The organism is Aurantibacter sp. UH7 (assembly GCF_056839165.1).
The window spans coordinates 3,849,289-4,079,974 of the sequence record NZ_CM166388.1 but is presented as its reverse complement, the minus strand read 5'-3'; the positions used below and the strand labels follow the sequence as shown (position 1 = coordinate 4,079,974).

Annotated in this window: 194 protein-coding genes, 2 tRNA genes and 1 pseudogene (1 of these 197 cut by a window edge); 114 read left to right on the top strand and 83 right to left on the bottom strand. The window is 34.4% G+C overall.

All coding sequences use genetic code 11. The annotated features are described in order from the left end of the window. Both UH7x_RS17275 and UH7x_RS17270 read right to left on the bottom strand, forming a co-directional pair. Positions 1-159 carry the 5' portion of an anti-sigma factor gene (locus tag UH7x_RS17275; protein ID WP_482361170.1) on the bottom strand. Its footprint begins 732 nt before the window's first position, so the window shows 159 of its 891 coding nt (coding positions 1-159); the start codon lies at positions 157-159; its stop codon lies beyond the left edge, outside the window. Positions 160-364: 205 nt separating this feature from the next. Then, a complete protein-coding gene (locus tag UH7x_RS17270; protein ID WP_482361169.1) occupies positions 365-1,822 on the bottom strand; it encodes a spondin domain-containing protein in 1,458 nt (485 codons plus the stop codon). Between the two features lie 246 nt (positions 1,823-2,068). Between UH7x_RS17270 and UH7x_RS17265 the strand changes: the two genes are divergently transcribed. Both UH7x_RS17265 and UH7x_RS17260 read left to right on the top strand, forming a co-directional pair. Next, positions 2,069-2,767, top strand: a complete 699-nt coding sequence (locus tag UH7x_RS17265) for a response regulator transcription factor (protein WP_482361168.1) — start codon at positions 2,069-2,071, stop codon at positions 2,765-2,767. After that, a complete protein-coding gene (locus UH7x_RS17260) occupies positions 2,764-4,260 on the top strand; it encodes a sensor histidine kinase (protein WP_482361167.1) in 1,497 nt (498 codons plus the stop codon). Before UH7x_RS17265 ends, UH7x_RS17260 begins: the two co-directional genes overlap by 4 nt. Positions 4,261-4,336: 76 nt before the next feature. Here UH7x_RS17260 and UH7x_RS17255 read toward each other — a convergent pair whose 3' ends face one another. From UH7x_RS17255 to UH7x_RS17245, 3 genes are read right to left on the bottom strand one after another with little or no spacing between them, the layout of a single operon-like run. Then, positions 4,337-5,809, bottom strand: a complete 1,473-nt coding sequence (locus UH7x_RS17255; RefSeq protein WP_482361166.1) for a MoxR family ATPase — start codon at positions 5,807-5,809, stop codon at positions 4,337-4,339. Positions 5,810-5,824: 15 nt separating this feature from the next. Beyond that, the gene (locus UH7x_RS17250) at positions 5,825-6,271 is read right to left on the bottom strand and encodes a hypothetical protein (protein ID WP_482361165.1); all 447 of its coding nucleotides are present in this window, start codon (positions 6,269-6,271) and stop codon (positions 5,825-5,827) included. A gap of 41 nt (positions 6,272-6,312) precedes the next feature. Continuing rightward, the gene (locus UH7x_RS17245; protein WP_482361164.1) at positions 6,313-7,476 is read right to left on the bottom strand and encodes a vWA domain-containing protein; all 1,164 of its coding nucleotides are present in this window, start codon (positions 7,474-7,476) and stop codon (positions 6,313-6,315) included. 128 nt (positions 7,477-7,604) lie between these two features. Here UH7x_RS17245 and UH7x_RS17240 point away from each other — a divergent pair, with 128 nt between their 5' ends. Further along, positions 7,605-8,423, top strand: a complete 819-nt coding sequence (locus UH7x_RS17240) for a DUF1853 family protein (RefSeq protein ID WP_482361163.1) — start codon at positions 7,605-7,607, stop codon at positions 8,421-8,423. A 69-nt stretch (positions 8,424-8,492) separates the two neighbouring features. Here UH7x_RS17240 and UH7x_RS17235 read toward each other — a convergent pair whose 3' ends face one another. Further along, entirely contained in the window at positions 8,493-9,338 is an 846-nt protein-coding gene (locus UH7x_RS17235) for a DUF4249 family protein (RefSeq protein ID WP_482361162.1), read from the bottom strand. A 4-nt stretch (positions 9,339-9,342) separates the two neighbouring features. Beyond that, on the bottom strand, positions 9,343-11,730 hold the full coding sequence (locus tag UH7x_RS17230) for a TonB-dependent receptor (protein WP_482361161.1): 2,388 nt from the start codon (positions 11,728-11,730) through the stop codon (positions 9,343-9,345). Positions 11,731-12,161: 431 nt separating this feature from the next. Here UH7x_RS17230 and UH7x_RS17225 point away from each other — a divergent pair, with 431 nt between their 5' ends. The 8 genes from UH7x_RS17225 (at position 12,162) to UH7x_RS17190 (ending at position 20,768) form a co-directional block, all read left to right on the top strand. Beyond that, positions 12,162-13,592, top strand: coding sequence for a DUF1593 domain-containing protein (locus UH7x_RS17225; RefSeq protein WP_482361160.1), 1,431 nt, complete (start codon positions 12,162-12,164; stop codon positions 13,590-13,592). 81 nt (positions 13,593-13,673) lie between these two features. Then, complete coding sequence (locus UH7x_RS17220; protein ID WP_482361159.1) at positions 13,674-14,837, top strand: Gfo/Idh/MocA family protein; 1,164 nt, start codon at positions 13,674-13,676, stop codon at positions 14,835-14,837. A gap of 72 nt (positions 14,838-14,909) precedes the next feature. Then, positions 14,910-16,088 (top strand): DmpA family aminopeptidase, encoded by a 1,179-nt coding sequence (locus UH7x_RS17215; RefSeq protein ID WP_482361158.1) that lies wholly within the window; start codon positions 14,910-14,912, stop codon positions 16,086-16,088. 114 nt (positions 16,089-16,202) lie between these two features. Beyond that, on the top strand, positions 16,203-17,168 hold the full coding sequence (locus tag UH7x_RS17210; RefSeq protein ID WP_482361157.1) for a bile acid:sodium symporter family protein: 966 nt from the start codon (positions 16,203-16,205) through the stop codon (positions 17,166-17,168). 2 nt (positions 17,169-17,170) lie between these two features. Continuing rightward, positions 17,171-17,914: a YoaK family protein gene (locus UH7x_RS17205; protein WP_482361156.1), complete on the top strand. Its 744-nt coding sequence runs from the start codon at positions 17,171-17,173 to the stop codon at positions 17,912-17,914. A 180-nt stretch (positions 17,915-18,094) separates the two neighbouring features. After that, entirely contained in the window at positions 18,095-19,927 is a 1,833-nt protein-coding gene (locus tag UH7x_RS17200; RefSeq protein WP_482361155.1) for a glycoside hydrolase family 2 protein, read from the top strand. A gap of 93 nt (positions 19,928-20,020) precedes the next feature. Beyond that, the gene (locus tag UH7x_RS17195) at positions 20,021-20,536 is read left to right on the top strand and encodes a GNAT family N-acetyltransferase (protein WP_482361154.1); all 516 of its coding nucleotides are present in this window, start codon (positions 20,021-20,023) and stop codon (positions 20,534-20,536) included. Further along, entirely contained in the window at positions 20,463-20,768 is a 306-nt protein-coding gene (locus UH7x_RS17190) for a DinB family protein (RefSeq protein WP_482361153.1), read from the top strand. The genes UH7x_RS17195 and UH7x_RS17190 overlap by 74 nt, the downstream gene beginning before the upstream one ends. Before the next feature lie 51 nt (positions 20,769-20,819). On the opposite strand, the gene UH7x_RS17185 is transcribed toward UH7x_RS17190, so the two are convergent. Continuing rightward, on the bottom strand, positions 20,820-22,004 hold the full coding sequence (locus UH7x_RS17185) for a hypothetical protein (RefSeq protein WP_482361152.1): 1,185 nt from the start codon (positions 22,002-22,004) through the stop codon (positions 20,820-20,822). Between the two features lie 258 nt (positions 22,005-22,262). Between UH7x_RS17185 and UH7x_RS17180 the strand changes: the two genes are divergently transcribed. The 10 genes from UH7x_RS17180 (at position 22,263) to UH7x_RS17135 (ending at position 32,937) form a co-directional block, all read left to right on the top strand. Then, complete coding sequence (locus UH7x_RS17180; protein ID WP_482361151.1) at positions 22,263-23,489, top strand: Gfo/Idh/MocA family protein; 1,227 nt, start codon at positions 22,263-22,265, stop codon at positions 23,487-23,489. 52 nt (positions 23,490-23,541) lie between these two features. Then, positions 23,542-25,695 carry a hypothetical protein gene (locus UH7x_RS17175; protein WP_482361150.1) on the top strand — a complete coding sequence of 718 codons (2,154 nt, stop codon included), beginning with the start codon at positions 23,542-23,544 and terminating at the stop codon, positions 25,693-25,695. Between the two features lie 176 nt (positions 25,696-25,871). Next, positions 25,872-27,230: a DEAD/DEAH box helicase gene (locus UH7x_RS17170; RefSeq protein ID WP_482361149.1), complete on the top strand. Its 1,359-nt coding sequence runs from the start codon at positions 25,872-25,874 to the stop codon at positions 27,228-27,230. 125 nt (positions 27,231-27,355) lie between these two features. Further along, positions 27,356-28,840 (top strand): pyridoxal phosphate-dependent decarboxylase family protein, encoded by a 1,485-nt coding sequence (locus UH7x_RS17165; protein ID WP_482361148.1) that lies wholly within the window; start codon positions 27,356-27,358, stop codon positions 28,838-28,840. A gap of 176 nt (positions 28,841-29,016) precedes the next feature. Next, positions 29,017-29,556: an RNA polymerase sigma factor gene (locus tag UH7x_RS17160; protein WP_482361147.1), complete on the top strand. Its 540-nt coding sequence runs from the start codon at positions 29,017-29,019 to the stop codon at positions 29,554-29,556. Beyond that, positions 29,556-30,098: a hypothetical protein gene (locus tag UH7x_RS17155; protein WP_482361146.1), complete on the top strand. Its 543-nt coding sequence runs from the start codon at positions 29,556-29,558 to the stop codon at positions 30,096-30,098. Before UH7x_RS17160 ends, UH7x_RS17155 begins: the two co-directional genes overlap by 1 nt. Continuing rightward, on the top strand, positions 30,082-31,173 hold the full coding sequence (locus UH7x_RS17150) for a hypothetical protein (RefSeq protein ID WP_482361145.1): 1,092 nt from the start codon (positions 30,082-30,084) through the stop codon (positions 31,171-31,173). Before UH7x_RS17155 ends, UH7x_RS17150 begins: the two co-directional genes overlap by 17 nt. Before the next feature lie 84 nt (positions 31,174-31,257). After that, positions 31,258-31,929, top strand: coding sequence for a hypothetical protein (locus tag UH7x_RS17145; RefSeq protein WP_482361144.1), 672 nt, complete (start codon positions 31,258-31,260; stop codon positions 31,927-31,929). Between the two features lie 11 nt (positions 31,930-31,940). Next, complete coding sequence (locus tag UH7x_RS17140) at positions 31,941-32,126, top strand: hypothetical protein (RefSeq protein WP_482361143.1); 186 nt, start codon at positions 31,941-31,943, stop codon at positions 32,124-32,126. Positions 32,127-32,214: 88 nt separating this feature from the next. After that, positions 32,215-32,937, top strand: a complete 723-nt coding sequence (locus UH7x_RS17135; protein WP_482361142.1) for a head GIN domain-containing protein — start codon at positions 32,215-32,217, stop codon at positions 32,935-32,937. 18 nt (positions 32,938-32,955) lie between these two features. On the opposite strand, the gene UH7x_RS17130 is transcribed toward UH7x_RS17135, so the two are convergent. From UH7x_RS17130 to UH7x_RS17025, 22 genes are all read right to left on the bottom strand, one after another. Continuing rightward, positions 32,956-34,893 carry a heparinase II/III domain-containing protein gene (locus UH7x_RS17130; protein ID WP_482361141.1) on the bottom strand — a complete coding sequence of 646 codons (1,938 nt, stop codon included), beginning with the start codon at positions 34,891-34,893 and terminating at the stop codon, positions 32,956-32,958. Between the two features lie 106 nt (positions 34,894-34,999). Next, the gene (hisIE, locus tag UH7x_RS17125) at positions 35,000-35,599 is read right to left on the bottom strand and encodes a bifunctional phosphoribosyl-AMP cyclohydrolase/phosphoribosyl-ATP diphosphatase HisIE (protein ID WP_482361140.1); all 600 of its coding nucleotides are present in this window, start codon (positions 35,597-35,599) and stop codon (positions 35,000-35,002) included. Between the two features lie 73 nt (positions 35,600-35,672). After that, complete coding sequence (locus tag UH7x_RS17120; protein ID WP_482361139.1) at positions 35,673-36,254, bottom strand: GNAT family N-acetyltransferase; 582 nt, start codon at positions 36,252-36,254, stop codon at positions 35,673-35,675. A 16-nt stretch (positions 36,255-36,270) separates the two neighbouring features. Continuing rightward, positions 36,271-37,026 carry an imidazole glycerol phosphate synthase subunit HisF gene (gene hisF / locus UH7x_RS17115; protein ID WP_482361138.1) on the bottom strand — a complete coding sequence of 252 codons (756 nt, stop codon included), beginning with the start codon at positions 37,024-37,026 and terminating at the stop codon, positions 36,271-36,273. A 3-nt stretch (positions 37,027-37,029) separates the two neighbouring features. Continuing rightward, positions 37,030-37,545 carry a DinB family protein gene (locus tag UH7x_RS17110; RefSeq protein WP_482361137.1) on the bottom strand — a complete coding sequence of 172 codons (516 nt, stop codon included), beginning with the start codon at positions 37,543-37,545 and terminating at the stop codon, positions 37,030-37,032. Beyond that, complete coding sequence (hisA, locus tag UH7x_RS17105) at positions 37,545-38,273, bottom strand: 1-(5-phosphoribosyl)-5-[(5-phosphoribosylamino)methylideneamino]imidazole-4-carboxamide isomerase (protein ID WP_482361136.1); 729 nt, start codon at positions 38,271-38,273, stop codon at positions 37,545-37,547. The genes UH7x_RS17110 and hisA overlap by 1 nt, the downstream gene beginning before the upstream one ends. Positions 38,274-38,286: 13 nt before the next feature. Beyond that, the gene (gene hisH, locus UH7x_RS17100; protein WP_482361135.1) at positions 38,287-38,868 is read right to left on the bottom strand and encodes an imidazole glycerol phosphate synthase subunit HisH; all 582 of its coding nucleotides are present in this window, start codon (positions 38,866-38,868) and stop codon (positions 38,287-38,289) included. A gap of 1 nt (position 38,869) precedes the next feature. Next, on the bottom strand, positions 38,870-40,036 hold the full coding sequence (hisB, locus tag UH7x_RS17095) for a bifunctional histidinol-phosphatase/imidazoleglycerol-phosphate dehydratase HisB (protein ID WP_482361134.1): 1,167 nt from the start codon (positions 40,034-40,036) through the stop codon (positions 38,870-38,872). After that, a complete protein-coding gene (hisC, locus tag UH7x_RS17090) occupies positions 40,029-41,078 on the bottom strand; it encodes a histidinol-phosphate transaminase (protein WP_482361133.1) in 1,050 nt (349 codons plus the stop codon). The genes hisB and hisC overlap by 8 nt, the downstream gene beginning before the upstream one ends. Next, positions 41,075-42,361: a histidinol dehydrogenase gene (gene hisD / locus UH7x_RS17085; protein WP_482361132.1), complete on the bottom strand. Its 1,287-nt coding sequence runs from the start codon at positions 42,359-42,361 to the stop codon at positions 41,075-41,077. Before hisD ends, hisC begins: the two co-directional genes overlap by 4 nt. After that, positions 42,358-42,807, bottom strand: a complete 450-nt coding sequence (locus tag UH7x_RS17080) for a GNAT family N-acetyltransferase (protein WP_482361131.1) — start codon at positions 42,805-42,807, stop codon at positions 42,358-42,360. The genes hisD and UH7x_RS17080 overlap by 4 nt, the downstream gene beginning before the upstream one ends. Before the next feature lie 8 nt (positions 42,808-42,815). Continuing rightward, positions 42,816-43,673 carry an ATP phosphoribosyltransferase gene (hisG, locus tag UH7x_RS17075; RefSeq protein ID WP_482361130.1) on the bottom strand — a complete coding sequence of 286 codons (858 nt, stop codon included), beginning with the start codon at positions 43,671-43,673 and terminating at the stop codon, positions 42,816-42,818. Between the two features lie 249 nt (positions 43,674-43,922). Continuing rightward, positions 43,923-44,738, bottom strand: a complete 816-nt coding sequence (locus tag UH7x_RS17070) for a prohibitin family protein (RefSeq protein ID WP_482361129.1) — start codon at positions 44,736-44,738, stop codon at positions 43,923-43,925. A gap of 11 nt (positions 44,739-44,749) precedes the next feature. Further along, the gene (locus UH7x_RS17065) at positions 44,750-46,768 is read right to left on the bottom strand and encodes a VWA domain-containing protein (protein WP_482361128.1); all 2,019 of its coding nucleotides are present in this window, start codon (positions 46,766-46,768) and stop codon (positions 44,750-44,752) included. Between the two features lie 63 nt (positions 46,769-46,831). Next, positions 46,832-47,578, bottom strand: a complete 747-nt coding sequence (gene fabG / locus UH7x_RS17060; protein ID WP_482361127.1) for a 3-oxoacyl-[acyl-carrier-protein] reductase — start codon at positions 47,576-47,578, stop codon at positions 46,832-46,834. A gap of 125 nt (positions 47,579-47,703) precedes the next feature. Then, positions 47,704-48,576: a succinate--CoA ligase subunit alpha gene (sucD, locus tag UH7x_RS17055; RefSeq protein ID WP_482361126.1), complete on the bottom strand. Its 873-nt coding sequence runs from the start codon at positions 48,574-48,576 to the stop codon at positions 47,704-47,706. A 69-nt stretch (positions 48,577-48,645) separates the two neighbouring features. Then, a complete protein-coding gene (locus UH7x_RS17050; protein WP_482361125.1) occupies positions 48,646-49,581 on the bottom strand; it encodes a UDP-3-O-(3-hydroxymyristoyl)glucosamine N-acyltransferase in 936 nt (311 codons plus the stop codon). A gap of 37 nt (positions 49,582-49,618) precedes the next feature. Then, the gene (gene efp, locus UH7x_RS17045; protein ID WP_482361124.1) at positions 49,619-50,185 is read right to left on the bottom strand and encodes an elongation factor P; all 567 of its coding nucleotides are present in this window, start codon (positions 50,183-50,185) and stop codon (positions 49,619-49,621) included. A gap of 6 nt (positions 50,186-50,191) precedes the next feature. Next, positions 50,192-50,977 carry an acyl-ACP--UDP-N-acetylglucosamine O-acyltransferase gene (gene lpxA / locus UH7x_RS17040; protein WP_482361123.1) on the bottom strand — a complete coding sequence of 262 codons (786 nt, stop codon included), beginning with the start codon at positions 50,975-50,977 and terminating at the stop codon, positions 50,192-50,194. 7 nt (positions 50,978-50,984) lie between these two features. Continuing rightward, positions 50,985-52,385, bottom strand: coding sequence for a bifunctional UDP-3-O-[3-hydroxymyristoyl] N-acetylglucosamine deacetylase/3-hydroxyacyl-ACP dehydratase (locus UH7x_RS17035; RefSeq protein ID WP_482361122.1), 1,401 nt, complete (start codon positions 52,383-52,385; stop codon positions 50,985-50,987). Further along, entirely contained in the window at positions 52,378-53,403 is a 1,026-nt protein-coding gene (lpxD, locus tag UH7x_RS17030) for a UDP-3-O-(3-hydroxymyristoyl)glucosamine N-acyltransferase (RefSeq protein ID WP_482361121.1), read from the bottom strand. The genes UH7x_RS17035 and lpxD overlap by 8 nt, the downstream gene beginning before the upstream one ends. Before the next feature lie 148 nt (positions 53,404-53,551). Continuing rightward, positions 53,552-54,793 (bottom strand): HD domain-containing protein, encoded by a 1,242-nt coding sequence (locus tag UH7x_RS17025; protein ID WP_482363624.1) that lies wholly within the window; start codon positions 54,791-54,793, stop codon positions 53,552-53,554. A gap of 94 nt (positions 54,794-54,887) precedes the next feature. On the opposite strand from UH7x_RS17025, the gene porX reads away from it, so the two are divergent. The 5 genes from porX to UH7x_RS17000 all read left to right on the top strand — a co-directional run bounded on the left by porX (position 54,888) and on the right by UH7x_RS17000 (position 58,941). After that, on the top strand, positions 54,888-56,432 hold the full coding sequence (gene porX, locus UH7x_RS17020) for a T9SS response regulator signal transducer PorX (protein ID WP_482361120.1): 1,545 nt from the start codon (positions 54,888-54,890) through the stop codon (positions 56,430-56,432). Positions 56,433-56,442: 10 nt separating this feature from the next. Next, positions 56,443-56,853, top strand: a complete 411-nt coding sequence (gene tsaE / locus UH7x_RS17015; RefSeq protein ID WP_482361119.1) for a tRNA (adenosine(37)-N6)-threonylcarbamoyltransferase complex ATPase subunit type 1 TsaE — start codon at positions 56,443-56,445, stop codon at positions 56,851-56,853. 242 nt (positions 56,854-57,095) lie between these two features. After that, the gene (locus tag UH7x_RS17010; RefSeq protein WP_482361118.1) at positions 57,096-57,221 is read left to right on the top strand and encodes a hypothetical protein; all 126 of its coding nucleotides are present in this window, start codon (positions 57,096-57,098) and stop codon (positions 57,219-57,221) included. A 141-nt stretch (positions 57,222-57,362) separates the two neighbouring features. Further along, the gene (locus UH7x_RS17005) at positions 57,363-58,562 is read left to right on the top strand and encodes an alanine dehydrogenase (protein ID WP_482361117.1); all 1,200 of its coding nucleotides are present in this window, start codon (positions 57,363-57,365) and stop codon (positions 58,560-58,562) included. A 1-nt stretch (position 58,563) separates the two neighbouring features. Beyond that, positions 58,564-58,941, top strand: a complete 378-nt coding sequence (locus UH7x_RS17000; RefSeq protein WP_482361116.1) for a DUF4258 domain-containing protein — start codon at positions 58,564-58,566, stop codon at positions 58,939-58,941. Between the two features lie 23 nt (positions 58,942-58,964). On the opposite strand, the gene UH7x_RS16995 is transcribed toward UH7x_RS17000, so the two are convergent. Next, the gene (locus UH7x_RS16995) at positions 58,965-60,131 is read right to left on the bottom strand and encodes a proline dehydrogenase family protein (RefSeq protein ID WP_482361115.1); all 1,167 of its coding nucleotides are present in this window, start codon (positions 60,129-60,131) and stop codon (positions 58,965-58,967) included. A 125-nt stretch (positions 60,132-60,256) separates the two neighbouring features. Between UH7x_RS16995 and aroB the strand changes: the two genes are divergently transcribed. Both aroB and UH7x_RS16985 read left to right on the top strand, forming a co-directional pair. After that, on the top strand, positions 60,257-61,315 hold the full coding sequence (gene aroB / locus UH7x_RS16990; protein ID WP_482361114.1) for a 3-dehydroquinate synthase: 1,059 nt from the start codon (positions 60,257-60,259) through the stop codon (positions 61,313-61,315). A gap of 169 nt (positions 61,316-61,484) precedes the next feature. Then, positions 61,485-61,820, top strand: coding sequence for a hypothetical protein (locus UH7x_RS16985; protein WP_482361113.1), 336 nt, complete (start codon positions 61,485-61,487; stop codon positions 61,818-61,820). An 8-nt stretch (positions 61,821-61,828) separates the two neighbouring features. Here the strand turns inward: UH7x_RS16985 and UH7x_RS16980 are convergent, their stop codons facing one another. The 3 genes from UH7x_RS16980 to UH7x_RS16970 all read right to left on the bottom strand — a co-directional run bounded on the left by UH7x_RS16980 (position 61,829) and on the right by UH7x_RS16970 (position 64,055). Further along, entirely contained in the window at positions 61,829-62,344 is a 516-nt protein-coding gene (locus UH7x_RS16980) for a DinB family protein (RefSeq protein ID WP_482361112.1), read from the bottom strand. 12 nt (positions 62,345-62,356) lie between these two features. Further along, on the bottom strand, positions 62,357-62,836 hold the full coding sequence (locus UH7x_RS16975; RefSeq protein ID WP_153754447.1) for a winged helix-turn-helix transcriptional regulator: 480 nt from the start codon (positions 62,834-62,836) through the stop codon (positions 62,357-62,359). 103 nt (positions 62,837-62,939) lie between these two features. Beyond that, the gene (locus UH7x_RS16970) at positions 62,940-64,055 is read right to left on the bottom strand and encodes a M14 family metallopeptidase (RefSeq protein WP_482361111.1); all 1,116 of its coding nucleotides are present in this window, start codon (positions 64,053-64,055) and stop codon (positions 62,940-62,942) included. A gap of 128 nt (positions 64,056-64,183) precedes the next feature. On the opposite strand from UH7x_RS16970, the gene UH7x_RS16965 reads away from it, so the two are divergent. After that, entirely contained in the window at positions 64,184-64,561 is a 378-nt protein-coding gene (locus tag UH7x_RS16965) for a DNA topoisomerase IV (RefSeq protein WP_482361110.1), read from the top strand. A 3-nt stretch (positions 64,562-64,564) separates the two neighbouring features. Next, positions 64,565-65,383 carry a TerC family protein gene (locus tag UH7x_RS16960; protein WP_482361109.1) on the top strand — a complete coding sequence of 273 codons (819 nt, stop codon included), beginning with the start codon at positions 64,565-64,567 and terminating at the stop codon, positions 65,381-65,383. Positions 65,384-65,464: 81 nt separating this feature from the next. Here the strand turns inward: UH7x_RS16960 and UH7x_RS16955 are convergent, their stop codons facing one another. From UH7x_RS16955 to ychF, 8 genes are all read right to left on the bottom strand, one after another. Next, positions 65,465-65,878: a response regulator gene (locus UH7x_RS16955; protein WP_482361108.1), complete on the bottom strand. Its 414-nt coding sequence runs from the start codon at positions 65,876-65,878 to the stop codon at positions 65,465-65,467. Further along, a complete protein-coding gene (locus UH7x_RS16950; RefSeq protein ID WP_482361107.1) occupies positions 65,871-68,489 on the bottom strand; it encodes a PAS domain-containing sensor histidine kinase in 2,619 nt (872 codons plus the stop codon). Before UH7x_RS16950 ends, UH7x_RS16955 begins: the two co-directional genes overlap by 8 nt. 283 nt (positions 68,490-68,772) lie before the next feature. Then, positions 68,773-69,729: a sterol desaturase family protein gene (locus UH7x_RS16945; protein WP_482361106.1), complete on the bottom strand. Its 957-nt coding sequence runs from the start codon at positions 69,727-69,729 to the stop codon at positions 68,773-68,775. A gap of 47 nt (positions 69,730-69,776) precedes the next feature. Beyond that, positions 69,777-70,211 carry a large conductance mechanosensitive channel protein MscL gene (gene mscL / locus UH7x_RS16940; protein WP_482361105.1) on the bottom strand — a complete coding sequence of 145 codons (435 nt, stop codon included), beginning with the start codon at positions 70,209-70,211 and terminating at the stop codon, positions 69,777-69,779. An 8-nt stretch (positions 70,212-70,219) separates the two neighbouring features. Continuing rightward, a complete protein-coding gene (locus UH7x_RS16935) occupies positions 70,220-72,805 on the bottom strand; it encodes a DNA gyrase/topoisomerase IV subunit A (protein WP_482363623.1) in 2,586 nt (861 codons plus the stop codon). Between the two features lie 223 nt (positions 72,806-73,028). Beyond that, positions 73,029-74,885 (bottom strand): DNA topoisomerase IV subunit B, encoded by a 1,857-nt coding sequence (locus UH7x_RS16930; RefSeq protein ID WP_482361104.1) that lies wholly within the window; start codon positions 74,883-74,885, stop codon positions 73,029-73,031. Between the two features lie 129 nt (positions 74,886-75,014). Beyond that, entirely contained in the window at positions 75,015-75,917 is a 903-nt protein-coding gene (locus UH7x_RS16925) for a DMT family transporter (RefSeq protein WP_482361103.1), read from the bottom strand. Positions 75,918-75,987: 70 nt separating this feature from the next. Next, on the bottom strand, positions 75,988-77,082 hold the full coding sequence (gene ychF / locus UH7x_RS16920; RefSeq protein WP_482361102.1) for a redox-regulated ATPase YchF: 1,095 nt from the start codon (positions 77,080-77,082) through the stop codon (positions 75,988-75,990). Between the two features lie 195 nt (positions 77,083-77,277). Between ychF and UH7x_RS16915 the strand changes: the two genes are divergently transcribed. Genes UH7x_RS16915 through UH7x_RS16905 form a run of 3 tightly spaced genes read left to right on the top strand, consistent with a single transcriptional unit; the run spans position 77,278 to position 82,145 of the window. Continuing rightward, positions 77,278-77,856: an RNA polymerase sigma factor gene (locus tag UH7x_RS16915; protein WP_482361101.1), complete on the top strand. Its 579-nt coding sequence runs from the start codon at positions 77,278-77,280 to the stop codon at positions 77,854-77,856. A 51-nt stretch (positions 77,857-77,907) separates the two neighbouring features. Continuing rightward, on the top strand, positions 77,908-78,939 hold the full coding sequence (locus UH7x_RS16910) for a FecR family protein (protein WP_482361100.1): 1,032 nt from the start codon (positions 77,908-77,910) through the stop codon (positions 78,937-78,939). 11 nt (positions 78,940-78,950) lie between these two features. After that, a complete protein-coding gene (locus UH7x_RS16905) occupies positions 78,951-82,145 on the top strand; it encodes a TonB-dependent receptor (RefSeq protein WP_482361099.1) in 3,195 nt (1,064 codons plus the stop codon). Positions 82,146-82,361: 216 nt separating this feature from the next. Here UH7x_RS16905 and UH7x_RS16900 read toward each other — a convergent pair whose 3' ends face one another. Beyond that, positions 82,362-82,715, bottom strand: a complete 354-nt coding sequence (locus UH7x_RS16900; RefSeq protein ID WP_482361098.1) for a 4Fe-4S dicluster domain-containing protein — start codon at positions 82,713-82,715, stop codon at positions 82,362-82,364. 132 nt (positions 82,716-82,847) lie between these two features. Here UH7x_RS16900 and UH7x_RS16895 point away from each other — a divergent pair, with 132 nt between their 5' ends. The 9 genes from UH7x_RS16895 to UH7x_RS16855 all read left to right on the top strand — a co-directional run bounded on the left by UH7x_RS16895 (position 82,848) and on the right by UH7x_RS16855 (position 91,096). After that, entirely contained in the window at positions 82,848-83,900 is a 1,053-nt protein-coding gene (locus tag UH7x_RS16895; RefSeq protein WP_482361097.1) for an acyl-CoA reductase, read from the top strand. A gap of 98 nt (positions 83,901-83,998) precedes the next feature. After that, entirely contained in the window at positions 83,999-85,063 is a 1,065-nt protein-coding gene (gene serC / locus UH7x_RS16890; RefSeq protein WP_482361096.1) for a 3-phosphoserine/phosphohydroxythreonine transaminase, read from the top strand. Positions 85,064-85,151: 88 nt separating this feature from the next. Further along, a complete protein-coding gene (locus tag UH7x_RS16885) occupies positions 85,152-86,102 on the top strand; it encodes a D-2-hydroxyacid dehydrogenase (RefSeq protein WP_482361095.1) in 951 nt (316 codons plus the stop codon). 75 nt (positions 86,103-86,177) lie between these two features. After that, the gene (locus UH7x_RS16880; RefSeq protein WP_482361094.1) at positions 86,178-86,813 is read left to right on the top strand and encodes a DUF937 domain-containing protein; all 636 of its coding nucleotides are present in this window, start codon (positions 86,178-86,180) and stop codon (positions 86,811-86,813) included. A gap of 67 nt (positions 86,814-86,880) precedes the next feature. Next, a complete protein-coding gene (locus tag UH7x_RS16875; RefSeq protein WP_482361093.1) occupies positions 86,881-87,342 on the top strand; it encodes a DUF6146 family protein in 462 nt (153 codons plus the stop codon). A gap of 25 nt (positions 87,343-87,367) precedes the next feature. Next, a complete protein-coding gene (locus tag UH7x_RS16870) occupies positions 87,368-87,691 on the top strand; it encodes a DUF6787 family protein (RefSeq protein ID WP_482361092.1) in 324 nt (107 codons plus the stop codon). A gap of 46 nt (positions 87,692-87,737) precedes the next feature. Beyond that, positions 87,738-88,037 carry a hypothetical protein gene (locus tag UH7x_RS16865; protein WP_482361091.1) on the top strand — a complete coding sequence of 100 codons (300 nt, stop codon included), beginning with the start codon at positions 87,738-87,740 and terminating at the stop codon, positions 88,035-88,037. Between the two features lie 66 nt (positions 88,038-88,103). Then, on the top strand, positions 88,104-90,503 hold the full coding sequence (locus UH7x_RS16860) for a TonB-dependent receptor (RefSeq protein WP_482361090.1): 2,400 nt from the start codon (positions 88,104-88,106) through the stop codon (positions 90,501-90,503). A gap of 23 nt (positions 90,504-90,526) precedes the next feature. Continuing rightward, positions 90,527-91,096 carry a type 1 periplasmic binding fold superfamily protein gene (locus UH7x_RS16855; RefSeq protein ID WP_482361089.1) on the top strand — a complete coding sequence of 190 codons (570 nt, stop codon included), beginning with the start codon at positions 90,527-90,529 and terminating at the stop codon, positions 91,094-91,096. A 19-nt stretch (positions 91,097-91,115) separates the two neighbouring features. Here UH7x_RS16855 and UH7x_RS16850 read toward each other — a convergent pair whose 3' ends face one another. The 5 genes from UH7x_RS16850 to folE form a co-directional block, all read right to left on the bottom strand. Next, positions 91,116-91,991, bottom strand: coding sequence for a sterol desaturase family protein (locus UH7x_RS16850; protein ID WP_482361088.1), 876 nt, complete (start codon positions 91,989-91,991; stop codon positions 91,116-91,118). 72 nt (positions 91,992-92,063) lie between these two features. Continuing rightward, complete coding sequence (locus tag UH7x_RS16845; RefSeq protein WP_482361087.1) at positions 92,064-92,504, bottom strand: monoheme cytochrome C; 441 nt, start codon at positions 92,502-92,504, stop codon at positions 92,064-92,066. Then, positions 92,505-93,731, bottom strand: a complete 1,227-nt coding sequence (locus UH7x_RS16840) for a sulfite oxidase (protein ID WP_482361086.1) — start codon at positions 93,729-93,731, stop codon at positions 92,505-92,507. Positions 93,732-93,789: 58 nt separating this feature from the next. Next, positions 93,790-94,101, bottom strand: coding sequence for a hypothetical protein (locus tag UH7x_RS16835; protein ID WP_482361085.1), 312 nt, complete (start codon positions 94,099-94,101; stop codon positions 93,790-93,792). A 115-nt stretch (positions 94,102-94,216) separates the two neighbouring features. Continuing rightward, positions 94,217-94,816, bottom strand: coding sequence for a GTP cyclohydrolase I FolE (gene folE, locus UH7x_RS16830; RefSeq protein WP_482361084.1), 600 nt, complete (start codon positions 94,814-94,816; stop codon positions 94,217-94,219). A 152-nt stretch (positions 94,817-94,968) separates the two neighbouring features. On the opposite strand from folE, the gene UH7x_RS16825 reads away from it, so the two are divergent. The 6 genes from UH7x_RS16825 (at position 94,969) to UH7x_RS16800 (ending at position 100,409) form a co-directional block, all read left to right on the top strand. Beyond that, entirely contained in the window at positions 94,969-95,670 is a 702-nt protein-coding gene (locus UH7x_RS16825; protein WP_482361083.1) for an ABC transporter ATP-binding protein, read from the top strand. Positions 95,671-95,678: 8 nt separating this feature from the next. Beyond that, the gene (locus UH7x_RS16820; RefSeq protein WP_482361082.1) at positions 95,679-96,242 is read left to right on the top strand and encodes a CPBP family intramembrane glutamic endopeptidase; all 564 of its coding nucleotides are present in this window, start codon (positions 95,679-95,681) and stop codon (positions 96,240-96,242) included. Beyond that, positions 96,239-97,003 carry a TIGR02757 family protein gene (locus UH7x_RS16815; protein WP_482361081.1) on the top strand — a complete coding sequence of 255 codons (765 nt, stop codon included), beginning with the start codon at positions 96,239-96,241 and terminating at the stop codon, positions 97,001-97,003. Before UH7x_RS16820 ends, UH7x_RS16815 begins: the two co-directional genes overlap by 4 nt. 9 nt (positions 97,004-97,012) lie before the next feature. Next, positions 97,013-97,882: a sugar phosphate isomerase/epimerase family protein gene (locus UH7x_RS16810; RefSeq protein WP_482361080.1), complete on the top strand. Its 870-nt coding sequence runs from the start codon at positions 97,013-97,015 to the stop codon at positions 97,880-97,882. An 86-nt stretch (positions 97,883-97,968) separates the two neighbouring features. Continuing rightward, positions 97,969-98,661: an SGNH/GDSL hydrolase family protein gene (locus tag UH7x_RS16805; RefSeq protein ID WP_482361079.1), complete on the top strand. Its 693-nt coding sequence runs from the start codon at positions 97,969-97,971 to the stop codon at positions 98,659-98,661. 47 nt (positions 98,662-98,708) lie between these two features. Beyond that, entirely contained in the window at positions 98,709-100,409 is a 1,701-nt protein-coding gene (locus tag UH7x_RS16800) for a phytoene desaturase family protein (RefSeq protein WP_482361078.1), read from the top strand. A gap of 50 nt (positions 100,410-100,459) precedes the next feature. Here UH7x_RS16800 and UH7x_RS16795 read toward each other — a convergent pair whose 3' ends face one another. Next, positions 100,460-101,284: a fumarylacetoacetate hydrolase family protein gene (locus UH7x_RS16795; protein WP_482361077.1), complete on the bottom strand. Its 825-nt coding sequence runs from the start codon at positions 101,282-101,284 to the stop codon at positions 100,460-100,462. 125 nt (positions 101,285-101,409) lie between these two features. Between UH7x_RS16795 and UH7x_RS16790 the strand changes: the two genes are divergently transcribed. Further along, positions 101,410-102,216, top strand: coding sequence for an SDR family oxidoreductase (locus tag UH7x_RS16790; protein WP_482361076.1), 807 nt, complete (start codon positions 101,410-101,412; stop codon positions 102,214-102,216). Positions 102,217-102,231: 15 nt separating this feature from the next. Then, positions 102,232-103,440 carry a mannonate dehydratase gene (uxuA, locus tag UH7x_RS16785; protein ID WP_482361075.1) on the top strand — a complete coding sequence of 403 codons (1,209 nt, stop codon included), beginning with the start codon at positions 102,232-102,234 and terminating at the stop codon, positions 103,438-103,440. Between the two features lie 2 nt (positions 103,441-103,442). On the opposite strand, the gene UH7x_RS16780 is transcribed toward uxuA, so the two are convergent. Further along, positions 103,443-105,005 carry a sulfatase family protein gene (locus UH7x_RS16780; protein WP_482361074.1) on the bottom strand — a complete coding sequence of 521 codons (1,563 nt, stop codon included), beginning with the start codon at positions 105,003-105,005 and terminating at the stop codon, positions 103,443-103,445. Positions 105,006-105,179: 174 nt separating this feature from the next. Here UH7x_RS16780 and UH7x_RS16775 point away from each other — a divergent pair, with 174 nt between their 5' ends. Further along, positions 105,180-105,887: a Bax inhibitor-1/YccA family protein gene (locus UH7x_RS16775; protein ID WP_482361073.1), complete on the top strand. Its 708-nt coding sequence runs from the start codon at positions 105,180-105,182 to the stop codon at positions 105,885-105,887. Positions 105,888-105,940: 53 nt separating this feature from the next. Here UH7x_RS16775 and UH7x_RS16770 read toward each other — a convergent pair whose 3' ends face one another. Genes UH7x_RS16770 through UH7x_RS16755 form a run of 4 tightly spaced genes read right to left on the bottom strand, consistent with a single transcriptional unit; the run spans position 105,941 to position 110,758 of the window. Next, positions 105,941-107,191, bottom strand: coding sequence for an NAD(P)/FAD-dependent oxidoreductase (locus tag UH7x_RS16770; protein ID WP_482361072.1), 1,251 nt, complete (start codon positions 107,189-107,191; stop codon positions 105,941-105,943). Position 107,192: 1 nt separating this feature from the next. Next, a complete protein-coding gene (locus tag UH7x_RS16765) occupies positions 107,193-108,200 on the bottom strand; it encodes a 4-hydroxyproline epimerase (RefSeq protein WP_482361071.1) in 1,008 nt (335 codons plus the stop codon). 23 nt (positions 108,201-108,223) lie between these two features. Further along, positions 108,224-109,807 carry an aldehyde dehydrogenase (NADP(+)) gene (locus UH7x_RS16760; protein ID WP_482361070.1) on the bottom strand — a complete coding sequence of 528 codons (1,584 nt, stop codon included), beginning with the start codon at positions 109,805-109,807 and terminating at the stop codon, positions 108,224-108,226. A gap of 18 nt (positions 109,808-109,825) precedes the next feature. Continuing rightward, on the bottom strand, positions 109,826-110,758 hold the full coding sequence (locus UH7x_RS16755) for a dihydrodipicolinate synthase family protein (RefSeq protein WP_482361069.1): 933 nt from the start codon (positions 110,756-110,758) through the stop codon (positions 109,826-109,828). A 141-nt stretch (positions 110,759-110,899) separates the two neighbouring features. Between UH7x_RS16755 and UH7x_RS16750 the strand changes: the two genes are divergently transcribed. Together UH7x_RS16750 and UH7x_RS16745 are read left to right on the top strand one after the other, a co-directional pair. Beyond that, positions 110,900-111,739 (top strand): AraC family transcriptional regulator, encoded by an 840-nt coding sequence (locus UH7x_RS16750; RefSeq protein ID WP_482361068.1) that lies wholly within the window; start codon positions 110,900-110,902, stop codon positions 111,737-111,739. A gap of 99 nt (positions 111,740-111,838) precedes the next feature. Beyond that, positions 111,839-113,398 carry a M28 family peptidase gene (locus tag UH7x_RS16745; protein ID WP_482361067.1) on the top strand — a complete coding sequence of 520 codons (1,560 nt, stop codon included), beginning with the start codon at positions 111,839-111,841 and terminating at the stop codon, positions 113,396-113,398. Positions 113,399-113,512: 114 nt separating this feature from the next. Here UH7x_RS16745 and UH7x_RS16740 read toward each other — a convergent pair. After that, positions 113,513-113,588, bottom strand: a tRNA-His gene (locus UH7x_RS16740). Positions 113,589-113,906: 318 nt separating this feature from the next. On the opposite strand from UH7x_RS16740, the gene UH7x_RS16735 reads away from it, so the two are divergent. Further along, positions 113,907-115,928: a tetratricopeptide repeat-containing sensor histidine kinase gene (locus UH7x_RS16735; RefSeq protein WP_482361066.1), complete on the top strand. Its 2,022-nt coding sequence runs from the start codon at positions 113,907-113,909 to the stop codon at positions 115,926-115,928. Positions 115,929-115,953: 25 nt separating this feature from the next. Here UH7x_RS16735 and bshB1 read toward each other — a convergent pair whose 3' ends face one another. Together bshB1 and UH7x_RS16725 are read right to left on the bottom strand one after the other, a co-directional pair. Next, positions 115,954-116,670 (bottom strand): bacillithiol biosynthesis deacetylase BshB1, encoded by a 717-nt coding sequence (bshB1, locus tag UH7x_RS16730; RefSeq protein WP_482361065.1) that lies wholly within the window; start codon positions 116,668-116,670, stop codon positions 115,954-115,956. A 69-nt stretch (positions 116,671-116,739) separates the two neighbouring features. Next, positions 116,740-117,894 carry a trans-sulfuration enzyme family protein gene (locus UH7x_RS16725; protein ID WP_482361064.1) on the bottom strand — a complete coding sequence of 385 codons (1,155 nt, stop codon included), beginning with the start codon at positions 117,892-117,894 and terminating at the stop codon, positions 116,740-116,742. 126 nt (positions 117,895-118,020) lie between these two features. On the opposite strand from UH7x_RS16725, the gene UH7x_RS16720 reads away from it, so the two are divergent. Beyond that, positions 118,021-118,812, top strand: coding sequence for a membrane metalloprotease (locus tag UH7x_RS16720; protein WP_482361063.1), 792 nt, complete (start codon positions 118,021-118,023; stop codon positions 118,810-118,812). 2 nt (positions 118,813-118,814) lie between these two features. Here UH7x_RS16720 and UH7x_RS16715 read toward each other — a convergent pair whose 3' ends face one another. The 3 genes from UH7x_RS16715 to UH7x_RS16705 form a co-directional block, all read right to left on the bottom strand. After that, positions 118,815-122,003, bottom strand: a complete 3,189-nt coding sequence (locus tag UH7x_RS16715) for a cytochrome c biogenesis protein (protein ID WP_482361062.1) — start codon at positions 122,001-122,003, stop codon at positions 118,815-118,817. 81 nt (positions 122,004-122,084) lie between these two features. Further along, positions 122,085-122,477 carry a group III truncated hemoglobin gene (locus UH7x_RS16710; RefSeq protein WP_482361061.1) on the bottom strand — a complete coding sequence of 131 codons (393 nt, stop codon included), beginning with the start codon at positions 122,475-122,477 and terminating at the stop codon, positions 122,085-122,087. Between the two features lie 74 nt (positions 122,478-122,551). Beyond that, the gene (locus UH7x_RS16705; protein WP_482361060.1) at positions 122,552-123,859 is read right to left on the bottom strand and encodes an alpha/beta hydrolase family protein; all 1,308 of its coding nucleotides are present in this window, start codon (positions 123,857-123,859) and stop codon (positions 122,552-122,554) included. 107 nt (positions 123,860-123,966) lie between these two features. Between UH7x_RS16705 and UH7x_RS16700 the strand changes: the two genes are divergently transcribed. From UH7x_RS16700 to UH7x_RS16640, 13 genes are all read left to right on the top strand, one after another. Then, entirely contained in the window at positions 123,967-124,686 is a 720-nt protein-coding gene (locus tag UH7x_RS16700) for a Rossmann-like and DUF2520 domain-containing protein (protein ID WP_482361059.1), read from the top strand. Beyond that, positions 124,670-125,197, top strand: coding sequence for a KdsC family phosphatase (locus tag UH7x_RS16695; RefSeq protein WP_482361058.1), 528 nt, complete (start codon positions 124,670-124,672; stop codon positions 125,195-125,197). Before UH7x_RS16700 ends, UH7x_RS16695 begins: the two co-directional genes overlap by 17 nt. Before the next feature lie 3 nt (positions 125,198-125,200). After that, a complete protein-coding gene (locus UH7x_RS16690; protein ID WP_482361057.1) occupies positions 125,201-125,788 on the top strand; it encodes a Maf family nucleotide pyrophosphatase in 588 nt (195 codons plus the stop codon). Positions 125,789-125,822: 34 nt separating this feature from the next. Continuing rightward, positions 125,823-126,779 carry a septum formation inhibitor Maf gene (locus UH7x_RS16685; protein WP_482361056.1) on the top strand — a complete coding sequence of 319 codons (957 nt, stop codon included), beginning with the start codon at positions 125,823-125,825 and terminating at the stop codon, positions 126,777-126,779. Then, on the top strand, positions 126,776-127,321 hold the full coding sequence (locus UH7x_RS16680) for a mechanosensitive ion channel domain-containing protein (RefSeq protein ID WP_482361055.1): 546 nt from the start codon (positions 126,776-126,778) through the stop codon (positions 127,319-127,321). The genes UH7x_RS16685 and UH7x_RS16680 overlap by 4 nt, the downstream gene beginning before the upstream one ends. 32 nt (positions 127,322-127,353) lie before the next feature. Continuing rightward, entirely contained in the window at positions 127,354-128,403 is a 1,050-nt protein-coding gene (locus UH7x_RS16675; RefSeq protein WP_482361054.1) for a magnesium and cobalt transport protein CorA, read from the top strand. A 100-nt stretch (positions 128,404-128,503) separates the two neighbouring features. Further along, positions 128,504-131,038, top strand: coding sequence for a PIG-L family deacetylase (locus UH7x_RS16670; RefSeq protein WP_482361053.1), 2,535 nt, complete (start codon positions 128,504-128,506; stop codon positions 131,036-131,038). Between the two features lie 104 nt (positions 131,039-131,142). After that, a complete protein-coding gene (locus UH7x_RS16665) occupies positions 131,143-132,876 on the top strand; it encodes a sodium:solute symporter family protein (RefSeq protein ID WP_482361052.1) in 1,734 nt (577 codons plus the stop codon). Positions 132,877-132,993: 117 nt separating this feature from the next. Then, positions 132,994-134,034 carry a substrate-binding domain-containing protein gene (locus UH7x_RS16660; protein WP_482361051.1) on the top strand — a complete coding sequence of 347 codons (1,041 nt, stop codon included), beginning with the start codon at positions 132,994-132,996 and terminating at the stop codon, positions 134,032-134,034. 183 nt (positions 134,035-134,217) lie between these two features. Beyond that, positions 134,218-137,256: a SusC/RagA family TonB-linked outer membrane protein gene (locus tag UH7x_RS16655; protein ID WP_482361050.1), complete on the top strand. Its 3,039-nt coding sequence runs from the start codon at positions 134,218-134,220 to the stop codon at positions 137,254-137,256. A gap of 26 nt (positions 137,257-137,282) precedes the next feature. Beyond that, positions 137,283-138,845, top strand: coding sequence for a SusD/RagB family nutrient-binding outer membrane lipoprotein (locus UH7x_RS16650; RefSeq protein WP_482361049.1), 1,563 nt, complete (start codon positions 137,283-137,285; stop codon positions 138,843-138,845). 103 nt (positions 138,846-138,948) lie between these two features. After that, a complete protein-coding gene (locus UH7x_RS16645; RefSeq protein ID WP_482361048.1) occupies positions 138,949-142,260 on the top strand; it encodes a VCBS repeat-containing protein in 3,312 nt (1,103 codons plus the stop codon). Beyond that, positions 142,261-145,383, top strand: a complete 3,123-nt coding sequence (locus UH7x_RS16640; protein WP_482361047.1) for a DUF5107 domain-containing protein — start codon at positions 142,261-142,263, stop codon at positions 145,381-145,383. 71 nt (positions 145,384-145,454) lie between these two features. Here the strand turns inward: UH7x_RS16640 and UH7x_RS16635 are convergent, their stop codons facing one another. Further along, positions 145,455-146,300, bottom strand: a complete 846-nt coding sequence (locus UH7x_RS16635) for a DUF2911 domain-containing protein (RefSeq protein WP_482361046.1) — start codon at positions 146,298-146,300, stop codon at positions 145,455-145,457. 171 nt (positions 146,301-146,471) lie between these two features. Here UH7x_RS16635 and UH7x_RS16630 point away from each other — a divergent pair, with 171 nt between their 5' ends. The 4 genes from UH7x_RS16630 (at position 146,472) to UH7x_RS16615 (ending at position 150,182) form a co-directional block, all read left to right on the top strand. Next, positions 146,472-146,969, top strand: a complete 498-nt coding sequence (locus UH7x_RS16630) for an SRPBCC family protein (RefSeq protein WP_482361045.1) — start codon at positions 146,472-146,474, stop codon at positions 146,967-146,969. Continuing rightward, positions 146,970-147,662, top strand: coding sequence for an SDR family NAD(P)-dependent oxidoreductase (locus UH7x_RS16625; protein WP_482361044.1), 693 nt, complete (start codon positions 146,970-146,972; stop codon positions 147,660-147,662). A gap of 1 nt (position 147,663) precedes the next feature. Continuing rightward, positions 147,664-148,974, top strand: coding sequence for a cryptochrome/photolyase family protein (locus UH7x_RS16620; protein ID WP_482361043.1), 1,311 nt, complete (start codon positions 147,664-147,666; stop codon positions 148,972-148,974). 209 nt (positions 148,975-149,183) lie between these two features. Continuing rightward, positions 149,184-150,182: a pirin family protein gene (locus UH7x_RS16615; protein ID WP_482363622.1), complete on the top strand. Its 999-nt coding sequence runs from the start codon at positions 149,184-149,186 to the stop codon at positions 150,180-150,182. On the opposite strand, the gene murA is transcribed toward UH7x_RS16615, so the two are convergent. The 3 genes from murA to UH7x_RS16600 form a co-directional block, all read right to left on the bottom strand. Further along, entirely contained in the window at positions 150,183-151,493 is a 1,311-nt protein-coding gene (gene murA / locus UH7x_RS16610) for a UDP-N-acetylglucosamine 1-carboxyvinyltransferase (protein ID WP_482361042.1), read from the bottom strand. It lies immediately after the preceding gene. A 15-nt stretch (positions 151,494-151,508) separates the two neighbouring features. Beyond that, the gene (locus UH7x_RS16605; protein WP_482361041.1) at positions 151,509-152,174 is read right to left on the bottom strand and encodes a DUF4290 domain-containing protein; all 666 of its coding nucleotides are present in this window, start codon (positions 152,172-152,174) and stop codon (positions 151,509-151,511) included. A 177-nt stretch (positions 152,175-152,351) separates the two neighbouring features. Then, a complete protein-coding gene (locus UH7x_RS16600; RefSeq protein ID WP_482361040.1) occupies positions 152,352-152,639 on the bottom strand; it encodes a DUF493 family protein in 288 nt (95 codons plus the stop codon). Positions 152,640-152,716: 77 nt separating this feature from the next. Between UH7x_RS16600 and UH7x_RS16595 the strand changes: the two genes are divergently transcribed. The 5 genes from UH7x_RS16595 (at position 152,717) to UH7x_RS16575 (ending at position 157,237) form a co-directional block, all read left to right on the top strand. Further along, on the top strand, positions 152,717-153,277 hold the full coding sequence (locus UH7x_RS16595; protein WP_482361039.1) for an AAA family ATPase: 561 nt from the start codon (positions 152,717-152,719) through the stop codon (positions 153,275-153,277). A 4-nt stretch (positions 153,278-153,281) separates the two neighbouring features. Next, positions 153,282-155,177: a RecQ family ATP-dependent DNA helicase gene (locus tag UH7x_RS16590; protein WP_482361038.1), complete on the top strand. Its 1,896-nt coding sequence runs from the start codon at positions 153,282-153,284 to the stop codon at positions 155,175-155,177. Then, positions 155,174-156,121, top strand: a complete 948-nt coding sequence (gene fmt / locus UH7x_RS16585) for a methionyl-tRNA formyltransferase (protein WP_482361037.1) — start codon at positions 155,174-155,176, stop codon at positions 156,119-156,121. Before UH7x_RS16590 ends, fmt begins: the two co-directional genes overlap by 4 nt. Before the next feature lie 171 nt (positions 156,122-156,292). Further along, positions 156,293-156,565 carry an HU family DNA-binding protein gene (locus tag UH7x_RS16580; RefSeq protein WP_153754375.1) on the top strand — a complete coding sequence of 91 codons (273 nt, stop codon included), beginning with the start codon at positions 156,293-156,295 and terminating at the stop codon, positions 156,563-156,565. A gap of 111 nt (positions 156,566-156,676) precedes the next feature. After that, the gene (locus UH7x_RS16575; RefSeq protein WP_482361036.1) at positions 156,677-157,237 is read left to right on the top strand and encodes a YqgE/AlgH family protein; all 561 of its coding nucleotides are present in this window, start codon (positions 156,677-156,679) and stop codon (positions 157,235-157,237) included. On the opposite strand, the gene UH7x_RS16570 is transcribed toward UH7x_RS16575, so the two are convergent. Both UH7x_RS16570 and UH7x_RS16565 read right to left on the bottom strand, forming a co-directional pair. Then, on the bottom strand, positions 157,234-158,091 hold the full coding sequence (locus tag UH7x_RS16570) for an aminotransferase class IV (RefSeq protein ID WP_482361035.1): 858 nt from the start codon (positions 158,089-158,091) through the stop codon (positions 157,234-157,236). The two genes, UH7x_RS16575 and UH7x_RS16570, sit on opposite strands and share 4 nt — an antisense overlap. Before the next feature lie 53 nt (positions 158,092-158,144). Continuing rightward, on the bottom strand, positions 158,145-158,528 hold the full coding sequence (locus tag UH7x_RS16565) for an START-like domain-containing protein (protein WP_482361034.1): 384 nt from the start codon (positions 158,526-158,528) through the stop codon (positions 158,145-158,147). A gap of 137 nt (positions 158,529-158,665) precedes the next feature. Between UH7x_RS16565 and UH7x_RS16560 the strand changes: the two genes are divergently transcribed. Then, a tRNA-Met gene (locus tag UH7x_RS16560) sits at positions 158,666-158,739 on the top strand. Positions 158,740-159,000: 261 nt separating this feature from the next. Here the strand turns inward: UH7x_RS16560 and UH7x_RS16555 are convergent. The 8 genes from UH7x_RS16555 to UH7x_RS16520 form a co-directional block, all read right to left on the bottom strand. Continuing rightward, positions 159,001-159,636: an SCO family protein gene (locus UH7x_RS16555; RefSeq protein ID WP_482361033.1), complete on the bottom strand. Its 636-nt coding sequence runs from the start codon at positions 159,634-159,636 to the stop codon at positions 159,001-159,003. 10 nt (positions 159,637-159,646) lie between these two features. Continuing rightward, positions 159,647-161,329: a tetratricopeptide repeat protein gene (locus UH7x_RS16550; protein WP_482361032.1), complete on the bottom strand. Its 1,683-nt coding sequence runs from the start codon at positions 161,327-161,329 to the stop codon at positions 159,647-159,649. 186 nt (positions 161,330-161,515) lie between these two features. Continuing rightward, a complete protein-coding gene (locus UH7x_RS16545) occupies positions 161,516-162,154 on the bottom strand; it encodes a hypothetical protein (RefSeq protein ID WP_482361031.1) in 639 nt (212 codons plus the stop codon). A 164-nt stretch (positions 162,155-162,318) separates the two neighbouring features. Beyond that, positions 162,319-165,078: an ATP-binding protein gene (locus UH7x_RS16540; RefSeq protein WP_482361030.1), complete on the bottom strand. Its 2,760-nt coding sequence runs from the start codon at positions 165,076-165,078 to the stop codon at positions 162,319-162,321. A 400-nt stretch (positions 165,079-165,478) separates the two neighbouring features. Further along, entirely contained in the window at positions 165,479-166,000 is a 522-nt protein-coding gene (locus UH7x_RS16535) for a hypothetical protein (protein ID WP_482361029.1), read from the bottom strand. A 465-nt stretch (positions 166,001-166,465) separates the two neighbouring features. Beyond that, complete coding sequence (locus tag UH7x_RS16530; protein ID WP_482361028.1) at positions 166,466-167,608, bottom strand: NHL repeat-containing protein; 1,143 nt, start codon at positions 167,606-167,608, stop codon at positions 166,466-166,468. A 59-nt stretch (positions 167,609-167,667) separates the two neighbouring features. Next, a complete protein-coding gene (locus tag UH7x_RS16525) occupies positions 167,668-169,128 on the bottom strand; it encodes a DUF1501 domain-containing protein (RefSeq protein ID WP_482361027.1) in 1,461 nt (486 codons plus the stop codon). 4 nt (positions 169,129-169,132) lie between these two features. Continuing rightward, positions 169,133-171,895, bottom strand: coding sequence for a DUF1553 domain-containing protein (locus UH7x_RS16520; protein WP_482361026.1), 2,763 nt, complete (start codon positions 171,893-171,895; stop codon positions 169,133-169,135). Between the two features lie 254 nt (positions 171,896-172,149). Between UH7x_RS16520 and UH7x_RS16515 the strand changes: the two genes are divergently transcribed. Together UH7x_RS16515 and UH7x_RS16510 are read left to right on the top strand one after the other, a co-directional pair. After that, the gene (locus UH7x_RS16515) at positions 172,150-174,072 is read left to right on the top strand and encodes a DUF294 nucleotidyltransferase-like domain-containing protein (RefSeq protein WP_482361025.1); all 1,923 of its coding nucleotides are present in this window, start codon (positions 172,150-172,152) and stop codon (positions 174,070-174,072) included. Then, positions 174,072-174,731 carry a 3'-5' exonuclease gene (locus UH7x_RS16510; protein WP_482361024.1) on the top strand — a complete coding sequence of 220 codons (660 nt, stop codon included), beginning with the start codon at positions 174,072-174,074 and terminating at the stop codon, positions 174,729-174,731. Before UH7x_RS16515 ends, UH7x_RS16510 begins: the two co-directional genes overlap by 1 nt. Before the next feature lie 11 nt (positions 174,732-174,742). On the opposite strand, the gene UH7x_RS16505 is transcribed toward UH7x_RS16510, so the two are convergent. Together UH7x_RS16505 and UH7x_RS16500 are read right to left on the bottom strand one after the other, a co-directional pair. Then, complete coding sequence (locus UH7x_RS16505; RefSeq protein ID WP_482361023.1) at positions 174,743-175,693, bottom strand: phosphoribosylaminoimidazolesuccinocarboxamide synthase; 951 nt, start codon at positions 175,691-175,693, stop codon at positions 174,743-174,745. Between the two features lie 20 nt (positions 175,694-175,713). After that, positions 175,714-176,667, bottom strand: a complete 954-nt coding sequence (locus UH7x_RS16500; protein ID WP_482361022.1) for a PhoH family protein — start codon at positions 176,665-176,667, stop codon at positions 175,714-175,716. A 126-nt stretch (positions 176,668-176,793) separates the two neighbouring features. Here UH7x_RS16500 and UH7x_RS16495 point away from each other — a divergent pair, with 126 nt between their 5' ends. The 3 genes from UH7x_RS16495 (at position 176,794) to dnaN (ending at position 179,425) form a co-directional block, all read left to right on the top strand. Continuing rightward, positions 176,794-177,624: an SAM hydrolase/SAM-dependent halogenase family protein gene (locus UH7x_RS16495; protein ID WP_482361021.1), complete on the top strand. Its 831-nt coding sequence runs from the start codon at positions 176,794-176,796 to the stop codon at positions 177,622-177,624. Then, a complete protein-coding gene (locus UH7x_RS16490; RefSeq protein WP_482361020.1) occupies positions 177,624-177,908 on the top strand; it encodes a putative quinol monooxygenase in 285 nt (94 codons plus the stop codon). The genes UH7x_RS16495 and UH7x_RS16490 overlap by 1 nt, the downstream gene beginning before the upstream one ends. Before the next feature lie 398 nt (positions 177,909-178,306). Further along, positions 178,307-179,425, top strand: coding sequence for a DNA polymerase III subunit beta (gene dnaN / locus UH7x_RS16485; protein WP_482361019.1), 1,119 nt, complete (start codon positions 178,307-178,309; stop codon positions 179,423-179,425). 80 nt (positions 179,426-179,505) lie between these two features. Here the strand turns inward: dnaN and UH7x_RS16480 are convergent, their stop codons facing one another. The 7 genes from UH7x_RS16480 to UH7x_RS16450 form a co-directional block, all read right to left on the bottom strand. Next, a complete protein-coding gene (locus UH7x_RS16480; RefSeq protein ID WP_153754361.1) occupies positions 179,506-179,844 on the bottom strand; it encodes a DUF4870 domain-containing protein in 339 nt (112 codons plus the stop codon). 81 nt (positions 179,845-179,925) lie between these two features. Further along, complete coding sequence (locus UH7x_RS16475; RefSeq protein WP_482361018.1) at positions 179,926-180,396, bottom strand: hypothetical protein; 471 nt, start codon at positions 180,394-180,396, stop codon at positions 179,926-179,928. An 88-nt stretch (positions 180,397-180,484) separates the two neighbouring features. Next, a complete protein-coding gene (locus UH7x_RS16470; protein ID WP_482361017.1) occupies positions 180,485-181,204 on the bottom strand; it encodes a 4'-phosphopantetheinyl transferase family protein in 720 nt (239 codons plus the stop codon). A 13-nt stretch (positions 181,205-181,217) separates the two neighbouring features. Continuing rightward, positions 181,218-182,561: a thioesterase domain-containing protein gene (locus tag UH7x_RS16465; protein WP_482361016.1), complete on the bottom strand. Its 1,344-nt coding sequence runs from the start codon at positions 182,559-182,561 to the stop codon at positions 181,218-181,220. Beyond that, positions 182,558-183,343 carry a class I SAM-dependent methyltransferase gene (locus UH7x_RS16460; protein ID WP_482361015.1) on the bottom strand — a complete coding sequence of 262 codons (786 nt, stop codon included), beginning with the start codon at positions 183,341-183,343 and terminating at the stop codon, positions 182,558-182,560. The genes UH7x_RS16465 and UH7x_RS16460 overlap by 4 nt, the downstream gene beginning before the upstream one ends. A gap of 19 nt (positions 183,344-183,362) precedes the next feature. Next, complete coding sequence (locus UH7x_RS16455) at positions 183,363-186,275, bottom strand: non-ribosomal peptide synthetase (RefSeq protein WP_482361014.1); 2,913 nt, start codon at positions 186,273-186,275, stop codon at positions 183,363-183,365. A 27-nt stretch (positions 186,276-186,302) separates the two neighbouring features. Then, a complete protein-coding gene (locus UH7x_RS16450; protein ID WP_482361013.1) occupies positions 186,303-187,568 on the bottom strand; it encodes a HupE/UreJ family protein in 1,266 nt (421 codons plus the stop codon). Positions 187,569-187,810: 242 nt separating this feature from the next. On the opposite strand from UH7x_RS16450, the gene UH7x_RS16445 reads away from it, so the two are divergent. From UH7x_RS16445 to UH7x_RS16295, 31 genes and pseudogenes are all read left to right on the top strand, one after another. Continuing rightward, on the top strand, positions 187,811-188,881 hold the full coding sequence (locus UH7x_RS16445) for an ornithine cyclodeaminase family protein (protein ID WP_482361012.1): 1,071 nt from the start codon (positions 187,811-187,813) through the stop codon (positions 188,879-188,881). A gap of 79 nt (positions 188,882-188,960) precedes the next feature. Continuing rightward, positions 188,961-190,112, top strand: a complete 1,152-nt coding sequence (locus UH7x_RS16440; RefSeq protein WP_482361011.1) for an acyl-CoA dehydrogenase family protein — start codon at positions 188,961-188,963, stop codon at positions 190,110-190,112. 7 nt (positions 190,113-190,119) lie between these two features. After that, entirely contained in the window at positions 190,120-191,682 is a 1,563-nt protein-coding gene (locus UH7x_RS16435; protein WP_482361010.1) for an amino acid adenylation domain-containing protein, read from the top strand. 1 nt (position 191,683) lies between these two features. Further along, entirely contained in the window at positions 191,684-191,923 is a 240-nt protein-coding gene (locus tag UH7x_RS16430; RefSeq protein WP_482361009.1) for an acyl carrier protein, read from the top strand. Continuing rightward, entirely contained in the window at positions 191,920-196,062 is a 4,143-nt protein-coding gene (locus tag UH7x_RS16425) for an amino acid adenylation domain-containing protein (RefSeq protein WP_482361008.1), read from the top strand. Before UH7x_RS16430 ends, UH7x_RS16425 begins: the two co-directional genes overlap by 4 nt. Positions 196,063-196,131: 69 nt before the next feature. Beyond that, positions 196,132-196,533, top strand: coding sequence for a hypothetical protein (locus UH7x_RS16420; protein ID WP_482361007.1), 402 nt, complete (start codon positions 196,132-196,134; stop codon positions 196,531-196,533). A gap of 117 nt (positions 196,534-196,650) precedes the next feature. Then, positions 196,651-198,885 (top strand): TonB-dependent receptor, encoded by a 2,235-nt coding sequence (locus tag UH7x_RS16415; protein ID WP_482361006.1) that lies wholly within the window; start codon positions 196,651-196,653, stop codon positions 198,883-198,885. Positions 198,886-198,975: 90 nt separating this feature from the next. Continuing rightward, on the top strand, positions 198,976-200,304 hold the full coding sequence (gene mnmE / locus UH7x_RS16410; protein WP_482363621.1) for a tRNA uridine-5-carboxymethylaminomethyl(34) synthesis GTPase MnmE: 1,329 nt from the start codon (positions 198,976-198,978) through the stop codon (positions 200,302-200,304). Positions 200,305-200,477: 173 nt separating this feature from the next. Continuing rightward, entirely contained in the window at positions 200,478-201,611 is a 1,134-nt protein-coding gene (locus UH7x_RS16405) for a tyrosine-type recombinase/integrase (protein WP_482361005.1), read from the top strand. A 95-nt stretch (positions 201,612-201,706) separates the two neighbouring features. Then, positions 201,707-202,336 (top strand): hypothetical protein, encoded by a 630-nt coding sequence (locus UH7x_RS16400; RefSeq protein WP_482361004.1) that lies wholly within the window; start codon positions 201,707-201,709, stop codon positions 202,334-202,336. A gap of 141 nt (positions 202,337-202,477) precedes the next feature. Next, positions 202,478-202,762: a helix-turn-helix domain-containing protein gene (locus tag UH7x_RS16395; protein WP_482361003.1), complete on the top strand. Its 285-nt coding sequence runs from the start codon at positions 202,478-202,480 to the stop codon at positions 202,760-202,762. Between the two features lie 210 nt (positions 202,763-202,972). Further along, positions 202,973-203,977 (top strand): virulence-associated E family protein, encoded by a 1,005-nt coding sequence (locus tag UH7x_RS16390; RefSeq protein WP_482361002.1) that lies wholly within the window; start codon positions 202,973-202,975, stop codon positions 203,975-203,977. A 212-nt stretch (positions 203,978-204,189) separates the two neighbouring features. Continuing rightward, positions 204,190-205,041, top strand: coding sequence for a toprim domain-containing protein (locus UH7x_RS16385; RefSeq protein ID WP_482361001.1), 852 nt, complete (start codon positions 204,190-204,192; stop codon positions 205,039-205,041). After that, positions 205,032-205,736, top strand: a complete 705-nt coding sequence (mbpA, locus tag UH7x_RS16380; protein WP_482361000.1) for a mobilization protein MbpA — start codon at positions 205,032-205,034, stop codon at positions 205,734-205,736. Before UH7x_RS16385 ends, mbpA begins: the two co-directional genes overlap by 10 nt. Beyond that, complete coding sequence (locus UH7x_RS16375) at positions 205,733-206,590, top strand: relaxase/mobilization nuclease domain-containing protein (RefSeq protein WP_482360999.1); 858 nt, start codon at positions 205,733-205,735, stop codon at positions 206,588-206,590. Before mbpA ends, UH7x_RS16375 begins: the two co-directional genes overlap by 4 nt. Positions 206,591-206,601: 11 nt before the next feature. Beyond that, entirely contained in the window at positions 206,602-207,048 is a 447-nt protein-coding gene (locus UH7x_RS16370; RefSeq protein WP_482360998.1) for a DUF6730 family protein, read from the top strand. Positions 207,049-207,388: 340 nt separating this feature from the next. Further along, positions 207,389-207,817 carry an HYC_CC_PP family protein gene (locus UH7x_RS16365; RefSeq protein ID WP_482360997.1) on the top strand — a complete coding sequence of 143 codons (429 nt, stop codon included), beginning with the start codon at positions 207,389-207,391 and terminating at the stop codon, positions 207,815-207,817. A 119-nt stretch (positions 207,818-207,936) separates the two neighbouring features. Then, positions 207,937-211,731 carry an efflux RND transporter permease subunit gene (locus tag UH7x_RS16360; protein WP_482360996.1) on the top strand — a complete coding sequence of 1,265 codons (3,795 nt, stop codon included), beginning with the start codon at positions 207,937-207,939 and terminating at the stop codon, positions 211,729-211,731. Continuing rightward, positions 211,728-212,969 carry a TolC family protein gene (locus UH7x_RS16355; RefSeq protein WP_482360995.1) on the top strand — a complete coding sequence of 414 codons (1,242 nt, stop codon included), beginning with the start codon at positions 211,728-211,730 and terminating at the stop codon, positions 212,967-212,969. The genes UH7x_RS16360 and UH7x_RS16355 overlap by 4 nt, the downstream gene beginning before the upstream one ends. 2 nt (positions 212,970-212,971) lie before the next feature. Further along, positions 212,972-213,538, top strand: a complete 567-nt coding sequence (locus tag UH7x_RS16350) for a helix-turn-helix domain-containing protein (protein ID WP_482360994.1) — start codon at positions 212,972-212,974, stop codon at positions 213,536-213,538. 74 nt (positions 213,539-213,612) lie between these two features. Next, entirely contained in the window at positions 213,613-215,982 is a 2,370-nt protein-coding gene (locus UH7x_RS16345) for a multicopper oxidase domain-containing protein (RefSeq protein ID WP_482360993.1), read from the top strand. Positions 215,983-216,006: 24 nt separating this feature from the next. Further along, on the top strand, positions 216,007-216,597 hold the full coding sequence (locus UH7x_RS16340; RefSeq protein WP_482360992.1) for a DUF3347 domain-containing protein: 591 nt from the start codon (positions 216,007-216,009) through the stop codon (positions 216,595-216,597). After that, positions 216,598-217,053, top strand: coding sequence for a heme-binding domain-containing protein (locus UH7x_RS16335; RefSeq protein ID WP_482360991.1), 456 nt, complete (start codon positions 216,598-216,600; stop codon positions 217,051-217,053). A 19-nt stretch (positions 217,054-217,072) separates the two neighbouring features. After that, entirely contained in the window at positions 217,073-217,366 is a 294-nt protein-coding gene (locus UH7x_RS16330) for a phosphoribosylpyrophosphate synthetase (RefSeq protein WP_482360990.1), read from the top strand. Positions 217,367-217,445: 79 nt separating this feature from the next. Next, the gene (locus tag UH7x_RS16325) at positions 217,446-218,795 is read left to right on the top strand and encodes an APC family permease (RefSeq protein WP_482360989.1); all 1,350 of its coding nucleotides are present in this window, start codon (positions 217,446-217,448) and stop codon (positions 218,793-218,795) included. A 13-nt stretch (positions 218,796-218,808) separates the two neighbouring features. After that, positions 218,809-221,325 carry a heavy metal translocating P-type ATPase gene (locus UH7x_RS16320; RefSeq protein WP_482360988.1) on the top strand — a complete coding sequence of 839 codons (2,517 nt, stop codon included), beginning with the start codon at positions 218,809-218,811 and terminating at the stop codon, positions 221,323-221,325. Positions 221,326-221,334: 9 nt separating this feature from the next. Further along, positions 221,335-221,826, top strand: a complete 492-nt coding sequence (locus UH7x_RS16315) for a DUF305 domain-containing protein (RefSeq protein WP_482360987.1) — start codon at positions 221,335-221,337, stop codon at positions 221,824-221,826. Positions 221,827-221,834: 8 nt separating this feature from the next. After that, complete coding sequence (locus UH7x_RS16310; protein ID WP_482360986.1) at positions 221,835-223,610, top strand: efflux RND transporter periplasmic adaptor subunit; 1,776 nt, start codon at positions 221,835-221,837, stop codon at positions 223,608-223,610. 257 nt (positions 223,611-223,867) lie between these two features. Next, positions 223,868-224,620, top strand: coding sequence for a VOC family protein (locus UH7x_RS16305; RefSeq protein WP_482360985.1), 753 nt, complete (start codon positions 223,868-223,870; stop codon positions 224,618-224,620). Between the two features lie 29 nt (positions 224,621-224,649). Then, positions 224,650-225,891: pseudogene (locus UH7x_RS16300) on the top strand (PQQ-dependent sugar dehydrogenase); the annotation flags it as partial. 45 nt (positions 225,892-225,936) lie between these two features. Further along, positions 225,937-230,268, top strand: coding sequence for a PKD domain-containing protein (locus UH7x_RS16295; RefSeq protein ID WP_482363620.1), 4,332 nt, complete (start codon positions 225,937-225,939; stop codon positions 230,266-230,268). Positions 230,269-230,686 lie beyond the last annotated feature (418 nt).

Below are 230,686 nucleotides of genomic sequence, written 5' to 3'. Positions count from 1 at the left end.
TAAATATTCAGATCCAAGATCTTCCAAACCAGTCAGGTTTACTGTTAAATTAGAAGTTGTTACAGTCGGAGTGTTGTTGTTATCGTCCGTGCTACAAGAAATTGAAGTTAAGGCAAGCGCAATACTTAACATGCCTATTTTAAATTTTAGATTTATCATTTTGTTTGTTTTAATTATGATACAAACTAACTATGGCGAGATTACAATGGTGTCACAGATAAGTAAACAATCAGTGCTTTTACGGGATAAATTTGTGATAATTACCATCATAAATGATTCATAGCTATATTTCAGCTAATGTGTATAAAGCAAAAGACCTTGGCTATCTGCCAAGGTCTTTAATTAAATTATAATGAAGAATGATCTAGTTTGCTTCAATACTAATTTGTACTAGGTTATAACCTCCCCTAAGGTCTGGATGCCCTGCCACTCCTTCATAAGACTCTATTATTCCTTTTCCATATTGAATGTCTTCAATTTGCATTACTCTTCTTATAATATTATTATCATCAGCTGCACCCGTATTTGGGCCTGATTGAAATGGTGCCTGATCCATACCCAAACCTACAGGTTGATCAACTTCGGTACCTGCATCAAACAAATAAGCCTGATGTGTAGCTGCATACCCCGTTCTTGGTGTGCCATCACCATTAAATAAATGGTAACCACCATTATCAGCTGCTATAAACCAATCATTACTAAAAACAAACATGGTGTTAAAACCGAGTTTATAACCTACGGGTGCCTCCAAGGTAAAGGTTAAACTACCACCTGGTCCCACTGGTGCCATTTCATTACTTTTTGCAACTGGCATAACCAAATCGTTAGTAATGTAATCATACATTATGGTAGCATTTCCGTCTTCTGCTATTTCCTCAATACCACTGGTTATCATCGCTGCTTCACCTTGGGTAAATACTGGATCGGTAGCTGTATTATAAGCATAAACAATTCCTGGTGCTAGTACAGTAAATGAAGAGGACATACGTAGTGGTGCACCTGTATCGCAAGTAGCTGTTAACCATTCGTATAAATTAGAAGGATTCCCTCTTAATGCAATTTCTGCTAATCCATGACCCGCGTCAGGGTATCCCGGAGCAAATAATGCATTGTCTTGTGCATGAACCACAGCGATACCTGGTGTGATAACAATAGGATTGGTTTCTACTTTATTACCTCTTACATTCTCAATTTTTAATGAAAATGTCATAGTTGCTTCATCATAAGAAAGGTATACTTCAATGAAATCAGCCACATCAGTAGTTACAATTCTAACTGTATTGTCATCGTCAGGTTCACCAGCAGTAGCGCCATCTGGCTCAGATGTTCTAGTAGCAGGGTCTTCTTCCTCTACTCCTGCATCCCACAAATAGACCTGATCAGTTACATTTCCAGTAACGGGCATTCCATTTTCAAATAGGGCGATTCCTTCAGCTTTTGGAGCAAAAAACCAATCGTTAGATACTACAGACATCGTAGCAAAACTAACCCTACCTCCTGGGGCGGCAGCTTTAAGATCGATGGTAAAAAAGCAACCCGCATCTGGAACAGGTCCGGGTTCGGTAGCTGTATTATCCATATTAAAAACTGTAGCACTTAAATATTGGACTACATTTTTAATAGTAATATTAAAAGATGTTGTTTCTAGCTCCTCCATTACTTCCGCTTCTGTTACTGCTTCGGTTTCTGGTTCCGCGGTTGCTTCAGTTTCAGTCTTTTGGGCTTCTGTAATGTTTTCAATTGGTGCGTCCTCATCACAAGAATACAGTAGTGCAACTGCAGCAATTACAATTAAGCTGCGAAATGTTCTTAAGTTTTTCATTTTCAATTGTTTTTAGGATTATTTCCACAAACTAAGTCCTTTAACAATTTGCCAGAGTCACGAAAACTTAAACTTTTATCTCAATCTTGTTAGGGTTTTGTGACCTAATCGACTATTGTTAAAGCTTTCCTTTTAATCTATCACATGAAAAGCGTAGTTTTCCTTAGATAATGTGCATTTTAACTTTTAAAAGTTACTTGTGATATCTATGTGATACTTTTTAACTTCTTTCGTAATCAATAAATTATGAAGCAAATACTCATCATAGAAGACGATCCAGAAATCATTAAACTTCTGGAAATTCACCTGACAGATTTAATCTATACCACTTCAAAAGCGACGGATGGTGCACTAGGATTAAAGATGGCCTTAGATAACGATTATGACCTTATTATTCTAGATTTAACTTTACCGTCTATGGATGGTATTGAAATATGTAAGCGATTACGTAAAGAAAAAAACACTCCAATTATTATGCTTACCGCAAAATCCGAGGAAATAGATCGAGTACTTGGTCTTGAAATTGGTGCTGATGATTATATTACTAAACCATTTAGTATTAGAGAATTACTAGCTAGAATTAAAGCCGTAATGCGTAGAACGGATATTAAGCAAACTAGCACCAAAAATTCTGCTTCTATTTCAGTTGAAGGCATGTTAGTGGATATTGAAAAACGAAAGGTTCTATTAAATGATCAACGGATAGAACTTTCTCCAAAAGAGTTTGAGCTGCTCGTGCTTATGGCATCGAACCCTGGAAGAAATTATACACGTACCGAATTATTGAATATTATTTGGGGTTATAATTTTGAAGGATATGAGCATACTGTTAATTCACACATTAATAGATTAAGAGCGAAGATAGAATCAGATATGGCCAACCCTACCTATATACTTACTACTTGGGGTGTTGGTTATAAATTTAATGAAGACATTGTATTATGAGCAAGTCAGAAAAAACATTAACACCAAAATTGATTAAAAAGCTTTGGGCTGCATTTATTCTATTGGTTTTGCTCATGGGGGCTTCTTATATTTTAATCACAAATTACTTTGCTACAAAACACAATCAAGAAACTACCCAACGACTAAATGCTGATGTAGCGAACCATGTTATTGCTGAAAAATTTAAAAATGATTCCCCTTTTCTAGAAGACGGGAGTGTTAATAAAGAATTGTTTGGTGATTTAATGCATGATATGATGGCCGTAAATCAAGGTATCGAAGTGTATTTACTTAATGATACCGGTGAAATATTGTATTCGGTAGTTTTGGATCATGATGCTGGTGCGTCAACTAAAAGTGTTTCATTAACTCCAATTAAAACGTTTATTGATACAAAAGGTAAAGCGTTTGTTTTAGGTGATGACCCTATTAATCCAGATACACAAAAAATATTTTCAGCAGCACCTTATTCAGTTGATGGTAGAAAAGGATATGTATATATTGTTCTTGCTGGTAAGAAGTTTCAGGAAGTAAGTGATACACTTATGGGACAGTATTTCGCTAAATTAGGCACCGGTGCTACTATATTAGCGATGCTTTTTACTTCACTTATAGGATTATTGGCAATTTGGTTTTTGACTAAGAATTTACGTTTAATTACGAATACAGTACGAAAGTTTCAAGAAGGTGATCTCGATGCTAGAATTGAAAATCCAGATAAATCAGATATTGCAATTTTTGCAAATTCTTTTAACGAAATGGCCGACACTATCGTTGGTAATATTGACAAAATGCAATCTGTAGATTTACTGCGACGGGAATTGATTGCAAATGTTTCGCACGATTTACGAACACCTTTGGCAATTTTAAAAGGGTATATTGAAACACTGCAGATGAAACGCGATACACTAACTGAAACCGAAAAGCAAGAATATTTACAAATTACACATGACAATGTTGATCGACTTTCGAAACTGATTAATCAATTATTTGAGTATTCTAAACTCGAGGCGGAGCAAGTGGTGCCAGTGAAAGAACCTTTTTCAATTACTGAATTATCGTATGACCTTATTGCAAAATTTAAAGTCTTAGCTGAAAAAAAATCGATTCGTCTTCAATTAGAGAATCCTCAAGAAAATTGTATGGTTTTTGCTGATGTAAGTTTGGTAGAAAGGGCACTGCAGAATCTAATCGAAAACGCCTTGAAATATACTGAAACCAATGGTGTGGTTACCCTTTCTTTACAGAAAAAAGGTAAGAATATCGAAATCAATATTACAGATACAGGCACGGGAATACCAGTAAATGAACAACCATTTATTTTCGACCGCTATAAACAAGTTGATAAAAATGTGAAAAAGCAAGGCTCAGGATTGGGACTGGCAATAGTTAAGAAAATTATGGAGTTACACGATACTACAATTACGGTATTGAGTAAACCGAAAGAAGGAAGTTCTTTTATTTTCAATTTGCCTTCTTACCAACAAGTTTAGGGAAAATAAATTGCTATGAAAAAAAAAGCTCTTCAAGAAATTGAAGGGCTTTTTGATATCTATAATTTTGCGTTCGCTATAAATCATTAATATAACTACCATACAGATCGTTGAACTGATATCCTTCAGCAAAACGTTGTTTGCTCAACTTTTTAAATGCAACCAAGCCCCAAATTAGAAGTTCTTTTAAAAAATAAATATCTTCTTTCGGAAAATCTGGTTGGTATTCTTTTATGAGGATACTCAACTCCGGAATTCCATCTAAGGCTCGCTTGTATTCTTCATCTGTAAAATCATCTAATAATTCGAAACCTTGACTTTCTTGAAAAAACCAAGATAACAATCCGTCGTATGGCGTTTCTGCATCTTTACGTTCTAACTTATTTATTGCTGGGAAATATTTTGGAAAAAGCATTTTTACAGCATCATCAATGAGTATTGCTGCAACACCATCAGCTCCCTCCTGCTCTCCTTCATAAACCAATTCTATTTTACCAGTAATTGACGGTATTACTCCTAAAAAGTCACTTAATCTAACCGATGTACTATCCGCACCAGATAAAAGTGCTCTACGTTCAGCAGCACTTAATAAATTTTCAAAAGCCGTTATACTAGTTCTTGCGCTTACTCCACTTTTAGCGTCTACATATTCACTTTCTCGAGCTGCAAAACTTATTTGCTCTAATAAATCTTTCGCTAAATCTGGCACATAAACTGCATCTGTTTGGCGTTGATCCAGATTAGATTCTTGCTCGGTAATTTTACGTGCCGTTTCTATATCATCAGGATAATGCGTTAAAATCTGTGATCCTATTCTATCTTTAAGTGGAGTTACAATACTCCCTCTATTCGTATAGTCTTCTGGGTTAGCAGTAAAAACAAATTGTAAATCAAGAGGTAATCGAAGTTTAAATCCTCGAATTTGAATATCTCCTTCCTCTAAAATATTGAACAGCGAAACCTGAATCCGTGCTTGTAAATCGGGCAATTCATTAATCACAAAAATACATCGGTTTGCACGTGGTATCATTCCGAAATGAATAACACGATCATCCGCATACGATAATTTTAAATTCGCAGCCTTTATTGGGTCTACATCACCAATTAAATCAGCAACAGTAACATCGGGAGTAGCTAGCTTTTCGTAAAAACGCTCACTTCTATGCAACCAAGAAATCGGCGTGTCATCACCTTTTTCTTTAATTAATTCTATAGCAAACCTTGACATTGGTGCCAATGGGTCATCATTAATTTCAGAACCAGACACTACCGGAATGTATTCATCCAATAAATTAACCATCAATCTTGCTAAACGGGTTTTCGCTTGACCACGTAATCCTAATAAATTAATATTATGGCGGGAAAGAATTGCCCGTTCAAGTTCTGGTATTACGCTGTCTTCATAACCCCAAACACCTTCAAAACTATCTTTACCTGTTTTAATATTTTCACGAAGGTTATCACGCAATTCATCTTTTATCGATTTACTCTTGTAACCTGCTGCTTTTAATTCTTTTAAAGTGGTAATTTCTTTATGTTTTAAACTCATAAGCTTTTTTTGCAATTATTTTTTTAAAATAGGAATGGTTTGCTTCAATTCTATAGGTCCTTTAATACGGACCTGTATATTTAAATACTCCCATTTTCCATTTATTTTTTGTGCTAACACGTCCATGTTAGAACGAATCTTTATCTCTTTTTTATCCCCACGTACTCCAATGGTTATTGCCACAGAATCCCCTGTTTTAGAATACCCAACGGAACCTTCAACCATATCAAATGTATGCATGGGTTCCAATTCTCCCAATAAGGCAATTATTTTAGGGTCTTTTGTAGCAATTGCCAATGCGCCTTCTGCAATTTCTGGTTCTGAGTATGCCTTTGCCAAATACCCCAAATTACGAGGTAATTCTTTTGGCAAAGTAGAAACAAATAAACCTGTACAGAGAACAAAGAATAGCAAAAACCATATTCTCTTTTTCTGGTACCAAAACCTATTTTTTGCGCCCATTTAGTTTTAGTCTTTTATTTAGACTTATTGTGCTAGTACTACTATTTCAACTTTTTTCTTCGATTACTTTCGTAATCCTCAAAAATCATTTCTCCCAAACCTTTTAATCCTGTAAAAAATGCTTTCCCCTTATTCGCCTCTGTAAACTCACGAATAAATTTCATCAAATAAGGATCCTGTGCAATCATAAAAGTCGTAATCGGAATATGTAACTTTCGCGCTTGGCGAGCCATGTTGTAGCATTTCTCAACAATATAATCATCCAAGCCAACACTATTTTTATAATAGGTACCATCGGATAATCGCAAACAACTAGGTTTACCATCGGTTATCATAAAAATTTGCTTGTTCGTATTTCGCTTTCTTCGTAACATATCCATCGCTAATTGTAAACCAGCAACAGTATTGGTATGATATGGACCTACTTTTAAATACGGTAATTCTTTAATAGTAATAGGCCAAGCATCATTTCCAAAAACCAATATATCAAGTGTATCTTTCGGGTAGCGTGTTGTAATTAATTCTGCCAAAGCCATGGCTACTTTTTTTGCAGGTGTAATTCGATCTTCACCATATAAAATCATACTATGGCTAATATCTATCATTAAAACGGTACTCATCTGAGCCTTGTGCTGGGTATCTTCAACAACAAGATCATTTTCATCCAATTGAAAACTACCAATGCCGTGATTTATTTGTGCATTTTTCAAACTCTCGGTCATCGAAATATGCTCTAAACCATCGCCATAACGGTATTCACGCATATCACCCGTATGCTCATCTCCTTGGCCAGATTTTCCTGTTTTATGATTACCAGCACCACTCCTTTTTAATTTGCCAAAAATTTGATCCAAAGCATGTTGGCGAATAATACGTTCCATTTTAGCGGTAATTGAAATTACCCCCTTTTTAGTTTCGTCGCCATCATCATCCCCTTCTTCGCCTGAAGCATCGCCATCATCTTCAAATTCTTCTTGAATAAAGCCCTTAGCTTTTAATTCTTCAATAAAATCATCAATGGTATATTCATCAGTAGTTAACTCGTATTCTTTATCTAATTCGTGCAACCAATCAATAGCCTCATCAAAATCGCCAGATGTATGTGTAATCAGTTCCTGAAAAATCTCAAATAGCTTTTCAAAGGGTGTTTGTTCTGGGGCTTCGTATGGTGTAAACCGAAATCCTTGTCTTGTCGTCATAGCCATAGTATAAATTTAAGATATTTGAGCTTGAGAATCTTGCTTTTTAGGAAAAGTTAACTTTAAGCACTTTCATATTGTTCAGTTCCCTTGGTCGGTAAAATTGCTGTAAATTAACAAACTCAGTTTACTATATGGAAGATCATTTTCTAGAAAAACAATGTACGGGATTCTTAAACACACCGCCCTTATGGGATACCGAGCAATTTGGAGTGAAACAATTTGAGTTTCCCGATGTGGAATTATCCAATTTCACCCCCACTCCTATTCCTCAAAATATCCGTATAGGGCATCAAATGGAATATATTTGTAAACAGCTCTTAGATTACTCGAAAGGCTATGAAGTGTTATTACATAACCTACCTATATATAGAAATAAACAAACACTAGGTGAAATTGATTTTATACTGAATGACACCGCGAAAGGCAAAATAATTCATGTAGAATTAACCTATAAATTCTACATCATCAATCCGGATATCTCAGATCCTATTCACAGTTTAATTGGGCCAAATAATCGGGATGCCTTCTTTGCTAAAATTCAAAAAATAAAGAACAAACAATTTCAATTATTACACTCAGTTGAAGGGGCGCAGGCACTACAAGAAAATAATATCAACCATACGGACATAGTACATCAAGCTTGTTTTAAAGGCCAAATATTTAAACCGTTTGATACTGGTATTGAAACAATTCACCCATTAAATCAAAATTGTATTAGTGGGTATTGGCTACGCTTAGATGAATTCAAAAAAGGCGTATTTAAAACTTTTCAATACTATATTCCAACAAAATCTGAATGGGTGCTAGAACCCCATAAAGCTGTAGAATGGTCGTCACATGAAGATATAGTGATAAACATAACTTTTAAAATGCTACAAAAAAAAGCCCCCATGGTGTGGATAAAAAAATCAGATACTGATTTTGAAAAGTTCTTTGTAATATGGTGGTAAAATAAGCTCAAATAAAAAGTGGATTATTCCGCTAAAGAAATAACCCACTTTAAATAATAAAACCAAATACTATTCAAACGTATAACTGAACTTATTTACTTCAGTTAGTCTGAAATATCCATGTGCATAATTATCAGGATTGGTAAGATTCACACAATTACCTTTTACAGCAACTGGTGTAGCTTCAAAAAGTCCTACGCCTCCGACTTGACTAATCAGAATTTCTAAATAATCTTTATACGCTGTTGAAATCGCTGCCATTTCTACATCCACAATATCACCGGGTTGAAAAGATTCCAATTCATCGGTTTCTTCATCATCAAACAGTTCTATCCACCAATCTATTTCGTTTCCATTTACAAATCTATCATCACCAACTTCTAAGGTAGGTAACAAATCACCTTGATTCTGAAACTTAAAAAACACATTATTTCCTTCTTCAGGTGGGTCTTGGAAAACAACATGTACTTCTAATTCCTCATCATCAAAACCATCTTCTATACCCTGATAAATATTCAAAATTTCTGGCACCGGATTTAAAGTTTCGGTAGCAGTATAAGCTTCTCCATTATAAATAACTTCTAAAGTAAACGACTGATCCAATACCGGTACAAATTCATCTGTGGTATAATCACCATTGTTTTGGTCCACAAATACAAACTGTGTATTGTCAGCATCATTAGTTACGGTTACAGTAGCACCGGTAACAGCCGTATTATTGTTGGTTTCAAAAAATGCTGTAGACGTGCGCAAAGAAATAGTTTGATTATTGCCAGCTGTACCTTTTTCCCAATCTAAAGAAGCTTCAATCACCAATCTGGCTTCAGCGGTTTGCACGGGTACATCAATAACATCGGTACACGAAGCGAATGCAACTACTACAAATAGTACTGTCAATTTAATATAGTTTTTCATCTTCTTAAAATTTAAAATTATAGGTTAATGAAGGTACCATTCCGAAAATAGCAGTTCTAGTTGCTTCATTAGCACCCGTTTCTATGTTCTGACCAAAAGAAATGGAAGCTGCATTTTTACGATTATAGGCATTATAAATACCCAAAACCCATTCACCTTTAAATCGTTTTTCAGGTTTTCGATTAGGTTTATAGTTGACTGATAGATCTAATCGATGATATGCAGGTAAACGATCTGAATTTCTTGGTGCGTAACTCGCAATAGACAAACCTTCATATTCATATTGCCCATTAGGATACGTTACTGGGCGCCCTGTTTGAAAAACAAGATTGGTGCCAAAACTCCATTTGTCATTCAACTTATATGCTCCAGAAATTGAAATATCATGAGTTCTATCATACGGTGTATTGTACCATTTACCATCATTAATTCCTAATCCACCTGCAGTACCTCCTGGTGTTCGTTGTTCTGATTTTGATAAGGTATATGCTATCCAACCTGTGAAATTACCTTCATTTTTACGAAATAAAAGCTCCAATCCGTAGGCACGAGATTCCCCATTTAAGATTTCCGTTTCAATTGTATTTTGTCCTATTAACTCTGAACCATCTATATAATCAATTCTATTATCTGTGTTTTTATAATACACTTCTGCTTCCATAGAATAAACCTGATCCTTAAAATTTCTAAAATACCCGAAAGCATACTGATTTGATAACTGCGGTTTTACAAATTCACCGCTAGGCGTCCATACATCTAAAGGAGTTGCTGAGGCCGTATTCGATAATAAATGTATGTATTGTGCTGCTCTTGAAAAGCCTAATTTTAATGATGAATTTTCATTTAAGGTATAAGCTAAAGAAGCGCGAGGTTCAAAATTGGTAAAACTTTCAATAGCATCTCCTTTCGCATAATCCGTCTCTCCCACAGCAGTGCCGCGTTCATAAATACCTAAAGTTGGGTTGTACACTACTGGTTGGTCGTTGGCATAATCAACCATTGCTTGCCCGCCAAAACGAGTAAAACCACTTACTCGAAGTCCATACTGCGCATTCAATTTTTCGGAAAGTTTATGTTCTGCGTTAACATATATGCCACTTTCAAAAGCCTTTTTACTATCTAAGGTTAACGCGTTCACTTCTGATGTATCGGAAGTCGGTATAATCTGCCCTGGATTAAAATCATAATAAATACCACTAGCACCAAAGTCAAGTTTAAAATTGTTGCTAAAATAATACTTCAAGTCATATTTTAAATTGTAATTGCTTATGGATGATATCCAATCAAATTCAGCAGCCGTAATACCTAAATCATAATCGTATTTACTAACAACAGCTGATAGGTTTGAAAAAAGTTTCTCATTAAAAATATGATTCCAACGTAAGTTACCGGTAGAGTTACCGTAACTACTAGCAAAATTATCACCCAATTCAAAGGCATCTCTGCCGAAGTACCCAGACAAATATAATTTGTTATTATCGTTTATATTGTAATTGGTTTTTAAGTTCAGGTCATAAAAACTAACACTATTGTCTTCACCTGCTGCTTTTAATATAAGGTCAGCATAAGAGCGTCTACCAGCGACAATAAAAGATCCTTTTTCTTTAAATAATGGACCTTCTAATGCAAGACGACTCGATATTATACCAATACCGCCCGTAGCTTCAAAACGTTTATTGTTACCATCTTTTTGGCGTACATCTAATACTGAAGAAACGCGACCTCCAAAACGAGCAGGTATACCACCTTTGTAAAGTTTTACATCTTTTATGGCATCTGCATTAAAAACCGAAAAGAAACCAAACATATGTGAGGTATTGTAAATAATAGCCTCATCGAGCAAGACTAAGTTTTGATCCCCAGCACCACCTCGTACATGAAAACCACCGGTACCCTCGCCATTATTGGTAACCCCTGGAAGCATTTGTAGGGACTTTAATATATCTACCTCGCCCAAAACCACGGGCATTTGTTTTACGGTAGCAATATTCATTTTAGCGACACTCATTTCTGGTTTGCGTAACAGTGCTCGCTCTGGTTCTTCAGCCGTAACCACCACTTCTTCTAGAGTAGTAGAGAACTCAGATATTTCAAAATCTAATTTTTGATCACGCTCTAAAGTAATTTCTTCATTAACCTCGGAATATCCCATATACGATATATTCAAAGTATAATTGCCCTCTGCGGCCGTTATGGAATAAAAACCATATTCGTTGGTGACTACACCTATGGTTGTACCCTTTAGAAATACCGAAGCCCCAAACAGGGTTTCACCATTACTTGCATCTGTAATGGTACCGCTTATAGTATAACTGTTTTGAGCACTAACCACAGTGCCCAAAAGCAGAAAGGCTACTACCACCAGCTTTAAAATAATTGATTGTTTAAACATTGATTGTTCGATTTTTTAGATGATTGTTTTTTATTTCTGTTTAGAAAGACAAGGTAGAAAAGCAAAGGTTGCATGAGTCACAAATAATTGTGAATATTTTTTTAAGCCTAATTTTGTTTAAACATTAATTCGACGTAAAAACTTTACTATTTCCTTTTAAAGTAGAATTTCATTTCTTGTTTTGTTTCTAGCATTTATAAAAATGTTATCATCATATTTCAAATTTATTACAATCCATTCGAGTATAGATTCTAACTTTAAATAACACTTAAGGCTTTAACAATTAGCTGGTGTACATGTTTCTCTTAATTTGTTTTATTCTCTAATATTTTGGTTTAAATTGGTCTATTATCAGCATATTTACATAAATATGGTAACTACTTCCAATGAATTTTAATAGTCCAATTTCATAACTTAAACTAGATTAATTAATGAAGAGAATATTCTTTACAGCTATTTTATTATTTATAAGTATTCAGACATCATGTTTGGCGCAAGAAAATTCAAAACAACGCGTAATTATTTTAACTGATTTTGAAGCTGACCCAGATGATACCCAATCAATGGTTCGCTTATTATTATACTCCAATGAAATTGATATTAAAGGAATTGTAGCGACTACATCGTGCTGGTATCGCACTAAAATTAGTCCAGAATTTATCCGCAAAGTAATTCGTGGTTATGGTAAAGTCTATGATAACTTAACCAAACATGCTTCTGGCTATCCGACCGAAGATAAATTAATGGGTTTGGTAAAAAATGGTCTGCCTAAATATGGAATGACTGGTGTTGGTGATGGTATGGATTCCGAAGGTTCCGAGTTAATTATTAAAACATTAGAAGAAAAAGATGAAAGACCATTATGGATATCTACTTGGGGCGGTGTTAATACTTTAGCACAAGCTTTGCATAAAATTCGAAAAACAAAAAGTAAAAGTGTAGCCAAGAAATTAATTTCTAAAATACGTGTATATACTATATCTGACCAAGATGATAGTGGATTATGGATTCGTAATAATTTTCCTGATTTATTTTATATTGTCAGTCCAGGAGACGATTATAGCGCTGCTACTTGGGCGGGTATAAATTCGGTAATAAAAGGAATTGATAACACAAAAATATCTAATGGTTGGTTGGCTGAAAATATTCAACAAGACCATGGACCACTTGGTGCTGAATACCCCGATGTAGCTTATAGTATAGAGGGTGATACGCCTGCATTTTTAGGATTAATCCCGAATGGATTAAACGTGCCAGAGCATCCTGAATACGGTGGCTGGGCTGGACGATATGAATTATATAAACCTGATTTTTCTAATGCAATAGATGGTAAATCTATAGTAGTTATTGGTCCTGAAACACGTAAAATTTGGACGAATGCCAATGATACCTATACCCCATTTATTACAAAGGATTACAATAGAGCAATTGGAGAAGATACGGTTTCGTTTACAGGTTTTAAAGAAACTTTATGGCGCTGGCGTGATGATTTTCAGAATGATTTTGCAGCACGAATGGACTGGTGTTTAAAGACCTTTGAAGAATCTAACCACCCTCCTATTCCACTATTAGATGGCGAAGATAATATATCAGTAAAATCAGGGAAAAACGTATTTCTTAGAGCTAGTAATTCTACTGACCCGGACGGTGATAACCTAAGTTTCTTATGGTTTAATTATGACGAAGCAGGCACCTTAAAGGAATATATTTTAAAAGGCGGTCCACATAATTTACACCATCTTAGCTTTAATGCACCCAAAGTAACTAAAAAGGAAACTATACATATAATATTAAAAGTAACGGATAAAGGTATGCCTGCCCTATCTCGATACAAAAGAATTATAGTTACAGTTAATCCATAGAAAATCAGGCTATTTCACCTAATTTAATAGTAACTCTTATTAAGACTTTTAACCTCAAGAATAATTAAAAATTAAAATCGAATGAAATCTGACAGAAGAAAATTCCTTAAAAATACGATAATGACTGGTGCCGGAATTACGGCATTCGCTGGTACTACATCCGTTTTTGGAAATCCTTTGCATGCAACATCACAACCTGAAGTAATAAAAGCAACATCAAACTATAAGAGATTAGTAAAAAAAGAATCCATTCGTTTTTCTGTCATTGGATTAAATCATGGTCATATTTATGGTCAAGTTGCTACATTATTAGCCGGTGGTGGCACCTTAGTTGCAGTCTATGCGAAAGAACCAGATTTACTAGCATCGTTTGCTAAAAGATATCCGGATGCTAAAATTGCTAAAAGTCAAGAAGAAATTTTAGAAGATAACAGTATACAATTGATTGCTAGTGCTGCTATACCTGTAGAAAGAGCTCCTCTCGGAATACTTGCTATGAAAAATGGTAAAGATTTTATGTCAGATAAACCAGGTATTACAACATTAGCGCAACTTGCCGCAGTAAAAAAAGTTCAAAAAGAAACAAATCGAATTTATTCCATTATGTATAGTGAGCGTCTTGGTAGTAGGGCTACTATAAAGGCAGATGAACTTGTTAAGTCTGGCGCCATAGGTAAGGTTGTACAGACTATTGGATTAGGGCCTCATCGCATGCGTGCAGAATCTCGTCCAGATTGGTTTTTTAAACTTGATAAATTTGGTGGTATTTTAACCGATATCGGATCACACCAAGCCGATCAATTTTTACACTTTACTGGTTCTACTAAGGCCGAAATTGTTGCATCGCAAGTTGGTAATATAAATAACTCTCAATATCCGGAATTCCAAGATTTTGGTGATATGATGTTTCGTGGTAATCAAGGAATCGGATATATAAGAATAGATTGGTTTACACCTGAAGGATTAAGCACATGGGGCGATGGACGCCTAACTGTTTTAGGGACGGAAGGTTATATGGAGTTGCGTAAGTATGCCGATATTGGAGGTCGTGAAGGTGGTGACCACTTATTTTTAGTGAACCAAAAAGAAACTAAATATTTTGACTGTAGCGAAGTGTATTTGCCTTATGGGGAGCAACTCGTAAGTGATGTTGTAAATAGAACCGAAACTGCAATGACCCAAGACCATTGTTTTCTAGCCACCGAACTTGCACTTAAAGGCCAAGCCAACGCAACAATGCTCTAAGACAAATAATAGGAAACAAAACTATTTAAAGTGTATTATGGGATTACTAAGAGAAACGTAAAAAATTATAATATGAAAAGCATACTATTAACATTTACTTTACTAAGCCTATGTTGTTATTCATTTAGTCAGAAACCCAGAGCAAGAAATCTAGGAGTTCCATTTGTTGGTACAACAGGAACATTTAATGCGATTACCGATGTAAAGGGTGTTGAAGTTGGTTATAGCACAATTATTTCTGGTAAAGGAGAAAACAATGTAGGAAAGGGTCCTATAAGAACTGGAGTGACAGCAATATTTCCCAGAGGAAAAGCTAAAAAGTTTAGTCCGGTGTATGCTAACTGGTATAGCCTAAATGGTAATGGGGAAATGACAGGTACTACTTGGGTTACAGAATCGGGCTTTTTAGAAACTCCAATTATGATTACTAATACAAACAGTGTGGGTGTTGTTCGCGATGCTGTATTAAAATGGTATGTAGACACCGATTGGTATAGCGGCGAAGATTGGTGGTATACTTATCCGGTAGTTGCCGAAACATACGATGGTTTTTTAAATGACATTTATGGTTTTCATGTGGAAGAAAAACATGTATTAGAAGCTATAGCAAATTCTTCTAGTGGTAAGATTGAAGAAGGAAATGTTGGTGGTGGAACCGGTATGATGTGTTTGGGCTTTAAAGGTGGTACAGGAACTTCCTCAAGAGTTATTAAAATTAAAGATTCAAATTATACTGTTGGAGCAATTGTGCAATCAAATTTTGGAGCCAAACGAAATTTATCTATTGCTGGCGTACCCGTCGGAATTGAATTAAAAGATACCTTAAACTATAGATTTAATGCGCCGCCAAAATCTAGAAGACAAGAAGGTGATGGTTCTATAATTGTAATTGTAGCAACCGATGTTCCGCTATTACCGCATCAGTTAAAAAGAATAGCACAAAGAATTCCGTTAGGTGTTGGTATAGTAGGCGGGCGCGGAAGTAATGGTTCTGGGGATATTTTTTTAGCTTTTTCAACTGCTAATGAAAAAGCATTTAATAGAGATGAAACTACAATTGTACAATCAATGTCTAATGATCGACTAATGCCAGTTTTTGAAGCGACAGTACAAGCCGTAGAAGAAGCGATTATAAATGCGATGGTTGCTGCTGAAACTATGGAGGGAATTAATGGAAACAAAGCCTATGCCCTACCGCACGATTTACTGATTAAAACACTGAAAAAGTATAATCGTTTGAATGAAAAATAAATGTTTTTCACATTCTTTGCCCAGAATTAAAGCTTAAATGTTACCCGAGTTTATTGAACTACCATTGAGCAAATTCTTAATTTAGCACTTCCAAACCAAGAAAAATATCGAAAAGTGAAGATTGATGGATTTGTGCTATCTATAATAGTGGTAATTGGATTGGCATATGTATTTCCACAATGGGGTATTCCAGAAAGTAAAATTCCGATTGACACTATTAGTGGAATAGGCATTTCATTAATATTCTTTTTTTACGGACTTAAACTGAGTCCGGAAAAACTAAAAGCTGGAGTTAAAAATTGGAGATTACATTTACTAATACAGATTTCTACATTTCTAATATTTCCGTTGCTAGTTTTAGCATTTCAACCATTTATTCAGAATCAAGAACAAGAGATTATTTGGTTGGCGTTTTTTTTCTTAGCTGCGCTGCCATCAACTGTATCTTCTTCTGTAGTAATGGTTTCTATTGCAAAAGGTAATATTCCAGCCGCAATTTTTAACGCCAGCATTTCAGGGATTATTGGTGTGGTGCTTACACCCTTGTGGATGGGATTATTTGTACAACATGCTGAAGCAAATTTCAGTTTTACAGATATTTATGTTAAGCTCTTTGTACAAATAATATTACCAGTGGTTATAGGTGTTCTGCTACAACGCTTCTTTGGTGCGTTTGCAAAAAAATACAATAAGCAATTAACATTGTTTGACAAATCTATTATCCTACTCATAATCTATAAAAGCTTTGCAAGTTCGTTTCATGACAAGATATTTAGTTCAGTATCCATTTTAGATTTACTCCTACTCTTAATGGCTGTTTTAATATTGTTTGGCATCCTATTTTTTTTAACGGGATTCTTAGCTAAGAAAATGAAGTTTACTATTGAAGATCAAATTACTGCTCAGTTTTGTGGAACAAAAAAATCATTAGTCCACGGAACGGTCTTTTCTAAAATAATTTTTGGAAATATACCTTCTATCGGAATAATACTTTTACCACTTATGTTGTTTCATGCGATTCAATTATTGATAATAAGTATTGTAGCTTCAAAGATGAGTGCAGACAACGAAATAGTATAAGTATGTTTAGACACCAAGGTAAAAGTAGAACACTGAATCATAACTTGCGTATTGCCACAATTCTATCTTTTGTTGCAGGATTAGTAAATGTTACTGGGTTTTTAGCTTTTAAACAATTAACAACAAATGTAACCGGACATTTTGCGCTGTTTATGAGTGATGTAGCAAATTTTGAGGTATGGAAAGGAACCGTTTATTTCCTTTATATCTTTTCTTTTCTCTTTGGTTCTTTTTTATCAAGCTTCTTAATTGAAGTTTTTAAAGAGAATAAAAAACTAAATGTTTTTGTATTACCTACCATAATAGAATGTCTGATACTAGTTTCAATTGCAATGATTACGTTTAGTGGAGAAATAATTTATCCCGACTTAATTGTTTGTTTACTGCTCTTTGCCATGGGGCTACAAAATTCCTTTGTTACAAAAATATCAAATGCCATTGTTCGCACAACACACTTAACGGGCTTGTTCACAGATTTAGGAATTGAACTTTCGCAATTATTTTTTCCTGAATCACATCCGGATAGAGCTAAAATTAAAGAAACCATAAAACTTCGAATTTATATCATATGCTTCTTTTTTCTTGGAGGAATCATAGGTGGGTTTTTGTATTCACGTTTAGACCTTAAATTAAATACGTTGATTTTTGGCGCAGTAATTTTATTTCTGAGTTTATACTATGATGATATGCGCTATAAAGTAATCAGAACAAAGAGAAAGTTTAATCAAAGAAGAAGTATCAGTTAATTTCGTTTCTTTAATTTAATACAAGTGAATTTTAGTTGAAACTATTTTTTCAATAATGACGATTTTCACGATTATAAGGCATATGTTTTTATTATTTTAGTTGCTTTCAACTTAAAGTGCATGCTTAATTTTAAATGTATTAATTAGTACCAACCGAACCAACCTTTTAACTACCAAACCATGACCAAAAAAATTATCTTTTCAACTCTTTTATGCTGTATCACTTATTTATCTAACGGTCAAATAAAGGAAGATCAAATTCGAACTGAGTGGGCCGGAATTGTAAGTTCAGAAAATGCTTTAAAAGAATATCCGCGCCCACAACTAGTGCGCAAAGATTGGGAAAATTTAAATGGTATATGGAACTATACAATAGTTCCCGATGGTACCTCACCTAAAACTTTTGATGACGAAATTCTAGTGCCATTTCCAATAGAGTCACTACTTTCTGGTGTTCAAAAAACAGTTTCTGAAGATGAAGTTCTATGGTATCAACGTAAATTTAAAATTCCTGCCAAATGGAAAAACAAACAAATAATTCTGCATTTTGGCGCTGTAGATTGGGAAGCTACAGTTTATGTAAATGATACGGAAATTGGAACGCATAGTGGTGGGTATGATCCCTTTTCTATGGATATTACCCCAGCACTCTACAAATCTGGAGAACAAGAGATAACCGTTGCCGTTTGGGATCCTACAAGCAATGGCACACAACCCATTGGAAAGCAAAAAACAAAACCTGAAGGTATTTTTTATACGCCTGTTACAGGAATATGGCAAACGGTTTGGTTAGAACCAGTTTCTAAACAATCAATTTCTTCATTAAAAATGACTCCTAATATCGACGAGAGTTCGTTAGAAGTTGTGGTTTCTAGTAGTATTTCTTTCGGTTCGAAAAATGACTGTTTAGCTATAAAAATTTTCGATTCAGGTAAGGAAATTGCAATTGAGAAAGCTTCTTTTGGTGAACCTATATCTATAAAAATTAAAAATCAAAAACTATGGTCCCCCGATGATCCACATTTATATGATCTAGAAGTTAGTTTTACTGGAAACAACAAAACGCTAGACCATGTGAAAAGCTATTTTGGAATGCGAAAAATAGCACTTGAAAAAGATAAGAATGGTAATGAACGATTACAATTGAATAACGAATTCCTATTTCATTTCGGCACACTAGACCAAGGCTGGTGGCCCGACGGATTATATACAGCGCCAACAGATGAGGCTTTAATATTTGACATTGAAACTACCAAGAAACTTGGGTTTAATACCATTAGAAAACATGTCAAAGTTGAACCTGCACGCTGGTATTACCATTGCGATCGAATAGGAATGTTAGTTTGGCAAGATATGCCCAACGGTGATGGTTTGGGAACATGGAGAGGACCTTCTGGATACGATTATATAGAGGCTAAAAGAAAGCCGCAATCTGCACATCAATATCGTAAAGAATGGAAAAATATTATGGATGCCAATTACAACAGTCCGTCAATAGTTGCCTGGGTACCTTTTAATGAAGCATGGGGACAATTCGATACTGAAAATGTTATAAACTGGACTATGAAATATGACCCATCTCGCCATGTAAACGGACCTAGTGGAGGAAATTATTTTCCTGTAGGGCACATGATTGATACACACGTATATCCCGGTCCAGGTATGCCAAACAAAGATTTGCATGCACCAATAATGTTTAAAGATAGAGCTATGGTTCTTGGTGAATTTGGAGGCTTAGGCTTAGTTTTAAAAGGACATTTATGGCAAAAAGATAAGAACTGGGGCTACCGAAATATTGAAAATAAAACCAAATTATTTGAGGAATATTCCAAATTAATAAATCAAATTCCAGCGCTGATAAAAGACGGATTATCTGCTGCAATATATACGCAAACTACAGATGTTGAAGGCGAAGTTAATGGACTAATGACCTATGATAGAAGAATTATAAAAATGGATGTAGACAAAACCAAAGAAGTAAATTCCCAAGTCTATAAAGTGTTGGTTGAATAATGCTTAATTTTTTTGATTAAATAGGAAATGCAGATAAATTGTAAGTGTTAAACTATGAGTATTTTATTATGATTAGTAAGTATTTTAAAACATATGATTGAAATAGTTAAAGCAAATAGTAAAGACGTTCCTTTACTTGTAAAAATTGGTGAACGAACGTTTATAGAATCTCATGGAAATAGTGCCTCGAAAGATGATGTGAATAATTTTATCGCAAAAACTTATACTAAGGAAGTAATTACTAAAGAACTTGAAAATGAAAAAGTTCGATATCATATCATCTATTTCAACAAAAAAGTTGCTGGGTTTTCTAAGATCGAATTAAATTTTTCTAATGTAAATATTAAGGAAATAAATGTAAGCAAGCTCGATAAAATATACCTCTTAAAAGAATTTTATGGTTATAAGCTTGGACCGAAATTATTTGATTTTATTGTAGCTGAGTCAAAAGTGAATGACCAAAAAGGAATCTGGCTTGCCGTTTGGATTGAAAACCAAAGAGCTATAAATTTTTATAATAAAGCGGGATTTAATATTGTTGGTAGGTACGATTTTAAATTATCAGAAACACATTCTAATCCGAATCATATTATGTATCTCCCTTTTTAATAATTATGAAAACCTCTTTATTACAAAGCACCATGAAACATCAGCGATTGGGTTACTTAAAGATTTTGATTCAATACAGCTAGAAGACCGACTTGACTATTTTGGTTTAGACAGAACAAAGCGTCAAATTTTTATGCTATTGGCAGACCATATTACACACCATAGAGGTCAAATGCCCATCTATATGAGACTTAACAAACTTGTTCCTCCTAGATACGTACTATTTAAATAAACGTTATAGATTGCGCTGAAACTACATTAGTATAAATGAAACTAGAAGAAGTTATATACTTTCAAGGTCAAATGAATATATATTACCCAAATCATCGGAGAAAAATATAAGCTTCGCCTCATGCTTTAAAAAACTTGTTTTACTAGAAGTTGCATCTCCGTTTTTGCCTTTTATTTTAGTTTTTAGCTGTACCAGTTCATTAAATTTCCAAAGGCCTTTCTCCTGAATTATTTCATTCACGGAAATATGATATCGGCTATCCTCCTTATTTTTTACAGAATGTATTTCAAACAATCTTCCCGATTCAACATGATTAATTATTGGTCTACTAGGATTCTCATGTGGGCCTAAGTTTTGATAAGGAATGTTGGTCCATTTGCCTTTCTTATCTCGTAAACGCAGTACAAACTGAGGATGGTTTACTTTATCAACACTATTCTTAGTCACCATCGCCATTGTTCCATTTTTAAAAACTGTTGCATTCAAATGATCGTCAGCATTCTTATCCCCTTCTTCCACAATTATAGGTGCAGACCAGTTGTTGGGAGTGTCACCATCAATATGTATTCGCTCAACTATTGATTCTTTATTTTGATTTGACCAAATTGCAGATATTTGATTCTTAAGTCCTACTATTACAGCAATGTCATCTTTATTAATATCATCCGCCAATTCAATCGGATTTGCCCAATCTTTTCCATTGGATGAATGCCAAACCATAACTCTTTCATTCATATCTGCACAAACCCAAAATTCATTTTTAGAATCCTGAGTTATCGTTGCAGTTTCGATAGCATTACAGTCATCGGGAATAGGTAGATGTGCTTTCCATTGATGTTCGTACTGATGGTGCTGATTTGAATACTTTATTTGTACTACATTCAAAACACAGTCACCCACAAACAAAATGTGTGCTTTATTGCCTTTAGTAAATACATCTGCCCTACTTGGTAAATTTTTCCATGCTAAATTTATAGTTGATTGACTCGACCATCCTTTCACATTTTTTCGCAAAAGCTTAGGACCATCACTATCACCCACAACAATCCAATTTCCATTATTAGTTGACCATGATTTTGATTGTGGTTTATCAGCAGTAGCATCACCGTAATTAACTTTGTAAATAGGCTTTACATATATTTCTGGTGTAGAGGTTATTTGAGAAAATAATTCGTTGCCAAAAATCAATAAACAAAAAAGTATTGGGTACAATAGACATATTCTTTTCGATTTCATGCAACACTTATTTATTAGACGAATTTAATATTTATAGCATGAGGTGAAAGCAAATAAATAACTACAATTAATCAAAATATAATTAACGAGTTCATTATAATATCTCAAAATTTCAATAAAAGTTTAAATAGTATTGGATTGAAATAAGAATATATGCACACGAAAAAAGGAAGATTATTATTTTTAGACTATAAATTATTAAAGTGATGATTTCCTTTAGCCAGAAGGACTACTAAATTTAGAACTAAGCTATTATAAATGAATTCTCAATCGAAAAAAAAAATCTCTAGACGTAATTTTATTGGTGTTACAACCACTGCGAGTACAGCTTTTGCAATCGCTCCTCGATTTGCTTTTGCGGGCATTCCTACTTCCACTAGAAAAATACGCGTCGGTGTAGTAGGTGGGAGATTTGGTCTTGGTTTTTTCTTTAATGAACACCCAAATGTTATTGTTGAGGCGGTTAGTGATTTACGAGCGGATCGTCGTGCTAAACTTATGGAAAGGTACGAATGTAATAAAGCCTATAACTCTTTAGCTTTATTACTAAAGGATCCAAAAATTGAAGCGGTAGGCATATTTACGCCAGCTCCTGATCACGCAAATCACGTAATTCAAACTCTAAAATCTGGAAAACATGCATTGTGTGCAGTTCCTGCAGCTTTAACCATAGAAGATTGTTATCGCATTCTGGAAGTCGTTAAATCTACTGGAAAAAAATACATGATGGCGGAAACTTCTACTTTCAGGCAAGAAACAATTACGGCGAAAAAAATGTATTCCGCTGGAAAATTCGGAAACATCTTTAGTAGCGCTGCTCAATATTATCACCCAGGTCTAGAAGAATTATATTTCAATTCAGATGGTTCGGCTACTTGGCGCCATGGATTGCCACCCATGCTATACCCAACACATGTCACTGCTTTTTTAATTGCTGTTACTGGGGAACGATTAACAAACGTATCATGTATTGGTTGGGGTGATGATGATCCTATTCTCAAAGGAAACCCCTATAACAATCCTTTTTGGAATGAAACAGCCTTCTTTAAAACCAATCAAGGAAATTCATTTACCGGTGAAGTTTGCTGGCGCGGTGCACTGTCTCATTGCGAAAAAGGAGAATGGCGTGGTGATAAAATGAGCTATTATATGGGATATAAAAATGAACCTGTACATACTGTACATGCGGGCGATAAAATGATAAAAGATGATGGTGGGTTTACGGTAGCTCACCCAGAGCTTAAACCATATAATCAAGAAAAGTGGTATGAGACGGACGTACTACCAAAAGCTATGCGACATAATAGTGGTCATGGTGGTTCTCATACATTTATTACGCACGAATTTATTTCATCTATTTTAGAAGATAGAGAACCTGAAGTAAATATTTATGAAGCGCTGGCTTATACTGCACCTGGTATAATTGCTCATGAATCAGCATTAAAAGGTGGAGCATATAAAAGCATTCCAAATTTCGATATCTAACTTGAAATATCTTAAAGATTACAACTATTCAACATTTAAAAAAGTAAATTCAATGAAACTAAAATTCATATTACTATTTGCCTTTACTTTTTTATTTGGGTTTGTAAACTTTGGACAAGAAAACGAATCTATAAATAACAATCGAATACATATATATAGTGCCGAGTCGAATGATTTATACAAACTAATGAAGTCGAATGGCCTTAATTGTATTCGCTATGATGATATAAATCAAGCCCTTAATAGCTCTAAAAAAAACGAGACACTTCTAATTTTAGCAAAGGACTACCCTACAGAAACCACAAAAATTCCTGCTGAATTTTTCAAACAGGTGAATATAAAACAATTAAAAACCTACGTTGAATTTCCTGGTTTTATTAAAAGTGATGATACTCTAGAAATTAAATCAACTAAAAAAGAGCGCTTCGTTGTAACGTCAGATTTCTTTGGAAAAGATCTATCGCCAATGCAAATTTTAGATGCTGGCCTATTTTACTACACCGAGGTTCCGGACCGAGAAAGTCATTTAAAAGCGGCTAATGTCGCTGGATTTCATAAAGCTGTTTACGGACTAGAAAATACCGAAAGTGTACCCATTCTATTTGAGGATAAAAATGTTTTGATTTCAACAACCAAATTAAGCGATTTTAATAAAAGTCGCTATTCACCAATAAAAGCATGGGAAAGCGCTATTCATGGTATTTTAACTTATTTGTCTTTAGAACTTGATAAGGATGCTGTAACATGGAATCCGATTGTAAAACCTAGTTTTAGCAAAACAGCACCTCTTTCAAACTATGATTATGAATTAGCTATTGAACGTGGCGCTGCTTGGTATAAAAAAGCTCGTTTTTTAATTCATCCAGAATGGAAAAACCAATGGCAAGCCATAGATACTTTAAAACTGCCAGTTGGTCCGCCTATGAATCTTGACTTACCTTCAGGTGATGGCTCTCTTGGCGTTATGGAAGGCCATTATTCTTATATTAATTACGACGGAAGTCAACCCTATCGTTACTGGTTGCGTGGAGATTGTGTGGCAGAAACGGCAATGACTTTTGCTATGGCAAATGCAATTAACACCAACGAGCATAATAAAGTAATCGCGACGAACTTAATGGACTTTTTGTACAATTCTAACACCTTTAAAACTGAAAATAGCCAAGATGCAAAAATGTCTTCTTATGGTTTACTAGGTTGGGCAGCAACAAGACCATCACGATATTATGGTGATGATAATGCTAGAATTTTACTTGGCTCAATTCTATCTTCTCAAATGATGGATAACAATAAATGGGATGTTCAAATTCTAGAATTAATTTTAGCAAATTTTCGTACATCTGGAAAAAATGGTTTTCGAGGAGGTGCTCTAAATGGAAAAGATATTGATGCCAAAACATGGCAAACTTTGATGGAAGGAGAGTTCGAAAATATAGCTCCACATTACGAATCTTGGCTTTGGGCGACATACCTATGGTTATATGATAAAACAGGATATAAACCATTATTAGATAAAGCTAAAAATGCCATTGAAATTACAATGGCTAATTACCCAAAGAATTGGGAATGGACTAATGGAATTCAACAAGAACGAGCTAGAATGATTCTACCTTTGGCTTGGCTAGTTCGCATTGAAAACACCAAAAAACATAACGATTGGTTAAATCTAATTTGTGATGAGCTACTGGAAAACCAAGTTGCGGTAGGTGCCTTAAGAGAAGAATTGGGCGAAGGTACTAAAGGTAGATATGGAGCACCAAAGACCAATGCAGATTATGGTCATGCCGAAGCTCCAATAATTCATGCAAATGGGGAACCGGTAGCAGATATGTTATATACTAGTAATTTTGCTTTTTTTGCATTAAATGAAGCGGCGCAAGCAACACATAATCCCAAATATATTAAGGCCGTAACCAAACTTGCTGATTTTATGGTGCGCATTCAAAGTACCGCTACCGGTCGAGATGATTTAGATGGTTGTTGGTTTAGAGCTTTCGACTACCAAAACTGGGAATATTATGGCTCAAATGCTGATCATGGATGGGGAGCTTGGGGTACGCTTACCGGGTGGACGCAAAGTTTTATAACCACCACCTTAGCTTTAAAACTTGAAAAAACAAGTTACTGGGATACCACGAAAGACTCGAAGATTGGGGAAAATATTGATGTTGCTTGGTCAAAAATGTTACCTGGGGTAACGAATTAGTCTTAGGACATAGAAATAATACAACCGATATAAATGTCTGGTGCATTTAGTGCAAAGTGTATTAAAAACTATAGTGATACCTATTAAAATCTAATATGGTGCGTCGAAATCACTCTTTCATGCATAATTAGTTCAAATACAATGACGATACGAGTTTTTCTTGGTTACTTTACAGCATGGAAACTTTTGAAGATTTTAAAATAAAAAAATTACTAAAGCGAGCGGTTGACGATTTAGGCTTTGACACTGCTACCCCTATTCAACAAGAATCGTATTCTACGATTCTTGGAGGAGCCGATTTTGTGGGAATTGCACAAACCGGAACTGGTAAAACAATTGCTTACTTACTTCCTATTTTACAAGATTTAAAATTTTCAGATCAACAACAACCAAGAGTTTTAATACTTGCCCCTACTAGAGAATTGGTAATACAAATCGTTGCACAAATAGAAAAGCTAACACCTTATTTAAGTGTGCGTGTGGCTGGTGTATACGGTGGAAGTAGTAATATTAAAGCTCAAAAAAGAGCTGTCGCAGATGGACTAGATATTATTGTAGGTACACCTAGAAGATTGTATGACCTCGCACTATCGAATGTACTTCGTTTAAAATCTGTTAAAAAATTGGTGATAGATGAAGTTGATATTATGCTGGATTTTGGCTTTAAAACACAGTTGAAAAATATCTTTGAATATTTACCCAAAAAGAGACAAAATATTCTTTTTTCTGCAACAATGACAACTTATGTAGATGAATTAATGGATGATTTTTTAATTAATCCGGTTAAGAAAACCATCTCAATAAGCGGAACTCCTTTAGATACAATTAGTCAGGAATCGTATACTGTTCCAAATTTTTACACTAAAACAAATTTATTAAACCACCTATTAGCAGATAAGGAAACCCATAACAAGGTTTTAATATTTGTTGCCAGTAAAGTGAGTGCCGACAGGCTTGCGGAAGTCTTAGATTTCGAATCTGAAATATCTGTAATTCACTCGAGTAAAGAACAAAATCATCGTGTTAAATCGATAGATAAATTTACAAGTGGTAAAAGTAGAATTCTAGTTGCTACAGATGTAATTGCTCGTGGAATTGATATCGAAAAAATAAGTACCGTTATTAGTTTTGAAACTCCTTTTTATCCTGAAAACTATATACATCGAATTGGCCGAACGGGTCGTGCCGGTGAAAAAGGAAAGTCTATACTTTTATATCAAGAGAAGGAGACACCCCTAAAGGAGGCTATTGAAAACTTAATGAATTACAAAATACCTTTTATTGAATTTCCGCAAGAAGTACTTGTTAGTACCGAACTAACCCCCGAGGAAGACATTAAACCCATAAACTTAGAGGAAGAGGAAGACAACAAATCTGCATTGGAAACTGGTGCTTCATTTCATGAGAAATCCGCTAAAAACAGTAAAGAAAGACCAAAGGAGAAGAGTTATGAGCGGAAATTAAAAAAGAAATATAAAAAACCACAAAGACGTGGGGATAAAATTCAGAATAAGAAAAGAAAAAATAAACGTTAGTGTTTTAATTCGGATACGGCATACATTTGCTTACATCCATTTTCATTTTGTCACCGCTTTTATGTTTTTTTAAAGCGATGTTTAGTTTTGAATGTTCCCCATAACATTAAAAATTGACAATATTCATGGCGAAGAATAGAGATAATTCCATTGAAATAGATAAAAAGGATTTCAAAAGAATAGGTTACCAATTAATAGATAGTATTGCAGATTTTATTGATACTATTGATGAAAAACAAGTGACTCCAGGCGAACTGCCATCTACTTTACAAAAGTTAATAGGCGATAATTCTTTACCTGAAAATGGAAAATCAGCAGAAGTATTACTATCTGATACTTCTAAATTACTATTTCAACATTCTTTGTTTAATGGGCACCCAAAATTTATGGGGTATATAACTTCTTCGGCTGCTCCTATTGGAGCTTTGGCAGATTTATTGGCGGCTGCTGTTAATCCAAATGTAGGTGCACATATTCTAAGTCCGATAGCTACAGAAATTGAAAAACAAACTATAGGTTGGTTAGCAGATTTTATAGGTGTTTCCTCAGACTATGGGGGAATCTTAGTAAGTGGCGGTAATATGGCAAATTTCACTGCTTTTCTTGCTGCAAGAACTGCTAAAGCACCTAAAAACATCAAGAGCAAAGGCGTTTCAAATGCTACGAACCAACTTACGGTTTATTGCTCTAAAACAACGCACACTTGGATTGAGAAAGCTGCTGTTTTATTTGGACTTGGAACTGATGCTGTGCGATGGGTTCCTACTACATCATCAAATCAAATAGATGAAAAAATCTTAGAAGAAACTATAAAATCTGATTTAAATAATGGATGTCTACCGATTATGGTAGTTGGTACTGCTGGTGATGTAAGTACCGGAGTTGTAGATAACCTTAACAACCTTGCAGCGCTTAGTAAAAAGTATAATATGTGGTTTCATATTGATGGAGCTTACGGTGTGCCTGCAGCTATAATTCCTGAATTAAAGAATATTTTTAACGGTATTTCTGAAGCTGATTCTATTGCACTTGACCCGCACAAATGGCTATATAGTCCATTAGAAGCAGGATGTACATTGGTGAAGAATCCACAGCATTTACTAGATACCTATAGTTCGCATCCAGAATATTATAATTTTAGTAGTACCGAAGGGGAAGTAGCCCAAAATTTCTATGAATTCGGTTTACAGAATTCAAGAGGGTTTAGAGCTCTAAAAGTTTGGCTAACGTTACAACAAGTCGGTAAAAGTGGTTATAGAAAACTAATTGGAGAAGATATTGAATTGTCCAAACTACTTTTTCAACAAGCTGAAAACCATAGAGAATTACAGGCTGCCACTCAAAATTTAAGCATTACTACATTTAGATATGTACCTTCAGATTCGAAATATGGTGAAGATGATATGTACTTAAATAAGCTAAATGAACAATTGTTAAACGATTTGCAAAAAGGTGGTGAGGTATTTTTATCAAATGCAGTTATAAATGATCTGTATTACTTACGTGCCTGTATTGTAAATTTTAGAACTACAGAAAAAGACGTTGCAGAAATTATAGAAATTGTTGTTCGAGAAGGTAGAAAAATACATCTAAATCTGAGTGAAGCTTAAATTAATTACGATTCTCAACATTCTTTAAATAGTGCTTCTTCAGCACTTTATATGCTTTAACAGCATAAATAGTATATTTTAGTAAAATAATTCTCCAATAGTGCAACCTTCTTCAATAGTACTTGTCTTTAGAGTAACATTAGGTAGTTGAGTAGGTTAAAACCAAACTGAATTCATTGAAAACCGATATACGTTTTACGCATCAAGATCTTGTTGAAAAATGCAAGAAAGGTCATCGTAATGCCCAATACGAACTGTATTCGCTTTACGTAGATGCCATGTATAACATAGGTTTTCGCATGTTAGACAGTAAAGAAGATGCGGAAGATATTGTTCAGGAGAGTTTTGTAAATGCCTTCAAAAACCTTGAAAGTTTTAATTATGATAGTACGTTCGGGTCATGGCTTAAACGTATCGTAATCAATAAGAGTATTAACCACCTTAAAGCAAAAAGATTAGCTGTAGTACCTATAGATGCTCATGAATTTCATTTGCATGATGAAAAACCAATAGAGACAGAAGCCGCTGATATTAGAAAAGTAAAAGCAGGTATAGAAAAACTTCCTAATGGTTATAAACAAATAATCAATTTGTATTTGATAGAAGGTTATGACCACATTGAAATCGGAGAAGTACTAGATATTTCAACATCAACATCGAAATCTCAGTACCACCGAGCAAAAAAGAAATTAGTAGAACTGATAAAGGAATTGTAATGGACAATTTTGAAAAACATATAAGAGAGAATGCTTCAACATTCGATGAACATAAAGCGGATCGTGCCGCTATGTGGTCGAAAATAGCTCAGGAGCTAGATAGTGAAGAACCCAAGGTAATACCCTTATGGAGATCACCCATGCTGAAAATCGCTGCCAGTATTTTATTAGTAATCGGTCTTGCAGGCTTTGTTGGCATATCAATTTTTGGTTCAAACGTCTCTGAAGAAGCCCAGTATGCTTCTCGAGAATTATTGGACATAGACATGCATTATAAAAATTTGGTGTCTTATCAAGTACAATTAGTACAGAACCATCCAAAATTATCTGCAACAGACAAGGTTGAATTCTTGTCTTTTATGGAAGAGTTAGATACTGAATACGAGTATTTGAAATTAGAAATGCAAAAGAATTTAGATAACGAATTGGTCTTGGAGGCTATAGTATCTAACTATAAAAAACGCATCGAACTTATAGAACATCTATTAAAACAGATTAACGATTCTAAAATTACAGAAGAAGATTATGGATACACATTGTAAAAAACTACTGTGGCTAGCCCTAGTGCTTGTTCTTGGGCAGTCGGTTACTCTGGCACAAGATAAAGTATCTAAAGAGATATCGAAATCATATGCCATGACACATGCCGGTGAATTTCAATTAGAAAATAAATATGGCGACGTTCATGTTTATGGATGGGATAAAGACAAAATCTCTGTAGATATAGCTATTACCGTAAACTATAGAAAAAGAGACAATGCAAAAGAATTGTTAGATAGAATACGACCAATTATTGAGCATAATGGAGATTTCTTGTTGATAACCTATGAGGTTGCAGAAAAGAGTAGCGGTTTCTTTGCTAAACTTTTTGAAGAAGCTAATCCATTCGACTTTAATCGAAGTAATATTCAAATAGATTATACAGTTCACATGCCATTAAAAGCAAAATTGAAAGTGAACAATACTTTTGGTGATGTTTTTATTGAAGATTGGAAAGGAAAATTAAAAGCGACAATCGAACATGGTGATTTATTTATAAATGACAATTTAACTAATGCTGATGTTTTAATGAGATATGGAAAATTTCGCGGACAGAACATTAGTTATGGTAGTATAGAAATAAAAAATGGCAACCTTAATTTAGCGGATTCTAAAAGCCTACGAGTTAATAGTAGTGGAACGGACATAGTTTTGCAAAAAATTGGATCCCTTGAAATTAATTCTAATAAAGATGATATCACATTAGAAGAAGTTAACACCATTTACGGGAGCCTAAAATTTACAACATTACAATTAGAACGCCTAGGCGAAAACACAGACTTATCACTAAGAATTTCAGACTTTAGGGTGGCACATATTATTGATCCAAATGCTGAGATAATTTTAGAACAAGAAGCATCTGAAATTAGTTTGAACGTAACCGACTTTTCACATCGCTTTGAGGCTACGGTAGAAGAAGGTTTGGTACGATTGCCTAAATCTTTTGAAAATATAAATTCTAAAATGTTAGATAAAGGAAAAAAGCTTCGTGAAATAAAAGCCACTTACGGCGAAAACAAGCAAGGAAGCATTTCAATTACAGGTAATAAAGGAGTAATCTTATTGAGAGAATTTTAATCTTTTAATAAAAAAACGAATCACATGCAACCCTTTAATAAATTAGGTTGTCTATATAAGTAATCAATCAATACACTAAAAAAAATGAACAATCAAAAAGCAATTACACTCTTATTATTCTTTTTAATAGGCATAATAAGCTACGGACAAGAAGATAATAATGAAGAAGAGGATTATGTAGAATTTAATGACCGAAAAAATGTAGTACACGGGGTTTATCTCGGACTAAATATGCGGGTTGGTGAAATAATGGATAAAGATGCATACATGGCTGGTCTTAAAGTCGCGTATGTTGCAAACCAACAATTTGAAGTTGGATTTGAAGGTAATTTTCTTTATTCGGAACAAGATATTTACAACACTACACTTTCAAGAAATGAAGATTTAATAGGAGTATATGGCGGGTTACATTTAGAGCCAATTCTTTTTAGCAAATCTAGGGTCAATTTGTCCTTCCCATTGTTGATTGGAGTCGGAGGTGTAGGTTATATTGACAATGATTTTCATAATAATGATTATGAAGAAGAATTAGATGAGGACGATTTCGATGGCTTTTTCGTAGCCGAACCTGGCGTAAACGTACTTTTTAATATCTCTAGATATCTACAATTAGAAGCAGGCATTAGATATCGTTTTACAAGTAAAATCGACTTAGTACCTAACAGTATAGACAGGGTAAATGGATTCTCAGCTGGTATTGGTGTTAAAGTAGGAGTTTTTAATATGGGTAAAAATCGTTATAAGAAGAAAATATAAAACTATGTCATATGAAAAACAAGGTAATATGGTTTACATCACCAAAAAATATTATTAAATCGAAACATGTTTACTCTGAAAATAATCAGGTTTTCCTTAAAGAAAATACAGAAGAAACATTATTAAATGAAACTTGGTATCCAATAAATTTTCAGTGGATTCCAGTAGTCGAATTAAAAGAAAGTTTAAAGGTTTAAACAGCAACATCAATCATCAATCATCAATCATCAATCATCAATCATCAATCATCAATCTATTGACAAGTAGATTATTAAATCAATCAAAATGAAAACACAAAAATTAATTATTGTACTATTCCTAAGTTTAGGATTATTTACTTCTTGCGATCATGATACCATTAGAGCTTCTGGAGAAGTTACCTCATTAAGTTATTCCGTACCTGAATATTCTGAAATTAAAGTTTCAAACGCTTTTAATACCTATGTGACTTTTTCAGATACTGAAGAAAGTATTCGCATAGAAGCGAACGAGAATGTTCACGATAGAATTATTGTTCAACGAGATGGAGATCGTTTAATAATACGATTAAAGAACATCACTAATGTGAAAGGTAATGCTACTTTAAACGCATACATTACTACTAAGAATATCTACGAATTTGATATGGAAGGTGCTTCCAGTCTTTTCTTGGAAAATGAATGGAATACTGAAAATGGAAAAATAGAACTTTCTGGTGCAGCTGATTTTATTGGCGAAATTAATGCCGACCGAATAGAACTAGATTTAAGAGGTGCTTCTGAGGCTAATATGTATGGTACCATTGGTACACTTCATGCAGACTTATCTGGCAGTAGTGATATTCGTGATTATGACCTTTATGTAGACAAGCTAAATATTGACATGTCTGGTGCAAGTGAAGCTTATTTATCTGTAAATGAGACTATCGATATTAAGGCTTCTGGTGCTAGTGAGTTAAATTTTAAAGGCAATGCAACTATCGACCGTAAAAAGTTATCTGGGGCGTCAGAAATTAAAAATAAAAACTAAAGAGAGATTAGATATATACTATTTATCTGGAAGAACAGTAACTTTAAGTTGCTGTTCTTTTTTGTTCTCTAATACTTTAAATCGTATTCTATATAGTTCTTCTCCCCAAATAGGGTATAATTTTGAATCGGCTGCTATTGTTATATTTTCAATTTCAGGTTTTAATACTTCAGGATTATATTTCATAAATAATGCATCTTTACGTTCGCCTAATCGAAGTGTACCATGCTTCGTTAATTTTGGGGCTGATGCTGCCATAAAATTAAGATGTGTTACACCCCCATTTTCTACAAGTGAATATGTATCTGATATTTCAAAACTATTCTTTCTAAACAAGGTGTAACTGCGTTTCCAATTTAAAACTTCAGCTTCTTTTGGGTATGCTTCTGAAATATCTAGTGAATAATAAACTTTGTCATTATCTGATTCATAAACAACATTTTTTGCTTTAAATTGAGCTCCATCTTTTTGGCCTATTCCATTTATGGTGGGTAGGTTATGAAAGCCAGATTGCATGGTCCAAATAGAATATCGGTCGTCACTAAATGTTTTAGCAGTATAGGTATCTACTCCTACATCAATAAGCGTTGGCTTACCATTATAGTATAAGATAAAACTACCAACATCATTGTGATTATGGCTTTCTAAATTATGACCTCCTTTAGCGGCAAAATAAAAGCCGTTACTATTGCCCTCAAAATCTCGAGCACCCATAATTTCTGTATTGGGTAGGTGAAAATCTTTTATAAGAGGTTCTGTCGGGGTAGCATTATTTAATTCATTTACACTAAAAAGATTATCTAACGCAATCTCTATTTTTCCTTTAAAAATACTATCGCCGTAATCCCGTTTCTTTGCCATAAATGCTCCAAATCCACTCATTATTGAATCGTTGATGCGTTTACCATAGCGATAAATAATGTTGGGTCTTGATTTTAGTTTAGCAGATGCATCAGCGAAATTCACAAAATATTCGTCGTGGATATAGGCCTTATATATATAAGTGCCAATGTTTTTCACAAGCTGTTCGTCATAGATATTGATTTTGCCATTACTGCCTTTGTAAAGCAATTCTAAATAATCAAATAATTTACCACCAGCATGACTCCAATAACTTGGCCCCTCTTCGCAACCACCATCATCTTTATAATAATTTAGAAATTCGTCTACAGAAAGCATACTTTTTTGCACATTAACACTTCTTGTAATTGAATCTTTTTCTAAAAGCATAATACAGTTTAAAGCATTATAATTACACCACGGATTCCAATTATTTACTCTCTCATTGGTATACCCCATCCAACCGAAATCACTTCGGGTATAGTATGGTTTTAATACTTTTTCATATATTTCAAATCGTAACCTTTTTAAAATTAATGGATTTACTTTGTCTATTTCTTCTTCTAAAAAATAGTGTGTCCATGCTAGATTAGCAGCAACCTTTCCAACACCTAAATCTATTGTTGGTTCTAATACATCTGGAATTCCGGCACCAACGCGTTGCAGTCCCAAATGGGCGGAATTTCCCCAATAGGTTTGTTCACTATAATAAAATATTCCGTTAATAATGTCTTTTAGAAAACGACCTTTACCTTCTATAAGTTCAGCCAATACCAAAATTTCAAAAGCTTCTAAATTTTTACGATATGGCTTTTCCATAATCGTTCTGCTTCCGCTTTTTGTAAATTCTAAATAATGAGAAACGGGAATATATTTCCATTCAAAATTTAAATAACCTTCACCCTCTTTTATATATCCTTCTTTTAAATTTTGCGGAATTTTTTGCCATGCTACCCTATTTTTATATTTAGGATATGAGACCCAAGATTGATCTTTTATAATATGTTTTTTAATAGTGTCATACGAATAATTACCACTAAGCAAATTGCGATATGCTTGGGCATTTGTATTTTGTATGCTAATAATAAGAATAGTAAAAAATAGTAGAACTCTCATCAAGGGTTTGGTTTTAATAAATTTTTGAAATTTATTTTTTGGCCCTAGTAAGTTCACAATTTCTATAATTACAAACAAGTATTCAACTCAGTAAATGAATGAATTATTATTTATGTCTATTAAGTAGTTCTGCTTCAATATCTTTAAGTGTAAATCCTTTCGCTTGAAGCAATATTAAATAATGGAATAACAAATCTGCACTTTCGTATAAGAATAGCTCATCGTTAGAATCCATAGCTTCTATTACAGTTTCTACAGCCTCTTCGCCAACTTTCTGCGCTATCTTATTAATACCTTTTTCAAATAACGAAGCAACATAAGATTTGCTAGAATCGGAAGAAGTTCGTCGCTGCTCAATTACATTCTCTAATTGGGAGAAAAAACCGAAGTTTGAATTGTTTTTCTCACTCCAACATGTATCCGTACCTGTGTGACATGTTGGACCTACCGGATTTACTGAAACCAATAAAGTATCATTATCACAATCGTTTTTAATACTTACCAGATTTAGAAAATTGCCACTCTCTTCACCTTTTGTCCACAAGCGTTTTTTCGAACGACTATAAAAAGTAACTTTCTTGGTTTCCTCAGTTTTTGCTAACGCTTCAGCATTCATATACCCTAACATTAATACATTTTTAGTAGTAGCATCTTGTATTATAGCTGGTACTAAACCGTCTGTGTTCTTATCGAAATCTATTTTCATTTTATATTTATTTGTTCGCTTCTATTAAAAATGATTGAAGAAATCTCAAATTAATAGTCGTTAACTTTTAAACTTAATTCATTCGCAAAAGATAAATCGGAAAACCTAATTCTTGCTCTTCATTAAAAATTTTTAATCCAAATTTTTGATATAATTTCACATGATCTTCAGAAGCTGTATCTACAATTACCGGTAAGGTGTTGTCTTTAAAATCACTAAATACCTGCATAATTAATTTTGCCGCTGTAGTGGTACCTTTATATTCATTTTTAACAGCAAAGATCATTGGACGTATGTATTTTCCTTTTGGATAATTGCGCTTAATAATATTCTGTCGTTTTAAAACTTTACCAACACGTGTTATTCCAATACCTTTAAAGGCTAATTTTAATGATGATACTAATGCAGAAAAACTAAACTTATCTTTATGCGCATAAGTTATTAATAAACAACTAGCTCGATTATCTGATAAAAATATCTCACCTGTTCGCATCGCTTTATCAAATAAATACTCCATTAGAATCGTCATTCGTTCTTTTCGTTTGTCATCTTGTTTAAGAACAAAATTGATGGAATTATCATCATCAAGTGGTTCAAATGCTTCAACCAAAATATCAACAACTAGCTTCTTATCTTTATACTCTGCTCTAATCAATGTTACTATACAATTTTTAAACACGCACAGGAATTCCATTATCCTGTAAATTCGTTTTTAACGTTTTTATTTTAATTTCTTTAAAGTGAAATACACTTGCTGCTAGTGCGGCATCGGCTTTACCATCAATAAAAGTATCTGTAAAATGCTGAATGTTTCCAGCGCCTCCGGATGCAATAATAGGAATATTTAATTCCTCAGATAATCTTGATAGCGCAATATTTGCAAAGCCATTCTTGGTTCCATCATGATCCATTGAGGTGAATAATATTTCACCAGCACCTCGTTCTTCAACTTCTTTTGCCCATTCAAACAATTTACGTTCGGTAGGCACCTTGCCCCCTACCAAATGTACAATCCATTCTCCGTCTATCTGTTTTGCATCTATTGCAACTACAATACATTGTGAACCAAACTTAGCCGCTAAATCATTAATTAATTGTGGGTTTTTAACCGCAGAAGAATTAATCGAAACTTTATCTGCTCCATTGTGCAGTAGAATATCTACATCTTCAATAGACGAAATACCACCACCAACTGTAAACGGAATATTTACTTTTTTGGCAACATGATATACCAAGTCTGCCAATGTTTTACGTTTTTGTTCTGTAGCAGATATATCAAGAAAAACTAATTCATCAGCACCTTCTCTACTATAAATTTCGGCTAATTCAACAGGGTCTCCTGCATCACGAAGATCAACAAAATTTACACCCTTTACGGTTCGACCGTCTTTAATGTCTAAACAGGGAATTATTCTTTTTGCAAGCACCTTTTATTTGTTTTTTGTATTTAAATCTCGTCCTTCATAAAAGCCAAGGTCTTTATTCTTAAGTTGTTTCACCCAAAAGGCAATTTGCCCTGTATGGTAAGAATAATGTTCGACAGCATGCATAATTATACCCACACCTGAAAATGAAAACCCCTGAACAGATCTAACCTTTAGCAGCTGTTCTATCTTAACGTCAAAAATAACTCGCTTAGCAGTATCCACTGTTTCTTCTAATTTCTTTAATAATTCTTCTTTACTATAACCAGCATCATTTGAAAATTCGAAATCACGATTTCGAATATCTTCAGTTTCTCCTAATGATGAAATTATATACTGACTAATATTACCGCATAAATGCAAAATTAAATTTGCAATGCTATTTAAAGATTCATTTGGTTTTTGCCATATTTCTTCTTCCGAAATAGACAACAAACTTTTTTGTATCATACGCGTACTTTCGTCCATGCGATACAAAGCATTGTTTACCAATTCCTGTGCTAATTTATCTTCTACGCCCATTAAGAAAGAATATAATTTTCTAATTGTTTTAAGCTAATTCTATTTTCATAAATTGCTTTACCTATAATTGTACCCTCACAACCTAGCTCAGCAAGGCGTGGTAATTCATCAAAGGTCGAAATTCCACCAGAAGCGATTAATTTTAATCCATTGGTTTTCGAGCCTTTTATAATCTTTTCATATAATTTAAAAGAAGGGCCTTCTAACATACCGTCTTTACTAATATCTGTACAAATTACATATTCGATTCCTTGTTTTTGATATGCTTGTATAAAAGGTATTAGCTCTTCTTTAGATTCTTCTTGCCAACCAGAAACAGCTACTTTTTCATCCATAGCATCAGCACCTAGGATTATTTTATCAGCACCATATTTCTGTATCCAACCAATAAAAGTCTCACTATCTTTTACAGCTATACTGCCACCAGTAATTTGGCCAGCACCACTTTCAAAGGCAATTCTCAAATCATCATCAGTTTTTAAACCACCCCCAAAATCAATTTTTAATGATGTTTTTATGGCGATTTGTTCTAACACTCTATGGTTGACAATGTGCTTCGATTTCGCACCATCTAAATCAACTAAGTGCAAATGCTGAATACCGTGTGCTTCGAATTGTTTTGCAACTTCCAGAGGGTTTTCATTATATACTTTTTTAGTATCATAATCTCCTTTAGACAATCGAACACATTGCCCTTCTATAATATCAATTGCAGGTATAATTCTCATGTTTTTATAGCACTTAAATTTCTAAAAAGTTACGTAATATTAACTCGCCTACTTCGCTACTTTTTTCTGGGTGGAACTGTGTTCCATAAAAATTATCTTTTTGTAATGCTGCACTATATTTCACATCATATTCAGACTCGGCAATAGTTTCATCACAAACGGGTGCATAAAAACTATGTACCAAATAAATATGTTCGTTTTCACTTACGCTTTTAAACAAGTTAGATTTTAAATTGCTGATTTGATTCCATCCTATTTGCGGAACTTTTACTTTATTTGAAAATCTGACAACATCAATATCAAAAATCCCTAATCCTTTTGTATCACCTTCTTCAGATGAGTTACACATTAATTGCATTCCCAAACAGATACCTAAAACAGGTTGTTTTAATTCGGTGATGCAAGTGTGCAGTCCACTTTCTAATAATTTTGACATTGCACTACTAGCCTCACCTACCCCAGGAAATATAACCTTATCCGCAGCGATAATTTCATCTATATTATTGCTCAAAACAGCTTCATACCCTAAACGCTGTATGGCGAATTTGATACTCTGAATATTACCTGCACCGTAATTAATTATTACTATTTTCATTTTATAACACTCCTTTTGTACTTGGTAATACCATTTTTTCGACATCGCGTTTTACTGACATTTTTATTGCCTTGGCAAACGCTTTAAAGATTGCCTCAATTTTATGATGTTCATTAGTACCTTCAACCTTAACGTTTAAGTTTGCTTTCGCACCATCGGTGAAAGATTTAAAAAAATGATAGAACATTTCAGTTGGCATATCACCTACTTTTTCTCGATTGAAATCTGCATCCCATACAAGCCAATTTCTACCACCAAAATCGATCGCTACCTGTGCCAAGCAATCATCCATTGGCAAACAAAAACCATAACGTTCAATGCCTAATTTATTACCTAAGGCAGTACCAAAAACTTCACCTAAAGCAATTGCTGTATCTTCAATAGTATGGTGTTCATCAACTTCTAAATCACCGTCTACCTTTATTTCTAAATCCATCTGACCATGTCTGGCCAATTGATCTAACATATGATCAAAGAAAGCCAAGCCTGTTTTAATATCGCTCTTACCTGTACCATCGAGGTTTAATTTAATTTTAATATCTGTCTCATTGGTTTTTCTGTGCGTCTCTGCTTTACGATCCTTCAATTTTAGAAATTCATAAATCTTTTCCCAGTCATTACTTTCCAACGCAATGTGCTCGTCAAGTTCATCTCTTTTAATAGTTATCTCACCAGTACCTAAATTAGTTTCATCATTAATAAATATACCTTTTGATCCCAGATTTTTGGCTAGCTCCATATCTGTTAATCGATCTCCGATTACAAAGGAATTTTTTAAATCATATGCTTCCGAAAAATATTCGGTTAAAAGCCCAGTGCCAGGTTTTCTTGTAGCTGCATTCTCATGTGGAAAAGTTCTATCTAAAAATACTTTATCGAAAATTACACCTTCATTTTCAAAAGAATTTAAAATGAAATTATGCACAGGCCAAAAAGTATCTTCAGGAAAAACATCGGTGCCCAAACCATCTTGATTGGTAATCATCACCAACTCATAATCGAGTTCTTTAGCAATTTTACCTAAATACGTGAATGCCTTCGGGTAGAAAATCATTTTTTCGAAAGCGTCTATTTGCTCATCTATTGTCTCCTTAATTATTGTACCATCGCGATCAATAAATAACACCTTTTTACCGGCATTTATATTTTCTGTATTCGTACTACTCATTACCAATAAGATTTAAGGCTTTTACCAATTTTATACTTTCTTCAATACTACCAATAGTAAATCTCAACGTATTCTCACATAAAACCTGATTGGTTCTATTTCTTATTACTACACCTTGTTCAAGCAATTGTTTATAACGTTTATTGGCATCATCAACTTTTACTAACAAAAAATTTGCATCTGAAGGGTATACCTTTTTAATAAATGAAATATTAGGTAGCATTTGAGTTAGAATATTTTTCTGATTTAATATTTCATTTACTTCAGAATTTATTCTTTGTGAATTCGAAATTCTTTTTATTGCTTGATTTTGAGTTAATTCATTAACATTATAGGGCGGTTTAATTTTGTTTAAAACAGCTATAATTTCTACAGACGCCATACAAATACCTAATCGTATACCCGCCATGCCATATGCTTTTGACAAGGTTTGAGTAACAATTAAATTAGGGTAAACCTTAAGCTTTTTTATCCAACTTTCCTTTGGTGAAAAGTCAATATATGCTTCATCTATAACTAATAAACCCTTAAATTTAGTTAGCAGTGTTTCAATAGATTTTTCATTGATGCTATTACCTGTAGGATTGTTCGGTGAACAAATAAAAATCAATTTTGTATGATTATCAACTTTAGTAAGTATAGCTTCAACGTCGATTTGAAAATCATCAGTTAAAAATACTTCACGATTTTCAATATCATTAACCCCTGCAAGTACTTTGTACATGCCATAAGTCGGTGGAAGTGTAATAACATTATCTAATTTAGGTTCACAAAATGCTCTAAAAATTAAATCCAAAACTTCGTCACTTCCGTTACCTAAAAGAATGTTCTGTGATTTCACATTACGCTGCATCGTAAGAATTGCTTTTAACTTGCGTTGTTGCGGATCTGGATATCTATTTACCCCATTATCATACGGGTTTTCATTTGCATCTAAAAATACCATTGCAGAACCGTTAGAAACAAATTCATCGCGAGCAGAAGAATACGGACTAAGCCGTTTCACGTTCTCTCTTACTATATTATCTAAATTGAAGCTCATTCTTTTAAACTTTTCAATCGTAATGTAACTGCATTTTTATGTGCTTGTAAGCCCTCTGCTTCTGCCATTAATTCAATGGCCTTACCGATATTTTTTATTCCCTCTTCATTAATTTTTTGAAAAGTCATGCTTTTAGTAAAGCTATCGAGATTTACACCACTGTATTGTTTGGCATAACCATTCGTTGGCAGCGTGTGATTTGTGCCTGAAGCATAATCACCTGCGCTCTCTGGAGTGTAATTCCCAATAAAAACAGAACCAGCGTTTGTTATGTTATCAAGATACAAATCTTCGTTCTCTACACAAATAATATAATGCTCAGGTCCGTATTCATTAATTAAATTGATTGCAGATGTATCGTCATCAATAAAAATAAGCTTACTATTTGCTATTGCTTTTTTAGCAATATCTTTTCTTGGTAAATCTTGAATTTGTTTCTGAATTTCTTCTTCAACAGCATCAATTAACTTTTCAGATTTAGAAACTAAAATCACTTGACTATCAATACCATGCTCAGCTTGACTTAATAAATCTGAGGCTACAAAAGCTGCGTTCGCTGAATCATCTGCGACTACTAATAACTCACTCGGACCAGCAGGCATATCAATTGCTACACCGTGTTTTGTAGCTATTTGTTTAGCTACTGTTACATATTGATTTCCTGGACCGAATATTTTGTAGACTTGTGAAATACTCTCCGTACCAAATGTCATTGCAGCAATCGCTTGTATTCCGCCTACTTTATAAATCTTAGAAACACCACATAAACTTGCGGCATATAATATTACTGGATTAATCGCTCCTTCTTTATTTGGAGGCGTACATAAAACTACGTCATTACAACCAGCAATAGAAGCCGGTACAGCTAACATTAAAATTGTTGAAAACAAAGGTGCAGTTCCTCCTGGAATATATAATCCAACCTTTTGAATTGGTCTTTTTTCTTGCCAGCATTGCACACCACCAACTGTCTCTACTTTTACGCTATTCGTTTTTTGCGCTTTGTGAAAATTGTAAATATTAGTTTTCGCTAATTGAATGGCATTCTTTAATTCGAATGGTACTAATTCTATAGCTGCAGCAATTTCACCTTCAGAAACTTCAAAATTGGAAATAGAAACACCATCAAACTTCGCTGTATAACTTTTTAAAGCACTGTCACCGTTTGCCTTAACTTCTGCAAACACAGTGTTCACCGTGCTCTCAATATCAGATACCGTTTGTGTAGGTCGTTTTAAAACTTCCTTCCAATCTTTTTGTGCCGGATTAACTATTCTATTCATTTTCTATTTGAATCAAGTTTCATTAAAAAGTGATGTCCAATAGGATCAAAACCTTGTCGTTCCCAAAATTGTTTTGCTTTTATGTTTGAAACATAACAGTTTACCTCTAATCCGCTACAGCCAATTTGTTTTGCATAGTTCAATAACCAATCGATCATCAGTTGTCCAACTCCCAAATTTCTATACTCAGCTTTAACAAAAACATTATCAGGTTCTATATGTTTCCCAGAATAAAATTTATTCAAAACCCAAATTCCACATATTGCGATTAATTCTTCTTTGTCATAAACACCAATACACTCATACCCACCCATCGACAACATGTTTTTTAGTCTTTTTTGTAGTATGGCATATTCTATTTTATCATTGTTTAAAGCTGAAACCAACGGAAGAATAATCTCCATATTTTTATAAGGAATAAGCTCGATAGTATAGTCGATATTCATCCTCAATATTATAATACCATTTTTTCAATAGGACAAACTAATATTCCTTCTGCTCCTGCTGTTTTCAATTCGTCGATTACCTCCCAAAAAGTATCACTATTAATAACTGTATGTACAGAACTCCATCCTTCTTCAGCTAAAGGTAATACTGTTGGGCTTCTCATACCTGGTAATAATTTTAGAATTTCATCTAATTTATTATTTGGAGCATTCATCAATACATATTTGGATTGACGCGCCTTTAAGACAGACTTAATTCTAAATTGCATCTTTGTTAAGATTGCTCTTCTTTGTTCTGATATCTTTGGTGAAACCGCTAAAACTGCTTCACTTTTTAACATTACTTCAACCTCTTTCAAGTTATTTTTAAACAAAGTGCTACCGCTAGAAACGATATCGCAAATGCCATCTGCTAAACCAATATTCGGTGCAATTTCTACAGATCCATTAATAATATGTAAATCTGCCTTTACCCCTTTTCCTACTAAATAATTTCGTACTGTATTCGGATAGCTGGTTGCAATACGCTTACCTTCAAAATCTTTTACAGAATTATATTTTACAGCTTTGGGTACCGCTAATGATACTTTACATTTTGAAAAACCTAGCTTTTCAACAAATTCTATATCATCACCTTTTTCGATTAAAACATTCTCACCAATTATGGCGATATCTACAACTCCGTCTCTAAGATACTGCGGAATATCTCCATTTCTTAAATAAAACACTTCAAGTGGAAAATTTCGAGAAGACGCTTTTAATTGATCTTTTCCATTGTCAATAGATATACCACAGTCTTTTAGTATACGTAACGAATCTTCATTGAGTCTGCCAGATTTTTGAATTGCAATTCTAATTTTAGTCATTTTATCACTTTAAAGTTTGAGATAAACAAGTAGGTTTAAATACAAAACCCGCTTGATTTCTCAAACGGGTTATAAATTATCTTGTAATACTACAATACATTTTTACCTCGCTTGAGCGCAGTAGTAAAAATGATGATGTGTATTGTTATTTCTCATTACTTGGTAAATGTAAAAGGTTTTTTAGATTTAACAAAAGAAAAGTTCAAAATTGAACACTTTTTCGTTTTCTAAACAGTAATCGCAACAATTTTAATTATTTCCTAAGATTATTGGTAATCCCGATTCACCACCACCTACGACTATAACCTTTGTATTTGGCGACTCTGATAATTTCAATGTTGCATCAATACCCTTGTCTTGTAATATCTTATCAGTTAATGATGCACTAAGTATTTTATTAGCATCTGCCTTACCCTGTGCTTCTATAGTTACTTTTTCGGCTTCTTTCTTAGCAGTAACCAATCTAAACTCATATTCTAAAGATTCTTGTTCTTGCTTTAGTTTACGCTCAATGGCATCTTTAATCGTCGGTGGTAAGGTTACATCTCTTACCAGTATTTCATTTAATTGAATATACTCTCCTTCAACAATTTTTTGTGTCTCGTCAAATATTTCTTGTTGTATGGCATCTCTTTTACTAGAGTACAATTGTTCTGGAGTATATCTACCAACAACACTTCTAGCCGCTGATCTTATCGTCGGTAAAAGTACACGCTGTATGTATTGTGCTCCTTTTTCTTGATGTAATTTCCCTAATGACTCTCTTTTAGGTTCGAACCAAGCTGAGGCTTCTAATTTAATATCTAAACCATTACTAGATAAAACATTCATTTTCTCCATTACCTCTTGTTGTCTCACTTCATAAATAAAAACTTTATTCCAAGGGGCAACAACATGAAAACCTTCTCCTAATGGTGGCTCATCAGTAACAACACCACCTCCAAATGTTTTATAAAGCACGCCTGCTTCACCAGAATTTATGGTTACTGCAGATTTAGAAATTAAAATAATAAGTAATACAGCTGCAAAAACAACTGGTAGTGCAATTTTTGGTAATTTATCCATTGATATAGTGTTTAAAGTAATCCGTTATATTTTCTCAAAATCCATTCTAATGCAAGTGTAAATACAATAATACCTAAGAGGATTCTAAAATCTATCAAAGATACGACTTTTTTAGTGCTTGATTGTACCGGTAAATAACGCTCATCGTCTGTCAGTGCTTTGATAAGCGCAGCTGTATTATCTGAATAATATAAGCTTCCACCACTTTGTTCTGCTAATTGATTCAATTTATTATCATTAGTTGAAACAAATTGTTGTTCTACATCATAATCGAGAATTCTAAAAACTCCTGACTTTGATAAACCTTCATTCGCAACAACAACGGTAAATTGATATTCACCAGGGGACTGATTACTTAAATCAGACTGATAATACCCATTTTTAAGAAGCATTGGAATTTCTGAAGATATTCCGGTATCTTTATTTTTTAATCGTAATTCTAAACCAGCATTCGAATCAAAATCAAAAGTTTGATTAAAATAACTAGCGTTTATCATCGCCTCGTTACTACCTTCATATACAGATTTGAAGTCTAAAGTTAATCTTTCTTTTGACTGATTATCAGACAAATAAATCATTATTTTACCAATCAATTCATCAAATTCTTGAAAATTTTGATTATTTCTAAAATCTTGTATTCTCCATTTCCAAATATTTTCTCCGACAAGTAGTACACTCTTTGTATCTCCATCAGAAATAACTGACAATAAAGGTGATTCCATTATTTGACCCTTTATTTGCATTTGTAAAAGCGTTTCGTATTCACCAATAATCATAATAGGTCCCACATCAGAATCTAAAGGTGGATAGTTTGCAAATGAAATATTAGAAATATCAAATTTTGTAAACCCTTCGTTTTTAATCGGCAGAATTTCTTGTAATGGATAATTTGTATCTAATATAAATTGTTTTTGAATTCTATTAACAAACCTAAAATCTGTATTTGGCCCAAAAATTGACAAAATGTTGACTTTTTTTCTTTGAATATATTCATATAATGACTTAAATGAAGCTGTTGGTTGATATAATATAAATATGTCTATTTCATCTAATTGCTTCTCAGTTGGCTTAATCATTCGAACTGAACGTTGCTCATTTCTTTCTATTGCCTTTTTTAGAACACCAATATCTGGGTGCATCACATCTGATACAATAGCAACATTTGTCTTTTCGTCTATTACTTCTACAGTTAGTGTTTTTTTATTGTTATTTATATTTCGTTCCCCATCAATGGTTGCCACTGAAACCTCCAAATATTTAGTACCTACCGAACCAGCATCTAATAAAGCATTAATTACTTTTGTGTTATTAAGACTTGACAGTTTTACATTTTCTCTAAATACCCTTTTACCATCCAAAGTAATAGAAACCGATTTGGAAATAGTATTTGGTCCTTCGTAAGAAATAAAAAGTTCAACGGGATATTTATTTTTTAGGAAAGCGTACTTGTTAGCATTTACTTGATTAATACGCACATCTTCATATTGTGTAGTATCACCAATGGCAACGGGATAAATTTGTAGTTTGCTATTATTAAGTCCGTAAACGTAGTCTGTACCTAAGGTTTGATTTCCATCAGTAAGTAAAACTACAGCAGTATTATTTCTATAAATTTCATTTAATGTCCTTAAGGCCTTACCAATATTAGTAGATTTTTCAGAAAATGAAATACTATCGACTGGTTTTAATTCTGAGCCAAATGTGTAATTACTAATTTTATATTTTGTGGATATACCATTCGCAGTATTAAGCTCATCCAGTATACTTTGCACTGATTCTCTGTAAACAGAAATTGAAGAAGAATTATCGGTAAGTACAAGTAGATTGGTTTTTTCTACGGAATATTCGTCTTTCGAAAATTTGGGATTTATTAATAATAAAAACGCTCCAAACCAAGTGATAAATCGCAGCAGCGATAGAATAAGTGGCAGTTTTCCGCCTTTCTTTGATTTATTAAAATACTGAAACAGTACCAACCCTAGAGCCACAAAAGCTGCAAGGATTATTAATAGTACTGTTTGAGTATCCATTTAAAAAATTATATTTTAAGGACAGAATTAAGAGCTAAGTATGAGAAATAAAAACACTCTAATCTAGGTAAGCATACCGCCATCAACATTTAAAACCTGACCAGTGATGTATCCAGAAAGGTCTGATGCCAAGAATAAACATGCGTTGGCAATATCTTCTGGAGAGCCCCCTCTTTTTAGTGGAATTCCTTCGCGCCAACCTTGTACTGTTTTCTCATCTAGTTTAGCAGTCATTTCCGTTTCTATAAATCCAGGTGCGATAGCATTACAACGAATATTTCTGGAACCTAATTCCAAGGCAATTGATTTTGTAAAGCCTATCATACCTGCTTTTGACGCTGCATAGTTTGCCTGCCCTGCATTACCTTTTACACCCACAACACTACTCATGTTAATTATAGAACCGGCACGTTGCTTTAAAAAGGTACGTTGTACAGCTTTTGTCATATTAAAAACTGACTTTAGATTTATTTCGATTACAGTATCAAAATCATCTTCACCCATGCGCATTAAAAGATTGTCTTTAGTAATGCCTGCGTTATTTATTAAAACATCTATTCCGCCAAAATCTTCAAGAACTTTTGCTACCAAAGCTTCTGATTCAGCAAAACTGGCAGCATTACTTTTATATGCCTTTGCCTTTACTCCTTTTGCCGTAAGTTCCTTTTCAAGTTCCAAAGCAGGTGCTTCACTTGAACTGTACGTAAATGCAACATTTGCTCCATGTTCTGCAATTACTTCGGCTATTCCTTTACCTATTCCTCGGCTTGCACCGGTAACAATTACATTTTTTCCTTCAAGAAGTTTCATTTTAACTCTTTTTAATGTCAATAATCAAGCAGTTCTTCAAATATAAGTCTTGTTCTTTGATAGACGAAAGAAAAAAAGCCATCCGAAAAAATTCTGATGGCCTTTGTTCTATATCAATGAAATAATTATCCCATTACTTCTTTTACTTTTTTGCCTATTTCGGCAGGAGAATCAACTACATGAATTCCACAATCACGCATAATTTGCTTCTTAGCTTGTGCAGTATCATCACTACCACCAACGATTGCACCAGCGTGTCCCATAGTTCTTCCTGCAGGTGCTGTTTCACCAGCTATAAAACCAACAATTGGTTTTTTACTTCCACTAGCTTTATACCAATTGGCCGCATCTGCTTCTAATTGACCACCAATTTCACCAATCATAACTACACATTCGGTTTCTGGATCGTTTATTAATAATTCCACAGCCTCTTTAGTAGTAGTGCCAATAATTGGATCACCACCAATTCCAATTGCCGTTGTAATTCCTAATCCTTGGCGAACAACTTGATCAGCTGCTTCATAGGTTAATGTACCTGATTTTGAAACTACTCCAACATTTCCTTTTTTGAAAACGAAACCTGGCATAATACCAACTTTAGCTTCACCTGGCGTAATTACCCCTGGGCAGTTAGGACCAACTAATCTGCAATCGCGATTAGCGATATAATTAGAAGCCTTTACCATATCTGCTACTGGAATACCTTCAGTAATTGTAATAATAACTTTAATACCTGCATCCGCTGCTTCCATTATTGCATCTGCTGCAAATGCTGGTGGAACAAAAATAATAGTGGTATCTGCGCCAACTTCTTTTACAGCTTGTTCAACTGTATTAAAAACTGGTCTACCCAAATGCTCTTGACCTCCTTTACCTGGAGTAACACCACCAACTACATTGGTACCGTATTCAATCATTTGTTCGGCATGAAAAGTACCTTCACTACCGGTAAAACCTTGTACAATTATTTTTGAATCTTTATTTACTAGAACACTCATAGGGTATGTGGTTTATTTTTTTCGCTGCACAAAAATATAGCTTTGATTTGAATTGCAAAGCTAAGTTGATCATTGTTGCTTTAATTTTTCTATAATTGATGGAATTTTCTTCACATCAGCCATTTGTTTTAATTTTTTTCGAGCTTCTTCAACTGGACTACCGAAATATGTTTTACCACCCGCAATCGATTTTGATATACCAGTCTGCGCTAATACTATCGCTCCTTTTCCAATTTTTATTGCGCTTGTCACACCAACTTGTCCCCAAAGTGTAACTTCATCTTCAATAATCACACAACCGGCAATTCCACATTGCGCGGCTATCAAACATTTTTTACCAATTACAGTATCATGTCCAATTTGAACTTGATTATCTAATTTGGTGCCTTCGCCAATAATCGTACTACCGGTAACTCCTTTATCAATAGTACAGCTAGCTCCTATTTCAACATTATTTTTTACAACTACATTTCCACAAGATTTCAATTTATCGAAACCTTCAGGTCTATTTTTAAAATAAAACGCATCTGAACCTAAAACTGATCCCGATTGAATTATTACGTTATCGCCAATAATACAACCATCATACAAAGCTACATTAGCATGAATTAAACAATTCTCTCCGATCTCCACATTGTTTCCAATAAAAACGTTTGGTTGAATTATGGTATTCTTACCTATTTTAGCTGAAGAAGAAATTGACGTTACAGATTTTTCAAAAGGTTTGAAAAACTGAGACAGTTTGTTGAAATCACTAAAAGGGTCATCCGAAATTAATAATGACTTTCCATCAGGGCAATCAACTTTTTTATTGATTAGTACGGTTGTAGCAGCACAAGACAGTGCTTTGTCGTAATACTTGGGGTGATCAACAAAAACGATATCTCCTGATTCAACTACATGAATTTCATTCATACCCGTAACCGGAAAGTCATCAGCACCAACATATGCTACTCCAAGAATATCGGAAATCTGTTTGAGCGTATATGTTGTTGGAAACTTCATTTCTTAAAATCTAAATCAATTGGTAAAAAAATAGTTATTATTCTTTTACTCTTTCCATATATGAATTATTCGAAGTATCAACTTTTATCTTATCTCCTTCGTTTATGAATAATGGAACATTAATTTCAGCTCCTGTTTCAACTGTAGCAGGTTTTGTTGCATTAGTAGCAGTGTTACCTTTTACACCAGGTTCTGTATAGGTTACTGTAAGTACAACACTTGCTGGCATATCTACAGATAATGGCATACTATCTTCAGTATTAAAAAGAATGGTAACTACTTCACCTTCTTTTAATAAATCTGGTGAATCTAAAGTATCTTTTTGTAACTCAATTTGGTTATAATCGTCCGTATTCATAAAATGAAAAGTCTGATCTACAGCATATAAAAACTGATAAGATCTAGTTTCAACACGTACATCTTCAATTTTATGTCCCGCTGAAAAAGTATTATCTAAAACTTTTCCAGATGATACACTTCTTAATTTAGTTCTCACAAAAGCAGGACCTTTACCTGGTTTTACGTGAAGAAATTCTATAATTTTATAAATATCGTTATTGTAACGAATACAAAGTCCTTTTCTAATATCTGATGTAGATGCCATGTTTTCTTAATTTGTGCTAAAATAGCCTTTCATTATTCCGCGCTGTGAATTTCTAATAAATTGTAATATTTCATCTCGCTCTGGAGTCGCCTCCATCTCTGCTTCTATTATTTGTGCCGCTTGCGAATTATTAAAATTCTTTTGGTAAAGAATACGGTATATGTTCTGAATCTCTCTAATTTTCTCTGAAGGAATACCTCTTCGCCTAAGTCCTATTGAATTAATACCCACATAAGATAAAGGCTCCCTAGCTGCTTTCACATACGGTGGTACATCTTTACGTACTAACGAACCGCCAGTTACAAATGCATGATTTCCAATCGACACAAATTGATGCACCGCTACAAGACCCGCCAAAATAACATTGTCTCCAATAGTTACATGACCAGCTAAAGTAGAATTATTTGAAAAAATACAATTGTTACCTATTAGACAATCGTGGGCAACATGGCAATACGCCATTATCAAGCAATTTTTACCAATTACAGTTTTATGTCTATCGGAAGTACCTTTGTGTATGGTAGCACATTCTCGAATAGTAGTTCCATTACCAATGGTTACCGTAGTATCTTCACCGTCGTATTTTAAATCTTGTGGTGGTGCCGAAATTACAGCTCCTGGAAAAATATTACAATTTTTACCAATTCTTGCACCTTCCATAATAGTAACATTGGATCCTATCCAAGTACCATCACCTATGGTCACATTATTGTGAATAGTGGTAAATGGTTCTACAACAACATTTTTGGCAATCTTGGCTCCGGGATGAATATAAGCTAGGGGTTGATTCATTCTAGTTTTATTTGACTTTAACTATTTGGGCCATTATCTCCGCTTCCGAAGCTAGTTTTCCATTTGTGTATGCCTTTGCATGCATTTGACATAATCCTCTTCTAATAGGTGACATTAAATCTAGTTTAAAAACCAATGTGTCTCCTGGCACCACTTGTTGCTTGTATCGAACTTTATCAATCTTAAGCAAATACGTCAAATAATTTTCAGGGTCTGGCACTGTGTTTAAAACCAAAATACCTCCTGTTTGCGCCATTGCTTCTAATTGTAAAACACCTGGCATTACTGGTGCACCTGGAAAATGTCCAACGAAGAACGGCTCATTCATGGTCACATTTTTAAGACCTACAACATGAGTTTCTGAAAGTTCTAATATCTGATCTACTAATAAAAATGGTGGTCGGTGTGGTAGTTTTTCCATAATCTGAACTACATCCATCAAAGGTGGTTTGTTCAAATCGTAACTAGGAACATTATTGCGTTTTTCCTGCTTTATTATTTTACTCAATTTCTGAGCAAACTGTGTATTGACAAAATGCCCTGGTTTATTCGCAATTACCTTTCCTCGAATTCGAGTTCCTATTAAGGCTAGATCGCCAATAACATCTAATAACTTATGTCTTGCAGCCTCATTGGGCTGATGTAAAGTTAAGTTATCAAGAATACCATTAGGCTTTACAGATAATTTTTTCTTATCAAAAGCTTTCTCAAGCTTCTTCATAGTAGCATCAGAAATTTCCTTATCTACATAAACAATGGCATTATTTAAATCTCCACCTTTAATTAGACCGTTTTCTAATAATGCTTCTAGTTCATGAAGAAAACTAAAAGTTCGAGCGTCTGCTATTTCTGATTTAAAATCCGAAATTGTCTCTAAGGTTGCGTTTTGAGTCCCTAATATTTTAGTGCCAAAATCTACCATTGTGGTAACTTGGTATTCACTAGATGGTATTACAGTAATTTCGCTTCCTGTAGAATCGTCTCTATATGTAATTACCTCCTTAACTATATATTCATCGCAATCCGCATCTTGCTCTTCTGTTCCTGCAGCTTCTAAAGCTTCAACAAAAAATTTAGATGACCCATCCATAATAGGAGGCTCCGAAGAATTTAATTCAATAAGAACATTATCTATTTCCAATCCAACACATGCTGCTAGCACATGCTCTGATGTTTGAATCTTAACTCCGTTTTTCTCAATATTGGTACCGCGTTGTGTATTTACAACATAGTTGGCATCGGCCTCAATTACCGGTTCACCTTCAATATCAACTCTTTTAAACTTGTAACCATGATTTATAGGAGCTGGTAAAAATTTCATGGTGACGTTTTCACCAGTATGAAGACCAACACCTTTTAAGATGATTTCTTTAGTTATCGTACGTTGTTTTCTTGTGGTATTACTCACAATTATTTTTTTTTTCGAGTTTATCAATCCGTTTTACAATTTTTGGTAGATTTTTAAAGTGCACATAAGACTTGCTAAATTCACCATAATTAAAAGCTGGTGAACCCTGAATTATTTCGTCGTCTTTTACACTTCTACCTATACCCGCTTGCGCCTGTATTCTAACATTATCTCCAATAGTTATATGGCCAACTATTCCTACTTGACCACCAATCATACAATGCTTACCAATTTTGGTTGAACCTGCAACGCCCGTTTGTGCTGCAATTACTGTGTACTCCCCTATTTCAACATTATGTGCTATTTGAATTTGATTATCCAATTTAACACCTTTACGCAATATAGTTGAGCCCATGGTAGCACGATCTATTGTTGTGCCTGCTCCAATATCTACATTATCTTCTAAGATTACATTACCCGTCTGAGGGATTTTTGTGTAGCCTCCTTTTCCATCTGGAGCAAAACCAAATCCGTCTGCACCAATTATAGCGCCACTATTTATGACACAATCATCACCTATAATAGAATCTTGATGAATTTTACCACCAGCAAAAACAATAACATTATCACCTAAAGTTACATTATCACCAATATAGACATTCGGATGAATCTTTACATTGTTACCGAACCTGACATTATCCCCTATATATGAAAAGGCGCCAATGTATAAATCGCTACCGTGTATTAAACTGTCGGTTTTATAAACGGGATTATCAATACCTACTTTCGTGACTTTTGATTCACTATAATATTGAAGTAATTTAGAAAAAGAATGGTATGCGTCTTCTACTTTAATTAAGGTTGTAGTATAATCTTGTTCAGGAACGAAGTCTCTATTTACAAGTGTTATTGATGCTTTGGTAGAATATATAAAAGAGGTGTATTTCGGATTTGCCAAAAAGGTCAAAGACCCGATTTCACCGTCTTCAATTTTTGCTAATTTGTGAACCGCGATATCTGGATTACCATCGACTTCACCTTCTAAAATGCCTGCAATTTGACCCGCCGTAAATTCCAAATTAGTTTAAGTTATTATGCTAGTTGTGTTACAAAAGTAATAAGAAACTATCTTAAATGTATACTATAAATTATTTTCGTCCCTTTTTGTGTGTTTTATCTTTGTAAGATTCATCTTGCAATAGTCTATTTAAAAATACTTTAGCAATTTAGTTTTGACTCTTTGGATAGCAAAAATAATATTTGACAATTGATTTAGATAAGGCATCCAAACTCATCTTATCTAGGGTTTGACCCACATCAGATATTGTTCCTTGCTTATTAACAATTGTAATTTTTTCCTCATCTAAATCGTATGCCTGGTTACTAACTTTACCTTCAAAAACAAAATAAGCAGCTTCGTCTTTAGTTAGATTATTGGTACTAGCAAATTCAGATAATATTTTATCTATTTGCTCTTTTGGCTTTGGATTATCAGCAATAATTACCTTAGGTAATTTTCGGTCAATTATAATATTACAGAGTTCAGACAACACAAAATCTTTATGTGTTCGCCACTCTTTTAATGCCGAAATTATATCTACATCATCTAGTAAGGCAAATTGTTCTAAAACATCAGAATTAAATTCAGCCTTGCCTATTGAATTGTTTAAAAAGAAACTTAAAGCACTACTACAATTTAATTGATGCCCTAACTTAGTTAATTCCTTTGCTCTTGTAAACACACGAATTAACAATTGTTCTGCGGCTAGTGATGTCTTATGCAAATACACCTGCCAATACATAAAACGCCGTGCCATTAGAAATTTCTCAACCGAGTAAATTCCTTTTTCTTCAACTACCAATTTATTATCGACCACGTTTAACATCGTAATTAAACGCTCAGCATTAATATTGCCTTCAGCTACTCCAGTATAAAAACTATCGCGCTTTAAATAATCTAACCTATCTATATCTAACTGACTAGAAACAAGCTGATTTAAAAATGTTTTTGGATGTTCTTTTTTGAAAATTTTGATGGCAGTAGTTAAACTTCCGTTAAACCGATTGTTCAACTTTTCCATAAAAAGTAAAGAAATATGCTCATGCGTAACACCTTCAACAATACTGTGTTCCATCGTATGTGAAAATGGTCCGTGTCCAATATCATGCAATAAAATTGCACAAAGCAAACCTGTTTCTTCGTCCTCAGTAATTTCAACTTGCTTATAGCGAAGGGCTTGGATGGTTATTTGCATTAAATACATGCAACCTAAAGCATGATGAAATCGCGTGTGATGTGCTCCGGGGAATACCAAATATGAAAGTCCCATTTGCGAAATTCTACGCAAACGTTGAAAATATGGATCATCTATTAATTGGTAAATCAGATCATTGGGTATTCGAATAAATCCGTAAATTGGATCATTGAATACTTGCCCGCCTGAAGGTGCGGAATTAAGAGTGTTTATTTGCGCCAAAATAATTGCTTTTAGAGAAGTGATTTAAACGCTTTGCTTTTAGTCGAAAAGTTAAAATCATTTCAATAACAAAGATACTTACTAAATGAACAAGATTACTATACTTTGGGTCGATGATGAAATAGACCTGTTAAAGCCACACATTCTATTTTTAGAAGGAAAAAATTACGATTGTATTACTTGTCCTAGCGGGCAAGAAGCTCTTGATATTCTTAAAGAAAATAAAGTGGACATCGTTTTTCTTGATGAGAATATGCCTGGAATATCAGGATTAGAAACATTGGGTGAGATTAAATTAATGGATGCTTCCATTCCTGTGGTAATGATTACCAAAAACGAGGAAGAATCTATTATGGAAGATGCCATTGGCTCTAAAATTGCAGATTATTTAATTAAGCCTGTTAATCCGAATCAGATACTATTGTCCTTAAAAAAGAACTTAGACCATTCTCGATTGGTTTCTGAAAAAACCACGGCTAACTACCAACAAGAATTTGGTAAAATTGCTATGGACCTTTCTATGGTAAATAGTTATGAAGAATGGGCGCAACTTTATAAGAAATTAATCTATTGGGAGTTGCAATTAGAAGAAATTGAAGATAGTGGTATGTTCGAAATACTAGAATCGCAAAAAGTAGAGGCTAATGCTCAGTTTGGTAAATATGTAGATAGAAATTATGCTGATTGGTTTGAAGGCCACGATGGCCCGGTAATGTCGCATACCCTCTTTAAAGAATGGATTGCTCCAGAATTAAAAAATACCCCTACTCTTTTAATTGTTGTTGACAATCTTAGGTACGACCAGTGGTTTGCATTTGAAGATACGGTGGCGAACTTTTACAAAAAAACAAAAGAAACATCATACTACAGCATTTTGCCCACTGCAACACAATATGCTCGCAATGCCATTTTCTCTGGATTAACTCCTTTAGATATGGAGAAAAAATATCCGAATTGGTGGAAAAATGATACCGATGAAGGTGGGAAAAATTTATTTGAAGCTGAATTTTTAGGTTCACAAATAGACCGACTTGGGTTAAACTTAAAATGGGAATACCACAAAATTACTAGTCTAAAGCAAGGCAAGCAATTGTCACAAAATTTTAAATCTCAAAAGGAAAATGATTTAACGGCCATTGTTTACAATTTTGTGGATATGCTTTCACATTCGAAAACTGAAATGGAAGTTATTAAAGAACTTGCCTCTAATGATAAAGCATACCGTTCATTAACTTTAAGTTGGTTTAAAAATTCGCCTCTATTGGAAATAATACAACAGGCACAGCAGTTAGGTATGAAATTAATTATTACGACTGATCATGGTACTATTAATGTAAAGCAACCTTCAAAAGTTATTGGCGATAAAGACACTAGTCTTAATTTACGATACAAAACGGGACGTAGCTTAACGTATGAAGACAAAGATGTGCTAGCGGCGCGGGATCCAAAATCTATTCATTTGCCAAGTATAAACATGAGTAGCTCTTATATTTTCGCCAAGAACGATTTGTTTTTTGCATACCCTAATAACTACAATCATTATGTAAGTTATTATAGAAATACCTATCAACATGGTGGGGTTTCTTTAGAAGAAATGATTATTCCTTTTGTAGTTTTGGATCCTAAATAAAGAGCTTTAAATGCAATTATTATATTCCTTAGACCAAATAGATAGTGTGGCTAAAGGTATCATTCAAAATACCGCTTTTAAAACACTTTGTTTTCATGCCGAGATGGGTGCTGGCAAAACAACTTTAATAAAAGCTTTGGTTGAAGAGTTGGGTGGCGGTACTGTTGCCAATAGTCCCACATTTGGAATTGTAAATGAATATCATACAGAAGATGGTGAACTCTTAGGATATCATTTCGATTTTTATCGGTTAGAAGATGAGACCGAGGCCTTAGATATGGGCTTTGAAGATTACTTAGCGCAAAACGTTTGGATTTTTATTGAATGGCCTGAGAAAATTCAGTCGTTCTTACCGGAAAACGTTAGCAATATTACAATTGATATTATTGACCCTGTAACTAGAAGATTAGAGTTGGATTAGTGAAGGTGAAAAATTACAGGCACTTGAGGCAAGCAATAAGTAATAATTGTTAGATGTTTACTATTCAATGCTTACTGTTTATTGCTCCTTGATAACTTTAAAACTTAGCTGTGAAATGCAATTATTTTCTACATACTACCAACGAATTCCCTTTTTATGTATTTTTGTATAGAACGTGAACCCTATATAAAACCTAACTTCTTTCCCTATTAATAAATAATGAAGAAGATTATTTTACTGAAATGAGAAAAATCATTTTTGCCCTAATTGCATCTTTTACACTTCTAGCTGTTTCGTGTGAGCCTAATACCTCTGCAAAAGGAGATGAGATTTATGAAGATGATATTAAGAATGATGATTTAAATTAGAACTATGTCCTAAGAAGAATTAGAAATTTAACTTTAAGTCTATTTATTAGACGAATGATTCTACAAGCCTTCCTTTTATCCTTTTCATTAATTATTGTAAATTTGTTAAAGTGCCGTTCTATTGCACTGTAAAATGTAATTATGAACCAACCGAGCTCGCCTTTTAGCAAGTATCAATTGCTTCCTCAAGAAGAAATGCTTGAAGTTTTAAAGCAAAAAGGAGAATTATTTATTGGCATTCCTAAAGAAAATCCGAATAAAGAACGTCGTATTTGTCTTACTCCCGATGCCGTAAATGCAATCACTAGTAATGGTCATCGCGTATTAATTGAAAAAGGAGCGGGTGAAGGTGCTAACTTTTCAAACAAAGATTATACAGAAGCGGGTGCTGAAATTTCTACAGACACAAAGAAAGTTTTTTCTTGTCCATTAATTTTAAAAGTTGAACCGCCTTCAATTGCTGAAATTGCAATGTTGAATCCACAAGCTGTTGTTATATCTGCCTTGCAAATAAAAACACAATGCAAAGAATATTTTGAAGAATTAGCTAAAAAAAGGATTACGGCAATTGCATTCGAATATATTAGAGATGAAGATGGAAAATTCCCTGCTGTACGATCACTTAGTGAAATTGCAGGAATATCATCTGTATTAATTGCAGCCGAATTAATGGCAACAACAAATAAAGGTAACGGACTTATGTTCGGTAACATAAGTGGTGTTCCGCCTGTAGAAGTAGTAATTATTGGAGCAGGGACTGTTGGAGAATTTGCTTCACGGTCTGCATTAGGTCTCGGAGCAAATGTAAAAGTATTTGATAATTCTATAACCAAGTTGCGACAGATTCAAACTAATCTCAAGCAAACTGTTTATACATCAACATTGCAACCGAAAAATTTAATAAAGGCGCTTAAACGTTGCGATGTTGCTATTGGTGCTATCCGTGGTCACGAACGCTCACCTGTTGTTGTTTCGAGTACTATGGTTGAAAATATGAAAAAAGGTGCCGTAATTATCGATGTTAGTATAGATATGGGCGGTTGCTTTGAAACTAGTGAAGTTACCTCACATAGTAAACCTACTATTGAGAAATTCGGTGTTGTGCATTATGCTGTACCGAATATTCCTTCACGTTATCCTAAAACAGCTTCTATTTCTATAAGTAATATCTTTACGCCCTATTTGCTTAAACTTGGTGAGGAAGGTGGATTGGAAAATTCACTTCGTTTTGACAAAGGTTTAAGAAATGGACTTTACATGTACCATGGGATTTTAACTAGCAAAGCCGTTGGTGAGTGGTATGATCTTAAATATAATGATATCAATTTCTTGATTTTCTAAAATGGCATTTATAAAACGTTTGGGTTTTTACCTCTTCGGATTATCAATTGGTTTGGTATTCCTTTCTATATTCTTAAGAAAAAAAGCTGACGAGACCGGAGTTTCGTTCTGTTATTTTCCGAATTGTAGAGCATTAAAAGATATGCGCTCAAAATCGGTAAATTATTCTGATGAATTAGCACAAATGATAGCTTACAACCAGTTAGATACCATACAGGTTAAACAGTTTTTTAAGGAAGGTGAGATTAATTTCAGTAAAAGTGATACCCATGCAAAACCTTGTAAAATCTACCTAATTGAAAAGGAAGTAGATGGGGTTTTAAAGACTTTGACAGTAAAAAATTGTAATACCAAAATTATTATAGAGTCTTTAGAATAGCCTACTTACCTCCTATTCTATTCTTATATTTTCCTACGTTTTCGTTCTTTTTTCAATAATGAAAGTTCTCGCGTTGTTTGTCCTGCTACAGAAGTGTTTTCTTCGGCACGTCTAATTAAATATGGCATAACATCACGTACAGGACCAAATGGAAGATATTTTGCTACATTATAACCCGCATGTGCAAGATTAAAAGATATATGATCACTCATTCCAAACAATTGACCAAAAACAATGTGATCATCTTTTTTATCGATTCCTTTTTCCGCCATCAATTGCATTAAGCGATAACAACTCTCCTCATTGTGAGTTCCTGCGAAAATTGAAATATCATCCAAATTATCAATACTATATGCAATTGCTGCATCAAAATTTTCGTCTGTAGTAATTTTGTCTTTGCAAATAGGGCTCTTATATCCCTTTCTTTCTGCACGTTCCCGTTCTTTCTCCATATAAGCACCACGAACCACTTTCATTCCAATTTTAAAATTCGCTGTTTTAGCTCTTTTATGAAGTTCTTTTAAATAATCCAATCTATCCCAACGATACATTTGTAACGTATTAAAGACAATTGCTCTATCTTTATTGTACTTCATCATCATACCTTCTATTAAATCGTCTGCTGCATCTTGGATATAGCTTTCTTCGGCATCAATTAAAAGCCGAACATCAAGGTCATAAGCCTTTTTACAAGTCTTATCTAAACGTGCAATCACACGTTTCCATTCTAATTCTTCGTCCGCAGAGAGCTTCTTTTTAGCGTTAACTTTTTTGAATAAAGAGAAGCGGCCGTAAGCGCTTGGTTTGAATACAGCAAAAGGTATAGCCTCTTTTTCTTTTACAAAATCTATAATTTTTAAAATAGTATTTAAGGCATTGTCTAATGGATCTTCGCTGTCTTTTCCTTCTACCGAATAATCTAAAACGGAATGTACTCCCTTAGACCACATTTTATCTACAACCGGTAAACAATCATCTTCACTTACACCGCCACAGAAATGATCAAAAACAGTAGCTCGAATCAATCCTTCAACAGGTAAATGTGCTTTTATAGCAAAATTGGTCATCAAGGTTCCCATTTTCACCAATGGCTCATTGGCAATCATTTTAAATAGAAAATAAGCACGTTCAAGTTCAGAATCAGACTTAAGTGCAAAGGCCGTTGCTGTATCCTCAAAAATTCGTTCCATTTTTACAATTTTATTTAAGGGATAAAGATAAAGACAGAAAATATATTTTTTTGCTAATTATTTACCTTTATTTTGCACTCTTATCGAGAATAAATATTCTTGTAAATTCTATAAAAATCTTAATGATGGAATCTATAGTAACCGAATCTTCTGCAGTACATTTTAATGAACAAGCTTTTACACAGCTTCTTAATCATGTTTCATTAAACTCGTATTCTAAAATATTTGTGCTTGTTGATGAGAATACAGAAATCCATTGTTTGCCTATTTTTAAAAGCAAGGTGAATTTTGATTTTATTCTTTTAAAAATTACATCTGGTGAAATACATAAGAACATAGAAACTTGCATGCAGGTTTGGAACGACCTAAGTAATTTAAATGCAGATCGCAAAAGTTTACTAATTAACCTTGGTGGTGGTGTTTTAACTGATTTAGGGGGTTTTGTAGCTTCTACATTTAAAAGAGGTATAAAATTCATTAACATACCGACAACGCTACTTGCTATGGTAGATGCCTCTGTTGGTGGTAAAACTGGAGTGGATTTAGGTGTTTTAAAAAATCAGATTGGCGTGATTAATCAGCCAGAAATGGTTCTAGTTGTTTCCAATTTTCTTAAAACTTTAGAAAAGCGTCAATTGCACAGTGGTTTTGCAGAGATGCTTAAACATGGCTTAATTCAAAGTGAAGCATATTGGCAAGAATTGAAACTGGTCTCAGATTTTAATAATTTAGATAAACTAATTCATGATTCTGTTCTTATTAAAAATGATGTGGTTTTAAAAGACCCAACAGAGCAAAACTTAAGAAAAACACTTAATTACGGACATACACTAGGCCACGCAATTGAATCCCATTTTCTTGAAGATGACAGTAAGAAAACCTTGCTACATGGTGAAGCTATTGCTATAGGTATGATTTTAGAAGCTTATTTATCTAAGAATTTAACAGGATTATCACAATCGGCACTAAGCGACATATCTAAAACCTTTTTGTCTCGTTATGAGAAGGTTAGATTTTCTGATGCAGATATAGCGATTATATTATCGCTATTAAAATTTGATAAAAAAAATTCCCACGGAAATATAAATTTTGTGCTACTCAATAATATAGGTGAAACGCAGATTGATGTTAAAATTGATTCTAATTTGTTTAGTGAGGCATTTTCTTACTACAAACATCTCTAACTTCATATACTAAAATTAGACATTGACAACTCTTTCCAGTATCGAATGCTAAAAATGTATAGTTTAGTTTTCGATAAGTACCATAAGACTTTTTATAAATAGTTTTGCGGCTTATTCCCCAAATTTTGCCCATTAAAAAACCTGAGTAATCAGACCTAAAAAACCTATTATGTTACGTAAACTTATTGATTACAAGAAGCTTGACCATCAATTAGCAGCATTATTGATTGAAACTTACCCAGATGGGTATGGTGATGATGATATTATCACTTTCCAAAATGCAAGTGGTGAATATGTACAAGCAGTAGAACTCCAAACCAACGACACTTTCTACTTAGTAAAGATTAGTAAGAGCCTTGCCAATTTTATTGCAACTTTTGACGATACGATTGAAAGAGAGCTTGATGCTAGTTCTTCTAGAATATTAGAAGAGGTGGAATCTTCTGACATGGAATTTGAGCAGAACTTAGAAAACGAAAATGAAGAAGAAACAGATTTAGAATAAGACCACCTCTAAAGGTATCTTTCTCTGATTATGTTTCTATGGTGTTTCTGATGCCCAGAAATTATAAAGCCAATAGCTGCAACACTCATTTCAGAATTGCTGGTTATGCCTCTATTTCGTAGTGTCTGTCTATCAAAATTTATAAAAAGCGAAATAGTAGCTTTTCTTACAATCTTGTATTCTTCTATTAAGCTTTCCTTTGACCGACGGTTCGCAAAAGAATTTGGCACATAGTCGTTTTGTTCAAAACCTGGTAAAGGTGTTTTATCACCTCTAGAAATGCGTAACGCACGGTATTGAAAAATTCTTTCAGTATCTATAATATGAAGTAACACTTCAGCAAGAGTCCATTTGCCCTTATCATAAGCATAATAGAGCTTTTCATCAGGTATACTCTCCATGAACTTAGGAAAATTCTGCAATTGCCTTTGATGTACATCTACTAAAGATACATCGTCTAAAGTATCTATGTAAGTCTGAAAAAAAGAATTGTAATCGCCAACCTCCAGTTCAGACTTTCTCATATTTATTTTAACTTACAATTCATTAAAAATTGTATGCATTAAACGTTTCTTATCGTTTATGCTCTCTTCTAACGAAATCATAGTTTCGGTACGACTAATACCATCAATATCATCAATTTTAAAGATGATATTTTTTGCGTGATTTGTGTCTTTTGCTCTAATCTTGCAAAATATATTGAATTTACCAGTGGTTATATGTGCAACGGTAACATATGGTATTTGATTTAAACGCTCCAAAACAAATTTTGTCTGATGTGTTTTCTCTAGAAAAATTCCAACATACGCAATAAAGGCATAACCTAGTTTAATATAATCTAGTGTTAATGAAGAGCCTCTAATAATACCTGCCTCTTCCATTTTCTTTACACGTACGTGAACGGTACCCGCAGAAATTAAAAGTTTTTTTGCAATATCTGTAAAGGGGGTTCTTGTGTTGTCAATCAACATATCAAGAATCTGATGATCTATTTCGTCCAATTTTACTTTGGCCATAATCGAATTATTTTTTGCAAAAGTAAGTAATAATGCAATAATATTTAATTATTTGATGAATTTTCTAAATAATACGTAACAAATCAAACAAATCTTAAATTAATTATAAATTATTGTTAATTAATAAACAGAGTTGTGTTTCTCTCTTTAAGTCAGATAGTTGGCTCTCAATTGAGCAGTCATATATTTTATGACCAAAATAATTTGAAAGGTTTCCTGTTTTTTCAATTTTAGGACTGAATACTACTTCATTTTCTTCTAAAACTTCCACAAATTGAAAGGCTAATGAATCGCCTCTCTTTATTTTGGGATTGTAGTCATGAGCATTTTTAATTATGATGTCATAAAATTGCTTCCCATTCTCGGGTATTTTAAAGTAATCTTCAAAATTATAATTGGCAATGGTATTACTTCCAATAGTAGTTATTGAGGTTATAAGGGCATTGAATATAAGTTTTCGCACTTCTTCCCTTTCATAGTCATTTGGATAATGGCCCGCTTCAAATAATATTGTTGGACAATTAAGGTTTTGAAAAGTATCTCCAACGCAATTTAAGTTAAACCCATCATCGTATCTACCAACACCTCCAGGTATAGATTTCTGTAGCATATCATTCATCGCTACAATTAATTGCATGGCCGTTCGGCGCGTTTCGGTTACATTTCTAGCTTCATCTACAGAAGGCGATAAAAATGAAACTGTGGCCGGTTTATCTGTAGTACCAACATTATAAAAAGTACGTTGCCCGTGTAAATTAAAAGCAAAGTGTGGCCTAAAAGATTTAAAAGTTTCTCTTAAAACTTTACTTTCAGGCTGGGTTAAATTCTGTGCATCACGATTTAAATCGACTTCATTAGCATTCACTCGTGTATAAGCTTCAGCCCCATCAGGACTAAGAATTGGAATTATTTTTATGGTACAATTCTCCAATAATTCCTTAGCGGCAACCTTATTTGTATTTAAAAAGTTCAGTAAATCTAAAGCTGCTTTTGTCGTTGTAGATTCATTTCCATGCATTTGAGACCACATAAAAATGCGTTTCGCACCAGTACCAATAGTTACACTTTTTATAGGTCTTTGCTGAACAGAACTTCCTATCGTTTCTATGGTAAATGATTCATTTAGATTGGACAGTGCGTCTTGAATCGAATCATTTGTTATATAACGTCCGTAAAGACTGGCTACTTTAATTTCGTCGTAATTAATTTTATCAATCATGTGGGTCATACTAATTAGAGCAAATGTACTTTTAAATCTAGTTACATAACAATTCTAATTTGTGTACATTGGCTACTTTTTACCTTTTTTGATTAAACTATGGTGTCTATTTTCGTTATTTTTACCAGATGGCACGGTACACTATAAGTATATTATTTTTATTGATTTTCACCTCTTGTTATCAACCAGAAAGAAACTGTAAAGATTTTAAAAACGGTAAATTCACTTTTGATTATATGGTCGATAGTGTATCAAAAACCGGTATTTTTACACGCAATGATGATCTTAGTATCGAATTTTACGAAGGTAAAGTAGACAGCTCTTCTGTGCGTTGGGTGAATGATTGTGAGTATATTGTAAAGAAAATCAATCCTAAAAGTATGGCAGAAGAAAAACCAGTACATATCAAAATATTGACAACCACCGATAATTCTTATACATTTGAATTTAGCATTGTTGGTAACAGCAAAACGAAATCTAAAGGAACCGCCATCAAAACCAAATAAACCATGTTTGAAATTTTTGCCAACCCAGATGCATGGATTGCGCTGATAACATTAACTTTCTTAGAGATTGTTCTTGGTATTGACAATATTATTTTTATCTCTATTGCAGCAGGAAAATTAGAACCAACAAACAGAAAGAAAGCGACTAATATTGGTCTCATTCTGGCAATGGTAATGCGTATTGTTTTGTTATTTGGTATTACTTGGCTCACGGCAATGAAAAAACCTTTTTGGGTTTTTAATGAATCTTGGATTACAGGCGGTATTAGTGGACAAGCAATTATTCTGTTCTTAGGCGGATTATTTCTGCTTTATAAAAGTACACGTGAAATACATGAAAAAGTAGAACACAAAGGGCACGATGAAGTTGAAGTGAAAAAATCAAGATCTACTTCGTTGACCAAAGCTATTGTGCAAATAACAATGATTAACATAGTCTTTTCTTTTGATTCTATTCTTACGGCAATTGGAATGACAAATGGTATATCACCTAACCCAAATGACGCGTTAGTTCTAATGATAATAGCAGTAGTTATTTCTGTGGTTATTATGATGTTGTTCGCTAACCCTGTAGGAAAATTTGTAAACAGACACCCTTCTATTCAAATATTAGGACTATCATTCTTAATCTTAATTGGATTTATGCTTATTGCAGAAGCTGCCCATATAGGACATGTAATTGTGTTCGGTAATGAAGTTGGCACTATTCCTAAAGGGTATCTCTATTTTGCTATTGCATTCTCACTATTAGTTGAATTCTTAGACTTAAGAATGAAAAAAAATACCAATTCTGAAATAAAAGAAATTTCTTCAGACGAGTAATAAAATAATAGACCTTCACAGAAGATTTAAATGATAAAGCTTCTATAAAGATCTTATTAATAAAAAGAGTTTAAGGTTTAATTAGCCTTCTCCGTTTATAAAATTTTGCGTAATAGCTTCTAATTGACTTTGCTCAACTGGCTTAATAATATAGTCCGATATTTCACTTATTTTTTTGGCCCGCTCTAAATCTGCAGGATCAACCGAAGATGAAACCATATAGATAGTTATTTTTTTACCTAAATTCGGCATGATTTTTATATACTCTTCCATAAATTGAAAGCCATCCATTATTGGCATGTTTATATCTAGCAATATAACATCAGGGAGTTCTTGATCATTATTAAGATTCTCAATCATAAAATTTAATGCCTCTTCTCCATCGTAAAATGCAATTATGTTTTTGGCCAGATTAAGAGATTTAATGGTCTTTTTAATAGTAAATTGATAAATATCATCATCATCAACAATACAGAAACTTAGCTTTTTACTCATCTTTTTCGTTAAAATTAATTTCGAAAGTGGATCCTATATTTTCCTCACTTTCAACAGTTATTTCCCCTCCCATTGATTCAACTTGTACTTTAGTCATAAATAATCCAACTCCTTTTGCGTCCGGATGTCGATGGAATACCTTATTTAAACCAAATACTTTATGGCCATGTCTCTTCAAATTAATCCCTAAGCCATTATCTTTAAATTTGAGTTTAAGTAAACCATCTTCTATCACTGATTGAATAAAAATTTCAGGTTTCCTTTCTTCAGATTTATATTTAATCGAATTGCTCAGTAAATTAAGAAAAATACTCTCTAAATAAACTCTATTGTACTTAATTTTAGGATTATTTATGAAATCTGTATTAATTTCTGCATCTGTAGCCAAAATCTGACCCGTTAGAATCTCTTTTGTCTTGTTTAAAATTTCGGAAAATTGTAATGTCTCCAATTCCACAACTCCCTCACTTTTAGTTTTAAGCGCCTGAATTAAAGTATTAAGTGTCTCAGTCAAGTGATTGGTAACTACTTCTATTTTATCAAATAAAGTTTCTCTTTCCTCTTCTGTTTCAGAAACTTTATAAAATTTTAATAGTGTATTTAAATTACTTACTGGGGCTCTTAAATTATGTGAAGTAATATGAGCAAAATCTGCAAGCTGTGTATTTTGGAAAGTAAGCTTTTTGGCTAAAATTTCTAAACCTTCTTTTGCTTCTAAAATTTTGCTTTCAGCCTTTTTTTGAATAGTTATATCTCTAATGGCGGCTGAGACTAATAACCCTTCTGCCGTTTTTAGCGGACTCAGGCTTATTTGAATTGGAATTTTTCTTCCCGATTTATTTATTCCATAGAGCTCTTTACCTTCTCCCATTTCTCTTGTCTTCGGTATATTAAAAAACGAATTTCTCTGTGAAATATGGTTGCTAGTAGAATTTTCTGGTATTAATATCTCTACAGGTTTATCAATTAATTCTTGAGGCGTATAGCCAAACAATTTTTCTGATTGATTATTAATTAATTGAATTATTCCTTGTTCATTTACTATTACCATGGCGTCAGGAGCAGACTCTAATAAGCCCTTGAACTTTATTTCTGCCATTCGTTGCTGTGTTACATCTTGGCAGGTTCCTATTAATTCTATTACATTGCCATCTTTATCTGTTACTACTTCTCCAAGCAATTGAACTGTTTTTGTCTTTCCACTTGTAGATACTATTCTATGTAATAACTCGTAAAATACTTTATCTTCTATAGACTTATCAAAAGATAGTTGAACAGCCTCTTTGTCTTCTGGATGCACAAAGCTATAGTATGAATCAAAATTTAAAGTTTCATTTGGGTCAACCTCAAAAATATTAAATAGATTACTAGACCATGTTACACTATTTATTACCGTGTCCCATTGCCAGTGCCCCATCATAGTGATTTTTTCGGCGGCGTTTAAAACTTGATTTTTACGTAATAATTCGGTTTCTATATCCTTTTGTATTGTAACATCTCTAATAGCAATAGATACCAGAAGCCCTTCCTCGGTTTTAACCGGACTTATGCTTATTTGTATTGGAATAACCTGTGTTTGCTTAGTACAAGCATAAAGCTCCTTCTGTTGACCCAATCTTTTCGTCTTAGTCAAATCTAAAAACATTTCGATAAGCGAAAAGTCCTTATGGTTACTATGCTTAGGTATTAAAGTTTCTATTGATTTATGTACTAATTCTTCTGCTGCATACCCAAATAGTTTTTCCGATTGCTTGTTTATTAACTGAATTTCACCCTGTTTATTTACTATTACCATAGCATCTGGTGCAGATTCTAGCAGACCTCTAAACTTTATTTCAGCCATTCGTTGTTGCGTAACATCCTGGCATGTTCCCATGAATTCTATAACTTGGCCTGCATTATCTGAAATTACTTCCCCAAATATTTGAACTGTCTTAATCTTACCATTTGTAGTTACTATGCGATGTAGCAAATCATGAAAAAGATTATCTTCAATAGATTTAGCTATAGAAATATCTACCATTTCTTTATCTTCAGGGTGTACGCAATCTAAATACGAATCGAAATTTAAAATTTCATTATTATCAATTTCAAAAATTCGGTACAGATTTTTAGAAAAGGTAACATCACTGTTAACGGTATTCCATATCCAACTTCCTATACTTGTTAACCTTTCGGCTTTGTTTAAAATATTATTCTTGCGTAACAGATCAGTTTCTATCTTTTTTTGATCATTTACATTTTTTAATATTCGCATAAAACCAATGCATTCGCCGGAATCATTTTTTAAGGGAGTTAAAGTAGAATGCGCAATAAATGTTGATCCATCTTTTCGAGTAGCAGTCCATTCCCGGGCATCGTAATCATCATTTTGAGCTAATAATTGATACGCATCAAAGTCGGAATCTTTAATATTATATCGATCGGCTATATCTTTCTGAAATTTCTGGTATTCATCTTCGACTAGAAAAAAATTTGTCTTTTTCTCACCTATCAAATCAGCAGCCGAATACCCTAATAAGATTTCAGCTCCCTTATTAAATTGGTAAATAATTTCTTCTTTATTTATAGCTATAATAGCGGTAATGTCAGAGTTTGAAGTAACATTCATTAACAGTGGATTATTTTAAGCTTACGGTCTACAAATTACTTTTCTAAAACAATAGTCGTAATGAATTTATATGTTTAGCGCCCAAATTAATATTATTCGTCATACAATTCTTACAAAAGTGTCTAATAATAACTCAGAAATATATCAAATATTCTTGCTGAATAATAAAATGATCACCTAGTTTACTGGTTTTAAAGCTATAATAAATATAAAAGCCTGCAAAATGCAGGCTAGTAATTCGAAAATTATAATTACTTATAGTAAAATATTTATAAATAAATCACTAATTAGGCCTTTCAAAAGCTACTTCAGGATTCTGCGTTTTTTGCTTACTAAACAAACGTTGTTGTTGTTTTACAGTCATTGTGCTACCATCGTGGCTCCAACCTGGAGGTCCAAAAATGTACATAAGTTTATGCCATAATTTGGGTGATTTCTTCATATCATTCCAGATATCCTTATATTCATGCGTTAATATTACAAGTGGGTTATATGATTCTGGCGCATGTATAACTCCAAATTTCACATCGATATCGTCATCCAATTCTTTCCATGTGCCAAAAATCTTATCAAAAATATTTAGAAAACCTCCATGGTTTTTATCTAAATACTCCACATTTTGAGAATGATGCACTTGATGCATTGTGTGTGTATTGAATATTTTTTCTATCCATCCCATTTTTGGCACATACTTCGAATGCAACTGAAATTGCCAAAAAGACTCTATTGCCAAAGCAAAAATTACTACTTCTACAGGAAAACCAACTGCAGGCATCCACATATAAAAAAAAGGTTTATATAACAGGGTAAACCAACCGTTTCTAATTGCCGTGCCTAAATTAAAATGATCTGATGAGTGATGTACAATGTGCGCTGCCCATAACACTCTAATTTCATGATTTGCCCTATGAAACCAATAATATGTAAAATCATCAGCAAGTTGACAAATTAGAAATATATACCATTCATAACCGAATGATTTGTACCCCATAATGTTCATACGGACGCCATCTACCATAGGATTAAACAATTCATAGGCGAAATTAAAAACTACAATAAGTACAGTAAGTTTAATTAATGGACCTAAAATTGCGGACCCAATACCCATAGCACCACTTGCCATAAGGTCTTTCCAAACATAGAGATCTTCATCACCATGGGTGTGACTATAAGTTATCTCCAATAAGATTAAGGCAATAAAACAGGGTACTCCGTAAATCAGGGGGTTCGTTAAATCCATTTAAACAAATTTCTGCAAAGGTAATTATTAATACTCACTAGTCTCTTTTATTTGTTCTCCTTTCTCAGAAGCTTGTTTTGCTCTATTAATAATTTTTCAATATTGGATAATAGTGCAATATTTTTAGGAGTCTCCACCTCTGTATTTTCTGGGTTTTCCGCCTTTGTTCTAAATTTATTTATTCCTTTTAATAAAAGAAAAATGGTTAACGCCACAATCGTGAAATCAATAAAAACTTCAATAAGTTCACCATATCCAATAGCAACTTCTTCTACAGATTCTGTTCCTTCTCTAAGCACAACTTTTTTGTTAGACAGCTGTACGTCTTCAGTAATTAAAGATAATGGAGGCATTAATATCTTTTTTACTAACGTATTCACTACTGCATTAAAAGAAGCCCCAATAATAATACCTATGGCCATATCTACCATATTGCCTTTTACTGCAAAACTCTTAAATTCTTCTATAAAACTTTTAAACATAATAAGATCTAAAACAATGTTGTTTGTCCTTCTTCGTCATCACTATCGTTATCCGCTTTTTTGTTTCCATCTGTCTTTCTAGGTGCTTCTTTTTTAGAAGTTCCGTCGTCAACTTTTTCCTCATCAACAACTTCAATTTCCTCAGCAGCAGTTTCAACTGGTACCTCATAAGGCAATGGCTCTAAACCGTTAATCTCTAACACCTTATCTTTTGTAAGTTGATTTCCCATCGCAGTAATTCCTTTTACTGAAATAAATTCTTCAAGGTTTAAGATAAGGTTTTCTTGACGGTCTTGTCCACGCTTTTTTCCAAAAACGATTTCGGCTTGCGGACGATAATCAGTAAAAATTTTCTCTAAATACGATTTCGGATGATCCGTTAAAATATTCTCTTCTTTGTCAGGATGATCTACCAAGAATCGTTTTACATAAAATATTTCTTTATCACCTTCCCAATAAATTGCTGACAATGGTTTTTCTGGATTCCATTTTTCCAAAATAATCATGTCATCATCAAAATGAAGTGTTAGTTCCGGAATTACGGTCTTAATAGCTCCACTTTGTTTAACAATCAATAAACGGTTATCACTTGTAAATTCACCTAGGTACTCCCCTCTTGAATCAATATTTAATCGTTGAACGGTGTCATCAAACCAAAGTTTTCTTGGTTTTAATGTTGAAAGCCCTTTTTCTTTAAGTTCAACTCTCTTTACGGTATATTTTGTAACTAAATTACCTTTGGTACCTCTGCCTTTTATTAGTACATCGGCGAAATCTAGGTCCCATTTGAGCTTTTTAATACTACCGACTTGTCTAAGATTAATAGTTACTACTTCTCCTTCCCCATTCGGATTCGCGGAAAAATGATACACAACAGAACTAGGTTTACCTGTAGTAACATCATACAATTTATCTCTAGTTATACTAGTTACATTAAATCGCTTAATATATGTCGCCCCCCCTTTACCATCTCTATAAATTAAATTATAAATGGTACGCTTGTCTTTTTTCTTAAATACTGCTACATGAAGAATATTCTTTCCGATGAATGTTTTTGAATCTACTTTAAAAACCATCATTTTACCATCTTTGGTAAAAACAATTATATCATCAATATCACTACAATCGGTTACATATTCATCTTTACGTAAAGAGGTACCCACAAAGCCTTCTTCGCGGTTAACGTATAATTTAGTGTTACGTATGACGACTTTTGATGCCTCGATATTATCAAAGGTGCGGATTTCAGAAAGTCGCTCTCGTCCTTTACCATAGGTATCTTTCAATCTCTTGAAATAGGCTATAGCAAACTCAATTAAATTTGCAAGGTGATGTTTAACCTCCGCAATTTTCTCTTCAAGATTATCTAAATGCTCTTGCGCTTTATCTATATCGAATTTAGATATCTTCTTAATTTTAATCTCTGTTAATCGAAGAATATCCTCTTCAGTAACTGACCTTTTTAAATGTTTTGTATGTGGCTTTAAACCTTTGTCAATAGCAGAGATTACACCTTCCCAGGTTTCTTCTTCTTCTATATCGCGATATATTCTATTCTCAATAAAAATACGCTCTAATGAAGCTGCATGCCATTGCCCTTCTAATTCACCTAGTTGTATTTCCAGCTCTTGTCGCAACAATTCTACCGTTGCTTCGGTAGAACGTTTTAGCATTTCTGTAACCCCTATAAATAAAGGTTTATTATCTTCAATGATACAACCCAAAGGAGAAATCGATGATTCACAAGCCGTAAAAGCATACAAGGCATCAATAGTTTTATCTGGTGATATGCCTGAAGGAAGGTGAATGAGTATCTCTACATTAGCAGCTGTATTGTCTTCAATTTTTTTGATTTTTATTTTCCCCTTATCATTCGCTTTTAAAATGGAATCTTTTAAGGATGAAGTATTGGTTCCATAAGGGATCTCAGTAATAACAAGCGTGTTTTTACTCTGCGTAGAGATTCGAGCTCTCACTCTTATTTTACCCCCTCTTAAACCATCATTATAATTCTCTACATCAATAATACCTGATGTAGGAAAATCGGGATATATTTTAAACCGTTGCCCTTTTAAATGTTTTATTGAAGCATCAATAAGTTCAATAAAATTATGCGGCAGTACTTTTGTCGACAAACCTACGGCAATACCTTCAGCCCCTTGCGCTAATAACAATGGAAACATTACCGGAAGGTTTACCGGTTCTTTTTTACGTCCGTCATACGATTGTTGCCATTCGGTTATTTTCGGGCTAAATACAACATCTAATGCAAATTTAGAAAGACGTGCTTCAATATATCTTGATGCTGCTGCCCTATCCCCGGTTAGAATGTTTCCCCAGTTACCTTGGGTGTCAATTAATAGGTCTTTTTGCCCCATTTGAACCATGGCATCGGCTATACTAGCATCACCGTGTGGGTGATACTGCATGGTGTGCCCAACAACATTGGCTACCTTATTATAGCGACCATCATCTAGCTCTTTTAGAGCGTGCATAATACGTCTTTGTACTGGCTTAAACCCATCTTCAATAGCCGGTACTGCTCTTTCAAGAATTACATAAGATGCATAATCTAGAAACCAGTCTTTGTACATACCAGTAACCCGTGTAAGCGCCTCATCTTCTTCTAACTCTTCGGTATCTTGTACTACTAAACCATCTTCCTTCTCTGCAACGTTTTCGCTATTTAGAGATTGATCTTGATGTTCTTCTGACTTACCTTCATCTTCTCCGGAATTTCCGTCTTCACCAGCAGGTAAGTTTAAATTTTCGTCATTTTCTTCCATTAAGGAATACTATATATTATGGTTCTTATAATTAGTTTTCTTCTACTAAATCTACCTCAACCTTTAGGTTCTCAATGATAAATTTTTGACGGTCTGGAGTATTTTTCCCCATGTAAAAACTCAGTAAATCTTCAATAGACATCGACTTATCAAGCATAACAGGTTCTAATCGAATATCATCGCCAATAAAATGAACAAATTCATCGGGTGATATTTCACCCAAACCTTTAAACCTAGTTATTTCTGGTTTTCCTGTTAATTTATCTATCGCATTTCTTCGCTCCTCTTCACTATAACAGTAAATAGTCTCTTTTTTATTCCGCACACGAAATAATGGAGTTTGTAAAATATACAGGTGATTCTCTTTAATTAATTCTGGAAAAAACTGCAAAAAGAAAGTAATTAAAAGCAATCGTATGTGCATTCCATCAACGTCGGCATCGGTAGCAATTACGATATTATTATATCGCAAATCTTCCATAGATTCTTCGATATTAAGTGCGGCTTGCAACAGATTAAATTCCTCGTTTTCGTAAACGATTTTTTTTGACATTCCATAAGAATTCAGCGGCTTCCCTTTTAAACTAAATACTGCTTGCGTGTTTACATCTCGCGACTTAGTTATAGAACCAGATGCTGAATCACCCTCGGTAATAAAAAGTGTGCTTTCTAAATTCCTATCTTTTTTGGTATCTCCCAAGTGAATACGACAATCTCGTAATTTCTTGTTGTGCAGACTTGCTTTTTTAGCTCGGTCTTTTGCTAATTTTCGGATTCCAGAAAGTTCTTTCCGTTCTCGTTCTGCTTGTAATATTTTACGCTGTAAAGATTCTCTTGTATCTGGATTCTTATGTAGATAGTTATCTAAATACTTTCCAACAAAATCATTAATATAAGTTCGCACCGTAGGCAAATCGCCTCCCATATCAGTAGACCCTAATTTGGTCTTTGTCTGACTTTCAAAAACAGGTTCCATTACTTTTATAGATACCGCAGATATAATTGACTTACGAATATCTGAAGGGTCATAATTCTTTCCGTAAAATTCACGAATAGTTTTAACCAAAGCTTCACGAAAAGCTGTTTGGTGCGTTCCTCCTTGGGTTGTATGCTGTCCGTTTACAAAAGAATGGTATTCTTCGCTATATTGTGTTTTGCTATGCGTAATAGCTACTTCTATATCTTCTCCCTTTAAGTGAATTACTGGATAGAGAAAATCTTCTGTATTATTATTATCTTCTAGTAAATCCTTTAAACCGTTTTCAGAGTGATATTTTTCTCCATTAAAATCTATTGTTAGACCCGGATTTAAATAAACGTAGTTTTTCAACATACGTTCCACATACTCATTGCGGTACTTATACTTTTTAAATATGGCTTCATCGGGTCGAAAGGTAACTTTGGTACCTTTTCGTTGCGAAGAATCAGTCGGGCCTTCTTCCTTAATCAAATTTCCCTGACTAAACTCGGCCACTTTTATTTGGTTATCGCGAGAAGATGTTACCTCAAAAAAACTTGAAAGTGCATTTACTGCCTTCGTACCTACACCATTCAATCCAACAGATTTCTTAAATGCACGGGAATCGTATTTACCCCCAGTATTCATTTTTGAAACAACATCTACAACTTTACCTAATGGAATTCCTCGGCCGTAGTCCCGTACTTTAACCAATCCATCTTTAATCCGAATTTCTATGGTCTTACCAGCACCCATCACAAATTCATCGATACAGTTATCAAGTACTTCTTTTAATAGAATATAGACTCCATCATCGGCAGAAGAGCCATCACCAAGTTTACCAATATACATACCTGGACGCATACGAATATGCTCCTTCCAATCAAGCGAACGGATGTTGTCTTCGGTATATTGGGTATTCTCAGCCATATAGTGGAGTTAAAAATGAAAGTTGGGCTAAGATAAGATTACTTGAAAAAAAATGAAACCCCTATGTTATAAAGTAATTAACAAAGAAAATAGGCTTTTGTTGATATCAAAGGGCTTAAAACACCCACCCTAAACTACCTTCTTTTTCTTTGAAACTAATGCAACTCCAAATATCACTATCAACATTCCAAAAATTTGCAAATATGTAATTCGCTCTTCCAAAAAGAAGAATGCCAAAATAATTGTTGATACCGGGCCTAGACTTCCGAAAATAGAAAAAGTTGAAGCCCCTAACCTTTTAATAGCTTCCGAAACCATGAATGACGGTAAAAGTGTTGAAAAGATTGCCATTGCTAATCCTAAATAATAGACCTCATTTTGATAATTAAATAGATTAAAATCTGCTACAGATGCATAATGAATAACGATGCAAATTGTTGATACAATCATCGCATAAGATGTAAAACGTAGCACTCCAAATTTTGGAATTAGCCAGCCACTGCCAACTAAATACCCTGCATAGGTTAAAGCACTCAGAAAAATTAAGAAACCGCCCCAATATACTGTCTCACCCGATATTCCAATTTCATCCCAAAATGTAATTAAAACACCAAAATAAGTTACTAGAATAGCTAGAAATTGATTTCGACTGAGCTTCTTTTTAAAGAAAAGCCAAGATAACAACACCACTAAAGTCGGATATATAAAAAGAATTATACGTTCCAACCCGGCCTTTATAAACTGTAATCCCATAAAATCGAATAGACTAGCTAAATAATAGCCTAGGAAGCCAAACAGAAATAGCCAGAAATAATCCTTCACTTCTATTATTACAGATTTCTTCGGCTTTGTATAAATAGCAATCGCTACGTAAAATGGAAAAGCAAATATCATACGAAATAAAAGTAAACTCAGGTGGTCTATGCCATACCCGTAGGCCAATTTTACCATAACAGCTTTAGCTGAAAATAGAATAACACCTAAGATTGCTAAAAGTACACCAAAACTCTTTTCCGATAGTTTAGTAAACATCTAACGAAAATAGCATCCGCTAATAAACTCGTACAGCAGTTTTTTAAAATAATACGAAGTTCAAAATTTACTATACATTAAATCTAAAGTGCATTACATCGCCATCTTTAACAATATAATCCTTGCCTTCTACGCGCATCTTCCCTGCTTCTTTAACTTTGGCTTCACTACCGAAAGTTACGTAATCGGTATACGCAATAACTTCAGCTCGAATAAAACCCTTTTCAAAATCTGTGTGAATTACGCCAGCTGCTTGCGGTGCAGTTGCACCCACAGGAATAGTCCATGCACGAACTTCTTTAACACCTGCAGTAAAATATGTTTCAAGATTTAATAATTTATATGCACCTCTAATTAGCTTAGCCGATCCAGGCTCAGAAAGTCCTAAATCCTCAAGAAACATTTGACGCTCTTCATAGGTTTCTAATTCAGTAATATCTGCTTCTGTACCAACAGCCAAGACTACTACTTCTGCATTTTCATTTGCTACTGTAGCTTTTACTTTTTCTACGTAATCATTTCCCGAAACAGCAGCATCTTCATCAACATTACAAACGTACATTACTGGCTTATCCGTAATAAACTGCAATGGCTTCACATATTCTTCTCTATCATCATCTGAAACTTCTATAGCACGTACAGAGGTGCCAGCTTCTAAGCCGTCTTTAAGTTTTTGAAGTATGGCTTCTTCCTTTTGTGCTTCTTTATTACCAGTTCTCGCAGCGCGCTTAACTTTCTCTAATTTCTTATCTACAGTCTCTAAATCTTTGAGCTGCAGCTCCATGTCTATCGTTTCTTTATCACGTATTGGATCTACAGAACCATCTACATGAACAATATTATCATTATCAAAACAGCGTAAAACATGTAAAATAGCATCCGTTTCTCTTATATTTCCTAAAAACTGATTGCCTAATCCTTCACCTTTACTTGCACCCTTTACTAAACCTGCGATATCTACGATTTCAACTGTTGCTGGTAGAACGCGCTCTGGCACAACCAATTCTTCTAACTTCTCTAATCTTGGGTCGGGCACATTTACAACACCAATGTTTGGTTCAATTGTACAAAAAGGAAAGTTTGCGCTTTGTGCTTTTGCATTAGACAAACAATTAAAAAGAGTGGATTTACCAACATTTGGTAATCCTACGATACCTGCTTTCATTATATTTTAATTTGAGCGCAAAGATAGCCGTTTGTTATAAATTGAATAACGATAATAAAGCATAATTTTTTGTTGTTTATATGAGTATTTTTTTTGCGTTATCGAGAACACTACCTGTATTTAAATATAATCTAATCAACTATTTACACTTTTTAATATTAATTACTATATTGTAATGATAGGGAAAAATCTTACATGCGTTGTTTATCTGACAAATCGATTTGGTTGTTATTCGTGGAAGGCGATTTAAATGCTTTAGCAACATTATTTAAATTGTTCTATTCCCCATTGCACAATTATGGAATGAAAATTTCAAATAATAGAATGTTAACTGAAGATTGTCTTCAAAGTTTCTTTATTTATCTACTTGAAAATCGCACTAATTTAGGAACAGTCAATCATGTTAAAACATACCTCTTTGTTTCTTATAGAAGAGCTCTATTAAAAAATATAAATAAAGAGCGAAAGTTTACGAGCTATGATGAAGCGCTTGAGAAATTAAACGCCTTTGAATTCTCTCCAGAAGAACTTCTTGTGAAACAGGAATTTACTAAGATTAAAACCCACACCTTAACACAATTATTAAATAGTCTTACTATTAGAGAACGTGAGGCAATTTATTTAAAATATTATAGTGAGTTAACTATTAAAGAGATAACTGAGGTAATGAATATATCGTATCAAAGTGTTTTAAACACTTTACAAAAGGCTTTCGTTAAACTTAGAGGGCATCTTGAAACACAAGAAATAAGACGAGCTTTTAATTTAATTTAAAATTTCTACAAAAAAATAGGGTATAACTTCTTAGTAAAGTTCTCTTTACTAATGAAGACTATAACTATGAGCGAAAACAAGCAACCTCTTATAGCGGTTTTATTAAGTGATTCGTCCTTTGTAAACTGGGCAAACCAAAGCAACCAAAACGACATGGTTTTTTGGGACGAATGGATCAACCAAAACCCTGAGAATATAGAAACTGTTTATTCGGCAAAAGCAATTATTAACGGCATAGCTTTTAATAAAGTGCAATTACCAGAAGAAAAAATAAATAGTGAATGGAAAACCTTAATTGAACAGGTTTCCTTAAAAGAAGAAACCTCTAAAGTTATACCTATACCTGCCAAAGCAACTTCAAAATTTTTAAAATACGCTGCAGTTGCGGCTATTGGTGTTTTCATAATCATAATTGGGAATAACATTTTAAATAGCTCTTCTAGGGTTATTAAGAAAACAGGTTTTGGTGAAATTGTAGAGCTAAAATTACCAGATGGCACATCAGTTGTTCTAAACGGAAATTCCGAAATTAGTTATGATAAGAATAATACAAGAAATATTGATCTAAAAGGTGAAGCGTATTTTAAAGTAAAAACAATTCCTTCAACTAATGCCAAGTTTTGGGTTAATACTGAAGATTTAAAAGTAGAAGTTTATGGAACACAATTTCATGTAAACGCCCGTGAAAAGAAAACAGATGTAGTTTTAGATGAAGGCTCTATTAATCTTGTTTTAGATAATGGAACTACTACAGAGATGATACCTGGTGAACTTGTATCATTTTCTAAAGAAAAAAATACAGTATCCCAGAAAAAAATATCTACTGAACTACCATATTCCTTGTGGCGAGAAGGAACCTATGTGTTTAATAACATCCCCCTGGAAACGGTTATGAAAAATGTAAAACAGGCCTATGGGGTTGAAGTTGAATTTATGAATGAAAAACTTAAACAACAATTAATAACTGGTGGAATACCCAATCAGAATCTGAAAATTTGCTTGTCGGCAATAGAAATATCGACGGGAACTCGAATTGTCCACAAAGACAATAAACTAATTATCTATCAAAACTCAAACAATTAAAACTGAACATTATGAATGGAAAGAAAAATTTAAAAGTGCTGTTATTGGCATTTTTGTTTATTGGCATTTCAACCTATGCAGCAGAAGAAAGAACTACTAATAAAGCAGTCAAGACGGTTGCTCTTGCTGATTTTTTAAATGATATTAGTGTCGTTCACAAGGTGTTTTTCACCTACAATCCGGCCGTTATTTCTGGTTCTAATTTAAACCCAGACGAATTTCAATTTAATTCGCTAGTTAAAATTATTACCAAGCTAGAGACTAAAACAAAATTCGATTTTGAATATTTAGGAAATAAATACTATGTAGTTCATCCGAAAAAAGTAAAAAGAACAAAAATTGCAAAGCTAAATGCATTAAAAGGACTCGGTTTTACGGTAGTTGAAGATTTATCTGTTCTTCAAAATACTGTTACAGGAACGGTAACAGATGAAAATGGAGAACCTTTGGCTGGTGTAAATATTGTTGAAAAAGGTACAGCAAATGGTACCTCTACAGATTTTGATGGTAATTATGAAATTACAGTTGGTGACGATGCTACGCTGATTTTTAGTTACATTGGTTTTAGTACGGTAGAAGAAAATGTTTCAGGTCGTTCAACAATTAACGCGTCACTTTCTGAAGGAGTTCAATTAGCAGAAGCTGTAGTGATTGGTTCTAGAAACCCAAACAGAACGGCTACTGAAAGTACTGTACCTGTTGATGTTATTGATGTAAAAGAGTTAAATAATGTAGCTCCGCAAGTAAATCTAAATCAAATATTAAATTATGTAGCTCCTTCATTTACTTCAAACACACAAACAATATCAGATGGTACAGATCACGTGGATCCTGCTTCCTTAAGAGGTTTAGGTCCAGATCAGGTTCTAGTGCTAATAAATGGTAAAAGAAGACACTCTTCTTCTTTAGTAAACGTTAATGGCACTTTTGGTCGTGGTAGTGTTGGTACAGATTTAAATGCAATACCAGCATCGGCAATCCAACGTATAGAAGTATTAAGAGATGGTGCAGCTGCCCAATACGGTTCAGATGCCATCGCTGGTGTTATCAATATTGTTCTGAATAAAAGTATAAATGAATTGACAACTACTATTACCACTGGTGCCAATTTTGCTAAATATGCGAATGGACAAACAGGTGGTGTTGACGGAGCTACAACAAATTTCGCGGCTAGCTACGGATTAGGAATTGGTGACCGCGGTGGTTTTATTAATTTCTCTGGTGATTTTGATGTTCGTCAAGATTATAGTCGTATGAAAGAATGGGAAGGTTCTATCTTCAATAATTATAACACGGTAGAGCGCGTTGCGAATGCGGATGGCTATAACATTGTTAATTTATTGGATGATGATGTTGCAGACGTCATTCAATATTCTCAGAGTGCCGGAATTAATCTTAATGGTGCAACTACAAAAGATGAGTTAAGAGCAGTTTTAGGTGAAGATGCCACGGAATCTGAATTATCTGCAAGAGGGCAACAAAGAAGCGATTATAACATGCGTGTTGGACAATCTGCAGTACGTGGTGGTCGCTTTTTTGCAAACTTTGCTTTACCCCTAGATGATAATGGTACTGAGATTTACTCTTTTGCTGGAATAAGTTCTAGAACTGGTAATTCTGCTGGTTTCTATCGTTTACCAAATCAAAGTAGAACCTTTACTCCTGCTTATATTAATGGTTTTCTTCCAGAAATTAATTCGGCAATTCAAGATAAATCTTTCTCTGCTGGTATAAAAGGTAAAATTGGAGAATGGAATGTTGATTTTAGTAATACCTATGGCAGAAATGCTTTTGATTTTACTATTGGAAATACTTTTAATGCTTCGCTGCAAAGTTCTTCACCGACTACTTTTGATGCCGGTGGGTTCTCTTTCGCACAAAATACAACCAATTTAGATATTAATCAGTTTTATGATGATATAATGGATGGGTTAAACATTGCTTTCGGTGGTGAATACCGTGTTGAGAATTATGAAATTGTTGCTGGGGAACCTGCTTCTTATCAGCAATATACAGCCGATGGTACAGCAATTACTTCTGCAGCCCAACAAGCCTCTGTAGATTTCTTTGGAAATGCGAGACCTGGTGGTTCTCAAGTTTTTCCTGGATTCGGACCCAAGAATGAATTATCAAGAGGTCGTAGTAGTGTTGCTGGTTACTTTGATGTTGAAGCTGATTTCTCTGAAAAATTCTTAACTAGTTTTGCTACTCGTTTTGAAAACTATAGTGATTTTGGTTCAACCATAAATTTTAAATTGGCTACTAGATATAAGGTAAGCGATAATGTAAATGTTCGTGCAGCTTTTAATACTGGATTTAGAGCTCCTTCATTGCATCAGATTAACTTTAATGCAACCGCTACAATTTTTGATCAAGATGGTAACCCTCAAGAAGTAGGTACTTTTTCAAATGATAGTAGAGCTGCTAAATTATTAGGCATACCTCAATTAAAACAAGAAACTTCAAGTAGTGTAAGTGCTGGGATAACTGCTAAAATGCCAGATGCTAATTTAACCTTGACGGTTGATGGATATTTTGTAAGAATAAATGATAGAGTCGTTTATACAGGTCAGTTTAGTGGTCCTGGTACAGGTACAGAATTAGATAATTTGTTAAGTCAAGCTAATGCTACTGCAGCTGCTTTCTTTGCAAATGCAATAGATACAGAATCAGCTGGTATAGACGTTGTTCTAACGCACAAAACAAATATCGGTGACAACTGGAGATTAAAATCTGATTTAGCTGGTACATTTTCTAAAACACGTAAAGTAGGTGATATTAAAGCATCTGATGTACTTAGAAATGCTGGATTAGTTGATACTTATTTCCCTGAAGACAGCCGTGTATATTTAGAAGAGGCTGTTCCGAGAACTAAAATTAATTTATCAAATAGCCTAACATCTGATAAGTTCGTAATCTTTTTACGAAATGTATATTTTGGAGAAGTTACCGAGGCCACAACAACTGTAGCTAATCAGCAAGTGTTTGGAACAAAAATAGTTACAGACCTATCTTTAGGATATAAAGTTAGTCCTGTTTTAACTTTCACAATTGGAGCAAACAACTTACTAGATGTCTATCCAGATATGGCAACAGAAGCTGCTGGTAATAGAAGTAGTGGTCGTTTTGATTGGTCTAGAAGAGCACAGCAATTTGGAATTGGTGGTCGGTTCTTATTCGCACGTGTGAACTTTACTTTAAAATAATACTAACTCCCCGTTTTAGAGAAAGTATTCTTTCTATCATTGGTTGTTGTTAATCAAAATATAAAACGGGGTTTCATATAAGAACTTAATACGGGTTCAATAAAAAAGAGTATTTCTACTTGTAGAAATACTCTTTTTTATAATTCAATGTATTATATACTATTGGCCATTTTCTTTAACAACTTGTGCAACAACAAATCATTATACTTAGAAGTTCTATCCCTCAGGGTGCATAAATGCTTGCTTACCTAACAATACTTCTTCACTTTCTACGTGATCTTCATCAGGAATACAACAATCAACTGGGCAAACGGCTGCACATTGTGGTTCTTCATGAAAGCCCATACATTCTGTACACTTATCTGGTGCAATGTAGTACACTTCGTCACTTATTGGCTCTTGAACATCATCAGCATTTACGGCCTTACCATTGGTTAAAACAACATCGCCCTCTAACGAAGTACCATCAGAATAACGCCATTCATCAGCACCTTCATATATTGCAGTATTTGGGCATTCCGGTTCGCAAGCCCCGCAATTAATACATTCATCTGTTATTATTATAGCCATAATTTCTAATTCTATTTGTTTAAATTCCTTTTTCAGGAGAATTCTAAAAAGTAGGTAAAATCGATTTCACCTTCTTACTTTTGCATTTTTGCAATTACAAAGATAAAGTCTAGAAAGATCTATCGCAAATATATGAACGACCTTAATAAAACAATTATTGCTTTTACCGCATTAGGAGATTTTCTTCAAACCTTTAGTATGTCATCATCTAATGAAGATATTTGGTCGAGAAAATTTGAAGAAACTATCATTTTTTCAAAACATAAGAATGGCTGGTTCAATGAAGAAAATGTGCTATTTGCTTTGAATAGTTGGGCAAATCTGCTAACAGAAATTAATTTAAGTGATTGGATTTCAACTTATAACATCAAAGGGACCGCCGCTTTTTCAAAACCAAAAACAATCGCCATCATAATGGCTGGGAATATTCCATTGGTAGGCTTTCATGATTTTTTATCAGTAATAATTTCGGGTAATAAAGCATTAATTAAATTGTCTGATAGTGATAAAGTTCTATTACCATTATTGGTTAGTTTTTTAATTGAAAAAGAACCCCTTTTAAAAGATAGGATTGAATTTAAAGAGGGCAAACTTGAAAATTTTGATGCTGTAATTGCAACAGGCAGCAATAATACTGCGCGGTATTTTGAGTATTATTTTGGTAGTAAACCAAATATTATCAGAAAAAATAGAAATTCTATTGCAGTGCTAAATGGTGATGAAACTAATTCGCAACTAGAAGCACTAGGAAAAGATATATTTCAATATTACGGACTAGGTTGTCGTTCGGTTTCTAAAATATTTGTTCCTGAAAATTACAATTTCGACAATTTATTTAAAGCCATTTTTCCTTTCAATTATATTGTAAATCAAAATAAGTATGCCAATAATTACGATTATAATAAGGCAGTTTATCTTATGAGTGATTTTCCAATTTTAGATAATGGTTTTTTAATCCTTAAGGAAGATTCTGGATATGGTTCTCCAATAGCTTCTTTAAACTATGAGTTTTATTCATCTAAAGAAGCGTTAAAAAATCGGTTAGAGAATGACAAAGAAAAACTGCAATGTATCGTTTCTTCAGGTTTTTCATCTGATGAAATAGAATTTGGAAATACACAAACCCCGAGTTTAAACGATTATGCAGATGGAATTGATACCGTTGATTTTCTGTTAAGAACATAACATAATTCTTTTTATATCGTACCGCTTGTTCTTAAGAAATTTAAGACCTTTAGCGACCTTATTACAAAAACAAGTAACTGAACTTAATTAAGCTTAAAATGCAAAAACATAATTTTAGTGCCGGCCCATGTGTACTTCCAAAAGAAGTATTAAAAAAAGCTTCTGAAGCTGTAATCGATTTTAACGGTTTAGGACTTTCGTTAATTGAAATTTCGCATCGAAGTAAAGATTTTGTTGAAGTGATGGAAACTGCACGTTCATTAGCCTTAGAATTACTAGGTCTTGAAGGTAAAGGATACAAAGCTTTATTTTTACAAGGTGGAGCTAGCACAGAATTTTTAATGGTGGCGTATAACCTTCTTGAGAAAAAAGCAGGTTACTTAAATACTGGAACTTGGGCAGATAAAGCCATTAAAGAAGCGAAGTATTTTGGTGAAGTTGTTGAAGTCGGCTCATCTAAAGATGAGAATTTCAAATATATCCCTAATGGTTATGTTGTACCTGAAGATTTAGATTATCTACACCTAACTTCAAATAATACCATCTTTGGTACACAAATTAAAAAATTTCCAAATGTAAATATGCCTTTGGTTTGTGATATGAGCTCTGATATCTTCTCTAGGGAGTTAGATTTTTCGAAATTTGATTTAATATATGCTGGTGCCCAGAAAAATATGGGACCTGCTGGTGCGACATTGGTTGTGGTAAAAGAAGAAATCTTAGGTAAAGTATCTAGACAGATACCATCTATGCTTGATTACAAAATTCATATTGGAAAAGATAGCATGTTTAATACTCCTGCGGTTTTTCCGGTTTATGTGACGATGCTCACTTTACAATGGTTGAAAAATTTAGGTGGTATTAGTGCCATTGAAGAAATTAACAACAAAAAAGCGCAACTAATTTACTCTGAAATAGATTTAAATCCTGTTTTTGAAGGATATGCGAATAAAGAAGACCGCTCTAATATGAATGCTACTTTCACGCTAACCGATGACCAATTGAAAGAGGAATTTGATGCTATGTGCAAAGAAGCTGGTATCAATGGAATTAATGGACACCGTTCTGTAGGTGGATATCGTGCATCAATGTACAACGCACTTTCTTTAGAAAGTGTTGGAGTTTTAGTTGATGTAATGAGTGAAATGGAAAGAAAAGGATAAAAATTTTTTTTTGGTTGATGGTTACCACCTATAAAGGTCTAAATTATTGCTTAGATCAATCAGCAGACAATAAACAACGAACAACAATATGAAAATTTTAGCCAACGACGGTATCTCACAAACAGGTGTAGATGCAATGCAGAAAGAAGGGTTTGAAGTACTTACAACAAACGTAGCTCAAGAGCAATTGGTAAATTTTATCAATGAAAATGAAATTGTAGGTTTATTGGTAAGAAGCGCTACTAAAGTTAGAAAAGATTTAATAGACAGCTGTCCTACCCTTAAATTAATAGGGCGCGGTGGTGTTGGAATGGACAATATTGATGTTGCCTATGCCCGTGAAAAAGGATTACATGTAATTAACACACCTGCAGCTTCCTCCGAATCTGTAGCAGAATTAGTTTTCGCCCATTTATTTGGTGGTGTACGTTTTCTTTATGATGCTAATAGAAATATGCCCTTAGATGGAGATAGTAAGTTTAAACAATTAAAAAAGAATTATGCCAAAGGAAGTGAGCTAAGAGGTAAAATTCTTGGGGTAATTGGCTTTGGTCGTATTGGCCAAGCTACAGCTAAGGTAGCTCTTGGTGTAGGAATGAAAGTTGTTTATCACGACCCGTTTATAGATGACGCTTCTATTTCTCTTTCTTTTTATGATGGTCAAACTGTAGATTTCAATTTCAAAAGTATATCTAAAGATGAACTATTAAAATCTGCCGATTTCGTAACGCTTCACGTTCCGGCTCAAAAAGAATATGTGATTGGTAAACCGGAATTTGAAATAATGAAATCTGGTGCCGCAATTGTAAATGCAGCACGTGGTGGTGTAATTGATGAAGTTGCATTAATAGATGCCTTAGAAAGCAACAAATTAACTTTTGCAGGTTTAGATGTTTATGAATCTGAACCATCGCCAGAAATAAAAATATTAATGAATCCGAATATCTCGTTAACTCCTCATATAGGTGCGGCTACAGGTGAAGCACAAGATAGAATTGGCACGGAACTTGCAATTCAAATAACTGCGTTGTTAAAATAACTTTAGCTGGTACTTCAAAGAACATTAACTCTTTTTTTTTGTACATTACGCATACAATTTTAAACACTAATTACAATGTCAGGATTATTAGATTTATTGGGTAGCCCAATGGGTAAACAATTAATTAGCGGTGTAGCAGGTCAAACAGGCCAGTCAACCGATCAAACAGGAAGCGTGCTTAGTATGGCATTACCTGTATTGCTAGGAGCAATGAAAAAAAACGCAGCAACACCAGAGGGTGCTCAAGGATTAATGAGTGCACTTTCTTCAGGTAAACATGATGGAGGTATTTTAGACAATTTAAGCGGATTATTCGGAGGTGGTGTAGACCAATCTGTAATGGATGATGGTGCTGGAATTTTAGGTCATATCCTTGGTAGCAAGCAACCACAAGTTGAAAATGCACTTAGCTCAAAATCTGGTATGGATGCTGGTACTATTGGTACTATACTAAAAGTAGCTGCTCCATTACTAATGGGTTATTTAGGCAAACAAACTAAACAAAGCAATGTAAGTGATGCCAATGGTATTGGTGACTTATTAGGAAGCGTTATGGGTGGTGGACAAACTGCTAATAAACAACAATCGCTTATCGAGTCTTTCTTAGATTCAGATGGTGACGGTAGCATTTTAGATGATGTAGCTTCTATGGCACTAGGAGGAAAAAGTGGCGGAATAGGTGGCCTTTTAGGTGGTCTTTTCGGAAAATAAATCTCCATCAATAATATATCAAAACCGTCTTTCTTTATGTTAGACGGTTTTTTTGTATCTTAAAACTATGAAAGAGTTAATAAAACTGTCAGTGACATCTGTGCTTCTAGCTTTTATAATTAGCTGTGGCACTACAAAAAATGTAGAGAACATTTCTGATATTTCTAAAGAAGAATTGGCTCTCTTTAAAGAAACTGTTGGTGATACAATTCAAATTGCGAATGAAGAAACCGAATATGAAATAATAATAATTGAGCCTGGTTTTAATACCTGGCTCTTAAGTATAGCTAAACCCGAAGGTTATTATACACAATCGTATCTAGAAAATCGAAATCAACTTTATGTGATTAACTGGAATCAGCGCGTATTAAATCCACAACAATATAATACTAGCCTTTACGAAATGCAAATCGATTATAGTCCAAACATTGATTATGGATATGAAGTGAATTACAAACTTTATAATTACTTCATTTATTTTCAACGAAAATACAATCAAAGATTAGGTCCTTTTTTGCCACGTATTTAAATATATTTGCACGGCAATTAACATTATGGAAAAATTAAAAGAACGCTGGGGTATCTCCTCGAACATTCAACTAACAATTATTTTTATTGTATTTGCAATAACCGGTTCTTCATCGGTGTATGTAGCTAAACCATTTTTGGAATGGATAGGAATGAATAGAAATGCTTTTCCAGGTTCAGGTCTTGGTAGTACCCTATACTGGCTATTACGTATACTACTAATATTTCCTTTTTATCAAATTTTACTGGTGATATACGGTTGGCTCTTTGGTCAATTCAAGTTCTTCTGGGCTTTTGAAAAGAAAATGTTAAGTCGTTTAGGACTTAGTTTTTTATTTAATAAAAGTTAAGTTTTTATTAACATAATTAATTGTAGGTACTGACTAATTTTGAAACGTGAAGAAGAAAAAGATATTTTATACTTTTTTTCTATTTTGTTTATTTCTAAGCAAAGTAGTTTCTTTTCATGGATATACCCATGATGATTCACCGGACAATAATGTTGAACATTGTGACTTCTGTCATATGGCAACTAAAAATGACACCGGTGACTTTTTGTTGGTGCAACATAGTATTGAACTCAACCCATTTGTTTGCTCAGACATTATTAATAAAACTGAGTATTCTTCAGACAAAAGGTCTACAGATATTCCTAATAAGCTGTATAGCAGACCTCCTCCCCCAAGTATTTCATAATTCCCACTCCGTTTATGTACCTGTAACTTAGGTATATTGTATCTATTATATTGTAATTCATTGATTATGAGAACATACGCTATCGCGCTGTTCGCAATTATTACTGCGTACAACGTTAATGCGCAAGACTGCAAATCTATTCTTTTAGGTGAAATTATCGACTTTCACGACAATACACCATTGCAGAATGCCACCATTTTAATAACCGGAACCACTAAATCGGCCACAACCGACGCTAGTGGAAAATTTAGAATTGACAATCTTTGTGATGGACCACTAGAACTTGAAATTTTTCATGATGAATGTAAAACAAAACTAATGTCTATTTTAATTGATGGTGACACCTATCAAAAAATTAGTTTGGAACATCATTTAGAAGAGCTCCATGAAGTTAAGGTTATCGGTTCTACAATAAAGAATAAAACCAATTCTGCGTTAGAACAGACCTTAAAACTAGAGACTTTAGAACAATATAGTAGCCAAAGTCTTGGTGATGCGCTTAAAGAAATAACTGGTGTTTCTTCTTTAAATACTGGGGCTAATATTGTAAAGCCCACAATTCATGGTTTAAATGGTAGTAGAGTACTAGTGTTAAATGATGGCGTTCGCATGCAAGATATGGAATGGGGTGAAGAACATGCTCCTAATATTGATATTAATGGATCAGGTACCATCGCAGTAATTAAAGGAGCGGCTGCTTTGCAATATGGTGGCGATGCAATTGGTGGTGTTATTGTAATTGAACAACCTAAAGTAAAAGAGAAAGACACTCTTTTTGGTAAAACAGTAATCAACGGAGTATCAAACGGTCGTGGTGGTAATATTAGTTCTGAACTTACTAAGACCTATGAGAATGGGGTTTTTATGAGTGCGCAAGGTTCGTTTAAAAAACTTGGTGATCGCGAAGCTCCAAATTATGTGCTATCGAATACAGGGAGTGCTGAAAAAGCTGCCCAAATTAACTTTGGTAAATTATTATTCAATTGGGGTGTTAATGTTAAGTACTCATATTTTGAAAGTGATTTGGCAATATTAAGAGCTTCACATATCGGTAATGTTGATGACCTAATTCGTAGCATTAATAATCAGGTACCTGAAACTATAAATTCTTTTACATATGACATTGAAAGCCCAAGACAAGAAGTGTCTCATCATATAGGAAGTGTTCATTTTTACAAAAGATTTCAAGGTTTAGGAAAGTGGAATGTACAATATGATTTTCAAAACAACAGTAGGTTTGAGTATGACATTCGTGTTGGTGATGATGCCGATAAGGCTTCAATTGATCTAGACTTAACCACTCATACCTTTGCTACGGATTTCAAATGGGATTCTGAATATGATTATAAGATTCATACAGGTTTTGTGGGGCGCTATCAAGATAATTTTGCTAACCCAGCAACTGGAGTTCGTAGATTGATTCCTGATTACAAAAAATATGATTTAGGAATGTTTGTCATTGGAGAATATCGTTTTAGCGATAATCTAATTGCTGATGGTGGACTGCGATATGATTATAATAGAATTGATGCTAAAAAATTCTATCGTAAATCTCGATGGGAAGAGCGCGGTTATGACACAGAATTTCAAGATCTGGTTATTGATGATTTAGGTACGCAATTACTGGTTAATCCAGTTCTCAATTATCATAATATTTCCGGAACGTTAGGTATGGAATATGAAGTTGATAATTCGTCAAAATTGCGTTTTAATTATGCTTTGGGGCAACGAGCACCTAACCCTTCGGAACTTTTTAGTGATGGATTACACCATTCGGCATCACGTATAGAATTAGGTGATTTGCGTATTGTTAATGAAACTTCACACAAATTTTCACTTTCAAAAGAAGCGAATTATAACCTGTGGGGATACACTATTGAACCGTATGCAAATTTTTTAACAGACTTTATTTTACTAGAGCCTACCGGTGTTGAATATACCATTCGTGGTGCTTTCCCTGTTTGGTCTTATCGCCAAACTTCAGCAAGAATATTAGGTGTTGATGCATCTGTATATTCTAATCTTTGGAAAAATTGGAGTACGAGTCATAAGTTTTCGTTGGTTAAAGGAAAAGATTTAGACTTTGATAAAGCATTAATAAATATGCCCGCAGCCAATTTTAGAAATCGTTTGACCTTTAGTCGTCCAAAATGGTCCAATTTCGAAGTATCAGTAGAAAGCAATTATGTATTTCGTCAAAATGAATATCCAGAAGATATTCTGGTGTTCTCACCAGAACAACAACAAGATGTTCTTTTGAAAATTAATACGTCTCCACCAGCTTATCACCTTTTGTCGGCATATTCCAAAGCTCAATTTCCAATTGGTAAAAAAAATCAATTACAAGTAGGCTTAACTATAAACAACTTATTGAATACAGAGTATCGTGACTACCTAAATAGACAACGCTTTTTCGCGGACGAATTGGGTCGAAATTTCATACTCCAATTAAATTTTAAATATTAATTACTAATTTATAAATAACTAAAATGAGAAAAAAAAAGAGTACAATCGGCATTATTAAGGCAACTATTTTATTAGTAGTAATTATTAGTTTCACCTCTTGCTCAGACGATGATGAAAACCCAGTAGTTGTAAATGAGGAAGAAGTTATTACCACTATGAATGTAACATTAATCGCTAGTGGTGCGGAAACTATTACTTTACAGTCTCAAGACTTGGATGGTGATGGCCCGAATGCTCCCGTAGTAACAGTTTCTGGTAATTTAACTGCAAGTACAGTATATAATGGCAGTATTGAACTATTAAATGAAACTGAAACACCTGCTGAAGATATTACTGAAGAGGTGGCAGAAGAAGCAGATGAACATCAATTTATTTTCGTTTCATCGGGCGCATTAGCGAGTACAGCCTATAGTGATGAAGATGCTGATGGAAATCCTATAGGTATAGAGTTTACTTTAACAACAGGTGAAGCAGGTACGGGAACATTGCAAATTACCTTGCGTCATGAGCCTAAAAAACCAAACGATGGTTCTTTATCTGATGCTGGTGGTGAGACTGATATCTCTCAAACCTTTAGTGTAACAGTAGAGTAGTCATTATTTACTGCTAATCCTAATCTGGGTTTTTGCGAAAACCATAGAACATTTGTTTAAGGAAACCCGGTGGTACTTTTTCATCACCGGGAAATCCTAAAGTTATCGTTCCACTATCTTCAGGAATGTAATTCGTTTTAAATATATAGTCCCAAATACTTAAACTTATTCCGTAATTGACACCATTTTTACCCTTTGGAATTTCGTAAGCATGATGATATAAATGCATAACTGGGTTGTTAAATATATATCGCAAAGGCCCCCATGTAATCTTAATGTTCGAATGATTAAAATGACCAATAGTTACTGCAAAAAAATGGACAATAATTGCTTGTTCTGGTTCAAAACCACCTAAAAGCATAACACCTAAAGTTTTTAAAGGCTTATAGATTACATTTTCCATCCAATGGTAACGCATGTGTGCTGCAAAACCCATTTCTTTAACACTATGATGTATTTGATGAAATTGCCATAAAAATTTATATCGATGCAACATAACATGGGTAACCCACTGCACAAAATCTAAAACAATAAAAAACAACAACAATTGCGCCCACATGGGCATCGCTGATAAATCTATTAGAGTAAAACTGCTTATTTTTAAACCTATATCTGTAAAGAAGATTTCTAATACTTTATAGAATCCGCTTATAAATATGGCAAATACGAAGAAGTTGAAAAACATATAAAAGGCATCCAACCAAAAATCTTTTCTAATTATTGCCTGTCTTTTGCGCCATGGAAATAATACTTCTAAAACGAAAACTATAAGTGATATTATAACTATTCCCCAAAAGAAATTAGAATACCATGGCACCTCAAATAATATGGATTTCCATGTCCAATTTAAAGTTCCTAGAAATGAATTTACAAAACCATCGATATATTTCTCCAAACCTATAATTTTATATTAATTTTTGTCCGGTGAAATTGAAAAAACTTACGCAAGGGCTTCGTGTAAAGCATATTACTTTAAAGCATACCATTCTATATCTTTCAATGATGCCCTCCTACCCGTATCTTCCGGCGCATAATTCTTGGCTAAATAATTTAAGATTATTTCCTCATTATCACCAAGTTCCCACAAATTCTGTGACTCTTGCATCCAACGAATAGTTGCCAACCATCCTTCTTTGGTCATTTTATTTTGAGTAACTAACTCAGCGGCATGGCAGGTAGTACAATTGTTTATTACTGTTTGCATCCCTTCATCTTCAATAAAGCCTGTACGAGAATCAACACCATTTTTTACTACTTTTTTTTCAATATCTGTTGGTGTTATACTATCTTCAGAAGGTCCTCCAAAGTACAACCCAATGATGCCTGCAACAATTGCGATAACCCCAATGATAATTAGTAGTCGATAGCTTTTTCTAATCCGTTTTTCGGTTGTATTATTTTCACTCATTTAAGCTACTTTTATTGCAATTCTATGACAAGCATTGTTTAAATACCCTTTCGGATTCCATCCTGGCAAAAGCATAGGTTGACTTTTTCCTTGAGAATCAGTTGCTCTAGCCCATACTTCATAATATCCTTTCTGAGGAAAATCTACGCTAGCTGAAAAATGTTGCCATGCTAACCTATTGGCTGGTTTTTCAATTGAACATGATTTCCATGAACTACCAAAATCAATTGAATATTCCATTTTAGAAACTTCAAGCTCTCCTGCCCATGCATGACCTCTAATATTTAACTTTTTTCCTTCATCTATAATAGCACCGGATTTTGGAAAAGTAATTAAAGATTTTACAGGCATAGATTCAATAATGCACATATCTTCATCTTTAACTTTTTCTCCTGGTGCTACTGGTTTACAAGGAACACGATATGAAGTGCCAGTCATTTTTGCACCATCATGTTCTATGTTTCTAACACTTATTCTGTTTAACCATTTTCCAGAAACTGAAGCTGGCCATCCACCTGCTACTAATCGCAATGGAAAACCATGCGCTAATGGAATCGGCTCACCATTCATTTCAAAAGCAAGAATCGTTTCATCTTGCATTGCTTTTGCAAGAGGTGCACCTCTGGAAATTGGTTCTTTTTTAGGATCTCTGCTTAAATGGACGTCAGCAGCATGATATCCAATATAAACCGCATCATCTTTAAGACCTACATCTTCTAATACATCTTTTAATCGTACACCAGTCCATGTTGCACAAGATACAGCACCGATGGTCCATTGATTACCTTTTGCTGGGGGATTAAATTCACTTCTACCATTTCCACCGCACTCCAAAGTAAGTTGATAAGAATGCTGTCTAAACTTGGTTTTTAAATCATTTAAAGTATAGGTTTTTGATTCTTTAACAGACTCACCATCAAAAGTTAAAGTCCAATTTTCAGCATTTATATCCTCAGGAATAAGTCCATTATTTCTAATAAACATATACTTGTTGGGCGTAATTTTATCATCTAACAAATGAGCCTTCGCCTCCATATTCCATGGTTTGCTATTTAGCAATGTCATGTCTATGTCTTTATTAAAAAGTTTAAAAGGGTCTGGGTCTTGTAGTACCAGTGGTTTATAGTCTTCTGGCATAAATTTGCCATATACAATATCGGCTCCTATTACAGTAGCCAAAGAGCCCAAGGTGGCCTTCTTTATAAAATTTCTTCGCTTAAAATCCATTATATAAAATTAGAAATATTTAAGCGGAAGAAAAAAAATAATGGCTTAGAATTAGATATTATTCTGCATCTACTTCAATAATTTTTTCTTTCTTTTTTGCACTTTTAAAAACATAAGTATAAAACCACATTATAGTGAAGGTAGGAAGCACATCTAAACCGGGCATTAATTCTTCTAAAAAGGTAATTGCCCCTGCCGTTTGTCCTGCTTTACCTTTATACATTCTAGTCATTATCCAAGCTGAAATAGGTGCCCATATAATATCTGAGAACGCACCAATACCAGGAATAAAATATGATGCCATGCCAACAGCATCTAAAAGCAATCCTAGAAATAGATTGCGCGTTTTGTTATCTTTCGTTTTTGACATAATTCTAAAGTTAGTGTTCAAAATAAAATAATGCAAATAAGATGCCAAAATAACAGTTCTACTAGCTTTTAAACCCTATACCTGCGACTTTACGCAATGCTAAATGAATGATATATTACGAAAGATCCGAACTAATTAATTTAAGAAACTCATTTCTCGTTTCTTGTTTTTCAAACTGACCTCTAAACCCTGAAGTAGTAGTAACTGAGTTTTGCTTTTGTACGCCACGCATCATCATACACATATGTGAAGCTTCAATAACTACGGCCACTCCCTGTGGCTTTAAAGTTGTATTTAAACATTCTAAAATATCATGTGTGAGTCGTTCTTGAACTTGCAGTCTTCTTGCAAAAACATCAACTACTCTTGGTATCTTACTCAACCCAACTATATGACCGTTTGGTATATACGCAATATGGGCTTTACCAAAAAAAGGAAGCATGTGGTGTTCACATAAAGAATACAATTCAATGTCTTTTATAATGACCATGTCATCATAATCTTCTTTAAACATTGCCCCTTTTAAAATTTCAACCGGATCTAAATCATAACCCTGTGTAAGAAACATCATTGCTTTCGCTGCTCGTTCTGGAGTTTTAACTATTCCTTCTCTAGCAGTATCTTCACCAAGTTCATCTATAATCTTGGAAAAACTATTCTTTATTTCATTGGTAGCTTCTATGTTGTATTCTTCTAAATTCTTATACTGAGTCATTTAATCTATTTAAATAGTTAAGCAAGTTGTTCAACAAAATAATTTGTCGAAATATTTTTGCTAAAATTACAATAATTAAAGAAGTTTCAAGATCTTGTACATTTTGCCATGTCTAGTACATTGATTACTTTCAAAACTTAAAATTTCTATGGATGATTAAAGCATCAAACATTCAAAAATATTACGGAAATCTGCAAGTCCTTAAGGGGGTAGATTTACACATAAAGGCTGGTGAAATTGTTTCAGTAGTCGGTGCTTCTGGAGCAGGTAAGACAACTTTACTTCAGATTTTAGGTACGTTAGACAAACAATCGAATGAAAAAGAAAGTACTTTATTATTGAATGGTATTGAAGTAACCAACTTGAAAGGAAAAGAGCTTGCTCGTTTTCGTAATGAGCACATAGGCTTTATTTTTCAATTTCACCAATTACTTCCTGAATTTACTGCGCTTGAGAATGTATGTATTCCTGCTTTTATTAAAGGAACTTCAAAAACTGAAGCAGAAAAAAGAGCTTTAGAATTACTCGCTTTTTTAGGACTTTCTGAACGTGTAAATCATAAGCCTAATGCATTATCTGGAGGAGAACAACAACGTGTAGCAGTTGCTCGAGCACTAATTAATAGTCCTTCTATTATTTATGCAGATGAACCTAGTGGAAATCTTGATACCGAAAGTGCTGACAACCTTCATAAATTGTTTTTTGAATTACGTGATAAATTTGGTCAGACGTTTGTTATTGTTACCCACAATGATGAATTAGCAGATTTAGCAGATCGTAAACTTACTATGGTTGATGGACTAATAACAAGTTCTGAAACTGCAATTACTGAACCGATAACTGAAGCCAATTAGATTCAGTTATGTTAGATGACTTAATCCAATTCTTAAAAAATCCTGTTTATTTAGAAGATCAGAATACCGATTTTAATTATCGCAAAAAAATATTCTTTCAAATATTAATAAGCGCTCTGGTAATTAATATTGGATTAACACTTGTCTTGGGTTTATTAGAACCGGTTTTTGGTATTGACCTTGGTAAGCATGCTATTGATGATGCCTTAGAAAAATATCCTTTACTTTTTATGGCATTCGCAGCAGTAATTCTAGCTCCCGTTCTCGAAGAATTATTTTTTAGAGGACCAATGGTTTATTTTAAAGACAAGCCATATTTCAAAATAATTTTTTGGCTATTGACAATTACCTTTGGTTTAATGCACATTACTAATTTTGAAATTACTAGTACCACATTAATGTTAGCACCATTATTAGTTTTGCCACAAATAATAGTTGGTGCGATGCTCGGTTTTATTCGTGTGAAGTTCGGTTTACTTTGGGCCATAGGCCTACATGCCACTTATAACCTAGTACTTTTAGGACCGATTTTAATGGCGCTCGTATTAGATATTCCAATTCCTACTGAATGAAGCGAAACGAATTAAAAGATTTTTTGGATGCTAAAGTTGAACAATACAACAAACCTAAATTTTTAGAGAGTGATCCAATACAAATTCCACATCGCTTTTCAAAAAAAGAAGATATTGAGATTAGTGGTTTTCTAACGGCAACCATAGCTTGGGGAAATAGAAAAAGTATTATCACCAATGCTAATAAACTAATGGAAAGGCTTGGTAATTCACCCCATGATTTCATACTGAATCATGAAACAAATGATTTGGAAAAATTACATGGTTTTGTACATCGCACCTTTAATGCAGACGACCTCACTTTCTTCATAAAAAGTCTCAAAAATATTTATGAAAACCATAATGGTTTAGAAGCGGCATTTTCAAAAGGTGCCGACTCCAAATCAATGCAACCTGCTATTTCGAACTTTAAAAACATTTTTTTTGAATTACCACATAAATCTAGAACTACCAAGCACGTTGGAGACCCATTAAAAGGTTCTGCAGCGAAACGTTTAAATATGTTTTTAAGATGGATGGTGCGTGATAACACTACTAATGTAGATTTTGGAATATGGAAAAGTATTTTATCTTCACAGTTATCTTGCCCATTAGACGTGCATTCTGGTAACGTAGCGCGAAAATTAAATTTATTAAAACGTAAACAAAATGATGCCAAGGCATTGGCAGAATTAGACATCAATCTTAGAAAGCTTGATCCAATTGATCCTGTAAAATATGATTTTGCACTATTTGGACTTGGAGTTTTTGAAAGATTTTAAAACTAAAAAATGAAATATTCTCTATCAATAGTAATTGTAGTAATGATATGTTTATCAGCTTGTAAATCAAGTAAAAAAAATGTAACCAAAATTGATTCTGATAAAGTTTACGCCTGGTGTATTGTACCTTATGATAGCTTAAAACGAACACCAATTGAGCGTATTAATATGCTAAATGAAATTGAAATTTCGAAATATGCATACGATTGGCGCGATGAACATTTAGCGACTATGGCTGAAGAACTTCAACTAGCAAAAAAGAACAATGTAAAAGTAATTAGTGTTTGGCTCTGGATTGATAACAATTCTAATACCATAGATAAATTAAGTGATTCAAATGAACAGCTTTTTAAAGTGATAGAAGAAGTTGATTATAAAGGGCAAATTTGGGTGAGTTTTAATGCCAATTTTTTTGAAAATTTATCTGATGCAGACGCCGTAGAAAAAGGTGCTAAAATGATTTCAGTTTTAAGTAAAAGAGCATCTGATTTAAATTGTAAAGTTGCATTGTACAATCATGGAGATTGGTTTGGAGAACCGGAAAATCAAATTAAAATTATTAAAGCACTACCAAAAGAAGATTTAGGTTTGATCTATAACTTCCACCATGCACATCATCAAATAGATACATTCCCAGAATTAGTAAATACCATGATGCCGTATTTATGGAGTGTAAATTTAAATGGTCTGAGAAAAGGTGGGCCAAAAATACTTGCCATTGGTAAAGGTGATTATGAACAAAAAATGATAAAGCAATTACTAAAAAGCGGATACGAAGGTAACTTCGGAATTCTTGGTCATATTGAAACTAGCGATGTAAAAGAAGTATTAATTTCAAACCTAGAAGGATTGAGATTAATAGAAGTGCTTAAAGAATAATACAAAACGAGAACTGAACTTTAATATGTGGTGAGTTATCAGTATTTTGTGGAAGATGAATTTCCTTTGAATATTAAATTACAACTATGAGAAAATTAGAAATTAACTTGTTAGCACTTGTCTTATTATTAGGGCTAACGGTAACCGCTCAATCGAAAGAAGATTGGCCAAACCTTAAACAATTTCAAGAAAAAAATATGACCGTTGGTAATCCGTCTGTATATGAAAATAGAGTTGTTTTTATGGGTAATTCCATTACTATTGGTTGGATAAATTCTCGCCCGGAATTTTTCAAAGACAAACCGTTTGTAAATCGCGGAATTAGTGGGCAAACAACACCACAAATGTTGCTGCGATTTCGACAAGATGTAATCGATTTAAAACCTAAGGTTGTTGTAATACTTGCAGGTACAAATGACATTGCTGGAAATACCGGACCCATGACACTCGAACAAATATTAGATAACATTAAATCGATGGCTGAGGTAGCTGAAGCAAACGATATTAAAGTAATTTTATCTTCTGTGCTTCCTGCTTTTGATTATCCTTGGAGACCTGGTTTAAAGCCTAATGAAAAAATACCAGCCTTAAATAAAATGATAAAAACTTATGCTGAAGAAGCTGGCCACATTTACCTCGACTATTTCTCGGCTATGGCCGATGACCGTAACGGATTGCCAAAAAAGTATGCGAATGATGAAGTGCACCCAACTCCAGAAGGTTATGCGGTAATGGAACCTATGGTTGAAAAAGCAATTGCAGAAGCTTTATCAAAGTAATACGAACGAGCCCACTCATTTTTTTAAATTGAGATGAACACTTATATATGATTGAAAACAAACAGCGATTAACCGTTGATACTAAATGGGACACCATAGTCATTGGTGCTGGTGCTGGCGGACTTGCAACTGCTATCTGTCTTTCTAGAGCTGGTCAAAAAGTTCTAGTACTCGAAAAGCATGATGTGCCCGGCGGGTGGTGTCATAGCTTTTATATTGATGGGCATCGCTTTACTCCTGGTGTGCATTATGTAGGGCTTTTAGAAGAAGGTGAAACAACAAACAATTTATACAGCGGTTTAGGCATTGCCAGTGAATTGACCTTTTTTAGAATGAACCCTAATGGTTATGAACATTGCTGGTTGGGTGAGGAAAGATTCGATTTTCCAAATAATTTCGATGTACTAATTGAACGCCTTCAAGAAAAATTTCCTGAAGAAAAAAAGAACATTGACACCTATTTGAATCTCATAAAAACAGTTAGTGAAGAGGTGCAAATGATTCCACATATAAAAGGTTTTTGGAACAAATTATTTATGCCCTATAAAACAAGGCATATGGGTAAACATGCGCCATTTACCCTAAATAAAATAATTAAAAGACATATAAAAAACCCATTATTAAGACGAATCTTAAACATACAATGTGGTGATCATGCTTTGGCCCCTGATAAGGTTAGTTTTCTAATGCATGCAGGCTTAATGACCCATTATTTTAGTGGTGGATTTTATCCCATGGGTGGTGGCGGTGCGCTAATAAAGTCCATGACGAATGCCATAAAAAGAAATAATGGAGAGGTATGGACCAGTAGCGGAGTACAAAAAATTTTAATTGAAAAAAACAATGGCAAAAAGGCAATTGGTGTTGAACTTGAAAATGGCACTAAACTATTTGCAGACCGAATTGTTTCGAATACGGATCCGCACATAACCTATAAAAAATTAATAGGTGAACAACACCTAAGTAAAAAATTATTGAAGAAATTAAACAAGACAAAATACTCCTGTACTTCATTAATGTTGTTTATGACAATTGATTACGATTTACGTAAAGCGGGATTAGATTCTGGTAATATTTGGAAGATGCCAAACAGAGACGAGAATGCCTACTATGCTGAAATGATGAATGATGACTTAACTAGTGATGCCGCCTTTGAAGGTATGTTCATTAGTTGTACCTCTTTAAAAGACCCTTCTAGTTATGATGGTAAGTATCATACGCTCGAGGCAATCACCTTGGTAGATTATACGCCTTTCGAAAAGTTTAAAAATGAAAGTGAACAACGCTCTCAAGAATATCTAGATTTCAAAGATTTACTGACAAAAAAAATGCTAAAGGGACTCGAAAATGTTGTCCCTGGAATTTCAAAACATATAGTACAACTAGAATTGGGTACTCCAATTACGAATGAATATTATGTCAATACAACTAGAGGCAGTATTTATGGGACCGAAAAAAGCATTTGGAATATTGGACCTTTTGCGTACAAGAACAAAAGTGAAATCGAAAATTTATACCTATGTGGCGCTAGTGTTCTTTCGCATGGCGTAGCTGGGGCATCGCATTCTGGTGTTGATACCGCCGCACAAATATTAGGCTGTACATCTAGGGACTTAATCAAACCCGATCCATCGCAACAAGTACAATTGTACGATGCAGAAGACGACACCAATTACCCCGAATGGTTGCAGAAAAAAATAAAAGTGAGAAGGGCTCGAGCTGAATCGAAGGAAAAACTAGCAACATAAAATATTGTTACTAGTTTACCTCTCTTGTTTAAATTTTAAAAGGTAGAAAACTACTGCCCTACCGTATTTACAAGTGTACCAATATTATCAATAGTAATATGTACTTCGTCACCAATATGCAAAGTGAATTCATCTGGTGGAATAATTCCTGTACCGGTCATAAGAAAGCATCCTTTTGGAAAATTACACTCTCTAAAAAGATACCCTACTAAATCTGTTAATTTACGCTTCATGTTACTCAAAGGAATTTCCCCTTTAAAAGCCGTTGCCCCATCTCTAAAAATTTCCAGTGTTATTAAAGATGCTGGATCAATAGGCTCTTTTGATAAATAAATACATGGGCCTAATGCTGCACAGGCTTCATATGTCTTTGCTTGCGGAAGATACAATGGGTTCTCACCTTCTATATCTCTAGAACTCATATCGTTACCTATAGTATACCCTTCTATTGTCCCGTCAGAACTTAATAATAAAGCTAATTCTGGCTCAGGTACATTCCATTTTGAGTCCTTACGAATTCGAACTGTTCCATTGTGTCCAACAGTTCTTGCCGCAGTTGCTTTAAAAAATAATTCTGGGCGATCTGCATCATAAACACGATCATAAAAAGTGCCACCACCTGCATCTTTAGATTCTTCCATACGGGCATCTCTACTACGCATATAGGTAACGCCTGATGCCCAGATTTCTTGATTTTCGATCGGTGCTAGAATTCCTTCAGGCTGACCACAACTTTCCCAAGTTTCTACTTCAGCTATTAATAAATCATACAAATTTGTTCTATTAATAAATGCATCCCAATTTGAAATTTCCTTATAGAAAAAATTAGAATTCTTTTCAATACATACTCCGTTATTGGTTTTATAAATCTTCATGATGTGGTCAAAATTATATTAGGTTATAAATGTAATTAATTTTAGATTTTCACAGAGTCAATTTCCTATTATGATGAAGTAATATATATTATAATAACTATATTTCGGAGATATACAATTTTTATATGAACGACTTATTTAATTTGGAAGGTAAGGTTGCAATTATTACCGGAGCGAGTGGAACTTTGGCTAGCTCAGTTGCTAAATGTCTTTCGAATGCTGGAGTAAAATTAGCATTGCTTACACGAAGCAAATCATCTGTTGCTGAGCTTATTCAATCATTACCTAATATTGCGGTTGCTTTTGAATCTGACATACTTTCAGAAAAGCGATTGATTATTACATGTGAAGAGATTTTAAAAGAATTTGGCCACATTGATATTCTTATAAATAGTGCAGGTGGCAACTTACCAGGAGCGACTATACCTGACGATAAAACAATTTTCGATTTAGATATGGCTGACTTCCAAAAGGTCACTGAACTAAACTTAAATGGTACCGTTTTACCATCCATTGTTTTTGGTAAGGCTATGGCTGATGCAAAAAAAGGAGCTATTATAAATTATTCTTCAATGGCCGTCGCACAAGCAATTAATCGTGTACCAGGCTATTCAGCCTCTAAAGCGGCTATGGAAAATTTCACTCGATGGATGGCTGTAGAAATGGCTACGAAATTCGGAGATGGAATTCGAGTAAATGCTATTGCCCCTGGTTTTTTCATTGCAAAACAAAATAAAGCCGTTTTAATTAATGAAGATGGGACTTATACGAAAAGAGGAGAAGCTGTTATTCGTAAAACACCGATGCGAAGATTTGGTAATACTGATGAATTAAATGGCGCAATTCATTTTTTATGTAGCGATGCGGCTAAATTCCTTACGGGGGCAGTTCTGCCAATTGATGGAGGGTTTAGTGCTTTTAGTGGCGTATAATTAATCTAATATTTTATGAAAACACTACATACATGGCGTTGGTATGGACCAACTGACCCCGTTAGCTTACAAGACGTTAAACAAGCAGGTGCTGAAGGTGTTGTGTCCGCACTACATCATGTACCTACCGGTGATATATGGACGGTTGAAGAAATTCTAAAACGAAAAAATACAATAGAAGACGCAGGACTTTTATGGTCGGTAGTTGAATCACTACCTATTCATGAAGACATTAAAATTAGAAAAGGTAATTATCAGAAATATATTAATAATTATAAAGTAAGCCTTGAAAATTTAGCACAATGTAATATTCGCGTAGTTTGCTATAATTTTATGCCTGTTTTAGATTGGACACGAACTAATCTCTTCCTAGAAATGGAAGATGGCTCGAAAGCATTGGCTTTTCAATTTAGCGCATTGGCCGCGTTTGATCTTTATATGTTACAACGTCCAAATGCAGATAAAAGTTATACTTCCCAGCAAATAGCTGAAGCTAAAATCACCTTTGAGGCAATGCATGATATTGACAAAAAAGATTTAGTTAAAACTATTATAGCCGGTTTACCAGGTTCTGCCGATGGTTACCCAATGCGTGAAGATGGATATGATTTAAGTCTTTTTCAAGCCAAATTAGATGATTATAGTGATATTGGGGAAACAGAAATGCGCCAACATTTGGTTGCTTTCTTATCTGAGGTAGTTCCTACGGCTGCTGCAAATGAAGTTCTATTATGTATTCATCCAGATGATCCGCCGTTTGCCATTTTAGGGTTACCGCGTATAATGTGTACCGAAGCAGATTATGCCCATATTTTTGATAGCGTTCCTTCTATTAGTAATGGAATCACTTTATGTACTGGTTCATTAGGTGCAAGAGCGGATAATAATTTAGTGCAAATTGCTGAACGGTTTTCAGAGCGATTACATTTTCTTCATTTACGAAGTACAAAACGAGATGGTAATGATAATTTCTACGAAGCCAATCATTTAGAAGGTGATATTAATATGTACGGAATTGTAAAAAGTGTTTTTACTGAACAAATTCGACGTAAAAAAGAAGGTCGCTCCGATTGGCAAATTGCCATGCGCCCAGATCATGGCCATCTCATGTTAGATGACTTACATAAACATACCAACCCAGGTTACTCCGCCATTGGTAGACTTCGAGGTCTTGCCGAATTACGTGGACTTGAAATGGGTATTTCTAAATCGTTATTTGAATAACTTTATTTTGAACCGAAAGCATCAGAAATGATATTCGTCATTTCTGGATGATTTGCATCTAAATCACCATACTTAGTACGTTCTTTCTGAATTGCTATTTTCATATCAGCTATGATTTTAGCATATCTTGGGTCATCATACCCGTTATGCAATTCTTTTGGATCTTCATTTATATCATAGAATTCCCAAGTCGGTTGTGTAACCACTTTATCTGTACCACGCATTCCTAAAGGTTGCCCGTAAAAAAAGGCCAATTTATATCGCTCATTTCGTACTCCAAAATGTGCTGGTCTATCTGGGTGATGCAACCAATATCTATAGTACATCTCTGTTCTCCAATCTTCAGGTGTATTGCCTTTTAAAATTTCTCTAAAGCTTTCCCCTTGCATGAATTCAGGTTTTTTTATTCCCGCATAATCGGCCATAAGAGGCGCAAAATCAATATTTAAAATAATATCATCTATACGTTGACCGCCTTTAATCTCTTTTGGATATCTTATAACAAAAGGCATTTGAAGCGATTCTTCATAAATCAAACGTTTATCAAAAAAACCGTGCTCACCTAAAAAATAACCTTGATCAGCAGTGTATATAACTATTGTATTATCTGCAATACCTTCAGCCTCTAAATAATCTAATAACTTTCCGATATTATCATCGATGGCGGCTCCACAGCGCATAAAATCTTTTACTAATTTTTGATAGATTTTTTTTCGTTTTTGAACACTATCTAATCCTTCTAAAGGATAAGGCAAACCTGGGTAATCTGTCCAGAAATTTTCAGGATCTTCCGTTGCTTTTTTCCAACGTGCAGCTATATTCTCCAATTTTTGTCCTTCAAACGTCCTACCAGTTGTCTCTTTTCCAAAATCGTATAAAGATGCTGGCTCTGGAATTTCTTCATTTTTATATAACGAAGCATATCGTTTTGGATAATCAAAAGGTTCATGTGTTGCTTTAAAATTGCAAAACATTAAAAATGGCTTCGAAGTATCACGTTTATTTAAGTGTTCAATGGTCAAATCTGTAATTACATCAGTAGAGAAGCCCTTATATTCAGTACCTGAGGTTGCTGTATAACCATCTTCCCAATTTTCTTTTGTTTTTAAAATAGGATTCCAATACCTACCCTGACCAGGCAAAACATTAAAATAGTCAAACCCTTCAGGTTGCTTTACTAAATGCCATTTTCCAATAACCGCGGTTTGATATCCTGCTTTACCTAATTCTTTTGCAATATGGGGATGTCCAGGTGGCAAAGGCTCACTTAAGGTATAAACCTGATTTACGTGGCTGTATTGTCCAGTAAGTATCGCTCCTCTACTTGGTGTACAAATACTATTAGTGCAAAAGGCATTTTCCAAAACTGCGCCTTCGCTTGCCAACCTTTCTATATTCTTGTTTTTAACGTAATCTTTTAAAATTCCACCATAAATACCCCAAGCCTGAGATGTATGATCATCAGAGAGAATGAAAAGAATATTGGGAGGTGAACTTTCAGAAGAATTTTCTTGTGAAAAAAGTGAAGCAGTAAAAATAAAAGCTAAAAAAAATAAGATTCTCATTATCACATTTTATAGTTAAAAAACGAAGACCAAGATAATCATTAAACTTCGCTTTTAATGTGCCTAATCTCAATTATAACAAGGATAACGAAAATATTTGCTATTCATCTGATACATACAATTTTACTAAAATAACCCTCGTTAAAATCTATTCAAACCTCAAATTAATATTTCATGGAAAACCATCAAACACCACAAACTGCTGTAGTTAGTCAACTTTCTGACCAGGTCAGAGTTGCATTTTACAAAAAAACTTATGCACACTTAGCAGGTTCGGTTTTACTTTTCATTCTAGTAGAAACACTATTCTTTCAAATTGACCCCATCGTAAATTTTGCATTGTCTATGACATCCGGATATCTCTGGCTTGTTATGTTAGGTGGGTTTATGTTAATTACAAATTATGCTGAACGATTAGCACTACGAAGCGATAACGTAAATACACATTATATCGGACTTATACTTTATGTAATAGCGGAGGCATTCATTTTTATACCTCTTATTTTTATTGCGATGATGATGGGTGGAGAAGGTGCTTTTGATATACTAAATCAGGCAGCAATCTTAACATTATCAATGTTTACAGGTCTATCTGCTATAGTGTTTTTAACGAAGAAAGATTTTTCATTCTTAAAATCTGCTTTAACAATTGGATTCTTTATTGCTTTAGGACTTATAATTGCGGGAACTATTTTTGGATTTAATCTGGGACTTTGGTTTAGCGTAGGTATGGTTGTATTAGCATCGGGGTCTATTCTATATCAAACATCGAATTTAATTCACAAATATCAGCCCAATCAATATGTGGCTGCATCTTTAGGTCTTTTCGCTTCATTGATGTTACTGTTTTGGTACATCTTAAGCATACTTTCAAGAGATTAAAAATTAATATTTATTTTAAAAAACATCCAGCAACACGTTGGATGTTTTTTTTGCTAAAATTTACGATTAGGTTCAAAACCAATTAAACTCATTGAAGTTTTTTTATCTGCAATAATTTCAGCAACAAGTTTACCCGTTGCAGGACCTAAACTCCATCCCATCATGGCATGACCCGTTGCCAAGGTTAAATTTTTTAAGCCTGTACATCTACCAATATATGGCAGTCCATCTGGTGTAACAGGTCGCATACCCGTTTTTGCCGCTGCTATTTCGGATTCTGAGATTACCAAGTCTGAATAAAAGCTTTGGGCGCCTTTTGCAATTGCACGAACACGTTCTTTTCTAACCGCCGAATTAATCCCAGAAAATTCCATTGTTCCTGCAAAACGCGTAAAGCCTTTCATTGGGGTTACTGCCATATTTGCCTCCATAAGAATTGCAGGCATTGAAATTCCCGTGTTTCGCTCTACATTAATTCGATATCCTTTACCTGCTTGAATTGGAAGTTTAATATTTAGTTTTTTCGAAAGATTTCCACTCCATGATCCAGCCGCTAAAACGACTTCGTCAGCATTATAATCATCTTTTGATGTTATAACCTTTTTTATTAATCCATCCTCAATACCTACATCAAGTACTTCTTCATTACTTTTTATATGAACCCCTGATTCTTGAAGGTATTTAAGCATTTTAGGCATAAACTCTTCCGGTGACATATGACCGTCACACTGATAATGTATGGCACCTTCTGCATCTATTTTAGCATTTGGTTCAATATCTTTTAATTCGGACTTATTCAGTTCCGCTACTTCTAGTCCTAAATAACTTGCCTTTTCTGCTACTTCTTTTTCATGCAAGAAAGATGCCTCGGTCTTATACAACATCAAAAGACCTTTGCGTTCTAGCTGAAAATCACCTAAATCACCCGAAATTTTTATCTCTTCATATAAATCTCGACTTAATAAGTTTATATCCTTAATAATAGGAATCGCTTTTTCAACTTTTGCTTTTGTTGAAGACTTATGAAAGTACCAAGACCATTTAAAAAAGTCTAAATCCCATCTAGGTTTCATATAAAAAGGACTCGTAGAATTAAACATCCATTTAATGCCTTGGGCAATTTTTCCAGGGGATGCTAATGGAATAATATGACTAGGAGTTATATAACCCGCATTCACAAAAGAGGCACCATCTGTAATATCTGATTTATCTATTACGGTAACCTCGTGACCACCTTTATTCAGAAAGTATGCAGAACACAATCCAATAATTCCACCTCCAATAATTACAATATTCTTAGCCATATTAAATTACTTGAAAGCCATGTGCATAGGGATCTTCATCATCAATTGTTAATGTATTGTGACCATAAATTTTTGCCCAACCTTGAATACTAGGCAAAATAGCTTGTTTTCCTAAAAGTGTGGTTTCTGCTTCTACCCTACCAATAAACTGCGATCCAATAAAGCTTTCATGAATAAACGATTCACCAACTTTTAATTTACCTTTAGCAAACCATTGTGCCATTCTAGCTGAAGTGCCGGTACCACAAGGTGATCTATCAATTGCTTTATCGCCATAGAAGACCGCATTTCTCGCAGTAGCTTCATTTGAAATGGTGTCGCCTGTCCATAAAACATGACTTACATTTCGAATAGTAGAATCTTCAGGATGAACGAATTCATTAGCAAATTTAAAATTTATGCGCTCCCTTATTTCACGACTAAAAGAAACTAATTCACTGGCTGTAAAATCTTGTATTCCAGTAAAATTTTCTTGTGGATCAATAATTGCATAAAAGTTGCCCCCGTATGAAACATCAAATTTTAATTCACCTAATACAGAAGATTTAATACTTAAATCTCTTGCTGCTAAGTAAGATTTTACATTTGTTAGCTTTACCCAATCAACTTTGTTTCCCGTCTGTCCATAGGTTATTTCAACCAGACCAGCGGGAGTTTCCATCCGTACTTTCCCAGGTGTTTTCGGTTTTAAAAGGCCTTCTTCAATCCCTATTGTAATCGCACCTATAGTTCCGTGTCCACACATAGGCAGACAACCACTAGTTTCAATAAAAAGAATTCCAAAATCATTCGAAGAGTCTGTAGGTGGATAGAAAATACTACCACTCATCATATCATGCCCTCTTGGTTCAAACATGAGTCCCTTACGAATCCAATCAAAATCTTTTAAAAAATGCTGACGCTTTTCGCTCATATTTGAACCTAAAAGCTCGGGGCCACCACTTCTTATAACACGAACTGGATTACCGCAAGTATGTGCATCAATACAAACAAAAGTATTAACCCCCATAATATTTAATTTTAATCGGCGTATTAAATCTTATCGTATGTAAATTTACTATCCACTAATCTATTAATTCCTAATGGGTTATCATTCTTCAAGGCAGATGGCAGGGCTTCTTGTGGCCAATTTTGAAAAGCTACAGGTCGAACCCAACGTTTTATGGCTGAAGTTCCAACAGAAGTAAATCGACTATCTGTAGTTGCTGGAAAAGGTCCACCATGATGCATTGAAGGACAAACTTCAACACCAGTTGGCACTCCATTAAAAATTATACGCCCTACTCTACTTTGTAGTGCAGTTACAACAGCGCCAAAAGTCGAAATTTCTTCATTACTTCCTAATATGGTGCCAGTTAATTGCCCTTCAAGTTTTTCAATTATTTCAGTCAATTCTGCTGCATTTTCGCAACGTACTACAACTGAAAATGGACCAAATACTTCTTGATGTAGTTTTGTATTCTTTAAAAAGTTTGCACCATTTACAGTTAGAACTCTTTGTTTAGCATAATTAGGAGCAGCGTCGTCACTATACTCAGCAACTATGTTAACACCACCTTGCCCTGAAAGTTCATTTTTACCATTTTCAAAACCCCTATATATATTCGGGTGTAACATGCATATAGGATCTATTGCCTCGATAGAGTCGCCTAAAGTTTTAATAAAACTATCTAAGGATGTGCTTTTTATACCCAAAATTAATCCCGGATTTGTACAAAACTGACCAGCACCTAAAGTGATGGAACCAGCATAACTCTTTGCCCAATCGTCACCCTTCTCTGCCAATGCAGATGGCAAAACTACTACAGGGTTTATACTACCCATTTCAGCAAATACCGGAATTGGTTCGTCACGTTGATTTGCTAGTCGATATAAAGCAGTTCCTCCTTTAATACTTCCTGTAAAGCCAACACCTTTAATTTTTGGGTGTACAACCAATTGTTGACCAACTTCGATTCCGCTACTATTTAAGTTTGAGAAAACACCATTGGGCATTCCTGTTTTTTCAACAGCCGTTAATACTGCAGATGTTACCATTTCTCCTGTTGCAGCATGCATAGGGTGACTTTTTACAATTACTGGGCATCCCGCTGCAAGAGCACTTGCAGTATCCCCTCCAGCTGTAGAAAATGCAAATGGAAAGTTACTAGATCCAAAAACTACTATTGGGCCAATGGGCACAAGCATTTTTCGTAAGTCCACTTTTGGCATTGGTTCCCGATTGGGCTGAGCAGTATCAATTGTAGCATCTACCCATGATCCTTCTTCTAATAAATTGGCAAAAGCATTGAGTTGCCCCATTGTTCTACCTCTTTCTCCTTTTGCACGACCTTCTGGTAAACCTGATTCTTTCATATATGTATTAATCAAAGAATCTCCTAAGGCTTCTATTTCTTGAGCAATTACTCTTAAAAATTCAGCTTTCTTGGTATCAGAAATTGTACTATAAATTTTAAAAGCGCTTGCTGCATCTGCAACGGCATTATCAATTTCTTCAGATGTGGCTTCTGTAAATGTCCACTCGGTTTCTGAGTTTAATTTAGGGTTAAACGTTTTATACGTTTTATCCCCCGCTGCTGATTTTGTAGCTCCAATATAGTTTTTTCCAGTAATCATATGCTTTCTATTCTAAAATTATGCTGTACCAACAGCAATTAAATTTTTATAATCAGGTAGTTGTGGTCTACTTTTTATTCCTTCCGAAATAACTTGTAATACCCGCTTACGTTCTTCTCCTTCTAATGGTAATCTAGGTGCTCTCACATTTTCAGTACCTAAACCGGTTGCAACTTCTGCTAGTTTAATATTTTGAACCAATTGTGGACTAATATCTAATTCTAACAAAGGTAAGAACCAGCGATAGATTTTCGTAGCTTCTTTAATATAACCTGCTTTTGCTAACTCATAAATAGCAACTGTTTCTTTAGGAAATGCACAAACCAAACCTGCTACCCATCCGTCAGCACCTATTAAAAGACTTTCTAATGCCAGTGGATCTACGCCTGTTAGTATTTTTAAGTCATTACCAAATCGATTGCGCAATCTACCTATATTTATAATATCTCGTGTCGATTCTTTGACGGCCTTAATATTTTCCAATGCCATAAGCTCTTCAAACATATCTACCGTTACTTCAATTTTATAATCTATCGGATTATTATAAATCATAATTGGTAAATCTGTACTTTTAGCAATCGCTTTAAAATAAGCGACAGTCTCAGTATCCGTAGACTTGTAACGCATTGGAGGTAATATCATTAAACCGTTTGCGCCATTCATTTTTGCGTCATTTGCAGCCTCAATCGCAACACTAGTCGTTTGCTCTGCAATAGTCATTATAATAGGTATTCTACCCTTAGCTATTTTTACAGTTTCTTTAATTAAGACTATTTTCTCATCTTTTGTTAAGGTACTTGCCTCACCTAAAGAACCTCCTAATACAATTCCGTTTACACCAGCCTCTATTTGCGCTTCAATATTAACAGTGAACATTGCTAAATCTAGCTTATCATCAGCTGTAAACTTAGTAGTTACAGCAGGCATTACACCTTCCCAATTAAATTCCATACTATTTGTGTTTGTTTTAATACAAAAATAATTGTGATACCTGTAATATATTAATTCAATTTTATCTAATATTAATACTATATTACCGCCTGATTAGATTTTACACCACCAAATCATGTAAAATACGCATAATAGGATGTAATGAAAGTACTGGCTTTTGAAATACCAAAATCGGTTAATGACTCTATTTTAATACAAATAGATAAGCAAAAATTTTTCTATAATTACTTACATCAACATGCTCAAATTCAGATAAGTTATATCGTTAGTGGCAATGGAAAACTTTTGGTTGCAGACAGTATTCACAGCTTTAACCCTGGTGATATATTTACAATTGGCAGCCATACCCCACATGTATTTCAGAGTGCCAAAAATAATGATGCATCACATATGATTTCTATTTTTTTTACAAAGGAAGGTCTAGGTAATGCCTTGCTTCAAATACCTGAAATGAAAGAAATGCAACGTTTTTTTAAATTGTCTGAGTCTAGTTTTAAATTACTTTCTAACAATGATAAATCTATAGATTATATTAAAAGGCTACTTGAAAAAAATGGAATAGACAAATTCATTATATTTCTTAAACTTATTAAACAACTTGCTTTTTCTAATATAACGTCGTTAACAAATTTTAGTAAAGCAAAGCAAATTACACAAGAAGAAGGGCAACGCATAGGTGTGGTGTTTGATTATGTTATGAATAATTTTCAGTTTGATATAAAACTATATGAGGTGGCAACACTTATTCATCTTACACCGAATGCTTTTTGTAGATTTTTTAAGCAGCATACAAACAAAACATTTTTTGAATTTTTAATTGAATTAAGAATTGAACACTCTTGCCAGTTGGTAAAAAAACCTGAGAATTATTCGATTGCAGATATAGCTGAAATGTCCGGTTTTTCATCCATTTCAAACTTTAATAGAAAGTTTAAAAAGTTAAAAGGAGTAACTCCAAGCGATTACAGAAATATGACTTAATTTACTATCTTATTCTTAATATAATTCATTGCGCTACTTTAATATTTTAATTGATTCTGATTCGTTATTTTTGTTTGTTTTAAAACAAAAATCTTGAAAATGAAACAAATAATGTTTGTAGCGGTTTGTTTGGCAATGTCCTGTAACTCATCGCAAAAAGCAGCTTCTGATATAAATAAGGAAGTTTCTAATGAAAAGCAATCAATCACTTATGCTGAAACTATAACAGAAGCAGAATTAAAAGAGCATTTATATATTTATGCTTCTGACGAATTTGAAGGTAGAGAAACTGGTGAACCTGGTCAGAAAAAAGCAGTTGAATATATAAAGGCGGAGTATGAGCGTTTAGGTATACCTGCTGCTAAATCGGATGGGGATTATTTTCAAGAAGTACCCCTTGAAATGACAGAACTTCCTACTGGGACTATTACTGTTGAAGGTAAAGAATATAATCTCGGTGATTCATTTTTGACTTTTACCAAAGCAACAGGTGATTTTGATGAAATAGTATATGTAGGCTATGGAATTGAAGAAGATGGCTATTCTGATTATAATGGCCTTGATATAGATGGTAAGATTATTCTAGCCAAATATGGTGAGCCAATGAACACCGATGGCACCTACAAATTGTCTGGTAGTGTTGAACCTTCTGCATGGAGCAATAGGTCTGAAGCAATAGGCAAACGATCCAAAATAGCTGAGGAAAAAGGAGCTAAAGGAATGTTATTTCTTGACGAATTAAATTACCCCCGTTATAGAGGTTATTTTGATTATATGAAGAAAAATGATGGTGGTCAAATGACTATCGCCAAAAATGCCAATGAATTCTTTTATCTAGTTCTAAATAAGACATTAGCACAAACGATTCTTAGTGATATAGACTCTAATTCAGAAGGACATTCAATACCATCAAAAATTAGTTTTAACCTATCGGGGGATAATTTAAAGGTGGCTTCAGAAAATGTAGTCGCCATTCTTAAAGGTTCTGAGAAGCCTAATGAATACGTGGTAATTTCTTCACATTTAGACCATATTGGGGTTAATGCAGATGGAGAAATTAATAATGGCGCTGATGACGATGGTTCAGGAACTGTTGCACTCTTAGAAATAGCTGAGGCATTTAAAGATGCCTCAGAAAATGGCAACGGCCCGAAACGTTCAATTGTTTTTCTACATGTAACTGGTGAAGAAAAGGGATTACTGGGTTCTCAATATTATACCGATTTTGACCCAATATTTCCTTTAGCTAATACCGTAGCAAACTTAAATATAGATATGATTGGTAGAATTGATCCTAAACGAGAAGGTGAACGAAACTATATTTATTTAATCGGTTCTGATAAGTTAAGCACAGAATTACATGAACTTTCAGAAGAGGTTAATAGCAAGTACATGAATATTGAGCTTGATTATACTTATAATGATGAAAATGACCCTAATCGTTTCTACTATAGAAGTGATCATTACAATTTTGCGAAGAATAATATTCCAATTATTTTCTATTTCAATGGTACCCATGACGATTACCACAAACCAGGAGATACACCTGACAAAATAAACTACGATTTACTTCAAAATCGAACTAGATTAATATTTCATACAGCTTGGGATATCGCAAATAGAGCAGATAAACTTATTGTAGATAAGGCTACAGAATAAATATTCAAAAGTCAAATCTTAAAAAAGTGCCCAAACATTTTTGTTTAGGCACTTTTTTTATGATTAAATTAATAACACAAAAAAAGCTTCTTATCTCTAAGAAGCCTTATTCTTGGGTGGAAGATGGGGCTCGAACCCACGACCCTCGGTACCACAAACCGATGCTCTAACCAACTGAGCTACAACCACCATTTATTGCGAGTGCAAATGTAATTTTTTTTAACTGATCTTTCAAATTAAAAAAACTGTTATTTCAACTATTTTTTTACTATCGATATTATCTGTTAATTTCAATATGGATATTTAAAAAATGAAGTATTATCAAAATCATCGATGAACTACCCTTTTTTAACGTTCAAACCCACATATTTTGCCATTTCACAACATAAATTATAATACCAGCAACTGTGAGATTAATTTTACAACTTAAGTAAAGCTTGAAATGTCCCTAATCAAGAGTATTAACCTAATTAGATTAAATCACCTTAAATGCATATTTGCATTTTTTGTGGTGCTACTATTATCTGAAAGTAGTTATGGACAACAATCTTCAATTGATAGCCTAGAGCAAAGACTTAAGGAGTATAAAAACACTGCCAACTTTTCTACGAAAGATTCTGTCTATGTTAACCTATTAAATACCTTAGGAGACGAATTGCGCTATTATAAAACTGATAGTCTGTTTACTTTATCGTTAGAAGCAATGAGAATTAGTCAAGAAACTAATTATAAAGCTGGTGAATGTAGGGCTTTACTTGGCTTAGGCAACTACTATTCAGATAAAGGGAATTCTAAACTTGCAATAGAAAACTTCAAAAAAGGAAGAGATTTAGCAGCTGAATCTTCTGAAAACAAACTAGAATTAAGAATTCAAAACAATCTAGGCTTAGAATATACTTTTGTTGGTGATTATGCTCGAGCATTAGAAATCTTTCTAATAGGGATTGAAAAAGCCAAAGCTCAAAATAGTAATAAAATGCTCTCGATAATGAACGAGAACATTGCTAGTTTATATGTAGCTCAAAAAGATTTTAAACAAGCGCTGGTATTTTATAAAGAGGTCAAAAAGATAAATGCAGAAATTAAGAATGAGATTTTTACGGCCGAAACAACAAGTAATATAGCTTCCCTTTATGCTGAAATGGGTGAACTAGAATATGCAATGTTTAATATAAACAGTAGTATTACTGTTTTTGAACGATTACAAATTACAGATTGGCTTGCTTATGCATATGAAATAAAAGGTAAGACGTACTTGAAACAGAAAAAGTATAAATGGGCATTGCATTGGTATAGACAAAGTGAAATGTTGCATGATAAACTAGAAGACACCAGAGGTGAAATAAGTTTATTAAACGGTATGGCCCAAGCCTATTTTGGAAATCGTCAAGATTCACTTTCTAAAATACATGCCTTAAAAGCATATAAGTATTCTAACGAATTAAATTTTAAAGAAGGAGTTCAAGAATGTGCCGAAACATTATACTTAATTAGCAAAAAAGAAGCTGATTATGCTACCGCGCTGAAATTCCATGAAATCTATCAAACAGTTTCTGACACCCTTTCTAGAAGTGAAAATAAAAAGAGTCTAACCATGTTAAAGACTCAAGTAGATTATGAAAGACAAAAAGAGGAATGGGAATCGGCAAATGAGAAATCCTTGGCTAAGCAAAGAAACTATGTTTATATAGCTGTTTTTATTTTACTTATTTTCTTAACAGTTACTATTTTGATTAAAAGAAGTGAGAAAATTCAAAGAAATCTGAATACCGAATTAAATATAAAACAAAACAACCTTGAAATTCGAGAAAGTGAACTTAGTGAAATTAATGCAACTAAGGATAAACTCTTTTCTATTATTGGTCACGATTTAAGAGGTCCCATTGGAGCTTTTCAAGGTCTATTGGATTTATTTAGAGACGGTGAGATGAATCAAGATGAATTTATGACCTTTATTCCTAAACTGAGAAATGATATTGAAAATATATCGTTTACATTAAATAACCTACTTTCTTGGGGACAAAGTCAAATGAACGGACTTATCACTAAGCCTTCGAAAATAGCTATCGATGCCTTAGTAAATGATAACATACGATTGCTATCTGAAATTGCTCTAAACAAATCTATACAACTAATCAGTCGGGTGCCTAAAAATACTTTAGCTTGGACAGACGGTGATCAAATAGATATAGTTATTCGCAACCTAATAAGCAATGCATTAAAATTCACCCGTGAAGATGGTATCATTACCATTGAGGCTATTGAGAAAAATGATTATTGGGAAATTTCAGTACGGGATACCGGAATTGGAATGGACGAAGAAACAAAGCGCAAAATTTTTGAAGAAAATTCTGCAGTAACTACCTACGGTACAAATGATGAAAAAGGTACCGGACTCGGCCTTTCACTTTGTAAAGAAATGATTGAAAAAAACAATGGTAGTATTTGGGTAGAAAGTATACCTAATAAAGGTTCTTCTTTTTATTTTACTATTACTAAATCTAAAGAGGTATTTAAAAAAGCTAGTTAGATTTTAATATTTCGATATTGCTTTACTAAATCAAATCATCTAAACTGGAAACAGCTACAAAACGTTCTACTGTAAACCCCTCGGCATATTCAACATTGATTAACCTTCCCAAATCTCGTGCGCGATATGTTACACTATCTAAAAAATTCTGACTACTAATTGGTGTTGTCGGCGCATCACTACCAGCATCGAAAAATTGAGAACTATAAGCCTTAATTGCCTTTACTTTAGTATCAATAAAACCAGTTACATCAACAACAAAATCGGGCTCAATATTTTTCCATTGTATATAATGATAAACCGTTTTAGGTCGCCACTTTTCCTGTGACTCCCCACCTTCTTCAGTTTCAATTCTCATCAACCCACTTAAAAAACAAGCATCACTAACCAGTTTACTGCCTTTACCATGATCAATATGACGATCATCAATAGCGTTACATAATACAATATCAGGTCTGTATTTACGAATCATTTTAATTACAGCTAATTGATGTTCTTTGTCATTCACAAAAAAGCCATCGGCAAATTTCAAATTTTCGCGAATAGATAATCCTAATATTTTAGCTGACACTTCTGCTTCTTCATCTCTAATTTCAGCAGATCCTCGTGTTCCTAATTCTCCTCTAGTCAAATCTACAACACCTACCTTTTTACCGTTAGCTATTTCTTTAGCGATGGTTGCTCCAGCACCTAATTCAGCATCATCTGGGTGTGCACCGAAAACTAATATATCTAATTTCATTATTCTATTCTTAGGAAAATTATATAAGCAACAACGCTAATTCTCTGTATAAAGAACTCGCAATGCACACTACTTTTTTATTTGTTTTAGCGCTTGTTCAATGTCTGTAATTAAATCTTCTGATTCTTCAATTCCTACTGAAAAACGAATTAATCCATCTGAAATACCACGATTTTTTCGTTCTTCAGCGCCGAGTAATGCATGAGAGGTTTGTGCAGGAGAAAGTAACGTACTCTCAACCCCAGCTAAGCTCATTGACGGCTTTATTAATTGTAATGATTTTTGAAATAGCTCAGCATCCAATCCTTCATTAAGTTCAAAAGACATCATACCTCCAAAACCACTCATTTGCGATTTTGCTATTTCATGACCAACATGATTTTTTAATCCCGGATAATAGACTGCATTAATCTGTTCATGATTGTCTAGATAATCAGCCATTCGTTGGGCATTCTCATTTTGAGCTCGGACCCGTATCCCCATTGTTTTCATACTACGCTCTAATAACCATACCGTGTAATCACTTAAGCTACCACCTAAGTTTTTAGCAAGATGAAATATTTTTTCAATGTGTTCTTTAGAACAAGCAACTGCACCGGCACACATATCGGAGTGACCTCCCATATACTTGGTAGCGCTATGAATTATTAAGTCTATTCCAAAATTAGCTGGAATTTGATTTATCGGACTAGCGAATGTATTATCAATCATAGAAATAAGATTATATTTTTTCGCTAATGCGGCAATCATTTTTAAATCTGTAATTTTTAGTAAGGGATTCGATGGTGTTTCTACATAAATAACCTTTGTATTAGGTTTTATAACTTTCTCAAAATCGGCTTGGTTCACCCCTTTTGAAAATGAATATTCTATTCCGAATTTATTAAATTGTTCCACTACCAAATTATAAGTGCCACCATAGATATCACCTTGTAAAACAATATGGTCGCCAACTTTAAGAAATGCCAAAACAGCCGTGCTTATTGCTGCCATACCGCTTCCGAAAATCAATGCAGATTCGCATTGTTCTAAAGCTGCAATTTTTATTGCCAAACCCTCTTGATTGGGAGTGTTAAAATACCTTGGATATCTTTTAACATCAACGTCTTGAAAAGCATATGAAGAACTCATGTATAATGGAGATACTGCTCCCTTAAATTGTTTGTCTTCAACTTCTCCAACGTGCGTGCAAATGGTATTTATTCCTTTTGTATTCTTATCCATATCCAAAAACTTATAAAAAGTTAAAGTTACAAACTTTACGTAAAAGAGCTTTACGTTGCTTATTCTCAATTTAAAGTATAATAACTCATTATTATAGGTCGTTTTAATAAAAAGAATTAATTACTTATGAAGTATTTCAATTTAATAATTGTACTTGTATTTTTCTTTATTATATCTTGTTCTAATGATAATGGGACTGCTAATACTATCCAAGAAGGAGAGGAAATAGAATCAATTGATAAAAGCGTAAACCAGAAAAATGTTGGTGATTCAGCTAATGATTTACTTGCAGCTCAAAATTTTAAAAGTCTTGTAGTTGAACTTTTTTATGTAGATGGATTTAAACCGACTGATGATACTATCTTAAATTTTGAAACTTTTTTGTCGAATAGACTAAACAAACCAGAAGGTATACAATTTGAATTAAAACCAATTTCTATTCCAGGGCAACAAGTGTATACAATTTCAGATATTAAAGCATTAGAAGACGAAATAAGAACGAAGTATAATAATGGTAGCGAACTGACTGTTTTTGGACTTTTCTTAGATGGAGAATATTCTGAAAATACGGAAAATGGTTCCGTTCTAGGTGTAGCCTATAGAAATACTTCTTTTATAATTTTCGAGGAAACAATAAAAAGTTTTAGTGGACAACCGCTATCACCTAGTGCGACAGTACTTGAAAGCACTGTTTTAAACCATGAATTTGGTCATATAATGGGAATGGTAAATGCAGGTACGGATATGCAAGCCGACCATCAAGATGTTGAACATGGAAGACATTGCACCAATGAAGATTGTTTAATGTTTTGGACAGCAGAGACTGGAGAGGGATTAGTAAATATGATTAGCGGGGGAACTATACCTAACTTCGACAGCTTATGTTTGGCAGATTTACGTGCTAATGGAGGTAAATAAACTTATTTATTGAAATGAACACGATAACGCCAATAACTTATTGCACCTAAAGTTACTACAGCAAGAACCATATATTTCACATAATCAGGAGTTATTGCAGCACCTCCACTTTGCCCATAACTATGCAAACCAACTAAATAATAATTGACACCAAAATACGTCATCATTATTGTACCAATTGCAGCTAAACTCATAAAATTAAATATCCATTTACCTCTAAGTCCTGGTACAATGCGCATATGAACTATAAAAGCATATATCATAATTGAAATAAGTGCCCATGTTTCTTTTGGATCCCATCCCCAATAACGACCCCAACTCTCATTGGCCCATTGCCCTCCTAAAAAGTTTCCAATGGTTAACATTATTAACCCTACTGTAAGTGATAATTCATTTACAATCGTTAGCTCTTTAATATTAATTTCCATTCGTTTTTTATTCTTCTTTGTGGTTAGTATCATTAGAAGGAGACAAACCATTCCTATTATTCCTGCTACTATAAGTGGCCCATAACTCCCAACTATTACGGCAACGTGTATCATTAACCAATAACTATCCAAAACAGGCACAAGATTTCCAATAGCAGGATCCACCCAGTTCCAACTTGCGATCATAAGTAATAGACAAGTTACAAATGCTCCTGCCGCCATGGTCAGATTGCTTTTTCGAGTAAACAAAAGACTTATACCCATTGTTGCCCAGGCCACGTATATAATACTCTCGTAGGCATTACTCCATGGTGCGTGACCGGATATATACCATCTTAGAATTAAGCCTGCAGTATGCCACATAAACAAAATAAATATGGTGCCTTTTAAAGCATATACGGCCATACGCCATATGGAACGATCTTTAAAAATCTGTAAAATCAATATCACAAATAGTAGGAATGAGAATATGCCGTAAAACCGATATAAATGTTTGAATATGTTCAGTTTATTATAAATAATTTCCGTTTTTACCTTTTGCTCGGTGGGAAGAACTTCGCCACCATGATTCTTTTGGTTTTGATGAAAAGCAGCTAACAACTTATCTGCTTGCGAATAATCACCAGACTCCTTTGCTTGCTGCAAAGTCATTAAATAATAGGGCAACGAATTTTTAATGAAATTTCCATATAATGAATCGTTAACCTGAAACTGCCCTGTATTAAATTCCACAGCAGAAATCCATTTATTATTTTCATCGTTTAATAAAGGGAAAATCTTAATTATTTGCCCTCCCAAAGCTTGATCTAAAAGACTAACACGTGTATGTGCTTGTTTTACGTCTTTTTCAAAAGCATCTGGGTTATTGGTTGAAGTTGCTTCTCGAAGTACAGGCTCCAATTTGTAATTTCCTTTATCATCAAAAAAGTCTAGTGCTTTTACATATTTTTGACGTTCAGCAACTCCAAGTATATGGCGAATACTGTCATTCTCATACGGATACTTGTCTAAAATGATAAATTCTGTATTATACCAAAGTGGCGGATTCATCATCATTGATAAAAACACTTGGTCAGCATTCATATCATTAAACTTATCACCATGACTTAACTTACGCAGTAATTCTGATGAAAAAGTGTTGATAGGCTTCATTCTACCGCCTTCATCTTGTATAATTAATGCTCCAAACTTCTCTGCATGTTCAGCCGGAACAATATTCGCTTTTAGAACCGAATCTATTTGTTGCTGCGTTGGTGCTGTAATTGATGTGTTGGAATGATCATGACCATCGTCAGCAGTATGCTCTTGTGCCGAAACATTCAATGCAAAGGCAAAAATTAAGATTCCAGTCATTTTGGCTTTCTTTGACTGTAATTTTTCTAATGATTTACCAAGGTCCTTAAATCGGGTTTTACCAAAAAACATAATACCCATTAACCCTATGTATAACAGAAAATAACCGGCATAGGTTATTCCTGTCCCCCATTGGTCATGGTTTACAGATAAAATTGTCCCCTTTTCATCAGGATCAAAACCAGATTGAAAAAACCGATAACCTTTATGATCCAATATATTATTCATGAAAATATCATAATCAAAAGCACGGTCATCTTCAACGGTAACCTTGCTCATAAAAGAAGCATATCCGGATTCTGTACCTGGATATTTCTCCGCAATAAAATCATTTAATTTAATCTGAAAGGGCAACTCGTAAACTTTAGAACCATAACCCAAATTAAAATCTAAACCACCTACAGTAAACTTGTCTGAAAAGTTTGAAGTGCCAGCAGTGCCTAATAATTTCTGTTGCGTTTTTTCCTCCCCTACCGCTACTTCAACCACAAGGGCATCTAAATCCATTGGAGTTATTTCCTTTTCTGGTATTTCAATTATTCCTTCAACACCTTTTACTACAGGTTCTGGAATTACAAACTGCATACCTGCCATAGCATAAAGCGAACGTAATTGTAGTTGTTGCAGACTGTCTTTTAGAACAGCACCCTGATGTTGATCTGCCATACGCATAAAATTACCCTCAAATGGCGATTGTATGGTATAAAGACTATCCGACGATGCGATATTTATTGCGCCATCTGTGTGTTTGTTTAATGAAAAAAGAACACCATGAATACTTGCAACTTGTCCACTTTCTAAATAATGATCATGTCTGTTACCGTCTCCAGCTTCTACTATTTTTAAAAATGACTTTCCGTTTTCATCTGGTATTAATCCTTTTTTAGCTCCTTTAATAAAACCTACATACGAAATAGTAAAATCTTTTCCATTAAAATCTGATTTCCAGGGAAGACTAGATTTTAATCCTTCTGGTGTAACAATCAAATCATCTTGTAAAGTCTTTTGTACTTCGCCATTAGCACTACTAACATATGCAGTTAAATATGTTTTATCAGAATAAAACACTTTTTCAGAACTACCTTCTCTAATTGGCATACGCCCCTCATAACTAATATATCTTGTTACAAACGCACCAGCAATAATTAATACCCAAGAAATATGCAATAATAAAACTGGCCACTTTTTCCAACGTAAAAGATTGTAGCGTTTAATGTTGCCAATAAAATTTACCATAAACACACCCATTATAGCCTCAAACCACCAGGTGTTATAAATCCATATTCTAGCAGTAGATGTGCTATACTTACTTTCTATAAAGGTTCCAAATGCCATTGCTGTGGCAAAAACTATAAAAAGAACTGCTGTTAATCTAGTTGAGAAAAGTAAATTCTTGAGCTTAGAAATCATCTATTTGCATGCTTTGTATTAGCCTCGGCAAAAATAGGTGGTTTTTATGAATTTTTAAGGCGTGTTACTGCCAAAATCTCGCTAATTTTCTCGAGAAGAAAAAATGTTTAAATGTATGTGAGTAGACATTTTTCTAGCCCTGTTTTTTAGTATAAAAGCATTATCTCCTTCAAATAGTTCATCTATAGTCTGAATCCATAAATTAAGCCAACGCCCAAAATGGTGCTCATCTATCTCATTTTTAGCAAAGTCATCTACTTTTTTATGAACAGAAATGGGATCACCTTTGTACGTTCCCCGTTCAATAAACAGCTGATTGCACCAAAAGGTTGTTAAATGTTCTAAATGATGTTCCCAATCATGGATTACCCCGTTGAAAATTGGACCAATTAAATCATCTTTACGGACATCAGCATAGAAAGTGTTGACCAATAGAAAAACATCTGATCTTGTGGTAACGTCTTCTTTTTTCATAATGTTTCGTTATCTCGTTAAAAGTAGAGTAATTATTACATCACAGTAATGAACATCAAGTTTAAATATCACCCTTATAACCATTTATCAAACCAGTTAAATGCATCTAATTGCATTTGTTTATCAAATTTATGTGGTCCATCATAAAAAATAGCTTTGTATTTATCAGAGGCACCCATCTTTTTATAAACATCTGCAAGAATTGAATCTGCTTTATGCATTTCGGGCAGTGTATATAAACTGTCTTGATTATTATTTAATACCAAGGTGGGCAATGGCGCTCTTAATCCAATTAGCTCTGGAAATTCTATGTACTTTGACAATATTGGAGCATATAGCATCCACGTATGGGTAAAAGCTTTATGAAGTAAAAAATCTTGCCATGTAGACATAAAACCAACACTAACGGCACATTTTATTCTATGATCCAGTCCTGCTAAATAATTTGTTCGTAAACCCCCACCAGATAATCCGGCACAGCCCATTTTATACTCATCTACGTCTTCTCTTTCTGCCAAAATATTTAAAGCAATCTGATCCTCAGCAAAAGTTACCCCAGGCCATGTTGTACCGGCGCAAAATAGGGATTTAGATAAAACATGTTCATGATTAGATGCCCATGCATTATAAACTTCAATATTTTTTTCTTCTTCTGAATTTTTATCAGAAAGTCCTTCTGTAGCCGCTCCACCCCATAATATACCGTCTACATCATCTAAAAGAACTCGTCTACTTCCAAATGTGAAAACATCATGAACCATAACCACATACCCACGTTTAGCTATTTCATTAGCCCAGGCATAGTCTTCATAATATTGTTTTTGATGCTCTGTCATAAGTGGGTGCCCATCATCGGAAATCTTAGTTATTTTTCGCTTTCCAAAATATTTATTTCCACCATGATCATGCAATCCTAATATAGCTGGCAACTTACCTTTAACACCCACTGGCTTTAATACTATAGCTTCAGTTCTTTGTGTACCGCTTGAAAGTTGCCAAGAGAGTTCTTCAACTTCTAACCCGTCGTAAATGTATTTTTTATCAACAGTCACCTCTGTAGTAACTGTCAATTCTGGTGCAGCAACTAATTCTTCAATTTTCTGTAAAGCAATTTCTCGCCATGAATCAATAGATTTGAATGTGTTTTTCCTAAACGATAGTTCAGGAACTTTTTTTACCAAACTCGCCGCCCAATCACCATAGCCGCCAATAATGCTTTTGTTTTTTATCATGTTCATTGTTGTGCTATTTGATACTAGTTCATTTTTAATTGGGTTCATGTCCCCTACTCTGGTAATAAATGGAAATGCTGCACAAGCAAAAGCTGATTTTTTAATAAAATCTCTTCGCGATTTTATTCCCTCACTTTTCATCTTGCCCATAAAAATTTCTTTAAAATTATTCCTTTAAAAATAGAAAAAGATATTGAAAGAAATTTGTTCTACTGATACTAAGTTGTTAGGCATAAAAATATACCTAATTTTGCGCTATGATTAAAGTTGCAATAATTGGCAGTGGTAATGTCTCTTATCATTTATCTAAAGCTTTTGAATCCAATAAAAAGGTTGAAATTAGCGCATTTAATGGGCGAGGCGAGTTATCCAAAAAGATTAAAAATATCGATATTTGCATTATTGCTGTAAGCGATTCTGCGATTATTGAGGTCGCCAAAAAATTACTATCCATAGACGTTTTAGTAGCTCACACCTCTGGTAGTGTTTCTATTGATGACCTTCCTAACAAACGAAAAGGAGTTTTTTATCCACTACAGACGTTCTCCAAAGCAAAGGAAATTGATTTCGATGGTGTTCCACTTTGTATTGAAGCTCAAACTGATGAAGATTTTAATATTTTAAAAAAGTTAGCAACTTATATTTCAAACACTGTAACGAATGTCTCATCTGTGCAGCGAAGAGCACTGCATGTAGCCGCGGTTTTTGCTAATAACTTTACCAACCACTTGTTTTATATTGCGGAAGATATCTGTAAAAAGAATGATTTGTCTTTTGAGTTAATAAAACCTTTGATTCTTGAGACAGCTGACAAGATAAAAACTGTAACTCCTTTTGAGGCGCAAACAGGACCCGCAAAACGCAATGATGTGACGACAATACAAGAGCATGAAAAGTTGCTGGAAAACTATGGTCATAAACAATTATATAAACAATTAACACAATCAATATTAAACACCTATGGACAAAAGTTATAAAGCCGTTTTAAATGATATTACCACATTTGTTTTTGATGTGGATGGTGTACTTACAGATGGCACAGTTTTTATTACAAATGAAGGCAAACTATTACGTTCTATGAATGTAAAAGATGGCTACGCTTTAAAAACTGCAGTAAGAAAAGGATATAATGTTTGTATTATTACTGGTGGAAATAATGATGGCGTTAAAATTCGTTTACAAGGTTTAGGTATTCGTGAATTTTATATGAATGCGCACCTAAAAGCTGAACATTTAACAGCGTATTTAGCCAAACATAATATCAACCCTAAAAACGTACTTTTTATGGGTGATGATATTCCCGATATTCCTGCCATGCAAATGATTGCTTTACCGTGTTGTCCTCAAAACGCGGTACCTCAGATAAAAGAAATTTCGGCATATGTTTCACATAAAAACGGTGGACAAGGTTGCGCTAGAGATATTATCGAGCAGGTGCTAAAAGTACGTGGTGATTGGGAAGGTAATTTCAGTGCAAAAAATGACTAATTAATGCTAAGAGAAAAACTCAGTAATTACGAAATTATTTTAGCCTCCGGTTCACCCAGACGACAAGAATATTTCAATCAACTAGGTGTTGATTTTAAAATTAAATTGAAAGAAGTTGAAGAGATTTATCCTCCGAATTTAGTCTCACACGAAATCACTAATTACTTATCAGAGCTTAAAGGCAAAGCCTTTTTATCTAACATTACAGAAAATCAAATTGTAGTAACATCAGACACGATCGTTTGGCATAATAATTCTGCACTGGGCAAGCCAAAGAATAAACAAGATGCCTATGTAATGTTGCAATCAATGTCCGACCAATGGCATGAAGTAATCACTTCGGTTTGTTTTAATTTTAAAGATAAACAAGTAACTAACTCATGTACAACTAAAGTTAAGTTTAAAAAGCTGACAAATAGTGAGATAGATTATTATTTAGAACATTTTAAACCATATGACAAGGCCGGTGCATACGGCATACAAGAATGGATTGGACTTATAGCAATTGAGGCAATTGAAGGTTCTTATGCTAATGTTGTTGGCCTACCAACTCACTTGGTTTACAAAATGTTTACTGAATTAATTGAATAATTGATTTTTAAGTAACTTTATAAAAAGAAGAATCATGTTTAAAAGGTGGATAAAATTTGAAATAGCCATAGTTTTTATAGCCGGTATAGTTACAGTTTTCGAATCGTGTAAAAATAAAAGTGATGCTGTAGTAAAAGACATGGCGATAAATGATAAAGTGGTTAAAGACATTGTGCCAAAAAAGCCGCTCTCAGAAGAATTTAAAGCCTACTGGTATGCAGGTGAAGCTGAGATAACATCTTATAAATTGGATCAAGCACGTTATGGTGAAATGCGTGAGGGTACTGCTGTACTTATTTATGTTACTGAACCTTTTTCTGCTAAAAAGCAAACTAAAGCCGATGGTAGTAATCCAGATAATATTCCTGTTCTAAAATTAAATAGCACCAAAAATTATCTAACAGGAATTTACCCGTATTCTATTATGAGTAGTAGTTTTTATCCTGTGTATGATAATACTCATGCTATAAAACTTTCGTTCTCATCTCAAGAGTGGTGCGGACAAGTATATTCACAATTAAATAATCGAGATAAATTTGAAGTGATGTCACACTCCTATTTCGAAACAGAGGCCGATAACCAAATGCTATTAGAAAAAAACATTCTCGAAAACGAATTATGGAATAAATTAAGGATAAACCCAAAAGAACTGCCTGTTGGTTCTAAAAAGGTTGTCCCTTCTTTAGAATATATTCGTCTTTCTCATAAAGAATTAAAAGCTTATGACGCTGTTTTATCTCTAAATTCAGATGAAGAACTCTCTTCTTATGAGATTTCTTATCCTGACTTAAACAGAAAATTGAAAATAATTTTCAACACTAATTTTCCTTATGAAATTGAAAGTTGGACAGAAACTTTTGAAAGTGGGTACGATGGTATCAACAAAATTGAGATGTCTTCTAAAGCCACTAAAATCAAATCAATGAAAAGCCCATACTGGCAAAAAAATAGCAATAAATTTCTACCACTTAGAGATAGCCTTGGATTATGACAAATGATTTTCTTGCCACTCGGCAATCTGAATTTTTAGCTACATTAATATGTATTGCTGTTATTATTTTAATTCGTTTTGTTTCTGCTCAAGCCATAAGAAAAATAGGTAAGCTGCGCGATAAAAATACCATTCGCACCAATTTGGTGAATAAGTATGTCTCTTTTTTACTTTACATTGTAGGAGCCATTGTTTTGATTTTTATTTGGGGAGTAAACTTTAAAGAATTAGGTCTTGTAATGTCTTCTATTTTTGCGGTAATTGGTGTTGCCTTATTTGCAAACTGGTCCATCTTAAGTAATGTTACAGCTGGAATAATCCTCTTTTTTTGGTACCCTTTTAAGATTGGAGATCGTATAAAAGTGCACGATTCAGATTTTTCTGAAGAGGCTCTAATCGTAGACATAGCAGCATTTCACATGCATTTAAGAAAAGATAATGGTGAAATACTAACCTATCCTAATAATATGTTGCTACAAAAAGGTGTAGCGCTTATTGAAAAAAATGCTGGTCTTGATGATGAAATAGATTACGATATTTAAGCCTAAAGTTTATTTTGAAAAAATAATTTTACATGAGAAGAAAAAATCGTCGTAAGGCGAACCCCTTTGGCGATATTAAAGAATCTCAATTAGAAGGATTTCTGAAAGATTGTAGTTTATTTCAATACAACATAGAGAATTCCGAAATAAAAGAATTAGAAAATCTTGAAAGTATTTTAATTAATACGCAAAGCGATAAAATAAGTTGGCTAAATATCTACGGATTTAAGTATGCACATCAAATAAAAAGAATTGTTGCGAATAACAAAATTGATGAATTCTTAAGTTATTTAATTCTAGATAACAACCATAGAAATAAAGTAATTGAATTATCTGACTGCTTTTTTCTAACTCTAAAATCACCCTATTATTCAGAGGATAAAGAAGAAGTTAAGTTTGAACAATTAATTTTTATTGTTGGTGACAATTATGTGTGGTCTATACAAGAAGTACATGGGGATCATTTTGAACATATTCGTTCTCGAATAACAGATAACTTGGGGGTCGTCAGAAAAAAAGGCGCTGATTATCTTTTCTTTCTACTTATCGAAGCCATCATTGATAACTATTACTCCGCATTCGATAAATTAAATGAAGATAATATTGGGTTAGATAACCCAGATGATGTAAGGCCCACTCCAGAATTTGCTCGTTTGGTTGAAAATCAAAAACGACAACTGTACCTTATTAAAAAAGCATCAACAAGTTTAAACGAAGCGCTAAGCCATTTACAATTATTTGAATTTGAAAAGTTTAATAAAAAATATTTTGATGAATCTCGTGAACAGGTAAAAATGCTTACAGATGAAATTGACCATAAATTGCAGCATTTAGAAAGTTCAATAAATTTAATGTTTAGCATACAAAATCATCGCCTTAACGAGGTTATGAGAACGCTAACCATCTTCTCTGTTATTTTTATTCCGTTAACTTTTATAGCAGGTATATATGGTATGAACTTTGAAAATATGCCAGAACTAAAATCTAAAAATGGCTATTTTATCGTGCTTGGTATTATGCTGCTAATAGTATTAGTTACCGTGTACTTTATTCGAAGAAAAAAATGGTCTGGAAATAAATGATTTCATTGTTAACTATTGACAAACCTGTTAAAGAAGTTTTAATTATTCTCTAAGGCATATTAAACTTTATATCTTTGAGTAACTACAAAATGATTTACCTATGCGCGTATTTCTGGTATTCTGTCTAGGAATACTTCTGACCAACCAACCAATGAAGGCGCAAAATCCTTCAAAACCCTCTTCTTCAGAAATTTATCACAGTATTGAAAAATTAAATTTCTTGGGTTCTGCTTTGTACATTGCAGCACACCCAGACGATGAAAACACTCGTTTAATTTCTTATTTATCAAATAATACGAAAGCAAGAACAGGATATCTTTCTTTAACTAGAGGTGATGGTGGTCAGAATTTAATTGGTACAGAGTTAAGAGAATTACTTGGTGTATTACGAACTCAAGAATTATTAGCAGCACGAAGCGTTGATGGTGGAGAACAATTTTTTTCAAGAGCCAATGACTTTGGCTATTCTAAGCACCCCGATGAAACTTTAAAAATCTGGAATAAAGATGCAGTGCTTAGCGATGTTGTTTGGGCTATACGCAAATTTCAGCCCGATGTAATTATTAATCGATTTGATCATAGGTCGCCTGGTAGTACACACGGGCATCATACTTCTTCGGCTATGTTAAGTTTCGAAGCATTCGATTTAGCAAATAATGCTAACCTATACAAAGATCAATTAAAATATGTAGAACCGTGGCAGCCCAAAAGGCTATTCTTTAATACTTCATGGTGGTTTTATGGAAGTCAAGAGAAATTTGAAAAAGCCGACAAATCTAAAATGTTGAATGTTGATGTTGGTGTTTTTTATCCGTCATTAGGGCTTTCAAATAACGAAATCGCATCTATCGCTAGTAGTCAACATTTATGTCAAGGATTTGGAAGATTAACAACACGTGGGTCTGAAAATGAATATATAGAACTGCTAAAAGGTGATATGCCTGTAGACAAAACCAACATTTTTGATGGCATAGATACGAGTTGGAATCGCGTTGAAGGTGGAAAAGCCATAGGAGATATTTTAAACAAGGTTGAAAACAATTTCAATTTTAAAAATCCAGCTGAACATCTTCCTCTATTGGTTGAATCGTTTAGGCTGATTCAAGATATTAAAAACGAACATTGGAGGACTTTAAAAACTGAGGAATTAAAAAATATAATTACTGAAGTAACCGGACTCTATTTAGAAGTTTCCACTAAAGATCCAATTGGGAATCCTGGAGCAAGTTCAGATTTTATGTTTGAGGTATTAAATAGAAGTTCTGCTAACATCATATTAAAATCTATTAATGTTCCAAGTTTAAATTCAGTTGAGCATAAAAATATTAGCTTAAATGAAAATGAAAAACAGAATTTCGAATTAACTGTTCAAATCCCTAATAATGCCCAATACACCAGTCCGTATTGGCTAAACGAAAAAGGAACCTTAGGAATGTATAAGGTAGATGACCAACAATTAATTGGAAAACCGGAAACACCACGAGAGATTAATGCAGAATTTATTTTAAAAATAAATGACACAGAAATCACCTTTACAAAACCTGTAATCTATCGCTCTGCTAAACCTGATAAAGGTGAAATCTATCAACCTTTCGAAATTTTACCTGAAGCTACAGCTTCGTTTAAAGACAAGGTTTTAATCTTTGCTGATGACAAACCGAAGACTATTCCGATTACAATTAAAGCTCATGCAAATAATATAAAAGGAGATTTGCAATTTTGTTTTTCTGAAGGATGGAAAGTAGATCAGGAAACAAAACCTTTTTCCATTGAGAAAAAAGGTGATGTACAGACTATTAATTTCGTTTTAACTCCACCCGACAATGAAGACGAAAGTTATATCTCTCCTATAATTAGAATAAATGGAAAAGCTATTAGCAAAGAATTAGTTACCATAGCTTACGACCATGTTCCTTTACAATCTGTACTGTTGCATTCAGAAGCTAAAGTTGTGCGTTTAAATATCCAAAAAGCAGGAGAACATATCGGTTATATAGTTGGAGCCGGTGATGCAGTACCCCAAAGTCTTGAACAAATTGGTTACACTGTTCATACCATAGATCCTAATGCTATTAATGCTGGTACTTTAAAAAAATATGATGCAGTTGTTGTAGGTATCCGAGCATATAATGTATTGCCAGAATTAAAATTTAAACAAAAGCACCTGTTAGATTATGTAAAAGCTGGTGGTAATTTGGTTCTACAATATAATACTGCTGGTCGATGGGATAAAGCTTATGCTGATATTGCTCCTTATAAATTAAAATTATCTCGTGATCGTGTAACTGATGAAAACTCTGCTGTTGAAATAATTGCTAAGAATCATGCGTTAGTTAATTTTCCGAACAAAATTGATTTAAAAGATTTTGATGGATGGGTTCAAGAAAGAGGTCTCTATTTTCCTGATGAGTGGGCTAAAGAATTCACCCCCATCTTATCAATGAGAGATCAAGGTGAAAGTGCTAAAAAAGGAAGTCTTTTAGTAGCGCCATATGGCAAAGGAAATTATATCTATTCTGGTTTAAGTTTTTTCAGAGAACTACCAGCGGGTGTTTCTGGCGCATACAAACTGTTTGCAAATATGCTTTCCATTGGAAAAGAAAAAGTAGATAACGAATCTAAAATAAAAGGATAAGTATGAATGATAAATTTACTTGGAAAAAAGAGTATTCCATGGTTTTGATTCTTAATATCTGCTATATTCTTGTTTTTTATTATATAATGACAACTACAACATAAATGGGCATTCTCGATTGGACCATACTATGTGCTACACTACTATTTATAGTGGGCTATGGAGTATGGAAAACTAAGGGTAGTAAAAATGTTGATGATTATGTACGAGGTGGTCGGCAAGCAAAATGGTGGACCATTGGTTTTTCTGTAATGGCAACCCAAGCGAGCGCGATAACATTTTTATCAACACCAGGACAAGCCTTTCATGACGGAATGGGTTTTGTTCAATTCTATTTTGGACTGCCAATCGCAATGATTATTATTTGTATGGTATTTGTTCCATTATACCATAAACTAAAAGTTTATACCGCCTATGAATTTTTAGAAACTCGTTTTGATCTTAAAACCCGTTCTCTAGCGGCTATTTTATTTTTAATTCAACGTGGTTTAGCTGCAGGTATAACAATTTTTGCTCCGTCAATTATCCTCTCAGCTGTTTTAGGATGGGATTTATTTACTCTAAATATTATTATTGGTATTCTAGTAATTATTTATACCGTTTCAGGTGGCACCAATGCAGTTAACGTAACGCAGAAACAGCAAATGTTTATTATTATGCTGGGCATGTTTGTTACCTTTTTCTTTATATTAGGTTCTTTACCAGCTGATATTAATTTGAATAAAGCGCTGAAAATTGCAGGTGCTAGTGATAAACTAAACATATTAGACTTTAGTTTTAACACTAAAAGTCGTTATACTTTTTGGAGTGGTATTACAGGTGGCTTGTTTTTAGCCTTGGCATATTTTGGTACAGATCAAAGTCAAGTACAAAGATATCTCTCCGGCAAGTCTATTCGCGAAAGTCAATTGGGACTTGTTTTTAACGGTATATTTAAAATACCAATGCAGTTTTTTATTCTGCTAGTTGGTGTTATGGTTTTTGTGTTTTATCAATACAATCCCTCTCCTTTAAATTTTAATCCAGCCGCCACACAGACTGTGATGAGTTCTGACGTCGCGCCGAGATATATAGAACTTGATAAACGTCATAAAGAACTTGAATTAGATAAAAAGATGGCGCAAGATAAATTCTCAGCTGCCTTATCTAGAAAAGAATATGATGCAATTATTCAGGCTAAACATGAAATAATAAGTATTAACACAAAAGATAGTACAAATAGAGCTGCGGCTAAAGCTTTAATAAAAGAAGCTAATGATGCAACTGAAACTAATGACAAGGATTATGTATTTATTCATTTTATTCTAAATAATTTACCAAAAGGATTAATTGGTTTGTTATTGGCAGTTATTCTTTCTGCTGCAATGTCTTCAACTGCATCCGAACTAAATGCGTTAGGTACAATTACAGCTTTAGATTTATATAAACGTAATAAAAAGGAAGAGCAAACGGAAGAACATTATGTGATGGCTTCCAAAGGATTTACACTGCTTTGGGGAATTGTAGCTATTGCTATTGCTTGTGTGGCAAACTTATTTGACAACCTTATTCAATTGGTAAATATTATTGGATCAATTTTTTATGGTAATGTATTGGGTATTTTCTTATTAGCATTCTTTTTTAAATTTATAAAAGGTAATGCCGTATTCTTTGCTGCCATAGTAACACAGATTATTATTATTGGCCTTTATTATAATCTTATTCATATCTATCCTTCTGGTCAAGAAAAATTAGGATATTTATGGCTCAACTTCATAGGTTCGGCATTAGTAATAGTTTTAGCAATCTTATTTGAAAGCTTTGATAGAATATTAAAAAAACCACCTGTAACAGTCTAAAAACTAAATCCTATTTCTGGAAAATGCTATTTTCTATATTAGCAAATAGTTAACATTTTATATTTTCTCTATATTTATCCTCAGTAATGCGTAAACAATTACGTAGGAATATAGGATATGAGTGAAAAGAAATACACAATTAAAGATATTGCTAAATTAGCAGGTGTATCTAAAGGAACAGTAGATAGAGTACTTCATAAAAGAGGAAGAGTTTCTAAAGAAGCTCGAGAAAAAGTAAACCAAGTAATTACCGAAATTGATTACCAGCCAAATTTAATTGCTCGAAACTTAAAGAGAAATAAGATTTACCGTGTTTATGCTTTAATTCCTGATGCAAAGTTTGACCACTATTGGTTGCCAGCTATTAAAGGCATTGATCAGGCATTAAAAGAATTTAAACCTTTCGGATTAGTTTTAGAGAAATTTTATTTTAATCCTAAAGATCAAGAATCATTTCAAAAGCAATCAGAACTTGCTCTTTCTTTTGAGCCAGATGCAATACTCATGGCTCCTGTATTTCATAAAGACTCTTTAGAACTATTTCAATTATGTAAAGAACGTTCTATTGTAATTGCCTCCTTTAATAATCATATAGACAAACTAGGCTTAGAAAATTTTATTGGCCAAGATTTAAATCAAAGTGGTCGCGTAGCTGCGAGCTTGCTTGATAAGATAACCAATGAAAATTGTAAAATTGGAATTCTTCATATTAATGAAGAAACACATATGAAACATAAAGAGATTGGTTTTAGAGCCTATTTTGAAGAAAAATATAAAAAACCAAAAAAGATTATTACGTATAGCCTTGTAAGTAATGAAAATGTTAATTTAAGAGTTGAAATTTCTCAATTCATGAAGAACAATGATGGAATCTCAGCTGTTTTTGTAACAAATTCAAAGGCCTACCTCGTTGCTAATTTGTTAAAAAATGAAAATGAAAAAATTATGATTGTAGGATACGACTTACTAAAAGAAAATATTAGGTTATTAAAACATGGCGAAATAGAGTTTTTAATTCATCAAAGACCATACAGACAAGCGTACGTAGGCGTTAGTTATCTTGCTGAAAATCTGCTTTTTGGAAAAAAAATACCCTCACAAAACCTTTTACCTATAGATATTATCACCGCTGAGAACGTAAAATATTATGAAAATTAAAATTCGTACATATTATTAATCACATGAAAATGTGCTCGAACACATTTTTTTAAGAAAACCTTCACATTAATAAAAAATTTACTAATTTAACCCCGTTGTTAAGAGAAGGTTAAATAAAATCACAAACAAATTTACCTTACAGCTAATACGAACTATTAATAAATTAACTCAAAACACCCGATTATGATTAAGAAATTATTATTGTTTTTGGTGTTAGTATTCGGAACTTATCCGTTGCTTGCGCAAACTAAAACAGTATCTGGTACAGTTACCGATGCTGCAGATGGATCCCCTTTACCTGGGGTAAATGTACTTGTACAAGGTACAACCAATGGTACACAAACAGATTTCGATGGAAATTACTCTATTGATGCTGAAGAAGGAAATGTACTTATCTTTTCTTACCTAGGAATGAGCACAAAAAATGCTACAGTAGGTTCGGCAGATGAATTAAGTATTTCTTTAGATGAAGATGCAAGTCAACTTGATGAAGTTGTTGTAACTGCATTAGGTGTCGAGAGACAGAAAAAATCGCTTACCTATGCTACTCAAGGTATCGACGCTGAAGGTATTGATGAAGCAAGACCACAACAAAACTTAGTAAACAGTTTACAAGGTAAAGTTGCAGGTCTTTCTATTCAAACATCAGGTAACGGTGTTAGTGGTAGTTCTAAAGTTGTACTGCGTGGTAACAGATCTATTGCTGGTAGTAGCCAAGTACTTTATATAGTTGATGGTGTGCCATTAGGTGGTGATATTTCTGATATTAGCCCTGATGATGTTGCATCTATTAACGTGTTAAAAGGTGCGAATGCAGCTGCACTTTATGGTGCAAGAGCAAACAACGGTGCTATTATCATTACTACTAAGTCTGGTACAGAAGGTGGTATGAGTATTATCGTTAGTTCTACCTTGACTGCACAACAAGGTAACATTCAATACGATTACCAAAATGAGTATGGTCAAGGTAGTGCCGGAGTTTACAATGCTAATTCTACAGGATCTTGGGGTCCTGCTTTAGATGGCTCTACCGTTGCTGGATGGCAACCAACAGGAGCTTCTTCATACAGTTTCAGTCCTCAACCGGATAACGTTGAAGATTTTATGCAAACTGGATTTAATTTAGCTAACAATATATCTATACGTTCAGGAACTGAAAAAATAAGAACTTTTTTCGGTTATACGCATGAACTAAGAAATGGTATTGTTGCCGATAACGATTTAAAAAGACACAATGTTACTTTTAAAATTGACAATGATCTTATTGAAGACAAGTTGGTTTTAAGCGCAAAAGCAAATTACATTCGAACAGATTTGTTTAATAGTTTAAGTACTGGTGAATCTTTTTCTAACCCTTGGAGACATGCGTATAGATTACCTCGTAACATTAGAACTGTAGATGCGGAACAATATTCATATATAGATGCTATCGGTAATGTAAGACAAAACTATTGGAAAGTTGGTGATAACGGTGGTGCAAACCCGTATTGGACTATAAATGAAAATCTTAGTGAAACTATGATTAACAAAATCATAGGTTATGCTTCATTAAAATATAATTTTACAGACAATCTCGATTTAATGATTAGAACTTCTTTAGATACAAGTTCTAACACTACTGAAAATATGTTCTCTAATGATTCTTATATTATTGCTGATAACGGAAATTACAATACCTACAATTCTACAGGGTATGAGTGGAATACAGATTTCTTATTAGGTTATACAAAAGAAATTAGCGAAAATTTCGGATTTAATGTTAATGTTGGTGGTAATAACAGACAGACTAGATCACAGTGGGTTCGTACTGATAATGGTGGTTTAAATGCAGCAAATATCTTTGCAGTTACAAATGCTTTAAACCTTACTTCAACTCAAGATTTCTCTATTAAACATGTAAATTCACTATATGCTTTTGGTCAGGCTGCATTTAAAGATGCTGTATTTTTAGACCTTACTTATAGAAGTGATTGGAGTTCAACACTACCTACCGAAAATAGAAGATTCGATTATTACTCTGCTGGTATAAGTGCTGTAATATCTGATTTAGTTGACTTACCGGAAGCGATTTCTTATTTTAAACTAAGAACATCATATGCAGAGGTAGGAAACGATACAGATCCTTATAAAATTTCTAGAAATGCTAACTTGGTTGCTGGTGGTTTTGTTCAATTACAAACTACACAACCAAATGAAAGCTTAAAACCAGAACGTACAAAGTCGTTTGAATTTGGTGCTGATGCTAGATTCTTAGATAATAGGCTTGGAGTTGATTTTACGTATTATAAGATGAATACTATTGATCAATTATTCGCCCAAACTGCACTTGTTGAAAGTGGTATTTCTACTAAATTTATAAATGGTGGTGATGTTCAAAATAAAGGTATCGAATTTATCTTAACAGGTACACCAGTTCGTACTTCAGATTTTAATTGGGATGTTACTGTAAACTACTCTAAAAATACTAGTGAAGTTATAAGTTTATCAGAAGGGTTAGACGAGTTATCTTATGGTGGTGACTTCTTTAGACAATTTAGATTAGAAGTTGGTCAACCATGGGGTAACGTTTACTCAAGAGGTTTTGCGAGAAATGATGCAGGGCAAGTTCTTGTAGCTGCCGATGGTACTCCAGAAGTAACTTCTGGTCAAGATGTATTGGTTGCTAACTATAACCCAGATTGGTTAGGTGGTATTACTAACTCTTTCCGTTATAAGAATCTTAGTTTTAGTTTCTTAATTGATATGCGTCAAGGTGGTCAAGTTGGTTCATTAACAAATGCAATTCTAGCTTCAGATGGAGCGTTAGAAAGCACACTTGCTGGTCGTGATGGTAGTTTAGTTTTTGGTACAAATATATTCCCAGAACTTGATGTAGTTCAAGCGGATGGAAGTGCTAATAATATTAATGTAAATGCAGAACAATTCTGGGCTAAAATTGGTGGTAGAAACTCTCCTGTTGGTGAGGCTTTTGTAGAAGATGCATCAAATATTAGAATGCGTGAAATGAGCTTAGGTTATAGCCTTCCTCAATCAATTTTAGGCAACGGTCCTTTTAAGAGTGCGAAAATTTCATTAGTTGGTAGAAACTTATTCTTTATCAAAAACAATGCTTCTTTTGATCCTGAAGTCTTGATTAACACGAATACAAATGCTGATGGTTTCGAATCATTTTCTCCACCATCAACTAGTAGTTTAGGGGTGAATGTGAAATTCGCATTTTAAAAAATTGTAACTTTAAAAGAAAAAACATGAAAAATATAATAACAAAATTTAGTTTAGGTGTAGCCTTTGCTTTTCTAAGCGTTGGTTGTACCGAAGACTTCGAAGAAATAAATACAGACCCACTTGTATTGGATATCGGCAAAATAGCGGAGAGTCCCGTACTTCAGGGTCAGGCTTTTGCACAAGCGCAGTATACAGGTGTAAACGGATTGCACTGGAGATTTCAAATATCTCAAAATTTATTTGCAGATATTTGGGCACAGTACTTTGCGACTACTGCTTCTGGTTTTGATTCTGACAGATATGTACAAGTAGGTCGTTGGGCCGATTTGGCATGGACCTCTTTTTATGGTCAATCTGCACCACAATTAAAATTGGTAGAAGATCTTACTGCTGAAACTGGTAATGCAGTTGGTAATGCAATGGCTAAGATTTGGAGAGTTCATTCGTATCACAGAATGACTGATTATTGGGGACCAGTACCTTATTCTGAGTTTGGTAATAGTGAGTTAGAAGTAATTCCTTACGATTCTCAAGAATCTATCTATAGAAGCTTTTTTGTAACATTAGATGAAGCTGTTGCGCAATTAGCGGGCGGCGGAAATTCTTTCGGAGGTAGTGATAGAGTTTATTCTGGAGATGGAGCTAAATGGTTAAAGTTTGCGAATAGCCTACGTTTACGTTTAGCATTAAGAGTTAAGTATGTTGATCCTGCCTTAGCGCAATCTGAAGCTGAAAAAGCTGTTGCTGCTGGTGTTTTTACGGATAATTCAGAAAATGCATATGTATCTGTGGATGATACTAATCGTAACCCTATCGAAACTATTACGGATTGGGGTGAATACAGAATGAGTGCAACTATGGAAAGTATCTTAGAAGGTTATGAAGATCCTCGTTTATCTGAGTATTTTCAACCAGCTGTAGATGGTGATTCTGATGGCGATGGAAGTCCATATGAAGGTCTTTTAAATGGTCAAACTAAAGTTAGCTTAGAAACAAGCAAAAATGCTAGTCATTCAGATGTAGGTGTTAAATTTGTTGATGTAGCTAAAGGTGGTACAAACCCTCCAATAGAAATATTGAATGCTGCTGAGGCATACTTCTTAAGAGCAGAAGGTGCGTTAGCAGGATGGGCAATGGGCGGTACTGCTCAAGAATTGTATGAGATGGGTATTCGTACTTCATTAATGAAAGAAACTACTGCTGATGATGCTGCAATAAACGCATACATTGCTAGTACAAATACTCCTAGTGCTTTTGAAGTTGGTGCTGCACCAGTTGCAACGATTCCTGTTGCTTTTGGCGGTAGTGATGAAGAAAAACTAGAGCAAATAATCACTCAAAAATGGTTGGCTATCTATCCTAATGGATGGGAAGCTTGGGCAGAATTGAGAAGAACTGGTTATCCAAAGCAATATGCAAGAGTTCAATCAGAAAATCCTGATGTAGCTGCTGACGAAATAGTTAGAAGAATGGTTTATGTTACTAGTTCATTTGAACCTAGTAGTGAAGGTGTTGATGCTGCAATTTCAAGTGCTGAATTAGGTTCTGATAAGAACAACATTAAATTATGGTGGGATAAAAAATAATCCCCGATTACAATTAATAGAAAAACACCAATATCTTTATATTGGTGTTTTTTATTTAATGAAGTTACCAAACATTAGTCCAGTATTATAAAACAACTTAACGATGAAATCAATCACAACTCAAGGTAAATTCATTTATTTACTTGTCGCATTCATAATTTGTTCCTGTACAACAGATGATAAAAGCAAACAATTTTCATTGTTATCCAGTAGTAAGACAGGAATTAACTTTAAAAATCTACTAAAAGAAACCGAGACATTTAATGTTTTGGAGTATGGATATTTATATAACGGTGGCGGTGTATCTATAGGTGACCTAAATAATGATGGCTTACCGGATATTTATTTTACAGGAAATATGGTTGGCAGTCATCTATATATAAATCAAGGTGATTTCGAATTTAAAGAAATTGCAAAAAAAGCTGGAGTTTTCGCAGATGGTTTGTGGAATACCGGAACAACAATGGCAGATGTTAATGCCGATGGTTATTTGGATATTTATGTGTGTAGATCAGCTGCAAAAGATCCAGAAAAAAGAAAAAATTTATTATTCATAAACAATAAAGATCTGACTTTCACTGAAAGTGCTGAAGAATACGGCGTTGCAGATTCTGGTTATTCTACTCAAGGTGCTTTTTTTGATTATGATAAAGACGGTGACTTAGACCTTTATGTCTTAAATCATTCTACTCAAGAATACGCAGGTTTTGGTCAAATTACAGCATCATTAAAGAATAAGAAAAATAACGACTATTCAGATAAATTATATAAAAACGAGGATGGAAAATTTACAGATGTAAGTGATTCATCTGGTTTAATTTCTAATGTTTTAGGTTTCGGATTAGGTATTGCCATTTCAGATATTAATAATGACACCTGGCCAGATTTATACGTTTCTAACGATTATAACGAACAAGACTATTTATATATTAATAATCAAGATGGGACATTTTCTGAAAAATTAGAAGAATTTATTGGCCATACTTCACTCTTTTCAATGGGTTCTGATATTGCTGATATAAATAATGATGGTTATACAGATATTATGACCTTAGATATGTTACCTGAAGGCAATGACAGGCAAAAAATGGTTTCAGGTCCTGATAATTACGACAAGTTTAGCTTATTAGCTAAATCCGGTTTCTACAACCAAACCATGAGAAATATGCTTCAGGTAAATAACCAAGGAGAATCTTTCTCTGAAGTTGGGCAGTTTTCAGGAATTTCTAATACAGATTGGAGCTGGAGTGCTCTTTTTCCAGATTTAAATAACGACGGTTATAAAGATCTTTTTATAACCAATGGCTATAAACGCGATTATACTAATATGGACTTTATGAACTTTGCGGTTCAAGAAAAACTTAAAGAAAATAAAACAGGACAAAGAATAGCTATAATGGAACTTTTAGAAAAAGTTCCGCCTACGGTTGAAGAAAATTATACTTATAAAAATAATGGTGATTTAACGTTTACAAAAATGAATTTGGATTGGGGACTCAATCAAAAATCATTATCAAACGGTGCCGCCTATGCAGATTTAGATAATGATGGTGATTTAGACCTTGTTGTAAACAATATTGATGCAGAGCCTTTTGTTTATAGAAACAATAATGAGTTAGATATAAATTCAAACTATCTTAAAGTTAAACTTAAAGGTGATAATAAAAATACCTTTGGTATTGGAGCAAAAGTACTATTGAGTATAAATGATAAGATAATAAGTCAAGAATTGATGCCTTCAAGAGGTTATCAATCGTCCGTAGATTTTAACTTAGTTTTTGGCTTAGGTGAGGTTAAAGAAATTGAAAAAGTTGAAATTATTTGGCCTGATTCCAAGGTTCAGGTTTTAGAAAACGTTCAAGCAAATCAAGAAATCACTCTAAATCAGTTAGATGCGATATCTAGACCTACGAAAGTTGAAAGTCTCGCCACTACCCTATTTACTGACATTTCTAAAGACAGTCTATTAATAGTAGAACATAACGAAAACAATTATGTCGATTTTAAAAGACAACAACTATTACCCCATAAACTGTCTACACAAGGACCTAAAATTGCTAAAGGCGATGTAAATAACGACGGATTAGAAGATATATATGTTTGTGGTGCGAAAGGCAGTCTTGGTAAACTAATGATACAATCTAGAAATGGAGAATTTATCGATGCTGATTTCCCAATTGAAGAAGACTTAAAATATGAGGACACAGCTGCTTTATTTTTTGATGCAGATAATGATAACGACCTCGATTTATATATCGTAAGTGCTGGTAATGAATATGAACCTGGTTCACCAGAATTACAAGACCGAATTTATTTTAATAATGGAATTGGCAAATTCACCAAAAAAGAAAAAGCATTACCAAACATGCTTACCAACGGTTCTTGTGTATTAGCTAGTGATATTGATAATGATGGTGATTTCGATTTATTTGTAGGAGGTAGAGTGATTACTGGCGAATATCCCAATGCTCCTAGAAGTTACATTCTTATAAACGATGGAAACGGAAATTTTACAGATAAAACTTTAGAAGCTAATACTAATCTCGTAAACCCAGGTATGGTTACGGATGCCATATGGACAGATATTGATAATGATAAACAAGACGATCTTATCATTGTAGGAGAGTTTATGCCAATTCGAATTTTTAAAAATAATAATGGCACACTTTCAGAATTAGAAAATTCTAAACTATTAAATTCTGAAGGCTGGTGGAATACTATAGAGGCCGCAGATTTTGATAACGACGGTGATATAGATTTTGTGCTCGGTAACTTCGGATTAAATTCGCAATTAAAAGCCACCATCGAAGAACCTGTTCGGTTGTTTTCAAAAGATTTTGATGGAAATGGATCTATTGATCCGATATTATGTTCTTACATCCTCGGTGAAGAATATCCTGTTTTTTCTAAGGATGATTTAATTGGTCAATTGAGTGGTCTTAAAGGAAAATATATTAATTATTCTGATTATGCCAACCAGAAAATAACAGATGTTTTTACTGCCGAAGAACTTAATGATGCAAATGTTTTAAAAGCAGTAAACTTCTCAAGTTCTTACTTAGAAAATTTAGGTGACGGTACTTTCAGTTTAAAAGCGCTACCAAATGTTTCTCAATTCGCACCTATTTATGGAATCCTAATTGAAGATTTTAATGATGACGGAAATTTAGATGTGTTATTAGCCGGTAACTTCTTCGGTAATAGAGTAAAATATGGAAGATACGATGCCAACAAAGGGACTCTTCTTTTTGGCGATGGAAAAGGTGGTTTTACTGCTTTAAATAATAAAAAGAGCGGGTTAAACTTAGACGGAGAAATTAGAGATATTGTCTCTGTAAAAAATGTAAACAATGAAAAATTAATTTTGTTTGCGAGAAATAATAAATCAGTAAAAATTTATAAAAAAATTGATTAAATGAAATTGAAGAATAACATAATTAAGATTATTACATTAAGTCTATTTCTTGTAGCACCTGCCGTTTTTGGTCAAGAATTAACGATTAAGGAAGAAATTCTATCCCTCCCTACATACGGTTTTCATAAACCAAATCCGGTGCCAATTCTTGCTGAAAACCCTAAAATATTTCCTTACTTCAAATTTGAAGAATACGAGCAAGAGTCTCAAATGCAAGATTGGAAAGTAGTTACTTTAGAAAATGACTACATTAAAGTTTTTGTACTGCCTGAAATTGGTGGAAAAGTTTGGGGAGCTATAGAAAAATCTACAGGAGAAGAGTTCCTTTACAAAAATGAAGTAATAAAGTTTAGAAATATTGCTATGCGTGGTCCATGGACTTCAGGTGGAATCGAATTTAATTTTGGAATTATAGGGCACCACCCAGCAACCGCTACCCCAGTAAATTATCTTACTAAAACGAATGCCGATGGTAGTGTTAGTTGTATAGTCGGTAATACAGATTTGCCATCAAATACACGATGGACCGTTGAAATTCGACTTGAAAAAGACAAGGCCTTTTTTGAAACAAATGCTTCTTGGTACAACGCTTCTCCCTTAACCGAAAGTTATTATAACTGGATGACCGGTGCCGCTGTTGCTACAATGGATTTAGAATTTTTTATTCCCGGTGATACATACGTAGGGCACCCTGGTGACGCACATTCTTGGCCTATTGATGAGCAAGGTAGAAATTTAGCAATGTATAAAAACAACAATTTTGGTTCAGATAAATCGTATCATATTGTTGGTGAATACAATGACTATTTCGGTGGCTATTATCACGACAAGAATTTTGGATTCGGAACGTGGGCGCCTTATGAAGAAATGCCTGGTCAAAAATTATGGCTTTGGAATCAAGCACGAAGTGGCGGTATTTGGGAAGATTTGTTAACTGATTCCGACGGGCAGTATATTGAATTTCAAGCAGGTCGCCTTTTTGATCAATATTCCCCTGGAGAAGTTAACCCAATTAGTCAAGTTGGATTTGACCCGTATATGATGGATAGTTGGTCTGAAATATGGTTTCCATATAAGGAAATTGGTGGTATGGAAGATGCATCAAAACAAGGTGTATTAAACGTTGAATTTGAAAATGGAAATGTAACTATCGGAATAAATGCACTACAAAAACTAAATCAAGACCTACAGATAAAAGTAAATGATGAAATAGTTTTTAATGAAGCTTTGAACTTAAATCCAATGGAGATTTATTCAAAAACATTTTCTGGTACTTCAACAGATATAATTGAAGTGTCTATTTTAGGAACTGAATTACATTTTACCAATAAACCCTCTGTAACCCAGATTAGTCGACCTTTTTATCCAGATGAAAATTTGAAAGTCTCGGAAACAGAACAACTTTATCAAGATGGAATTGAAGCATTAGAATTTAGAGAATTTCCGCTCGCTCATCAAAAATTATCCGATTTGGTTGCGCTAGACCCATCGCATCGTGCGGGATTAAATGCGTTGGCCGAACTTGAATATAGAAAAACAGATTACAAAACTGCACTTGATATTTTGAATACGGTTCTTAAAATGGATACCTATAATTCTAATGCTAATTATATTGCTGGTATAACCTATAGAGCGCTAGGAGATAATTTAAATGCATTGGAGTCATTAGGTTGGGCAGCTAGAGATATAAAATTTAGGTCGGTAGCTTATGCACAAATGGCAGAAATCTATTTAGCGCAAAAGAATTATAGTAGAGCCCAAATGTATGCGACAAAAGCATTGACTTTTAATTTGAATAATGTAAATGCGTCTGAAGTACTATTGGTACTATCTCGTATTAGAAATAATAAGGAATCTTTTGAAAATTATGCTGATGTTCTCGATAAAATAGATCCACTTAGTAATTTTACTTTATCTGAAAAAGCTAAATATACCGGAAAAGTTGATTCATTAAAAACCAACAGATTAATTAATGAATTTGAAAAAGAGAATATTTTAAGTACTGCTATTAGATATCACCAATTAGGTTTTGATACAGAAGCATTGCTTTCAATATTAGAAAATAAGAAATATGTTAAGAATATAATTTGGGCAGCTTATTTGCAAAAAGATGCTAATAAAACTGAAAGTGAAAGACTATTATCAGAAGCTATTGAAGCTAATATTAAATTGGTTTTTCCTTATCGAAGAGAAACCATTCCTGTTCTTGAATGGGCAATTAGTCAAAATGAATCTTGGAAACTAAAATATTATTTAGCACAAAATTACATTGCAGTTGGTTTAAACGAAAAAGGTGAAACACTTTTAAAAGAACTTGGTGATGTACCTGATTCCGATATTTTCTATAGAACAAGAGCGGCTCTTGTGAAGGATTCTGATTATGATTCTAAGGCAAAAGATTATGACAGAGCCCTAAAATTGGCTTCAAATGATTGGAAAGTTTGGGAAGAGAGTATTTTATTTCAATTGCAAAACAAACAAAATGATGCTGCTTATGCTTTGTCTAAGAAAGCCGTAAGAAAGTTTAAAGGAAATTACAACATAGAACTAAGCCATGCTAAAGCACTATTAAATACAGGTCGCTACTCTGATGTAATTAAGGTATTGCAAAATATAAGAATATTACCATTTGAACATGCTAGTGAAAGTAGAAGAATTTATGAGCGAGCTCATATTGCCGTTGCTCAAAATTTAATTTTAACCAAAAAATACACAGCTGCTATTTCGATATTAAATGATTCTAAGAAATGGCCTGAAAATATAGGTGTTGGTAAGCCTTATACTCCCGATGAACGCGTGCAAGACTATTTATTAGCTATTTCGTATGCTGCAAATGGTGATACAACCAAAAGCACGGAAATACTAAATTCTATTGTTGATTATACCAAAAAGAATATTTCGAATTCAGATACAGATCATCTTTACGGGTTATTAGCATTGAAGAAATTAGGGAAGGAAAGTGAACTAAAAGACTTATTGTCAAAGCTTAAAACCGATAATTCTAAAAATGAATTAGCGCTTGCTTTTTATAATAATGATATGGAAAAAGCGAAAGCCTTGAAAGAAAAAAGTTATTTACCTGACTTTGTATGGAATGGTATATTGGAAAGTCTAAAATATTAGGAGGTTAAGTTCATAAAATAATAGACCCGTGTTTAAAATTGTAAACACGGGTCTATTTTATAATAAGGTAATTACTTCGCTCCCCACTCTTTTAAAGAATCGGTATTCATTTTAATATAATCATCATTACCTGCTTCTTTTGCTGCTGCTAAAGATTTTTTAGCTGCATCAATAGCCGCCTTTTTATCGCCCGCTTTGGCATTTACCAAAGACTGCTGACGCAATTGCCAAAATGCAGGTTTTTCAGTCATAGCCATTGCTTTATCCATCCATTCCTTAGCTTTCTTAATATCCTTTCCGGCGTTCATATAATAAACTGCTGAGGCATAATAATCACCAGCACCAGGACCTGCCATTACTTTATCAATGCTTTTCATTACTGCAGCATCTGTACCAACTCCAATCTTAACAGGTACATAAGTAGATTCCCAAAGTAACCCTAAAGTAGCTCCGTTATCAGATAAATCATCAATAATAATTGTGAATGTTTCCATTGACATTGGCATCTGAACTACCTGTGAAGTAACTTTTGCTGCAACTTTAGATTGATCCAATTCTTTTGGAGTCCCACCTGCATTAGGCTCTGCATAGAAATAAACCTCCCATGCAGATGCATTTGGTTTTGTGAAAATTGCATAAGAACCAGCTTTAACATCAGATCCACCAATATTAACATCCTTGCTAAAAGTGATTTTAGTTCTTGCATTAGCTCCTGTTCTCCATATTTTATCATAGGGCACTAGCTCTCCAAAAATTGTTCTCCCGCGCATAGATGGTCGCGAGTATTCAACAGTAATATCAGTTAAACCTACAGTCTGGATTAATTTTGATCCTGGACTAGGTGCCGGTGCTTCAATTTGCGCATTCATGGTAATAGAAGCCATAATAGCACAAACAAATAATGTAATGTTTTTCATGTGATAGTGTATTTATTAGTTTTTACGAAATTACACAGAATGCTATATGGCATTTGTTAAGAAAAACTTAAATAACTATACTTGAATTTATCAGCACATTTGTTTTAATAATTTTGTCTAACTTTATTTAGTTATAATTAGACAAAATTGTATTTTTGTTAAAAGATATTTATGAAATTGTATCAACTTTATTCGAAACAAGCTTTCCCAATAAGTCAAAAAGAAGCTTGGGACTTTTTATCTAATCCCGCTAATTTAAAGACTATTACTCCCGAGCGTATGGGCTTTAATATTTTATCAGGTTCTGATAGAAAAATGTTTCCTGGTCAAATTATTCAATATAAAGTTTCTCCTTTTACCGGTTATTCTACAAAATGGGTTACCGAGATAACGCATGTTAAAGAAGGTGAATATTTTGTTGATGAACAACGTTTTGGCCCCTATCAACTTTGGCATCATAAACACTTTATTAAGCCTATTCCGGGCGGTGTAGAAATGGAAGATATTATTGATTATAAAGTTCCATTTGGATTCCTAGGTCAGATAGCACATTTAATTTTTATTAAAAAACAATTATCCGAGATATTCTCATATCGCGAAAAGAAATTAATAAAACTATTTGGTGTACTCAATCCACAATCGAAAGTGCTTCAATTTAAATCTATATAAATGAAAAAAAACATTCTATTAATTGGTGGATCTAGTGGTATTGGTCTTGCTATTGTAAATCAGTTACATGAAACTCATAATATATATGTAGCATCAAGAACTGTAGACAATTTAAATTCTTTACATGTTAATCATTTGCAGTTCGATGCTGCATCGGAAGAACTTAATTTAAATGAATTACCAGAAGAGATTCATGGTTTTGTCTATTGCCCTGGTAGTATTAATTTAAAGCCATTTAAAATGTTGTCTTCTGAAAATTTTGAAGAAGATATGGCAATCAATTTCTTCGCTTTGGTAAGAATATTTAAAACTATTATTCCTAGACTCGTGAATCAATCGAGTATTGTATTTTTTAGTACGGTTGCGGTAAAAAAAGGCATGCCCTTTCATACTAGTGTAGCTGCAGCAAAAGGAGCTATTGAAGGCTTCGGTAAAGCTATAGCTGCAGAATATGCAACTAAGTTTAGGGTTAATATCATAGCGCCTTCATTAGTTGATACTCCTTTGGCTAAAAGGTTACTAAATAATGATAAAAAGAAAGAAGCAAACGCCATGCGACATCCCATGCAGCGAATAGGTGCTCCAGATGACATTGCGAATATGGCCGTATTTTTATTGAGTGATAAAAGTAGTTGGATGACGGGCCAGGTAATTGGAATTGATGGTGGAACGAGTACACTTAATGTAAATTGATATGAAAAATAAAATATCAATTTTTTGGTTTAGGCGTGATTTACGGCTCGAAGACAACGTGGCACTTACTCATGCATTACAAGGAGAACATCCTGTATTACCCATATTTATTTTTGACAAGAATATTTTGAATAATCTTGCTAAGGAAGATGCACGTTTAAATTTCATTTATGACACCTTGCAGAAAATTGGTAAAACTATTGAAGAAGACTATAATAGTACGTTAGCTTATTTTCATGCAACACCAGAGGAAGCATTCAAAGAATTAATTAACAAATATCAAGTTACACATGTTTATGCTAATAGTGATTATGAACCTTATGCTAACAAACGTGATATCGCTATAAAAAAACTATTATCCAATCATAGTATCGAGTTTTTAAGTTTTAAGGATCAAGTTGTTTTTGAAAAAAATGAAATAGTTAAAAGTAATGGTGAACCATATGTGGTATACACACCTTTCAAAAATAAGTGGAAAGAAAAATTCAACATTAAAAATTCATTAGAAATAAGGGATACTACAAAATACTTAAAACATCTTGTTCAGAATATTGAATTTCCAAACCTATCATTAGCGGATTTAGGTTTTGAAAACTCTAACATAAAGGTGCCAGAATACAATGTGAGCCCTAACCTAATTGCGAATTATGAAAATACACGCAATTTCCCAGCAAAAAAAGATGGTACTTCTCATTTAGGTCCGCACTTAAGATTCGGGACAGTGTCCGTTCGCCAAATGGTAAAAAAAGCTATTTCAGAAAAAAATGAAGTTTTTTGGAATGAATTAATATGGAGAGAATTCTTTATGCAAATTCTTTGGCATTTTCCACATACGGTAAATAAATCATTTAGGCCTAAATACGATCGAATAGAATGGCGAAATAATGAAAGTGAATTTAAAAAATGGTGTAATGGAGAAACCGGATATGCTTTAGTTGATGCTGGTATGCGAGAATTAAATCAAACTGGCTATATGCATAACAGAGTTCGCATGTTAGTAGCAAGTTTTTTATGTAAACATTTACTAATAGATTGGCGCTGGGGTGAAGCATATTTTGCCGAGAAGTTATTAGATTATGATCAAAGTGCTAACGTTGGTAACTGGCAATGGGCTGCAGGTAGTGGTGTAGATGCTGCTCCATACTTTAGAATATTTAATCCCATGACGCAGGTTGAAAAATTTGACAAGAAAAAGGAATACATCAATACTTGGGTTACAGATCTACAAGAACTAACATATCCTCCAAAAATGGTTGATCATAAAATGGCCAGAGAAAGATGTTTAACGGTTTATAAAAACGCTCTAAATTGAAATAATTTGCTACCTTGTTAGTATATTTCCTCCTAATATTTATTTTATTAATTATACTTCTTGATAAAAAATCGAGAACTAAACATCAATTACTCATCAATTATTAATTTTTATAATTCTAACATATGGGAGAGGATAACGGAAATTTATGTTTTGCAAATAATAAAGAAGTAAGGCAAGAGTACCTTGACACGAATGATTCCAAAATTATGAGTAATCCAATTCTTAAAACATATGCTTTAGGTTTCCCATGGCAGACGGAAGACCCATTTTTATTTTCCGTTTATCATTTAGACCATTATCCAAAGGGAAATAACGAAATGGGTCCCAATGTTGATTTATCGGGAAGAAACCTTGGTAATGACTTTGTAATTAAAGATGGGTGGCGCATGTATCATGGTACGACGATACCTGGTTTTCCATATCACCCACATAGAGGTTTTGAAACTATTACGATAGCGAATAAAGGTTATTGCGACCATTCAGATTCTTTAGGCGCTGCTGGTAGGTTTGGTAACGGAGATGTACAATGGATGACAGCTGGGCGAGGTGTACAACATTCTGAAATGTTTCCACTCTTAAATAAAGATGAAGAGAATCCATTAGAATTATTTCAAATTTGGTTGAACCTACCCCCTTCTGGTAAGTTTGTAGATCCGCATTTTAAGATGTTATGGCATGAAGACATTCCAATTGTTAATGAAGCCAGTGCTACCATTAAAGTTATAGCTGGAATATATAAGGATATAAAAGCCCCGAAACCAGCTCCAGATTCATGGGCGGCCAATACCACTAACGAAGTGGCAATCTGGAATATTCATATAAAACCAAATAGTACGTATGTTTTACCTAAAGCTTTATCAAACGTATCTAGGAATTTATATTTCTATGAGGGTGACGATATTTTAATCTCAAATGAAGCCATTTCTAAAAATTATGGTATTTCATTAATACCAAATGGCGATGTTCAAATTACGACCGGAAAAACCACCGCGCATTTACTTCTACTTCAGGGTAAACCTATAAATGAACCCGTAGTAAAGCACGGACCTTTTGTTATGAACACTCAAGAAGAAATTCGTGCTACTATGAAAGAATATGGCCTAACACAATTTGGAGGTTGGCCATGGCCCTACCCCGACAATGTACATGATCGTGAAAAAGGTCGTTTTGCACTTTACCCAGATGGCACTTTAATTGAAAAATAATTAAGCTATACGCTCAATTTTAGCCCCAATTGCTCTAAGTCTTGTATCTATATCTTCATAACCACGATCAATTTGTTCGATGTTATGAATTGTTGAAGTTCCCTTAGCCGATAATGCCGCAATTAATAATGAAACTCCTGCTCTAATATCTGGCGAAGTCATTGTTGTGGCCTTTAAAGTGGATTTAAAATTATGTCCAATTACTGTTGCTCTATGCGGGTCGCAAAGAATAATCTTCGCTCCCATATCAATTAATTTATCAACGAAGAAAAGTCGGCTTTCAAACATTTTCTGGTGAATAAGCACTTCACCTTTTGCCTGTGTAGCCATTACTAAGATAATACTCAATAAATCTGGAGTTAAACCAGGCCAAGGAGCATCAGAAATTGTTAATATAGAACCGTCTATGTAATTTTGAATTTCGTACCCATCTTTGTGTTCTGGTATAAAAATGTCGTCACCTCTACGCTCTAATTTAATACCTAACTTTCCAAAAACTGTTGGAATTTGACCTAAATCGTCCCAGCTTACATTCTTAATTGTAAGTTCACTTTTTGTCATAGCAGCAAGACCTACCCAGCTACCAATTTCAATCATGTCCGGCAACATTCTATGTTCTGTTCCGCCCAACTCATCAACACCTTCAATAGTTAATAGATTAGAGCCTATACCAGAAATTTTGGCGCCCATTCTATTAAGCATATTACAAAGCTGTTGTAAATAAGGTTCACATGCAGCATTATAGATAGTTGTTTCGCCTTCAGCTAAAACCGCTGCCATAACTATATTGGCAGTTCCCGTTACCGATGCCTCATCTAAAAGCATGTATGTACCTTTTAGTTTTTTTGCCTCAACACCGTAAAAATGTTCCTCTCTATTGTATCTAAATTTTGCTCCCAGATTTATAAAACCCTCAAAGTGTGTATCTAATCTTCTACGACCAATTTTATCACCTCCAGGTTTAGGAATATAGCCTTGTCCGAATCTAGCTAACAACGGACCTACCATCATAATAGAACCTCGTAAGCCACTACCATCTCTTTTAAATTCAGGCGATTGCAAGTACTCTAAATCTACTTCATCCGCTTGAAAAGCATATGAACCTTTACTTAACTTCTCGACTTTAACACCAAGATCTCTAAGTAGTTGTATTAGTTTGTTAACATCAACAATATCTGGTATGTTATTGATAGTTACTTTTTCTGCTGTAAGAAGTACGGCACAAAGAATTTGCAAGGCCTCATTCTTGGCTCCTTGCGGCGTTATTTCACCGGAGAGCTGATGGCCCCCTTCAATTTTAAACGTTCCCATCTAAGATTTGAGGTATTAGTACCGCTTTTTTCCGCGGTTGTTATTTCGTTGATTCTTTTTGTTTGAGTGACTATTGCTACTGCGACTATTACTCTTATTCGAACGGTTTTTAAGAAACTGTTGACTTTCAGTTAAATTTTCTTCTTTTGAAGCTAAGTCTATTGCACCATCGCTTAATTCAATTAAATGCTTGAATATGATTTTATCCTCAACTGTATCTTTATTCCAGTTCAGGTAGCATTTCTTCATGTGGTTTGCAATAGCATATTCTAAACCATCGCGCATATCACCCTTTTCCCATTTTACAGCTACATCAATCATGCGCTTAATATTGTTTCCGTAAAAACGATACTTTGGAAAATTTTGTGGGTACTCTAGTGGCTCTGGTTTCTCCTGTAACATTTCCTTTGTTGTGATCGGAAACGGCGAATCTACATCCAATTTAAAATCGGACATAATAAACAACTGATCCCAAAGTTTATGCTGAAAATCAGGCACATCTCGTAAATGGGGTTGCAAATTACCCATAACACTAATTATGGATTGCGCTACTTTATTTCTTTCATCACGATCTTCTATACTCATTGCATGTTCTACCATCTTTTGAAAATGACGCCCATACTCAGGAATAATTAAATGAGTTCGTTCTGTATTGTATTCTATATTATCTACTAAATTCAAATTGTATTTTTTATGCTTTTAATGCGTATTAGTATAACGGAGGCAAAATAACAAAATTATATGGGTGAAACTATTTTATACCCATTAATGAATAGTTTTTAAATCTTTACTATTCTGTCGGTGGCTTCCTGTTTAATTAAAAAGTCAAGTTTTAAGACTAATAAATTTTAGAAATGTTTATAATGATATCACTCCTTCAATTTTACCTACTTCCTTATATTTTTCAATAACTTGATCCGGACCTACTAAGTTTACCGTTACTGAAACACTGGTATACTTACCTTTCTTTGATTTCTTCGATTCGATAACAGCTCCTAAATTATTGAATATTTCTTCTATACTCGTAATTTTATCCGCATCGGTTGGAACAATAAATTTGTAAAGATAGTTAGAAGGCCAAGCTGATGTTTCAGTAAGTTGTATCTTTAGTCGAGAATAGAATTCTTCTGATTTATCAGTATCCATGCAATTTTTTTTACAAATATAAGATTTCGATAGCTATTTTTGAACTAAGCTAAGCAACATCAATAAAAACAATAGCATTGAATTCTAGAAAAATAGTCATAACAGGTGGTCCCGCGACCGGAAAAACTTCAGTTATTCAAAACTTAGAAGATAAAAACTATTTATGCTTTCATGAATTTATAAGAGAATTAACCAACGAAGCTAAAGACTTAGGAAGTTTAGCTTCTTTAGAAACGAACCCAATTGATTCTGTTGATGACCCATTAGATTTTAATAGAAAGTTACTGCTAGGAAGATCTAATCAATTTAATGAGTCAAAAAAAATAGCAGAAAAATTAATTTTTTTTGATCGTGGAATTCCTGATGTATTAGCTTATATGAGTCATTATAATCAAAATTTAGTGCCTGAGTTTATAACGGCTGCAGAAAACCATAATTACGACATGGTTTTTTTATTACCTATGTGGGAAGAAATTTTTGCTACTGATGAAGAACGTTTTGAAACTTTTGAAGAAGCTATTAAAATTGAAAACTGGTTAAGAAAAAGTTACTCTGATTTTGGTTACAATGTTATTGAAGTACCTTTCGATACTATTGAAAATCGAACTAAATTTATATTGAATTCTGCAAACAATTAATACGGTGGAAAAAAATCCTCGTGAAATCTTAAAGCAATATTGGGGTTATGATGACTTCAAAGGATCACAGGAAAAAGTTATTTCTGCAGTTTTAGGTGGTAACGATGTTTTGGCTTTATTACCCACAGGAGGCGGTAAGTCCTTATGTTTTCAATTACCCTCTTTAGTAAATGAAGGATTGTGTATTGTTGTATCACCATTGGTGGCATTAATTCATGACCAGGTAGAAAATCTGAAAAACAAAGGAATAAAAGCCCTAGCATTAACAGGAGGTATTTCACAAGAAGAAATCATCAATTTACTAGATAACTGTTTGTATGGGAATTATAAATTCTTGTACCTCTCGCCAGAACGGTTAAAACAAGAGATGGTGCTTAAAAGAATTGAAGCTATGAACATAAACCTCATTGCTATTGATGAAGCACATTGCATTTCTCAATGGGGTCACGATTTTAGACCAGCATATCTCGAGTGTGATAAATTAAGAACACTTTTACCTAGCGTGCCTATAATTGCACTTACTGCCACGGCAACGGAGCAAGTTATATGCGACATTAAAACTAGTTTGCAATTAAAAAAACCAGTAATTGCTAAAGATTCTTTTTCTAGAGATAACATTGCATTTCAAATTTTTCGTTCAGAAGATAAACGATATCAATTAAAACAACTGTGCAAACAAACTGACAATAGTGTGATTGTGTATGTTCGAACAAGAAGGTCTTCAGTTGAATTATCTCAATATCTTAATTCACTTAATTTTAAGGCTGATTTTTTTCACGGTGGACTAAATAAATCTGATAAAAAAACTAAGCTAAATAATTGGTTAAGCAATAAATCCAAAATAATGGTTGCTACAAATGCATTCGGTATGGGCATAGATAAATCGGATGTCTCCTTAGTTGTGCATTTTCAAATTCCTGATTGTTTAGAAAATTACTTTCAAGAGGCTGGTAGAGCCGGTAGAGATGGGCAACCAGCAATAGCTGCTTTAATAACAAATAAAGGTGATGAAGCCTATGTTAGTTCTCAATTTTTGAGTGTATTGCCAGACACAAAGTTTATTAAAAAAGTATATAATAAGCTGAATAACTATTTTCAAATATCCTTTGGCGAATTGGTAGCATCTGCATATCAATTTAGTCTTTATACTTTTTGTACCACCTATAAATTAAACACATTAAAAACGTACAATGTGCTCCGTATTTTGGATCAGTATTCGGTTATTTCATTATCAGAATCTTTTTCAAAACAATCGGAGATAAAATTTATAAGCACAAAAAATATGCTCTTCACATATATGGATCGAAATGAAAATGCTACTAATATTATTCAAACTATACTGCGTACTTATGGAGGCGTTTTTGATTTTGAAACCAAAATAAATACACAACTAATATCTAAAAAAACGAACCAGCCAGAAGCCTTAATTAATAAGGTATTAGTTCAATTAGAAAAAGATGGTTTAATAGAATATAAAGCGCAAGACAATGATCTTGAAATTAATTTTCTTGTGCCACGTGAAGATGATAGTACCATAAATATGTTTAGTAAAAAAGTTGAAGAATTACACAAGACTAAAACTGATAAACTACATAAAATGCTAGGCTATGTTCAAAATAATAAGGTCTGTAGAAATAGAATGCTCTTGGCATATTTCGGAGAAAACAGAAAGGAAGATTGTGGAAAGTGCGATATTTGCTTAGCCAAATATTCTAACAGTAATGAAGAAATAATTAATGAGAATATTATTGCATTATTAAAACAAGGCGATAAATCGTCAAGAACGCTTATAGAATTACTTGACTTTAATCATACAGCTGTATTGGCAAGTGTACAGTTTTTATTAGAAGATGGTCTTATAATGATAAATTATAAAAACGAATACCAACTAAAGAGATGAGAAAATTGAGAATTGTTTTTATGGGTACTCCAGATTTTGCTGTTACCACATTAGACATAATAAATAATAGTAAGCATGAGGTAGTTGGTGTAATTACTGCTCCTGACCGGCCAGCTGGTAGAGGTAGAAAATTAAATGAATCGGCTGTTAAAAAGTATGCAGTTGCAAATGAATTACCTGTATTACAACCTACCAATTTAAAAAATGAGGCGTTTTTAGCCGAATTAAAGTCTTTAAATGCCAACCTTCAGATTGTAGTAGCATTTAGAATGCTACCCAAGGTAGTATGGCAAATGCCAGCGTATGGTACTTTTAACCTCCATGCTTCTTTACTTCCTAGTTATCGTGGAGCCGCTCCTATAAATTGGGCGATTATTAATGGTGAAACCAAAACTGGAGTGACTACATTTTTTATTGATGATAAAATTGATACCGGTGAAATTATCCTTCAAGAAGAAATAGCAATTGACTCAGACGAAACTGCAGGTACCCTACATGATAAATTAATGGTTTTAGGCGCATCATTAGCTTTAAAAACTGTTGATTTAATTTCTGAGAATAAGGTTACCACCAAAAAACAAATTGTAGAAGGCCCTGTAAAATCTGCTTACAAAATTTTTAAGGAGACCTGCGAAATCGATTGGCAAAAATCAATTGATGAAATATACAATCACATAAGAGGCCTAAGTCCTTATCCGGCTGCAAATACAACTCTTATTAATAATGATGAGCAAATTTTTATTAAAATATATAAAGCATCAAAAATTAAAGAACCACATAATTACGATTTCGGTAAATTAATTACAACGAAAAAAGAGCTAAAAGTTGCAGTTAATTCTGGCTTTATAATTTTAGAAGAAATTCAATTTCCAGGCAAAAAAAGGATGGCTGTATCGGCATTATTGAACGGATTAAAATTTTCTGAAAATGCCAAAGTCTGCTAAACCCCTGTCTTTATTGGCCTCATGAGTGTAGAAAAAAGGCTACTTTATCAACAAACGCCCTGAGTTATCAACAAAAAGGGCGATTTCCCCCCATTTTACTTGCGTTGAACGCAAATCCCTATAAATTTGTCTTCAGTATATAATTTTAACAACAATTAATTTAATTACGTTATGAACAAAACAGAATTAATCGATGCAATGGCAGCTGATGCTGGCATCACTAAAGCAGCAGCAAAAAAATCATTAGAATCTTTCTTAGGAAATGTTGAAGGATCTCTTAAAAAAGGAAACCGTGTATCTTTAGTAGGTTTCGGATCTTGGGCTGTTACTAGAAGAAATGCAAGAGAAGGTAGAAACCCTTCTACTGGTCAGACAATCAAAATTGCTGCTAAAAACGTTGTTAAGTTTAAAGCAGGTTCTGATTTAGCGAATTCAGTAAACTAGTCTTTTACTCTTATAGTATAGAAGCGTTTGTCATTGGCAAGCGCTTTTTTATTGGCCTCTTTTTGCTATTTATAAGAAAAATCTTATTTTAGTTTTAAATCAGAAACGCAAATGATTGATATTAAGCCAGAAAAAGGCCAACTTTTAATTGCTGAACCAGCATTAACTGGTGATGTTTCATTTAACAGATCAGTTGTGCTTCTAGCAGAACATAATGATGACGGATCTGTTGGCTTTATTCTAAATAAACCCTTGGAATATCAAATAAGTGATTTGGTGCCAGAAATCAAAGTCCCGTTTCAAGTCTTTAACGGAGGCCCTGTAGAGCAAGATAACCTCTACTTTATTCATAAAGTTCCGCATTTGATTAATAATAGTATCGAAATTTCGGATGGTATATTTTGGGGTGGTGAATTCGATATTACTATCAACTTAATAAATAATAAGGTAATATCTGAAAATGATATTCGCTTCTTTTTAGGATATTCAGGTTGGTCATCATTGCAACTAGATCAAGAACTCACTTCTAAATCTTGGATTGTAGTGAAAAATGAGTATCAGAGTAATATCATTCAAAAATCTTCAAATGCTTTTTGGAAAGAAAAAATGGCAGAACTTGGAGGTAATTATCTTATTTGGTCTAACGCCCCAGAGAATCCTAGTTTAAATTAACTGGCTATTTCTAATTGAATTAATTCTTTTAGTTTTTCAATGAGTGTATTTGCAGTATCGGCATTATACACCTTTTTTCGATACTTGGTAATTGGTATTATTCCTCTTTCAATATTAATTACGACTAGCTCATCTGCTTTTTGTAATTCAAAAGGTGAAATTGAAGATTCTTCAAAGCTATACTCGTCTGAATCCTTAATTATTTTTATTAATTTATCTCTAACAACTGTATTTAAAGCTCCGTCGGTTAAAGGAGTTGTTTTTATAGTATTACCTTTTAACAGAAATAAATTGCCAATTAGGGTGCCTACTACCATTTTATTGTGATTTAATAATAAACAGTCTTGTAGGTCATTCTCATTCGCAAATATGCTCCCAACAACATTAAGCATTTTATTATTTGTACTTATTGTAGTTAACATATCGCCACTTACATAAAAATCTTTGAACAATTCAACTTCGTATCTATTGTTTTCCAGACTATATGCCGAAGTACTTAATGTTCGTGTTTCTATAAAGTAATTGATTTCTCTATGCTCTGGTAATAATTTATTGGAGGTAGAATTTCTATAAACAAAAATGTCAACAAGTACGGTTCTATTGTCCAGCTTATTTTCATGTATAAGTTTTAAAATTTCAGCCTCGAGAAATTCCATTGTAAAGTTCATAGGTATTTCCATACGCAAGACGCGCATTGCTGCCATTAACTTTAGGTAATGGTCTTCCCAAAAGATAATCTTGCCACCTTTAGCTCTTAAAGTTTCTGTAAGTGCATCTCCGTAGCGCAATCCCCTATTATGCTCGGTAAGCTTTTGAGAGTTCGACGCTAATATTTCTCCATTAAAATTTACCATAAAAAAAGTCCCGAATTTTATCGGGACCAAATATACTTCAATAAAGTAACTTCTTATTTTGAACCTAGTATTTGTTTTAGGCTAGAAACTTGATTTTCCCAAAGCATTTTTGCTTCGTCAACCTCATCTTCTTCTGCAAAATCTGTGATAAACAATGAAACATCCTTTGTAATCTCATCAACAATAATTCTCATCTCAAAAAAAGAATCATCATCATTTTCTACCCATGAAAATCTCACAAAATCATCGCTCTTACGTTTCAATAATTTTGCCTCTTCTTCAGAGCCATCCCAGATAAAGTTAAATATTTCTCCCCGAGAATTTACATTATCAGCAAACCACTCAGAAAGACCCGAAGGTGTTGATAAATAGGTATATAACAATTGAGGTGATGATTGTATCACAAATTCAATCTCAAACTTAATTTTATCGTCCATGAAAAGCGTTCTGTTTATATGGGCAATATATATAAAACCGAATGATTAAAAAATATTTAAAGCAGAATAATTTTAATTGTTGTTTTTTGATGAAGATGAAATTAAACTATATATTTGCACCCGTTTTTAAAACGAATGGCGAGGTAGCTCAGCTGGTTAGAGCGTCGGATTCATAACCCGGAGGCCGTGGGTTCAAGTCCCACTCTCGCTACTATTTATTACAAACAACCCGTGATTTACTTCATGGGTTTTTTTATTTCACTATGTAATTTTACTCTATTTTTTTAGAAATTTACATTTAAACCTCAGCAAATACTAGATAGTCCAATAACAATTCCGTTATTATGCACTACGACATAAATATTGTTTTGCAGAATTTAGATACACAAAAAAACTTAAAAGTGCGAAATTCGAACCATCATACTTGTTTTTAAGTTCAACATATTTACGTAAAACATTATCTTATCTACATCTATTTTGATAAGTTTTCAATATCGCTAATCAATCGTTCTATTTCTTTATTACTAGTTCCATCATACACGCCTCGTATCTGTTTTTTTGTATCCACTAGAATGAAATTTGGAGTATGTATAAAATCTTGAAGTCCACCATCACCTTTATTTACCACAGCGAAATAACTTTTTCGAGCAAGATTGTAAATATGTTTTTTTTCTCCAGTAGTAATATTCCATTTACCATCTATAGCCCCATGTTTTTGGGCATACGCTTTTAAGACAGGAATACTATCCAAATCTGGTGTTACGGATAAAGAAAGAAACATCACATCGGCTTCTTTAAGAAAAGTATTTTGCAACTTTCCCATATTATTAGACATAATTGGGCAGATGCTGGGACAACGGGTAAAAAAGAAATCGGCCACATAGACTTTGTTCTCGTAATTTGTCTGGGTAATAGTTTCTCCATTTTGATTAATCAATTCAAAATCAGCAACAGTATGGGCCTTTGCTCCATTCTGTAAACTAGCATCAACAAGTTCTGGATTAAAATCAGATGGATTCATAATCGGTAATTCCGACTTCTTATTCGACAAATAAACAAATACCGAAAATGCAATCACCAAGATTCCTAAACTGATTTTTGTTTTCATAACATTCGTTTTAAGAGCGTACAATAAACTTTTTAGCCTCTAGAACTTCAGGTCGTTCGCTATTTGAATTCTTAGTTAATTCGATAAGTTGTTTAAAATAGTCAGCTGCTTTCTCCAAATTTCCTGAATTTTGAGCAGCTTTGGCCGCACCATAAATTCCGTTGAATCTCTTAGGTGTCTTACCTAGGCTTTCTTCATATGCTTTTAGTGCCTCATCTGGTTTGTTCAATTCTAATAACATATCGCCCAATAATTCTATAGTCGGCAAAACATCTCCCGGAGTAAGTGGGTGTAGGCTTGTTTTTCGCTCTAAAGCAACAGCAGTTTGCATTAAAGCAAGTCCCTTCTCTACCTCGCTTTTACTGAAATACAACCAAGCTTCTGCGGTTTTCAGTTGAATTTCAACTTGTTTAACCTGAATGGACTTCGAACGGTCTTTTTCTGTAACCATGTTCTCATGCAATTTTGCAAGTGATTCTATTTCCTCTTCTGCCATATTGAAGTCTTTGATATGCGCAGCGCCTAATGCTCTGGTAAAATGATATATAGCCTTCTGCCATGGAAACTGTTCCCAATCTAGACCCGTTTCTTGTAGTTGTATATCTGCTGCCCTTTGCCAATTCTTATTTTCAAGTGCTAATCTAGATGGTATTGCAGCAATCGGATACATTACCGCTGTAACATTTAAAGGGTGCACAGCTGTCGCTGTATTGATTAAATTATACTGTTCTACTGCGCGAATATTGTCACCTTGCTGTAGATAGGCATACACCAGATAATCGATAGCATGTAATTCTTCGAAGAAACCTATATCAATGCCCATTGCTTGTTTGTAACAACGTGCACTTTCAGCTGATTGAATGTTAGACTCTACGGACTCTTCCCAGATACCAAGTCTGGTAAAAATATGCGAAGGCATGTGTTGCGCATGAGAAGACGAAGGTGCTATTTTTGCATACCTACGGGCAGTTTCCAGACCTTTATGTGCTAAAACTGGGTTGTCGTAATTGTGAATGATGTAATGTGCAATACCAGGGTGATTGGGATTTTGCTCAAAAAGAGATTCGAGAATTTTTCCGGCTTTTTGTTCATTTTTGTAGTCTTTTCCAGTTCTATCACGGGTTGAATATAAGGCCAAGGTGTAAAAAATAGCTGCTTCGATATCTTCGGGATATTTAAGGTAGATTTTTTCCATTTCCATTTCAAAGCGTTTGGCTCTAGTCGGGTGGTCTACATTTTGCCAATCGGTATAAAAAGCATCAATGGCATTGATATAATCCCGTTGTTTTTCATCCATAGATAACTCTTTAGCAACAGCCAAAACTTGTGCCCCTTTTTTTAAGTCTTTCTCTGTTGGAGGAAACCATGCCGCGTGATAAATACTCATGGCAACACCCCAATAGGCCATGGGGCAATTGGGGTCGGTATCTATAACTTTTACAAATGCCTTTTCAGCATCAGCATATTGAAAAGAGTGTAATAAAGCTACGGCTAAATCAAAGGTCTCCCGTGTTTCGTAATCACAGGAAAGCGAGAATTTTAATTCTCCAAATTGACCATCACCACAGAGTAGTAGGTCTCCCCTTAAAAAATCAATTGAAGCCAGGGCAGCGCTCGGTTCTTTGCTGATGTTCTTACAAGAAGTCAGGCATAAAAACATACCTAGAAGAAAAAATGCAATATTCGATTTCATAGTTCCACTAAATTTACTTAGGTAATACATTGCGTTAGGGAACTATTTAATAGTACTTGTAAGTTAAGTAATTTATACAACTTCATTAGAAGCCAAAAAGCTGAGACTTTAATTTTTAATCAGCGGTGTACTATTAATTAAAATGTATAAAGCTTAAATTTTAAGGCTTCCTCTAATGTCTAATTGTTATTCAACAATATATTTGGCAACTTGTACATTCGCACAATACCCAACTTCATCAGAGTCTGGATGAGTTCCTGGCCCAGAATCAAAACCAGAAGTACAACCACCATCCATAGTTTGTATCTGGTCAAGTATCATTCCTTGCTGAGCAGGTCCGTGGGTTCGTAATGCTAAATGAATCTCACCCGTCATAGGGTTATCAAAATCTGCATCGATACTTTTAAAAGCGGCAAAAATTTCTGTTCCGGTTTCTCCTGCGACATGACCTGCCGCAAAGGTAGAAATTGGTGGCCCTGGAGTTTCACCGAAGACTACAAACCACAAGGTATAGGCATTATTCGGGATTAAATCAGTGGTTTTAAAATATGCCGTAACACCGTCAATATCCCGATCAAGTGTAGAAAATGATCCTGGTACTTTTGTTTCTGAATGGTTGGTTATAACTGCTTCATTTGATCCATCTAGGGCATCAATACCATCCATACCATCAGTTCCGTCCATTCCATCGGCACCATCAATTCCAGCGATACCTTGAGGACCGGCAGGACCAATTGGGCCAATATCTCCTTCTTCCGTACAAGAAGTAAATAATAAAGTTAAAATTAGAATTCCGTAGCTAAAAAATTTCATTGTCGTTTTCATAATATTTGTTTTTATAATTATTATGATACAATGATATTGCGCTTATCAAAAAACGGCATTTACCATTTTTTCAAAGCCAAGGAGTAATAATGAATCGGGAAAAAAAAGCTTGTACTATTATTGCAAAAACATGCAATGGTGAAAATTAAAACATTGTAAGACAGCTATTTAGAAATATCGCTTGGTGCAAAGCCATATTCCTCTTTAAAAGCTCTGCTAAACCATGATGGATCATTAAACCCTACGGCATAAGCAACTTCTGAAACAGTTTTATTAGTGGTTTGCAGCTGCTCTCTTGCTGATTCTAAGCGAATAGTTCGAATAAAAACAGCAGTCGACTTTCCTGTAATTGCTTTTAATTTACGATATACTTGCGATTCACTTAAGCTTAATTTTGTGCTGAGTTCAGAGACGCCAAAGGTAGAGTTATCTAAATCTTTATGTATAAGTTCGATAACTTTGGTAATGAATTTGGTTTCAGCATTTATAGGTTGTTTTGCCATTATTTTAGATACTTGGCCCAACTGGAACTTGTTTATTAATTTCTTCCGTAGAAAAAGAAGCTGCTCCAATCTCGCAAATAGCTCTTCTTTTATAAAAGGCTTAGTTAAATATGCATCCGCTCCGTGAGTAAGGCCTATAACGCGATCTTTTGTAGTTACTTTGGCTGTTAATAAAACAATAGGAATATGATCAGTACGCTGATCCTCTTTTAACATGCCACACACCTCGTAACCATCTTTACCCGGCATCATTACATCAGAGATAATAATATCCGGAATGTGTTCAAATGCCATTTCTAAACCTTCAATACCATTTATGGCATGCATCGTCTTGTATTGCCCCTTTAAGCACTGTTTTAAGTAATAGGCAACATCCTTATTATCTTCTATTATTAATACTAGTGGTAAATCCACATCCTTGATATCTGCTTTTTGATTGATTTCTGAATCAATTATTTCCGATACTGACTCATGACTCAGCTTTAAGGACTCAATAGTTGTTTTTGGAGCATTTTGGGTTATAGGTAATTCTACTTTAAAAACACTGCCTTCGTTAGGTGTGCTTATTACTGAAATTTTACCTCCTAATAGTTGCACCAATTCTTTGGTCAAAGAAAGGCCAATACCGGATCCTTCTCCCTTTCTTGTGTGAGTTGTATCTGCTTGATAAAAGCGATCAAAAACATGTGACAACTCTTCTTCTGTTATGCCTATTCCTGTATCGGTAACTTTTATAACCAAATTCATATCAGCATCATTCTGGATATGAAGAATGATTTTTCCCAAAGGAGGGGTAAACTTTATCGCATTCGAAAGCAGGTTGGAGATTATGGTAGCCAATTTCTGAGAATCTATATCCATCACTAATTCTTCAATTTCTGAATATACCGTAAAATGGATGTCATCTTCTTGGGCGAATGAATGAAAACTCTCACCTAAATATTTAATGAAGGGTATTACATTAATTTGCACTAGATTCGTTTCCATACGACCACTCTCAAGTTTGGAGAGATCTAGCATTTCATTTACCAGTGACAAAAGATTACTACCATTTCTACGAATCATTTTCACTGCATTTTTTATGGGTGGATTCATTTTGGTCTGTAATTCACTTTCCAATGAATCTGACATGCCAAGAATAACCGTGAGCGGTGTTCTAAATTCATGAGTAATATTCGAGTAGAAGCGACTTTTGAAATTGTCTAATTCTTGCAATCGAAATGCTTCCGACTTTTCTCTTTCCTTTTCGATTTTCACTCTCACGGATTCCTTCTGCATCATATTATACTTATCAGCCAGGGCAAAAGAGAAAACGATAGATTCTACTGCACCAAAGGCAAAGTAACTAGATGGAGATCTGAAATAATTTAAAAAATCTGTTTTAGGTAGAAAGTTAAGCAAATCGAACCCAGCGTAGTGTGTTGCTGTGATAACGACCCCTATTAGAATAAAAAATTGACCGACAATAAGAAACCTGGCTTTGGCATACCCTTGAAAATAGCATATGAAGGCTAATATTACACAACTTAATGTGGACATATTCCATATCATAACACGGGTTATACCAGTAAAGTGATATATGCCAGTTATATTGGCCGAAAATTGAAGAAAGATTAAGACCATGAAAATCTTTAAACCTTTGTCCCAAATCGGATGCCTCTCCTTTATCAATAGAAAATTTCTAACGAAATTGATATATGATATCGCTAGTATCGGTTCTGAAACCTTCTTTAAATAAAATGGAAATGATGGGTTGTTAGGAGTGAAAAATTGCACCCATTTAGATGGCTCAGAAGCAAATAATGTAGCAAAGCTGAAAGCCAGAAAAAGAATATATAATGAATACCAGAAATAGGTCATATCCCGCAGAGAAATAAATAAAAACAGGTTATACAACGCAAAGCCAAACATAATACCCAAGGAAATACCATCTAAGTAGTAGGTAAACGTTTTGCTTTCTAGCGCAGTAATTGTTGACTTAATAACAAGGTTTATGTTATCCTCCCTACGGAACTGCCCACTAGACTCGAAATTGGCCAATACCTCATATTCAGTTTTTGATCGGACAAGAAACTTGTTATTATTTATATTACTCCTTATTCCAAAAGGGATAACTGTGACACTCCCAGTTGAATCACGCAAATAAAGCGTGACATAATCCCAGTATTGGGACTCGAAACTGAGCCATTGTTCACTCTCCGATGTATTAGCCAAATTAAATTTTGCCCAATAGTTATGTAACTTAGGTTTGGCATCGACAGAATTTGGCACAAATAAACCTTCTGAAGCATCAAATAATGAATCTGCTGTCCATTGATGTTGTTCATCACTCATGACTTCCAATTCATCAATCAAAGTCATACTCCAACTAGAACTTGTAGGGATTTCAATACGTGTTTGAGCCTGAATATTCCATTGCATAAAGAACACAAGTAAAATTCCCAGCAACTTATATATTGAGAAATGAATAGCTATAGAATTTGATTTAACAGTTGGCTTAAGGATCCTTGAAAGAATACTGCCCCAAAACAAAAACAAACTCCAAAGGATATTTTTAAGGTTGAACTTATTGGATATGAACATATAGGTTGAATTAAATCCAATGAAATTGATAGGGGGCATCAATGGCTTTGATACTGGAAATTAGCGGAATAGTTCTTATGCAAGATAACAAATTAAACATGGCCCTTTTAATTTGGTAAAAGTTGATTTAGAATGAATTACATCTTAATTCGTTTCGTGATTTTAATAAATTAATAATTACAAAAGCCTCCCTTCTGATACAACAGAAAGGGAGGATTTACATTTACCTTTTTTCATATTACAAAAGATTTCCTTCAGCATCAATTTTTAGTCTCTTTTCTAACGTCCCTTTACCAATCTTCACTTTATAAACATTTTTAGTACCCTCTTCAATTGAATAAGTACTCTTATATGTGTTTTCAAGCACATACCATCCTGGATAAGTACTATAAATAATATTTCGAACAGGTATCGGAAAGGCTATATTTTTAAAATTACCAATAGAATTCAGTATTTGCCCTTGCGAATCAAATGTGGTATATATCTTACCATTTGTTTTCCTAAATTTAACATGATAGTTTCTGCCCTTGCCTTTAAATAACTTTGATGTTAATAGATTATAGTTTGCAACAGAATGCTGTAATTCTAAAACTCTGGGCGAAATAACACCATCTTTTACCTTGCTTAGATATTTACTATTCTGAGGAGCCAAAATAGTGTTCTCGGTTATAATGTCTAGATTTTGTTTGTTACTTGTGCCTTGAGAATATCCAACACTAACAAACCCCAATATCATTGCACTTATCATAAATGTTTTCATAATAATATATTTAAAGATTAATTATGATACAATGATATTGCGCTTATGCAAAAAGGAGGTTCACTATTATTTCACAGGTTAGGAGTATATAAGAACCGGAAAGAAAAACCATGTACTATACTTGCAAAACCATGCAATGTCAATTTACATAAGCTTGATAATGAAATCATTAACATTAAAAGTTGTTGTTTTTTAAAACTATCTGAAAATTCAAGAATTATCGATATTAATTTAAAAAGTAAGGCAGATTAAAATTAAATAATTATAAATATTAGAATGTTTGAGATTGTAAAATCTCTGATATTTATTTAATAAGGACAACATTTTCCTAATAAGACTGGCAAAAATATAATTTCCACACTAGCTACAAAAAAAGCTCCTTTTAGGGAGCTTTTTTAATATATAACTATGTATAACTGTGCCGTTTTATCTTGATTTAAAAAACGTAAATCAAAATTGTAATTACTATTTCTCGAGTTTCAAAACAGCAAACTTTCCTTTATTCCATCCGTGAACCAATAAATAAAGTTGTTTTGATCCGTTTTCATTCACAAAGTGTGGCCATACTTGATGAATATTCGTTAAAACTGGAATATCTAAATCTCCTGGAATAACAGTAGAAACAAGGTTATCTCCCGAATGAACGTATAAAGGGGCTGATTTTTGGTCACCTATAGCTTCTAAAGCATTTAAAAAGTAATGCTCATCTTTATAAGAAACATTGCAAACTAAACTACCTGCCGGAATGTCATTAAAAGTTTCGATGAATTTTCCTTTCTTAGTAAACCGCACTACTTGTCCTGCAGCTCTATTGGCCACAAGTATCTTGTTTTCATGGGCATAAATACCATGTGCTGTTTGAAACTGACCAGGATTATCACCTTTACCACCCCAAGCAAGTTTACCCCAACTCCAAACTCCGTTTTTTTCCTTAATAGTCATTACAAAATCTCCTTTTGAATAACCATGTGCTACGTATAAAGTCCCTTTTAAATAAGTTACATCTGTAACTCCAAAATTGCTGTCTTCAGATGCGAAGAATTCATTAGCAGGTGCGAATTTAAACTCAGTCCCAGTAGGCTTTACTATTTCACTAACTATTCTTCCATCTAACGTCAATACTAATACCCTTTTACCCTCTTGTGCTACAGCAAGGTACTTCTCACCTTTATGAATGAAGAAAACTATTCCATGAATATTATCTTTCAATCGCTTATCGGTTCCTAATACAGACCAATTTTTAAGATCAGCACTAATAGCACAAAGACCATAGCCAGGTATTCCTGTATAAACAATCCCTGTTTCAGGATCTTCATTAAAACCACCATGCATCCTTGGTTCAAATTCATGTGCCGCTTCCGGAAAAGCCGCGGTTAATTCCTGATCCCATGAGAAAATATAATCTCCTTGACCTGTTTCTAATTTTGCTTGCATGGGAGCTTCATCGGTTGAATTTACTTCATGGTGCTGGTGATGAGCAATGGCTGTGTTTTCATTTGCATGATGCGAAAAATCATGCGAGTGTTGCTGATTTTGGGCCAATATTGTTATTGAACACCCTAAGAAAATTACTGTTGAAAATAACGTAAGTGTACCTCTTTTTTGCATTGGTTGCGTCTTATAAATTTGTAGTAAGCTAATCATTCTTCATTAAAATTATATCCTTTTTAGGCCAATATATCTTTAATTACATGGCCATGTACATCGGTCAATCTAAAATCGCGACCTTGAAAACGATATGTTAGTCTTTCATGATCTATTCCTAATTGATTTAAAATTGTAGCCTGTATATCATGCACATGTACTTTACCACTAATTGCAGAGTATCCGATTTCATCAGTTTCGCCATGTGAATAACCTCGTTTAATTCCACCACCAGTCATCCACATGGTAAAAGCTTCATTATGGTGATCACGGCCTAAGAAATTTTTACCGGTACGCGCTTCCATCATCGGAGTACGTCCAAATTCTCCACCCCAAACTATTAAAGTGTCTTCTAACATCCCTCTTTGTTTAAGGTCTTTTAAAAGCGCTGCAATGGGCTTATCAATTTGTTTGCATTTACGTTTTAACCCTTGTCCTACTCCACCTCCCGGTCCTGCTCCGTGCATATCCCATCCGTTATCGTACAATTGCACAAAGCGAACACCATTTTCTACTAATCTGCGAGCTAAAAGACAATTGTTAGCAAATGAATTCTCACCCGGAGTAACACCGTACATCTCTTGGATATTCGCTGGCTCATCGTCTATATTCATTACTTCAGGAACTGAAGTTTGCATTTTATAAGCCATTTCGTACTGCGAAATTCTAGTTAAAATTTCTGGGTCTTGCGCTTCTTGATATTCTAACTCATTTATCTTGTTTATTATCTCTACCGATTTTTTACGCATTTTGCTATCAACACCACTTGGATTTTTGAGATTTTGAACTGGAGTTCCTGTAGACTGACATTGTACTCCTTGATGTACTGTTGGAAGAAAACCACTTCCCCATAATCGTTTACCACCTGTTGGTCCTCCTGCAGATAATAAAACTACAAAGCCTGGTAAGTTATCATTTGGTGATCCTAGACCATAAGTAACCCAACCACCTAAACTTGGGCGACCTGTTCTTGGTGATCCTGTTTGCATTAAGAATTGGGCAGGAGCATGATTAAATTCATCGGTCTGAACCGATCTAAGAAAAGTAACCTCATCGGCAACTTCCGCAAATTTGGGTAAATAATCAGATACCCATGTCCGCGATTCTCCATACTGCTTAAAATTACTTTGCGGACCTAACATCTGAGGTACGCCTCTTATAAATGCGAATCGTTTTCCTTCTAATAAAGAAGGTGGACAAGATTGCCCATCCATCTTTTTAAGTTCAGGTTTGTAATCAAAAAGTTCTAGCTGTGATGGGGCTCCTGCCATGTGTAGATAAATTACATGCTTGGCTTTAGGTACAAAATGTGGTAATCCAACACCACCTCCATCTGATGGTAATATATCCTTTGCAAAAAGGTTGGCTCCACCCATCATTGATCCCAATGTTACTGCTCCCATACCAGTAACACATTTCTTTAAAAAATGTCTTCTAGTATTATATTCACTTTGTCTAAAATGTGCTTCGTCTAAAATATTCATGGCGTTACCCTTTTACTATAAATTCATCTAAATTCAATAAAGCATTTGCAACTATTGCCAGGGCTGCTAGCTTATTCTTTTCAACACCCTTTTTATTTTTAGCTATTTCAGGCAATTCTGTATCTCTCTTTTCATTTTTAAAATGATTCTCAGCATCAATAAAAAGTTCTTTCAGTAGCACTAGTTTTTCACTACTTATAGTTCTTCCCATTACTTTAAAATAACCATATTTTATTTGATTATCAATATTTAAATCGGCCTTAGACATTTGTTCTGCTAAAGTATTTGAAGCTTCGAAAAAAGTTTCATCATTCAATAGATTTAAAGCTTGTAACGGTGTGTTTGTTCTTATACGACGAGAAGCACATATCGACCGGTCTGGACTATCAAATGTTATCATTTCATTTGGTGGCGTAACCCGTTTCCATAAAGTATACAACGACCGACGGTATTTAGCAGAATCTCCTTTTATAGCCCAATCTGGCACACCCGTCCATCCACCGTCAACACTATTATTTACAACACTAGGGCCGCCTATTAATGGATTTAACAATCCGCTTACTGTCAATACTTGATCACGTATCTGTTCCGCTGATAGCCGCGTACGAAATCCTCTGGCTAACCATTGATTACGAGAATCCTTTTCTATTTTTTCAACATCGGCATCAGAAGATTGTTTGTATGTAGCTGAAAGTACTATTTCTCGAAGTAAAGGTTTAACCTGCCATTTATGTTCGGTTTGAAAACGAACGGCCATCCAATCCAATAATTTTGGATGGGTGGGTTTTTCGCCTTGCGTTCCAAATTCCTCCATAGATTCCACTAAACCAAATCCGAAAAGTTGTTCCCAAAATCGGTTTACAGCTACCCTTGCTGTTAGTGGATTCTTATTGCTCATCATCCACTTCGCGAAAGCCAAACGGTCTTTAGGTTCTTCCACTTCTTTATACCCATAAATATTTGGGATTCCCCGTTGTACTTCTTTTCCTAGGTTCAACCAACTACCTCGTTCAAATAAATGCGTTTTGCGCTTTTCATCTTCAGGTAATTCTTGAATTATTGGGGTTGATGTAAAAGGAATTTCTGCAAGTCTCTTCAGTTTTTGATTGAAAGTATCGCTATATAAATTCATTCGTGGATCACTTTCGTAAAACCTCATTTTATCTAAATAAAAGAGATGCCCATCATATCTATCTCCCTTGTAGAATTTTAAATAAACATCATGTCTACCTATAACCTCTTCAATAGCCACTTTAAATTCTTTGATATTTTCTTTATTCTCAATTACATTTTTACCATTACCCGTTTTTGTTATTTTGGCCTCCCCTATCTTTCTTCCTTTTAATGAATCTAAATGAATTGAAATGTCACCGGCATAATCTATAATTGCAGAAGCAAAAAAACCAACTTCTTTAATACGTTCTAAATCTAGCTGATCATATTTCACCCACGAACTGTCTTGAACTTGCCATAAATATTTTAAACTTTCATCTAATTCTATAAAAGGACTCGATTCATAATAAGACTCAGCCTCGTGCATTCGATACCCCAATCGTTTTAATACGGCTTCCTTCTCACTAAACAAGTACGCAGTTTTTTGCGAGCTATCTTCAGGTAATAATTCTGAATCAATATATCCTAGAAGTGATTCTACTTCTTTTTTGTTTTTTTCTGAATATGTAAAAAGTTTAGGTTCCTCAAAATAAGAGTCGTTGTCTTTTGCATTATTAAAAAATGCCATAGATTGATAAAACTCATCATGCCGAAATGGATCGTATGGGTGACTGTGACATTGTACGCAAGACATTGTAGTCCCTTGCCAAACTTCATAGGTTGTAGCAACCCGCTCAACTACAGCAGCAATTCGGAATTCTTCATTATCAGTACCGCCTTCATCATTGGCTAATGTATTCCTATGGAAAGCTGTTGCAATTAACTGCTGTTCCGTAGGGTTTTCTAATAGATCACCAGCCAATTGTTCTATAGAAAATTGATCATACGGCATATCGCTGTTAAAAGCGTTAATAACATAATCTCTATATTTCCAGATTTCACGATTAGAATCTTTTTCATAACCTTTAGAATCAGCATACCGCGCTAAATCCATCCATAAACTAGCCCATCGTTCACCAAAATGAGGAGAGTGCAGAATTTTATCTACTTCATTTTCATAAGCATCTACAGAGCTATTATTCAAAAAGGCTTCAACTTCCTCTGAAGTCGGAGGTATTCCTATTAAATCTAGATAAAGTCTTCTTAGTAATGTTGCTTTATCGGCTTCTTCTGAAGGGCTCAGATCATGTTCCAGCATTTTAGCAAAAACAAATTGGTCTATCTTACCTTTTGCCCAAGACAAACTATCGATTTCTGCCGCTTTTATATCCAATTTTGGAGGAATGTATGCCCAATGTTTTTCCCAATTCGCGCCTTGGTCAATCCATTCTGCTAATACATCAATTTCTTCTTGAGATAACGCTGGAGCATTAAAAGGCATTCGTAACTCAGGATCTTCATGTACAAGACGCTTGTAAAATTCACTTTTTGAATGATTGCCGCGCACGATTGCAGGAGAACCCGATTGTGTTTCTCCAAAAGCATCTTCTTCGAAAAGCAAACTAAATTGACCACTAGCCTTAACGCCACCGTGACATCTTAAACATTTACTGTTTAATATAGGTCTAACATCACTATTAAAACTTATTTTATCTTCTGAATTTTGACAAGAACATAGTATGACAATAAACAGCAGGGAGAGGTATTTGTTCATTAAGCGTATTAGTTTCTAATAAATTTATTAAGCAGTTGCCTTAATTTATGAAGGAATATTTAATATTTCGCATTTTGGTTATTATAATAATAACGATTATAAAAATATAAACATTATTCTATTAACACTAAAATATAATTATTGTTACGATTATGTGCTAATTCTTTCTAATTGTAAAATAAGGATAGTTATTATTTTATTGCCGAAATTAGTAACGTTGATTTTTTCGAATACGAATTCTTTAAATTTGTTGCATGAACAATACCATATCTATTCGTGTTGCTGATTTTTTAAAACGCTTTCCTCCTTTTAATGCTATTAGCAAATCGGATTTAGAAACGCTGGCAGCAAAAGTTTCTATTGTTTATCGCGACAAAGGCAGTGTTGTATTTGAAACTGATGAAACACCACATGAATGTTTTTACGTGGTACATAAAGGTGCCGTTACCTTAAAGAACAAAGAAAAGGACACCTTGTTAGATATGTGTGACGAGGGAGATATTTTTGGCTTACGTCCATTAATTGCTAACGAAAACTATAAAATGGATGCTTATGCTTTAGAAGAAAGTATTCTCTATGCAATTCCTTTAGTCGCCTTTCGTCCGTATTCACTGAATTATCAAGATGTGGGTAATTTTCTTTTAGAAAGTTTTGCATCTAATACCAGAAACCCATATTCCATAAAACAAAAAGGACAGCTGGTAAGTGAACGAGAAACAGAAAACAATGAAGTGTCTGGTAATGTTATGTTCGATTTGCAACAAGTTACCTATTCTAAAAAAATAGTATGCTGTACAAAATCGACAACTATAAAATCTATTGCAGAAAGAATGACCAAAAAAAGGGTCGGAGCCATGTTGGTCTTAGAGCGTAAATTACCGATTGGAATTATAACAGATAAAGACATTCGCAATAAAGTGGCTACAGGGATATTACCAATTACCGCAAAGGCCACTTCGATAATGAGCTCTCCGGTTATTACCTACCCAGATACTATGACCGTTTCTCAAGCTCAAATGGCTATGATGAAAAGTAATATTAGCCATCTATGCCTTACCGAAGATGGAACGGTTAACACTCCTGTTGTTGGTATTCTTTCTAAGCATGATTTAATGCTGACGTTAGGTAATAACCCTGCTGTATTAATGAAAGCAATTAAAAGGGCGCGTAAGGTTAAAAAAATAAAACTTATTCGAAACGGTATAATGAATTTGCTTCAAGGATATTTAGATCAGAATATTCCTATGACATTAACATCGCGTATTATTTCTGAACTCAATGATGCCTGTGTTAAACAAGTAATTAAACTTTCATTAAAACGAATGAGTATGCCACCACCTGTTAAATTCTCATGGCTAAGCATGGGTAGCCAAGGTAGAAGTGAGCAATTACTACATACGGATCAAGACAATGCTCTTATTTTTGAGGATGTACCGGAATCAGAGCTGGCTGAAACAAGTAAATACTTTGTAAAATTAGCTCAAATCATTACGAAAGGATTAATGAAGATAGGCTATGAATATTGCCCTGCAGAAATGATGGGTTCTAATCCTAAATGGTGTTTAAGTCTATCGCAATGGAAGACTTCTGTCTCACATTGGATTTCTTATCCTGGTCCTGAAGAAGTTCTATTGTCTTCTATATTTTTTGATTACAATTTAGTTTATGGTGAAAAGGAATTAGCTGATGAACTAACCGAACATATTTTTAAAGAGACTTCAACATATCCAGTATTCTTTAGACATTTGGCAAGTGGAGCATTGCAAAACCCTTCCCCTTCTGGGTTTTTTAGATCATTTTTAGTTGAGGACGATGGCGCTCATAAAGATTTCTTTGATTTAAAACGTAGAGCTTTAATGCCGTTAGTAGATGGTGCACGTGTACTTATTCTATCACATCAAATAAAATCTATTAACAATACTGCAGAAAGGTTTGAGCGTTTAGCCGAATTAGAACCCAATAGTCAAGAATTGTTTTTAGCCTGTTCTTATGCGACTAAGGCTCTTCTAAAATTTAGAACCAAACAGGGTTTACTTCATAATGACTCTGGTCGTTTTATTGCTTTAGACACGCTCAGTAAGGAGGAAAAAATTAAACTTAAACGTACCTTTAAAACTATAAAAGAGCTACAAGAGCTTATTAAGGTGCGTTTTATGGTGGCAAATCTTCTGGGCTAATGGGATTATTTAAAAAAAAGAAGAAAATTCATCTGCCTGATTTTTGGCATGATTACGAAAATACTTTCAATCAAAAACTACCGGATGATATCGATGAAATTCGTTTTGTTGTCCTCGATACTGAAACAACTGGATTTGATTATGATAACGACCGAATTCTGAGTATTGGTGCTTTATCTTTAAAAAATAGCATAATCGTAGTTCAAGATAGTTTTGAGGTTTATTTAGACCAATATTTCTATCATGCCGATAATGTTGAAATTCATGGCATTTTAAGGGATGAACGCAAGAATTGTATTTCTGAAATAGAAGCATTACAACAATTCTTAAAATTTTTAGGAAATTCTGTAATTGTGGCGCACCATGCTGGTTTCGATTTGAAGATGCTGAACTGTGCCTTGGAACGTTATGGTCTCCCCAAACTATTAAATAAGGTCTTAGACACTTCTTATTTGTACAAAAAAACGCTAATCTATTCTCCTTTATTAACTCGTAAAGAACAGTATTCGCTAGATGAATTAGCCGAAAAATTTGATATTGCTAAAAAAGATCGGCATACCGCATTAGGTGATAGCTATATAACGGCCATCGCATTTTTGAAAATATTAGAAAAGCTAAAAAAGAAAGCAAAGTTCAACCTAAAAAAAATGATGCGATAAGTAACTAAAACTTATTTATTCATATAATCAAGCACATTATTCTCTATTCGTTCTTGAATATTGGAAATATCAGCTTTCACAAAATTTTCACCCGTTATATTTTCATATAACTCAATATAGCGTTCAGAAACTGACGTAATATATTCATCAGTCATCTCTGGTACTTTTTGTCCTTCTAGACCTTGAAAATTGTTCTTAATTAACCATTGTCGAACAAATTCTTTCGACAATTGCTTTTGTGACTCTCCTTTGTCTTGTCGTTCTTGATATCCATCAGCATAAAAATATCGAGAAGAATCGGGTGTATGAATTTCGTCAATCAAAACAATTTTACCTTCAGAAGTTTTACCAAATTCATACTTCGTATCGACTAAAATTAAGCCTCTAGATGCTGCAATTTCGGTTCCTCTTTCGAATAAAGCTTCGGTATATTTTTCAAGGATACTATAATCTTCTTCCGATACTATGTTTCTATCAAGAATATCTGCTCTAGAAATATCTTCATCGTGGTCACCCATTTCCGCTTTTGTAGCGGGAGTAATAATAGGGGTTGGAAATTTATCATTTTCCTTCATCCCTTCTGGCATGGGCACTCCACACAATATTCGCTTACCAGCCTTGTACTCACGTGCTGCATGACCAGATAAATAACCTCTAATTACCATTTCAACCTTAAAAGGTTCACAAGCATGCCCTATAGCCACATTTGGATCAGGGGTTGCAATTAACCAATTGGGTACAATATCTGCTGTTGCAGCCATCATTTTTGTTGCTATCTGATTTAATATTTGGCCTTTGTATGGAATTCCTTTTGGCATTACAACATCAAACGCAGACAAGCGATCGGTTGCAACCATCAATAGAATGTTGTCCGCTAAAGTATAAACCTCTCTAACTTTTCCTTTGTAGATATTTTTTTGACCCGGGAAATTGAAATTTGTATCGGTAATTGTATTGCCCATTTTTCAGGATTGCTTTAAATTTAATTTTCGTGTTCTATACTTTTATAGGCTGTAATCACCTGTTTCACTAGTTTATGGCGAATAACATCTTTATCATCTAGATAAATGATTTCTATTCCCTCAATATTTTTCAATACCAAAATTGCTTCTTTTAACCCAGAAATAACTCTTCTCGGTAAATCTATTTGTCCTGGATCACCCGTAATCAAGAATTTAGCATTCTTTCCCATTCTGGTTAAGAACATCTTCATCTGAGCATGTGTTGTATTCTGTGCTTCGTCAAGAATTACAAATGCATTATCTAAAGTGCGCCCTCGCATAAAAGCCATGGGAGCAATTTGAATGGTACCATTATCGATGTAATGAACCAATTTCTCAGACGGTATCATATCTCGTAAGGCATCATATAAAGGCTGCATGTAAGGATCTAACTTCTCTTTTAAATCACCAGGTAAAAAACCTAAATTTTCACCAGCTTCAACCGCAGGCCTAGTTAAGATAATACGTTTTACTTGCTTCTCTTTCAGAGCCTTAACAGCTAGCGCTACTCCTGTATAGGTTTTACCCGTACCAGCTGGGCCAATAGCAAAAACCATATCGTTTCTCTTGGCGGCGTCAACTAATTTACGCTGATTTACTGTACGCGCTTTTATCAGCTTACCACTAACGCCATGTACTAATGTTTCTCCGCTATTGTCAGGAGATTCATAATCTTCCTTACCATCGCTTGTTAGAATACGCTCGATTACATTTTCGTCCATCTTGTTATATTTAGACACATGCTCCATAAGCATAGAAAAACGTTTATCGAACTCTTCTAAAAGCTCTTGGTCTCCAAAAACTTTTATTTTACTTCCGCGTGCTACAATTTTGAGTTTTGGAAAATATTTTTTTAATAAGTTGATGTTTTCGTTTCCCTGACCAAAGAAGTCTCTTGGGTTAATTTCGGTAAGTTCTAATTCTAGTTCGTTCAAAGATTGTGGTGTTTTGAATTATTGAAAAAGATAAATTTCGGAAGGCTGTTTTTTTGTTATAATTTTGTAGAACAAATTTAAGTAAAAATTTAGTCTGACCATCGATAAACATATCAACATTGCGGTATGGCAATTATTACATTAACTACAGATTTCGGATTAAAAGATCATTTTGTTGGCGCTGTCAAGGGCTCTATCTATAAAGAATTGCCTGAAGTGACAATTGTTGATATTTCGCATTCAATAGGTCCTTTTAATATTCAAGAATGTGCTTACATCCTACAGAATTCTTATAAAAATTTTCCTGAGGGCACAGTGCACATTATTGGTGTTGACGCGGAACCTACCCCCGAAACTAGGCATATAGCTGTTTTAATGGATGGTCATTATTTTATTTGTGCCGATAATGGAATAATTGGACTTCTTAATTCTGAAGCACCACCGACAAAGGTCGTAGAAATTGCTATACATAATTCGGATGCTAGCGCTTTCCCAACTAATGAAGTTTTTGTACGTGTTGCTTGTCATATTGCTCGTGGTGGAACACTAGAAGTAGTTGGTAAACCTTATAATGATTTGCATGAAGTACGAGATTTAGCCCCAAGTGTTTCTGACGGAGGTAATAAAATATCGGGAGTGGTTTTATATATCGACAACTATGGTAATGTAGTTACAAACATACATAAGAACTTTTTTGAAGCGTACAGAAAAGGACGTGATTTTGAGATTCAAGCTAGAACAAAAGTACTTACTAAAATTCATCAGAAGTACAGCGATATAATTGACTTTAACCTAGAAAAAAGTAAACGAAAAGGTCCTGGTGAATTGTTGGCTTTATACAACTCTGCCAATTATATAGAAATAGCCATTTACAAAAGCAACCCTAAAGCGGGCGGTAGTGCAAATTCGTTGTTAGGTTTGGATTACCTCGATTCAATAACAATTAACTTTAAGTAATGTTGGTTCGAATCGTCAAACTAACTTTTGAAGAAAATCGTATTAATGAGTTTTTGAAGATTTTCGAACCACATAGAACACATATTAAGGACTTTGAAGGCTTCAATTATTTAGAGTTATATCAAGATAAAGAAAACCCTCAAATTTTCTTTACGCATAGTCATTGGGATGATGAAAAAGCATTAAATAAGTATCGAAATTCTGATTACTTTAGAACAATATGGTCCAAAACAAAAGTTCTTTTTGCTGACAAGCCGGAAGCTTGGAGTCTTAATATAGTATAATTTTAATTGCTATTATCTTTTTAGTTTAAGTTAATGTAATGATTGAATTTACTGAGCGCTATAGTCGTCTAAATTCAGATTATTCAAGTACAACTTATAAACATTCATGAAAATGTTTTCTAAATGAAACACATTATTCCCTCTAAATGATCAATGCAAAGGTTAGCATAGCATTAATAAACACGGTTAATTCGAATGGTTTGCAAATGATTTCAATAGCTTAAAACACAACACATTTATAATGAAACAACACGAATCCTATGTTAATAAGTTTGTTTCCTCAAAAAGTACATTTCAAATATCTTTGTGAGATTAGCTAGGAAGAGTTTTATCTTTCTAAAGTCCCATTAAATTTAAATTTTCGTAGAAGAAAAAAAGCCAAAAACTAGATCAATCTGATGAAATTTATCGTATCAAGTACTTATTTGCTCAAAGAACTACAAGTTCTAGGAGGCGTTATTAATAATAGTAACACACTGCCAATATTAGACAACTTTTTATTCGCATTGAATAAAAATGAATTGACTGTATCGGCTTCTGATCTTGAAACAACTTTGAGTTCAGTTTTAAATGTAGATTCAGATAATGAAGGCAACATTGCAGTACCTGCTCGTTTGTTATTGGATACATTGAAAACTTTTCCAGAGCAACCACTAACTTTTGTTGTTTCTGATAATAATACTATTGAAATTAGCTCAGAACATGGTAAGTATGCTTTGGCTTATGCAGATGGTGCTGAATTTCCGAAAGCGGTAGAACTTGCTAATCCAAGTACTACAACTATTATGGGTGACATATTGGCTACAGCAATTGATAAAACTATTTTTGCTGCAGGTAATGATGATTTAAGACCCGTAATGAGTGGTGTCTTTTTTCAATTTTCACCAGAGAATTTAACTTTTGTGGCTACAGATGCTCATAAATTAGTAAAATACCAAAGAGAAGATGTTACTTCGTCCGAAGTTGCTGAATTTATTATGCCTAAAAAACCTTTGAATTTATTAAAAGGAATTTTAGCTGGTAGCGAAGATGACGTAACCATAGAGTACAATGATGTTAATGCAAAATTCATCTTTGGTAATACTATTCTAATTTGCAGATTAATTGATGGTAAATATCCAAACTACGAGGCTGTTATACCTAAAGAAAATCCAAATAAATTAACGATTTCTAGAAACCAGTTTTTAAGCTCGGTTCGTAGAGTTGCTATATTTTCAAATAAAACAACACACCAGATTCGACTTAAAATTGCTGGCGCAGAATTAAATATTTCTGCCGAAGATTTAGATTATAGTAATAAAGCCGAAGAGCGTCTTACATGTGCCTATCAAGGAGATGATATGCAAATAGGTTTTAATTCTAGATTTCTTACTGAAATGTTGAATAACCTTAATGCCGATGAAGTATCTGTAGAAATGAGTCTCCCGAATAGAGCGGGAATCTTAACTCCTGCAGATGGACTAGATGAAGGTGAAATAGTAACTATGCTTGTGATGCCAGTGATGTTGAATAGCTAGTTATAAAAAAATAATAGTACTAAAAAATCCGTCTTGGTAGAAACCGAGACGGATTTTTTTATGCTATTTCCTAAGTTCTATTACACAAACTTCATACTAAAAGGATAATGTGGTTCTTCGCCATTACTAGCTTTTATTGCATTTACAATTGGGAAGATAAAATATAGAATTCCCAATATTATAAATCCTAATAAACCTAATCCAAATAATAATATTAATGGAATACATATAAGCACATATATGAACATGCTAATTCTAAAATTGATTATAGATTTTCCATTTTCGTCCATACCCAAAACTGAATCTTTTTGAGTTAACCATATTACTAATGGTACTATAAGACCTCCTATTCCTGTTACAAAATCTAGTAACTGACTTAAATGAGTAACGGCTAATAAACTTTTATTTTCTCTTTTCATGATTTGTGTTTTAAAGATTGATGTGCTAATAAGACGAGCAAATCACCAAAATGTTACAACACAAACCTGTGAAAATTTTTCTTATTGCTTATTCACTAGTTTGGTTAACTTCTCTTTGTCTTTAGCAATTTTCACTTTAGACTTCTCAATTTTGATATTCATCTTTTTAATATCTTCAGGCGAAAGCTTTCCTTTTTGTCTGCCTTTTGCCATTTTTACATTGAGCTTGTCAATTTTACTCTCTTCCTTAGCTATGCTCTTCTTTTTTGATGAAATAGCATCTGCTAATTTCTCCTTTTTCTTAACTGCTTTTTCCGCCTTTTTCTGTGCTTTTTCTGCTTTCTTTTGTGCCTTTTCCGCTTGAGCAACCTCTTTCTCTGCTTTCTTTTGTGCTTTTTCTTGAGCTTCTATTTTTTCAATTTTCGCTTTTTCAGCCTCTAAATCCAGTGCTTGTTGTGCAATGCTATCTTGAACAACCATTGTAGAGTCAACTTCCTGAGCATTAGCAGATACCACTAAAATAAATGCTAAAAAAATAAATAATTTTTTCATGGGAAACAATTTAAATGTCTAAGTTAATTTTCGGTAAAAGTAGTTATTAATAACATATGAAGTAATTTCAACAACTTCAATTTAACAATCAAAATAGTTTGTTCGATTCGAAATACTCTATCTGCTTTGGTTTACCTTTTGTAGTTATAGCAGCAATAAAACCATCAGCAGGGACGAAAGAGTGAAGTTGCCAATTTTGTTTCGATTCTTGTGCACCATTTATTGATGTGAAACTTGCTTTTTCATCATTATCAATAGTAACCGAAAACGATTTTAAAGGATAAGAAAGTCCTTCTCCTACTGCTTTAATAAAAGATTCTTTACGCGTCCAGCCTCTATAAAAAGCTCTGTATAGTTCTGGTCCTTTATTCTCAGATAGTGCATTAATTTCATCATTAGAGAAAACATTATTTGCAAGTTCTATCGGATCAAAATCATTTTTAATTTTTTCAATATCAACTCCTATGGTTTGTTGCTTGGCAAAGCCAATAATAATTCGGTTTCCTGAATGCGATACATTGAAGTCCAGTTCAGTATTTCCGAGATAAGTTGGTTTATCATATTCCGAATAATCGAAAACAATCTCTTTTGGCTTAATTTCGAGATAGCTACTAATTAAGGTTCTTAACAAATATCTTGCAGTTATATAAACTGCCCTATCTTTTTCAAAACGATATTTACTTGCTCGTGAAAGCTCATCAGCGGAAAGGATTTCGGATAATTCTTTCAATTTATCTGATTGGTCAAACGCTTTAATTGACCAGATATGAATAATTCCTTGTGAAATTTGTAAGTTGCTAATCGACATTAATTAGATTTAATTAATCAATTATAGCTTCATCTATTTTTTCAGAAACAAATTGAATATCTGGTTTTTCAAACAAGGTTCTATGATTTCCTTTCGTATAAAACAATTCAAGATTACCTTTTGATGAAAGTTCTTTCCAAGAATCAATCGTTACTTTTTGTAGCGATTCGTGCGGCTTCTCCGTCAAAATTAGGGATACTTTTCCAGAATGTTCTTTCCAATCATATGCCAGACAAATTTTTCTCAAATTACCTTTTAAATTTTCAAGTTCTTTCTGATTCTCATCACCAAACATCTTTACCCAAATCGGTGAAATTCTCCAAAACCTATCGATAAAAAAGGTTTTTATACTCGATATAGGTTTCTTAAAGAATCTTATAAAAAAGGATAAAGTACGAGCTTTTAACCGACCTGGTATATTTAAAGTCCATGGAGCGGCCATTGTATCCATAACAATTACATTAACCTCTTCATTATCCTTGCTTAGTTGTAATGCCATTTCATTACCAACAGTAGCGCTAAAGCAATATACAAGTACATTGTAGGGCCCATTGGGCTGTACTGTTCGCATAGCATTAATATACTCCGTTGTCATTTCCTCTATGGAATTATGCATACTCCTTTGACTTCCGTCTAATCCAGAAGGTTGTAATGCATATATTGGTCTACCTATTTGTAAATAATCCTTTAAAAGATTGTAAAAGAAAACATGCCCTCCACCTGAATGCACACAAAAAAGCGGTTTTTTAGCACCCTCTTTTCTAATAGACACCAAGTAATCAAATGTAATTTCCTTATTAACTTTCTCAGTAATATCAAGACTTAAACTGGCAATGGTTTGATGTTCAAATAATTGATTGGGCGAAATAGTCAGTCCATTTTTTCGTGCCCTAGCTATTATCTGTATACTAAGTATAGAGTCCCCTCCTATTTCAAAGAAATTATCATTTACATCAATAGGCGAAAAACCAAGTACTTCCTCCCAAATCTTAATCAATGCTTGTTCCGTCTCAGAAGTACTTGCTTTTGAAATAATGGTCTTGTTTGTTCTTTGAATAACATTAAGGCTATTTAATTTATTCCTATCAATCTTGCCATTTGGTAACTTTGGAAATTCTTCTACTAAAATAATTGAAGAAGGTACCATATATTCAGGCAAACTCATCTTAAGATGTTTTTTTAACGCTTCAGATTCGAAATTATCTGAACCCTGAACATAAGCCACAAGATGCTGCCTTCCTGAAGCTATTACCTCTGCTTCAGAAGATTGTAATGCCTGATCAATTTTTAGCAAAAATAATTTCTTTGCTTTATCGCTCAAGCCATCAATTCTATCCTTTATTTCCGTTGGTATCATTTTATGGCTTTAACTACTACTATTGTTTCTGCCCACCAAGTATCTTTTATATCATTTGGGAGCTGAAGGTTTACTTTTTGTATTTGAAAGGATGAAAAATGTTTAAAAAGTTCTCGCTGATGTTCTCTACTTAATGAATCTACTTCATTTGAAAAATATGAAAATGCACCTCCAGGTTTTAAATGTGCTGAAGCGGAAGAAAAAAAGTGTGCTGCAAAGGTGATACTCTCATTTACATATTTCATATACTCTTCTTCATTGAGCGGATAGGTATGAAAAAAAATTCCATCAAAAGTACCAACCGAATCAATGGTATCCTGCCATAAACCCTTGACCATTTGGATATCCTTTTCAGGGTACCGCAGTTTCCAATCATTATACCTTTCTATAACGGCATCATTACATTCCATTATTATATGAGTATTAACATCAAATGCTTGAATCATATCAGATGCTACTCCCCTTCCAAAACCTAATTCTAAGATATCACCTCCCTTTTCGCATACTACCTTGGCCATTGTTTCCATTACAGGAAATTGCCAATCTTCCATTATCTCTTGATCTGTAAGTGTTGCTTGCGTTCTATCGTTAAAATCACTCACTGTTTCCCCTGCAACAAACTTTTTAGTTTGCTTATCAAGAGCAAGCAAATCTGCTGAAAACTCTTTAATAGCCCTGTTTACAACCGCATTTCGTTGCATATCCCGTGGTGGCCGTATAAAATATTCATCGCTGATATTAAGACTTATCTCGAATTCATTTGATCTTCTTATTCTTTTCATACTAAACTAACTATAGTTGTTATTCCAACCGGTTATTTACATAATCTTGTTCTTCTTCGCTCAAATACTCAATAGATTCTAAAATGTCATTTAAAGCACCTAAACCGATACGATTTTCTATGAGTTCTATAAGTGAGTTAGTATCCATAGCAGAAATACTTGTTGTATCTGGTATTTCTTTCTTTAATATAACAATAGCTTTATTTACTGTTTTATGATTGATAATTGCCTTTTGCACTTCATCAATTTCGACCCGAAATCCGCGAATTTTTATTTGCTCATCTTTTCGCCCCAAAAACTCAATATTTCCGTCGGAATTATATCTCCCCAAATCACCAGTTTTGTATAGTTTGGTTTCATATTCCTTATCGAAGGGATTATCAACATAAGCGCCTTCAGATAATTCAGGTCTATTTAAATACTTCCCTGACAAACTAGGACCACCAATGAAAATCTCACCCGTAGCTCCATAAGGCAATAATCCTAAACTCTCATCTAGAATATAAATGCTAGCGCTAGCTACTGGTTTTCCAATTGGAATTAACGATGGAATATTACTTTTGTCAATCTTATAAGCAATGCACCAAACGGTAGCTTCTGTTGGTCCATATTCATTATATAAATTTGTATTGGGAAGTTTTTCAAAATGTTTAGTGCATAGATTCGCTGCACATGATTCACCCGCAACTATAACTGTTTTAAGTCCTATAAGTTTGTTTAATTCTGCATGATCCAATAACATTGAATATAACGATGAAAGCATTAAAGTATGACTCACTTCATTACTTTTGATTACCTCCGTCAATTTGGCTAAATCTTGTTCCAAACGTTTTTCGGAAATCACCAAATTTCCGCCAGTACAAAGTGTCCAAAATATACCTGCTTTCGAACTATCAAAAGATATAGAAGACATTAATAAAAAAGCATCCGGATTGGTATCATAAAATTCTTTTCTACCAAGTGTAGAATTTATAATGTTACCATGCGAAATTGGTACACCTTTAGGCTTACCCGAACTACCGGAAGTATAAATTACATAGGCCGTATTATCACTGTTTACAATAGGTAATTCAATCTCAAACTCCTCAGCATTCGTCACCACTTTACTGATGTCCAATACTTTAGAGTCAAATTCAGTCATTTCTGCTAATGTGCTTGCATTACTTACTGTTGCTAATACATTTGCATCTGATAACATAAAATCAATTCTTTCTCTGGGATAGGTTGGGTCTAATGGCAAATAGGCACATCCTGCTTTTAGGATTCCCAACAATCCTACTATCATATCTGTTGAACGTTGTATACATAATCCAATAATTTCGTTTTTACCCTTTGTAATTTCTAAAATATTTTTGGCTACAAGATTTGATCGTGTAATTAGTTCTTGATAGGTAATTGATTCCGAACCAAAGGTTACTGCTTTCTTGTTGAGATTAGACATAGCAATATCCGTGATTATATCATGAATTCCTTTATTTGGAATTTCTACAGATAATAAATTGGATTCTTTTTGCAGAAAAACTTCCTTTTCAAAAGAAGTAAGCATTGGAATAGCTGATATTTTCTTATTTGGGTTTTCGACAATTGCTTGTAGTAATAAACTAAAATGGGCTTGTAACCTTTCAATTGTAACCTCGTTAAAAAGATCAGATGAATACTCAAAAATTGAAGTCAACGAATTGTTTTCTTCAGCAATATAAAGGGTCAAATCAAACTTAGCCACCTGTGTATCAAAAACCTCTTGTGTAAACTCTAAATCACTTCCAAAATCAGGCGATTTCGGTACTGAATGATATAAGAACATCACATTAAAAAACGGGTTCATGTTTGCAACTCGATCTGGTTTAATTGCTTTTACCAAATCTTCAAAAGCAACATCTTTGTTCGCAAAAGCCTCTAATGTAGTTTTTCGAACAATCTTCACTAAATCTACAAATGAAGTGTTCTCGTCAAATTTGGTTCGTAAAACAACAGTATCATTAAAAAAACCTATTAAATCTTCCAAAGACTTATGGTCTCTATTCGAAATAGGTGTTCCAATTAATATATCCTTTTGGTTGGTATATCTATATAATAGTACATAGTAAACAGATAATAAAAGCACATAAGGGGTTGTCTCCAATTTGTTGGACAAGTCCAAAACGGATTTCGATAGTGATGAAGAAAATGTTTGTTTTTTAAATGCTCCTTTATACGATGCTATTATTGGCCTTTTATAATCTTTTGGCAATTCTAAAATTGGAATTTCACCTTCTAGTTTTTTAAGCCAATAATCCATTTGCTTTTGATCAACAACTTTATTTCGTTGCCAAGAAGCGTAATCATGATATTGAATTTCAAGTGAATTTACTTTTACATCAATACCAGCATCTAGCGCTGTATAATGGTTAGCTAGTAGGTTTCTGAAAATACCCATTGACCATTTATCGGTAGCAATATGATGTATATTGAGTAATAAAATATACTTCTCTGGTGTCAATTTATAAAGAGAAAATCGAATAACAGGGCCATTTAGCAAATCAAAAGGTCTTGCCGAATCAACTAATAATACTTTATCAATTTGCTGTTGATTCTCAACTTCTACACTTAAATCGTATTCCGATATATGCAGTTTTTCTTTAGCACCTACTTTGGCCACAGGCAAACCATCTATCATCTTATAGGTAGTGCGCAAAATATCATGAGCATCATAAATTTTTTGTAAAGAATTATATAGGCTTTCAAGATTTAGTTTCCCATTAAAACGATAAGCTTCGGAATAGTTGTAAAATGGATTTTCAGGATGTAATTGTTGTAATAACCATAGTCGTTGTTGTCCATGAGATAATACCAATGGCGCACCCCCAACTACCTTTTCAATTTTTTGAAGAGGAACTTCTTGTTGTTTTAATTTCCATTGACTCAATAATGAGTTTTTCTTTTTCTCTTCCAATTTTCAGGGGAATTAATGTTATATCGATTATCGTAAACCAAGAAACTGAGCAATTTTAAAGCCTTTTCTTCGAATGAAATCTTCAACTAAAAGATTGACATCAAAGGCTCTTTCTATAAACCAATAAAGCGATATTATAATTAAAAGGATTGATCCGTATACCAATATCTTCGGATACAACTTCAATTTTCTTAAAAAGTATAATATTGGAAAAATCATTAAAATGATTACTAGTTGTCCTAATTCAACTCCAATATTGAAACCAAGGAGTGATAAAGTCAAAAATTCAGAAGTTAAACCAAGGTCTGCCAATACACTTGCAAATCCGAAACCATGAAATAATCCAAAAACAAAAGCAATTACCCAATCTTTTCCTTTAAATATTGGACGAATATTATGGTAAGCCGCTAATCCTATAGATAAGGCAATTATAGATTCAACAAATCTAGATGGTAAATTTATTATTTCAAGCGAGGCTAAACTCAACGTAATCGTATGTGCGAGTGTAAAAAACGTTACAACTTTTACTATGTATAAAAAAGCTGGCTTAAAACGCTCAACCGGAAACCAATCCCATGTTATAAAACCCGTTTTTTTAACAATTGCCTGATTATTGTTTGCTTTGGCAAAACGAGGATCGCTCCAACGGCGTACCACAGATGGTAAGATTAATGCTAGTAAAAATAAAATATGATCTAGTCCAATCCAGATATGCCAAACACCTTGTTGTATCATTGCTACAAATCCATTCCATGCCGAATTCTCTGTTAACGAAAGTGTTTCATTTGTATCATCAGGGGTAAAACTTAAAGAAATTCTGGCTTCATTATTTATTATACCTGCCTTCCAATTATATTCAATAAGTAAGAAGCCTCTATGGGTATCGTCCTTATCAAAAACACCACTATAATCTACTTCCAAATTATCTGGAACTTCTAAAGAATTTTCCAATTTGAAACGCATTAACGCATAAGTACCAAATCCAACATCGCCAATATCCGGTTCAAGAAAAGTAATTTTATGATTTCCGTAGATAGAATTAAAAGAAGAATGTTCGAGTAGATAATTTTTCAATTTATCAAAATACGGCTCTAGTTCTTCGAAAGTTGCTTTTTTTTCAAATTTTGTATTGAATATTTTATTTATATCCACATAATTGATCTCAAATCGACCATCAATTCCTTCTTTTTCATATACTCTAAGATATATGTAACTCTGATTAGGTGCATGGGCACTTGAAAAAAGGGGTGTAAAAAGCAGAAATAAAACTAAAAAACGTAAAAATTTTGCCATTTAATAATTGTTGAATTAATTAATTTTCTAAAAATAAATAGGTTATGGATGATTTAAGGCGTTGTAATAAAAGCAATTATTTCTTATTTCAACTAAATATCCGACGAAATGAAAAAATAAAAGCCATCAACCTAAAGATAATATGTTTTAACGAATTTTTTAACAAAAAGTAGGGTTTAAGGCTCTAAAGTTGTTACTTTATAATCAAAAAGGTGCTTTAAATTACAATTCACTAATTGACTATGAAAAGAAATCTACGTAAGACTTTAGTCTTATCGGGGGACAATGTAAATGCAATTGTAGACCGTTTTGGACTCAACAACTTAATGGATCGTTTGATAGATGAACTCAATCAAGCAATTACAGTGTTTGATATTGATAATACTAAAATCCCTATCCGTTCTGGCTTTAATTATGACAATGATAATCCAGGACTTGTGGAATGGATGCCCCTTTATAAAAAAGATGAGGAGGTTGTAATAAAGGTTGTAGGATATCACCCTAAAAATCCTATCAAACATTCATTACCTACGATATTATCTACTATTTCTTCTTATGACACCGCAACTGGCCACCTTAAAGGTCTTGTTGATGGCGTATTATTAACCGCTTTAAGAACAGGAGCAACCTCAGCGGTTGCTAGTAAATATTTAGCACAGCCCGATAGTTCGGTTTTAGGTTTAATAGGTTGTGGAGCACAATCTATTACTCAATTACATGCATTATCAAGAGTATTTGACCTTAAAAAAGTACTTATTTATGATGTTGATTCAAAGGCTACTGCATCTTTTAGAGATAGGTCGGAAATGTTAGATCTTTCGATCGAAATTATAGAATCTTCTCTTGAGCAAATCATGAAGCGAAGTGATATTGTTTGCACCGCAACATCTATTGATGTTGGCGAAGGTCCACTTTTTAATAACCTAGAATTAAAGCCAAATATCCATATTAACGCAGTAGGTTCCGATTTTCCAGGAAAAACTGAACTCCCTTTGAATTTGCTTAAAAACAGTATAGTGGTGCCAGATTTTTTAAAGCAAGCTGTGGTTGAGGGAGAATGTCAACAACTAGATGCCAATGATATTGGTCCAGATCTTATTGATTTGATTCAAAATCAGAAGAATTATGAATCAGTTAAAAAAACTACCACAGTATTCGATTCAACCGGATGGGCTCTAGAAGACCAAGTGGTTATGGACCTATTCTTAGAATTAGCAATTGAATTTGAAATTGGCTTAGAACTGGATATAGAAAACACTTCAGCAGATGCTAAAAACCCTTATCATTATTTTTTAAAGAAAATAGAAGTCTAATATTTTTACTTATCTATTTTCATATTTACATTTCCATTTAATTTAGAAGTGTATCTTAATATAACAATTGATATTACGTATGGATTTCTCTTGGAACGAACAACAACTGGATTATAAAGAGCGGACTATAAAATTTGCTCAAAATGAGTTGTGTTCAAATGTTCTAAATGCCGATAAAGAATCTCAGTTTTCAACTAAAGATTGGAAAAAATGTGTTGCGTACGGAATTCAAAAAATGGCATCGATAAAACCTTATGGTGGCGCAGCTGATAAAATAGACTTATTGTCGGCTACATTGGCAATGGAAGCAATGGGCTATGGTTGTAAAGATAATGGGTTGCCTTTCGCATTGAATGCGCAAATGTGGACTGTTCAAATGCCAATAGTGCAATTTGGAAGTGAACCACAAAAAGAAAAGTATTTGAAAGGAATGGCTACTGGTAAGTTAATTGGTTGTCATGGATTAACAGAAGAAAATGCAGGGTCCGATGTTTTTAGTATGCAAACCACGGCCACCAAAGTGGATGGAGGTTATATTCTTAACGGAAAGAAATGTTATATCACACTTGGTCCAATAGCCGATGTTGCCGTTATTTTTGCATCAACAAATCTTAAGGTTGGAAAATGGGGAATTACTGGTTTTATTATAGAAAAAGATATGAAGGGCTTTACGCAAAGCTCGAATAAAGAAAAAATGGGTATGCGTACAGTTCCATTTGGAGACTTAATTTTCAATAATTGTTTTGTGCCTGATGAGAATAGACTTGGTAAAGAAGGTGCTGGTTGGGCTATTACCACACATACTCTGGAATATGATAGATGCTGCATTCTCGCTAGTCAACTTGGGGCCATGGAAAGGCAATTAGAAGAAAGTATTGCATTTGTTAAACAAAGAAAACAATTTGGCAAATCTATAGGAGAATTTCAATCGGTAAGTAACCGAATTGCAGATATGAAACTTAGGTTAGAAACTTCGCGTTTATTATTGTATCAAGTGGCTTGGTTAAAAAATCAAGATAAACCGGCTATGATGGAAGCCGCCCTTTTAAAATTACAGCTTAGTGAGAGTTTTGTAACATCTAGTCTAGATGCCATGCGAAATAGTGGTGGTCGTGCTTATATAAGTGAGAATGAAATAGAACGTAACTTAAGAGATGCCGTAGGAAGTATACTTTACGCCGGAACATCTGACATACAAAGAAATATAATAGCAAATTTACTTGGACTTTAACTAAATCATGATAAATATACTCCCCCATATAATTAATTCTGCCTCAAAAGCATTTCCTGAAAAGGAGGCATTTATTTATGGAAATGAGTCTTTAACATATTTAGATTTCGATAATAAAACAGATAAGCTTGCAGCTTACTTAATTTCGCAAGGAGTACAAAAAGGTGACCGAATAGGTGTATATCTTTTTAGAAGTATAGAAACACCCGTAGCCATTTATGGTATAATGAAAGCAGGTGCCGTTTTTGTTCCAATAGATCCCGAGTTACCTGTTGCCCGAATTAGCTTCATACTCAATGATTGTAATATTAATTATGTTGTTACAAATCCGAATTTACGTAAAAAACATCCTAAAATTCTTGAGTTAAAAAACCCTTTAAAAGGCTTTATTGGGGTGGAATTGGAAAGTGAATTTACTTCGATTTCTTGGGCAGCGCTATTTAATTCATCAATCGAACAATATACAGAAGTTTCAATAAATGAGGATGACCTTGCTTATATCATGTACACCTCTGGTTCAACAGGTTTTCCTAAAGGCATTATGCACACGCATAAAAGTGGTTTAAGTTATGCAAGGTTATCTGTAAATCTTTTTGATATTGATGAAAATGACAGATTAGCTAGTCATGCAGCTTTACATTTCGACATTTCTACATTGGGTTATTTAGCTGGACCTTTAGCAAAAGCTTCTACAGTCATTATATCAGAAGCTCATACTAAAATGGCTCCTAGTCTTGCGGCTTTAATTGAAAAGGGAAAAATTACAATTTGGTATTCTGTACCATTGGCAATTGTGCAATTGTTGCAGCATAATGCATTAAATGATAAAAATTTAGATTCGCTTCGCTTAGTACTCTTCGGAGGTGAGGTATTTGCAAATAAATATTTAAGTCAAATAATGAGTTTATGTCCAAATACGCATTTTTATAACATTTACGGGCCTGCAGAAGTAAATCAATGTACTAGTTACAAAGTAAATACTCCTCCCACAGATGGAACAATTGTACCTATTGGTACTGTCTGGGGCGAAACGGAATATCTAATTTTGGATGAAAAAGGCAACTTAAATATTGATGGAGATTATGGTGAATTAGCGATACATTCTTCAACAATGATGAAAGGTTATTGGAATAATCAAACCTTAACCAATAAGTCTACGTATGTAGCCATAGAAGGTGAAAAAGAAAAAATATATTTTAAAACTGGTGACTTAGTTAAAAAAAATGAAAGCGGAGACTTTTTATTTTTAGGAAGGAACGACAGACAGGTTAAAATTAGAGGTTATCGCATTGAAATAGATGAAATTGAAGCAGCTCTTTTAAAACACAAAAATATTATCGAAGCGGCTGTAGTTGTTCTTCAAAAGAATGAGAATGAAAAAGAAATAATGGCAGCAATAATTGTAAATAATGAACAAGATATTAGCCTTAAAGAAATAAAAACACATTGCCATAATTATTTACCTAGCTATGCGGTACCGGAAAGTATTGAATTTATGCCTGACTTTCCGAGAACAGGATCAGGCAAAATTGATAGAATCCAAATTGTGAATACTTATACAAATGCTTAAAATGAATAAAACCATACTAAATTATATTACTGATGAATTATTAAATGAAACCTTGGAAGATATCTTGGAGGTAGATGATGATTTATTAGGTGGTGGGATTTTGGACTCTATGGGAATGATGAAACTGATTCTATTTATTGAAAAAGAATTTGATGTTAAGGTGCCCCCAGAAGATATGATTATCGAGAATTTTATGACTGTAAGTCATATAACAACATACTTAGAAAAAAATAAAGCTTGATTGAAGAAAACAACATAAAGAATTTCGAATTGACACAAAGTCAATTGGCCATATATATGGGTCAGCTACTAAATCCTGAAGCACCCTTATATAATATGGTTCATACTTTTGAAATCCCTTTATCCATTGATATTGAAGCGTTTCATCAAGCTTTTCAACTTGTAATAAATGAGTCAGATGCGTTAAGAACTCTTTTCTTCCAAGAAAACAATATTCCATATCAATCAGTTCTTTTAAATCTAAAATATCAATCAGAAATAATTGACTTTAGTACAATTAATGATCGACAAGTCGTTGAAAATTGGATTAGCGAAAGAAGCCAAGTTGTTTTCGATTTAACTAAAAATGTTTTCGATTCTGTATTAATAAAAATAACAGACAGTAAGTATTTGTGGTTTTTAAATATTCATCATCTAGCTACTGATGCTACGGCTTCAACAATTCTTTATAAAAGTACCCTAGAAAATTATTTTTCTATTTTAAAGGGTGAAGAACTTAGTTTTTCACTACCATCCTATTCCGATTATCGAGCTTTCGAAAAAGAACAAAATTCTCTTAATGATAATAATGAAGCCAAACAATATTGGGAAGAAAAAACAAAGTCGCTAAGTAAAGTACCTGAGTTATATGGCCAGAGAACAACAGCATTAACAACTAAATCCGAACGGGTTTCTATTAGTTTGGGTTCTATTAGATCACAAAAATTAAAAGAATTAGCTACAAGACAAGATATTAGGTCCTTCACACCCAATTTGACACTTTTTAACATTTTCTCAACATTATTATTTACTTATTTATATCGTATTAGCGGTCAAAAACAACTCGCAATTGGTGCGCCAGCACAAAATAGACCGTCCAAGTCATATAGAAGAACACCAGGTCTTTTTATAGAAGTATTTCCGCTAGTTTCCTCAATGGTTGATGATGATAGCTTTCTAACGGTACTAAACCGCGCGAAAATTGAAACAAATAATTATTTAAGATATGCCCAGCCCGGTTTAGTAACACGCGAAATAAATAAAAGTTTTAATACCGTATTAAACTTCATAAACGCAAAATTTGAAGATTTTGAAGGTATACCTGCTAAATCTAATTGGATACATCCAGACCATTGCGACCCTGCCCATCAATTACGTTGTCATGTATACGATTTTGATGATTCTGGTGAGATAAAGGTGTTTTTTGATTTAAATGAAAGTGTATTCAATACAGCGTTGATAAGAAATGCACCTGAACATTTTTTGAAAATCGTTGATGCTTTTATTACCGATGTAAATCAACCTATAGCTTCTGTAGCCATGACAACAGATGCGGAAAAGGAAAGCTTATTAGTAGATACCAAGGATAATATTTTAGAAGATTCGATTATCTCAGATTTCGAATCGCAAGTTGCTGAAAATCCGGAAACGATAGCCATAAGGTTTAAGAATCAAAAATTCACGTATTCTGAAATCAATAATAAAGCAAATCAGCTTGCTAATTATTTAGCAAAACAAGGAGTTAGCAAAGGAGACATTGTTGCAATACATTTAGAACGCAGTACTAACTATATTACAAGTGTTTTAGCCACCTTAAAATTAGGGACAACTTTTGTTCCAATATCTTCTGAACAGCCTAAAGAAAGAGTGCAATACATATTGCAAGATTCTAATTGTAAAGCTCTTATTTCAAACACAGTACTATTGCGCAAACTTGAATCTAAAAACATCAATTTAATTAATTTAGATGATTCAACTGAAGACGTTGAAAATCAGACTACTACACACAAATCAAAGGTTGCAGAATTAGATTCTATAGCGTACATAGTCTATACTTCTGGATCAACTGGGAAACCCAAAGGTGTAATGATTTCGAATGCCTCGTTAGCCAATTATATAAATTGGTCTAAAGGTTATTACGCACATAAAGATTCTTATGTATTTCCGTTATGTACTTCAATAGGATTTGACTTAACTATAACTGCTACATTCTTACCATTAGTTACTGGTGGTGAACTTATAATATATACGGAAAACTCAAATGGACCCGATATCTCGATACTTCAGGTAATTGAGGATAATTTGGTAAACAGTATTAAACTGACACCATCACATTTAACTTTAATTCAAGAAAGCGTCTTAAGCAATTCGAAATTAAAATTAATGATTGTTGGCGGTGAGGACTTTAAAAGTTCATTAGCCAATAGTATTCAAAATTCAATAGGAGATGATTTAAGAATATTTAATGAATATGGCCCTACTGAGGCCACTGTTGGATGTATTGTAAACAGGTATAATTCTGATGTACACATTGAAACGTCTGTGCCTATAGGTAAGCCTATAATGAATATGTCGGCTTATGTTTTAGACGGTTCTTATAATTTAGTGCCAAAAGGAGTAATTGGTGAATTATACTTAAGTGGAACTGGATTAGCGAAAGGTTATGTCCAAAATACAAAACTAAGCAATGAGCGGTTTTGGGTAAACCCTTTTCAACAAAACGCCAAAATGTATCGCACAGGTGATTTAGTCCGATTTAATGAAAGTGATGAACTTGAATATCTTGGTAGAGTTGATGAACAAGTTAAGCTTAATGGTTTTCGAATTGAGCTATCTGATATTGAGGCCAATTTAAACCAACATCCTAAAATAAATAATGCCGCTGTTGTTCTCATGGACTCAGAAAAAAAGGAAGAATCCAAAGATGTAATCAACTGTAAAGAATGTGGACTTCCATCCTCCTACCCGAATATTGATTTTGATGACAACAATGTTTGCCATTTGTGCAATTCGTTTAAGGGGTACAAGGAGAAAACAGATAAATATTTTAAAACAGAAGAAGATTTAATACAATTACTTAGTTCTAATAAGAATGCTAATCGCAAATATGATTGCTTATCACTATTAAGTGGTGGAAAAGATAGTACCTACGTATTGGCAAGACTTATCGATATGGGTTTAAATGTTCTTACGTTTACTCTTGATAATGGATATATTTCTGATCAAGCTAAGGCCAATATTACAAGAATTACAGAGAAATTAGGTGTCGACCATATTTATGGAGAAACGCCACACATGAACAAGATTTTTGTTGATAGTCTACACCGACACAAAAATGTTTGCAATGGTTGTTTTAAAACCATTTATACACTTAGTACAAAAGTTGCTTTAGAAAATAATATCCCATTTGTGGTAACAGGTTTATCAAGAGGTCAATTCTTTGAAACACGCCTTACCGAAGAGCTTTTCTGGGATGAAGATGCCGATGGAACAACAATAGACGATACCATATTAGAAGCCAGAAAATTATATCATCAAGAAGAAGATGCTGTTAAAAATCACTTAGATACGTCTATGTTTAGTTTGGACAGTACTTTCGATAAAGTTCAATATGTTGATTTCTACCGATACAGTGATGTTAGCCTTACTGAAATGCTTGTCTTTTTAAAAGAAAAAGCAGGCTGGGTAAGACCAACAGATACCGGTCGTTCTACTAACTGTCTAATAAATCAGGCCGGAATTCATGTTCATAAAAAAGAACGAGGATATAGTAATTATTCTTTTCCGTATAGTTGGGATGTGCGTTTAGGACACAAAAATAGAGACGAAGCCCTAGAAGAAATCAATGAGCACATTGACGAAGATGAGGTACATCGAATGCTTGATGAGATAGGATATAAGAAATCTGATTTAGATAATAGAAAAAAACAATTGATAGGTTTTTACAAATCAAAAGAAAAAATTCCTTCTGTAGATTTAAAACTACATCTTGCTAAACAATTGCCTGAGTATATGCTTCCATCAAAGTATAAACTTTTAAAAGAGATGCCCTTAACTAAAAATGGCAAAATAGATAAAATTGCACTGCGTGCTCTTTCCGACTTACAATTGGAATCGGACGTGGTATATGTTGCACCTACAAATGAAATTGAAGAATTGGTAGAAGGTATTTGGAAAGAAGTTTTACAAATGGACCGGATTGGAATACATGATAATTTCATATCATTAGGCGGCCATTCATTAGCGGCCATTAGGGTTACAGCACGAATAAATGATGAATTACAAACTAACTTTGCATTGAATAAAATTTTTGAGTTGCCAACAATACAAGAATATGCGGTATATATTGAATCGCAATTAATGGAATTATTACAACAATAATTGACAATGAATTACAGCGGTACACAAATACAATTTAATACTAAGTGGATAAGGTTTAGTGCCTTGTTCATGAGTATATTGTATTTGACGAACCCCATTCATCGCCCTTTAAATATTGCAGTGCATGAAATACTCGTTCTTTTTGAATCTCCGAATAAGGTGATGAGTCATGAAAATGATTTTGTTGAATATGCTACAGAAAAGGTTGAACACCAGCATGAGGTAATGCAATTAGATTCTGGTCATACTCTTGTAGATTTTATTACTCAATTTTTCGAAACATCAAATGAACAAGAATCATCGAATAAAACACTTCAGAAAATAGTTAAGATTGATAAGCATATTGTGTATTACGAGTATGAAATTCAATCATTCCAAATAATAAATCATTCAAATATTTTTTGGTTCCCTCAACAAAAATCTGATAAGGGATACCTAAGTGAAAATATTGAACCTCCTCGCCCACTCTAGTCTTAGAGCAGATAGCAAGTTTATAAAACTATGCTATGAATATCACTATTAAATAAACAAAGATAAATCGACGATAAAAACACATCGAGTGGTTTTACGTCTCATAATATATAACAGATGAGAAATTATATCTTTCACATAATACTCTCCTTTACTTTCATTTCTAGCGCATATGCCCATGAATTATCTGGTACAGTAACTGCTGCCGATGGAAAGCCGATAGACGGCGTTGGAGTATATAATAAAACAACTGGTGGTTATACATACACGAATGTTTCAGGTTATTTTGAGCTTGATGACATATCAATTGACGACCTAATTTTCTTTTATAGCCTCGGTTATAAAACTCATGAATTAACAATTAAGGAGTCACTTTTAGATGGCAATTTAGATATTGTACTAGAAGAAGCTGCTGTTTCATTAGATCAGGTTGTTTTAGTTTCTAAAGTGAACGCCATGAGTAATTTTGTAAATGTAGATGTTAAGGCAAATCCTGTAAAATCATCTCAAGAAATTCTGAGAAAAATTCCAGGTTTAATTATCGGACAACATGCTGGCGGTGGAAAAGCAGAACAGATATTTCTAAGAGGTTTCGATATTGATCATGGTACCGATATTGCGATTGATGTTGATGGTTTACCCGTTAATATGGTGTCTCATGCACATGGTCAAGGATATGCAGATATGCACTTTATTATACCCGAAACTATTGATAATATTGATTTTGGAAAAGGAGCTTATTATGCTGATAAAGGAAACTTTAATACAGCTGGTTATGTTGGTCTTAAAACAAAAAAGAGTATTAATGATAACCTACTTTCAGTTGAAGCAGGAATGTTTAATACACTTCGAACTGTAGGAATGCTCAAACTCACTGAAAGTGAATTTAGCAACGCTTATGTTGCTTCTGAAATGGTGCTTACAGATGGTGCTTTTGATTCTCCTCAGAATTTTAATCGTCTCAATATTATGGGGCGGTACAATTATAATAATCGTGAAAATCAAGATTTGAGTCTTACCCTTTCACATTTTCAAAGTAAGTGGGATGCCTCAGGCCAAGTTCCACAACGGGCTATTGACCAAGGGTTAATTGGTCGTTTTGGAGCCATTGATGATACTGAAGGTGGCAATACTAGTAGATCTAATTTTTTAGTAAATCACACGCGTCAACTTAATGAGCATTCAAAAGTTAGATCAAAGGCTTATATCTCAAAATATGACTTTGAGCTTTTTTCTAATTTCACATTTTTCTTAGAAGACCCGGTAAATGCAGATCAAATTCGTCAAAAAGAAGACCGTACAATTATTGGTGCAGAAACAGCATATGAACATTCAATTCATATAGGTGATCACGATTCGCAATTAAAATATGAAGCAGGAATCGGTTTCAGATATGATGATGTCAATGATGTGCAGTTATCTCGAATTAAAAATAGAAAAGAACTTTTAGAACGTTTAGCTTATGGTAATGTAGATGAAACCAATGGTTATGGCTTTTTTAATCTGACGTACAAAAAGAATAAATGGACAATAAACCCAGGGTTACGCTTAGATTATTTTAAGTTCGATTATGAAAACCTCTTAACGGAAACATATGATAGTAAAAGTCAGGATAAACTTTTTGTTGGTCCTAAATTAAATGTGCTTTTTGCAGCTTCTCAAGCTGTGCAAATTTTCGGTAAAACAGGAATTGGTTTTCATTCTAATGACACCCGTGTAGTTATTGCCAATGATGCTGATGAAATTTTACCTGCGGCTTACTCTTTTGATGTGGGAGGTATTTTTAAACCTACAAGCAAAATTGTAATTAATGCTGCTTTATGGAATCTATTTCTAGAACAAGAATTCGTTTATGTTGGTGATGCTGGTATTGTAGAACCTAGTGGTAAAACAAGACGATACGGTGTGGATTTTGGTGTTCGATATCAATTAACAGATTGGCTTTATGCTAATGGCGACATTAATTATACATATGCAAGAAGTACCGAAGAACCAGAAGGAGCAGATTATATTCCATTAGCACCAGACCTTACTTCTTCCGGAGGATTATCATTTAGAGATTTAGGTAATTTATCAGGTGGGTTGAATTATCGATACATTAAAAATCGCCCTGCAAATGAAGATAATTCAATTATTGCCGAGGGTTATTTTGTAACCGATATGAACTTAAATTATGCATGGAATAATTGGACGTTTGGAATTATAGTAGAAAACCTATTTGATACGAAATGGAATGAAACTCAATTTGCTACAGAAAGTAGATTGTTCAATGAAGCAAGTCCGTTTGAAGAAATTCATTTTACACCCGGTACTCCATTTTACTTAAGAGGAAAAGTATCGGTAAGTTTCTAATTCTGTATTTTTGAACAAAATTTAAAAGTGCATTTTAAAGAAAATATCATAGCATTAGCAACAGGTTCAGGTGCTGGTGCAATTGCAATTATGCGCTTATCGGGTGAAGATGTGATCTCTTTAGCCGATAAGCATTTTAAATCTGTACGTGGTAAAAAGTTAGCCCAACAAAAAAGCCATACTATTCACTTAGGACATATAATGGATGGGAACAAAACCTATGATGAAGCTTTAGTTTCTGTTTTTAAAGGTCCGAATTCTTATACCGGTGAAAATGTAATTGAGATTTCTTGTCATGGATCTCCTTTTATACAACAACAAATTTTACAATTATTTCTTTCTAATGGATGTAGAATGGCTCAAGCGGGTGAATTTACATTGCGAGCATTCTTAAATGGTAAAATGGACTTAAGTCAGGCCGAAGCTGTTGCCGATTTAATTGCTTCTGAAAATGAAGCGAGCCACCAAATAGCAATGAATCAAATGCGAGGAGGGTTCTCTTCTGAAATAAAAAAACTGCGTGAAGAACTATTGAACTTCGCTTCATTAATTGAACTCGAATTAGATTTCTCTGAAGAAGATGTTGAATTTGCCGATCGAACCAAATTTGAGAAATTATTAGTGCATATAGAACAAGTTTTAAAAAACCTTATCGATAGTTTTGCCATTGGTAATGTGATTAAAAATGGAATTCCGGTTGCAATAATTGGTGAACCTAATGTTGGAAAATCGACATTACTTAACGCATTATTAAATGATGACCGCGCTATAGTTTCAGAAATAGCAGGTACCACTAGAGACACTATTGAAGATGAAATTGCTATCGGAGGTATCGGATTTCGTTTTATTGATACGGCAGGAATTCGAGACACTTCAGATGTTGTAGAGAGTATTGGAATTAAAAAAACATTCGAAAAAATTGAGCAAGCACAGGTTATTGTTTATTTAATTGATAGTTCAGAATTAACAGAAGAACGACTTTCTTTATTAGAAATTGAAATTGCCAAAATAAAGAATAAACACCCGCAAAAGCCTTGTATAGTAATAGTCAATAAAATAGACCAATTAAGTTTAGAAAAGCATACAGTTATTAAAAACAGACTAGCTGATGCCTTATTCTTATCTGCAAAAAACAAAACTGGACTAGAAGAGTTAAAACAAAAATTAGTTGGTTTTGTAAACACTGGGGCCCTAAGAAATAATGAAACTATTGTCACTAATAGCCGTCATTACGATTCATTATTAAAAGCCTTATCAGAAATAGAAAAAGTACGATTGGGCATGTCTGAAGAACTTCCTAGCGATTTATTGGCCATCGATATTCGTGAAGCACTACACTTCTTAGGTGAAATAACAGGGCAAGTGACCAATGATGAATTACTAGGGAACATATTTGCTAATTTCTGTATCGGAAAATAAATATGTTTTCCGATAATTATCTCATTTCTTCTTTTAATTGATTTTCAAATAGTTAAATAAATTTTGCTTACCTTTAGTAACCTATAATTATATGATTGTAATACATTTAGTACACCTCAAGTACACCTCATTTCATTTTTTTAGCAACGAGGTGTACTAAAGTACACCTCGTTATGAAAATAAGCTTAAAAAAGAAAAAACTCGCAAGTGGAAAGACTAGTCTTTATATAGAATACTATAAAGGTGGTGTAATTAACGGAGCTGGAAAAAAAGTCCACAATAGGGATTTTGAATATTTACAACTCTATTTAATAAACAACCCCACTCCAAGCCAAAAGAAAGACAATAAAGAAACACTTAAATTAGCTGAGAATATTCTAACGCTTAGAAAGGCTGATTTCATTCAAGGTAAACACTCAATCAAGAATAAACAAAAAACCAAAAACCTTTTTTTGGATTATTATGATAAACTAAAGGAAGAACGCTATGAAAGCAAAGGCAATTATGACAATTGGGATGCCGCACTTAAACATATAAAACGGTATTGTCCACCAAATAGAACATTAGGTGAAATCGATGAGGAATTCATCAAAGGATTTAAACGCTATTTATCTACAGAAGCAACTACAAAAAGTGGCACTCCCCTAGCCCAAAATTCAAAATACACCTATTTCAATAAATTTAGAGCTGCAATAAGAGAAGCTTTTAACGATGGATATCTAGATAAAAACTATGTAACAAATGTTAAAGGTTTTCAAATGGGTGAATCTAAACGAGAGTATCTCACCCATGCTGAACTGCAGGCCTTGGCAAAAGCAAATTGTAAATATCCAGTTCTTAAAAACGCATTTCTATTTAGTTGTTTAACAGGTCTGCGTTGGAGCGACATCAATAAAATGAACTGGAGTGAAGTAAGGGATGAAACCAATGGAACTAGAATTATTTTTCGACAGCTAAAAACTGATGGTCTGGAATATCTTTATGTCTCTGAACAAGCTAGAGAACTTATGGGAGAAAGAGGTGATGAAAGCGGACGAGTTTTTGTAGGATTAAAATATGGAGCTCACTTTAATGCTCAAATTCTACGGTGGTGTATGAATGCGGGAATAACCAAACATATTACTTTTCATAGTGGAAGACATACGAATGCTGTATTGCTATTAGAAAATGGCGCGGATATTTATACGGTATCAAAAAGACTTGGTCACAAAGAACTACGGACAACAGAAATTTACGCCAAAATCGTTGATAAGAAAATGAAGGAGGCGGCTAACATTATCCCAGAATTAAATTTTAATTTAACATGACATATTATAAAACTACAATAATCATTAGGGCAATATTGATTGCATATGTGATACTTAGAATCCTATTATTATATGTTAAGTACTATATAAAGCACATGTTAAACGAAAAAACTGGATGGAGCAAGTATGTAGATAAGCCTCGTCTTCTTTTTTATCAAATTGGTTTAATTTTTATTGCCTTTTCATTTTATGACTTTATGGAAAATTTTGAACTAAACAGTTCATGGCAAATTTTAAGACATGTTACTTGTTGGGTATTTTTAACATTAGGAGTACTTATTTGTCATTCCACATGGACAAAATGGTTTCGTAAAAAATTAATTCCAAAACTGAGAAAAAAAATAAAAGCTAAAGCAAACTTTAATTTAAAAATATCAGAACAACAACTACTTTCACTTTTCAATAGCTTAATAAAATATAATGTGCTAGATGAAGAACAAACAAAATTTACCACTTTCCAAAAGGTGTTAATCAAAAACTGGGATAGTCACAATGACTCAATATATTTCAAGTTAGACGGACCAGGTATAAACGAATTTTATAATTTGTTAAATGAGAAATTTCCAGTCAATTCCTTAAGTATTAAAAAATTCATTTCAATCTCAGGAGTTATTAAAGGCCCTAATAAAAAGCTCTTTAAATACGGCACTATCATGGCCGCTAGAAGACGAACTACGAAATCAAAGTATTCAAAAGAGCTGAAAATGGCTTTTTCAGAAATTTAATGTCCATATAATCGTTTAATTTGTCTTTCAACACTATAAAATACACTTTTCTTTTCCCTGCTTATTGTATGTTTACCCCAGTATTAACTTACTAAAAACAACTGCGCAGTTGTTCATTATTAATCTCTAATATAATAGATAATGGACAGTATTAAAATTGATGAACGTCTAAGTAGAATCGAAAATTTACTACTTGGCACAAAAAAGGTTTTAACCTTTGATGAAGCATGTGACTACACAGGCATCTCCCGAAGTTATATGTACAAGCTAACATCAGCAAATCTGATTAGTTTTTCAAAACCTAACGGCAAAATCATTTTCTTTTCTAAGGAAAAGCTAGATGCATGGCTCTTATCCAATAGCAGAAAATCTGCTATTGAAATAAGAAAAGAGGCAAATGAGTATGTATTGAAAAACAATCGATAAGTTTTCAATATGGCTACTAAAGAACATAGCGGTCTGTACTTAGTCAAGGAACAAAGAAGGCCTACAATTTATGATGAAACATATGAATACTTGTTTGGCAAGTATATCATCAATTACAATGAGATATCCCATGATTTCGAAATTTCAGTTTTAAACAAACAGAGTTGGTATGACTTAAATCTCAATTCTCTACTCATTGAGCTAGCGCAAGTGGGCATTCAAATAAGCACACGTAAACTTGAGATATTGATTCGTTCGGAATTAATACCAAAGCATAATCCAGTTGAAGAATATTTCGAATCTCTAGAAAAATGGGATGGTCAGGACTACATTGGAAAACTAGCATCCTATGTGCCAACTTATGACAATAAAGCTTTCTTATATCATTTTAGGAAATGGTTGGTACGAGCTATTAAATGTGCTCTTGAACCAAATTACTTTAATAAACAGGCACTAATCATAAGTCATAAAGGGCAGAGTTCAGGTAAATCAACTTGGTGCCGTTTTATTTGTCCTCCGGAATTAGCAAAATATATGGCCGAGGATATCAGTAATGATAAAGATGCACGCATACAATTGTGCCGGAACTTTCTCTATAACCTTGATGAGCTCGCGGTACTTTCTAAAAAAGATGTAAATGCTCTAAAATCATTCTTCTCAAAGACATTCATTAATGAACGTTTGCCCTATGACAGAAAGAATACAACGCTTCCAAGAATCTGTTCTTTTTTAGGTTCTACGAACATGTCGTCATTCTTGAACGACGAAACCGGTTCTGTGCGTTGGCTTTGTTTTGAACTAATGGATAAGATTGATTTTGCCTATTCCAAGGATATTGAAATCAAGAATGTTTGGGCACAAGCTTATCACCTAGCCTACCACGATCCCAATTTCAATCCTGAGTTAACGCTGAAGGATATCATGGAGAATGAAGAGCGTAACAAGAAGTATACAAAGCTTACGACAGAACAGGAGCTCATTGCAAAGTATTATGAGAAATCCAACGACATAGAGGATTTTGTTACTGCATCTGATGTGCTGGTGGCATTATCATCTTTAAACTTGCGACTGAACCAAATTAATCTTGGTCGTGCCTTGTCAGGATTCAACTTTCAAAAGGTGAAGCATCCTAAGCGACAGGTATATGGATATTTGGCTAAATCCCTTTTTGAGGACTCTCCTTGGGAGATGGAATTATCAAAAAAGAACAAATAGTACTTACCTAATTACCTAGAGAATTAAAATGCCTTATAAACAGGGCTAACACTTTAGGTAAGATATATAACCCCAATGCTACCTAGGTATTACCTAACCTACCTTTTAGTATAGGATGGGTAAGATGTTTTTAAAGTTTACCTAAAGCACAAGCCCTTACAGGTCTTGACTTAGGTAAGAAGGTAGGAGAAATTAACTAAAATAAAACGCTGATGAAAGAAAAAAGAATGACATGCGATAGAGCCCGCAACATTTGCCTGGTCTCTACCTTGGCAAATTTGGGGCACTATCCCACTAGAAAAACGGTAAAAGAAGCTTGGTTTCTAAGTCCGCTAAGGCAGTCAGAAACCGAAGCATCTTTTAAAATATCTCTGACATTAAACAGATGGTATGATCATGGAATAGGAAAAGGAGGAAATACAATTGATTTTCTGGTATTGTATTTAAAAATAACTGTAAAAGAAGTTCTTGCATATTTGAGCAGTGATACATCTTTTTCTTTTCACCAGCCGCCAATTCAAATTGAAACAGCAAAGAACACACAAATAATAGAAACGCGAACCATCTGTCATCCTGCCCTAGCCCAATATTTAAAAGCAAGAAAAATATCCCTTGCAATTGCTAAGAAGTACTTAAAAGAGGTCCACTTTAAAAGAGGTAAAAAAACATTCTTCGCTTTAGCTTTGGAAAATTATTTAGGTGGTTGGGAGCTTAGAAATAAGTTTCAAAAGACATCGATTTCGCCAAAATCCTTTACACATCTCCGAAAAGAAAAGAAGCAGCTGGTACTCTTTGAAGGCATGTTCGATTTACTATCATTGGCGACCATAAAACCAATTCTTGTACATGAATCTGATATATTGGTTTTAAACTCGATAGCATTCTTAAAAGATATTGATACGGTACTCCGCGCTTATGATACTATTCTACTTTATCTGGATAATGATAATGCTGGTGACTCTGCAACAATTAAGTTGACACAACGATTCAAACAGAGTATCGACCATAGAAATGAATACAAAACGTATAAAGACTTGAACGAAAAATTAATGTTATGGAACTAGGACGCAGTTATGACCCAAGGAGATTAAAATTAGAGGGAAGGGAGCTAGAATTAAAAAGAAAAAGAGACATTGAACTTGAACTTGAACAAAGGTTAAAAAGAGAACATGGCCCTAAAATTGAACTGGAGAGGTACCATGGATTTAAGCTCGAACTAAAGCAAGAAAGAGAGGGGTTGACTATTCAACAAATATCCTTGTCAGATGTATTCGATTTAAATAATAGATCTATATCAAAAAATCGTATTGACTATGGTGAAGAATCTGTTGATGATAATTCTGATAAGAATTCAAGAGGTGTTTTTGGGGACACAAAATTTACGTCAAACTCCAATTTTGAATCCCCAAAAGACCTCTTGCCTGCTCCCGATGGTCGCAGGACAAAAAAAGAAAAAAATAAAGGAAAAAGTCAACTTGTAAAATTCAGATGTACAGCTTATGAAAAGAAATTGTTAATGGCTAAATCGAAAAGGTGTGGAATCTCATTGAGTGAAATGGTACGTAGGTCTGCATTGGAGCAGACAATATCTGAGCGTTTCTCTGAAGATGAAATTGAGCATTATAAAATGTTGGTCAAGTACCATAATAACTTTAAGTCAATAGGAAATATGTTTAAAGGGAAGAATAAAGGCTTAACAAAAATGGTTTATAGTGTGGCTAAAGAAATTAAAGAACACTTAAAAAAGTTTAACCAATGATAAGCAAAGGAAAGTCTATCTCCCATACAAAAGCCTCTATGGGGTATGGGTGGAATCAAGAAAAAAATGCTGAAGTTGTTTTTCGCCAATACTTAATAGGTGAAAATCCTATTGAGCTAACAAGAGAATTTCAACGTATTCAAGCTCGTAATCATAGATGTAAAAGAAATACTTTGTCTTTTATAATTAGCCCAACTATTAAAGATGGTCAAAAGATGACGATAAAAGACCTGGAGAAAGTAACCTCTAAATTTATTGAACAAATGAATATCGGAGAACGACAAGCCATTGCATTTGTGCATAATGACAAGGCCCACAAACATGTGCATCTCTATATTAACCGCATAGATTTTATGGGAATTGCCTATAACGATAGTTTTATAAGTAAGAGAAGCCAACATGCTGCTGCGCAAGTAGCAGAAAATTTGAAATTGACCACAGTTAAACAGGTGCAGTTTGAAAGAGACTTTGACACTAAAGAACTTAAAAAGGAAATTTTTCGCAGACACGAACTCACTTTAAAACAGTTTAAACCTCGAGACTTTGATGAATACATTAATGGCATACAAGCTAATGGGATACAGATTAAATCTGTGATAAATAAGCAAAATCAACTGCAGGGATTTCGATTCAGGTTTGATGGTATAGATTTTAAAGGAAGTGAAGTAAACCGGAAAATGAGTATTGGAAATATTGGTAAACGAATTATGCAATACACGTCATTTGAGCAATTGGTTTCTAACGAAAACAAGGTACAACTAGACTGTAAGCGTATAGAAATATCAAAAAAAATGACTCAATTATTAGCCAAAAAGAAATTACAACGAATTATACAAAGGGGAATAAGAATATAAACTGAAGCATTATGAGCAAACTTGAAATAATTAGTGAATTATTGGTAAATGAGTTAACCGACTTTGAAAAGGATGTAACTCGACTTGAAAAAAGTATAGTAAAGGCTGAAAAACTACAAGTGAAATTCGATATTACACCAGTTGAAGGTCTAATTCGTCAATTACAAAGCCATGCAAGGCAAGAAGAAACCACGAGAAACGACTATATACAAAACCTGCAACAAAACTTACAGCATGCTAAAATATACCCAAATTGGGCTGTCATTTCCTTTTTTGCCTTGATAGCATTAAGCTTTATTTTGTGTTTTTATGTTTATACGGTTAAAACGGAAGCTGATGAAAATGAAAAAATAGCCTATCGAAAGGGAGAGGCCGCCACTGCAAAGCACATCAACCTATATTTTAGTGAGAACCCGAAAGTATTAAAACAGTACAAAAAATGGGCTGAATCTAAATAATATACTTCATAGTAGGTGCGCCCTATCCGGTTTTTGCTTAACGTTTATCTGTGGGAATACTACAAAAACCGGACAGGATCCATGCGCATTTAAATTATGGTAAGATTTGGGGTAGTTATATCACAAATTTAAGTTGTAACTACAACAGAATAAACTCTATACAGAAGGAGTGATTTGTATAGAGTAGCCTTTATTTGAACTTTGGTTACCAATTTGAAGTTGTTGTTCAAGGTAATCATTGATAACTAAGTACCGAAAAACGTTGGTTTTATGATACACTTTCTAAACTTCTGTTAAACAAATCGCCACCATTGATTATTTTTGTAATTTTGCAATTCACATGAAAGAAACCCTACATAAAGGAACTTCGATGTTATTGGCACTTATTGTGCTATTATCCACCATGTCTTTTTCTGTGGATATGCATTACTGTGGTGACCATTTGGTAGATTTCAGTATGTTCGACAAGGTAGACACCTGCACGATGAAAGCAGAAAAGTCGAAAGACTCTAATTCCTGTGAAGTTATGGAAATGGAGACCGAGACAAGCTGTTGTTCCGATATAGAAGTTACAATTGAGGGTCAAGATGATTTAAAAATCTCATTCGACAACCTTACTTTTGAACAGCAACAATTTGTTTATTCTTTTGCTTATTCCTTTATAAATCTCTTTGATGCGGTAGACGAAAATATAACTCCGTTTAGAGACTATATCCCGCCTCCACTATTACGGGATGTTCAAATTTTAGACCAGACTTTCCTTATTTGATTATTAGACAGTATTAAGTGCGTCCTACGATAACTATCGTTTAGGGCTCAATTTGTTGTGTTTGTTTTTCTGTTTTCTAGAATTTCAAATCTTTCATAACTGTTTAATTATCAAATCACATGCTTAATAAAGCTATCAAATTCCTTATCGAGAACAAACTCGTTGCAGTATTAATGCTCGCCTTATTTGTAGGTTGGGGTATCGTAAATGCACCATTTGGTTGGAATACAGGCTTTCTGCCTTCAAACCCCGTAGCAGTAGATGCTATTCCGGATATTGGTGAAAATCAACAAATTGTTTTTACGAAATGGGAAGGTCGTTCTCCACAGGATATTGAGGACCAGATTACGTATCCACTAACTACTTCTTTGCTCGGTATACCTGGGGTAAAAACGATTCGTAGTTCTTCTATGTTCGGTTTTTCGAGCATCTATATCATTTTTGAGGAGGACATCGAGTTTTATTGGTCACGTAGTCGGATTTTAGAAAAACTAAATTCATTACCAGCTAATCTATTGCCAGAAGGTTTAAATCCAGCTCTAGGTCCAGATGCTACAGGATTGGGTCAAATTTATTGGTACACTTTAGAAGGACGTGATGAAAAGGGAAATGTAACTGGTGGATGGGATTTACAGGAACTACGCAGCATTCAAGACTACTATGTGAAATATGCTCTTTCAGGTGCTAGTGGAGTATCAGAGGTCGCTTCTATTGGTGGTTATGTACAGGAATATCAAGTTGACGTGAATCCTGAGAAAATGCGTCAATATAAAATTAGTCTTAGTCAAATTGTAAAAGCTGTAAAAGAAAGTAATCAAGATATAGGTGCGCAGACCCTAGAGATAAACCAAGCTGAATATTTAGTTCGTGGATTAGGCTATGTTAAATCTATTGCAGATTTAGAAAATGCAGTTGTTTCTTCTAAAAATTTCACATCATTACGTATTAAAGATGTGGCCAACGTAACACTTGGTCCAGCAACTAGGCGTGGTATTTTGGATAAGGAAGGAGCAGAAGTCGTTGGTGGTGTCGTTGTTGCTCGATACGGAGCTAACCCAATGGAAGTCATCACGAATGTAAAAGCCCAAATTGATGAACTTAAAGGTGGCCTACCTTCAAAAGTACTGGCAGATGGCCGTACATCTCAGCTTACCATTGTTCCTTTTTACGACCGTACAGAGCTGATTGAAGAAACACTCGATACACTTAATGAAGCATTGACATTAGAAATACTAATTACCATTTTGGTAATTATCATAATGGTCTTCAATTTAAGGGCGTCTATTTTAATTTCTGGACTATTGCCAGTCGCTGTTTTAATGGTTTTTGTTGCCATGAAAATCTTCAATGTAGATGCGAATATAGTGGCGCTTTCCGGTATCGCCATCGCTATCGGTACCATGGTCGATGTTGGTGTTATTCTAGCCGAAAACATGATACGGCATATAGATGATAAAAAGTTGCGTTTTAGCGAAAGTGCCACGGAATACACCACAAATGAAATTATCTATAATGCCACCTCTGAAGTTTCTGGAGCAATCTTAACAGCAGTCCTAACTACCATTATAAGTTTTGTACCTGTATTTACTATGATTGGTGCAGAAGGAAAGCTATTCCGTCCCCTTGCTTTTACAAAAACGATGGCGCTATCGGCTTCATTGGTTATCGCCTTATTCATAATTCCACCATTGGCCGCCTATCTATTCAGAAAGAAGAATTTAAAATCTTCGTTTAGCTATGTACTTCAAATTTCACTTTTAGTATTGGGAACAATCGTAATAATTTCGGGCTATTGGTTAGGGATTGTTTTGATTGCTTTTGGAGTAACCGGACTATTAAATTTAAGGGGTAATCTTGAAAAGAAGAAAGTAAATCTGATTAACATTATAATATCTTCAGCTGCTATCGTAATTCTGCTTGCGGAATATTGGAGGCCGTTAGGCTTTGATAGAAGCGTATTTATTAACTTGATTTTTGTCGCAATTATTTGTTTCGGAGTTCTAGGGATATTTTCTGTTCTAAGAATGTACTATGGTCAGATTTTGGAATGGGCATTAGCGAATAAACTTTTGTTCCTAATCATTCCTGCAACAGTACTTATTTCTGGTGTGTGGATTATGAATAACACCGGAAAGGAATTTATGCCATCTCTGAATGAAGGCTCGTTCCTTTTAATGCCCACCTCTTTGCCTCATGCTGGTGTAACAGAGAATAAACGGGTATTACAACAGCTAGATATGGCAGTTGCTACTATTCCTGAAATAGAAACTGTGGTAGGTAAATCTGGAAGAACAGAATCTGCGCTCGACCCAGCACCGCTATCGATGTATGAAAATATGATTCAGTACAAATCTGAATACATGCGTAATTCAAATGGAAAAAGGCAACGCTACAAAGTAAATGAAGATGGACTTTTTATACTGAAAGACGGTAATCTTGTTATCAATCCGAATACGGATGTAGATAGCGAAAATTCAACCTATGACGCATCAAAATTAAGAGACCCATTTGCTATTCATTCGAAGCATTTGGTTGAAGATGACGATGGCGAATTCTACCGTAACTGGCGACCAGAGATTAATAGCCCAGATGATATATGGAATGAAATCGTTAAGGTCACCAAGTTACCAGGGGTAACTTCCGCACCAAAATTACAACCCATTGAAACCCGATTGGTAATGTTGCAAACAGGAATGCGAGCGCCCATGGGAATAAAGGTCAAAGGGCAAGATTTAGCCCAAATCGAGGCCTTTGGTCTAGAGTTAGAAGGTATTCTAAAACAAGCTGAGGGTGTCAAAGAGCAGGCTGTTTTTGCAGACCGTATTGTGGGTAAACCTTACTTATTAATTGATATAAAAAGAGAGCAACTAGCGCGATATGGAATATCGATTATGGATGTTCAGCAAGTTCTAAAAGTAGCTGTTGGCGGAATGCCATTGACGCAGACCGTTGAAGGTCGTGAGCGTTATGGAGTTCGTGTGCGCTATCCGAGGGAATTACGTGGCAATGAAGAAGACCTTAAAAAGATTTATGTTCCTGTAGAAAAGGGAAGTCCCGTGCCATTGGGGGAACTCGTTGACATACGTTACGAACAAGGTCCGCAAGTGATTAAAAGCGAAGATACCTTCCTAATCGGATATGTACTGTTCGATAAGTTGGATGGTTTTGCTGAAGTAGATGTCGTAGAAAATGCTCAGGCTTTAATCAAGGAAAAAATCGGTGCTGGGGAATTAACCGTTCCTAAAGGAATCAGTTATCAATTTACTGGAACCTATGAAAACCAGTTGCGGGCCGAGAAAACACTTTCAGTTGTAGTTCCGTTGGCATTAGCAATCATTTTTTTGATTTTGTATTTCCAGTTCAAATCGGTTTCTACTTCACTAATGGTCTTTACAGGAATCACGGTGGCTTTTGCAGGTGGTTTCATTATGATTTGGTTGTATGGTCAAGATTGGTTCTTCAATTTCAATTTGTTTGGAGAGAATATGCGTGACCTATTCAATATGAAAACTATCAATTTGAGTGTGGCAGTATGGGTTGGGTTCATTGCACTATTTGGTATTGCGACAGATGACGGTGTGGTAATGGCAACCTACCTCACACAAACCTTTGACCGTGACAAGCCAACAGATGAAAAGGGTATCAGACATTCAGCATTGGAAGCTGCGAAAAAGCGAATACGTCCTTGTCTAATGACTACAGTAACTACAATTCTTGCTTTACTTCCGGTATTGACATCCACAGGAAAGGGAAGTGATATTATGATACCAATGGCCATCCCGATTTTTGGAGGAATGGTGATTGATATTACATCCTATTTTATTGTACCGGTCTTGTACAGTTGGAGAGAAGAATTTCTTTTGGAGAAGAGAGAAAAGAATATAGACAATAGACTAAAAAAGGATTTAGCATGAAAAACCGCAAAACAAAATCTACAGTAAAAGGAATCTTTGTTCTCTTTTCTTTGTTCTCTTTATTTTCTGGGAAAGCACAAGTACTACAATCCTATATCCAAGAAGCCGAAGCGAACAACCCTGATATCCAAGCGTATGAATTGCGGTATAACATTGCCCAAGAAAAAGTAAACGAAGTCAATACGTTACCCAATACCACAATTAGCGCAGGATATTTCGTGAGCGAACCCGAGACCCGAACTGGTGCTCAACGCGCTCGTTTTTCAGTATCGCAGATGCTACCTTGGTTTGGTACGATAACGGCAAGGGAAAACTATGTTAGTTCAATGGCAGAAACGGAATTTGTAAAAATCGCGATTGCTAAACGTAAGCTGGCACTTTCTATAGCTCAATCGTTTTACCGATTGTATTCAAACAAAGCGAAACAAGAAGTACTAGACGTGAATATTCAATTATTAAAGACTTACGAACGGTTAGCATTGACATCAGTCGAAGTGGGTAAGGCCTCTGCGGTAGATGTACTGCGCTTACAGATTCGCCAAAATGAGTTGCAGCAGCAGAAAAAAGTCTTGCAGGAAGAATTTCTTGCCGAACAGACTGTATTCAATAAACTGCTGAATCGGAAAGAAAGTATTGCCGTGGAAGTCGTTCCAGTAATGACCATCCCGATAGATGACCCGATGTATAGCGAGGAGGGGTTGGCACTCAATCCGGAACTGCTCAAATATGACAAGCTCTATGAATCTATTGAACAATCAGAACTGCTCAACCAAAAAGAAAGTGCACCTAATTTAGGTTTCGGCTTGGACTATGTTCCTGTAACAGAACGACCAGAAATGAACTTTAGTGATAATGGAAAGGATATTGTAATGCCAATGGTTACCCTTTCTATTCCTATTTTCAACAATAAGTACAACTCGGTTTCCAAACAGAATGAGTTGAGACAAAAGGAAATCGAACTGCAAAAAGATGAGCGGTTAAATACTTTAGAAACTGCTTTTGCGCAAGCAAAATCCCAACGAAATCAAGCACGAATTAGATTTAATACTCAGATAAGAAACCTGAAACAGGCAAAGGATGCCGAAGAAATCCTGATTAAGAATTACGAGACGGGAACCATTGATTTTAAAGATGTGCTAGACATTCAGGAATTACAGTTAAAGTTCCAGTTAAATCAAATCGAGTCTGTGCAAATGTACTATGTGCAATCGGCGATTATCAACTACTTAATCAATTAATTATGGTCAAGGACTTTTACATAAAAAATATGATGTGTGACCGATGCATTAAGGTGTTGAAAGACGAGTTGAATAAGGCGGAAATAGGATTATTGGAAATTCAGTTGGGAAGGCTTCGATTGGATATAAAAGAAGAGGAACAATTAAATACGCTTGTCCAAACTTTAGAAAGAAATGGTTTTGCCCTTATTACGTCGACCGAGGATAAATTGACCGAACAAGTGAAAATTGAATTGATAAAGTTGCTGAATGTTATGCCACTTGAAATTGATGGTAAGTTGTCAGATTTTCTTGCGGACAAATTGCAAAAAGAATATTCAAAATTCAGTAAAGTATTTTCCATTACCGAAGGCATAACTGTTGAAAAATATTTTATCAAACTGAAAATAGAAAAGGTTAAGGAACTTATCCAAACACCAGATTACAATTTTACGGAGATAAGTCAATTGCTCGATTACAGCAATGTCAACCACTTAAGTAAGCAATTTAAAAGTGAGTACGGAATGAGCCTCAGCGACTACAAGGATGGGCATAAAAATTTTAGAAATCCTTTAGACAAAATTGTATAGATATGAACCAGAATTATGATACAACATACTGAATTTCAGTAATATTTTTGTTGAATAACAACATCGAGAAAACTATGAAACTGCTAAGAATTATCACATTATTACTGTTTTCTTCTACAGCATTCGCTCAAGTAGGGACTAATGGTGATGACAGAAAAGAAGAAGGACGGCCGATTAAGGAATACGACCTTACCATTGAAAAAAACAAAATGACGCTCGGCGGTATTACTGCCAATGCAATGACGATTAATGGTAGTATTCCCGGACCAGTCTTGGAATTTACCGAGGGCGATCTTGCCATAATCAACGTAGCCAATAAAATGGACGTTGAAACATCGGTGCATTGGCACGGATTGATACTTCCCAATTTTTATGATGGGGTTCCATATTTAACTACACCTCCCATTGAATCAGGAACAACTTTCCAATACAGAATCCCAATCAATCAATCAGGTACTTATTGGTACCATTCCCATACGATGCTACAAGAACAGAAAGGTGTGTATGGTTCCATTATGATTCAGCCCAAGGAAAAAACCTTGGATTATGATAATGATTTAATTGTAGTACTCTCTGACTGGACCAACGAAAAACCAATGAACGTACTGCGTAACTTAAAAAGGGGAAACGAATGGTATCAGGTAAAAAAAGGTACAACGGTCCCTTTGGGCAGGGTCATCAAAGAAGGTGCTTTTGGGGCACAGCTTAAATTTTGGAGAGATCGAATGGAAGGTGCTGATATTGCCGATATCTATTATCCTGCATTTCTGATCAACGGTAAAACATTGGCAGAATATCCCGAATTCAAGCCTGGAGAAAAGGTGCGACTTCGCTTTATCAATGCTTCGGCCTCTACATATTATTGGATGGATTTTGGTGGGGGTAACCCAATGGTGGTTTCCAGCGATGGTATTGATGTGCAACCCGTATCCAAAAGCCGATTTCTATTTGGTATAGCTGAAACCTACGATGTAATCGTAACCATACCGGACGGTACTATAGAGGTCACGGCAACGGCACAAGATGGCTCTGGGCATACTTCATTGCGTTTAGGACAGGGAACACTTTATCCTGCTAAAACGATTGACAGACCAGACAAAGTGGCGATGATGAAGCAGATGGCAAAAATGGATATGAAAATGGGAGCACCTGCAATGGCTGGTAATAAAAAGAAAAACACCCCTGAATTTTTAATGCAGAAGTATGGAATGAAGATGGATATGAAAGACGGTCAGATGAAAATGGGGATGCACGATAAGATGTCTATGAACGAAGGCAAGATGAATGACCAAATGAATATGGATAAAATGTCGGGAATGAAAAAAGACTCGATGCCAATGAACAATAACGGAACATCGGATAAAACGAAAGGCCATATGAATCACAATATGCCCAAGATGCAGAAGGATACTTCCTCATTTGATTACGATACTCGTAAAACCTATTTCAACTACGACTTTTTAAAGGCAAAGGAAAATACCACCTATAAAGCGGATTTGCCGGTAAATGAAATACTGTTGAACCTAACAGGAAATATGCAGCGCTACGTATGGAGTATGAATGGCGTACCTCTTTCAGAAACCGATAAAATAAATATAAAAGGAGGCGAAGTAACGCGCATTACGCTTAATAATATTACGATGATGCACCACCCAATGCACCTGCACGGGCATTATTTTAGGGTCATCAATGAAAATGGCGAACGTTCCCCATTAAAGCATACGGTAAACGTACCGCCTATGCAGAAAGTGGTCATAGAGTTCTATAATGAAGAGTATGGCGATTGGTTCTTTCATTGCCACGTACTGTACCATATGATGGGCGGTATGGCAAGGGTTTTTAGTTACGATACGCCAAGGGATGAAAGAATAAAGGATTATCCTGTTCAAAAACTCGTGGATGAAACAGACCATTACTATTCTTGGGGAAAAGCACGTTTAGGTTCAAATTTCAATGAGCTTAATTTTATGTCGAGTAATATTCGAAACGAATTTGGCCTACGTGCCGAATTTGACTACGACAAAAATACCGAAATAGAAGTGAATTACAATAGATACCTGAATGATTGGGTACGTGTGTATGCGGGGGTAAATACCGAAACTTCAACACCGGATTCTTATGATACATTTAATACCGTAGGCTTGGTTGGTGTAAAATATTTTACACCTTATAGATTTAATGTAGACGTAAGTATGGACCATCAGCTACGCCCACGAATACGTCTGGACAGAGAACTTTTGATTTTTCCTAGATTTTTTCTAGAAGGTGAATACGAGTACAGAGCGGACTTTGGGTGGGTAAATGATTTAGAGGATAACAAGTCCTTTGAAAGTGAAACCCAATGGTTGGTGGGGCTTTCATATATCCTCTCGCGCAATTTTTCAATCCAAGCAAATTACAATAACCGATATGGCTGGGGTGGCGGCCTTTTAGCCCGATTCTAATGTAAAACAATAAATGAAAACAAAATGAAAACAGTAAAAAGGACAATGGGTACAATGGCACTTGCTGCCACAATGATTTTAACGGCTTCCTGCAAAGACGGTAATAAGAACGAAGCTGCAAAGCCTATGAGTAATGAAATGCCCCAAGAAACAATGGATGACAAAGAAGATTTGGCTATTGGCGATAATCAAGACGCAAACGCGGAAGCTATTTTGAACGATTACTTTAATCTAAAGGATGCTTTGGTAAATGACGACAACAGCAAAGCAAAAGAGCTTGGGAATACGATGGCACAATCATTTAAAACCTTTGATGCATCCAACTATTCGGATAATGAGCAAAGTGAATTGAAGGACATTGTAGAAGATGCCACCGAGCATGCAGAGCATATTGGCGAAAGCGATATCAAGCATCAACGTGAGCACTTTAAAACGTTAAGTAAAGATGTAACCGATATGGTCGCCATTACCGGAACTGAAAAAAAGCTCTATGAGCAGTTCTGCCCTATGTATGATGGTGGTACAGCTTGGTTAAGCACTAAGGAAGAAGTTAGAAATCCGTATTATGGAAGCTCAATGTTGAAGTGTGGTAAAGTACAACGTGAAATCAATTAAGTGAAAATTGTAAAAATCATAGCTTGGACTACACTAATTGCGTTTGTGATTATTCAATTTTACCCTATTGATTACAATCGGAGTGAAATCGTCCTACAGACTGATTTTATGTCAGTAAATATAGTACCTGTAGCGATTAAAAATTCGCTACAGGTTTCCTGCTATGATTGCCACAGTAATAATACAGCATATCCTTGGTACAGCAAAATTCAGCCAGCAGCTTGGTTTTTGGAAAACCACATCAAAGAAGGAAAAGCAGAATTGAATTTTAATGAGTGGGACGATTATTCAGATAGAAGAAAGAAAAGTAAGTTACGATCTATTGTCAAACAAATAGAAAGTGGCGAGATGCCTATGGAAAGCTATACGCTTATTCATAGGAATGCCATTTTTTCAGAATCTGAAAAAGAAAGGGTAATTCAATATATGACCAATTTAAAGGAAAGTTTAAAATAAATTTTTAATGCATACATCTATGAAAACATTCGATACGCTTTCCGAGACAATGACCTATTTACGAGAGCAAGGTTATACCATTGATCTTAATTTATGTTCGGGTCACATTGAATGCAATGCCCTAAAACTAAAATTACATCCAGAAGATTTTGATGTCGATGAGATGCACCGTTTTGAAGGAATGAGCAGTACCGATGATAACAGCGTTCTTTACGCTATTTCATCAAAAAATGGAATTATAGGATTATTAGTAGATGCATATGGCGTTTATGCAGAAAACATCTCAGAAGCTATGCGAAAAAAATTAAGATAATATGAAACACACATATAGAATACACTAGTGGCATTTTGATGGTCGTCAAAGTGATATCGAGAAAAATAATTAAATAAAAATGTTAAAGCAAACTAATCAAAAACTCTCATTATTAGGCTCTGTTTCCTTGGGTACAGGCGTAATGATTGGCGCAGGTATTTTTGTGCTAATGGGTCAAATCGCAGAATTAGTCGGCGATTTATTCCCAATCGCATTTATCGCAGGTGCAGTTGTAGTTGGCTTTAGTTCCTATTCGTATGTTAAGTTTTCAAACGCATATCCTTCTTCTGGCGGTGTTGCGAAATTTTTGACCAAGGCATATTTACCGGGAACACTTGCTGGTTCTTTTTCATTGCTGATGTATGTGTCAATGGTTGTTTCAGAAAGTTTAGTGGCAGGTACTTTTGGGGCGTATGCGTTACGACTGTTTCCGCAAGAATATGCGGGTTACGCATCTGCATTGGGCGTAGTTCTTATTGTTGCTGCATATATAATCAATATTTCGGGCAACAAGGTTATTGAAGCTACCGCCACTTTTACAGCAATTATTAAAGTAGTCGGTATTGCAGTACTTGCTATATCAGGATTGGTTATTTCTGGTTTACCTACGATCACAGGTAATTATAGTGCTGCCAATGGCCATTCCCTGCCTGAAGGTTTTGGATTTGTTGCCGCATTAGCCTTGTCTATCCTTGCATACAAAGGATTTACGACCATTACAAATCAAGGAGGCGATATTAAAAATCCCCATAAAAATGTAGGACGTTCCATTATTATTTCAATTGTCGTTTGCACAATCATCTATGTTGTTTTGGCATTATCGGTTGTTGGTAGATTGAGTATTGAAGAAATTATAATAGCAAAAGATTATGCTTTGGCAGCAGCAGCAAAACCTCTATTTGGCGACTGGGGTTCAACTTTAACTATTTTACTAGCCATTGTCGCAACAGTTTCCGGCGTAATTGCCAGCGTATATTCTGCTTCACGAATGTTGGGAATGTTAAGCAATATGAAACAAGTTCCTGATATGAACAGAATTAAGAAACTTAAAAATCCTTCGCTGATTTTTACCGTTTCATTAGCCATACTATTTACGATTTTGTTCGATTTAACTCGTATAGCTTCGATTGGAGCCATTTTCTACTTGATAATGGATATCGCCATTCATTGGGGACTTTTTAAGCATCTAAAAAAAGAAGTAAAATTCAACCCGATTATTCCAATAATTGCCATACTGTTGGATGTTGTTGTTTTGGCAGCATTTATCTATTTAAAATATACTAACGACCCTTTTGTGCTTATAGTTGCAGCAATTGGTATTGCCCTCATTTTTCTTTCTCAATTTATTTTTATGAAATCGCATACAGATAAGGACGGAAATATGAATATGGGAATGGAAAACAATAAAGATGAACAAATGAAAATGTAAAATTACGGAAACTATGAAACACACTTATCACATTCAAGGAATGACCTGCAACGGTTGTCGCAGTCACGTAGAAGGAACACTTTCCAAAGTGAAAGGTGTCTCAAAGGCTACTGTGAATTTAGAAAAAGCTGAAGCTACCATTGAAATGGAATCACATATTCCTATTGAAAAATTCCAAGATGCCCTTAAAAAAGAAGGTGGTACTTATTCTATCCACAAACCTGGAGAGCGACATCATCAAAACGATACCGCTTCCGCGAAAGAAAAAAACGAAAAACTTAAAGGTAAAGGAACTGGCACTTTCTACTGCCCAATGCATTGTGAGGGAGACAAAACCTACGACAAATCTGGAGACTGTCCTGTCTGTGGAATGGATTTAGTTGAAGAGCAAAATCTATCAACAACCACATCAGAACAATGGACTTGTCCAATGCACCCAGAAATTGTCAAGGACGAAGCTGGAGCTTGCCCTATTTGCGGAATGGACTTAGTCCCTATGGAAGCAGATAGTTCAGCAGAAGAGAAGACCTATAAAAAGTTACTAAAGAAATTTTGGGTAGCGGTAGCCTTTACAGTACCTATTTTCTTAATCGCCATGAGCGAGATGATTCCAAACAATCCTCTATATGATGTAATGGAACAAAAATGGTGGAACTGGATTCAGTTTGGCTTATCTATTCCTGTTGTGTTTTATGCCACATGGATGTTTTTTGAACGTGCTTATAAAAGTATCAAAACTTGGAATCTAAATATGTTCACACTCATCGGTATCGGTGCCGGTGTAGCTTGGTTGTTTAGTGTATTTGGGATGCTGTTTCCTGATTTCTTTCCTGAACAATTTAAAACTTATTCAGGAGCAGTACATGTCTATTTTGAAGCTGCAACAGTAATACTTACCCTTGTATTAATGGGTCAGGTTTTAGAAGCTAGAGCGCATAGTAAAACCAATTCAGCCGTAAAAGAACTATTGAAATTGGCTCCTAATAAAGCAATACGAGTTGTTGATGGAAAGGATGAAGAAGTTTCCATAGACCAAATTCAAAAAGGCGATGTGCTACGTGTGAAACCAGGTGAAAAAATTCCTGTGGATGGAGTAATTACAGAAGGTCGCACCACCGTAGATGAGTCAATGATTTCTGGTGAACCTATTCCAGTTAACAAAGCCGAAGATGATAAGGTAAGCAGCGGAACTATTAACGGAAATCAGTCCTTTCTGATGAAAGCCGAAAAAGTAGGTAGCGATACCTTGCTTTCTCAAATTATCCATATGGTAAATGATGCTAGTCGTAGTCGTGCACCTATTCAGAAATTAGCAGATACCGTCTCAGGATACTTTGTGCCTGTAGTGGTAATCATTTCTCTAATCACTTTTGCAGTTTGGGCGATTTGGGGTCCAGAACCAGCTTATGTTTATGCGCTTGTAAATGCCATTGCTGTATTGATTATTGCTTGTCCCTGCGCTTTGGGATTAGCAACACCAATGTCAGTAATGGTTGGTGTTGGTAAAGGTGCTCAAAATGGTGTCTTGATTAAGAACGCCGAAGCTTTAGAGAAAATGGACAAAGTAGATACTTTGATAGTTGATAAGACAGGAACTATTACTGAAGGAAAACCAACAGTTGAAAAAATGGGTTCGTTTAACGATTCATTTTTAGAAAATGAAATAACCCAACTTATAGCCTCTTTGAATAGTTCTAGCGAACATCCACTTGCGGAAGCTACTGTTAAGTACGGGAAAGAACAAAAAATAGAAATCCTTAAAGTAGCTGATTTTAGTGCGGTTACAGGAAAAGGAGTAGAAGGAACGGTTGAAGGGAAAAAACTCGATTTAGGAAATGCAAAGATGATGGCATATGCGAATGCAACGATTTCATCAGAAATGGAAGCCGAAGCACAATCATTTCAAAAACAAGGAAAAACCGTTTCCTATATGGCAGTAGATGGTGAAGTTGCTGGATATGTAGTCATAGGCGATAAAATTAAAACTACAAGTGCCAAAGCAATCAAAGAACTTCAGGACAAAGGTATTTCAGTAATAATGCTTACAGGTGATAATCATGATACAGCGCAAGCGGTAGCAAGCGAACTCAACCTTGCTAATTTTAAGGCTGGAATGTTACCAGAAAACAAACTGGAAGAAGTCAAAAAGTTACAAGAAGAAGGACACGTTGTGGCAATGGCAGGCGATGGAATCAATGATGCGCCGGCACTCGCCAAAAGTGACGTAGGTATTGCAATGGGTACTGGAACAGATGTAGCCATTGAGAGTGCAATGATTACGCTTGTTAAAGGAGATTTACACGGTATTGTAAAAGCAAGGAATTTAAGTGATAAAGTAATGCGAAATATCAAGCAAAATCTATTTTTCGCTTTGATATATAATACACTTGGTGTACCCATAGCGGCGGGGGTTTTGTTTCCATTTTTTGGAATTCTCCTATCACCAATGATTGCCGCATTAGCAATGAGTTTTAGTTCTGTTTCAGTAATTGTAAACGCGCTCAGGCTCAAAACAAAATCAATTAATTAATAAAAAAAAATGAATTCAGAAGAACAAAATCATAACGAAATGAAAAAAGGGAATTACACCAAATTTGTAGCGATGCTTGCAGCGTCATTCATAGCTATGTACATGACGATGTACTTAAATACCTATCAGATAGACCATGTATATTTTAGCTTGACTAGATTCTACATGAGTTGTTTAGGTATAGCGACCATGGCCATAATAATGTTTGTTGCTATGCGCAATATGTATACCAACAAGAAGAAAAACATTGCTATTGTCCTAGGAAGCATTGCTCTTTTTGGAACTGCACTGGGACTTGTTAGGGCGCAAGCTCCAATAGTAGGAGATGTTTTATGGATGAAGGCAATGATTCCGCATCATTCCATAGCTATTTTAACCAGCGGACGCGCAGACATTCAAGACCCGGAAGTGAAAAAATTAGCCAACGATATTATTAAGGCTCAAAAAAGGGAAATTGAAGAAATGAAGGCGATGATTCAACGCCTCGAAAACGAAAAATAAATAGTACTATGAAAAAAAACATCCTATATCTAGGTATCGCAGTAATTATTGGACTACTAGCAGGTTACCTGATTTTCGGAAATAACTCCGATACAACCAATCAAAAAATAATGGACGCCCACGACCATTCTGAGGCTTCAACGAATGAAATGTGGACATGTTCAATGCACCCGCAGATTATGCAACCAGAATCTGGTAATTGCCCTATTTGTGGTATGGATTTAATTCCAGCTGAAACTAGTGCTGAAGGCCTAGCTGCAAATCAAATCAAAATGACAGAAAATGCAATGGCATTAGCAAATATTGAAACTACCATTGTTGGAAACCTTCTGGAAGGTAATGAAGAAGGGGTAATTTCACTATCTGGTAAAATTGCTACAAATGAGGAAAATAATGCTATTCAAGCAAGTTATTTTGATGGTCGTTTGGAGAAATTAAATGTAAGTTTTGAAGGGCAAGAAGTAAAAAGAGGGCAATTATTAGCAACAATCTATTCCCCTAATCTTGTAGCTGCTCAACAGGAATTAATTACAGCGACTTCTTTAAAAGAATCTCAACCGGCTTTATATAAGGCTGTTCGTAATAAGTTGAAACTATGGAAGCTTTCTGTAAGTCAAATTGACAATATAGAGTCAACGGGAGAAGTACGTGAAAAATTCCCATTATATGCAACGGTTTCAGGAACAGTAGCGATGGTCATGGCGGCAGAAGGTGATTATTTAAAACAGGGTCAGCCTATTCTAAAAGTAAGTAACCTTAATTCAGTTTGGGTAGAGTTCGATGCGTATGAGAATCAAATTTCACAATTTAAAAAAGGACAGAAAATAAAGGTTACCACGAGCGCATACCCTAAAAAGGAATTTGATGCAGTCATATCATTTATTGACCCTTTGTTGAATAGTAGTACAAGAACGGTGACCGTGCGTACAATCTTAAATAACAACGAACATTTATTCAAGCCCGGGATGTTTGTTTCTGGAAAGATAAAAGACTCAGCCCAAGCTCCGGGGGAATCATTGAATATTCCAGCAAGTGCTGTATTATGGACAGGAGAACGTTCTTTAGTATACGTAAAACCAATTCCAAATAGGCCTGTTTTTGAAATGCGAGAAGTTACTGTTGGGCTTCGTAACGGAGATAATTTTACGATTACTTCAGGATTAGAAAATGGAGAGGAAATTGTGACCAATGGTACATTTACGGTAGATGCAGCGGCGCAATTACAGGGCAAGAAGTCAATGATGAACAAGTCAGGTGGTAAAACAATGATGGGTCACGAAGGTCATATAGGAATGCAGGCAGATACAGAAAATGAATCCAATGCAATTTCAATAATGGAAATGAAACTACCAAAGGCATTTGAAACAGCTTTTCAAGCTGCATTAAAACCGTATTTTAAAATGGTGGAGGCCTTTGTAACTAGTGATGCAAATCAAGTCTCTGTTTTAGCAAGAACAACATTAGAAAAAATGAAAGCCATAGAAGTAAGTGATTTGGGTAAAATGGAAACTTCACATCTATTTAAGAGCATTGAAATGCTCGATGCTATCTTTTCTAATTCAGATTTAAAAAATCAAAGAGCTAGGTTGGTGGTTTTAAACGAAAATATAGTGGCTATTGTAATGAATATAAAATCTCCTTCAGAAATAATGTATGTTCAAAAATGTCCTATGGGCAATAGCAACAAAGGTGCAATTTGGTTAAGCACAGATAAAGAAATCAAAAATCCATATTATGGTGCTGATATGTTGACTTGTGGTAGTGTGATTGAGGAGATACGATAGTATATATGAAATCGGGTCATGTATCCATAACTTTTGAGATGCTGAGAATAGAATAGAAGAAGCAATAAGAGAGAAATTTTAATTTTAAGAGTATTAAAATTGGAGTGATGAAATAATAATGAATGGCAATTTCACCATTGATGTAGCCGAACAGTTATGAGGTAAAAAATAAATGATGAATGAAAATGATGGAAATGCATTGACGGGGAATGAAGGAATGAATTAAAAATTAATAACTAACCATATATTATTTAAAAATGAAAAATAAAATAATTCCTTGCATTTGGTTTGGTCATGAAATTAATGAGGCGGTTAACTTTTACTGCGACACGTTTCCAAGTTCTAAAATTAAACAGAAAACTAGTGTTGCGACAGTATTTGAAATTGAGAACTTCACCATTATGGCCTTAGGTGATGTTTCTGGCAAAAGTCCTAATGCGACAATGTCTTTCTATGTTATGTGTGAAACTGTGGATGAAATAAATACAATTTGGGAAAAACTCGCAGACAATGGAAACATTTTAATGCCTATCGAAACCTATCCGTGGAGCGCTAAATACGGTTGGGTTGAAGATAAATACGGTGTTTCATGGCAATTGTCATTAGGTGAGTTATCTGATATGGGGCAAAAAATAACGCCCACCCTAATGTTTTGCGGAAGTCAATATGGTAGGGCAGAAGAGGCAATTGGCTTTTACAGCTCCATTTTCGATTCTACAATAGAACTCTTGCTGCGATATGAAGGCAGGGGGAAGTTTCAAAATGGAAAAATAAGGCATGGACAATTCTATCTGTTAGGAAAAAAATTCGCCGCATTGGATAGTACAATTTATAAAGACTTATCATTTTCAACAAGTAATTCAATTATTGTCAATTGTGAAACCCAAGTTGAAGTCGATTATTATTTAAATGAGCTTTCACACCACAACGACAAAATCCGAAATGGCTTGGTTCAAGACAAGTTTGGAGTTTCCTGGCAAATCACCTTGTTAAAACAAGAGTTGAACTAGTAAATTAAAAAACAACAAAAAAAGGAGTAATGAAAAATAAATTGAAGGAAATATTTGGTAATATCCTTATAGTATATTTACCTAAAAAAATCGCAGAGAAAAAAGAAGATTTCAATAAACTTGCAGAATATCATGATAATATTTGGAAGAAAACAGGCAGAAAATATTCGCTACAACTGTTAGATTCCCTCCCAAATCTAGCTTCAAGGATTAAAATTGCTATAACTATTAATTTGATTATTGGAAAAATCTACTCTTTTTACACTCGAAATACGGTTTTCTTTCCAATACGGCACTTGTTCTATTCTAAATTTAGACACATATCATATGGAATTTTAGGAAATTTGGTATTGCTCCTGGCCCTAACAAGTTCGATTACAATTAATGCACAGCTTCCTGATGAATTTCAGCAAGTACCCTTGCTGACAGGGTTGGCCAATGCTACAACTATGCAATTCGCACCAGATGGGCGTATATTTATCCTTGATCGGTACGGCGAAGTAATAATTTACAAAACGGATACCCAGACCTCTGTTTCAGCTGGAACGTTACCAGTCTTTCATGAGTTCGAAGAAGGTTTATTGGGCATTGCATTCGACCCAGATTTTATCGTTAATAATTACATTTATCTACATTATGCTGTGCTCGGCCAGTCGACCAACAGAGTATCGCGGTTCACCATGAACGGCGATGTGTTGGACCTGTCTTCCGAGATTGTGTTGTTGGAGTGGGGTACTCAACGGATTATCAGCTACCATTCGGGAGGAGATATGGCATTTGACTCACAGGGTAACCTGTATATCGCGGTTGGCGATAATTCGTACTATAGCGATGCCTACGCCTCTCATAATGAGACAGAAATTTCTGCTACTACTGAGAAAAGTTCGAGCAATACCAACGATATGCGGGGTAAGATCCTTCGGATAACTCCCCAGACCGACGGTTCGTATACCATACCTGCCGGAAATCTCTTTCCGGTGGGAACTGTAAACACGCTACCAGAAATATATGTGATGGGTGCGAGAAACCCGTATCGTATTTTTGTCGATAAAGAGAATACTGATTGGCTGTTTTGGGGAGAAGTAGGCCCCGATGCGAACGCTCAAAGTGCACTTGGTCCAGAGGGTCTTGATGAAATGAATTTGGTTAAAACTGCAGGCAACTATGGCTGGCCATATTTTTCTGGTGTCGACAACGATGCCTATCAGGTCTCCTATCGCACGCCGTCACCATTTTACAACGACCCCGCCGCCCCGGAAAATACTTCCACATGGAATACAGGGGTCACAGTTCTACCTCCTGCCGAACCGGCTTGGATGGAATTTTTTCACAAAAGTCATTTTGCCGGCCCTCGATATTATTACGATGGTGCACTGACCGATGACCAAAGATTTCCGGTTGAATTCGATGAGGTTTTTTTCTACTACGATTTCAATTCGAGTAATATATGGGCTGTTGAAATGGATACACAAGGAGATATAATAAGTAATGATTTGTTCGCACCGGCTGTATTTCCCTCTGGGTCTGGCGACGGGTTTATTGACATGGAATTCGGCCCTGACGGTAAGATGTATATTTTGGCGTACGGTGCTGGTTGTTGCCCCCAAAATGTAGGTACTGGTAAGTTAATCAGGGTTGATTATACGGGTATTACTTCAAATGCCCCCCCAACCGTGTTTATTGGTTCTGATGTAACTAGCGGTTCATTGCCCTTGACGGTTAATTTTTTTAGTGCTGGAACGAGTGATCCGAATGGGGATAGCCCTTTGACATATGAATGGGATTTTGATGGCGATGGAAATACAGATTCCAATGCAGAAAACCCGACCTACGTTTACAATACGGCAGGAACCTTTAATGCGAAATTAACAGTTACGGACCCAGGCGGCGCATTCGGGGTAAATAATATCACAATCTATGCTGGCAATACTGCCGCCACATTTTCTTATAATTCACCTGCTGACGGCGGATTCATTGGTTGGGGAGATGACATATCAATAGATTTAATTGTAACGGATGCTGAGGACGGATCTACCGGTTCCGGAATCGACTGCAACGATGTTAATATGGTTCCTGCTCTTGGCCACCTAAATCATTTTCATGACTTAGCCACCATGACAGGCTGTCCTCAGAATTTTACTTTGGCTTACGACGGACATGATATTACAGGGGAGATGGACATTTTCTATGTATTAAATGCTAATTATACAGATCAGGGTGATCTAACGGCTTTTGACCAAATTTTATTGCACCCGAAACGTAAAGAGGCTGAATACTTTGATACTCAAAATGGGACCACTATAATCTCAAATACCGATCCTTTGGAAGGCGGATCAGAAGCCTTGAACGTCGACAACAATGGGTATATTTCTTTTTCAGCACGCAATTTGTTGAACATGACAGCTGTGAAATATAAGGTGGCGGCCGCAACGGCAGGAGGTGCCATAGAATTTAGGTTGGGAAGCCCTACTGGAACTCTTTTGGCAACCACCACTGTACCTTCAACCGGTGGCTTGGGCAATTGGCAGGCCATGGAATCTACCTTTACGGCACCTGTCGGAAAAAACGATCTATTTTTCGTATTTAAAAGTACTAGCGGTACGCAAGATATCTTTAATCTGAATTATGTGGAATTTATCGGAGATGGAGTGTCAACCGACAGTTCTCCACCTGAGATATCCTCTGTTGAGGCAATGGGCTCCACACAGGTCAAAGTCCAATTTTCAGAGTATGTTACCGGGACTACTGCGAATCAGGTTTCAAACTATGCGATAGACAACGGTATTACCATTTCTTCCGCGGTTTTGCAATCAGATGGACTGACCGTTTTTTTAACAGTTTCTCCGTTGAGAGGTGATACGACCTACAATCTGACGGTTAACGATGTTCAAAACATTTCTGGAATACCAATTGTTACCGGAAATTATTCATTTTCTATCATAAGTTCTATTCGAATCAACGTGGGAGGTCCCCAATTGACGTATGGTGCCGAAACCTTTATTGCGGACCAATATTCCACTGGTGGAAGTCTCTTCAGTGCCTCGCTACCTATAAATGGTACGACACAAGATGAACTTTATCAAACAGAACGTTTCGGCAGCTTCTCATATGAAATTCCTGTACCCGTATCTGGCGAATATGATATTCGTTTACATTTTGCTGAACTGTATTTTGGAATTGGTAGTGTGCCTGGTGGCCCCGGTACACGTGTTTTTAACGTGACTATAGAAGGCAATCCCGTACTGACCAATTTTGATATCTCCGCAGAAGTAGATCCGGCGACAGCTCTTAAGAAGGAGTTGGACGATATTTCTATTACTGATGGATTTGCGAGTATCACGCTAACATCTGTCAACGAAAATCCAAAATTGTCGGCTATCGAAATATTGCCCCCAGATGCTTTTGCATCGACACCCGATATAATGATTACCTCGCCCCAAAATGGATGGAGTGTCAATCAGCCATTCGAAATCGCATTCATGGTGGAAAATTGGACAATTCAAGAGGGAGACACACATATACATTACTATATAGATGGAATGATGATGGATCCATATTATAGCCATAATCCAATAGAGCTAAGTGGTTTGAGTATCGGAAGTCATACGATCCGTGTCGAACTTTTCTTTGCCGATCACTCGCCCACAGGTATTTTTGACGAAGTGATGATTGCGGTTACAGATCAACCGGTCTGTAATGAAACGGACTTCCCTGATTCTTGGGTAGTCCATCAACTAGATCAAAATCCGTACACTGCAGTATATACTTTTGCCGATGATGATTTGGATGGCGATGGCCTCAAGGACATTGTAACAGGCGGCTGGTGGTATAAAAATCCTGGTTCTGCTTCTGGAAACTGGCAAAAAAACACTATTGGAGGTACTTTTGGAAATGTTGTTCACGTTTACGATTTCGATGGTGATGGCGATATGGATTTGTTGGGAACAGCATTGGGAATCGCACCAGACAACGAATATGAAAGTGCCCAGCTTTTATGGGCGCAGAACGATGGCTCTGGTGATTTTACGGTATTTACCAATATCCCCGCTGGAAATACAAATTATAGTGAGCCCTTTTTAGCTGGGCTTGCAGGAGGCGATTTTGGTTCTGGGTATCAGATGGCCATTAATTGGAATGGTGCCGAATCTACGGGATCACCCGTTCAAATGCTTACTCCATCAGCGAGCCCGACAACAGGTACGTGGAGTTTGGTAGATATCAACCCCGATTCTGCAGGAGAAGATCTTCAAGCCGGTGATATAGACGGAGATGGTGATCTCGATCTTTTTCAAGGAATCAATTGGTTGCGAAATAATGGTGGTGGAACATGGGAAACCTTCGCAACGGGAATTACCTATGTTACCACTCCGGATCGTGCTCAATTGGCCGATTTTGATGGAGATGGTGACTTGGATGCGGTTGTTGGTCAATTGGGATTGGGAAGCAACCCGAATAACTCGGAATTTGCTTGGTTTGCCGCACCTGCGGACCCAACGCAGCCTTGGGTAAGAAATATTCTCGCAACCGATATTGCAGGAAGCCTTAGCATCTTTGCTATCGATTTTGATTTCGATGGAGATCAAGATATTGTTGTGGGTGAGTGGTTGGCCAATCGTAGATTGATTATTTTCGAGAACGATCTTTGTAGCACAGGCGATTGGGAAACGCAAATTATCGATGATGGATCACTCAATTTGGAACATCACGATGGCGCCAGAGTTACCGATATTGACAATGATGGAGACCTTGATGTGGTTTCGAATGGTTGGCTACAGCATATGGGACCAAGAATATATGAAAATACAACGCCTCCAACGGTTAGCAACGATCCTATTGCCGATGCCGGTCAAGATCAGACGGTCGTTCTTCCCTCTAATAGTATCACATTGAATGGTTCCGGAACCGACCCCAATGGTGGCTCGATTACAGGCTATCAATGGACACAAGTGAGCGGTCCCACTACAGCCACTTTGGCCGCGGAAACAACTGCGAATCTGGCGGCTAGTGATCTGGTTTTAGGTAGTTATGTGTTTAGATTGACTGTCATAGATGATGAAAATAAAACAGGTTTTGATGAGGTAACAGTTACGGTCAGCTCTGAAGGTGGAAACATGCCTCCGGTTGCAGTCGCGGAAGCAGCTCCTTTAACAGGTGTCTCACCTCTAGAGGTCACTTTTACAGGTAGTAACTCTACCGATGATGTTGGCGTAGTGGCCTATGCATGGGATTTTGGAGATGGAGGTACTTCCACCGAAGTGAATCCAATTTGCACATATAATGAGGCTGACACTTATACCGTTACCTTGACTGTCACAGATGAGGGAGACCTTACAAGTACGGCCACATTGTCCATTACAGTGACCGAAGGTACCTCTGGTGAGATGGAAGCTGTCTTGGTCGAAAACCCGTCTAAAGGTGGTGTTGCCAAAATAAGCGTAATTAATACACCAGCAGATATGGTGGTCTTAAACATATATTTGCACGATGTTGGTGGAAGATTTATAGCTGTTTTCGACGCACCTGATGTGCTATCCGCTGACGGTACATACGATATTCCCGTATCCACATTAAGAAATGGTGTCTATTTCGTTGGTGTAGGCATGAATCAAGGTAAGCCGACATTGATTAAGCTAATAGTGGATAATTAAATACGCAACTTGGCCTAGTGACCTCAAAGCTGTATAAACGGTAAACTTAATCCGGAACCCTATGAGTACTGGGCTTTTGGTTTTAATAATTTTCTTTTTTGGCCATGAAAAAGCTCTGCAATTACATAATTGCAAAACAACCCAACTTGGCCTTTATAGTCTATACGGGTGTAATAATAAGCTGACAGCAACGGTAAAATTGTGAGTTACAAAAGAGGATGCAACTTTCCAGAACTAAATGCAACTATTCCAGAAGTAAATGCAACTAGTTCATAGCGGATAAACTATTTTAATGACATATAAAACTGATATTCAGTAATATATTATGTTATTTGAGAATTAAATGAGTAAATATTTTTTTGAAATTTTAATTAAAGGTGGGATTAAATACACCCAAGTATTTACAGAAGTAGTGCTG

What these genes read in the sequence shown, in the direction of transcription:
- UH7x_RS17270 (WP_482361169.1), bottom strand. Translation starts at nt 1,822, where the DNA reads ATGAAAAACTTAAGAACATTTCGCAGCTTAATTGTAATTGCTGCAGTT.
- UH7x_RS17265 (WP_482361168.1), top strand. Translation starts at nt 2,069, where the DNA reads ATGAAGCAAATACTCATCATAGAAGACGATCCAGAAATCATTAAACTT.
- UH7x_RS17260 (WP_482361167.1), top strand. Translation starts at nt 2,764, where the DNA reads ATGAGCAAGTCAGAAAAAACATTAACACCAAAATTGATTAAAAAGCTT.
- UH7x_RS17255 (WP_482361166.1), bottom strand. Translation starts at nt 5,809, where the DNA reads ATGAGTTTAAAACATAAAGAAATTACCACTTTAAAAGAATTAAAAGCA.
- UH7x_RS17250 (WP_482361165.1), bottom strand. Translation starts at nt 6,271, where the DNA reads ATGGGCGCAAAAAATAGGTTTTGGTACCAGAAAAAGAGAATATGGTTT.
- UH7x_RS17245 (WP_482361164.1), bottom strand. Translation starts at nt 7,476, where the DNA reads ATGGCTATGACGACAAGACAAGGATTTCGGTTTACACCATACGAAGCC.
- UH7x_RS17240 (WP_482361163.1), top strand. Translation starts at nt 7,605, where the DNA reads ATGGAAGATCATTTTCTAGAAAAACAATGTACGGGATTCTTAAACACA.
- UH7x_RS17235 (WP_482361162.1), bottom strand. Translation starts at nt 9,338, where the DNA reads ATGAAAAACTATATTAAATTGACAGTACTATTTGTAGTAGTTGCATTC.
- UH7x_RS17230 (WP_482361161.1), bottom strand. Translation starts at nt 11,730, where the DNA reads ATGTTTAAACAATCAATTATTTTAAAGCTGGTGGTAGTAGCCTTTCTG.
- UH7x_RS17225 (WP_482361160.1), top strand. Translation starts at nt 12,162, where the DNA reads ATGAAGAGAATATTCTTTACAGCTATTTTATTATTTATAAGTATTCAG.
- UH7x_RS17220 (WP_482361159.1), top strand. Translation starts at nt 13,674, where the DNA reads ATGAAATCTGACAGAAGAAAATTCCTTAAAAATACGATAATGACTGGT.
- UH7x_RS17215 (WP_482361158.1), top strand. Translation starts at nt 14,910, where the DNA reads ATGAAAAGCATACTATTAACATTTACTTTACTAAGCCTATGTTGTTAT.
- UH7x_RS17205 (WP_482361156.1), top strand. Translation starts at nt 17,171, where the DNA reads ATGTTTAGACACCAAGGTAAAAGTAGAACACTGAATCATAACTTGCGT.
- UH7x_RS17200 (WP_482361155.1), top strand. Translation starts at nt 18,095, where the DNA reads ATGACCAAAAAAATTATCTTTTCAACTCTTTTATGCTGTATCACTTAT.
- UH7x_RS17195 (WP_482361154.1), top strand. Translation starts at nt 20,021, where the DNA reads ATGATTGAAATAGTTAAAGCAAATAGTAAAGACGTTCCTTTACTTGTA.
- UH7x_RS17185 (WP_482361152.1), bottom strand. Translation starts at nt 22,004, where the DNA reads ATGAAATCGAAAAGAATATGTCTATTGTACCCAATACTTTTTTGTTTA.
- UH7x_RS17180 (WP_482361151.1), top strand. Translation starts at nt 22,263, where the DNA reads ATGAATTCTCAATCGAAAAAAAAAATCTCTAGACGTAATTTTATTGGT.
- UH7x_RS17175 (WP_482361150.1), top strand. Translation starts at nt 23,542, where the DNA reads ATGAAACTAAAATTCATATTACTATTTGCCTTTACTTTTTTATTTGGG.
- UH7x_RS17170 (WP_482361149.1), top strand. Translation starts at nt 25,872, where the DNA reads ATGGAAACTTTTGAAGATTTTAAAATAAAAAAATTACTAAAGCGAGCG.
- UH7x_RS17165 (WP_482361148.1), top strand. Translation starts at nt 27,356, where the DNA reads ATGGCGAAGAATAGAGATAATTCCATTGAAATAGATAAAAAGGATTTC.
- UH7x_RS17155 (WP_482361146.1), top strand. Translation starts at nt 29,556, where the DNA reads ATGGACAATTTTGAAAAACATATAAGAGAGAATGCTTCAACATTCGAT.
- UH7x_RS17150 (WP_482361145.1), top strand. Translation starts at nt 30,082, where the DNA reads ATGGATACACATTGTAAAAAACTACTGTGGCTAGCCCTAGTGCTTGTT.
- UH7x_RS17145 (WP_482361144.1), top strand. Translation starts at nt 31,258, where the DNA reads ATGAACAATCAAAAAGCAATTACACTCTTATTATTCTTTTTAATAGGC.
- UH7x_RS17140 (WP_482361143.1), top strand. Translation starts at nt 31,941, where the DNA reads ATGAAAAACAAGGTAATATGGTTTACATCACCAAAAAATATTATTAAA.
- UH7x_RS17135 (WP_482361142.1), top strand. Translation starts at nt 32,215, where the DNA reads ATGAAAACACAAAAATTAATTATTGTACTATTCCTAAGTTTAGGATTA.
- UH7x_RS17130 (WP_482361141.1), bottom strand. Translation starts at nt 34,893, where the DNA reads ATGAGAGTTCTACTATTTTTTACTATTCTTATTATTAGCATACAAAAT.
- hisIE (WP_482361140.1), bottom strand. Translation starts at nt 35,599, where the DNA reads ATGAAAATAGATTTCGATAAGAACACAGACGGTTTAGTACCAGCTATA.
- UH7x_RS17110 (WP_482361137.1), bottom strand. Translation starts at nt 37,545, where the DNA reads ATGGGCGTAGAAGATAAATTAGCACAGGAATTGGTAAACAATGCTTTG.
- hisA (WP_482361136.1), bottom strand. Translation starts at nt 38,273, where the DNA reads ATGAGAATTATACCTGCAATTGATATTATAGAAGGGCAATGTGTTCGA.
- hisH (WP_482361135.1), bottom strand. Translation starts at nt 38,868, where the DNA reads ATGAAAATAGTAATAATTAATTACGGTGCAGGTAATATTCAGAGTATC.
- hisB (WP_482361134.1), bottom strand. Translation starts at nt 40,036, where the DNA reads ATGAGTAGTACGAATACAGAAAATATAAATGCCGGTAAAAAGGTGTTA.
- hisC (WP_482361133.1), bottom strand. Translation starts at nt 41,078, where the DNA reads ATGAGCTTCAATTTAGATAATATAGTAAGAGAGAACGTGAAACGGCTT.
- hisD (WP_482361132.1), bottom strand. Translation starts at nt 42,361, where the DNA reads ATGAATAGAATAGTTAATCCGGCACAAAAAGATTGGAAGGAAGTTTTA.
- UH7x_RS17080 (WP_482361131.1), bottom strand. Translation starts at nt 42,807, where the DNA reads ATGAATATCGACTATACTATCGAGCTTATTCCTTATAAAAATATGGAG.
- hisG (WP_482361130.1), bottom strand. Translation starts at nt 43,673, where the DNA reads ATGACTAAAATTAGAATTGCAATTCAAAAATCTGGCAGACTCAATGAA.
- UH7x_RS17070 (WP_482361129.1), bottom strand. Translation starts at nt 44,738, where the DNA reads ATGGATAAATTACCAAAAATTGCACTACCAGTTGTTTTTGCAGCTGTA.
- UH7x_RS17065 (WP_482361128.1), bottom strand. Translation starts at nt 46,768, where the DNA reads ATGGATACTCAAACAGTACTATTAATAATCCTTGCAGCTTTTGTGGCT.
- fabG (WP_482361127.1), bottom strand. Translation starts at nt 47,578, where the DNA reads ATGAAACTTCTTGAAGGAAAAAATGTAATTGTTACCGGTGCAAGCCGA.
- sucD (WP_482361126.1), bottom strand. Translation starts at nt 48,576, where the DNA reads ATGAGTGTTCTAGTAAATAAAGATTCAAAAATAATTGTACAAGGTTTT.
- UH7x_RS17050 (WP_482361125.1), bottom strand. Translation starts at nt 49,581, where the DNA reads ATGAAGTTTCCAACAACATATACGCTCAAACAGATTTCCGATATTCTT.
- efp (WP_482361124.1), bottom strand. Translation starts at nt 50,185, where the DNA reads ATGGCATCTACATCAGATATTAGAAAAGGACTTTGTATTCGTTACAAT.
- lpxA (WP_482361123.1), bottom strand. Translation starts at nt 50,977, where the DNA reads ATGAATCAACCCCTAGCTTATATTCATCCCGGAGCCAAGATTGCCAAA.
- porX (WP_482361120.1), top strand. Translation starts at nt 54,888, where the DNA reads ATGAACAAGATTACTATACTTTGGGTCGATGATGAAATAGACCTGTTA.
- tsaE (WP_482361119.1), top strand. Translation starts at nt 56,443, where the DNA reads ATGCAATTATTATATTCCTTAGACCAAATAGATAGTGTGGCTAAAGGT.
- UH7x_RS17010 (WP_482361118.1), top strand. Translation starts at nt 57,096, where the DNA reads ATGAGAAAAATCATTTTTGCCCTAATTGCATCTTTTACACTTCTAGCT.
- UH7x_RS17005 (WP_482361117.1), top strand. Translation starts at nt 57,363, where the DNA reads ATGAACCAACCGAGCTCGCCTTTTAGCAAGTATCAATTGCTTCCTCAA.
- UH7x_RS17000 (WP_482361116.1), top strand. Translation starts at nt 58,564, where the DNA reads ATGGCATTTATAAAACGTTTGGGTTTTTACCTCTTCGGATTATCAATT.
- UH7x_RS16995 (WP_482361115.1), bottom strand. Translation starts at nt 60,131, where the DNA reads ATGGAACGAATTTTTGAGGATACAGCAACGGCCTTTGCACTTAAGTCT.
- aroB (WP_482361114.1), top strand. Translation starts at nt 60,257, where the DNA reads ATGGAATCTATAGTAACCGAATCTTCTGCAGTACATTTTAATGAACAA.
- UH7x_RS16985 (WP_482361113.1), top strand. Translation starts at nt 61,485, where the DNA reads ATGTTACGTAAACTTATTGATTACAAGAAGCTTGACCATCAATTAGCA.
- UH7x_RS16980 (WP_482361112.1), bottom strand. Translation starts at nt 62,344, where the DNA reads ATGAGAAAGTCTGAACTGGAGGTTGGCGATTACAATTCTTTTTTTCAG.
- UH7x_RS16975 (WP_153754447.1), bottom strand. Translation starts at nt 62,836, where the DNA reads ATGGCCAAAGTAAAATTGGACGAAATAGATCATCAGATTCTTGATATG.
- UH7x_RS16970 (WP_482361111.1), bottom strand. Translation starts at nt 64,055, where the DNA reads ATGATTGATAAAATTAATTACGACGAAATTAAAGTAGCCAGTCTTTAC.
- UH7x_RS16965 (WP_482361110.1), top strand. Translation starts at nt 64,184, where the DNA reads ATGGCACGGTACACTATAAGTATATTATTTTTATTGATTTTCACCTCT.
- UH7x_RS16960 (WP_482361109.1), top strand. Translation starts at nt 64,565, where the DNA reads ATGTTTGAAATTTTTGCCAACCCAGATGCATGGATTGCGCTGATAACA.
- UH7x_RS16955 (WP_482361108.1), bottom strand. Translation starts at nt 65,878, where the DNA reads ATGAGTAAAAAGCTAAGTTTCTGTATTGTTGATGATGATGATATTTAT.
- UH7x_RS16950 (WP_482361107.1), bottom strand. Translation starts at nt 68,489, where the DNA reads ATGAATGTTACTTCAAACTCTGACATTACCGCTATTATAGCTATAAAT.
- UH7x_RS16945 (WP_482361106.1), bottom strand. Translation starts at nt 69,729, where the DNA reads ATGGATTTAACGAACCCCCTGATTTACGGAGTACCCTGTTTTATTGCC.
- mscL (WP_482361105.1), bottom strand. Translation starts at nt 70,211, where the DNA reads ATGTTTAAAAGTTTTATAGAAGAATTTAAGAGTTTTGCAGTAAAAGGC.
- UH7x_RS16935 (WP_482363623.1), bottom strand. Translation starts at nt 72,805, where the DNA reads ATGTACAAAGACTGGTTTCTAGATTATGCATCTTATGTAATTCTTGAA.
- UH7x_RS16930 (WP_482361104.1), bottom strand. Translation starts at nt 74,885, where the DNA reads ATGGCTGAGAATACCCAATATACCGAAGACAACATCCGTTCGCTTGAT.
- UH7x_RS16925 (WP_482361103.1), bottom strand. Translation starts at nt 75,917, where the DNA reads ATGTTTACTAAACTATCGGAAAAGAGTTTTGGTGTACTTTTAGCAATC.
- ychF (WP_482361102.1), bottom strand. Translation starts at nt 77,082, where the DNA reads ATGAAAGCAGGTATCGTAGGATTACCAAATGTTGGTAAATCCACTCTT.
- UH7x_RS16915 (WP_482361101.1), top strand. Translation starts at nt 77,278, where the DNA reads ATGCGTTGTTTATCTGACAAATCGATTTGGTTGTTATTCGTGGAAGGC.
- UH7x_RS16910 (WP_482361100.1), top strand. Translation starts at nt 77,908, where the DNA reads ATGAAGACTATAACTATGAGCGAAAACAAGCAACCTCTTATAGCGGTT.
- UH7x_RS16905 (WP_482361099.1), top strand. Translation starts at nt 78,951, where the DNA reads ATGAATGGAAAGAAAAATTTAAAAGTGCTGTTATTGGCATTTTTGTTT.
- UH7x_RS16900 (WP_482361098.1), bottom strand. Translation starts at nt 82,715, where the DNA reads ATGGCTATAATAATAACAGATGAATGTATTAATTGCGGGGCTTGCGAA.
- UH7x_RS16895 (WP_482361097.1), top strand. Translation starts at nt 82,848, where the DNA reads ATGAACGACCTTAATAAAACAATTATTGCTTTTACCGCATTAGGAGAT.
- serC (WP_482361096.1), top strand. Translation starts at nt 83,999, where the DNA reads ATGCAAAAACATAATTTTAGTGCCGGCCCATGTGTACTTCCAAAAGAA.
- UH7x_RS16885 (WP_482361095.1), top strand. Translation starts at nt 85,152, where the DNA reads ATGAAAATTTTAGCCAACGACGGTATCTCACAAACAGGTGTAGATGCA.
- UH7x_RS16880 (WP_482361094.1), top strand. Translation starts at nt 86,178, where the DNA reads ATGTCAGGATTATTAGATTTATTGGGTAGCCCAATGGGTAAACAATTA.
- UH7x_RS16875 (WP_482361093.1), top strand. Translation starts at nt 86,881, where the DNA reads ATGAAAGAGTTAATAAAACTGTCAGTGACATCTGTGCTTCTAGCTTTT.
- UH7x_RS16870 (WP_482361092.1), top strand. Translation starts at nt 87,368, where the DNA reads ATGGAAAAATTAAAAGAACGCTGGGGTATCTCCTCGAACATTCAACTA.
- UH7x_RS16860 (WP_482361090.1), top strand. Translation starts at nt 88,104, where the DNA reads ATGAGAACATACGCTATCGCGCTGTTCGCAATTATTACTGCGTACAAC.
- UH7x_RS16855 (WP_482361089.1), top strand. Translation starts at nt 90,527, where the DNA reads ATGAGAAAAAAAAAGAGTACAATCGGCATTATTAAGGCAACTATTTTA.
- UH7x_RS16845 (WP_482361087.1), bottom strand. Translation starts at nt 92,504, where the DNA reads ATGAGTGAAAATAATACAACCGAAAAACGGATTAGAAAAAGCTATCGA.
- UH7x_RS16840 (WP_482361086.1), bottom strand. Translation starts at nt 93,731, where the DNA reads ATGGATTTTAAGCGAAGAAATTTTATAAAGAAGGCCACCTTGGGCTCT.
- UH7x_RS16835 (WP_482361085.1), bottom strand. Translation starts at nt 94,101, where the DNA reads ATGTCAAAAACGAAAGATAACAAAACGCGCAATCTATTTCTAGGATTG.
- folE (WP_482361084.1), bottom strand. Translation starts at nt 94,816, where the DNA reads ATGACTCAGTATAAGAATTTAGAAGAATACAACATAGAAGCTACCAAT.
- UH7x_RS16825 (WP_482361083.1), top strand. Translation starts at nt 94,969, where the DNA reads ATGATTAAAGCATCAAACATTCAAAAATATTACGGAAATCTGCAAGTC.
- UH7x_RS16820 (WP_482361082.1), top strand. Translation starts at nt 95,679, where the DNA reads ATGTTAGATGACTTAATCCAATTCTTAAAAAATCCTGTTTATTTAGAA.
- UH7x_RS16815 (WP_482361081.1), top strand. Translation starts at nt 96,239, where the DNA reads ATGAAGCGAAACGAATTAAAAGATTTTTTGGATGCTAAAGTTGAACAA.
- UH7x_RS16810 (WP_482361080.1), top strand. Translation starts at nt 97,013, where the DNA reads ATGAAATATTCTCTATCAATAGTAATTGTAGTAATGATATGTTTATCA.
- UH7x_RS16805 (WP_482361079.1), top strand. Translation starts at nt 97,969, where the DNA reads ATGAGAAAATTAGAAATTAACTTGTTAGCACTTGTCTTATTATTAGGG.
- UH7x_RS16800 (WP_482361078.1), top strand. Translation starts at nt 98,709, where the DNA reads ATGATTGAAAACAAACAGCGATTAACCGTTGATACTAAATGGGACACC.
- UH7x_RS16795 (WP_482361077.1), bottom strand. Translation starts at nt 101,284, where the DNA reads ATGAAGATTTATAAAACCAATAACGGAGTATGTATTGAAAAGAATTCT.
- UH7x_RS16790 (WP_482361076.1), top strand. Translation starts at nt 101,410, where the DNA reads ATGAACGACTTATTTAATTTGGAAGGTAAGGTTGCAATTATTACCGGA.
- uxuA (WP_482361075.1), top strand. Translation starts at nt 102,232, where the DNA reads ATGAAAACACTACATACATGGCGTTGGTATGGACCAACTGACCCCGTT.
- UH7x_RS16780 (WP_482361074.1), bottom strand. Translation starts at nt 105,005, where the DNA reads ATGAGAATCTTATTTTTTTTAGCTTTTATTTTTACTGCTTCACTTTTT.
- UH7x_RS16775 (WP_482361073.1), top strand. Translation starts at nt 105,180, where the DNA reads ATGGAAAACCATCAAACACCACAAACTGCTGTAGTTAGTCAACTTTCT.
- UH7x_RS16770 (WP_482361072.1), bottom strand. Translation starts at nt 107,191, where the DNA reads ATGGCTAAGAATATTGTAATTATTGGAGGTGGAATTATTGGATTGTGT.
- UH7x_RS16765 (WP_482361071.1), bottom strand. Translation starts at nt 108,200, where the DNA reads ATGGGGGTTAATACTTTTGTTTGTATTGATGCACATACTTGCGGTAAT.
- UH7x_RS16760 (WP_482361070.1), bottom strand. Translation starts at nt 109,807, where the DNA reads ATGATTACTGGAAAAAACTATATTGGAGCTACAAAATCAGCAGCGGGG.
- UH7x_RS16755 (WP_482361069.1), bottom strand. Translation starts at nt 110,758, where the DNA reads ATGGAATTTAATTGGGAAGGTGTAATGCCTGCTGTAACTACTAAGTTT.
- UH7x_RS16750 (WP_482361068.1), top strand. Translation starts at nt 110,900, where the DNA reads ATGAAAGTACTGGCTTTTGAAATACCAAAATCGGTTAATGACTCTATT.
- UH7x_RS16745 (WP_482361067.1), top strand. Translation starts at nt 111,839, where the DNA reads ATGAAACAAATAATGTTTGTAGCGGTTTGTTTGGCAATGTCCTGTAAC.
- bshB1 (WP_482361065.1), bottom strand. Translation starts at nt 116,670, where the DNA reads ATGAAATTAGATATATTAGTTTTCGGTGCACACCCAGATGATGCTGAA.
- UH7x_RS16725 (WP_482361064.1), bottom strand. Translation starts at nt 117,894, where the DNA reads ATGGATAAGAATACAAAAGGAATAAATACCATTTGCACGCACGTTGGA.
- UH7x_RS16720 (WP_482361063.1), top strand. Translation starts at nt 118,021, where the DNA reads ATGAAGTATTTCAATTTAATAATTGTACTTGTATTTTTCTTTATTATA.
- UH7x_RS16715 (WP_482361062.1), bottom strand. Translation starts at nt 122,003, where the DNA reads ATGATTTCTAAGCTCAAGAATTTACTTTTCTCAACTAGATTAACAGCA.
- UH7x_RS16710 (WP_482361061.1), bottom strand. Translation starts at nt 122,477, where the DNA reads ATGAAAAAAGAAGACGTTACCACAAGATCAGATGTTTTTCTATTGGTC.
- UH7x_RS16705 (WP_482361060.1), bottom strand. Translation starts at nt 123,859, where the DNA reads ATGGGCAAGATGAAAAGTGAGGGAATAAAATCGCGAAGAGATTTTATT.
- UH7x_RS16700 (WP_482361059.1), top strand. Translation starts at nt 123,967, where the DNA reads ATGATTAAAGTTGCAATAATTGGCAGTGGTAATGTCTCTTATCATTTA.
- UH7x_RS16695 (WP_482361058.1), top strand. Translation starts at nt 124,670, where the DNA reads ATGGACAAAAGTTATAAAGCCGTTTTAAATGATATTACCACATTTGTT.
- UH7x_RS16690 (WP_482361057.1), top strand. Translation starts at nt 125,201, where the DNA reads ATGCTAAGAGAAAAACTCAGTAATTACGAAATTATTTTAGCCTCCGGT.
- UH7x_RS16685 (WP_482361056.1), top strand. Translation starts at nt 125,823, where the DNA reads ATGTTTAAAAGGTGGATAAAATTTGAAATAGCCATAGTTTTTATAGCC.
- UH7x_RS16680 (WP_482361055.1), top strand. Translation starts at nt 126,776, where the DNA reads ATGACAAATGATTTTCTTGCCACTCGGCAATCTGAATTTTTAGCTACA.
- UH7x_RS16675 (WP_482361054.1), top strand. Translation starts at nt 127,354, where the DNA reads ATGAGAAGAAAAAATCGTCGTAAGGCGAACCCCTTTGGCGATATTAAA.
- UH7x_RS16670 (WP_482361053.1), top strand. Translation starts at nt 128,504, where the DNA reads ATGCGCGTATTTCTGGTATTCTGTCTAGGAATACTTCTGACCAACCAA.
- UH7x_RS16665 (WP_482361052.1), top strand. Translation starts at nt 131,143, where the DNA reads ATGGGCATTCTCGATTGGACCATACTATGTGCTACACTACTATTTATA.
- UH7x_RS16660 (WP_482361051.1), top strand. Translation starts at nt 132,994, where the DNA reads ATGAGTGAAAAGAAATACACAATTAAAGATATTGCTAAATTAGCAGGT.
- UH7x_RS16655 (WP_482361050.1), top strand. Translation starts at nt 134,218, where the DNA reads ATGATTAAGAAATTATTATTGTTTTTGGTGTTAGTATTCGGAACTTAT.
- UH7x_RS16650 (WP_482361049.1), top strand. Translation starts at nt 137,283, where the DNA reads ATGAAAAATATAATAACAAAATTTAGTTTAGGTGTAGCCTTTGCTTTT.
- UH7x_RS16645 (WP_482361048.1), top strand. Translation starts at nt 138,949, where the DNA reads ATGAAATCAATCACAACTCAAGGTAAATTCATTTATTTACTTGTCGCA.
- UH7x_RS16640 (WP_482361047.1), top strand. Translation starts at nt 142,261, where the DNA reads ATGAAATTGAAGAATAACATAATTAAGATTATTACATTAAGTCTATTT.
- UH7x_RS16635 (WP_482361046.1), bottom strand. Translation starts at nt 146,300, where the DNA reads ATGAAAAACATTACATTATTTGTTTGTGCTATTATGGCTTCTATTACC.
- UH7x_RS16630 (WP_482361045.1), top strand. Translation starts at nt 146,472, where the DNA reads ATGAAATTGTATCAACTTTATTCGAAACAAGCTTTCCCAATAAGTCAA.
- UH7x_RS16625 (WP_482361044.1), top strand. Translation starts at nt 146,970, where the DNA reads ATGAAAAAAAACATTCTATTAATTGGTGGATCTAGTGGTATTGGTCTT.
- UH7x_RS16620 (WP_482361043.1), top strand. Translation starts at nt 147,664, where the DNA reads ATGAAAAATAAAATATCAATTTTTTGGTTTAGGCGTGATTTACGGCTC.
- UH7x_RS16615 (WP_482363622.1), top strand. Translation starts at nt 149,184, where the DNA reads ATGAGTAATCCAATTCTTAAAACATATGCTTTAGGTTTCCCATGGCAG.
- murA (WP_482361042.1), bottom strand. Translation starts at nt 151,493, where the DNA reads ATGGGAACGTTTAAAATTGAAGGGGGCCATCAGCTCTCCGGTGAAATA.
- UH7x_RS16600 (WP_482361040.1), bottom strand. Translation starts at nt 152,639, where the DNA reads ATGGATACTGATAAATCAGAAGAATTCTATTCTCGACTAAAGATACAA.
- fmt (WP_482361037.1), top strand. Translation starts at nt 155,174, where the DNA reads ATGAGAAAATTGAGAATTGTTTTTATGGGTACTCCAGATTTTGCTGTT.
- UH7x_RS16580 (WP_153754375.1), top strand. Translation starts at nt 156,293, where the DNA reads ATGAACAAAACAGAATTAATCGATGCAATGGCAGCTGATGCTGGCATC.
- UH7x_RS16575 (WP_482361036.1), top strand. Translation starts at nt 156,677, where the DNA reads ATGATTGATATTAAGCCAGAAAAAGGCCAACTTTTAATTGCTGAACCA.
- UH7x_RS16570 (WP_482361035.1), bottom strand. Translation starts at nt 158,091, where the DNA reads ATGGTAAATTTTAATGGAGAAATATTAGCGTCGAACTCTCAAAAGCTT.
- UH7x_RS16565 (WP_482361034.1), bottom strand. Translation starts at nt 158,528, where the DNA reads ATGGACGATAAAATTAAGTTTGAGATTGAATTTGTGATACAATCATCA.
- UH7x_RS16555 (WP_482361033.1), bottom strand. Translation starts at nt 159,636, where the DNA reads ATGAAAACAAAAATCAGTTTAGGAATCTTGGTGATTGCATTTTCGGTA.
- UH7x_RS16550 (WP_482361032.1), bottom strand. Translation starts at nt 161,329, where the DNA reads ATGAAATCGAATATTGCATTTTTTCTTCTAGGTATGTTTTTATGCCTG.
- UH7x_RS16545 (WP_482361031.1), bottom strand. Translation starts at nt 162,154, where the DNA reads ATGAAAACGACAATGAAATTTTTTAGCTACGGAATTCTAATTTTAACT.
- UH7x_RS16540 (WP_482361030.1), bottom strand. Translation starts at nt 165,078, where the DNA reads ATGCAATGGAATATTCAGGCTCAAACACGTATTGAAATCCCTACAAGT.
- UH7x_RS16535 (WP_482361029.1), bottom strand. Translation starts at nt 166,000, where the DNA reads ATGAAAACATTTATGATAAGTGCAATGATATTGGGGTTTGTTAGTGTT.
- UH7x_RS16530 (WP_482361028.1), bottom strand. Translation starts at nt 167,608, where the DNA reads ATGCAAAAAAGAGGTACACTTACGTTATTTTCAACAGTAATTTTCTTA.
- UH7x_RS16525 (WP_482361027.1), bottom strand. Translation starts at nt 169,128, where the DNA reads ATGAATATTTTAGACGAAGCACATTTTAGACAAAGTGAATATAATACT.
- UH7x_RS16520 (WP_482361026.1), bottom strand. Translation starts at nt 171,895, where the DNA reads ATGAACAAATACCTCTCCCTGCTGTTTATTGTCATACTATGTTCTTGT.
- UH7x_RS16515 (WP_482361025.1), top strand. Translation starts at nt 172,150, where the DNA reads ATGAACAATACCATATCTATTCGTGTTGCTGATTTTTTAAAACGCTTT.
- UH7x_RS16510 (WP_482361024.1), top strand. Translation starts at nt 174,072, where the DNA reads ATGGGATTATTTAAAAAAAAGAAGAAAATTCATCTGCCTGATTTTTGG.
- UH7x_RS16505 (WP_482361023.1), bottom strand. Translation starts at nt 175,693, where the DNA reads ATGGGCAATACAATTACCGATACAAATTTCAATTTCCCGGGTCAAAAA.
- UH7x_RS16495 (WP_482361021.1), top strand. Translation starts at nt 176,794, where the DNA reads ATGGCAATTATTACATTAACTACAGATTTCGGATTAAAAGATCATTTT.
- UH7x_RS16490 (WP_482361020.1), top strand. Translation starts at nt 177,624, where the DNA reads ATGTTGGTTCGAATCGTCAAACTAACTTTTGAAGAAAATCGTATTAAT.
- dnaN (WP_482361019.1), top strand. Translation starts at nt 178,307, where the DNA reads ATGAAATTTATCGTATCAAGTACTTATTTGCTCAAAGAACTACAAGTT.
- UH7x_RS16480 (WP_153754361.1), bottom strand. Translation starts at nt 179,844, where the DNA reads ATGAAAAGAGAAAATAAAAGTTTATTAGCCGTTACTCATTTAAGTCAG.
- UH7x_RS16475 (WP_482361018.1), bottom strand. Translation starts at nt 180,396, where the DNA reads ATGAAAAAATTATTTATTTTTTTAGCATTTATTTTAGTGGTATCTGCT.
- UH7x_RS16470 (WP_482361017.1), bottom strand. Translation starts at nt 181,204, where the DNA reads ATGTCGATTAGCAACTTACAAATTTCACAAGGAATTATTCATATCTGG.
- UH7x_RS16465 (WP_482361016.1), bottom strand. Translation starts at nt 182,561, where the DNA reads ATGATACCAACGGAAATAAAGGATAGAATTGATGGCTTGAGCGATAAA.
- UH7x_RS16460 (WP_482361015.1), bottom strand. Translation starts at nt 183,343, where the DNA reads ATGAAAAGAATAAGAAGATCAAATGAATTCGAGATAAGTCTTAATATC.
- UH7x_RS16450 (WP_482361013.1), bottom strand. Translation starts at nt 187,568, where the DNA reads ATGGCAAAATTTTTACGTTTTTTAGTTTTATTTCTGCTTTTTACACCC.
- UH7x_RS16445 (WP_482361012.1), top strand. Translation starts at nt 187,811, where the DNA reads ATGAAAAGAAATCTACGTAAGACTTTAGTCTTATCGGGGGACAATGTA.
- UH7x_RS16440 (WP_482361011.1), top strand. Translation starts at nt 188,961, where the DNA reads ATGGATTTCTCTTGGAACGAACAACAACTGGATTATAAAGAGCGGACT.
- UH7x_RS16435 (WP_482361010.1), top strand. Translation starts at nt 190,120, where the DNA reads ATGATAAATATACTCCCCCATATAATTAATTCTGCCTCAAAAGCATTT.
- UH7x_RS16430 (WP_482361009.1), top strand. Translation starts at nt 191,684, where the DNA reads ATGAATAAAACCATACTAAATTATATTACTGATGAATTATTAAATGAA.
- UH7x_RS16420 (WP_482361007.1), top strand. Translation starts at nt 196,132, where the DNA reads ATGAGTATATTGTATTTGACGAACCCCATTCATCGCCCTTTAAATATT.
- UH7x_RS16415 (WP_482361006.1), top strand. Translation starts at nt 196,651, where the DNA reads ATGAGAAATTATATCTTTCACATAATACTCTCCTTTACTTTCATTTCT.
- mnmE (WP_482363621.1), top strand. Translation starts at nt 198,976, where the DNA reads ATGCGCTTATCGGGTGAAGATGTGATCTCTTTAGCCGATAAGCATTTT.
- UH7x_RS16405 (WP_482361005.1), top strand. Translation starts at nt 200,478, where the DNA reads ATGAAAATAAGCTTAAAAAAGAAAAAACTCGCAAGTGGAAAGACTAGT.
- UH7x_RS16400 (WP_482361004.1), top strand. Translation starts at nt 201,707, where the DNA reads ATGTTAAACGAAAAAACTGGATGGAGCAAGTATGTAGATAAGCCTCGT.
- UH7x_RS16395 (WP_482361003.1), top strand. Translation starts at nt 202,478, where the DNA reads ATGGACAGTATTAAAATTGATGAACGTCTAAGTAGAATCGAAAATTTA.
- UH7x_RS16385 (WP_482361001.1), top strand. Translation starts at nt 204,190, where the DNA reads ATGAAAGAAAAAAGAATGACATGCGATAGAGCCCGCAACATTTGCCTG.
- mbpA (WP_482361000.1), top strand. Translation starts at nt 205,032, where the DNA reads ATGGAACTAGGACGCAGTTATGACCCAAGGAGATTAAAATTAGAGGGA.
- UH7x_RS16375 (WP_482360999.1), top strand. Translation starts at nt 205,733, where the DNA reads ATGATAAGCAAAGGAAAGTCTATCTCCCATACAAAAGCCTCTATGGGG.
- UH7x_RS16370 (WP_482360998.1), top strand. Translation starts at nt 206,602, where the DNA reads ATGAGCAAACTTGAAATAATTAGTGAATTATTGGTAAATGAGTTAACC.
- UH7x_RS16365 (WP_482360997.1), top strand. Translation starts at nt 207,389, where the DNA reads ATGAAAGAAACCCTACATAAAGGAACTTCGATGTTATTGGCACTTATT.
- UH7x_RS16360 (WP_482360996.1), top strand. Translation starts at nt 207,937, where the DNA reads ATGCTTAATAAAGCTATCAAATTCCTTATCGAGAACAAACTCGTTGCA.
- UH7x_RS16355 (WP_482360995.1), top strand. Translation starts at nt 211,728, where the DNA reads ATGAAAAACCGCAAAACAAAATCTACAGTAAAAGGAATCTTTGTTCTC.
- UH7x_RS16350 (WP_482360994.1), top strand. Translation starts at nt 212,972, where the DNA reads ATGGTCAAGGACTTTTACATAAAAAATATGATGTGTGACCGATGCATT.
- UH7x_RS16345 (WP_482360993.1), top strand. Translation starts at nt 213,613, where the DNA reads ATGAAACTGCTAAGAATTATCACATTATTACTGTTTTCTTCTACAGCA.
- UH7x_RS16340 (WP_482360992.1), top strand. Translation starts at nt 216,007, where the DNA reads ATGAAAACAGTAAAAAGGACAATGGGTACAATGGCACTTGCTGCCACA.
- UH7x_RS16330 (WP_482360990.1), top strand. Translation starts at nt 217,073, where the DNA reads ATGAAAACATTCGATACGCTTTCCGAGACAATGACCTATTTACGAGAG.
- UH7x_RS16325 (WP_482360989.1), top strand. Translation starts at nt 217,446, where the DNA reads ATGTTAAAGCAAACTAATCAAAAACTCTCATTATTAGGCTCTGTTTCC.
- UH7x_RS16320 (WP_482360988.1), top strand. Translation starts at nt 218,809, where the DNA reads ATGAAACACACTTATCACATTCAAGGAATGACCTGCAACGGTTGTCGC.
- UH7x_RS16315 (WP_482360987.1), top strand. Translation starts at nt 221,335, where the DNA reads ATGAATTCAGAAGAACAAAATCATAACGAAATGAAAAAAGGGAATTAC.
- UH7x_RS16310 (WP_482360986.1), top strand. Translation starts at nt 221,835, where the DNA reads ATGAAAAAAAACATCCTATATCTAGGTATCGCAGTAATTATTGGACTA.
- UH7x_RS16305 (WP_482360985.1), top strand. Translation starts at nt 223,868, where the DNA reads ATGAAAAATAAAATAATTCCTTGCATTTGGTTTGGTCATGAAATTAAT.
- UH7x_RS16295 (WP_482363620.1), top strand. Translation starts at nt 225,937, where the DNA reads ATGGAATTTTTTCACAAAAGTCATTTTGCCGGCCCTCGATATTATTAC.